The organism is Streptomyces sp. NPDC048254 (genome assembly GCF_043201895.1).
Classification (GTDB): Bacteria; Actinomycetota; Actinomycetes; order Streptomycetales; family Streptomycetaceae; genus Streptomyces.
The window spans coordinates 65,388-288,227 of record NZ_JBICZJ010000009.1 but is presented as its reverse complement, the minus strand read 5'-3'; the positions used below and the strand labels follow the sequence as shown (position 1 = coordinate 288,227).

The 222,840-nt window shown below is 71.6% G+C and carries 205 protein-coding genes, 1 pseudogene and 1 riboswitch (1 of these 207 cut by a window edge); of the genes and pseudogenes, 117 read left to right on the top strand and 89 right to left on the bottom strand.

Annotation, left to right across the window (positions count from 1 at the left end):
* A protein-coding gene (gene arfB / locus ACGFZQ_RS25895; RefSeq protein WP_351737047.1) for an alternative ribosome rescue aminoacyl-tRNA hydrolase ArfB crosses the window boundary here: on the top strand, positions 1-292 show its 3' portion. Its footprint begins 137 nt before the window's first position; 292 of the gene's 429 nt are visible here — the last part of the coding sequence; its start codon lies off the left edge, out of view; the stop codon is at positions 290-292.
* A gap of 242 nt (positions 293-534) precedes the next feature.
* On the opposite strand, the gene ACGFZQ_RS25890 is transcribed toward arfB, so the two are convergent.
* On the bottom strand, positions 535-1,107 hold the full coding sequence (locus ACGFZQ_RS25890) for a flavin reductase family protein (protein ID WP_393842307.1): 573 nt from the start codon (positions 1,105-1,107) through the stop codon (positions 535-537).
* A 316-nt stretch (positions 1,108-1,423) separates the two neighbouring features.
* Here ACGFZQ_RS25890 and cdgB point away from each other — a divergent pair, with 316 nt between their 5' ends.
* Positions 1,424-3,073, top strand: coding sequence for a diguanylate cyclase CdgB (gene cdgB, locus ACGFZQ_RS25885; protein WP_351737051.1), 1,650 nt, complete (start codon positions 1,424-1,426; stop codon positions 3,071-3,073).
* A 118-nt stretch (positions 3,074-3,191) separates the two neighbouring features.
* Positions 3,192-4,127 (top strand): carbohydrate-binding protein, encoded by a 936-nt coding sequence (locus ACGFZQ_RS25880; protein ID WP_393842306.1) that lies wholly within the window; start codon positions 3,192-3,194, stop codon positions 4,125-4,127.
* On the opposite strand, the gene ACGFZQ_RS25875 is transcribed toward ACGFZQ_RS25880, so the two are convergent.
* Entirely contained in the window at positions 4,124-5,053 is a 930-nt protein-coding gene (locus tag ACGFZQ_RS25875) for a 1-phosphofructokinase family hexose kinase (RefSeq protein ID WP_393842305.1), read from the bottom strand. The two genes, ACGFZQ_RS25880 and ACGFZQ_RS25875, sit on opposite strands and share 4 nt — an antisense overlap.
* A gap of 73 nt (positions 5,054-5,126) precedes the next feature.
* Positions 5,127-5,867 carry a helix-turn-helix domain-containing protein gene (locus ACGFZQ_RS25870; protein ID WP_393842304.1) on the bottom strand — a complete coding sequence of 247 codons (741 nt, stop codon included), beginning with the start codon at positions 5,865-5,867 and terminating at the stop codon, positions 5,127-5,129.
* A 232-nt stretch (positions 5,868-6,099) separates the two neighbouring features.
* Here ACGFZQ_RS25870 and ACGFZQ_RS25865 point away from each other — a divergent pair, with 232 nt between their 5' ends.
* Both ACGFZQ_RS25865 and ACGFZQ_RS25860 read left to right on the top strand, forming a co-directional pair.
* Positions 6,100-6,765: a DUF4097 family beta strand repeat-containing protein gene (locus ACGFZQ_RS25865; RefSeq protein WP_393842303.1), complete on the top strand. Its 666-nt coding sequence runs from the start codon at positions 6,100-6,102 to the stop codon at positions 6,763-6,765.
* A 59-nt stretch (positions 6,766-6,824) separates the two neighbouring features.
* Complete coding sequence (locus ACGFZQ_RS25860; protein ID WP_393842302.1) at positions 6,825-7,643, top strand: alpha/beta fold hydrolase; 819 nt, start codon at positions 6,825-6,827, stop codon at positions 7,641-7,643.
* Positions 7,644-7,704: 61 nt separating this feature from the next.
* Here ACGFZQ_RS25860 and nagA read toward each other — a convergent pair whose 3' ends face one another.
* On the bottom strand, positions 7,705-8,958 hold the full coding sequence (gene nagA, locus ACGFZQ_RS25855) for an N-acetylglucosamine-6-phosphate deacetylase (RefSeq protein WP_393842301.1): 1,254 nt from the start codon (positions 8,956-8,958) through the stop codon (positions 7,705-7,707).
* Entirely contained in the window at positions 8,958-9,899 is a 942-nt protein-coding gene (locus ACGFZQ_RS25850) for an ROK family protein (protein ID WP_393842300.1), read from the bottom strand. The genes nagA and ACGFZQ_RS25850 overlap by 1 nt, the downstream gene beginning before the upstream one ends.
* Before the next feature lie 129 nt (positions 9,900-10,028).
* Here ACGFZQ_RS25850 and ACGFZQ_RS25845 point away from each other — a divergent pair, with 129 nt between their 5' ends.
* From ACGFZQ_RS25845 to otsB, 3 genes are all read left to right on the top strand, one after another.
* A complete protein-coding gene (locus ACGFZQ_RS25845) occupies positions 10,029-11,291 on the top strand; it encodes an ABC transporter substrate-binding protein (RefSeq protein WP_393842451.1) in 1,263 nt (420 codons plus the stop codon).
* Positions 11,292-11,308: 17 nt separating this feature from the next.
* Positions 11,309-11,542 (top strand): DUF3263 domain-containing protein, encoded by a 234-nt coding sequence (locus tag ACGFZQ_RS25840; RefSeq protein ID WP_393842299.1) that lies wholly within the window; start codon positions 11,309-11,311, stop codon positions 11,540-11,542.
* A gap of 118 nt (positions 11,543-11,660) precedes the next feature.
* A complete protein-coding gene (gene otsB / locus ACGFZQ_RS25835) occupies positions 11,661-12,509 on the top strand; it encodes a trehalose-phosphatase (protein ID WP_393842298.1) in 849 nt (282 codons plus the stop codon).
* Positions 12,510-12,559: 50 nt separating this feature from the next.
* Here the strand turns inward: otsB and ACGFZQ_RS25830 are convergent, their stop codons facing one another.
* Both ACGFZQ_RS25830 and ACGFZQ_RS25825 read right to left on the bottom strand, forming a co-directional pair.
* Positions 12,560-13,984, bottom strand: a complete 1,425-nt coding sequence (locus ACGFZQ_RS25830; RefSeq protein ID WP_393842297.1) for a trehalose-6-phosphate synthase — start codon at positions 13,982-13,984, stop codon at positions 12,560-12,562.
* An 82-nt stretch (positions 13,985-14,066) separates the two neighbouring features.
* Positions 14,067-15,011, bottom strand: coding sequence for a glucosyl-3-phosphoglycerate synthase (locus tag ACGFZQ_RS25825; protein ID WP_351737075.1), 945 nt, complete (start codon positions 15,009-15,011; stop codon positions 14,067-14,069).
* A gap of 157 nt (positions 15,012-15,168) precedes the next feature.
* Positions 15,169-15,341: riboswitch (SAM riboswitch) on the top strand.
* Between the two features lie 18 nt (positions 15,342-15,359).
* Between ACGFZQ_RS25825 and thrC the strand changes: the two genes are divergently transcribed.
* The 6 genes from thrC (at position 15,360) to ACGFZQ_RS25795 (ending at position 22,856) form a co-directional block, all read left to right on the top strand.
* Entirely contained in the window at positions 15,360-16,658 is a 1,299-nt protein-coding gene (thrC, locus tag ACGFZQ_RS25820; protein ID WP_393842296.1) for a threonine synthase, read from the top strand.
* A gap of 46 nt (positions 16,659-16,704) precedes the next feature.
* A complete protein-coding gene (locus tag ACGFZQ_RS25815; RefSeq protein WP_393842295.1) occupies positions 16,705-16,980 on the top strand; it encodes a MoaD/ThiS family protein in 276 nt (91 codons plus the stop codon).
* A gap of 460 nt (positions 16,981-17,440) precedes the next feature.
* The gene (locus ACGFZQ_RS25810) at positions 17,441-17,647 is read left to right on the top strand and encodes a cold-shock protein (protein ID WP_019057200.1); all 207 of its coding nucleotides are present in this window, start codon (positions 17,441-17,443) and stop codon (positions 17,645-17,647) included.
* A 357-nt stretch (positions 17,648-18,004) separates the two neighbouring features.
* A complete protein-coding gene (gene groL, locus ACGFZQ_RS25805) occupies positions 18,005-19,627 on the top strand; it encodes a chaperonin GroEL (RefSeq protein WP_351711336.1) in 1,623 nt (540 codons plus the stop codon).
* A 234-nt stretch (positions 19,628-19,861) separates the two neighbouring features.
* Positions 19,862-20,989, top strand: coding sequence for an NADH:flavin oxidoreductase (locus ACGFZQ_RS25800; RefSeq protein WP_393842294.1), 1,128 nt, complete (start codon positions 19,862-19,864; stop codon positions 20,987-20,989).
* A 313-nt stretch (positions 20,990-21,302) separates the two neighbouring features.
* A complete protein-coding gene (locus ACGFZQ_RS25795) occupies positions 21,303-22,856 on the top strand; it encodes a carboxylesterase/lipase family protein (RefSeq protein WP_393842293.1) in 1,554 nt (517 codons plus the stop codon).
* A gap of 7 nt (positions 22,857-22,863) precedes the next feature.
* Here the strand turns inward: ACGFZQ_RS25795 and ACGFZQ_RS25790 are convergent, their stop codons facing one another.
* The 8 genes from ACGFZQ_RS25790 to ACGFZQ_RS25755 all read right to left on the bottom strand — a co-directional run bounded on the left by ACGFZQ_RS25790 (position 22,864) and on the right by ACGFZQ_RS25755 (position 28,468).
* Positions 22,864-23,442, bottom strand: coding sequence for a hypothetical protein (locus ACGFZQ_RS25790; protein ID WP_393842292.1), 579 nt, complete (start codon positions 23,440-23,442; stop codon positions 22,864-22,866).
* A 111-nt stretch (positions 23,443-23,553) separates the two neighbouring features.
* Complete coding sequence (locus ACGFZQ_RS25785; protein ID WP_393842291.1) at positions 23,554-23,841, bottom strand: type II toxin-antitoxin system prevent-host-death family antitoxin; 288 nt, start codon at positions 23,839-23,841, stop codon at positions 23,554-23,556.
* On the bottom strand, positions 23,838-24,719 hold the full coding sequence (locus ACGFZQ_RS25780; protein ID WP_393842290.1) for a hypothetical protein: 882 nt from the start codon (positions 24,717-24,719) through the stop codon (positions 23,838-23,840). Before ACGFZQ_RS25780 ends, ACGFZQ_RS25785 begins: the two co-directional genes overlap by 4 nt.
* Before the next feature lie 131 nt (positions 24,720-24,850).
* A complete protein-coding gene (locus ACGFZQ_RS25775; protein ID WP_393842289.1) occupies positions 24,851-25,777 on the bottom strand; it encodes a helix-turn-helix transcriptional regulator in 927 nt (308 codons plus the stop codon).
* A 90-nt stretch (positions 25,778-25,867) separates the two neighbouring features.
* Complete coding sequence (locus tag ACGFZQ_RS25770; protein ID WP_393842288.1) at positions 25,868-26,794, bottom strand: alpha/beta hydrolase; 927 nt, start codon at positions 26,792-26,794, stop codon at positions 25,868-25,870.
* 52 nt (positions 26,795-26,846) lie between these two features.
* Entirely contained in the window at positions 26,847-27,308 is a 462-nt protein-coding gene (locus ACGFZQ_RS25765) for a cupin domain-containing protein (protein ID WP_393842450.1), read from the bottom strand.
* 133 nt (positions 27,309-27,441) lie between these two features.
* Positions 27,442-27,645, bottom strand: coding sequence for a DUF397 domain-containing protein (locus ACGFZQ_RS25760; RefSeq protein WP_393842287.1), 204 nt, complete (start codon positions 27,643-27,645; stop codon positions 27,442-27,444).
* Entirely contained in the window at positions 27,629-28,468 is an 840-nt protein-coding gene (locus ACGFZQ_RS25755; RefSeq protein ID WP_393842286.1) for a helix-turn-helix domain-containing protein, read from the bottom strand. Before ACGFZQ_RS25755 ends, ACGFZQ_RS25760 begins: the two co-directional genes overlap by 17 nt.
* A 113-nt stretch (positions 28,469-28,581) precedes the next feature.
* On the opposite strand from ACGFZQ_RS25755, the gene ACGFZQ_RS25750 reads away from it, so the two are divergent.
* Positions 28,582-28,974 carry a hypothetical protein gene (locus tag ACGFZQ_RS25750; RefSeq protein ID WP_393842285.1) on the top strand — a complete coding sequence of 131 codons (393 nt, stop codon included), beginning with the start codon at positions 28,582-28,584 and terminating at the stop codon, positions 28,972-28,974.
* A 6-nt stretch (positions 28,975-28,980) separates the two neighbouring features.
* Here the strand turns inward: ACGFZQ_RS25750 and ACGFZQ_RS25745 are convergent, their stop codons facing one another.
* The 5 genes from ACGFZQ_RS25745 to ACGFZQ_RS25725 form a co-directional block, all read right to left on the bottom strand.
* Entirely contained in the window at positions 28,981-31,875 is a 2,895-nt protein-coding gene (locus ACGFZQ_RS25745) for a trypsin-like peptidase domain-containing protein (protein WP_393842284.1), read from the bottom strand.
* 1 nt (position 31,876) lies between these two features.
* The gene (locus ACGFZQ_RS25740) at positions 31,877-32,194 is read right to left on the bottom strand and encodes a trypco2 family protein (RefSeq protein ID WP_351737109.1); all 318 of its coding nucleotides are present in this window, start codon (positions 32,192-32,194) and stop codon (positions 31,877-31,879) included.
* A 122-nt stretch (positions 32,195-32,316) separates the two neighbouring features.
* Entirely contained in the window at positions 32,317-33,705 is a 1,389-nt protein-coding gene (locus ACGFZQ_RS25735; protein WP_393842283.1) for a PTS transporter subunit EIIC, read from the bottom strand.
* Positions 33,706-33,721: 16 nt separating this feature from the next.
* On the bottom strand, positions 33,722-34,651 hold the full coding sequence (gene murQ, locus ACGFZQ_RS25730; RefSeq protein ID WP_393842282.1) for an N-acetylmuramic acid 6-phosphate etherase: 930 nt from the start codon (positions 34,649-34,651) through the stop codon (positions 33,722-33,724).
* Between the two features lie 109 nt (positions 34,652-34,760).
* Positions 34,761-35,705 (bottom strand): MurR/RpiR family transcriptional regulator, encoded by a 945-nt coding sequence (locus ACGFZQ_RS25725; protein ID WP_393842281.1) that lies wholly within the window; start codon positions 35,703-35,705, stop codon positions 34,761-34,763.
* 55 nt (positions 35,706-35,760) lie between these two features.
* On the opposite strand from ACGFZQ_RS25725, the gene ACGFZQ_RS25720 reads away from it, so the two are divergent.
* Complete coding sequence (locus ACGFZQ_RS25720; RefSeq protein ID WP_351737117.1) at positions 35,761-36,144, top strand: hypothetical protein; 384 nt, start codon at positions 35,761-35,763, stop codon at positions 36,142-36,144.
* A 10-nt stretch (positions 36,145-36,154) separates the two neighbouring features.
* A complete protein-coding gene (locus tag ACGFZQ_RS25715) occupies positions 36,155-36,424 on the top strand; it encodes a DUF4031 domain-containing protein (protein ID WP_393842280.1) in 270 nt (89 codons plus the stop codon).
* A 33-nt stretch (positions 36,425-36,457) separates the two neighbouring features.
* Here the strand turns inward: ACGFZQ_RS25715 and ACGFZQ_RS25710 are convergent, their stop codons facing one another.
* Positions 36,458-37,531, bottom strand: coding sequence for a GNAT family N-acetyltransferase (locus ACGFZQ_RS25710; protein WP_393842279.1), 1,074 nt, complete (start codon positions 37,529-37,531; stop codon positions 36,458-36,460).
* 10 nt (positions 37,532-37,541) lie between these two features.
* Entirely contained in the window at positions 37,542-38,207 is a 666-nt protein-coding gene (locus tag ACGFZQ_RS25705; protein ID WP_393842278.1) for a hypothetical protein, read from the bottom strand.
* A 47-nt stretch (positions 38,208-38,254) separates the two neighbouring features.
* On the opposite strand from ACGFZQ_RS25705, the gene ACGFZQ_RS25700 reads away from it, so the two are divergent.
* The 4 genes from ACGFZQ_RS25700 to ACGFZQ_RS25685 all read left to right on the top strand — a co-directional run bounded on the left by ACGFZQ_RS25700 (position 38,255) and on the right by ACGFZQ_RS25685 (position 41,549).
* Positions 38,255-38,926, top strand: a complete 672-nt coding sequence (locus ACGFZQ_RS25700) for a maleylpyruvate isomerase family mycothiol-dependent enzyme (protein WP_393842277.1) — start codon at positions 38,255-38,257, stop codon at positions 38,924-38,926.
* Positions 38,927-39,087: 161 nt separating this feature from the next.
* On the top strand, positions 39,088-39,780 hold the full coding sequence (locus ACGFZQ_RS25695) for a copper homeostasis protein CutC (protein WP_393842276.1): 693 nt from the start codon (positions 39,088-39,090) through the stop codon (positions 39,778-39,780).
* A gap of 147 nt (positions 39,781-39,927) precedes the next feature.
* Positions 39,928-40,473 (top strand): helix-turn-helix domain-containing protein, encoded by a 546-nt coding sequence (locus ACGFZQ_RS25690; protein ID WP_393842275.1) that lies wholly within the window; start codon positions 39,928-39,930, stop codon positions 40,471-40,473.
* A gap of 17 nt (positions 40,474-40,490) precedes the next feature.
* A complete protein-coding gene (locus ACGFZQ_RS25685) occupies positions 40,491-41,549 on the top strand; it encodes a threonine aldolase family protein (RefSeq protein WP_393842274.1) in 1,059 nt (352 codons plus the stop codon).
* 31 nt (positions 41,550-41,580) lie between these two features.
* Here the strand turns inward: ACGFZQ_RS25685 and ACGFZQ_RS25680 are convergent, their stop codons facing one another.
* The gene (locus tag ACGFZQ_RS25680) at positions 41,581-43,683 is read right to left on the bottom strand and encodes a HelD family protein (RefSeq protein ID WP_393842273.1); all 2,103 of its coding nucleotides are present in this window, start codon (positions 43,681-43,683) and stop codon (positions 41,581-41,583) included.
* 400 nt (positions 43,684-44,083) lie between these two features.
* Between ACGFZQ_RS25680 and ACGFZQ_RS25675 the strand changes: the two genes are divergently transcribed.
* The gene (locus ACGFZQ_RS25675; RefSeq protein WP_393842272.1) at positions 44,084-44,269 is read left to right on the top strand and encodes a hypothetical protein; all 186 of its coding nucleotides are present in this window, start codon (positions 44,084-44,086) and stop codon (positions 44,267-44,269) included.
* 132 nt (positions 44,270-44,401) lie between these two features.
* A complete protein-coding gene (locus ACGFZQ_RS25670) occupies positions 44,402-45,535 on the top strand; it encodes a glycosyltransferase 87 family protein (RefSeq protein ID WP_393842449.1) in 1,134 nt (377 codons plus the stop codon).
* On the opposite strand, the gene ACGFZQ_RS25665 is transcribed toward ACGFZQ_RS25670, so the two are convergent.
* The gene (locus ACGFZQ_RS25665) at positions 45,448-47,136 is read right to left on the bottom strand and encodes a DNA repair helicase XPB (protein WP_351737135.1); all 1,689 of its coding nucleotides are present in this window, start codon (positions 47,134-47,136) and stop codon (positions 45,448-45,450) included. The two genes, ACGFZQ_RS25670 and ACGFZQ_RS25665, sit on opposite strands and share 88 nt — an antisense overlap.
* Before the next feature lie 239 nt (positions 47,137-47,375).
* On the opposite strand from ACGFZQ_RS25665, the gene ACGFZQ_RS25660 reads away from it, so the two are divergent.
* A complete protein-coding gene (locus ACGFZQ_RS25660; RefSeq protein WP_393842271.1) occupies positions 47,376-47,921 on the top strand; it encodes a hypothetical protein in 546 nt (181 codons plus the stop codon).
* A 432-nt stretch (positions 47,922-48,353) separates the two neighbouring features.
* Here ACGFZQ_RS25660 and ACGFZQ_RS25655 read toward each other — a convergent pair whose 3' ends face one another.
* On the bottom strand, positions 48,354-50,888 hold the full coding sequence (locus ACGFZQ_RS25655) for a helicase-associated domain-containing protein (RefSeq protein ID WP_393842270.1): 2,535 nt from the start codon (positions 50,886-50,888) through the stop codon (positions 48,354-48,356).
* 200 nt (positions 50,889-51,088) lie between these two features.
* Here ACGFZQ_RS25655 and ACGFZQ_RS25650 point away from each other — a divergent pair, with 200 nt between their 5' ends.
* The 3 genes from ACGFZQ_RS25650 to ACGFZQ_RS25640 all read left to right on the top strand — a co-directional run bounded on the left by ACGFZQ_RS25650 (position 51,089) and on the right by ACGFZQ_RS25640 (position 53,193).
* The gene (locus tag ACGFZQ_RS25650; protein ID WP_393842269.1) at positions 51,089-51,394 is read left to right on the top strand and encodes a hypothetical protein; all 306 of its coding nucleotides are present in this window, start codon (positions 51,089-51,091) and stop codon (positions 51,392-51,394) included.
* Positions 51,395-51,458: 64 nt separating this feature from the next.
* Positions 51,459-52,394, top strand: a complete 936-nt coding sequence (locus ACGFZQ_RS25645; RefSeq protein ID WP_393842268.1) for a hypothetical protein — start codon at positions 51,459-51,461, stop codon at positions 52,392-52,394.
* Between the two features lie 160 nt (positions 52,395-52,554).
* Positions 52,555-53,193 carry an HAD family hydrolase gene (locus tag ACGFZQ_RS25640; RefSeq protein WP_393842267.1) on the top strand — a complete coding sequence of 213 codons (639 nt, stop codon included), beginning with the start codon at positions 52,555-52,557 and terminating at the stop codon, positions 53,191-53,193.
* Here ACGFZQ_RS25640 and ACGFZQ_RS25635 read toward each other — a convergent pair.
* Positions 53,166-53,420, bottom strand: coding sequence for a hypothetical protein (locus ACGFZQ_RS25635; RefSeq protein WP_382537404.1), 255 nt, complete (start codon positions 53,418-53,420; stop codon positions 53,166-53,168). The genes ACGFZQ_RS25640 and ACGFZQ_RS25635 overlap by 28 nt on opposite strands.
* A gap of 70 nt (positions 53,421-53,490) precedes the next feature.
* On the opposite strand from ACGFZQ_RS25635, the gene ACGFZQ_RS25630 reads away from it, so the two are divergent.
* Together ACGFZQ_RS25630 and ACGFZQ_RS25625 are read left to right on the top strand one after the other, a co-directional pair.
* A complete protein-coding gene (locus tag ACGFZQ_RS25630; protein WP_393842266.1) occupies positions 53,491-55,038 on the top strand; it encodes a recombinase family protein in 1,548 nt (515 codons plus the stop codon).
* A 519-nt stretch (positions 55,039-55,557) separates the two neighbouring features.
* On the top strand, positions 55,558-55,941 hold the full coding sequence (locus ACGFZQ_RS25625) for a cold-shock protein (protein ID WP_351711400.1): 384 nt from the start codon (positions 55,558-55,560) through the stop codon (positions 55,939-55,941).
* Positions 55,942-55,992: 51 nt separating this feature from the next.
* On the opposite strand, the gene ACGFZQ_RS25620 is transcribed toward ACGFZQ_RS25625, so the two are convergent.
* From ACGFZQ_RS25620 to ACGFZQ_RS25605, 4 genes are all read right to left on the bottom strand, one after another.
* Entirely contained in the window at positions 55,993-56,844 is an 852-nt protein-coding gene (locus ACGFZQ_RS25620) for a 1,4-dihydroxy-6-naphthoate synthase (RefSeq protein ID WP_393842265.1), read from the bottom strand.
* Positions 56,831-57,583 carry a futalosine hydrolase gene (locus tag ACGFZQ_RS25615; RefSeq protein ID WP_393842264.1) on the bottom strand — a complete coding sequence of 251 codons (753 nt, stop codon included), beginning with the start codon at positions 57,581-57,583 and terminating at the stop codon, positions 56,831-56,833. The genes ACGFZQ_RS25620 and ACGFZQ_RS25615 overlap by 14 nt, the downstream gene beginning before the upstream one ends.
* Positions 57,553-58,026 (bottom strand): DUF2771 domain-containing protein, encoded by a 474-nt coding sequence (locus ACGFZQ_RS25610; protein WP_351737155.1) that lies wholly within the window; start codon positions 58,024-58,026, stop codon positions 57,553-57,555. Before ACGFZQ_RS25610 ends, ACGFZQ_RS25615 begins: the two co-directional genes overlap by 31 nt.
* A gap of 80 nt (positions 58,027-58,106) precedes the next feature.
* On the bottom strand, positions 58,107-59,450 hold the full coding sequence (locus ACGFZQ_RS25605; protein ID WP_351737477.1) for an MFS transporter: 1,344 nt from the start codon (positions 59,448-59,450) through the stop codon (positions 58,107-58,109).
* 385 nt (positions 59,451-59,835) lie between these two features.
* Between ACGFZQ_RS25605 and ACGFZQ_RS25600 the strand changes: the two genes are divergently transcribed.
* A complete protein-coding gene (locus tag ACGFZQ_RS25600) occupies positions 59,836-60,762 on the top strand; it encodes a DUF3027 domain-containing protein (protein WP_351711408.1) in 927 nt (308 codons plus the stop codon).
* Positions 60,763-60,918: 156 nt separating this feature from the next.
* Entirely contained in the window at positions 60,919-61,488 is a 570-nt protein-coding gene (locus ACGFZQ_RS25595) for a hypothetical protein (RefSeq protein WP_393842263.1), read from the top strand.
* Here ACGFZQ_RS25595 and ACGFZQ_RS25590 read toward each other — a convergent pair.
* Positions 61,395-62,561 carry an MFS transporter gene (locus ACGFZQ_RS25590; protein WP_393842262.1) on the bottom strand — a complete coding sequence of 389 codons (1,167 nt, stop codon included), beginning with the start codon at positions 62,559-62,561 and terminating at the stop codon, positions 61,395-61,397. The genes ACGFZQ_RS25595 and ACGFZQ_RS25590 overlap by 94 nt on opposite strands.
* Before the next feature lie 213 nt (positions 62,562-62,774).
* Here ACGFZQ_RS25590 and ACGFZQ_RS25585 point away from each other — a divergent pair, with 213 nt between their 5' ends.
* Positions 62,775-65,891: a sacsin N-terminal ATP-binding-like domain-containing protein gene (locus tag ACGFZQ_RS25585; RefSeq protein ID WP_393842261.1), complete on the top strand. Its 3,117-nt coding sequence runs from the start codon at positions 62,775-62,777 to the stop codon at positions 65,889-65,891.
* A 66-nt stretch (positions 65,892-65,957) separates the two neighbouring features.
* Here the strand turns inward: ACGFZQ_RS25585 and ACGFZQ_RS25580 are convergent, their stop codons facing one another.
* On the bottom strand, positions 65,958-66,194 hold the full coding sequence (locus ACGFZQ_RS25580) for a hypothetical protein (RefSeq protein WP_351737161.1): 237 nt from the start codon (positions 66,192-66,194) through the stop codon (positions 65,958-65,960).
* The gene (locus ACGFZQ_RS25575; RefSeq protein WP_393842260.1) at positions 66,191-69,733 is read right to left on the bottom strand and encodes a colicin E3/pyocin S6 family cytotoxin; all 3,543 of its coding nucleotides are present in this window, start codon (positions 69,731-69,733) and stop codon (positions 66,191-66,193) included. The genes ACGFZQ_RS25580 and ACGFZQ_RS25575 overlap by 4 nt, the downstream gene beginning before the upstream one ends.
* Positions 69,734-70,321: 588 nt before the next feature.
* On the opposite strand from ACGFZQ_RS25575, the gene ACGFZQ_RS25570 reads away from it, so the two are divergent.
* From ACGFZQ_RS25570 to ACGFZQ_RS25555, 4 genes are all read left to right on the top strand, one after another.
* On the top strand, positions 70,322-70,699 hold the full coding sequence (locus ACGFZQ_RS25570; RefSeq protein WP_351737163.1) for a hypothetical protein: 378 nt from the start codon (positions 70,322-70,324) through the stop codon (positions 70,697-70,699).
* 129 nt (positions 70,700-70,828) lie between these two features.
* Positions 70,829-72,400 (top strand): trypsin-like serine protease, encoded by a 1,572-nt coding sequence (locus ACGFZQ_RS25565; protein WP_393842259.1) that lies wholly within the window; start codon positions 70,829-70,831, stop codon positions 72,398-72,400.
* Positions 72,401-72,520: 120 nt separating this feature from the next.
* On the top strand, positions 72,521-73,447 hold the full coding sequence (locus ACGFZQ_RS25560; RefSeq protein ID WP_393842258.1) for a hypothetical protein: 927 nt from the start codon (positions 72,521-72,523) through the stop codon (positions 73,445-73,447).
* 157 nt (positions 73,448-73,604) lie between these two features.
* Positions 73,605-74,387, top strand: coding sequence for a hypothetical protein (locus ACGFZQ_RS25555; RefSeq protein WP_393842257.1), 783 nt, complete (start codon positions 73,605-73,607; stop codon positions 74,385-74,387).
* 91 nt (positions 74,388-74,478) lie between these two features.
* Here the strand turns inward: ACGFZQ_RS25555 and ACGFZQ_RS25550 are convergent, their stop codons facing one another.
* The gene (locus ACGFZQ_RS25550; protein ID WP_393842256.1) at positions 74,479-76,878 is read right to left on the bottom strand and encodes an HAD-IC family P-type ATPase; all 2,400 of its coding nucleotides are present in this window, start codon (positions 76,876-76,878) and stop codon (positions 74,479-74,481) included.
* A gap of 130 nt (positions 76,879-77,008) precedes the next feature.
* Complete coding sequence (locus ACGFZQ_RS25545) at positions 77,009-77,266, bottom strand: DUF2530 domain-containing protein (RefSeq protein WP_351737479.1); 258 nt, start codon at positions 77,264-77,266, stop codon at positions 77,009-77,011.
* A 112-nt stretch (positions 77,267-77,378) separates the two neighbouring features.
* Here ACGFZQ_RS25545 and ACGFZQ_RS25540 point away from each other — a divergent pair, with 112 nt between their 5' ends.
* Positions 77,379-78,830 (top strand): NCS2 family permease, encoded by a 1,452-nt coding sequence (locus ACGFZQ_RS25540; RefSeq protein WP_393842255.1) that lies wholly within the window; start codon positions 77,379-77,381, stop codon positions 78,828-78,830.
* Positions 78,831-78,842: 12 nt separating this feature from the next.
* On the opposite strand, the gene ACGFZQ_RS25535 is transcribed toward ACGFZQ_RS25540, so the two are convergent.
* Positions 78,843-79,037, bottom strand: a complete 195-nt coding sequence (locus ACGFZQ_RS25535; RefSeq protein ID WP_351737173.1) for a ribbon-helix-helix protein, CopG family — start codon at positions 79,035-79,037, stop codon at positions 78,843-78,845.
* A gap of 181 nt (positions 79,038-79,218) precedes the next feature.
* On the opposite strand from ACGFZQ_RS25535, the gene ACGFZQ_RS25530 reads away from it, so the two are divergent.
* Both ACGFZQ_RS25530 and ACGFZQ_RS25525 read left to right on the top strand, forming a co-directional pair.
* Positions 79,219-79,656, top strand: a complete 438-nt coding sequence (locus tag ACGFZQ_RS25530; RefSeq protein ID WP_351702944.1) for a MarR family transcriptional regulator — start codon at positions 79,219-79,221, stop codon at positions 79,654-79,656.
* 102 nt (positions 79,657-79,758) lie between these two features.
* Entirely contained in the window at positions 79,759-81,033 is a 1,275-nt protein-coding gene (locus tag ACGFZQ_RS25525) for an MFS transporter (RefSeq protein WP_393842254.1), read from the top strand.
* Between the two features lie 31 nt (positions 81,034-81,064).
* Here the strand turns inward: ACGFZQ_RS25525 and ACGFZQ_RS25520 are convergent, their stop codons facing one another.
* Positions 81,065-81,583, bottom strand: coding sequence for a GNAT family N-acetyltransferase (locus ACGFZQ_RS25520; protein ID WP_393842253.1), 519 nt, complete (start codon positions 81,581-81,583; stop codon positions 81,065-81,067).
* Between the two features lie 26 nt (positions 81,584-81,609).
* Here ACGFZQ_RS25520 and thpR point away from each other — a divergent pair, with 26 nt between their 5' ends.
* Entirely contained in the window at positions 81,610-82,212 is a 603-nt protein-coding gene (gene thpR, locus ACGFZQ_RS25515) for an RNA 2',3'-cyclic phosphodiesterase (protein ID WP_393842252.1), read from the top strand.
* 485 nt (positions 82,213-82,697) lie between these two features.
* Here thpR and ACGFZQ_RS25510 read toward each other — a convergent pair whose 3' ends face one another.
* The 4 genes from ACGFZQ_RS25510 to ACGFZQ_RS25495 all read right to left on the bottom strand — a co-directional run bounded on the left by ACGFZQ_RS25510 (position 82,698) and on the right by ACGFZQ_RS25495 (position 86,004).
* Positions 82,698-83,690 carry an aldo/keto reductase gene (locus tag ACGFZQ_RS25510; RefSeq protein ID WP_393842448.1) on the bottom strand — a complete coding sequence of 331 codons (993 nt, stop codon included), beginning with the start codon at positions 83,688-83,690 and terminating at the stop codon, positions 82,698-82,700.
* 68 nt (positions 83,691-83,758) lie between these two features.
* Positions 83,759-84,532 (bottom strand): TIGR03084 family metal-binding protein, encoded by a 774-nt coding sequence (locus ACGFZQ_RS25505; RefSeq protein ID WP_393842251.1) that lies wholly within the window; start codon positions 84,530-84,532, stop codon positions 83,759-83,761.
* A 112-nt stretch (positions 84,533-84,644) separates the two neighbouring features.
* The gene (locus ACGFZQ_RS25500; RefSeq protein ID WP_393842250.1) at positions 84,645-85,232 is read right to left on the bottom strand and encodes a Uma2 family endonuclease; all 588 of its coding nucleotides are present in this window, start codon (positions 85,230-85,232) and stop codon (positions 84,645-84,647) included.
* Positions 85,233-85,320: 88 nt separating this feature from the next.
* Complete coding sequence (locus ACGFZQ_RS25495) at positions 85,321-86,004, bottom strand: SGNH/GDSL hydrolase family protein (protein WP_393842249.1); 684 nt, start codon at positions 86,002-86,004, stop codon at positions 85,321-85,323.
* Positions 86,005-86,109: 105 nt separating this feature from the next.
* Here ACGFZQ_RS25495 and ACGFZQ_RS25490 point away from each other — a divergent pair, with 105 nt between their 5' ends.
* The 3 genes and pseudogenes from ACGFZQ_RS25490 to ACGFZQ_RS25480 all read left to right on the top strand — a co-directional run.
* Positions 86,110-87,108 carry a WD40 repeat domain-containing protein gene (locus ACGFZQ_RS25490; protein WP_393842248.1) on the top strand — a complete coding sequence of 333 codons (999 nt, stop codon included), beginning with the start codon at positions 86,110-86,112 and terminating at the stop codon, positions 87,106-87,108.
* 132 nt (positions 87,109-87,240) lie between these two features.
* Positions 87,241-87,459: a hypothetical protein gene (locus ACGFZQ_RS25485; RefSeq protein WP_393842247.1), complete on the top strand. Its 219-nt coding sequence runs from the start codon at positions 87,241-87,243 to the stop codon at positions 87,457-87,459.
* Positions 87,381-88,167 (top strand): annotated as a pseudogene (locus ACGFZQ_RS25480) (cellulose binding domain-containing protein); the annotation flags it as partial. The gene ACGFZQ_RS25485 and the pseudogene ACGFZQ_RS25480, both read left to right, overlap by 79 nt.
* A gap of 53 nt (positions 88,168-88,220) precedes the next feature.
* On the opposite strand, the gene serC reads toward ACGFZQ_RS25480, so the two are convergent.
* Complete coding sequence (gene serC, locus ACGFZQ_RS25475; protein ID WP_393842246.1) at positions 88,221-89,339, bottom strand: phosphoserine transaminase; 1,119 nt, start codon at positions 89,337-89,339, stop codon at positions 88,221-88,223.
* Between the two features lie 193 nt (positions 89,340-89,532).
* Between serC and ACGFZQ_RS25470 the strand changes: the two genes are divergently transcribed.
* The 7 genes from ACGFZQ_RS25470 to ACGFZQ_RS25440 all read left to right on the top strand — a co-directional run bounded on the left by ACGFZQ_RS25470 (position 89,533) and on the right by ACGFZQ_RS25440 (position 99,547).
* Positions 89,533-92,487 (top strand): FAD-binding and (Fe-S)-binding domain-containing protein, encoded by a 2,955-nt coding sequence (locus ACGFZQ_RS25470; RefSeq protein WP_393842245.1) that lies wholly within the window; start codon positions 89,533-89,535, stop codon positions 92,485-92,487.
* Positions 92,472-93,272, top strand: a complete 801-nt coding sequence (locus tag ACGFZQ_RS25465; RefSeq protein ID WP_393842244.1) for a metallophosphoesterase family protein — start codon at positions 92,472-92,474, stop codon at positions 93,270-93,272. The genes ACGFZQ_RS25470 and ACGFZQ_RS25465 overlap by 16 nt, the downstream gene beginning before the upstream one ends.
* Positions 93,273-93,501: 229 nt before the next feature.
* Positions 93,502-94,635 (top strand): lipid II:glycine glycyltransferase FemX, encoded by a 1,134-nt coding sequence (locus ACGFZQ_RS25460; protein ID WP_393842243.1) that lies wholly within the window; start codon positions 93,502-93,504, stop codon positions 94,633-94,635.
* A 250-nt stretch (positions 94,636-94,885) separates the two neighbouring features.
* Positions 94,886-95,014, top strand: coding sequence for a hypothetical protein (locus tag ACGFZQ_RS25455; protein ID WP_351711793.1), 129 nt, complete (start codon positions 94,886-94,888; stop codon positions 95,012-95,014).
* 93 nt (positions 95,015-95,107) lie between these two features.
* Positions 95,108-97,288 (top strand): ABC transporter ATP-binding protein, encoded by a 2,181-nt coding sequence (locus ACGFZQ_RS25450; RefSeq protein WP_393842242.1) that lies wholly within the window; start codon positions 95,108-95,110, stop codon positions 97,286-97,288.
* Between the two features lie 172 nt (positions 97,289-97,460).
* Entirely contained in the window at positions 97,461-98,348 is an 888-nt protein-coding gene (locus ACGFZQ_RS25445) for a hypothetical protein (protein ID WP_393842241.1), read from the top strand.
* A 173-nt stretch (positions 98,349-98,521) separates the two neighbouring features.
* Positions 98,522-99,547, top strand: a complete 1,026-nt coding sequence (locus ACGFZQ_RS25440; protein WP_393842240.1) for a DMT family transporter — start codon at positions 98,522-98,524, stop codon at positions 99,545-99,547.
* Here the strand turns inward: ACGFZQ_RS25440 and ACGFZQ_RS25435 are convergent.
* Positions 99,517-100,290, bottom strand: a complete 774-nt coding sequence (locus tag ACGFZQ_RS25435; RefSeq protein WP_393842239.1) for a TIGR03943 family putative permease subunit — start codon at positions 100,288-100,290, stop codon at positions 99,517-99,519. The genes ACGFZQ_RS25440 and ACGFZQ_RS25435 overlap by 31 nt on opposite strands.
* Positions 100,287-101,264, bottom strand: a complete 978-nt coding sequence (locus ACGFZQ_RS25430) for a permease (protein ID WP_393842447.1) — start codon at positions 101,262-101,264, stop codon at positions 100,287-100,289. The genes ACGFZQ_RS25435 and ACGFZQ_RS25430 overlap by 4 nt, the downstream gene beginning before the upstream one ends.
* A gap of 324 nt (positions 101,265-101,588) precedes the next feature.
* Here ACGFZQ_RS25430 and ACGFZQ_RS25425 point away from each other — a divergent pair, with 324 nt between their 5' ends.
* The 8 genes from ACGFZQ_RS25425 to ACGFZQ_RS25390 all read left to right on the top strand — a co-directional run bounded on the left by ACGFZQ_RS25425 (position 101,589) and on the right by ACGFZQ_RS25390 (position 111,775).
* Positions 101,589-102,383 (top strand): TIGR03084 family metal-binding protein, encoded by a 795-nt coding sequence (locus tag ACGFZQ_RS25425; protein ID WP_393842238.1) that lies wholly within the window; start codon positions 101,589-101,591, stop codon positions 102,381-102,383.
* The gene (locus ACGFZQ_RS25420; RefSeq protein WP_393842237.1) at positions 102,380-104,083 is read left to right on the top strand and encodes an acyclic terpene utilization AtuA family protein; all 1,704 of its coding nucleotides are present in this window, start codon (positions 102,380-102,382) and stop codon (positions 104,081-104,083) included. The genes ACGFZQ_RS25425 and ACGFZQ_RS25420 overlap by 4 nt, the downstream gene beginning before the upstream one ends.
* Positions 104,080-105,678 carry an acyl-CoA carboxylase subunit beta gene (locus ACGFZQ_RS25415; RefSeq protein ID WP_393842236.1) on the top strand — a complete coding sequence of 533 codons (1,599 nt, stop codon included), beginning with the start codon at positions 104,080-104,082 and terminating at the stop codon, positions 105,676-105,678. Before ACGFZQ_RS25420 ends, ACGFZQ_RS25415 begins: the two co-directional genes overlap by 4 nt.
* Before the next feature lie 8 nt (positions 105,679-105,686).
* Positions 105,687-107,534: a biotin carboxylase N-terminal domain-containing protein gene (locus ACGFZQ_RS25410; RefSeq protein ID WP_393842235.1), complete on the top strand. Its 1,848-nt coding sequence runs from the start codon at positions 105,687-105,689 to the stop codon at positions 107,532-107,534.
* Positions 107,535-107,616: 82 nt separating this feature from the next.
* Positions 107,617-108,783, top strand: a complete 1,167-nt coding sequence (locus tag ACGFZQ_RS25405) for an acyl-CoA dehydrogenase family protein (protein WP_393842234.1) — start codon at positions 107,617-107,619, stop codon at positions 108,781-108,783.
* 36 nt (positions 108,784-108,819) lie between these two features.
* The gene (locus ACGFZQ_RS25400; RefSeq protein ID WP_393842233.1) at positions 108,820-110,415 is read left to right on the top strand and encodes a 4-coumarate--CoA ligase family protein; all 1,596 of its coding nucleotides are present in this window, start codon (positions 108,820-108,822) and stop codon (positions 110,413-110,415) included.
* Complete coding sequence (locus tag ACGFZQ_RS25395) at positions 110,412-111,146, top strand: enoyl-CoA hydratase family protein (RefSeq protein WP_393842232.1); 735 nt, start codon at positions 110,412-110,414, stop codon at positions 111,144-111,146. Before ACGFZQ_RS25400 ends, ACGFZQ_RS25395 begins: the two co-directional genes overlap by 4 nt.
* Positions 111,134-111,775, top strand: coding sequence for a TetR/AcrR family transcriptional regulator (locus ACGFZQ_RS25390; protein ID WP_382533484.1), 642 nt, complete (start codon positions 111,134-111,136; stop codon positions 111,773-111,775). The genes ACGFZQ_RS25395 and ACGFZQ_RS25390 overlap by 13 nt, the downstream gene beginning before the upstream one ends.
* 40 nt (positions 111,776-111,815) lie before the next feature.
* On the opposite strand, the gene ACGFZQ_RS25385 is transcribed toward ACGFZQ_RS25390, so the two are convergent.
* Positions 111,816-112,454 (bottom strand): TetR/AcrR family transcriptional regulator, encoded by a 639-nt coding sequence (locus ACGFZQ_RS25385; RefSeq protein WP_393842231.1) that lies wholly within the window; start codon positions 112,452-112,454, stop codon positions 111,816-111,818.
* A 299-nt stretch (positions 112,455-112,753) separates the two neighbouring features.
* Here ACGFZQ_RS25385 and ACGFZQ_RS25380 point away from each other — a divergent pair, with 299 nt between their 5' ends.
* On the top strand, positions 112,754-113,407 hold the full coding sequence (locus tag ACGFZQ_RS25380; RefSeq protein WP_382533480.1) for a nuclear transport factor 2 family protein: 654 nt from the start codon (positions 112,754-112,756) through the stop codon (positions 113,405-113,407).
* A gap of 94 nt (positions 113,408-113,501) precedes the next feature.
* Here the strand turns inward: ACGFZQ_RS25380 and ACGFZQ_RS25375 are convergent, their stop codons facing one another.
* Entirely contained in the window at positions 113,502-114,602 is a 1,101-nt protein-coding gene (locus tag ACGFZQ_RS25375; RefSeq protein ID WP_393842230.1) for a citrate synthase 2, read from the bottom strand.
* A gap of 125 nt (positions 114,603-114,727) precedes the next feature.
* Here ACGFZQ_RS25375 and pdxH point away from each other — a divergent pair, with 125 nt between their 5' ends.
* The 4 genes from pdxH to ACGFZQ_RS25355 all read left to right on the top strand — a co-directional run bounded on the left by pdxH (position 114,728) and on the right by ACGFZQ_RS25355 (position 118,238).
* Positions 114,728-115,441 (top strand): pyridoxamine 5'-phosphate oxidase, encoded by a 714-nt coding sequence (gene pdxH / locus ACGFZQ_RS25370; protein WP_393842446.1) that lies wholly within the window; start codon positions 114,728-114,730, stop codon positions 115,439-115,441.
* Between the two features lie 402 nt (positions 115,442-115,843).
* Positions 115,844-116,248, top strand: coding sequence for a RidA family protein (locus ACGFZQ_RS25365; protein WP_393842229.1), 405 nt, complete (start codon positions 115,844-115,846; stop codon positions 116,246-116,248).
* Positions 116,245-116,688: a GNAT family N-acetyltransferase gene (locus tag ACGFZQ_RS25360; RefSeq protein WP_393842228.1), complete on the top strand. Its 444-nt coding sequence runs from the start codon at positions 116,245-116,247 to the stop codon at positions 116,686-116,688. The genes ACGFZQ_RS25365 and ACGFZQ_RS25360 overlap by 4 nt, the downstream gene beginning before the upstream one ends.
* Before the next feature lie 128 nt (positions 116,689-116,816).
* Complete coding sequence (locus ACGFZQ_RS25355) at positions 116,817-118,238, top strand: PAS domain-containing protein (RefSeq protein WP_393842227.1); 1,422 nt, start codon at positions 116,817-116,819, stop codon at positions 118,236-118,238.
* Positions 118,239-118,257: 19 nt separating this feature from the next.
* On the opposite strand, the gene ACGFZQ_RS25350 is transcribed toward ACGFZQ_RS25355, so the two are convergent.
* Positions 118,258-119,013, bottom strand: coding sequence for an SIS domain-containing protein (locus ACGFZQ_RS25350; protein ID WP_393842226.1), 756 nt, complete (start codon positions 119,011-119,013; stop codon positions 118,258-118,260).
* A 254-nt stretch (positions 119,014-119,267) separates the two neighbouring features.
* On the opposite strand from ACGFZQ_RS25350, the gene ACGFZQ_RS25345 reads away from it, so the two are divergent.
* Positions 119,268-119,960, top strand: a complete 693-nt coding sequence (locus ACGFZQ_RS25345; RefSeq protein ID WP_351321325.1) for a metal-dependent transcriptional regulator — start codon at positions 119,268-119,270, stop codon at positions 119,958-119,960.
* Positions 119,961-120,458: 498 nt separating this feature from the next.
* Positions 120,459-121,349: an alpha/beta fold hydrolase gene (locus tag ACGFZQ_RS25340; RefSeq protein ID WP_393842225.1), complete on the top strand. Its 891-nt coding sequence runs from the start codon at positions 120,459-120,461 to the stop codon at positions 121,347-121,349.
* A 122-nt stretch (positions 121,350-121,471) separates the two neighbouring features.
* Here ACGFZQ_RS25340 and ACGFZQ_RS25335 read toward each other — a convergent pair whose 3' ends face one another.
* From ACGFZQ_RS25335 to ACGFZQ_RS25325, 3 genes are all read right to left on the bottom strand, one after another.
* Positions 121,472-123,064 carry a transporter gene (locus ACGFZQ_RS25335; RefSeq protein WP_393842224.1) on the bottom strand — a complete coding sequence of 531 codons (1,593 nt, stop codon included), beginning with the start codon at positions 123,062-123,064 and terminating at the stop codon, positions 121,472-121,474.
* Positions 123,061-123,834, bottom strand: a complete 774-nt coding sequence (locus ACGFZQ_RS25330; RefSeq protein WP_365799761.1) for an ABC transporter ATP-binding protein — start codon at positions 123,832-123,834, stop codon at positions 123,061-123,063. The genes ACGFZQ_RS25335 and ACGFZQ_RS25330 overlap by 4 nt, the downstream gene beginning before the upstream one ends.
* Before the next feature lie 181 nt (positions 123,835-124,015).
* Positions 124,016-124,678 carry a bifunctional DNA primase/polymerase gene (locus ACGFZQ_RS25325; RefSeq protein WP_351737230.1) on the bottom strand — a complete coding sequence of 221 codons (663 nt, stop codon included), beginning with the start codon at positions 124,676-124,678 and terminating at the stop codon, positions 124,016-124,018.
* Between the two features lie 274 nt (positions 124,679-124,952).
* Between ACGFZQ_RS25325 and ACGFZQ_RS25320 the strand changes: the two genes are divergently transcribed.
* Complete coding sequence (locus ACGFZQ_RS25320; protein ID WP_351737232.1) at positions 124,953-126,338, top strand: transcriptional regulator; 1,386 nt, start codon at positions 124,953-124,955, stop codon at positions 126,336-126,338.
* Positions 126,339-126,539: 201 nt separating this feature from the next.
* Positions 126,540-128,177, top strand: a complete 1,638-nt coding sequence (locus ACGFZQ_RS25315) for a hypothetical protein (RefSeq protein ID WP_393842223.1) — start codon at positions 126,540-126,542, stop codon at positions 128,175-128,177.
* 48 nt (positions 128,178-128,225) lie between these two features.
* Here ACGFZQ_RS25315 and ACGFZQ_RS25310 read toward each other — a convergent pair whose 3' ends face one another.
* A complete protein-coding gene (locus ACGFZQ_RS25310) occupies positions 128,226-129,530 on the bottom strand; it encodes an ABC transporter substrate-binding protein (RefSeq protein ID WP_393842222.1) in 1,305 nt (434 codons plus the stop codon).
* A 117-nt stretch (positions 129,531-129,647) separates the two neighbouring features.
* Here ACGFZQ_RS25310 and ACGFZQ_RS25305 point away from each other — a divergent pair, with 117 nt between their 5' ends.
* Both ACGFZQ_RS25305 and purU read left to right on the top strand, forming a co-directional pair.
* Positions 129,648-130,148 (top strand): hypothetical protein, encoded by a 501-nt coding sequence (locus ACGFZQ_RS25305; RefSeq protein WP_351737238.1) that lies wholly within the window; start codon positions 129,648-129,650, stop codon positions 130,146-130,148.
* Between the two features lie 56 nt (positions 130,149-130,204).
* Positions 130,205-131,089 carry a formyltetrahydrofolate deformylase gene (gene purU / locus ACGFZQ_RS25300; RefSeq protein ID WP_351737240.1) on the top strand — a complete coding sequence of 295 codons (885 nt, stop codon included), beginning with the start codon at positions 130,205-130,207 and terminating at the stop codon, positions 131,087-131,089.
* Positions 131,090-131,271: 182 nt separating this feature from the next.
* Here the strand turns inward: purU and ACGFZQ_RS25295 are convergent, their stop codons facing one another.
* Positions 131,272-132,558 (bottom strand): maleylpyruvate isomerase N-terminal domain-containing protein, encoded by a 1,287-nt coding sequence (locus ACGFZQ_RS25295; RefSeq protein ID WP_393842221.1) that lies wholly within the window; start codon positions 132,556-132,558, stop codon positions 131,272-131,274.
* The gene (locus ACGFZQ_RS25290) at positions 132,555-133,133 is read right to left on the bottom strand and encodes a sigma-70 family RNA polymerase sigma factor (protein WP_351737242.1); all 579 of its coding nucleotides are present in this window, start codon (positions 133,131-133,133) and stop codon (positions 132,555-132,557) included. Before ACGFZQ_RS25290 ends, ACGFZQ_RS25295 begins: the two co-directional genes overlap by 4 nt.
* Positions 133,134-133,526: 393 nt before the next feature.
* On the opposite strand from ACGFZQ_RS25290, the gene ACGFZQ_RS25285 reads away from it, so the two are divergent.
* Positions 133,527-133,901: an STAS domain-containing protein gene (locus ACGFZQ_RS25285; protein WP_351737244.1), complete on the top strand. Its 375-nt coding sequence runs from the start codon at positions 133,527-133,529 to the stop codon at positions 133,899-133,901.
* A gap of 201 nt (positions 133,902-134,102) precedes the next feature.
* Positions 134,103-134,615, top strand: coding sequence for an EF-hand domain-containing protein (locus ACGFZQ_RS25280; protein ID WP_351737246.1), 513 nt, complete (start codon positions 134,103-134,105; stop codon positions 134,613-134,615).
* Here ACGFZQ_RS25280 and ACGFZQ_RS25275 read toward each other — a convergent pair.
* The gene (locus ACGFZQ_RS25275) at positions 134,599-136,134 is read right to left on the bottom strand and encodes a class I adenylate-forming enzyme family protein (RefSeq protein WP_393842220.1); all 1,536 of its coding nucleotides are present in this window, start codon (positions 136,132-136,134) and stop codon (positions 134,599-134,601) included. The two genes, ACGFZQ_RS25280 and ACGFZQ_RS25275, sit on opposite strands and share 17 nt — an antisense overlap.
* 126 nt (positions 136,135-136,260) lie before the next feature.
* Between ACGFZQ_RS25275 and ACGFZQ_RS25270 the strand changes: the two genes are divergently transcribed.
* From ACGFZQ_RS25270 to ACGFZQ_RS25255, 4 genes are all read left to right on the top strand, one after another.
* Positions 136,261-137,391: an acyl-CoA dehydrogenase family protein gene (locus tag ACGFZQ_RS25270; protein WP_393842219.1), complete on the top strand. Its 1,131-nt coding sequence runs from the start codon at positions 136,261-136,263 to the stop codon at positions 137,389-137,391.
* Between the two features lie 6 nt (positions 137,392-137,397).
* Positions 137,398-138,267, top strand: a complete 870-nt coding sequence (locus ACGFZQ_RS25265; RefSeq protein ID WP_393842218.1) for an acyl-CoA dehydrogenase family protein — start codon at positions 137,398-137,400, stop codon at positions 138,265-138,267.
* Between the two features lie 397 nt (positions 138,268-138,664).
* Complete coding sequence (locus ACGFZQ_RS25260) at positions 138,665-138,802, top strand: hypothetical protein (RefSeq protein ID WP_351737254.1); 138 nt, start codon at positions 138,665-138,667, stop codon at positions 138,800-138,802.
* An 18-nt stretch (positions 138,803-138,820) separates the two neighbouring features.
* Positions 138,821-139,297 carry an ATP-binding protein gene (locus ACGFZQ_RS25255; protein WP_382533562.1) on the top strand — a complete coding sequence of 159 codons (477 nt, stop codon included), beginning with the start codon at positions 138,821-138,823 and terminating at the stop codon, positions 139,295-139,297.
* 367 nt (positions 139,298-139,664) lie between these two features.
* Here ACGFZQ_RS25255 and ACGFZQ_RS25250 read toward each other — a convergent pair whose 3' ends face one another.
* Positions 139,665-140,600 carry a cyclase family protein gene (locus ACGFZQ_RS25250; RefSeq protein ID WP_393842217.1) on the bottom strand — a complete coding sequence of 312 codons (936 nt, stop codon included), beginning with the start codon at positions 140,598-140,600 and terminating at the stop codon, positions 139,665-139,667.
* A gap of 86 nt (positions 140,601-140,686) precedes the next feature.
* Between ACGFZQ_RS25250 and ACGFZQ_RS25245 the strand changes: the two genes are divergently transcribed.
* The 3 genes from ACGFZQ_RS25245 to ACGFZQ_RS25235 all read left to right on the top strand — a co-directional run bounded on the left by ACGFZQ_RS25245 (position 140,687) and on the right by ACGFZQ_RS25235 (position 143,958).
* Positions 140,687-141,601, top strand: coding sequence for an SDR family NAD(P)-dependent oxidoreductase (locus ACGFZQ_RS25245; protein ID WP_393842216.1), 915 nt, complete (start codon positions 140,687-140,689; stop codon positions 141,599-141,601).
* A 153-nt stretch (positions 141,602-141,754) separates the two neighbouring features.
* On the top strand, positions 141,755-142,909 hold the full coding sequence (locus tag ACGFZQ_RS25240; RefSeq protein ID WP_393842215.1) for an acyl-CoA dehydrogenase family protein: 1,155 nt from the start codon (positions 141,755-141,757) through the stop codon (positions 142,907-142,909).
* Positions 142,909-143,958: an alcohol dehydrogenase catalytic domain-containing protein gene (locus ACGFZQ_RS25235; RefSeq protein WP_351737262.1), complete on the top strand. Its 1,050-nt coding sequence runs from the start codon at positions 142,909-142,911 to the stop codon at positions 143,956-143,958. Before ACGFZQ_RS25240 ends, ACGFZQ_RS25235 begins: the two co-directional genes overlap by 1 nt.
* Here the strand turns inward: ACGFZQ_RS25235 and ACGFZQ_RS25230 are convergent.
* Positions 143,948-144,970, bottom strand: a complete 1,023-nt coding sequence (locus ACGFZQ_RS25230) for a GlxA family transcriptional regulator (RefSeq protein WP_393842214.1) — start codon at positions 144,968-144,970, stop codon at positions 143,948-143,950. The two genes, ACGFZQ_RS25235 and ACGFZQ_RS25230, sit on opposite strands and share 11 nt — an antisense overlap.
* 71 nt (positions 144,971-145,041) lie before the next feature.
* Between ACGFZQ_RS25230 and ACGFZQ_RS25225 the strand changes: the two genes are divergently transcribed.
* Positions 145,042-146,373 carry an MFS transporter gene (locus ACGFZQ_RS25225; protein WP_393842213.1) on the top strand — a complete coding sequence of 444 codons (1,332 nt, stop codon included), beginning with the start codon at positions 145,042-145,044 and terminating at the stop codon, positions 146,371-146,373.
* Positions 146,374-146,501: 128 nt separating this feature from the next.
* On the opposite strand, the gene ACGFZQ_RS25220 is transcribed toward ACGFZQ_RS25225, so the two are convergent.
* Both ACGFZQ_RS25220 and ACGFZQ_RS25215 read right to left on the bottom strand, forming a co-directional pair.
* Positions 146,502-148,034 carry an ATP-binding protein gene (locus ACGFZQ_RS25220; protein WP_393842212.1) on the bottom strand — a complete coding sequence of 511 codons (1,533 nt, stop codon included), beginning with the start codon at positions 148,032-148,034 and terminating at the stop codon, positions 146,502-146,504.
* A 59-nt stretch (positions 148,035-148,093) separates the two neighbouring features.
* Positions 148,094-148,309 (bottom strand): hypothetical protein, encoded by a 216-nt coding sequence (locus ACGFZQ_RS25215; protein ID WP_393842211.1) that lies wholly within the window; start codon positions 148,307-148,309, stop codon positions 148,094-148,096.
* A gap of 186 nt (positions 148,310-148,495) precedes the next feature.
* Between ACGFZQ_RS25215 and pglX the strand changes: the two genes are divergently transcribed.
* Positions 148,496-151,978, top strand: coding sequence for a BREX-2 system adenine-specific DNA-methyltransferase PglX (gene pglX, locus ACGFZQ_RS25210; protein ID WP_393842210.1), 3,483 nt, complete (start codon positions 148,496-148,498; stop codon positions 151,976-151,978).
* Between the two features lies 1 nt (position 151,979).
* On the opposite strand, the gene ACGFZQ_RS25205 is transcribed toward pglX, so the two are convergent.
* From ACGFZQ_RS25205 to ACGFZQ_RS25180, 6 genes are all read right to left on the bottom strand, one after another.
* A complete protein-coding gene (locus tag ACGFZQ_RS25205) occupies positions 151,980-152,582 on the bottom strand; it encodes a flavin reductase family protein (protein ID WP_393842445.1) in 603 nt (200 codons plus the stop codon).
* Between the two features lie 108 nt (positions 152,583-152,690).
* The gene (locus ACGFZQ_RS25200; RefSeq protein ID WP_393842209.1) at positions 152,691-153,527 is read right to left on the bottom strand and encodes an enoyl-CoA hydratase/isomerase family protein; all 837 of its coding nucleotides are present in this window, start codon (positions 153,525-153,527) and stop codon (positions 152,691-152,693) included.
* 7 nt (positions 153,528-153,534) lie between these two features.
* Positions 153,535-155,763 carry an acetate--CoA ligase family protein gene (locus ACGFZQ_RS25195; protein ID WP_393842208.1) on the bottom strand — a complete coding sequence of 743 codons (2,229 nt, stop codon included), beginning with the start codon at positions 155,761-155,763 and terminating at the stop codon, positions 153,535-153,537.
* Between the two features lie 118 nt (positions 155,764-155,881).
* On the bottom strand, positions 155,882-157,432 hold the full coding sequence (locus tag ACGFZQ_RS25190; RefSeq protein ID WP_393842207.1) for a flavin monoamine oxidase family protein: 1,551 nt from the start codon (positions 157,430-157,432) through the stop codon (positions 155,882-155,884).
* Between the two features lie 205 nt (positions 157,433-157,637).
* A complete protein-coding gene (locus ACGFZQ_RS25185; protein ID WP_393842206.1) occupies positions 157,638-158,795 on the bottom strand; it encodes a flavin-containing monooxygenase in 1,158 nt (385 codons plus the stop codon).
* Positions 158,796-159,109: 314 nt separating this feature from the next.
* Positions 159,110-160,756 (bottom strand): subtype B tannase, encoded by a 1,647-nt coding sequence (locus ACGFZQ_RS25180; RefSeq protein ID WP_393842444.1) that lies wholly within the window; start codon positions 160,754-160,756, stop codon positions 159,110-159,112.
* Between the two features lie 213 nt (positions 160,757-160,969).
* Between ACGFZQ_RS25180 and ACGFZQ_RS25175 the strand changes: the two genes are divergently transcribed.
* The 3 genes from ACGFZQ_RS25175 (at position 160,970) to ACGFZQ_RS25165 (ending at position 163,140) form a co-directional block, all read left to right on the top strand.
* Positions 160,970-161,410: a Zn-ribbon domain-containing OB-fold protein gene (locus ACGFZQ_RS25175; protein WP_382533418.1), complete on the top strand. Its 441-nt coding sequence runs from the start codon at positions 160,970-160,972 to the stop codon at positions 161,408-161,410.
* Between the two features lie 139 nt (positions 161,411-161,549).
* Entirely contained in the window at positions 161,550-162,155 is a 606-nt protein-coding gene (locus tag ACGFZQ_RS25170; RefSeq protein WP_393842205.1) for a GNAT family N-acetyltransferase, read from the top strand.
* A gap of 40 nt (positions 162,156-162,195) precedes the next feature.
* Positions 162,196-163,140 carry a GNAT family N-acetyltransferase gene (locus ACGFZQ_RS25165; protein WP_393842204.1) on the top strand — a complete coding sequence of 315 codons (945 nt, stop codon included), beginning with the start codon at positions 162,196-162,198 and terminating at the stop codon, positions 163,138-163,140.
* A gap of 442 nt (positions 163,141-163,582) precedes the next feature.
* Here ACGFZQ_RS25165 and ACGFZQ_RS25160 read toward each other — a convergent pair whose 3' ends face one another.
* Positions 163,583-164,254 (bottom strand): pyridoxal 5'-phosphate synthase, encoded by a 672-nt coding sequence (locus ACGFZQ_RS25160; protein WP_393842203.1) that lies wholly within the window; start codon positions 164,252-164,254, stop codon positions 163,583-163,585.
* 154 nt (positions 164,255-164,408) lie between these two features.
* Here ACGFZQ_RS25160 and ACGFZQ_RS25155 point away from each other — a divergent pair, with 154 nt between their 5' ends.
* Complete coding sequence (locus tag ACGFZQ_RS25155; RefSeq protein WP_393842202.1) at positions 164,409-164,876, top strand: hypothetical protein; 468 nt, start codon at positions 164,409-164,411, stop codon at positions 164,874-164,876.
* 8 nt (positions 164,877-164,884) lie between these two features.
* Here ACGFZQ_RS25155 and ACGFZQ_RS25150 read toward each other — a convergent pair whose 3' ends face one another.
* Positions 164,885-165,892: an expansin EXLX1 family cellulose-binding protein gene (locus ACGFZQ_RS25150; protein WP_393842201.1), complete on the bottom strand. Its 1,008-nt coding sequence runs from the start codon at positions 165,890-165,892 to the stop codon at positions 164,885-164,887.
* Between the two features lie 205 nt (positions 165,893-166,097).
* On the bottom strand, positions 166,098-167,267 hold the full coding sequence (locus ACGFZQ_RS25145; protein WP_393842200.1) for an acetyl-CoA acetyltransferase: 1,170 nt from the start codon (positions 167,265-167,267) through the stop codon (positions 166,098-166,100).
* Positions 167,268-167,366: 99 nt separating this feature from the next.
* On the opposite strand from ACGFZQ_RS25145, the gene ACGFZQ_RS25140 reads away from it, so the two are divergent.
* Positions 167,367-168,551, top strand: a complete 1,185-nt coding sequence (locus ACGFZQ_RS25140) for an acyl-CoA dehydrogenase family protein (RefSeq protein ID WP_393842199.1) — start codon at positions 167,367-167,369, stop codon at positions 168,549-168,551.
* The gene (locus ACGFZQ_RS25135) at positions 168,548-169,012 is read left to right on the top strand and encodes a nitroreductase family deazaflavin-dependent oxidoreductase (protein WP_393842198.1); all 465 of its coding nucleotides are present in this window, start codon (positions 168,548-168,550) and stop codon (positions 169,010-169,012) included. The genes ACGFZQ_RS25140 and ACGFZQ_RS25135 overlap by 4 nt, the downstream gene beginning before the upstream one ends.
* 72 nt (positions 169,013-169,084) lie before the next feature.
* Here ACGFZQ_RS25135 and ACGFZQ_RS25130 read toward each other — a convergent pair whose 3' ends face one another.
* Entirely contained in the window at positions 169,085-169,711 is a 627-nt protein-coding gene (locus tag ACGFZQ_RS25130) for a LysE family translocator (RefSeq protein WP_393842197.1), read from the bottom strand.
* An 82-nt stretch (positions 169,712-169,793) separates the two neighbouring features.
* Here ACGFZQ_RS25130 and ACGFZQ_RS25125 point away from each other — a divergent pair, with 82 nt between their 5' ends.
* Entirely contained in the window at positions 169,794-170,246 is a 453-nt protein-coding gene (locus ACGFZQ_RS25125) for an Lrp/AsnC family transcriptional regulator (RefSeq protein ID WP_351737295.1), read from the top strand.
* 75 nt (positions 170,247-170,321) lie between these two features.
* Here ACGFZQ_RS25125 and ACGFZQ_RS25120 read toward each other — a convergent pair whose 3' ends face one another.
* Complete coding sequence (locus ACGFZQ_RS25120) at positions 170,322-170,969, bottom strand: TetR family transcriptional regulator (protein WP_393842196.1); 648 nt, start codon at positions 170,967-170,969, stop codon at positions 170,322-170,324.
* A 156-nt stretch (positions 170,970-171,125) separates the two neighbouring features.
* On the opposite strand from ACGFZQ_RS25120, the gene ACGFZQ_RS25115 reads away from it, so the two are divergent.
* On the top strand, positions 171,126-171,848 hold the full coding sequence (locus tag ACGFZQ_RS25115; protein WP_393842195.1) for a VOC family protein: 723 nt from the start codon (positions 171,126-171,128) through the stop codon (positions 171,846-171,848).
* 219 nt (positions 171,849-172,067) lie between these two features.
* Positions 172,068-174,404: a PQQ-binding-like beta-propeller repeat protein gene (locus ACGFZQ_RS25110; protein ID WP_393842194.1), complete on the top strand. Its 2,337-nt coding sequence runs from the start codon at positions 172,068-172,070 to the stop codon at positions 174,402-174,404.
* Positions 174,405-174,614: 210 nt separating this feature from the next.
* Here ACGFZQ_RS25110 and ACGFZQ_RS25105 read toward each other — a convergent pair whose 3' ends face one another.
* Genes ACGFZQ_RS25105 through ACGFZQ_RS25095 form a run of 3 tightly spaced genes read right to left on the bottom strand, consistent with a single transcriptional unit; the run spans position 174,615 to position 176,954 of the window.
* Complete coding sequence (locus ACGFZQ_RS25105) at positions 174,615-175,388, bottom strand: enoyl-CoA hydratase/isomerase family protein (RefSeq protein ID WP_393842193.1); 774 nt, start codon at positions 175,386-175,388, stop codon at positions 174,615-174,617.
* Positions 175,385-175,798 carry a Zn-ribbon domain-containing OB-fold protein gene (locus ACGFZQ_RS25100; protein WP_393842192.1) on the bottom strand — a complete coding sequence of 138 codons (414 nt, stop codon included), beginning with the start codon at positions 175,796-175,798 and terminating at the stop codon, positions 175,385-175,387. The genes ACGFZQ_RS25105 and ACGFZQ_RS25100 overlap by 4 nt, the downstream gene beginning before the upstream one ends.
* A 1-nt stretch (position 175,799) precedes the next feature.
* A complete protein-coding gene (locus ACGFZQ_RS25095; RefSeq protein WP_393842191.1) occupies positions 175,800-176,954 on the bottom strand; it encodes a lipid-transfer protein in 1,155 nt (384 codons plus the stop codon).
* A gap of 108 nt (positions 176,955-177,062) precedes the next feature.
* On the opposite strand from ACGFZQ_RS25095, the gene ACGFZQ_RS25090 reads away from it, so the two are divergent.
* On the top strand, positions 177,063-178,640 hold the full coding sequence (locus ACGFZQ_RS25090; RefSeq protein WP_393842190.1) for a FadD3 family acyl-CoA ligase: 1,578 nt from the start codon (positions 177,063-177,065) through the stop codon (positions 178,638-178,640).
* Here ACGFZQ_RS25090 and ACGFZQ_RS25085 read toward each other — a convergent pair.
* Positions 178,637-179,482: an O-antigen ligase family protein gene (locus tag ACGFZQ_RS25085; protein WP_393842189.1), complete on the bottom strand. Its 846-nt coding sequence runs from the start codon at positions 179,480-179,482 to the stop codon at positions 178,637-178,639. The genes ACGFZQ_RS25090 and ACGFZQ_RS25085 overlap by 4 nt on opposite strands.
* A 623-nt stretch (positions 179,483-180,105) precedes the next feature.
* On the opposite strand from ACGFZQ_RS25085, the gene ACGFZQ_RS25080 reads away from it, so the two are divergent.
* Positions 180,106-180,270, top strand: a complete 165-nt coding sequence (locus ACGFZQ_RS25080) for a hypothetical protein (RefSeq protein WP_393842188.1) — start codon at positions 180,106-180,108, stop codon at positions 180,268-180,270.
* A gap of 84 nt (positions 180,271-180,354) precedes the next feature.
* On the opposite strand, the gene ACGFZQ_RS25075 is transcribed toward ACGFZQ_RS25080, so the two are convergent.
* Positions 180,355-180,567: a hypothetical protein gene (locus tag ACGFZQ_RS25075; protein WP_393842187.1), complete on the bottom strand. Its 213-nt coding sequence runs from the start codon at positions 180,565-180,567 to the stop codon at positions 180,355-180,357.
* A 207-nt stretch (positions 180,568-180,774) separates the two neighbouring features.
* A complete protein-coding gene (locus ACGFZQ_RS25070; protein ID WP_393842186.1) occupies positions 180,775-183,723 on the bottom strand; it encodes a BTAD domain-containing putative transcriptional regulator in 2,949 nt (982 codons plus the stop codon).
* Positions 183,724-184,021: 298 nt separating this feature from the next.
* On the opposite strand from ACGFZQ_RS25070, the gene ACGFZQ_RS25065 reads away from it, so the two are divergent.
* Positions 184,022-185,251 carry an amidohydrolase family protein gene (locus tag ACGFZQ_RS25065; protein WP_393842185.1) on the top strand — a complete coding sequence of 410 codons (1,230 nt, stop codon included), beginning with the start codon at positions 184,022-184,024 and terminating at the stop codon, positions 185,249-185,251.
* Positions 185,252-185,417: 166 nt separating this feature from the next.
* On the opposite strand, the gene ACGFZQ_RS25060 is transcribed toward ACGFZQ_RS25065, so the two are convergent.
* Positions 185,418-186,305 carry a hypothetical protein gene (locus ACGFZQ_RS25060; protein ID WP_393842184.1) on the bottom strand — a complete coding sequence of 296 codons (888 nt, stop codon included), beginning with the start codon at positions 186,303-186,305 and terminating at the stop codon, positions 185,418-185,420.
* 334 nt (positions 186,306-186,639) lie between these two features.
* Here ACGFZQ_RS25060 and ACGFZQ_RS25055 point away from each other — a divergent pair, with 334 nt between their 5' ends.
* From ACGFZQ_RS25055 to ACGFZQ_RS25030, 6 genes are all read left to right on the top strand, one after another.
* Positions 186,640-187,545: an LLM class F420-dependent oxidoreductase gene (locus ACGFZQ_RS25055; protein ID WP_393842443.1), complete on the top strand. Its 906-nt coding sequence runs from the start codon at positions 186,640-186,642 to the stop codon at positions 187,543-187,545.
* A gap of 12 nt (positions 187,546-187,557) precedes the next feature.
* Entirely contained in the window at positions 187,558-188,328 is a 771-nt protein-coding gene (locus ACGFZQ_RS25050; RefSeq protein WP_393842183.1) for an SDR family NAD(P)-dependent oxidoreductase, read from the top strand.
* A 98-nt stretch (positions 188,329-188,426) separates the two neighbouring features.
* Positions 188,427-189,545, top strand: a complete 1,119-nt coding sequence (locus tag ACGFZQ_RS25045) for an LLM class flavin-dependent oxidoreductase (protein ID WP_393842182.1) — start codon at positions 188,427-188,429, stop codon at positions 189,543-189,545.
* A gap of 97 nt (positions 189,546-189,642) precedes the next feature.
* The gene (locus tag ACGFZQ_RS25040) at positions 189,643-191,364 is read left to right on the top strand and encodes an amidohydrolase family protein (RefSeq protein WP_393842181.1); all 1,722 of its coding nucleotides are present in this window, start codon (positions 189,643-189,645) and stop codon (positions 191,362-191,364) included.
* Positions 191,361-192,821 (top strand): aldehyde dehydrogenase family protein, encoded by a 1,461-nt coding sequence (locus tag ACGFZQ_RS25035; RefSeq protein WP_393842180.1) that lies wholly within the window; start codon positions 191,361-191,363, stop codon positions 192,819-192,821. The genes ACGFZQ_RS25040 and ACGFZQ_RS25035 overlap by 4 nt, the downstream gene beginning before the upstream one ends.
* 137 nt (positions 192,822-192,958) lie before the next feature.
* Positions 192,959-193,885 carry an NAD(P)H-binding protein gene (locus tag ACGFZQ_RS25030; protein WP_393842179.1) on the top strand — a complete coding sequence of 309 codons (927 nt, stop codon included), beginning with the start codon at positions 192,959-192,961 and terminating at the stop codon, positions 193,883-193,885.
* Between the two features lie 52 nt (positions 193,886-193,937).
* Here the strand turns inward: ACGFZQ_RS25030 and ACGFZQ_RS25025 are convergent, their stop codons facing one another.
* Positions 193,938-194,333: a nitroreductase/quinone reductase family protein gene (locus ACGFZQ_RS25025; protein WP_393842178.1), complete on the bottom strand. Its 396-nt coding sequence runs from the start codon at positions 194,331-194,333 to the stop codon at positions 193,938-193,940.
* Positions 194,334-194,482: 149 nt separating this feature from the next.
* On the opposite strand from ACGFZQ_RS25025, the gene ACGFZQ_RS25020 reads away from it, so the two are divergent.
* From ACGFZQ_RS25020 to ACGFZQ_RS25010, 3 genes are all read left to right on the top strand, one after another.
* Complete coding sequence (locus ACGFZQ_RS25020) at positions 194,483-194,980, top strand: hypothetical protein (protein WP_393842177.1); 498 nt, start codon at positions 194,483-194,485, stop codon at positions 194,978-194,980.
* A gap of 203 nt (positions 194,981-195,183) precedes the next feature.
* Positions 195,184-195,738: a DUF3455 domain-containing protein gene (locus tag ACGFZQ_RS25015; protein ID WP_351737334.1), complete on the top strand. Its 555-nt coding sequence runs from the start codon at positions 195,184-195,186 to the stop codon at positions 195,736-195,738.
* Positions 195,739-195,901: 163 nt separating this feature from the next.
* Positions 195,902-196,741, top strand: coding sequence for an endonuclease/exonuclease/phosphatase family protein (locus ACGFZQ_RS25010; protein ID WP_393842176.1), 840 nt, complete (start codon positions 195,902-195,904; stop codon positions 196,739-196,741).
* Here ACGFZQ_RS25010 and ACGFZQ_RS25005 read toward each other — a convergent pair.
* Together ACGFZQ_RS25005 and ACGFZQ_RS25000 are read right to left on the bottom strand one after the other, a co-directional pair.
* A complete protein-coding gene (locus ACGFZQ_RS25005; RefSeq protein WP_393842175.1) occupies positions 196,724-196,906 on the bottom strand; it encodes a DUF397 domain-containing protein in 183 nt (60 codons plus the stop codon). The genes ACGFZQ_RS25010 and ACGFZQ_RS25005 overlap by 18 nt on opposite strands.
* A gap of 10 nt (positions 196,907-196,916) precedes the next feature.
* A complete protein-coding gene (locus ACGFZQ_RS25000; protein ID WP_393842174.1) occupies positions 196,917-197,771 on the bottom strand; it encodes a Scr1 family TA system antitoxin-like transcriptional regulator in 855 nt (284 codons plus the stop codon).
* 201 nt (positions 197,772-197,972) lie between these two features.
* Between ACGFZQ_RS25000 and ACGFZQ_RS24995 the strand changes: the two genes are divergently transcribed.
* The 5 genes from ACGFZQ_RS24995 (at position 197,973) to ACGFZQ_RS24975 (ending at position 200,779) form a co-directional block, all read left to right on the top strand.
* Positions 197,973-198,413: an ATP-binding protein gene (locus ACGFZQ_RS24995; protein WP_393842173.1), complete on the top strand. Its 441-nt coding sequence runs from the start codon at positions 197,973-197,975 to the stop codon at positions 198,411-198,413.
* A 50-nt stretch (positions 198,414-198,463) separates the two neighbouring features.
* Positions 198,464-198,739 (top strand): hypothetical protein, encoded by a 276-nt coding sequence (locus ACGFZQ_RS24990; RefSeq protein ID WP_393842172.1) that lies wholly within the window; start codon positions 198,464-198,466, stop codon positions 198,737-198,739.
* Positions 198,736-199,017: a hypothetical protein gene (locus ACGFZQ_RS24985; protein ID WP_393842171.1), complete on the top strand. Its 282-nt coding sequence runs from the start codon at positions 198,736-198,738 to the stop codon at positions 199,015-199,017. Before ACGFZQ_RS24990 ends, ACGFZQ_RS24985 begins: the two co-directional genes overlap by 4 nt.
* Positions 199,018-199,211: 194 nt before the next feature.
* Positions 199,212-199,856 carry an RNA polymerase sigma factor gene (locus ACGFZQ_RS24980; protein ID WP_393842170.1) on the top strand — a complete coding sequence of 215 codons (645 nt, stop codon included), beginning with the start codon at positions 199,212-199,214 and terminating at the stop codon, positions 199,854-199,856.
* Positions 199,853-200,779, top strand: a complete 927-nt coding sequence (locus ACGFZQ_RS24975; RefSeq protein WP_393842169.1) for a CU044_5270 family protein — start codon at positions 199,853-199,855, stop codon at positions 200,777-200,779. The genes ACGFZQ_RS24980 and ACGFZQ_RS24975 overlap by 4 nt, the downstream gene beginning before the upstream one ends.
* A gap of 52 nt (positions 200,780-200,831) precedes the next feature.
* On the opposite strand, the gene ACGFZQ_RS24970 is transcribed toward ACGFZQ_RS24975, so the two are convergent.
* Positions 200,832-201,311, bottom strand: a complete 480-nt coding sequence (locus ACGFZQ_RS24970) for a hypothetical protein (RefSeq protein ID WP_393842168.1) — start codon at positions 201,309-201,311, stop codon at positions 200,832-200,834.
* A gap of 250 nt (positions 201,312-201,561) precedes the next feature.
* Complete coding sequence (locus tag ACGFZQ_RS24965) at positions 201,562-203,100, bottom strand: CehA/McbA family metallohydrolase (RefSeq protein WP_393842167.1); 1,539 nt, start codon at positions 203,098-203,100, stop codon at positions 201,562-201,564.
* Between the two features lie 154 nt (positions 203,101-203,254).
* On the opposite strand from ACGFZQ_RS24965, the gene ACGFZQ_RS24960 reads away from it, so the two are divergent.
* The 3 genes from ACGFZQ_RS24960 (at position 203,255) to ACGFZQ_RS24950 (ending at position 207,605) form a co-directional block, all read left to right on the top strand.
* On the top strand, positions 203,255-204,100 hold the full coding sequence (locus ACGFZQ_RS24960) for an LLM class F420-dependent oxidoreductase (protein ID WP_393842166.1): 846 nt from the start codon (positions 203,255-203,257) through the stop codon (positions 204,098-204,100).
* A gap of 222 nt (positions 204,101-204,322) precedes the next feature.
* Complete coding sequence (locus tag ACGFZQ_RS24955) at positions 204,323-206,911, top strand: bifunctional FO biosynthesis protein CofGH (protein WP_393842165.1); 2,589 nt, start codon at positions 204,323-204,325, stop codon at positions 206,909-206,911.
* A 124-nt stretch (positions 206,912-207,035) separates the two neighbouring features.
* Entirely contained in the window at positions 207,036-207,605 is a 570-nt protein-coding gene (locus tag ACGFZQ_RS24950) for a hypothetical protein (protein WP_351737347.1), read from the top strand.
* Positions 207,606-207,627: 22 nt separating this feature from the next.
* Here the strand turns inward: ACGFZQ_RS24950 and ACGFZQ_RS24945 are convergent, their stop codons facing one another.
* Entirely contained in the window at positions 207,628-208,467 is an 840-nt protein-coding gene (locus ACGFZQ_RS24945; protein WP_393842164.1) for a helix-turn-helix domain-containing protein, read from the bottom strand.
* Between the two features lie 103 nt (positions 208,468-208,570).
* Here ACGFZQ_RS24945 and ACGFZQ_RS24940 point away from each other — a divergent pair, with 103 nt between their 5' ends.
* On the top strand, positions 208,571-209,170 hold the full coding sequence (locus tag ACGFZQ_RS24940; RefSeq protein WP_393842163.1) for an NADPH-dependent FMN reductase: 600 nt from the start codon (positions 208,571-208,573) through the stop codon (positions 209,168-209,170).
* Here the strand turns inward: ACGFZQ_RS24940 and ACGFZQ_RS24935 are convergent.
* Positions 209,158-209,658, bottom strand: coding sequence for a DUF2165 domain-containing protein (locus tag ACGFZQ_RS24935; protein WP_393842162.1), 501 nt, complete (start codon positions 209,656-209,658; stop codon positions 209,158-209,160). The genes ACGFZQ_RS24940 and ACGFZQ_RS24935 overlap by 13 nt on opposite strands.
* 40 nt (positions 209,659-209,698) lie before the next feature.
* A complete protein-coding gene (locus tag ACGFZQ_RS24930; RefSeq protein WP_393842161.1) occupies positions 209,699-210,133 on the bottom strand; it encodes a VOC family protein in 435 nt (144 codons plus the stop codon).
* 85 nt (positions 210,134-210,218) lie between these two features.
* Here ACGFZQ_RS24930 and ACGFZQ_RS24925 point away from each other — a divergent pair, with 85 nt between their 5' ends.
* A complete protein-coding gene (locus tag ACGFZQ_RS24925; protein ID WP_393842160.1) occupies positions 210,219-212,861 on the top strand; it encodes a tetratricopeptide repeat protein in 2,643 nt (880 codons plus the stop codon).
* On the opposite strand, the gene ACGFZQ_RS24920 is transcribed toward ACGFZQ_RS24925, so the two are convergent.
* Both ACGFZQ_RS24920 and ACGFZQ_RS24915 read right to left on the bottom strand, forming a co-directional pair.
* Complete coding sequence (locus tag ACGFZQ_RS24920) at positions 212,826-213,014, bottom strand: DUF397 domain-containing protein (protein WP_393842159.1); 189 nt, start codon at positions 213,012-213,014, stop codon at positions 212,826-212,828. The genes ACGFZQ_RS24925 and ACGFZQ_RS24920 overlap by 36 nt on opposite strands.
* Positions 213,011-213,823: a helix-turn-helix transcriptional regulator gene (locus tag ACGFZQ_RS24915; protein ID WP_393842158.1), complete on the bottom strand. Its 813-nt coding sequence runs from the start codon at positions 213,821-213,823 to the stop codon at positions 213,011-213,013. The genes ACGFZQ_RS24920 and ACGFZQ_RS24915 overlap by 4 nt, the downstream gene beginning before the upstream one ends.
* Before the next feature lie 113 nt (positions 213,824-213,936).
* Between ACGFZQ_RS24915 and ACGFZQ_RS24910 the strand changes: the two genes are divergently transcribed.
* The 5 genes from ACGFZQ_RS24910 (at position 213,937) to ACGFZQ_RS24890 (ending at position 217,411) form a co-directional block, all read left to right on the top strand.
* Positions 213,937-214,377 carry an ATP-binding protein gene (locus tag ACGFZQ_RS24910; RefSeq protein WP_393842157.1) on the top strand — a complete coding sequence of 147 codons (441 nt, stop codon included), beginning with the start codon at positions 213,937-213,939 and terminating at the stop codon, positions 214,375-214,377.
* A 226-nt stretch (positions 214,378-214,603) separates the two neighbouring features.
* Positions 214,604-215,404 carry a helix-turn-helix domain-containing protein gene (locus ACGFZQ_RS24905; RefSeq protein ID WP_393842156.1) on the top strand — a complete coding sequence of 267 codons (801 nt, stop codon included), beginning with the start codon at positions 214,604-214,606 and terminating at the stop codon, positions 215,402-215,404.
* 108 nt (positions 215,405-215,512) lie between these two features.
* On the top strand, positions 215,513-215,860 hold the full coding sequence (locus ACGFZQ_RS24900; RefSeq protein WP_393842442.1) for a DUF6247 family protein: 348 nt from the start codon (positions 215,513-215,515) through the stop codon (positions 215,858-215,860).
* A complete protein-coding gene (locus tag ACGFZQ_RS24895; RefSeq protein WP_393842155.1) occupies positions 215,857-216,117 on the top strand; it encodes a hypothetical protein in 261 nt (86 codons plus the stop codon). Before ACGFZQ_RS24900 ends, ACGFZQ_RS24895 begins: the two co-directional genes overlap by 4 nt.
* A 178-nt stretch (positions 216,118-216,295) precedes the next feature.
* The gene (locus ACGFZQ_RS24890; RefSeq protein ID WP_393842154.1) at positions 216,296-217,411 is read left to right on the top strand and encodes an ADP-ribosylglycohydrolase family protein; all 1,116 of its coding nucleotides are present in this window, start codon (positions 216,296-216,298) and stop codon (positions 217,409-217,411) included.
* A 47-nt stretch (positions 217,412-217,458) separates the two neighbouring features.
* On the opposite strand, the gene ACGFZQ_RS24885 is transcribed toward ACGFZQ_RS24890, so the two are convergent.
* Positions 217,459-219,027: a sodium:solute symporter family protein gene (locus ACGFZQ_RS24885; protein ID WP_393842153.1), complete on the bottom strand. Its 1,569-nt coding sequence runs from the start codon at positions 219,025-219,027 to the stop codon at positions 217,459-217,461.
* Between the two features lie 228 nt (positions 219,028-219,255).
* A complete protein-coding gene (locus ACGFZQ_RS24880) occupies positions 219,256-220,044 on the bottom strand; it encodes an SDR family oxidoreductase (RefSeq protein ID WP_393842152.1) in 789 nt (262 codons plus the stop codon).
* An 80-nt stretch (positions 220,045-220,124) separates the two neighbouring features.
* On the opposite strand from ACGFZQ_RS24880, the gene ACGFZQ_RS24875 reads away from it, so the two are divergent.
* Complete coding sequence (locus ACGFZQ_RS24875) at positions 220,125-220,967, top strand: hypothetical protein (protein ID WP_393842151.1); 843 nt, start codon at positions 220,125-220,127, stop codon at positions 220,965-220,967.
* A gap of 5 nt (positions 220,968-220,972) precedes the next feature.
* Here the strand turns inward: ACGFZQ_RS24875 and ACGFZQ_RS24870 are convergent, their stop codons facing one another.
* Positions 220,973-222,691, bottom strand: a complete 1,719-nt coding sequence (locus tag ACGFZQ_RS24870) for an MFS transporter (protein ID WP_393842441.1) — start codon at positions 222,689-222,691, stop codon at positions 220,973-220,975.
* Between the last annotated feature and the right edge of the window lie 149 nt (positions 222,692-222,840).

Sequence of the window (222,840 nt, the reverse complement as noted above, 5' to 3'; positions counted from 1 at the left end):
CGCGAACACCGAGGCGCTGCCGCCGGTGTGGAAGGAGCGGGCGCTGGCACGGCTGGCCGGGCGGCTCGTCGACGGCGTGGTCGTCGTACGGGCGTCCGAGCACCGCTCCCAGTGGCGCAACCGCGAGACCGCCGCCGTACGCCTCGCGGCCCTCCTCGCCGAGGCCAGCGCGCCCCCGCCCAAGCCCCGCACGCCGACCCGCATCCCGCGCGGCATCAACGAACGCCGGCTGCGCCAGAAGAAGCAGCGCTCGGACACCAAGCGGGGCCGCTCGGGCCGCGACTGGTCCTGACGGCCACCCTCGGAACTTCCCCCGGAACTTCCCCGCGGTGAGATCAACAGGAGCCCGCCGGGATTCTCGGTCGCGACCGGTCGGCCATCGCCCGGCACGGGTCATGTCTTTCCCATTCGTTCGCGATCGCATCGCATCGCATAGCGTCGTGCGCATAGCGTCGCACCGCGTCCCGGATCGGCCTTTCGGTCTGCGCCCACGGAAAGCGCGCCCGCGGAAATCGAAAAACAGACCGTGCGGTTTCATTCCAGCTGCCGGTATCGGCCCCGGAAATACATCAGCGGTCCGCCTTCCGTGCTCGGCAGTTCGGCGGTGAGGACGCGGCCGATCACGAGGGTGTGGTCCCCGGCCGTCAGCCGCTGCTCGGTGCGGCACTCCAGGGTCGCGAGGGAGCCGCCGACCAGGGGTGCGCCCGAGGCCTCGCCGCGTACGTACGGAATGTCCTCGAAGAGCAGGCGGTCGCTGATGCGGCCCTTCATCGCGAAGCGGCCGGCGATGTGGCGCTGGCTCTCGGTCAGCACGGAGACCGCCCACCGCGGCTGTTCGTCGAGCAGGTCGTCCATGCGGGAGCCCTCACGCAGGCTGACCAGCACCAATGGCGGGTCGAGTGACACCGACATGAACGCGGTGGCGGTCATGCCGACGTCCTCGCCGGTCGGCGCCAGCGGGTCGTCCGGGTCCAGCGACGGCTCCTGCGCGGTCACCAGGACCACACCGGCGGCCAGCCGGGACAGGGCGGCCTTGAACGCTTCGTTGCTCACCCCCACAGCATGCCCGGTGGCTTCTGCGGCGGTGGGGGAGGGAGTCTTCAGCACGCCGGAAACGCTAATGTCGGCCCCTGCGCGCCCGCATCGGCCATCGGCCCGAGCCGGGTCCTAGGACCAAGGGCGGGGTGAAAGGCCGTAACGTGCATCGTGTGCACACACCCACAAAGGCTGTGTTCAGTAAACGCACAGGTAAAACGCAGAAACTCCACGCAATTGCTCACGTTCTCCTGTGACTTGAGTCACAAGGGGCATTTATTGTTGACCCTGTGTACCGAGTGGGCAGCGCGCTGTGATTCAGTGGCAGGGAAAAGTAGCGCCGAAGCAGACCCTTGATTCGCTGCGAGGCCTCGGGGGGAGGGCGAACATGGAGACCGAGTCGGAACCCTACGTCCGTCTTGCGTCCCTGCGACAACTGCACCAGGTCATGGCCGACATGAACACGGCCCGCAGCCTGGCGGACACCCTGCAGACCGTTGCCGACGGCGTGATCACCGCCCTCGGGTTCGAGATGGCGTGCGTGAACCTCGTACGTCCCGACGGTGATCTCGTGGTCGCGGCCCTCTCCGGCAACTCCGCCGCCGAGGCCCTGATCACCGGCCGGGTCGGCTCCCGTGACTCCTGGGACCGGCGGCTGAACATGGGCGAGAAGTGGGGCGACCTCGTCTTCATACCGCACACCGAGGGCTGGGTCCTCGACGACGACGACGTCCCGCAGTGGTACACCGACGGCCCCGCGCCCCGCTTCGAGGACGAGTGGCACCCCTCCGACCGGCTCTTCGCCCCCATGTACACGCCCGGCATCTCGGGCAGCTCCTGCGGCGAACTGCTCGGCGTGATCTCCGTGGACCGCCCGCGCAACGGCCGGCACCCCGGCGCCTGGGGCCGCGAGGCCCTGCAGATGTACGCCTTCCAGGCCGCGATCGCGATCAGCAACGCGCGTCTACGTGCGAATATGCAGCGGGCACTGGTCAGGCTGGAGCGCGAGCAGCAGGCCCTGCGCGCCAGCGAGGAGTCCTTCCGGCAGGCCTTCGAGTACGCCCCCTCCGGCATGGCGATAGCCGAGATGGGCGGCGACCAGCACGGCCGAATACTCCGCACCAACGACGCCCTGTGCCGCCTGCTGGGCCGCCCCGCCTCCGCGATGCGCCGCTACTCCTTCTCCGACCTGGTCCACCCCGAGGACATCGGCACCCTGCTGCGTACCTCGGCGGAGGGCGGCCGCGCCGAGCTCCGCCTCGGCCGCCGCGACGGCACCTACGTCTGGGTCTCGCTCCGTAACTCCGTGGTCGCCGACGCCGCCGACGGGCCCCGATTCCTCCTCACCCACGTCGAGGACATAGAGGAGCGCAAGCGCCGCGAGCTCCAGCTCGCCCACCGCGCCTCCCACGACTCCCTCACCGGCCTGCCGAACTCCGCCGAGCTCCGCTCCCGCCTCGCCTCCCGGCTCTGCCGGCGTGCCGACACCGACGGCATGGAGTCCCTGGACGCGGCCTACGGCCACCCCGCCTACGACGCCAACGGCCACGGCTTCGACTTCGCCGCGTCGACCCAGTCGTACGACGGCTACGACCACCATGTGCACACCATCGCCCCCGAGGAGGGCCGCGACGACGGCGCCAAGGGGCTCGCGGTGCTCTTCTGCGACCTCGACGGCTTCAAGTCGATCAACGACCGGTTCGGGCACAACGCGGGTGACGCGGTCCTCATCGAGGTCGCCCGGCGGCTCAGCCGGGGGGTGCGCGACGGGGACACGGTGGCCCGCCTCGGCGGCGACGAGTTCGTGATCCTCGCCGACGGGCTCGGCAAGGCCGACGCCCAGGACCTCGCCGTACGCCTGCGCAACGAGATCATCCAGCCGATCCGCGCCGAGGGCCGGGCGGTCCGGGTGGGCGCCAGCTTCGGCATCGGGTGGGCGCACTGCGGCATGACGGCGGACGAAGTCCTGAAATCCGCCGACGAGCGGATGTACGTAGAGAAACGATCTCGTCCCAAACAACATCGCCGCGCCGGATGATCCGCAGGTCATCGCATTGATGCGGTCTGAGTCACCCGTTTGGCTCAGTCAGACCGGGTAGGCTCGACTCTCAATACCTGTACCGCATCCGCCCGCACCTGTTGAGGAGTACCAAGGGATGACGCCCGGCGACAACGGCGCGAGCACGCCCGAGGACGACGACCCGTTCGGCTACCTCTACGCCGACGGCCAGGCCAGAGGGGCCCAGCCGCCGTCCGGCTCCGGTGGCTACGGCTACCCGAACGCGGTCAGCAGAGTGCGCTCGGTCGGTGAGCGCACGTACGGCGGACAGCAGCAGGCACCGCAGGCACCGCCGTATGGCGGCCAGACCATCCCGCAGCAGCCGCCGTCCGCCGCCTACCAGGCCCCGGAGACGTTCCCGGGCGGCGCACCGACCACCCGCCAGCAGATGCCGCCGTCGGGCCGCGGCCGGGGCCCGAACACCAAGGGCCTCCTCATCGGCGCCGTCGCGGTCGTCGCCGCCGTCGTCATAGGCATCAGCATCGCGATGATGAACGGCAACTCGGACGACGACAAGGCGGGCAACGACACCTCCCCTTCCGTGTCCGCGTCCCAGAGCGCCTCACCGTCGCCGTCGAGCACCAGCTCGGTGTCGGCGTCCGGCGATATCGCGCCGGTCGACGCGAAGACCTTCCACCTGGACGGCGGCGCGAGCACGGCCTCGGACGTCAAGGGCGCGAAGTCCGACGGCGGCATCTACGTCACCAACTTCAGCCAGACCGGCGCCGGCGTCACCTGGACGGTCAACGGCATCCCGTCGGACGGTCTCTACACCGTCTACGCGCACTACAGCGCCGTACAGGACGAGAGCATGACGCTGTCCATCAACGGCAAGACGTTCGGCAGCAAGTTCCCCCTGAACAACTACACGGGCCAGAGCGACCCGACCAAGGCCTGGACGACCAGCTTCACGTACCCCACCCTCACCAAGGGCAGCAACGTTATCTCCCTGTCCTGCCAGAGCGGCGACAGTTGCGACGTCCTGCTGGACCAGATGTGGCTGAGGCAGGGCAAGCACACGAACAAGGACTAAGCGGCCGCAGGCCCACCGGTCACCGTGACCTGGCCGAGCAGCTTCTCGTAGGTCGTGCGGTCGAACTCCCCGGCCGCCGGGGCCCGTACCGTCGCCGCCGACAAGGCCACCGCGCGGCACAGGCGGTCCGGCCAGGGGAGTTGCCCGACCAGGCCGGACAGCAGGCCGGCGACCGCTGAGTCACCCGCGCCGGTCGGGTTGCCGTGCTCCCGGGCGGGCGGGACGGCATGCCAGCGGCCCTCAGGGGTGAGGGCCAGCAGGCCCTGTGGGCCCAGGGAGGCGACGACGGTCCGGGCGCCGCGTCGCCGGGTGTCCTGGGTGGCGCGTGACGGGTCGTGGGAGCCGGTGAGTTCGGCCAGTTCGGCGGCGTTCGGTTTGACCAGGTCCGGGCGGGCGGCCACCCCGCGCCGCAGCGGCTCCCCGCTGGTGTCGAGGAGGACGGGGACACCGGCCGACCGGGCGCTCTTTATCAGCCCCGCGTACGCGCCCACCGGTACTCCCGGCGGCAGACTCCCGCACAGCGCCACCGCCGAGGCGTCGGGCAGCAGTTCCTCGTAGTGGTCGAGGAAGGCGCCCCACTCGGCGGGAGCTATCTGCGGGCCCGGCTCGTTCAACTGGGTCGTGTCGCCGGTCAGTTCGTCCACGACGGCGATGGTGCGACGGGTCGCCCCGGCGACCGGCAGCAGCGCGTCCCGTACCCCCGGCACCTCGGCTAGCCGCTCCCGTACCGCGCGTCCGGTCGCACCGCCCGCGAAACCGGTCACCGTCGTCCCGTGCCCGAGCGCGGCCAGCACCCGGGCCACGTTCACGCCCTTGCCGCCCGGCCGTTCGGTGACGTCCGAGACGCGGTGCGAGGCGTGCGGGCGCAGCGCGCCGACCCGGTAGGTGATGTCGAGAGCGGTGTTCAGCGTGACCGTGAGGATCACCGGGCGACCTCCCTCGTGCATGCCCGTGCCGTCCGTCGGGGGCCTCGATCATGCCAAAGAGACGGCGACCGGCCTAGAGTTGGCGTCCCTCGGGGGAGGTTGCCCCGGGTTTGGTGTGGAGGACCTCGCGGGCCTGTTCCGCGGCGCGGGCGATGCTCTCGCTGACGAAGTCGAGGAAGCGGGCGACGTTCTCCAGGCGGGTGGCGGCCGGGGTGCCGGGGACGAGGACGCCGACGCCCTGCCGTGCGATCTCGACGATCTTGGCGGTGGACCGGGCGCTGGCCATCATCGACTGGTACCAGATGTCGTCGTCGACGATGTAGCGCTCGCGGCGGCCTTCGCCCTGTTCCCGGCGGGCGAGGCCCTGGCTCTCCAGGAACGCGATCGCCTTGGAGACGGACGCCGGGCTGACGTTCAGGCGCTCGACGAGTTCGGAGGCGGTGAGGCTGCCGGTGTCGGTGAGGGTGATGGAGGCCATGACGCGGGCGGGCATCGTCGTCATGCCCGAAGCCATCATGACGGCGGTCAGGGTCTCCTCGTACGCGCGCACGGCCTCGGGGTCGCGTCCGTGGGCCGGCAAAGGCGCCTCGGTCCCTCGGGGCGCGGTCTGCCTGCGCCGGTGGGCGCGGCGTTCGGTGGCGCGGTGGGCCAGGTCGGCGCGGTAGTCGGTGGGGCCGCCGTTGCGCAGCACCTCGCGCGTGACCGTCGAGGTCGGACGGTCGAGGCCTCTGGCGATCTCGGCGTAGGCGAGTCCGTCGGCCAGTCCCAGCGCGATCTGCCGGCGTTCCTGCTGGGTGAGCCTGCCTCCCGGCATCGCGGTCTCCTTCGTGGCCCTCGGTGGTCCCTGCGGCCTCCAGCATAGCGTTCACTTCCAATTCATTGCAACGAACGCATGGCCGTCGTTGCATTCACCTCGAAAGTCAATGCAACACTTTCCGTACTCTAGCCTGCAATGATGGCGATTTTTCGCAACGAGCCTGTTGCCGGATCAGTGAACGCAACGTAGCTTTTCCTTCATCGGAAACAGCGAGTCACAGGAGAAGACGATGCAGAAGTTCGACACCCCCGCCCCGGTCTCCGCCGTCCTGGAGATCCCCGCCGGACGCGTCCAGCTCATCGCCGCGGACCGCGCCGACACCACCGTCGAGGTGCTGCCCGCCAACCCCGACAAGAGCCGGGACGTCAAGACCGCCGAGCAGACCACCGTCGCCTACGCCGACGGCGTCCTGCGGATCACCGCCGCGGCCTCCGGCAACCAGCTCTTCGGCCCGTCCGGAGCGGTCGAGGTCACCGTCCAGCTGCCCGCCGGCTCCCGCGTCGAGGCCGGCACCGCCGGTGCCGAGCTGCGCGGGGTCGGACGCCTCGGCGACATCGCGTTCGAGGGCGCGTACCGCCGGATCAAGATCGACGAGGCCGCGGGCGTCCGCCTCACCGCACTCGACGGCGACGTCGAGATCGGTCGGCTGGGCGGCCCCGCGGAGATCAGCACCGCGAGGGGCGACATCCGGATCGCCGAGGCCGTGCGCGGCGCGGTCGTGCTCCGCACCCAGGACGGCGACATCTCGGTCGGCGCCGCCGCCGGCGTCTCGGCCGCCCTGGACGCCGGGACCGACTACGGCCGCGTCAGCAACGCCCTCAAGAACGACGGCACCGCCGAACTCGACATCCGCGCCACCACCTCCCGCGGCGACATCACCGCCCGCAGCCTCTGAAGAAGCAGCGGCACCGGACACGTTCACACCATCAGGATTCACACCAGCAGGGGGAACAGATGACGCAGGACAGCATTTCACCGGCCGGTTCGCAGTGGACCGGCATGGTGCCGGTCGACGACACGGCCCTGGCCGTCACCGACACCGGCGGCAGCGGTATCCCGGTGGTCTACCTCAACGGCCAGTTCGCCACGCAGGGGTACTGGCGGCGGGTCGTCGCCGAACTGGGCACGGGCTGGCGGCACATCACCTACGACGAACGGGCCCGCGGCAGGAAGTCGGGGCGCTCGGCGGACTACTCCTTCGAGGCCGCCGTGCGGGATGTCGACGCCGTTCTCGCGGCCAGAGGTGTGGACCGGGCGCTGGTGGTGGGCTGGTCCTACGGGGCGGTCGTCGCGGCGCACTGGGCCGCCCGGAATCCGGGACGTGCCCAGGGCGCGGTCCTGGTCGACGGCGCGGCACCGCACGACTGGCTGGACGAGGCCATGGAGCAGCGGATCCGGAAACTGTTCCGGCGGATGGGCTGGTTCATGCCGCTGCTGCGCCCGACGGGCCTGACCCCGCGGCTGACCCCCGCCCAGATGGCGGACTCCAACATCGAGCTCGGCAGGCTCTCCCGCGCACGCGAACTGGGCCCCGTGCTGGACGGCATCACCGTCCCGGTGCGGTACGTGCTCGCCTCCGGGTCGTCCCTCGGCAGCAAGGGCGACGAGCAGGAAGAGATCCGCGCCAGTCTCGACCAGGTGTTTGAGCGGAACCCGAACCTCCGGCTGAGCGCGAAGGTCGCCAGCAATCACGGCGCGATCCTGAAGAAGGACTTCCGGGCCGTCGCCGACGCGGTACGCGAGGCCGCCGCCCTCGACCACGGGCGGCGCTGAGAACACGACCAGTGGTCCGGCCCGGCCCCGCCACCGCATCGAGGTGGCGGGGCCCGCCTTGTCAGCGCAGTTCGGGTACGACCACCCACGCGCCCTGCCGCATCACGCCCTTCAGCGTGAAGTCGGCGTCCAGGACGAGCAGGTCGGCGTCCTTGCCGGGCTCCAGGGAGCCGACGCGGTCGTAACGGCCCAGCAGCCGGGCCGGGTTGGCGGACAGCGCGGCGACGGCGTGCTCGATGGGCAGCCGGTCGACGGTCACCGCCCGCCGCAGCGCACGGTCCAGGGTCAGCGTGGACCCGGCGATGGAACCGCCCTCCACCAGCCGGGCGACCCCGTCCGTGACCTCGACCTCCAGCGGGCCCAGGAGGTAGCGGCCGTCACCGCTGCCGGCCGCGTCCATCGCGTCCGTGATGAACGCGACCCGGTCGGGGCCCGCGTGATGGAAGGCCAACTGCAGGGCGGCCGGGTGGAGATGGGTGCCGTCGTTGATCAGCTCGACGGTCACCCGCTCGTCCTCCAGGAGGGCGGCGATCGGGCCGGGGGCGCGGTGGCCGAGCTGCGGCATCGCGTTGAAGAGGTGGGTGGCGACCGTGGCGCCCGCGTCGATCGCCTCCAGCGTCTGCTCGTACGACGCGTCCGTGTGGCCGACGGCGGCGATCACGCCCTGCTCGGCGAGCAGCCGTACGGACTCGATGCCGCCGGGGAGTTCGGTGGCGAGCGTGACCATGCTGGCGTGGCCGCGCGCCGCGTCGACCAGCTTGCGGACCTCCGCCGGGTCCGGGTCGCGCAGCAGCGCCTCGGAGTGCGCGCCCTTGCGGCACGGGGAGATGAACGGGCCCTCGAAGTGGACACCGGCGATCTCCCCCTGCTCGGCCAGCTCCGAGAGCAGGCCGGCCTGGCGGGCGAGGACGTCCATGTCGTCGGTGACGGTGGAGACGACGAGGGTGGTGGTGCCGTGCACGCGGTGCGTGTGGACGCCGGTGAGGATCTCCTCCGCGGTGCCGGAGCTGAAGGAGGCTCCGCCGCCGCCGTGGTTGTGGATGTCGACGAATCCTGGCAGGAGCCAGTGGCCGGTGACGTCGATTACCTGGGCGTTTTCCGGGGCGGTGGCGGCGATTTTCGTGCCGTCGACAGCCACTTGACCCTTGTCCACGATTCCCGTGGGGAGGACTACCCGGGCGCCGTCGAGGACCAGACCGTGCGTCCCGGGGTGCGGGTGCGTGGGGGCTGGTCGCGCCCGCGCGGAGGTAGCCGCAGATTCAGCGCTGCCCCGCGCCCCTGACGGGGCGCTGTCATTGCGCTCATTGGCAGCCATCAGGGCATTACCTCCGGAGTAGTAGTCGTAGTCAACAGGTCCTGGGCGAGGAGCCCGGCCCCCAGACACCCCGCCGTGTCTCCCAGTGCCGCCGGGACGATCGCCGGCAGCTTCTGGAAGGTCACCCGGCTCTGTACGGCCTCCCGCAGCGGCTCGAACAGCACATCCCCCGCCTCCGCCAGGCCGCCGCCGATGATCAGGACACGGGGGTCCAGCAGGGTCAGGGCCGTGACGAGGCCGTCGGCCAGGGCGGCCACCGCCTCCCGCCACACCCGGACGGCGTTCGGGTCGCCGGACCTGACGGACTTCGCGCAGTCCGCCGCGTCCGCGTCCGGGTCACCGGTGGCCTTCGCCCACGCCTGGCTCACCGCGGCCGCCGACGCGTACCGCTCCAGACAGCCGCGCTGCCCGCACGGACACGGCGCGCCCTGCGGTCGTACGACGATGTGGCCGATCTCGCCCGCGAAGCCGTGCGCGCCCGACTCCACCCGGCCGTCCAGGCCGAAGCCGCCCGCGATACCGGTGCCGAGCGCCACGAAGAAGAAGCGGTCCGCACCCTGGCCCGCGCCGAGCCGGCCCTCCGCCAGGCCGCCGGTGCGCACGTCGTGGCCGAGGGCGACCGGGATGCCGAGGCGCTCGGCGAGGAGGGCGCGCAGGGGTACGTCGCGCCAGCCGAGGTTGGCCGCGTAGACGGCGATGCCGTTCGGCTCGTCGACTATGCCGGGGACGGCGAGGCCGGCCGCGGCCGCGCCCTCGCCGAAGTGCTTCTCGCCGTACGCGTACAGGTCGGCGGCGAAGTCGAGGATGGCGGCGACGACGGCTTCGGGACCGCGGTCGCGGCCGGTCGACCGGCGGTCCCGGTGGAGCAGCTCGCCGTCCGGCCCGACCAGCGCGGCCTTCATTCCGGTGCCGCCCACGTCCAGGGCGATGACATGTCTCACGGGAACAGTGTGGCCCGCCGACCCGTAAGAGGTCTAGTCCACTTGCGTGGTGTAGACCTTGTGGTTCGAGATATTGAACGGCGAGACAGTTGGACAGGGGTAGTTCACGTGCGGCGGCGTAGGGCAGGAATGATCGCGGTGGTGTCCGCAACGGGCATGACGGCGGTTCTCGGTGGCTGTGGGACGACCGGATCCTCGGACGTCACCCTCAGACTCGTCGCAGCCGACTACGGGGACTCCGCCGCCAACAGCTCCCAGAAGTACTGGGACAAGCTGGCCAGGGCGTACGAGGCCAAGCACTCCGACGTGAAGGTCGACGTCACCGTCTACTCGTGGAACGACGTCGACCGCAAGGTCAAGGAGATGGTCGCCGCCGGCAAGGCGCCCGACCTCGCGCAGATCGGCTCCTACGCCGACTACGCGGCCGCCGGCAAGCTGTACGAGGCCGGCGACCTGCTCTCCATCCCGGTCCAGGCCGACTTCCCGTCCCAGCTCGCCGAGGCGGGCCAGTGGAACCACGCGCAGTACGGCATGCCTTTCGCCGGGTCTACGCGCGTCCTCTTCTACAACAAGACCCTCTTCACCGAGGCCGGCATCACCCCGCCCACCACCTGGAAGGAGCTGGCGGCCGACGCGCAGGCGCTCAAGGAGCACGGGGTGAAGTACCCGTACGCGCTGCCGCTCGGCCCCGAGGAGGCGCAGGCGGAGACCATGCAGTGGCTGCTCAGCGGCGGCAGCGGCTACACCGACGACATCGGCACGTACACGATCGACTCCTCGCAGAACATCGACACCTTCACCTGGCTCAAGGACGAGCTGGTGGGCAAGGGCCTGACCGGACCGACGGCGCCCGGCAAGCTGAACCGCGCGACCGCGTTCGCCGCGTTCGCCGACGGCCAGGTCGGCATGCTCAACGGCCACCCCACGCTCATCAAGCAGGCCGAGAAGAAGGGCGTGAAGTTCGGCACGGTCCCGATGCCGGCCCGCGCCGGTCAGACCACCACCACCGCCTCCATGGGCGTCACCGACTGGATGGCGGCGTTCAGGCAGAACGGCCACGCGGACCAGGTCGGCGACTTCCTCGACTACGTCTACAGCGAGAAGAACGTCCTCGACTTCTCCCGCGAGTACGGTCTGCTGCCGGTCACCACGTCCGCGTCCCAGACGATGACCGACTCCCCGCGGGCCGAGGACAAGCAGCTCCTCCCCTTCCTGGAGCAGCTGCCGACCTCCGAGCTGTACCCGGCCGGCAAGACCTCCTGGGCCGCGATCAGTGCCGACGTCAAGAAGCAGATAGGGTCCGCGGTCACGCCGACGGGCGACCCGACCGCGGTGCTCACCCGGCTCCAGTCCGAGGCCGCGGCGGCGGACAGCCGTACGACGACGGGCTGAGCGTTACGGTTCTCGGCATGGACCGGCAAGAACTGGGCGCACGCGAGCAGGCGATCCTCGCCCTGGAACGCCGGGGCTTTCCGAGCCCCGGCGCGAAGGAACGGGCGATCCGCGAGGAACTGGACCTGGCACCGGTCCGCTACTACCAGCTCCTCAACGCCCTCCTCGACGACGAGCGGGCGCTGGCCCATGACCCGGTGACGGTGAACAGGCTGCGGAGGGTGCGGGACGCGCGGCGAACGGACCGCTGACGGGGCTGCAGGCCGGGGGGATCTGCGGGCCGGTGGGGGCTGGTCGCGCCCACGCGGCGGAGCCGCATATCGGCACAGCCCCGCGCCCCTTAAGGGGCGCTCGGATACTGTCGGTTGCATGGGCACCCACTTCCCGGAATCCCTTCCGACTCCTCGCACCCCCGCCGGTCGCGAAGGGCTCGAAGCCCTTCTTTCCCAGCCCCGCTCCGCCCTCGTCGGTCTCGACTTCGACGGCACCCTCGCGCCGATCGTCGCCGACCCCGAGCAGGCGCGGGCTCACCCGGACGCCGTACCGGCCCTGGCCGCCCTCGCGCCGAAGGTGGCCGCCGTCGCCGTCATCACCGGCCGGCCCGCCGAGATCGCCGTCCGCTACGGCGGTTTCGCCGGTGTTCCCGGCCTGGACCACCTCGTGGTCCTCGGTCACTACGGCGCCGAGCGCTGGGACGCGGCGACGGGCGAGATCACCGCGCCCCCGCCGCACCCCGGCATCGCCGCCGTCCGCGCCGAACTCCCGGCCGTCATCGAGGCCGCAGGGGCCCGGGGCACCTGGATCGAGGACAAGGGCCATGCCGTGGCCGTCCACACCCGCCGGGCCGACGACCCCCAGGCCACCTTCGAGTCCCTCCGCGCTCCCCTGACCGACCTGGCCACCCGCCACGCCCTGATCGTCGAACCGGGCCGCCTGGTCCTGGAACTGCGCCCCCCGGGCATGGACAAGGGCGTGGCACTGCGCGAGTACGCGAGGGAGATCGGCGCGGGCGCGGTCCTCTACGCCGGCGACGACCTGGGCGACATCCCGGCCTTCGCGGCAGTGGAGAAACTCCGCGCGGAGGGCACCCCCGGCCTCCTGGTATGCAGCGGCAGCGAGGAGGTCACGGAGCTCGCGGAGCGATCGGACCTGGTGGTCAACGGCCCGGAGGAAGTCGTACGGCTACTGCGAACCCTGGCCGAGCTGAGCGCCCCTTAGGGGCGCGGGGAACTGCGCGACCAGCCCCCACCGGCCCGCAGCCGGGAAACTCACCCGCCCAACGCCCCCAACTGCTCAAGAAACCAAGCCGCAGGCGGCAACGCCGTAGCCGCCGCAGCGAGCCGCTTCGTCCGCTCCGCCCGCTCCTCCACCCCCATGGCCAACGCCTGCTGCAAAGCCACGGCCGTCCCCGTGATGTCGTACGGGTTCACAACGATCGCATCCTCGCCCAGCTCCTCGTACGCCCCCGCCTCCCGCGAGAGCACCAGCACGCACCCCTCGTCCGACACCACCGGCATCTCCTTGGCGACCAGGTTCATGCCGTCCCGGATCGGGTTCACCAACGCCACGTCGGCCAGCCGGTAGGCGGCCAGCGAGCGGGCGAAGTCGTCCTTGACGTGGAGCACCACCGGCGTCCAACCCGCCGTCCCGTACGCCGAGTTGATCTCGTCCGCGACCCGCTGCACCTCGGCCGTGTAGTCGCGGTACACCGCGAGGTCCTGCCGCGACGGATACGCGAACGCGACATGCACCACCCGCTCCCGCCACTCGGGGTGGTCGTCGAGCAGCTGCCGGTACGCCAGCAGCCCCCGCACGATGTTCTTCGACAGCTCGGTCCGGTCCACCCGGACGATCGTCCTGCGGCCCTCGCCGATCTCCTCCCGCAGCGCCCGCATCCGCTCGTCCACGTCCGGCTCGTGCGACCGCTTCCGCAGGAAGTCCGCGTCGGCCCCCAGCCCGTGCACCCCGATCCGGGTCTCCCCGGCCGCCGGGATCCCCGGGCCCAGCACCGCATGACAGCAGGCCACGAACGCGTCCGCCCACCGCCGGGTCAGGAACGCCGCGTGATCGGCGCCCAGGATCCCGCCGAGCAACTCCGCCGCGATGTCGTCGGGGAGCAGCCGGAAGTAGTCCGGCGGTGCCCACGGGGTGTGGGAGAAATGGCCGATACGGAGATCCGGCCGCAGCCGGCGCAGCATCCGCGGGGCCAGCGCCAGGTGGTAGTCCTGGATGACGACCACCGCACCCTCGCCCGCCTCCTGCGCCAGCGCCTCGGCGAACGCCTGGTTGTAGGCCTGGTAGGACGCCCACCGCCGCCGGAACTCCGCGTCGAAGACCGGCTCCAGCGGGGTCTGGTAGAGCATGTGGTGGACGAACCAGAGCACTGAGTTCGCGATGCCGTTGTACGCGTCCGAGAAGACGTCCGGGTCGATGTCGAGCATCCGGACCTGCTGCCCGCCGGTGTCCCCGGCCGGCAGCCGGCCGCCCTCGGCCCGCCGCACCGCCTCCCGGTCGCCGTCGCTCAGCGCCGCGCACACCCACACCGCGTCCGCGTCCGGCCCGATCGCCGACAGGCCCGAGACCAGCCCGCCGCCACCCCGCTTGGGGTGCAGCGCACCGCCTTCGCCCACTTCATACGAAACCGGGCCGCGGTTGGACGCGACCAGCACCTCAGCACCGCCGGTGGAAGCCATACGCCACAACCTAGCCCGGCCCGGAAACGCTCAAACGTACGGCTACGCCCGACGCGCCGCCGTATACGGCCGTACGACGAAGTCACGCCACCCGGCGCTCGGCGTACTCGGCGATCTCCGCCATCGGCGGCCGTTCCTCGGTGTCCACGGAGTAGGTGCGCGGCTCGAAGCCGTCCTCGCCCCGTTCGAACTGGGTCAGGGCGGGCCGGATCAGATGCCCGCGGGCCAGCCGCAGCTGCGCGGTGCGGTAGATCGCGGCGGACATCCGGCCAAGGGCCTGGCCGTCCTGGTGACGGTGTTTGCGGACCCCCACGTCGACCTGGGCGAGGGCGTCCAGGCCGACCAGGTGCAGGGCGTCGACCAGCATGCCCAGCTCCACGCCGTAGCCGACCGGGAAGGGGAGCTGTTCGAGGAGCGAGCGGCGGGCCGCGTACTCGCCGCCGAGCGGCTGGACGAACCCGGCCAGCTGCGGCCAGTGCATGTTCAGCAGCGGGCGGGCCATCAGTTCGGTGACCCGGCCGCCCTGTCCGGCCGAGCCGGCGAGCGGGCGGTCGTACATCGCCTTGACCAGGTCGACGTCCGGGTCGGTCAGCAGCGGGCCGACGATCCCGGTGACGAAGTCGGAGGAGAAGTCACGCAGGTCGGCGTCGATGAAGCAGACGATGTCCCCGGTGGTGACGAGGAGGGAGCGCCAGAGGACCTCGCCCTTGCCGGGGACGGCGGGGATGCGCGGCAGGATCGTGTCGCGGTGGACGACCCGGGCGCCGGCCGCCGCGGCGACCGCCGCCGTACGGTCGGTGGAGCCGGAGTCGACGACCACGATCTCGTCGACGAGCGGCACCTGCCGCATGAGGTCGTGACGGATGATCGCGACGATGTCGCCGACCGTCTCCTCCTCGTTGAGCGCGGGCAGCACGACGGAGACGGACTGACCGGTGCGCTGCTTGGCGGCGAGTATCCGGTGCAGCGGGCGGTCGTTCATGGACCAGGAGCGGGTGGCCAGCCAGCGCTCGACTTCTTCCAGCACAGTCAGCGGCTCCTCACTGTCACGGTCACACTGCGAGGTGTGATCCATCTCGCGGTTCGGACGACTCTCTCAACTGTCCTGGCCTTCGGTTACAGTCTTGAACAACGCCGATGACCATCGCATGTCCGGGGGTCACCGGGCGTTGACAACTACATACCGCTCATCCAGAGGGGCAGAGGGATACGGCCCGATGAAGCCCCGGCAACCCTCCAGTCGGTTACTCGTGGATCGCTGATCACTGCTGATCAGCGTCGATCACTCGCGAGGCTCCCGGCTAGGGAAGGTGCCAAATCCGTCTCACGGCGAGATGCGTCGTGAGGAAGATGAGGAGAAAGGGCCTCGCCTCACATGGCTGTGCAGACTGCTGCGACCACCACCGACTCCACGACCGGCTCCGCGCCCGTCGATCTCGGTCCCGCCACCGCCCTGAGCTGCCGCGAGTGCGGCCACCGCGTGCCGCTCGGCCCGGTGTTCGCCTGCGAGGAGTGTTTCGGCCCGCTCGAAATCGCGTACGACTTCTCGGCCTACGACACCGAGGAGCTGCGGAAGCGGATCGAAGCGGGTCCCGCGAACATCTGGCGTTACGCGCCGCTGCTGCCCGTCCCCGCGGACGTGGCGACCAAGCCGAACATCAACCCGGGCTGGACCAAGCTCGTCCAGGCCGACAACCTGGCGAAGGAGCTGGGCGTCACCGGCGGCCTGTACGTCAAGGACGACTCCGGCAACCCGACGCACTCCTTCAAGGACCGGGTCGTCGCCCAGGCCGTCGAGGCCGCGCGCGCCTTCGGTTACACCACGCTCTCCTGCTCCTCCACCGGCAACCTCGCCGGCGCGGTCGGTGCCGCCGCCGCCCGGGCCGGCTTCCGCTCCTGCGTGTTCATCCCGCACGACCTGGAGCAGGGCAAGATCGTCATGGCCGCGATCTACGGCGGCGAGCTCGTCGGCATCGAGGGCAACTACGACGACGTGAACCGTTTCTGCTCCGAGCTGATCGGTGACTCGGCCGGCGAGGGCTGGGGCTTCGTCAACGTCAACCTGCGGCCGTACTACGCGGAGGGCTCCAAGACCCTGGCGTACGAGATCTGCGAGCAGCTCGGCTGGCGGATCCCGGACCAGCTGGTCGTCCCGATCGCCTCCGGCTCGCAGCTCACGAAGATCGACAAGGGGCTGCAGGAGCTGATCAAGCTGGGGCTCGTCGAGGACAAGCCGTACAAGATCTTCGGTGCGCAGGCCGAGGGGTGCTCGCCGGTGTCGGTGGCCTACAAGGCGGGGCACGACGTGGTCCGCCCGCAGAAGCCGAACACCATCGCCAAGTCCCTCGCCATCGGCAACCCGGCCGACGGCCCGTACGTCCTGGACATCGCGCGCCGTACCGGCGGCGCGGTGGAGGACGTGACCGACGAGCAGGTCGTCGACGCGATCAAGCTGCTCGCGCGGACCGAGGGAATCTTCGCGGAGACCGCCGGCGGGGTCACGGTCGGAGTCACCAAGAAGCTCATCGAGAATGGGCTGATCGATCCGGCGAAGTCGGTCGTTGTACTCAACACGGGTGACGGACTGAAGACGCTGGACGCCGTGGCGGGGACCGGGCTCACGGCGACTATTCGCCCGAATCTCGAGTCTTTCCGCGAGGCCGGGCTCGCCTGAGCCAGCCGTAAAAAACCAGGGCGTTGTCCCGATCGGAGGTTCACACGTGAGCGTCACCGTTCGCATCCCCACCATCCTGCGCACCTACACCGGTGGTAAGGCCGAAGTCAGTGCCGAAGGAGGCACCCTCGGCGAGGTCATCTCCGATCTGGAGAAGAGCCACACCGGGATCGCCGCCCGCGTTCTCGACGACGAGGGCAAGCTGCGCCGGTTCGTGAATGTCTACGTCAATGATGACGATGTGCGGTTCGAGCAGGGTCTGGAGACGGCCACCCCGGACGGTGCCGGCGTCTCCATCATCCCGGCCGTCGCCGGCGGCTGACCTGCTGACAGGCTGATCGAATGACCGAACATTACCTTCGGTAACGTCGATCACCGACTGTTCATACGATTGCCCCCTCCGTGAGAGAAGCGGAGGGGGCAATTCTGTGTGGTTGAGCGCGGTACAGTTGGGGAACGCGGTTCCGATCTCCAGGTCGGGAGCCCCGTATTCGACACCGCTGACCCGATAAGAAGTAGCCAAAGTGCGCGGGTTATATGCGGCTTTTGCGGCCTTTATGGGGCCCGACTTGCCCTGAATTCGGCCGAATTCTTGCTACATTCCGGACCCTTCCCGTCCAGAATTCTCGTCCGATTGACCTGTTGCAGACGGCAGTTGGACAGATACATTCAGCCGCGGTCGACGCGTTCCGGCGCACGCCCCCAAACCTGTGGGGGGTGAGGTCTGACCCGGATCCGCGAAGTGTGGATCTGTGCAAGGGCCAGTAATAGGGGAGTTAGGCATGGCTCAGGGCACCGTCAAGTGGTTCAACGCGGAGAAGGGGTACGGCTTCATCGCGGTCGACGGTGGTGCGGATGTTTTCGTCCACTACAGTGCGATTCAGATGGACGGCTACCGCACCCTGGAGGAAGGTCAGCGGGTCGATTTCGAGATCTCGCAGGGCCAGAAGGGGCCGCAGGCGGACATGGTCCGGCTCGCGACCAGCTGAAGCACGCGCCGACTGACAGCGTCGTTCTTCTTTCTTTGTCGGAGGGCTCGTATCCCATGGGGAGTCATGGGTTACGAGCCCTTTGGCATGCCCGGGGCGAGCGGGCCGGCGCGCCCCGCGGGTGCGGCCCGGCACGGGGCCGGGGCGCGGCCCAGTCTCCGTGAGGCGCTTGCACTCGGCATGGGCGAGTGCTAATCATTGGCGTTAGCACTCTGAAGGTGAGAGTGACAAAAATGGACCGGGTCGGTGAGGCCCGCAGGCCGGGTGGGGCAAGGAACCCACGGGTCGGCGAGCCGTCCGTCGCGGGCGCGGGCGCGGTCCGAAGACTCACCCCCAGTCCTGGAGGGACCACTTCACATGGCCAAGATCATCGCGTTCGACGAGGAGGCGCGGCGCGGCCTTGAGCGCGGTATGAACCAGCTCGCCGACGCCGTCAAGGTCACCCTCGGCCCCAAGGGCCGCAACGTCGTCCTTGAGAAGAAGTGGGGCGCCCCCACGATCACCAACGATGGTGTGTCCATCGCCAAGGAGATCGAGCTGGAGGACCCGTACGAGAAGATCGGCGCCGAGCTGGTCAAGGAAGTCGCCAAGAAGACGGACGACGTCGCCGGTGACGGTACGACCACCGCGACCGTCCTCGCCCAGGCCCTGGTCAAGGAAGGCCTGCGCAACGTCGCCGCCGGCGCCAACCCGATGGCCCTGAAGCGCGGTATCGAGAAGGCCGTCGAGGCTGTCTCCGGTGCCCTGCTCGAGCAGGCGAAGGATGTCGAGACCAAGGAGCAGATCGCCTCCACGGCCTCCATCTCCGCCGCCGACACCCAGATCGGCGAGCTCATCGCCGAGGCCATGGACAAGGTCGGCAAGGAAGGCGTCATCACCGTCGAGGAGTCCCAGACCTTCGGTCTGGAGCTGGAGCTCACCGAGGGTATGCGCTTCGACAAGGGCTACATCTCGGCGTACTTCGCCACCGACATGGAGCGTATGGAGGCGTCGCTCGACGACCCGTACATCCTCATCGCCAACTCGAAGATCGGCTCCGTCAAGGACCTGCTCCCGCTCCTGGAGAAGGTCATGCAGTCGGGCAAGCCGCTGCTGATCATCGCCGAGGACGTCGAGGGCGAGGCCCTGTCGACCCTGGTCGTCAACAAGATCCGCGGCACCTTCAAGTCCGTCGCCGTCAAGGCCCCGGGCTTCGGCGACCGCCGCAAGGCGATGCTGAACGACATCGCCATCCTCACCGGCGGCGAGGTCATCTCCGAGGAGGTCGGTCTCAAGCTGGAGAACACGACCCTCGACCTGCTGGGCCGCGCCCGCAAGGTGGTCATCACCAAGGACGAGACCACCATCGTCGACGGCGCCGGCTCCACCGAGCAGGTCCAGGGCCGGGTCAACCAGATCCGCGCCGAGATCGAGCAGTCCGACTCGGACTACGACCGCGAGAAGCTCCAGGAGCGCCTGGCCAAGCTCGCCGGTGGCGTCGCAGTCATCAAGGCCGGTGCCGCGACCGAGGTCGAGCTCAAGGAGCGCAAGCACCGCATCGAGGACGCCGTTCGCAACGCGAAGGCGGCCGTCGAGGAGGGCATCGTCGCCGGTGGTGGCGTGGCCCTGCTCCAGGCCTCCCAGGTGTTCGAGAAGCTGGAGCTCGAGGGTGACGAGGCGACCGGCGCCAACGCCGTGAAGCTCGCCCTGGAGGCCCCGCTCAAGCAGATCGCCGTCAACGGTGGTCTCGAGGGTGGCGTCGTCGTCGAGAAGGTGCGCAACCTTCAGGTCGGCCACGGCCTGAACGCCGCGACCGGCGAGTACGTCGACATGATCGCCGAGGGCATCATCGACCCGGCGAAGGTGACGCGTTCCGCCCTGCAGAACGCCGCCTCCATCGCCGCGCTGTTCCTCACCACCGAGGCCGTCATCGCCGACAAGCCGGAGAAGGCCGCCGCGGCCGCTCCGGGCGGCATGCCGGGCGGTGACATGGACTTCTGATCGACCTCTGGCCGATCGCTCGTCCTGACCGAGGGCGGCACCCCCTGTTCGACAGGGGGTGCCGCCCTCGGGCGTTTCCGCCCCGATGGCGGCCGTGGGCCCGTGTCCGGGGTCACACGGCTTTCGGGCGGGGGCGGGAATGGGTACGTACGGGCAGGCCGTTGTGCACATGTGTGCACTCAATGCGCGTGCACATACCGTCCGGTCTACGACATACCATGAGGAGCCCCCCACGTGACCGTCACCACGCCCCCCGCCTCCCGCGCGGCCGAGATCCTCTCCCGTCCGATCGCCCTGAACGGGCTCACGGTCCCCAACCGGATCGTGATGGCGCCGATGACCCGGCAGTTCAGCCCGGGCGGCGTCCCCGGCGAGGACGTGGTCTCGTACTACGCCCGCCGGGCCGCCGCCGGTGTCGGTCTGATCGTCACCGAGGGCACGTACGTCGGTCACGACTCGGCCGGGCAGAGCACCCGCATCCCGCGGTTCCACGGCGAGGAGCAGCTGGCGGGCTGGGCGAAGGTCGCCGAGGGGGTGCACGCGGCCGGCGGCACCATCGTCCCGCAGCTGTGGCACATCGGCATGGTCCGCAAGCAGGGCCAGCCCCCGTTCGCGGACGCCCCCGCCGTCGGCCCCTCCGGCATCCGCCTGGACGGCACCGAGGGCGAGGGCAAGGCGATGACCTCGCAGGACCTGGACGACGTTATCCGCGCGTTCGCCGAGGCCGCGGCCGCCGCCGAGCGCATCGGCTTCGACGGGGTCGAGCTGCACGGCGCCCACGGCTACCTCCTCGACCAGTTCCTGTGGGCGGGCACCAACCGCCGTACCGACGCCTACGGCGGTGACCCGGTCGCCCGTACCAAGTTCGCGGCCGAGATCGTGGCCGCCGTACGCGCGGCGGTCTCCCCGGAGTTCCCGGTGATCTTCCGCTACTCGCAGTGGAAGTCGGACAACTACGATGCCCGCCTCGCCGAGACCCCGGAGGAGCTGGAGGCGATCCTCACCCCGCTGGCGGCGGCCGGCGTCGACGTCTTCCACGCCTCCACCCGGCGCTACTGGCTCCCCGAGTTCGAGGACTCCGACCTGAACCTGGCCGGCTGGACCAAGAAGCTCACCGGGCAGCCGACCATCACCGTCGGCTCGGTCGGCCTCGACGGCGACTTCATCAAGGGCTTCGCGGGCGAGGGCTCCCCGGTCCGTGGCATCGAGGACCTCCTCGACAGCCTGGAGCGCGAGGAGTACGACATGGTCGCCGTCGGCCGCGCCATCCTCCAGGACCCGGAGTGGGCGGCGAAGGTGCTGGCCGGGCGCACGCAGGAGCTGAACTCGTACGACGCGGCGGCGCTGAAGAGCCTGAGCTGAAAGCCTGAGCCGAACCACCCCGTTCGCCCTCGGTCCGGCCGGCGACCAGCCGGCCGGACCGAGGGCGTCGGCGTCGCTGGTGGAGCTGGGAGGGTCGGCCGGTCCGCTGCGTCACACCTTCCATGCGCGCGATCCGCGGGCCCATGAGACGGTGGACGAGATCGACGAGGCGCAGGCCAGGGCGGTTGCCGCCCAGTATGGCCGACGGTTCACCCATACGGGTGAGGGGTGTTCGGCACTCGTGCGAAGTGCCGGACGTTCCATGAGTGACCGGCCGTGATGACGGCAGCGCCCCCACCGAAAGCGAGCGAGCATGACGACAAGTCAGTCTCCGGAGCCGACCCATGCCGCAGAGGGACCGGTCGTCCGCACCGCGGCGGGTGCTGTGCGCGGGTTGCGGGAGGACGGGCTCGCGGTCTTCAGGGGCATACCGTTCGCCGAGCCGCCGGTGGGGGAGGCGAGGTTCGCGGCACCCCGCCCGGCACGCGCGTGGGACGGGACGCGCGAGGCGTACGCCTTCGGTCCGCCGCCCCCGCAGGACCTGGGCATCCAGGGGCGCACGGGTGTCCTGGAGGCACCCGAGGGCGACGACTGGCTGACGGTGAACGTGTGGACACCCGACCCGGACCCGGCGGCCCGCCGCCCGGTGATGGTGTGGATCTACGGCGGCGCCTACAAGCTGGGCCACTCCGGCAGCCCCGGCTACGACGCCCAGCACATCGCACGTGACGGCGACGTGGTCGTGGTCTCCTTCAACTACCGCGTCGGCATGGAGGGTTTCGTCCAGATCGAGGGGGCGCCCGCCAACCGGGGCCTGCTGGACCAGGTGGCTGCGCTGGAGTGGGTGCGGGAGAACATCGCGGCCTTCGGCGGCGACCCCGACCAGGTCACGGTCTTCGGGGAGTCGGCGGGCGGCGGATCGGTGGCCGCGCTGCTGGCGATGCCCCGTGCGCGGGGCCTGTTCCGGCGGGCGATCGCCCAGAGCGTGCCGGGCACGTTCTTCTCCACCGAGCTGGCCGGGGACATCGCGCAGGCCCTCGCGGCGGAGGCCGGCCTGCGCCCCACGCTGGCCGACCTGGCGACGACCGACCCGCGCCGGCTGCCGGACGTGGGGCAGTCGCTGGGCATCAAGATGCCGCAGTACATGGGCCGTTGGGGCCAGATCGCACCGACGATGACACCGTTCTCCCCGGTGGTCGACGGCGAGGTGTTGCCCACCACCCCCTGGCAGGCGCTGGCCTCGGGTTCCGCCCGGGACGTGGACCTCCTCGTGGGTCACAACCGCGACGAGTACCGTCTCTTCCTGGTCATGGGCGGGATGTACGGCAAGATCACGGAGGAGCAGGCGACCGGCGCCCTGCGGCTGTTCGCACCGGGCGGCGAGGCGGGGGTGCAGGCCTACCGCGAGGCCTTCCCCGAGGCGTCGCCGGACGAGCTGTACGAACGGGTGCAGACCGACTGGCTCTTCGGCATACCGTCACTGCGCCTGGCGGAGGCACAGACCGCGGCCGGCGGCCGGGCCCACCTGTACGAACTGACCTGGGGCGCCCCGGGCAACGGCGGGCTGCTGGGCGCCTGCCACGGGCTGGACATCCCGCTGCTGTTCGGCACGTTCGAGGCGGACCTCGCCAACCTCCTCTTCGCGGGCACGGACGTCACCCCCGAGGCCAAGGCCCTCTCCGCCCGCTTCCGCACGGCATGGACGGCGTTCGCGAAGACGGGAGACCCGGGCTGGCCGGAGTTCGACGTCCAGGACCGCCTCACCCAGGTACTGGACACCACACCGACGGTGACGTCGTACCCGGAGGAGCGCAGCCGAAAGCTCTGGGAGGGCCATGAGTTCACCCCCTCCCCGCTGCTCGGCTGACCGGGGCTCAGAGGTTGCCGAGGGGCTCGATGTCCACGTGGACCGGGGTACCCCAGACCCGGAGCACCTCGTAGTCGGTGAACTCGTGGACGAGCCGGTAGGCCATGGCCGGCCGGGACCCGTGGCGCTGGGCGTTGAGGTAGAGCTCGGCCTCGCGCCGGTCGCGGCGGGGGGTGCCGCACAGCTCCCACTCCCGGCCGTTCCACGCCTCCGGCAGCCACCGCTGTTGGGCCTGCGGCCGGTCGGCCCGCACCCCGTACCGGGACATCGAGGGTCCCGCGGCCGTCTCGCCCTGCACCGGCCGGGGCCCGCCCGTGAACTCCGACCGCCGGGCGGCCCGCCGCCGCGTCTCGCACAGCAGACACAGATCCGGGGCGCTCTCGTCCACGGGCCCCTGCGGATGCTCGGCACACCGGGTGGTGGGCGCGGCGGCGCTGACGCTCTCCTCCAGCAGGTCGAGAGCGCGCCGCAGGTCGTCCTTGACCTCGTGCAGCTTGGCGTCGGGCGTACTGCCGGTCAGGGCCTCCCCGTGCTCCCCGAGCAGACGAAGGGCACGACCCAGGGCGGTGAGCTGGGAGTGGTTCATACGTTCCAGCGTGGCATACGGCGCCGACAACGCCGTCGGAACGTGACGTCAGGTGCTGCGACCGACGTCGGAATTCGTTCATGGCGTGGTGTTCCCACACCACCGCGTGGATCACGAAGCGACCCCTCGGCCGTCCTCTTCCTCCAGCTGCGCCATGAACTCGTCATGCGCCATGGAGGGCCCGGACGAAGCCGCCTCACGTGCACGCGCTTCGGCGACGTCCGCTTCGTCCCGAAGCCGCTGAAGTTCTTCGAGATCACTTATCGGGATGAGTGCGGCGGCAGGCTTGCCGTATTCGGTGATCAGGATGTGCTCCTGCCCGTGCCGGACCCGGCCCACAAGCCGGCCGAGCTGGTTCCGGGCTTCCACAAGCGGATACGTCTCCAGGGAAGCCTTCATGCGGGTGTCCCCTCTCGGTGTTGGTTCATCGCGCCACGGATCTCGGCGACGCGGGAGCGGACCTCGGGAGGTGACAGGGGCGTGTTGTGGCTGCGGGGGGCGCCCTCGCCGCGGCATGCGCCGCAGATGCCGCCCGGCAGCGCCTCCGGGCGGCCCGGCGTGCGGCACCTCGCGCACTCCAGGATCCGCAGCGGCGGGCGAGTGGGGGACGGGACCGGTTCGGGTGGGAGCTTGTCGGCGAGGCGTTTGCGGAGCAGGGCGGCCGGGTGGTGGACGGGGGAGGGCAGGCCGCTGGTCAGGGCCCGGAGTACGTACTCGTCGGTGGCGCCCCGCGCGAACCACTCCGTAAGCAGCGGAGCGAGGGCCGCGCAGTCGGCCTGGGAGAGGGACAGCACGGGCGCCGTCCGGCCGAGGGCGGCGAGGAGGATGTGGGCGCGGGTGCGGGTGGGGCGGGCCCGGTCCGGGGGCTGCTCCCGCTCCGGTACGCCGCCGCGCGTGAACGACGCCCACCAGTCATCGCCGCGTGCGGTACGGGACCACCACGATCGGGTGATCCAGTGCTGGCTCCCCGACCCGGCGAGATGTTCCCGGCCACGCCTCAAGTGGCCCGCCCGCTGAAGGGCGTTGAGGGCGGTGCGGAGGGCGCACTGGCCGTACGGGAGGTGCTTGGCCAGCGTCTTGACGGAGATGTCGGCGCCGTCGGGGAGACGGTCGACGTACGCGGCGATGGCGGCTTCGCGGGGCGGGAGGTGGGCGAAGTCGTCGTTGGTGCGCCGATGTTGACCGGGCGCGGACCGCTTTCCGTAGCCGGGACCGGCCATGGGGTGCGAGGCGGCGTGCGTGGGCAGGGGGGCGGCAGTAAGCTGGCTGTCAGCCATGGGGATCGTTGTGTCCGATCTCTTTGGTCAAGCCCCCGCAGGTGTTGGTAGCGCCTGACGGGGGCTGTTCTGTTCGTTATGCGGGCACGCTAGACGATCGTGACTGTGTGTGGCAAACCGAACGCGTGCCGTCAACTCTCGGGGTGGGAGGGTGGGTTGAGGCCCTCCACCCGTTCCTTGAAAAGAGGGCTCGGGGCTGGTGGCTTGAGCCTCGGGGACGTGCGCAGGGCGGTCAGTTTGTCGGTGTCGTCGAGGTCGGTGGCGGGCGCGTAGACGACGATGCGGAGGTCGGAGCCGGGGACCGTGAGGACGTCGAGGTCGAGGGTGAGGTCGCCGACCAGGGGGTGTTCGACGGTCTTGCGGTCGCCGGTGTGGAGGCCCGCGGTGCCGTTGGACCAGAGCCGGGCGAAGCGGGGGCTGGTGCCCAGGAGCCGGTCGACGAGCAGGGAGAGGCGGGCGTCGTCGGGGTGGGCCAGCGCCGTGACCCGCAGGTCGGCCACCAGGGACTCCTCCTCGGCCTCGTCGCCGGCCCAGGACCGTACCGGCCAGGCGGCGATGGCGTCGACCCGGTGGCCGCCGGGGGAGCGGAACATCCCGGCGACGAGACTGCCCTGGTCCCAGCCGTAGGCGCGGGGGTCCCCTATGACGGCGGTCCACATCCGGTTCCAGCTGAGCAGCGTCCAGTCGGCGGCGTAGACCGCGACCGGTGCGTCGCCCAGTTGCCGGACGAGCCGGTGGACCCTCGGCGGCACCTGCCGCGGCACGTCGCCGGTGGCGGGCGGGGTGAGCCTGGCGCACCGGAACAGGTGGTCGCGTTCCTCGGCGTCCAGGCGCAGGGCCCGGGACAGGGCGCCGACGACCTGGGCCGAGGGGTTGCGGGCGCGGCCCTGTTCGAGCCGCACCACGTAGTCGACGGACAGCCCGGACAGCCGGGCCAGTTCCTCGCGGCGCAGACCCGGGATGCGCCGGTCCGCACCGGATTCCAGCTCGCCCGTCAGGGGTGAACGGCGCTCCCGCCAGCCGCGCAGGGCGATGCCGAAGTTGTTCGTCGTTGCCATGCGGGCATCATCGTGCGCAAATGTTTGGATGATCTGCGCGCGATGGAACTCTTGTGCCACATCTGGGTAAAGGCCTGCCTGTGGTGGCGGTCAGGAGCTGAGCGCGGCCTCGGCGGAGGTCCGGGCGGCCGCCCAGTGGGCCCGGGTGAAGGCGGCGGCGGACTCCAGCGCCTCGTCGGCCTCGTCCAGCATGACGGCGAACGACTGGAAGACGTGCGGGACTTGGGGCCAGACCTGGAGGTCGACGCGGACGTCGTCGGCGGCGGCGCGGGCGGCCAGCCGGACGGCGTCGTCCAGCAGGATCTCGTGCGAGCCCACCTGGACGAGCAGCGGCGGCAGTCCCGTCAGGTCGGCGAAGACCGGGCTGGCCAGCGGTTCGGTGCCGGGCGTCGTACCGAGGTAGTCGCGGGCCCGGGTGCGCAGGGCCTGCGGGGTGAGCGCCGGGTCCAGGCCGGCCTTGCCGGTCGTGCTGGCGCCGGACACCGTGAGGTCGGTCCAGGGCGAGAACACCGCGGCCGACGACGGCTGGGGCAGTCCCGCCGACTTGAGGGCGACCAGCGTGGCGATGGCCAGGCCGCCTCCGGCGGACTCGCCGACGAAGGCGGTCCGGGCCGCGGGGACGCCCTGGTCGAGGAGCGCGCGGTACGCGGCCACCGCGTCCTCGACGGCCGCGGGGAACGGGTTCTCGGGCGCCAGCCGGTAGTCGACGCAGACGGCACGGGCGCCGACCCGCCGGGACACGTCGGCGGCCAGGCCCGCCGCGTCGGCGGCGGAGCCGATGGCGTAGGCGCCGCCGTGGAAGTAAAGCACCACCTCGGACGGATCGCCGCCGGGCGTCTCGACCGTGACGACGGGGACGCCGCCGAGCCGGCCGGGGGTGGTCGTGACATCGGGAGGCAGCGGTATCGAGGTCATCATCGTGCGGAAGGCCGCGCGCGCTTCCGCCACGTCGCCTCCGACGTCGAGCGGGGCGTGCCGGAGCATCTCGTCGAGGTCGCGGCGTTGCTGCCCGGACATGGCTGTGCCTTTCGTAGCTGGGCGGAGGTGGAGGTGCCGACGGTGCCGGTGCTCAGCGCGGCGGGCCGACGATGATCTGGCCGTACAGGTCGGCGGCCTCGGCCATCAGGTCCTTGGATATCTCGAACCCCTCCGGCCGGGCGGTCGACATGTCGCGCCCCGCGTGCCGGAACATGCCCTCGATGCCGCCCGGAGTGCAGATCATCAGCAGGTCGGCGGTGGCGGAGGTGATCCGGTAGCCGTGCGGGACGTTCTTGGGCAGGTAGACGATCCCGCCCTCCGACAGCTCCAGCTCCTGGTCGTCCGACCACACCAGCGCGGTGCCCTTGATCAGCATGAAGATCTCGTCCTCGCGGGTGTGCACGTGGTACGGCGGCGCCTCCCCCTTGGCGACGCTGAACCGACCCACGGTCAGCTGCCCGTCGGTGGCCGCGCTGTCCAGGAGGACGGCGAACTGTCCGCCGTCGAGCCATTCGAGCTTCTGCTGCTGGTCGGGCTGGGCGAGGTACATCATGCTCACGGCGAGGTCCGTTCGGTGTGGGTGACCGGTGTGGGGTGACCATCCCGCGCCGATGATCCTCTTCGGGAACAGGCCGCCGCCAGATGCGGGGGTGGGACCAGCAGTACCACCGGCCATGACCACGGGGTTACTGCTTGACGCCGTTCACGAAGGCCGACCAGGCCTCCGGCCGGAACGCGAGCCTCGGGCCGTGGGGGGCGGTTTTGGAGTCTCGGACGGGGATGAGGGGCGCGTGGCGCTCGGCTACTTCCAGGCAGTTGTCGGCGTTGCCGCTGTAGCTCGACTTGATCCATACGGCCGTGCTCAGCTCGTGGTCAGGGATGTTCCTCATGAGCGTAATCCTGCGCCAACGCATCCATCAGGGCTAGGGACTTCTCCTGCGAGAGCGCGGAGGCGACGAGGAGGTCAAACACGAACCTCAGTTGGGTGACGGTGGCCGGGTCGTCCTCCAGACGTCCGGTGCGGACTCCTTCCAAGTAGGCCAGCGGAGGAGCGTCCTCGAAGTCCATCAACTTCAGCGCGCCTTCCATCGCGGTGTGCGCACCTGCGCTGAGCGGCAGCACCTGCGCGATGACCCGGCCCCGGCGGACGAGACCGGCGATGTGGCTCAGGGCCTCCGCCATCACCGCTCGGCCACCTGCCCCCCGGTGCAGCGCCGCCTCGTCGAGTACCACCCACAACAACGGCTTTGTCGGATCGTCGAGCAGGCGGACCCGTGCCATCCGGTTGTCCACCCACTCCTCGATGGTCTCCTCCGGCGTGGTCGGGTCGTACGCGCGGTTCACCGCTCGTGCGTAGGCGGAAGTCTGCAGCAGACCGGGGATCAGGAGTGGTGCGTACTGCCTGATGGCCGTCGCCTGGGTCTCCGACTCGGCCGCCTCTGCGAAGTGGTCTTGATATCTCGACTTAGCCGCCGCCTTGCAGTTCCGGGCGAAGAAGCCGTCCCTTCCCAGGACTTCGTCCAGAATCCGCGCGTACTCCGGCAACATCCGCCGCGTCCCCGCCTCCAACTGCCCGATGAACGACCCGCTCACGAAGAGCCGTTGCCCCAGTTCCGTCTGGCTGAGGCCGGCCTTCTCGCGCGCATGGCGTAACTCGGCCCCCAGGAGCGCTCGTGGCGAGGACGACGGGTCCAGGTCCTTCGGTGCCGCCATGGGCAACTCCCTGTTCCACGGACGAGGTTGTTGGGATGTCGTATCTAGCCAGGTTAGAGCGATGACCGACACGCTGTGTTGCGAACAGTGAACTCAGCGTGGAGGTGGAAAAGGTGCGGCCGACCGAAGAAGTCGTGGAGTCGTTGCGGATGGCCCTGAAGGGCGCCGGGGTCATGCTGCCGTCGTTGTGCGTCGATCCGGTGACCGGGGCTAGTGACGAGCCCTTTGCCCTGGTCGAGCTGGGGCGCTGCAACGTCCGGGTGGCGGAGCGGCTGGCCTCGGTGGTGCGCGGTGAACGGCCGCCCGTGGGGACGTGTGTGACGGACGTACGGGACGGTCGGATCGGCGAGGTGATGGGGCACGTCGGCGGCAAGGTGCAGCTGCGGCCCGTGGCCGGCGGGCGGGAGTGGGACTGTCCGGCGGAGTCGCTGGCGCTCACGCCGCCGGACGAGGTGCTGCGGGAGCAGGTGCGGTGGGCCAACAGGGCGCGGGGGATGCACTGTTGAGGACGGTCAGTCCGGTTGCGAGTCGCGTGTCTTGGAGAGCAGCTCCGCGGCCCGCCGACGGTGTCTGCGTCCGAGGGTGGTGTCGTCGAGGAGTTCACCGAGGACGATCCGCGCTCGCTGCGGGTCGATCCACGAGAGCGACTCCGCGGCCTCCAGGCGGTGGGCGGCCCTCGTCGCGGGATCCCGGGCGACCTTCTCGTGCAGTGCGGTGGCTGTGTCGTGGTCGGCTTTGTGTATCAGCCATCCCACTGTGAGGCGTCGGCTGATGTCCAAGGTGGTGTCGTCGGCGAGGTCGCGCAGTAGTTCCGCCAGTCCGGGCTGCTTGTCGAGCGTGTTCAGCACCACCACTGCCCGTATCCGGTCCTGGGGCGGCACACTGCCGTCGCGGGCGAGGGCGTGCAGTCGTCGGACGGCGGTCGCCGGATCGCTCTCGATCAGGGCCAGCGCAGCTTTCAACCGGTGCGACGGTTTGGCATCGTCTGGCGTGTCCGGGGCGAGGTCGTCGAGGAATCGGGCGGGTTCCATCGAGGCGAATCCGGTGTACAGGCGTACCGCGAGCGCGCGTACGTAGTCGTCCGCCTTGGGGTCCTGGGCGAGATCACGGGAGGCTTCCACGCCGGCCGTCATGTCGACGGTGCTGAGCGTCACGGCCACGCGAAAGCGTTCGAACGCGGCCAGCGACCGGTCGCGGCTGAGTCGGCGGAGCAGACTCACGGAGTCCTTGAGCACGTCCTCGGACAGCCAGGTTCCCGACTGCGCCTGGTCGATCAGGAACCGGGGGCCGTCGGCGCCCGCACGCCCCGAGGTCATCAGGGTCAGGAACTCGGCCTTGAGCGGGTGGTCGTCAGGCGTGAGGTCGAGGAGGAAGCCGCCGAACGGGTCGTTCTTGGGCGGGGCCCAGTCTCTTCTGAACCGTCGGCGAGCCTGGGACCGACGGAAGAAGATCTCCCGGAAGACGACCTGGAGTCTCTCCTCCTCGTCGGCGGCATGGCGGGCGGCGAAGTACTCCAGGAAGGTCTGGTGAGTGAAGACCAGGTCGTCCGAGCGCCGGGTCAGCAGTCCGGTGCCGCACAGGACCGACTCCAGGAACTCCCGCCAGCCCTTTTCCGGCACCGCCGTCGGCCGTTCGGCGGACTCGTGGTCCTGTACGACGTCGAGGGCGGGCCGGCCATCGTGCTCGTCGGCGAAGAGCAGCCGGTGGGCGAGGTCGGCGAGGATCGGCCGGAGGCTCTGGACGGTCCGTTCCGCCCCGGCCTCGGCGTCGGAGCCGTACTGCCGCAGGGCGGCCCGGGCCTGTTCCATGGCGCCGGCGGCGTACTGGCGCTCGTGCAGCAGGTCCACGAACCTGCGGTAGAGGTCGCCGCGCCCGCGAGGGGGTGGTTCTGCCGGGGCTTTGGCGCGGAGCTGGCAGAGCATGGACATCATGAGCGGGACCCGGGCGAGATCGATCAGGCCCATCGCGTGCAGCGTGCCGAGGAACCGCTGTGCGGTCTGCTCGGGTTCGGTGACGTCGAGGGCGCGGAACCAGCCGGTCGCGACGTGTTCCAGCTCGTCGGTGCGGAACGGTTCCAGCTCGTAGCACGGGACCTGGGGGCCGAGGATGCCCTGTTCGGCCTCGCGCACGGGGCGGGTGGCCACGACGAACGCGTACTGGTCGCCGGCGTGGGCCACGGTCCTGAGGACGTCCTCCCGGCCGGAGACGCTTGTGATCTCGTCGAGGCCGTCGACCAGCACCAGCCAGCCGTGCCCCGGGGCCGGACGGTCTTCGAAGAAGGTGTCGGGGACGGGGGACGTGAGGCCGTACCGGTGGAGCTGGGCGTTGACGGTGTCGGCGAGGGCTCTGCTGAGGGGAGCGCCGACCAGGGCGGCGGCCGGCACCAGGACGGGCGCGGGGCCCGGGTCGGCGGTGCCGTCGAGCCACTGTGCGGCGCCGTGGGTGAGGCGGGTGCGCAGCAGGCTGGACTTGCCGCCGCCCGGTCCTCCGACGACCAGACAGACCCCGTCACCGGTCAGGACCTCGTCGGCCGGCTGTGGCGGGGAGGCGGGGAGCAGGCCGCTCGCCATGAGTCCGGCGTTCCCGGCTCTCTCCTCGGTGGGCGAGTTCCGGCTCACGACCTGCTGGCGCACGTAGATGTGGGACAGCGGCGGCATGGTGCCGGGCATGACTCCGGGGTACGGGTGCCGGGTGGCGGCGAGCCGGGCGGCACGCAGATAGCGTTCCAGGTCCGTGCCGCCGACCTGGCTCAGCCGGGGACGGCCGCCGCCGTGGCGCTCCAGTACGTCGGCGAAGCCGGGGTCGTCCACGAACGACCGGGCCGGACACGCGTGCAGCCGGCGGTTCCGGAACGCCTCGTCGTCGTGGATGACGACCCCGACGAGATGGTCCCGGCAGAAGACCGCGCTGCCGGAGGCGCCGGACCAGGCCTTGGCGCCGCCCCCGGAATCCGCTTCCGGTGCGGGGCCCTGGTCGAGGACGTACCGGTCCTGTTCGCCGCTGCCCCCGCCCAGTACGGGCAGCTCTCCCCGCAGGTGCTCGACGCCGTACTGCCCGTTGCCCGTCGTCGCGGCCGGGAAGCCGAGTGCTTCGTAGGGGAGGGGGTCGTTGCCGACCGGGCGGCCCCAGCGCACCGCGCCCGGTGCCTCGACGGACTCGTCGAGCAGGAGCAGGGCGACATCGCGGCCGTCGGGGTGGGTCCAGCAGACCTGTGCCGCGCAGCGCCGTGTGTCGTCCTGGGGGTGCCCCACGCGTACGTCGATGCGCGGCCAGGCGGCGCCCGGGTGCTCCTCGACGACGTGCCGGGCGGTCAGTACCAGGCGCGGTGCGATCAGGTACCCGCTGCCGATGCGGCGGAACCCCGTGTCCTCTCCGCCCCTGACCAGGGTGAGGCGTCGGCGGTCCACCTCAGCCCTCGTCGTCCCAGGAGCCGGACTGCGGCCCGCCGATCTCGGGGCTGCCGCCGCCCGTCGCCCGGTCCCTGACCCGGAGCTTCAGCGTCAGCTTGTGCGACCGGGCCGACGAGTGTCCGGCGCCCGCGCCCGCCGTGGCCACCCCGAACTGGAGTTTCCCTTCGCCCTTGACGTCGTCGCGGAGTTCCAACAGCAACTCCAGCTGGGCTTCCTGGATCTCGAAGGCGAACTGTTCGTGCGTGCCCCGGTCCTGGGCCTCGTACAGTTCCTGCCGCAACTCCTCGATGGCTGCGGCCAACCCGATCGTCGCCATGGCAACTCCCCCTGAATGCGCGCCTCGTACCCGGAAGTGTGCCCTCACAGTGTCAGGGACCGCGGAAACTGGCCAACTTCTGTGTCCCGCCCGGCTGAAGAACCTCGGCGACGACGTGGACGTCACGTTCTACTGGGATCGCCGTTGAAACTCACGTAGGTGGCGAGGAAGCCGACGGCGTAGCCGGTCAGCAGGCCGCCCGCGTAGACCGCCGCCGCCAGGGCCGGGCCCCTGTTCCCCGTCAGCAGGGGGAACAGGGCCCAGCCCGAGGGGCCGATGGCGGTGGCCCCGACGCGGTTACCGAGTACGGCGAAGAACCCGACGAAGGCCCCGCCCGCCGCGCCGCCCGCGCAGGCGGTGAGGAAGGGGCGGCCGAGGGGGAGTGAGACGCCGTAGATGAGGGGTTCGCCGACGCCCAGCAGGCCGGCCGGGAGGGCGGACCTGATGGTCGTACGGAGTGAGGTGTCGTGGCGGAGGCGGACGTACACGGCCAGCGCCGCGCCCACCTGGCCGGCGCCGGCCATGGCCAGGAGGGGGAGCAGGACGGTGTAGCCCTGCTGCTGGATGAGGGTGGTGTGGATGGGGATCAGGGCCTGGTGGAGGCCCAGCATCACGAGGGGGAGGAAGAGGCCGCCGAGGATCAGCCCGGCGAGGGGGCCGGTGGTGGCGAGGAGCCAGTCGGCGGCGGTGCCGATGGCGGAGGAGACGACACCGGCGCCGTACATGAGGCCGTACAGGGTGGCCAGTCCGGCGACGAGGACGGTGACGGTGGGGGTGAGGAGGACGTCGAGGGCGTCGGGGACGCGGCCTCGGCACCACCGCTCGACGTGGACGGCGAGCAGGGCGGCGGCCAGTGCGCCCAGCACCCCGCCCTGCCCCGGCGCGAGGGCCACGCCGAAGGCGGTCACCTTCGCGACGCCCGGGTAGACGACGATCGCCGCGACCGCACCGCCGAGGACGGGCGTCCCGCCGAACACCTTCGCCGTGTTGTAGCCGACGAAGACGCTGATCAGGGCCATGAAGCCGGAGGCGATGGCGGCGAGGGCGGGGGTGAGCGAGGGCAGCAGGCCGGCGTTGACGAGAAGCCCGTTGAGGCCGGCCAGCACCCCGCAGCCGATCAGGGCGGGGATGAGCGGGACGAAGACGTCGGCGACGCGGCGCAGGGCGGTCTTGAGGGGGGTCGCGTTGCGCCGGACGCGCGCGGCGCGCAACTCGGCCCCGCGGGCGGCGAGCTGCTCGGCCGCCGCCGCTTTCTCCGTCGTCAGGAGTTGCTGGAACTCGGCGGTCACCGTCACCACCGCCCCCGGCCCGATCACCACCTGGAGGGTGTCCCCGTCGGGCACCACCCCCAGCACCCCCGGCACCGCCCGCACCGCCTCCCCCTCCACGAGTGAGGGATCGCTCAGCCCCAGCCGCAGCCGGGTCATGCAGTGGGCGACGGAGGTGATGTTCGCGGGGCCGCCGACGAGGGGCAGCAGGGCGGCGGCGGTGTCGTACGGCGATCTCTGCACACCCCGAGCGTGCGGGTCAGTCGGCCGCCGTGGCGAGCGCGGCGCGCAGACGGCCGCCGGACTCCTCCAGAAGGCGGGCGGCGGTGGGCCCGTCGACACCGGCCAGGATCACCAGGACGGCGTTCTTCACCTCGCCGCCGGTGGCGGTGAGCGCCTGCTCGATCTCCTCGTCCCCGGCCCCGGTCGCGAGCGCCACGATCCGTCTGGAACGGGCGCGCAGCTTCTCGTTCGAGGCCCGGACGTCGACCATCAGGTTCCCGTAGGTCTTGCCGAGCCGGATCATCGTGATCGTCGACAGCATGTTGAGGACGAGCTTCTGGGCGGTGCCGGCCTTCAGACGGGTGGAGCCGGTGAGCAGCTCGGGGCCGACGACCACCTCGATGCCGTGCTCGGCGGCGGCCGCGAGCGCGCTGCCCGCGTTGCAGGAGAGGCCGACGGTGAGGGCACCGAGGGCGCGGGCGTGCTCGACGGCGCCGACGGCGTAGGGGGTGCGGCCGGAGGCCGAGACACCGACGACCGAGTCGAGGGCGTCCACCCCGAGGGCGTCGAGGTCCTTCCGGGCCAGTTCGGCGGAGTCCTCGGCGCCTTCCACGGACGTGACCATGGCCTCCGGCCCGCCCGCGATGACACCGACGACCTGACCGGGAGCGGTGTTGAAGGTGGGCGGACACTCGGAGGCGTCGAGCACCCCGAGCCGCCCGGCGGTACCGGCACCGGCGTAGACGAGCCGCCCGCCCTGGGCCATCCGGGCGGCGACGGCGTCGATGGCCCCGGAGATCTCCGGCAGCCGCACCGCCACGGCGGCGGCGACCCCGGCGTCCTCCCCGTTCATGAGACGCGCGATGTCGAGAGTGGAAAGCGTGTCGATCTCGGAAAGCTCCGGCCGAAACGCCTCGGTGGTGAGCGCTTCGAGTTCGGTGCGGAGAGCGCGATGTTCGGTGGTCATGGAGAACGGTTCTTTCTGACTCGGTCGAGTGCGCCCACCAGGGGCGCGGGGAACTGCGCGACCAGCCACATCCGGCCCGCACGCGCCCACGACGATCAAGCCCTACGGTCTATCGCGGCGCATTCCGGTGCCGATGTGCCAACGCCTCGTACGACGCCGCCAACGCCGGAGCCGCCGCCTCGTACGTCCGCTGGGCCACGCCCACGAACAGACAGTCCACCACCAGCAACTGACTGGTCCGCGAGGACATCGCGGCCGGCCGCAGCTCGCTCTCCCGCGAGGTCGAGGTCGTCAGCACATGGTCGGCGTACTGCGTCACCGAGGAATCCGGCCGCCCGGTGATGGCAACGGTCGTGGCCCCCCGCTCGAACGCGACCCGCAAGGGTTCTATGACATCCCCGGTGGACCCGGAGTGCGTGATGGCGATGGCCACGTCACCCGCCCGCAACTGCACCGCGTTGGTGACCGCCAGATGCGGATCGCTGTGCGCGTGCGCTATCAGCCCTATCCGCAGCAGCTTCTGCGTGAGGTCCTGGGCGACCAGCCCGGACGCCCCGATGCCGTAGACGTCGGTCCGCCGCGCCCCGGCGAGCGCGCTCACCGCGGCCCCCAGCTGCACGGTGTCCAGGCCGGCGGCCGTGTCCGCGAGGGTCTGCTGCTCGTCGTAGGCGAGCTTCGCGACGACGTCGGCGATCGGATCGTCGACGGCTATGTCGGTGGTGATCGCGGGCGCCCGCCCCGACTGCTGGTGTGCGGCGAGCCCGGCGAGGGCGAGCCGCAGATCGCGGTAGCCGGGGTAACCGAGCAGCCGGGCGGTGCGGACGACGGTCGCCTCGCTCGTGCCGGTGCGCTCCGCGAGCCCGGTGACCGTGAGGGCCGCGCAGCCGGCGGGGTCGCCCGCGACGGCTTCGGCGACGCGCTGCATGGAGCGGGTCATGGAGGGGGCGAGGGTACGCACCTTGGCCGCGAGGGCGGCCGGAGCCGGCGGTGCTTTGCCGGGGGCCGGGGGCCCGCCCGGACTGTCGCCGAAAATTTCCTTCACGTTCTCGGTCACACCTGAAAGATATTTTCGTTTCGGGCGGCTGGTCAAGACCGCGCACAATAGGACCATGGACCCCGTAAGCCCCCTGGAACAGGCGCTGCACGCAGCCCGCGCCCTCGTGCTCGCCGACCTGGTCGCGGGCGAGGTCGCCGAGGCGGACGTCGTCTCACTGGTCGAGGACTCCGTCGTACAGCGGCGCTGGTGGGTCCAGCAGTGGCCGGACGGGGCGGAGTACGTGGCGGGGCTGGTCGCCCAGGACGTACAGGACGCGCTGCTGGAGCGGTACGGCCGCTGGCCGCTGTGCCCGGTGTGCGGCACCGGCGACCCGCACGCCCTGGACGTCGAGCCGGAGCTCGGCCCCGACCCGCACTGGGTGTGCCACCAGGCGGGCGTGAAGGTCGCCTCCGTCGGCTCCCTGGGCCGGGCGACGGGCGGGATGGCGTCCTCATGACGGTGCTCTCATGACGGTGTACATCGACCCGCCGGACTGGCCGGGCCACGGCCGCATGTGGTCCCACCTGGTCAGCGACGTCTCCTACGCCGAACTGCACGTCTTCGCCGAGGGGCTGGGCGTCCCCCGGCGCGCCTTCGAACGCGACCACTACGACATCCCGTCCCACCGCTACCCGGACGCGGTACGGGCCGGCGCGGTGGAGGTCAGCAGCCGCGAGGTGGTACGGCTGCTGCACGGAGCGGGGCTGCGCAGACGCAAGAGCGACGTGCCCCGGTAACGGCCACTACCGCGCCGAACTCGACGACGGCCCCTACCGCGCCGCCCGCAGTTCGAAGGCCAGCCCCTCCCCGTCCTCGCTCACCCTGGTGAAGCCGGCCCGGGCGACGACCGCCTGGGAGGGGAGGTTGGCGGGCTCGACGGTGGCGAACAGGGAGCGTACGTCGTCGCGGGGCAGGGCCCAGTCGGCCAGGGCGCGCAGCGCCTCCGTCGCGTAGCCGTGGCCGCGGGCGGACTCCGTCAGGTCGTAGCCGATCTCCACCCGGCCCTCCTCGTCCGGCGCGGAGTGGAAGCCCATGCCGCCGACCGCGCGGCCGTCCTCCCGGCGGACCAGGGCGAAGACGCCGAACTCCGGCCGGTGCACGCCCCCTTCGTACGCCTTCAGCAGGAAGCCGGCGGCCTCCCGGGTGCCCTCGTAGGGGCCGTCCTCGGTCCACTCGAAGCCGCCGTCACCGCCGAGGCTCAGGTCACGGGCCTCGGCGGGGCGGATGCCGACGAGGTCGAGGCGGTCGGCGGGGATGACGAGGTTGTTGTGCCAGCGCCACTCGGTGACCGGGGCGCGGCCGGGCAGCTCACCGCGGCCGGTGGCCCACAGCAGGGTCTCCCAGGACGTCCGACCGGGCTGGACGTGCGGGAAGAGCAGGGTCAGGACGGACTCGGCCAGTTCGTCGGAGGGCTGGTAGGTGATCCCCAGACCCTTCGTCATGTCGTGCGTGTGGAGCAGGACTTCGGCGATGCCCATCGCGGCGAAGCCGGCCCGGTCCGCGCTGCGGAAGGGGTACGGGTGGAAGGCGCGGACCGCGCGCGGGGTGGTCCGGACGGTGGCGGCGAGCAGCGCGCCGGTCGTCTCGATCACGTGCAGCAGGCCGGAGTTGTCGGTGCCGTCGTCGAGCTTGAGCCCGAAGGGCACGTAGGCGTCCTGGGCGCGCCCGGCCAGGTTGCCGGCGTACGCGACGAGGTCGTCGGCGACATGGAGCGCCGTCTCGTGGCAGTTCCAGTCCAGGCCCCCCGCCTTCACCTCCGTCCAGTCCCGTGCCACCGCCGGCCGCAGTGCCGCGACACAGCTCGCGACGGCCTCTATTACCTGATCCCCGCCCATTTCACGCATGCGTCGCACCCTAGGACGCCGGATCCTCCGCGGTCGACAGCATTTCCAGCTCGGCGGCGAGGTTGTAGCGGGCGGTCGGCTCCCATTCGGCCCTGCCGTGCGGGGTTCTGAAGAGTCTTGGCAGGTCGAGGAGTTGGCGCAGGATCGCGGAACGGCCGTCGCGGAAGGCGTCGTTCGGGACGAAGTGGTACTCCTCGCGTACCTCGGCGGTGTAGACGGCGTACGCGGCGGGCGGGGCGGCGAGGATCGCCAGGTCGGCGTCGCACAGGACCTCGCCGTTGCGGTCGCCGGGGGCCGGGTCGTGGGTGACGGTGAGCCGGACCAGGCGGGCGACCTCGGCGGTCCCGGCCCCGGAGACCCCGGCCTCGGGGAGGGCGCGTTCGGCGAGACGGGCCGAGCGCTCCTCGTTCGTCGACCGCTCCGGCAGATACACCGCGTCGTGGAACCAGGCGGCGAGCCGCACCAGATCGGGGTCGTCCGCGTACTCCTCCAGTACGTCGACGTGGTCGAGGACCGCCGTGAGGTGGGCCAGGGTGTGGTACCGGCGCTGCGGCTCCTGCCAGCGGCGCAACAGCTCGTCGGCGTACGGGTCGGTGTCGGGGTAGCAGGTGTCCTCGTCCCGCGCCATCTGCACGGCGCGCCGCCAGCGGAAGCGCAGTTTCTGGAGATCGGCCATGGCCCCATTCTCCCGCGCGCCACTGACATGCCCCTAGCGTGGACGGCATGACTACTGCTGACGACGTACGTGATCCCTCGCTGCCCGGACGTCTGCTCGCCGTCGAGCGTGACGCGCTGCTTCCGCTCCTGCGCTCCCGGCCGGACGCGGACTTCGCGCTGCCGACCGCCGCGTGTCCGGGGTGGACGGTGCGCGACGTGCTCGCGCACTGTTCGGCCGCGCTGAACCGGGTGGTGGAGAGCCGTTTCGAGAAGGGGGTGTTCTCGCCCGAGTCGAACGACCGGGACATCGCCGACCGCGCCGACTGGACGAACGCTCGGGTCCTGGACGAACTGGAGCGCGGGATGACCGAGGCCGGGGAGGTGATCGCGGGGCGGGCCGACGGGGCCTGGGACGGGATCGCTTTCGGCGAGTGGGTGCACGCCGGTGATGTCCGTGACTCGCTCGGCGAGCCCGGGGCCTACACCGGCGCGGGCCGGCCGTACGCGCTCTCGCTGCTGGCCCGGGTCACCCGGGACCGGGGGCGGCTGCGCCTGCAGGCCGACCTGGACGACGTGGACGACCCGCTGCATCTGGGCGTGCCGAGCGGCACACGGACACCGGCCCGTTTCATCGGCGACTCGCCGACGCTCGTACGGCTGTACACGGGGCGGGCGGTCGACGGGGCGTCGTACGAGCTGACGGGAGCGGCGGTGGAGGAGCTGAATCTGTACGGGTGAGGGGCTGAATCTGTCCGGGTGAGCGGCCGGGGGCGGTCTCGCGGCCGTATACGGACCCCACGTACCCTGGGATTGGACTAGACCTCCTGCGGTCGGCCGGTCGGCGCTGCGATCGGCCGACCGTGCCAGGGGTACACGGGGAACACCACGGAAGGGGCCCTATGAGCACGCGTGCAGTCCTGGAGGTGATCGCACTCGACGCCGAGGACGCGGTCGCCGCCCAGGCCGGAGGCGCGGACCGCCTCGAACTGGTCACCGACATGGCGGCCGACGGGCTGACCCCGCCGCCCCGGACCTTCACCGACATCCGGGCCGCCGTCGACATCGACCTGCGCGTGATGCTGAGGCTGGCGGACGGGTTCGCGGCGGGGGACGTCGACCGCCTGGTGGGGGTGGCCGGGGAGCTGCGGGCGGCGGGGGCCGACCAGTTCGTGCTCGGGTTCCTCGGTGCGCACGGGGATGTGGACCTGGCGGCCGTGGAGCGCGTGGTGGCCGAGCTGGCGGGCTGCCGCTGGACCTTCCACCGGGCCATCGACCGCGCCGCCGACCGCGACGCGCTGCGCAAGCAGCTCGCCGACCTTCCGGGCCTCGACACCTACCTCACCGCGGGCGCGGCGACGGGCGTGGACGAGGGGCTGCCCACCCTGCTGGCCGAGGCGCGGCGCCGCGGCGAGCCGGGGTACGGGCCGACGCTTCTGGTGGGGGGAGGCCTGCGGCTCGACCATGTGCCGGGGCTGCGGGCGGCGGAGATCGACGCGTTCCACATCGGCGGCGCGGCGCGGCCGGGCGGCTGGGACGGACCGGTCTCGGTGTCGGCCGTACGGGAGTGGCGGCGGGTGCTGGACGAAGGGTAGGTGTCCTCCCCTCCCTGGTGTTCATTTAAATGAACACCAGGTTCGCCATATCGGTATGGCCTGTTATAGTGAACGAATGGTTCACTCAAACGTCTTCTGGGGCCGTTGATGGGCCCGGGGACCGGGCCCGGGACCGGGCGGCAGCCGGTGAGCAGCACCGCGGCCGCGGTCGGCGCGAAGATCCGGCTGCGCCGTCAGCAGCGGGGCATGAGCGCGGCGGAGATGGCCCGGCGCGCCGGGCTGAGCAAGGCCACCCTGTCCCAGCTGGAGGCCGGCCGGGGCAACCCGACCATCGACACCCTGGACGCCATCGCGATCGCCCTGCGCATCCCGATCGCGGACCTGCTCGCACGCGACGCCGACACCGGCCCGGTCTACCGGCCGGGCACGGAAGCCGAACCCGGCGACGTCACCCGCGAGTTGCTGCGCCGCATCAGCAGCGGCAACAGCCTGGAGATCTGGCGGCTGCGCATCCCGCCCGAGACCGAGCTGGCCGGTGTCCCGCACGCCACCGGCACGATCGAGCACCTGCTCGTCTCCACCGGCCACGTCACCGCCGGACCGGTCGACGCCCCGCAGGACCTCGGCCCCGGCGACATGCTCGCCTTCGCCGGCGACGCCCCGCACTTCTACCGCACCGGCGCCGAGGCGGTGGACATCACCGTCGTCTTCGCCTCTCCCATCAGCGCCTGAGAACGGGAACACCCCTCATGAGCACCGTTGCCACCACCCCGTCCGGCCTGTCCTTCATCAGCGACAACATGGCCGGCGCCTCCCCCCGCATAGCCGCCGCCGTCGCCGACGCCGCCACGGGTCAGGTCCTGCCGTACGGCAACGACCCCTTCACCGAGCGCGCCCGCCGCAGGCTCGCCGAGATCTTCGAACGCGACGTCGACGTCTTCCCCGTCTCCACCGGATCCGCCGCCAACGGCCTCGCCCTGGCCGCCCTCACCCCGCCGTGGGGAAGCGTCCTCGCCCACCAGGGCAGCCACATCCACCACGACGAGTGCGGGGCACCCGAGTTCTTCACCGGCGGTGCCAAGCTCGTCGGACTCCCCGGCCTCGACAGCAAGATCGACCCCGAGGCGCTCCAGGCCGCGGTGCGCCGCCGCGCCGGCGACGTCCACAGCGTGCAGCCGTCCGTGGTGAGCATCAGCCAGGCCACCGAGAGCGGCAGCGTCCACACCGTCGAGGAGATCCGCCGACTGTCCTCGATCGCCAAGGACGCGGGCCTGCGCGTCCACATGGACGGCGCCCGCTTCGCCAACGCCCTGGTCCACCTCGACGCCACCCCCGCCGAGATGACCTGGAAGGCGGGGGTCGACGTGCTGTCCTTCGGCGCCACCAAGAACGGGGCGATGACCGCCGACGCCATCGTCTCCTTCGACCCCGCCCTCGCCACGGAACTGGCCTTCCGGGCCAAGCGCGGCGGTCAGCTCACCTCCAAGATGCGCTTCCAGACGGCCCAGCTCGACGCCTATCTCACCGACGGCCTGTGGCTGGACAACGCCCGCCGGGCCAACGCCATGGCCGCCCGTCTCGGCACCGGCCTCAAGGCCATCCCCGGCGTCGGCCTGCTGGCCGTCCCGCAGGCCAACATCCTCTTCTGCCGCCTGCCCCAGCACGTCACCGACGGCCTCCTCGCCGAGGGCTACGCCTTCTACCATGACCGCTGGGAGCCCGGCATCGTCCGCTTCGTCACCGCCTTCTCCCACCACGCCGACGACATCGACCAGCTCCTCGACGCGGTCCACCGCCACAGCGCCTGAACCCCGTGGCGGCGGCCCGGGACCGGGTGCGTCAGGTCAGCTGGGGCGGCAGCGGGGCCGTGTGCGTCACGATCAGGCCGGAGACGGCCCGGGTGAGGGCGACGTAGAGGCGGCGCAGGCCGGTGCGTTCGTCCGGTTCGCCGTCGACCACCGCCTGCGGTTCGTCCAGGACCACGTAGTCGTACTCCAGGCCCTTCGCCAGTGACGCCGGGACCAGGGTGAGACGGGTCTCGGCCGTCGTCTCCTCGCCGGGGGCGAGGTATCCGACGCCCGCCGCCGTCAGGGCCTCCGCGAGCGCCGGTACGCGCGCGTCCGCCGCGATCAGGCCCGTCGATCCCTCGTTGCGCAGCAACTCCTCGCAGGCGGCCACCACTTCGCCGGTGGCCGTGACCTGCCGGAGTGCGAAGAAGCCGGGGTTCTCACGGACCGACGCCACCGGGGCGAGGCCGGGGGCGATGTGCGGGAGGAGCCGGGAGGCGTACGTGATGACGTCCGTCGGGACGCGGAAACCGGCCGTCAGTTCCTCGATCACACCCTCCGACTTGCCGAGGTGGGACAGGGCCTCGTCCCAACTCCGGGTCGCCCAGGGCGTGGTGCCCTGCGCCAGGTCGCCGAGGACGGTCGCCGAGCCGGTGGTGCAGCGGCGGCCGACCGCGCGGTACTGCATGGGGGACAGGTCCTGCGCCTCGTCCAGGACCACATGGCCGAGGGAGTGTGTCCGCTGGACGAGATCCGTCGCCTCGTCGATCAGCACGGCGTCCGCGGGCGACCACTTGGCCGCCTTGACGCTGCGCACCGCCTTCGCCCAGCCGATCGTCTTCTGCTCGTCGTCGGTGAGGATGCCGTCCGCGTGCACGGCGAGGAAGTCCGCGTCCGTGAGCAGGCGCAGCACGAGTTTCGCCGGGTCGACCGGCGGCCAGACTTGTTTGACGGCAGCCTTCACCGCCGCGTTGCGGGCCACCGAGTCCTGTACGCGGTCGTCGGGCGCCTCTCCCGACCGCTCCATCTGGACCAGCACGGCGTGCGCGATGCGCTGCGGCAGGGCCTCGCGCGCCGCGCCGTACCGGATGCCGCGGTCCAGCAACTCCCCGACGATGACCTCCAGTTCGTACGCCGGGACGCGCCAGCGCCGGGAGCCGCGCACCACCACGATGGGTTCGGTGGGCATCGTGACGTGCGCGTACACCGCCCTGCGCAGCACCTCCGCCATCCGGGCGTCGCCCTTGATCACGGCGGCGGGCGCGGTGTCGGTGCCGCGCACCTCGACGTCCTTCGCCACCAGGTCGTCCACCGTCGCCTGCTGCACCGTCAGCTCGCCCAGCGCCGGGAGTACCTGCTCGATGTAGTGGAGGAAGGAGCGGTTCGGGCCGATGACCAGGGTGCCGGTGCGGGCGAGGCGCTCGCGGTGGGCGTACAGGAGATACGCGACCCGGTGCAGGCCGACGGCGGTCTTCCCGGTCCCCGGCCCTCCCTGCACGCACACGGTTCCGCCGAGCCCGCTGCGCACGATCTCGTCCTGCTCGGGCTGGATGGTCGCGACGATGTCCCGCATCGGGCCCACGCGCGGGCGCTCGATCTCCTGCTGGAGCAGCTTGCTGGTCCGGGTGGCCTCGGCCGGGTCGGACAGGCGCTCGTCCTCGTACGCCGTGATGTCGCCGCGGGTGTACCCGAAGCGGCGGCGCAGCGCGACGTCCATCGGGTCCTTCTTCGACGCGCGGTAGAACGGCTGCGAGACCGGGGCCCGCCAGTCGATGACCATCGGGTCGCCGTCGTGGTCGTGGACGTGCCGGCGCCCGATGTAGAAGCGCTCGCCGTACGCGCCCTCGGCCTGGTCGGCACCGGGGGCGTGCAGGTAGTCGAGGCGGCCGAAGAACAGCGGGGTGTCGCTGAGGTCGGCCAGCGCCTTGATGCGCTCCTCGATCTGGCGGGCGAGCACCTCGGCGTTGACCCAGTTCGCGGTGACGTCACGGATGTCCAGCGACTCGGCGTCCTCCCGCATGGCCCGCAGAGCGGCCCGGGAGCCGGTGAGGTGGGCGCGCTCGCGGGAGAGCGGGTCGGTGGCGGGTTCGGTACGTGGATCGGCTCCGGGGTCGGCGGGCGAGTCCGTGAGGGGGTCGTGGGCGGGCGTGGACAAGGGGGTGCCTCCGAAGGCCTGCGAGTGGGTGGCGCTCAGGTGTGCGTGGCGCACAGGTGGCGATCAGCCGACCGGTTTCCGTCCGGGCGGCGGCACTCCGGGGAAGGAGGCGGGCAAGAGCGGAGATTCTAGTGAGGGGAGGGCGGGGGAGGCCAATGGATTTCCCCCGGATGCGCCGAGGGGGTGCGGCGGGCGCTGAGGAGGGGCCTGGCCTGCGCAATGGGCGGGGTGGGCGGCGGGCGTTTCTCCGGGGCGGGGGCCGGGTCCCCTAGGGGGTGTGTCCCTCGTGGGGTGGGGCGGAGGTGGGGGGTGGGGTCCATCGGCGGGTGGACTGGCGGAAGCCGGAAATTGGACCCGTGGACCGATGCCGTACTTGTGCCCGAAGTTCCACCATTGAGGCATGAGCGCAGCAACCATTCATCCAGTCCACTCCGGTCCGCCGGGTGCCACCGCCCTGGACGGAGTCCCGCACCCCCACCACCGTCTGGGCGACGCCCTGCGTGCCGTCAAGGTCTTCGTCGGCGCCGCGTTCAGCGTCGTCATACTCGGCGAATACGGCGAGGAAGCAGGCATACATCGTAAGTGACGGCATAGTGTCACCTCCGTGCCGAACCGGACGGTGACGTCATGCCCCCTGCTCTCCCTCTCCCGTTCCCTCCCTCTCCTGGCAGTCTCCCTTTCCTCCTTCGCCGCCCTCTGCGTCCTGCTGCACGCCCCGATGGCCGATCTGCTGGTCTACCGGGCCGAGGGCGAGGCCGTGGTCCACGGCAGTGACCTGTACGGCTTCACGGTCACCGAGTGGCGGCTGCCGGCGACGTACCCGCCCTTCGCGGCGGTCCTGTTCGTTCCGACGACCTGGATCCCCGTCCCGGCCCTCAAGGCGGCGTTCCTCGCGGGCAACGCGCTCCTGCTCGCCTGTCTCGTCGCCCTCTCCGCCCGCCTGGCCGGCCGCACGGCACCCCTCCCCGCGCTGTGCACGGCCACCGCCCTCGCCCTCTGGCTGGAGCCGGTCTTCCAGACACTGCTCTTCGGCCAGATCAACCTGGCGATCGCCTGCCTGGTCCTCTGGGATCTCACCCGCCCGCCCGGCGCCCGCGCCCAGGGCCTGGCCCTGGGCATCGCGGCGGGCGTCAAACTCACCCCGGCGATCTTCATCGCCTACCTGTTGCTCACCGCACGCAGAAAGGAGGCAAGCGTCGCGACGGCGTCCTTCGTCGGTACGGCACTGCTCGGTGCCCTGTTCCTCCCCGCGGCGACCGTGGACTTCTGGACGCGGCGCCTGTTCGAGACCGGCCGGGTCGGCAAGGCCTGGATCGTCGACAACCAGTCGCTCCAGGGCCTGATCGCAAGGGTGACGGGCACGGAGGCACCAGGCCTGGCCTGGGCGCTCCCGGCGGCCGTGCTCGCGGCGACGGGCCTGTGGCTGGCGATCCGCGCCCACCGCGCCGATGGCGACCGCTGGGGCATCCTGCTCACGGCGTTCACGGCCCTGCTGATCAGCCCGATCAGCTGGTCCCATCACTGGGTGTGGTGCGTCCCGCTGCTGGCGGTGCTCCTGGCGGAGACCCGCACGGCCCTCGCGCTCACCGCCGCCGCCCTCTTCACCGCCCGCACGATGTGGCTGCTGCCGCACCAGGGCGACCGGGACCTGCACCTGCCGTGGTGGCAGCAGCCGTGCGCGGCGCCGTACCCGCTGCTGGGGCTGGCGCTGCTGGCGGGCACGGCCGTAGCCCTACGACGGCACAGCCGCGCCCTGCCGGGTACTCAGCCTTCCGTGCCCTCCACGTCCTCGGCGCGCCCGGAGCCCTCCGTGCCCTCGGCGAGGAGCTCGTCCGCGTCCACGATCCGGTAGGCATAGCCCTGCTCCGCCAGGAACCGCTGCCGGTGGGCGGCGAAGTCCTGGTCGATCGTGTCGCGGGCGACGACGGAGTAGAAGTGGGCCTGGTGGCCGTCGGCCTTGGGGCGGAGCACCCGGCCGAGGCGCTGGGCCTCCTCCTGGCGGGAGCCGAAGGTGCCCGACACCTGGATGGCGACCGTCGCCTCCGGCAGGTCGATGGAGAAGTTGGCGACCTTCGACACCACCAGCACGCTGATCTCGCCCTGGCGGAAGGCTTCGAAGAGCTTCTCGCGCTGGGCGTTGGAGGTCTCGCCCTTGATGACGGGGGCGTTCAGGTGCTCGCCCAGCTCGTCGAGCTGGTCGATGTACTGGCCGATGACCAGGATCTGCTGGCCCGCGAAGCGGCGCACGATCGCCTCCGTGACCTTCCGCTTGGTCGCGGTGGTCGCACAGAAGCGGTACTTCTCCTCGGTCTCGGCGGTGGCGTAGGCGAGCCGCTCCGAGTCCGTGAGGTTCACCCGCACCTCGACACAGTCGGCGGGCGCGATATAGCCCTGCGCCTCGATCTCCTTCCACGGGGCGTCGAAGCGCTTGGGCCCGATGAGAGAGAACACGTCCGATTCCCGGCCGTCCTCACGCACGAGGGTGGCCGTCAGCCCCAGCCGCCGGCGCGCCTGCAGATCGGCGGTGAACTTGAAGACAGGAGCCGGCAGCAGATGGACCTCGTCGTAGACGATCAGACCCCAGTCCCGGGAGTCGAAGAGTTCGAGGTGCGGGTAGACGCCCTTCCGCTTGGTCGTGAGCACCTGGTACGTCGCGATCGTGACGGGCCGGATCTCCTTCCGGGTCCCGCTGTACTCCCCGATCTCGTCCTCGGTGAGACTCGTCCGCTTCACCAGCTCGTGCTTCCACTGCCGTGCGGAGACGGTGTTGGTGACGAGGATCAGGGTCGTCGACTTGGCCTGTGCCATGGACCCGGCACCGACCAGCGTCTTGCCCGCCCCACAGGGCAGCACGACGACGCCGCTCCCGCCGTGCCAGAAGTTCTCCACGGCCTGCTTCTGGTACGGCCGCAGCGCCCAGCCGTCCTCGGCGAGCTCGATCGCGTGCGCCTCGCCGTCCACGTATCCGGCGAGGTCCTCGGCGGGCCAGCCCAGCTTCAGCAGCGTCTGCTTGATCTGCCCGCGCTCGGAGGGGTGCACGGCCACGGTGTCGGGGTCGATCCGGGCGCCGACCAGCGGGATGATCCGCTTGGAGCGCAGGATCTCCTCCAGGACCGGCCGGTCGGTGGTGGTGAGCACCAGCCCGTGCGCCGGGTGCTTGGAGAGCGTCAGCCGGCCGTAGCGGTCCATCGTCTCGGCGATGTCGACCAGCAGCGCGTGCGGCACCGGGTAGCGGCTGTACTCGACCAGCGCGTCCACGACCTGCTCGGCGTCGTGCCCGGCCGCCCGCGCGTTCCACAGCCCCAGCGGGGTCACCCGGTAGGTGTGGATGTGCTCCGGCGCCCGCTCCAGCTCGGCGAAGGGCGCGATCGCCCGACGGCAGTCGTCGGCCCGCTCATGGTCGACTTCCAGGAGCAGCGTCTTGTCGGACTGGACGATCAACGGACCATTCACGCGCGGCACCCTTTCCCTTTCGGCTCATGCGGCCATCGCCATGGCGGCCATCGTCATGGGCCAAAGTTCCAGTGTGCCTCATGGGTGAGCGATCACCTCCGCCGATCGGCGCGACGTACACCGTCCCTGCCCGGCTTTTGGGGGTGTCTGATCGTCCCGTGCAACCTTGAGCCCGTTTCGGGTGTCATGTCCCGAGGGGGGAGCCGCGCAAGGCGTGTGGCTCGGGGAGGAGGGGTGGGGTGACGTCCGTACGTATCTGGGGGGTAGGCGCCGGGGCGGTGGCGGTGCTGGTGGTGACGGCGGTGTGGGCGCAGGGGTCGGCCGGTGTGGACGCCGGTCTGTGGGCCGGGGTGCGCCCCGCGATAGAGGCCCGGCTCGTGGCACAGGCCGCCGGCACCGGCGCCGGGGAGAGCGAGCCCGCTCTCAGGTCGCGGTGGTTCTGCCGGGCGGAGGCCCTGGACCTGATGGAGAGCGAGGGCCAGGTGCGGGCCGGGGTCAACACCCTGTGCCTGGAGTACGGCGAGCGCGCCGGAGCCCTGGTGGAGTGCGGCGGCGCGCAGATACCGCAGGTGGTCCGGCTGGAGCGGGACTCGGCACACGGCGGCTACCGCGTCGTCTCCGAGGAAGAGCCGCCGGACGGCGAGGGCTACGGCAAGTGGACGGCGAGCCACTTCAGCCGCTACGCGAAGTCCCGCCTCGACGAGGAGATGGAGTCCACCGGACTGGAGACGGTGGCCCGCACCCACTTCGCCCTGCCGGCGAACGCACCGGTGCGGTACTGCTGAGCACTTTTGCGGTGAGCGCCGTGACGGACCGCCGTTCGGCCGACGCCGACGCCGCGGCCGGCCCCCCCGGCGGAGCCGCATGGCGACGCAGCCCCACGCCCCTTCACGGCGCTGCCGAACCGCGGCCGCCCTTTCACGGCGCTGCCGAATCGCAGCCGCTCCTTCGGGGTGCTGCCGGACTGCGGCCGCCCCTTCGGGGTGCTGCCGGACTGCGGCCGCCCCGCCGCGGTGCTACCGGACTGCGGCCAGCCCTTGGCGGCGCTGCCGAATCGCAGCCGCTCCGTCGGGGTGCTGCCGGAAAACTGGGGCGCTCCGTCGGGGTGCTGCCGGACTGGGGCCGCCCCGTCGCGGTGCTGCCGGACTGCGGCCAGCCCTTGGCGGTGCTGCCGGATCGCAGTCGGCCTCGCTTGGCCCGCTCGGCCGCCCGCGCCGCTACCCCTCCGCGAGTTCCGCCACCCCCGTCACCCGGTGCAGGGGGTAGGTGCGTACCTCGTCGGCTGTGTGGTCGTAGGCCGTGACGAAGCCGCCCTCGACGCGGATCGGGGCGATGACGCGCTGGCTGGCGGTGCCCTCGGCGTTGACGTAGCCGATCCACAGGGTGCCGCCGGTGAGGACGGCGGCCTGCATGGTGGCGAGGGTCTCGGCGGGGGTGGTGCGCGGGAGTTCGCCGCCCTGGACGGCGGTGCCGGCCGGCTTGCGCGGGGTGGTGGCGGCCAGGTCGCCGGCGCGGATCGCGCGGATCGCGGCCGCCAGGAGGGTGCCGTCCGGCGGCGGCGGGCCGTCCGGGACCGGCTCGGGGGCCGTGCGCGGCGGCGTGCGGTGGGCGTGGGCGCGGGTGATCAGGACATCGCCCTCGGCGGACTCGGCGGCGGGCGCGTAGCCCATCGCGCGCAGGCCCTCCAGGAGGGCGGCCGGGTCGGCCTGGGTGGCGAGGACGGTCGGGGCCAGGCGGCGCAGGCGCAGGGCGGCGGCCCGCTTGTCGGCCATGATCTCGTTCAGGACGGTGTCGTCGTCGCAGCGGACGTACGCCGAGGCCGCCCCCACCCGCAGATGGCCGTGTTTGCGGGCCACGTCGTCGATCAGGTAGGCGAGCGGCTGCGGGACCGGTGTGCGGGAGTGGGTGGTGAGGAAGGCGTGCAGGTCGGTGGCGGTACGGCCGGCGTCCAGGGCACGGCGGACCGAGGCGGGCGTGAAGCGGTAGACGGTGGCGCCGCCCTTGGACTCGACGTCGGCGAGTACGCCCAGCGCGTCGGCGAGCGGGCGTTGCAGCGGGCCGGGGGCGACCGCCGTCAGGTCGGCCTGGAGCAGGACGTGGTCGAGGGGCTCGGGCAGCAGCGGGGCGAGGAGACGGCCGGCGGCCGCGGCGGCGACGGCCTGCTCGGGCGGGGAGAGGGGTTCGAGGACGGCGGCGGGACGGTGGTGGTGCACGGGGAGCTTGTCGCCGGGCCCGGCGGCCTCCTGCTCCTTTTCCACCAGGGGCTCCACCGGTGGCGCCCCGAGGAACGCCCTGCCGTGCGCGGACAGCGCCCCGCGTCCCGTCACGCCCAGCAGCTCGGCCTCCGACAGGGTCCAGCGGGCCAGGCGGCCGCGCAGGTCGTCGCCCTGCTGCTGGGGGCCGCGCAGCGGGCGTTCCCAGCGCAGCCGGGCCAGTACCGAGGCGGCGGCCGGGGCGGTGCCCTCCGGGAGCCCGGCCAGCAGGGTCAGCACCCGGTGCCGTACCTCGGGCGCGGCCGAGCGGTCGAGGCCGGGGCCGAGCGCGGACAGCGCGCGGTCCTTGGTGTCCCGGCCGCCGACCAGGCCGGAGGCGCGGGTCGCGGTGAGCCAGGCCTGGGCGAGCTGGGTCCAGCGTTCGGCCGGGGGGCGGTCCAGCCACTCGTCGTAGGCGGGGGTGGCCGCGTAGCGTTCGTCGGCCTCGCCGTCGGAGGCGAGCAGCCCGGCCGCGTACGCCAGCTCGACCCAGAAGGCCGCGACGGGCTCGGACAGGTCCAGGGCCACAGCCGTCCGCTTGAGGTCCCGGACGCTGAGCCCGCCGGCCCGCAGCACGGTGGGACCGCCCTCGTCCCAGTCCTTCAGCAGCTCCTCGACGGTGGCGAGCGCGGTGTACGCCTGCCCGGCCGCCGTCGCGTCCACCACCTGTGGACGGTGCGTCGCCGTCGGTTCGACCGCGGGCGGCACCGGCTCGGGCTCGCGGTGCGCCCGGCCCTCGCGCAGGTGCAGGGCGACCTCGCGGGGGAGGACGACCGTGCCCGGCCCGGTCGGCAGCAGCAGGCCGCGGTCGAGGAGCCAGCGCAGATGGGCGGCCGGTTCCGGGGTGACCTGGCCGTACGGCGGCCCCCAGACCAGCCGGGACAGGACCTCGCGGGACTCGGCGGGCGCGGCGGCGAGCAGCTTCGCCATCTTCTTGCGGTGGCCGAACAGCCTGCCGAGCGCGTCCGCCGCGGACACCGAGTCATGTGTCGAGGGCAGTCCGGCGGTGGTGACGATCTCCTGGATCCGGCCCGGCGACATGCCCGAGGTGGCCTCCCGCACGGTCGGGCCCAGCCCGGTCGGCGAGGGGTACTGCGGGGACGGGGCGAGCACTTCGCGCGTGGTCCGCACCAGCCGCAGCCGGTCGTCGTCGCCCCACACCAGTGCCTGGTCGCGGAGCGTGCCGAGGGCGCGCGGCAGGGCGGCGGCGACCAGCGGGTCCCCGCCGTCGCCGGCCATCAGGCCTAGCAGTTCCCCGTACGACGCCGGGTCGCCGGCCACCGCGAGCGCCTCCGCGGTCTGCAGGGCGAAGCGGTCCAGGCGTTCCAGGGCGCGCAGCACCGAGGCGCGGGTGCCGGCCCGGGTGGCCAGCTGGGTGAGGTCGGTGGGGACGGGGGTGATGAGGTCGGGGCGGGCGCGCAGCAGTACGGCCAGGGACGCGTCGTCCTTGGCGCGAAGCGCCTCCGCGAGGGAACGCGGCGGGGTGGCCGGGTTGCTCATCCGACCCACGGTAGCGGGTGCGGGGCGGGGACCGGGATCACCTGTCCCACGGCCTCTTCTGTGTACAGGGCAGCCACCGGGCGAACGGAACGTTTCGCAGATGTCCCCCACATGAACTTCAGCGGGAGGATCACGGCAGTTCCGCCCTTCCCGCAGCCGGAGGTCCAGGCCGTGGTCGCCGGGGGGCATGGACCACTTACATGCTGGACACCACGGCTGCGCAGCGCGGCGCCCTCGGCTACAGCGAGGCGGCCGGCGTCACCTCCGCCGACCTGGTCAAACTGAACATCGGCGACATGCCGCCCACCCTCGAAGGCGTCGAGCACGGCACGTACCCGTACGGGCAGACCGAGTACGCCTACACCTTCGGTGAGCCGCCCGCCGGCTCCGTCGCCGCCGCCTTCCTGCGCTACCTCACCGACCAGGGCGGCAAGGACATCCTCCGGGAGTACGGCAACCGCCCCTGCTCGGAGACGCGTTACCCGCTGGTGTGCCGGCCGACGTGAACCGTGACCTGCGCTACCGTCGTTCCGACGGGTTATTCAACGCAGCAGCCCCGGAGGGGACTTCGTGGGTATCGAGAGTGATCAGGTCGTCTACGAGTATCTGAGCCGCGTCGGGGACATCGCGCACCAGCGCCAGTTGTCGTCGTCCGACCGTATGCGGCTGGTGTCGGGGCTGCGCAACGAGATCGACCGGCACCGGGCGAAGGCGACCGTCGACAGTCCCGCCGCCGTGCGGCGCATCCTGGACCGGCTGGGCTCGCCCGACGAGGTCGTCGAGGCGGCGGGGGGCACCACGGAGACCGCGCCGCCACCGCCGCCGGCCGCGGTTCCCGCCCAGCGGGAGGCCGGGGCGCCCGCCAGGGGCGAGGACCTGCGCCGCGTCGTACCGCGTCCGCGGCCCGCCGAGCCGGAGGACGGTCCGATGCCGCCCGACTGGTGGCGGGTGGACAGCAGCCCGTTCGGGGACGGCGACACCGTGCCGGGGTTCGTGGGCGGTGTGGAGATCCCGGAGCTGCTCCGGAAGCCGCGGCTGCGGAAGGAGGAGCCGGAGGAGGAGGCGGCCGGGGAGCCGGAGGAGGCCGCCGAGCCCGCCCCGAAGGCCGAGGCGGCCGAAGCCGTGCCGCCCGCCCGCCGCCGCTTCCGCGTGGTCCCCCGGCCCGCGGTCGGCTGGAGCAACCCCCTGCTGCTGCTCGCCGCCGCCGCGCTGGTCGTGGGCGCGGTGCTCGGCAACTGGTTCGCGCTGCTCCTCGGCTGGCTGATCGCCTACGGCTCCCGACGGCTCAGCCCCACCGAGACCAAGCTGGCCGTGATGTGGGTACCGGGACTGTCCGTCGCGGCCGGAGTGGTCTGGGTGTGGGGACGGAGCGTCGGCCGCTGGGGCGCCCCGATAGCCCAGGGTCACATGAGCGGTGCGGTGGGGGAGACCTGGCCGTGGGTGGTGCGGGGGGCGGCGGTGGCGTCGGCGCTGTATCTGGTGTGGCGGTCGCAGAGAGCGCGGTAGGGGGCGCCGGGTCCGGTTGTCGGGCGGCTGCGGGCCCGTCGTGGTTGCTCGCGCAGTTTCCCGCGCCCCCAAGAAGGTGGGTCCACTGGTCCCACCTGGAGGGGCGCGACAAGCCCCCACGCACCCGCACCCGAACAGCGTCCCAAGGCGTCCGGGCACAATGGCCCATATGACTTCACGCGCCCTCGCCGTCGGCTTCGACCTCGACATGACCCTCATCGACTCCCGGCCCGGGATCCACGCCTGCTACACGGCCCTGGCCGAGCGCACGGGGACCTACATCGATGCCGATCTGGCGATCACACGGCTGGGGCCGCCGCTCGCCGACGAGTTGGTGCACTGGTTTCCGGCCGAGCGGGTCGCGGAGATGAGTGATCTGTATCGGGCCATGTATCCGGAGATCGCGATCGCGGCGACGCCCGCCATGCCGGGCGCGCGGGAGGCGGTCGCGGCGGTGCAGGGCGCGGGGGGCAAGGCCGTCGTGGTCACCGCGAAGTACGAGCCCAATGCGAAGCTGCATCTCAGCCACCTCGGCATAGTCCCCGACGCGGTGGTCGGTGACCTCTGGGCCGAGCAGAAGGCCGTCGCGCTGCGCGAGCACGGCGCGGGCGTGTACGTCGGCGACCACGTCGGCGACGTGCGCGGGGCACGTACCGCCGGAGCGCTGTCCGTCGCCGTGGCCACCGGGCCGTGCGACGCGGACGAACTGCTCGCGGCGGGCGCCGACGTGGTTCTCGGGGACCTCACCGAACTCCCGGCCTGGCTGTCGGCCTACCGGGAGGACGCCTCCCGGGCCTGACGGCGCCCCGCCGCGATCGACTGGAGCACTCCGGCGCCGGCGACCAGGAAGCCGACGCCCATGAGCATGCTCAGCACGTACATGTAGGTCGGAAAAGGCTTCGCACCGAGGAACAGCGGTATCACGGTCACCAGAGTGGCCACCGTACCGATGAAGAAGAGCACGGCACCGGCGCGGATCAGTCGGTCACCGGGCCCGGCGGAATTCGCTTGGGTTTCGTCACGCACCCGGCCAGGGTAGTTCCCTGCCCGAAGGAACAACCGGCCGGTTGCCCAGGTACACAGCTAGCCTCCCCTCATGACACCCGGTCTCCGCCACCTCGCCTGCCTGCGCCGGTCGGCCGACTCGGACGGCTCCACGTCCGTCGAGTGGCAGCGTGGCGTGATCCGCCGTCACGTGGCCGCTCCGCACCTGTCCGGCGTTCTGGTGGGCGAGGCGGAGGACACGGACGTCTCGGGCTCCATGAGCCCCTTCAAGCGCCCCGGGCTGGGACGCTGGCTCACGGACCGGGCCGATGAGTTCGACGTGGTCATCGCGGCCAGGATGGACCGGCTCACCCGTCGCTCCGTGCATTTCAACGAGTTGCTGGAGTGGGCGCAGGAGAACGGCAAGTCCGTCGTGTGCGTGGAAGAGGGACTCGACCTGTCCACCCCTCAGGGGAAGACGATGGCCCGGATGACCGCCGTGTTCGCCGAGGCAGAGTGGGACGCCGTCCAGGCCCGTGCCCTGAACGGCGTGCAGACCCGCCTGGAGAACCGTTCATGGCTGACAGGTGCTCCGCCCACCGGGTACCGGATCAAATCCGTGGAGGGAGGGAAGCGGAAGATCCTGGAGATCGACCAGGACTACCACCCCTACGTGACCGAGATCTTCCGGCGCATCGGGGAGGGGCAGTCCACCCACCGAATCGCTCGGGACTTCAACTCCCGTGGCGTACTCACGTGGTCGGATCATCTCAGGCAACTGAAGGGTGAGGAGACCAAGGGAACCCAGTGGCAGTCCACCATCATCAACAAGTTCATCCGCTCTCCCTGGGTTCCCGGTATCTACACCTACAAGGGTGAGGCTGTCCTGGACGACGAGGGAGACCCGGTGATCCTCCCGGATGCGCCCCTGGCGACACTGCGGCAGTGGGAATATCTGGTGGACCAGATCAAACCCGCCCCCAAGGCGGAGCACACGGAAAGCAGGACCGGCGCCAGGAGTCTGCTTGCCGGTATTGCTCGCTGCGGCGAATGCGGAGCATCCTTTTCCTCGCTCCTGAACTCCGGACACAAGCGGAAGGACGGTACGAGGGTTCCCGGACACAGGTATTACCGATGCTCGAACAGGTTCAAGGGCGGCTCATGCGCCGGCGGCCCGTACGTCCGGGCGGACATCCTTGACGACTGGGTTGACCAGGCGATCCGTGACTCTGTCGGACAGTGGGACGTGTACGAACGCGCCGGTACCGGTCCCTCCCGGGCAAGAGAACTCCAGTCGGCGAAGGCGCGGCCGGAAAAGCAGGAAGCCGAGAGGGTGAGCCCTGCGTTGTGGGCGACGGGTAAGAAGTACGGGGAGGTCTGGGGGGTCAAGGACCAGGAAGACCGTAGGGAATTCCTGCGGAAGTATCAGGTGAAGCTCTGGGCTTGGAGTGATGCGATTCCCGGCGCCGGGACGGGAATGGTCATGGATCTGGGAGATATTCAGACCATGGCGCGGGAACTCGACCTGGGTAGGAATGACGGAACGGACAGGCTTCTGGTCGGTCGGAATGTTCCGGCGCACTGGACCAACCCGGAGCTGAGGGAATTCGGTACCGGGGAGGTCCCCGAGTTCCTGAAAGTTTCCATACCTGGGGCGTAGTCACCGCTCAAGGCCGCCTTCGCATCGCTGGACGGCGAACGGTTCCAGTGCCGCGATTTCCCAGGTCACCGTGTGCACTGCTCCCAGACACGGAATCCGGCCAGCAGGGCAACGAGCCCCAGCAGTGCGACCTGTATCCACGGAAAGGAATTGGGAGAGTGAGGCGATTCCTCAAGGGTGTTCCAGTTTTGTTATGGGGCACTTCCTGCGCCGGGAAGGAGCACCCGGGAGGACGGCGCAGCTCCGGCACTCCTTGCTTCGGGACCGTACGCGTGCCGGACCGGAAGCGGCCAAAGCCCGGGGTGGACGGGGGGAGGCTCTTGGGGCCGCCCGCGCGACCCTCTACCGGTACATCGGCCGGCCATCACACTTCCCCCATCACTTTGAGCCTCTGTCGGCACAGGCGGGGGCTCATCCCGTTTTAAGGCGTATCCCGGTGGAGAGACCCCCGGTAAGGTGTTTCGACGGCAGATCAAAGGCGTCCGGGCGTGGCCAGGACGGATCGAGGGAGTGTGTGCTTTGCCGACTGGCAAGGTCAAGTGGTTCAACAGCGAGAAGGGCTTCGGCTTTCTCTCCCGTGACGACGGCGGTGACGTCTTCGTCCATTCCTCGGTTCTCCCCGACGGGGTCGACGTGCTGAAGCCCGGACAGCGCGTGGAGTTCGGCGTAGTCGCCGGTCAACGCGGTGACCAGGCACTGTCGGTGGTCCTGCTCGACCCCACCCCGTCGGTCGCCGCCGCCCAGCGCAAGAAGCCGGACGAGCTGGCCTCGATCGTGCAGGACCTGACGACCCTGCTCGAAAACATCACGCCGATGCTGGAGCGCGGCCGTTACCCCGACAAGGCGGCCGGCGCGAAGATCGCCGGGCTGCTGCGCGCGGTCGCGGACCAGCTTGACGTGTAAGCGTGTAAGAGACAGGCAAGTCGCGTAAGCGTGCAAGTCCCGTAAGTGCTTTTACGGGAAATCGAGCGCGTGCGGACCGAGGGGCGGCACGAGTCCCTCGGCCGCCGCCCGGGTGAGCAGTCCGCGTACCGCCGCGTAGCCGTCCTCGCCGAGTTCCGAGGTGAACTCGTTGACGTAGAGCCCGATGTGCTGGTCGGCGACGGCCGGGTCCATCTCCTGGGCGTGCGCCATGACGTACGGCCGGGAGGTCTCGGGGTCGTCCCAGGCCGCGTGGACGGACGTCCGGATCGACTCGGCGAGCTGTGTGAGCCTCTCCGCGCCCAGCGAGCGCTTGGCGATGATCGCGCCGAGCGGGATGGGCAGGCCCGTGGTGTTCTCCCAGTGCTCGCCCATGTCGGCGAGCTTGTGCAGCCCGTAGTTCTGGTAGGTGAAGCGCGCCTCGTGGATCACCAGCCCCGCGTCGACCTTCCCGTCCCGTACGGCCGGCATGATCTCGTGGAAGGGCATGACCACGATCTCGCCGACGCCACCGGGGAGCGTGTCCGCCGCCCAGAGGCGGAACAGCAGGTACGCCGTCGACCGCTCGCTCGGTACGGCGACCGTACGGCCCGAAAGGTCCGTGCCGGCCTCCCGCGTCAGCACCAGCGGCCCGCAGCCCCGCCCCAGCGCGCCCCCGCAGGGCAGCAGCGCGTACTCCTCTAGGACGTACGGCAGCACGGCGTACGACACCTTCAGCGCGTCGGACTCGCCGCGCTCGGCCATGCCGTTGGTGATGTCGATGTCCGCGAAGGTCACGTCGAGCGCGGGCGCGCCCTGGACGCGGCCGTGGGCGAGGGCGTCGAAGACGAAGGTGTCGTTCGGGCAGGGCGAGTACGCGATGCGCAACGAGTCAGCGGTGGTCATGTGGGTTCCAACTCTCCAGGACGGGCGCGAGCTTCCCGAAGGCCTCGGTCAGGGCGGCCAGGGCGTCCGCGATGCGCCAGGCGGCGCGGTCGCGGGGGCCTACGGGGTTGGAGACCGCGCGGATCTCCAGCACGGGCACGCCGTGCGCGGCGGCCGCCTCGGCCACGCCGAAGCCCTCCATGGCCTCGGCCAGGGCGTGCGGGTGCCGGGCGTGCAGTTCGGCCGCGCGGGCGGCCGAGCCGGTCACGGTGGACACCGTGAGTACCGCTCCGGGGCGTGCTCCGGTCGCCTCGGCGGTGGCTCGTACGAGTGGATCCGGCGGACGGTGGCTGACGGTCCCGAATCCCAGTTCGGTCACCGGTACGAACCCGTCGGCCGTCTCGGCGCCCAGGTCCGCCGCGATGATCTCGTCGGCGACGACCAGGGAGCCCACGGGGGCCGCCGGCCGGAAACCGCCGGCGATCCCGGCGGAGACGACCAGGGCGTAGGGGCGGCCGTCGAGGGCGGCGGCGGTGAGGGCGGTCGCGGTGCCCGCGGCGGCCAGGGCCGGCCCGACTCCGGCGGCCAGCAGGTCGTACCCCTCGGCGGTGCGCAGCAGCGTCGCGGCCGGCAGCCGTACCTCGGTCGTACCGCCCGTGAACGCCCCTGCCACCGCGTCCCGTTCGGCCGGGACCGCGGTGGCCACGAGGATGCGTACGCCGGACGTGGTCAGGCGTCCTTCTTGAGCTTGAAGGACCACAGGCCCAGGACCGACTTGTCGCCCTCCTTGATGGAGACGAGGGTCGAGTTGCCGGAGGCGCCGTACTGGGCGTTGAAGAACACGCTGCCCGGGATGGTGCGGTAGGTCTTGGTGCTGGACTCGGTGAGCGCCTGACCGTTCATCAGGATCGTCCAGCCGTTGTCCGCGATCTTCGGGTCGACGCCGAAGCGGACGGTGTCGTCCGGGTCCACCTTGATGGACTTGATCCCGGTGTCCTTGAGGCAGTTCGCGAGGGAGGCCGTGTTCAGGGCCTTGCCGTCGTTGTAACAGGTGGCCTCGGAGTTGACCGAGCTCGTACCGACGGTGATCGTGGCGATGGGCGACGGCTTGTCACAGGCCGACAGGACGAGCAGTCCGGCGGAAACGGCGCCGGCGGCGGCGACGACGCGGCGGCGTCGCGAGCGGGATTGCAGCGTGGTCATGGCCGAAGGCTATCGGGACCTCCCGGCCCGCCCCCCAAGCGGGGTGCGGCGTGCCCGGTTCGTTACGCCAGGTGCCTTTGTCAGGCCACCCTCGGCCGCGGGCGTGTGCCGTGCCGTGCCGAGGTGAGCAGGCCGCGCAGGGTGGCCAGCCAGCCCGCTGCCACGATCGCGGCGGCCACCACCAGGCCCAGGGTGCCGTTCAGCGGCATCACGATGCCGACCGCGCCGCCGAACACCCAGGCCATCTGGAGCAGCGTCTCCGAGCGCGCGAACGCCGAGGTGCGCACCTGCTCCGGCACGTCCCGCTGGATCAGCGCGTCCAGGCACAGCTTGGCCAGCGCCTGCGCGAACCCGGCCACCGCGGCCAGCACGGCCACCAGGAAGGCGCCGAAGAACAGGGCCGCGACGATCGCCGTCCCCAGCACCACGGCGACCACCGTCACGATGATGATCTCCGGCGCCCGGGAGCGCAGCCAGGCCCCCACCGCCGTACCGAGCGCGTTGCCCGCGCCCGCGGAGACACCCACTATCCCCAGCGACACCGCCGCGCTCTCGCCGGTCAGCGGGTGCTCGCGGAGCAGGAACGCCAGGAAGAAGATCAGGAAGCCGGAGAGGCAGCGCAGGGCCGCGTTCGCGCCGAGCGCGTGCGTGACGGCGGGCCCCACCGTCCGCAGCCCCGGCCGCTTCGCCTCCTTCCGGAGCGGGCCGTGCAGATGCTCCTCGTCGGCGGCGAGCAGCGCCACGTCCTCGCCCTTGGCCGAGTCGACCTTCGTGGGGAGGGTGAAGGAGAGAAACGTCCCGGCAACGAAGATCACGAAGGCGCCGTAGAGCGGCCAGGGGTCGCCGATGGCGTGCAGCCCGGCCCCGATCGGGGCGGCCACACCGGTGGCGAGCAGCCCGGCGAGAGTGACCCGTGAATTGGCCTTCACGAGGGAGAACCGAGGCGGCAGCAGCCGGGGCACGACGGCACTGCGCACCACGCCGTACGCCTTCGACGCGACCAGCACCCCGAGCGCGGCCGGATACAGCTCCAGACTGCCACTGGCCACCGCCCCCGAGATGATCAGTGCGAGCAGTGCCCGGGCGAGCATCGCACCGGCCATCGCGGCGCGGCGGCCGTGCGGAAGGCGGTCGAGGAAGGGACCGATGACCGGGGCGAGAACGGTGAAGGGTGCCATCGTGATGGCCAGATAGAGCGCCACCCGACCCCGGGCCTCGTCGGTCGGCACGGAGAAGAACACGGTGGAGGCCAGCGCGACGGTGATCATGACATCGCCCGCGCCGTTGACCGCGTGCAGCTCGATCAGCTTGCCCAGGCCGGACTCACCGGCGCCGTGCGCGTGCGTGGCCTTGCGGATACCCCGGGCGGTACCGGTCACCGGGAGATGCAGGGCACGCCCGACCGAGCGGACGGCACCGCGCATCCGGCCCGCACCGCTACCGACCCCGACGGTCTGTTGGGGGGACTTCGCGGTTGCCACGTCGTTCATAGTGCCCTGAGACGACAGTTCCTAGTGCACTTTGTGACCAAGCGAGTCGGAGCTGACCGCAGCGTCCCGCAGGCCCACAACCTCGTGTGGCACCCCCCGCTGTCGGCCCCCCGCCGCCGCGCAGGCATCGCGGCGGACTGTCCCCCACTACCGGCGACGGGGTAGCGTGCCTATCTCAGCCATAAAGCACAATGGATGGCAGAGGTGCGCCCGAGCGCGATCGGACGCGGACGTCGATGCGGCCCACAGGTCCGCTCCGTTCGCCCCACCGCCGGAGGCAGCCGCACTCGTGAGACGGCGTAGGAGAGAAGCGATACCTGTGAGCGCAGCGACAACGCGAAGCCGCACCCCCGACCGTCTGTGCGCCGAGGCCGTCGACCTCGCCCGGACCGCCGCCGAGGAGGCCGCCGCACCCGGAGTGGTGGGCGAGCACGCCGGAGCGGTGGCGGAGGGCGACCGCGTCGTCACGCACTATTTCGAGTGCAAGGAACTCGGGTACCGCGGCTGGCGCTGGGCGGTGACGGTGGCCCGCGCCTCCCGCGCCAAGGTCGTCACGCTGGACGAGGTGGTCCTCCTGCCGGGCTCCGACGCCCTCCTCGCCCCCGAGTGGGTGCCCTGGAGCGAGCGGCTGCGCCCCGGCGACATGGGCCCCGGCGACCTGCTCCCCACCGAGGCCGAGGACCTCCGTCTGGAGCCCGGCTACACCGGCGAGGACGGACCGGAGCCGAACTCCCCGGTCTCGGCGGAGATGGAGGAGCTGGCGGAGGCGGAGGACGCCGAGGTCACCGCGGGCACGCCCGCGCACCTGCCCACCGTCCCCTCCCGGGGCACGATCGCGTCGGTCGCCGAGGAACTGGGCATGCGCCGCGCCCGCGTCCTGTCCCGCTACGGCCTGCACATCGCCGCCGACCGCTGGGAGGAGTCGTTCGGCGCGAAGACCCCGATGGCCCAGGCGGCCCCCGCGACCTGCGTCAGCTGCGGCTTCCTCACCCCCATCGGCGGCTCCCTGGGCCAGGCCTTCGGCGTCTGCGCCAACGAGTTCTCCCCGGCCGACGGTCGGGTCGTCTCCTTCGCCTACGGCTGCGGCGGCCACTCGGAGGCCGCGGTCATGCCGAAGCCGCCGGTGGTGGCACCCCCGGTGATCGACGAGACCCGCGTCGACCCCTTCCCGCTCCGCCCCGCCTCCGACTCCGGCTCGGTACCGGCGACGGAGGACGAGACGTCGGCGGAACTGGGTCACTCGTAGGGAGGCGGCCCGTCCGTCCGTACCCGGTCGACCACCTCCTCGGGCCCGCCGACCATCGAACTGCGCGAGGGGGTACTCCAGTTGGCACGCGCCCGGCGGTAGACGCCGCAGCCGGGTCTTGACCCTGTCCCATGGGTCAGGGCTTGGCGTCCGGACATGAACGCGACTCATCGCCTCGTGCGCCTGGTCCGCCGCCCCGCCGGACTGCCGACCGCGGACGACTTCACCCTGGCACGGGTCCCCGTGCCCCGTCCCGAGGCCGGGCAGGTACTCGTCCGCAACACCCACTTCCTGGTGTTCCCAGGCCTGCGCACCCTCATCGGAGGCGAGACCGGCGATGTCCCGCTGCCGCCGCTGTGTCCCGGTGACACCTTGTTCGGCCCCGCGATCGGCGAGGTGGTCGACGGCCCGCTGGAGAAGGGCCGGCTGGTGCTGCACCTCCAGGGCCGGCGGGGTACGCGACACTGCCGCTGCCGAGTGCAGGCCGCTGGAGGGCACGCTGCCCGACCCGGGGGTTGCCGACCCCTACCGGCGGCAGCGTTCCCGTGCCTGAACCCGAGTGCTGATCTCCCGACGGTCGGGCTGTCCCTCGTGGTTCCCCGCCTCGGAGGCCGAGCTGTGGGCGACCGTCGTCACGTCCGCCTCCGAAGGCTGACCCCGGCCGCCAGCAGGAGCGCGCCGGTCGCTGCCGTGAGGGCGACCAGAAGGGCGCCCTCGGTGCCGTAAGGCGCGGCGAGGGCGCCGGAGACGGCCTGGCCGGCGGCCGTGCCCAAGGGGCCTCCGGCGCACAGTACGGTCATCGCGGTCGTGGCCCGTTCCGCCGGGGCGAGCTGTTCGGTGAGGGCGTAGAGCGTGATCATGTAGGGCGCCACGGTGACGCTCGCCACCGGTACGGCGGCGGGCAGGGGCAGCACGCGGGCGCCCGCGAACAGCAGCAGCATGCCGACGAAGAGGGCCGCGGCGAACGTGACGTACCGCGCCCGCAGGGTGAACCGTCGCGGCAGCCAGGCGCAGGCCGCGCCGGCCAGGGCGCTGCCGATGCCGAACTCGGCGTAGACGAGCCCGGCGGCACCCGTCTCGCCGATCGTGTCGGCGTACACGGTGACCGCCGTCTGCACCGCGCCGAAGACCGCCCCCATGGCCGCCATCGCCAGGAACAGCACGGCCAGCGGGCGGTACGGCAGGGGCCGCTCACCCGCACCCGCGGCGGCGCGTGCGGTGGTGTCATCGGCGTAGCGGAGGGCGAAGGGCAGCGTGGTCGCCGTGAGCAGGAGCATGGCCGTCGTGGCCGGGGCGTGCGGGGTGACCGTCGCCAGTACGCCGACCAGCGCCGGGCCGGCCACGAAGCTCAGCTCGTCGGCGGCCGCCTCGTAGGAGAGGGCCGTGGGGAGGAGACGGTGCTCGCCGCGCCGGTGGATCAGGCGGGACCAGTGCACGCGGACGAGCGGGCCGACCTGGGGCTGGGTCAGGCCGACGAGACCGGCGGCCGCGAGCATGGCGGCCCGGCTGCCGTGGCTCGCGGCCAACAGGCCCGCCCAGGCGGCGATGTTGGCGAGCGCGGCGAGGACGCCGACGCGTCGGTGGCCGTGCCGGTCGGCCAGGGTTCCGAGAAGGGGGCCGCCCAGGGCGGTGGCGATGCTCTGGGCGGCGCTCGCGAGACCGGCGAAGGCGTAACCGCGGGTCGAGGACTGCAGCAGGACGAGGGTGGCGAGGGCCGCGGAGGCGTACGGCAGGCGGGCCAGGAATCCCAGCGGGAAGAAGCCCACGCCTGCGACGTGCAGCAGGGAGCGGTACGGCACTGATGTCTCCATCGGGCATGTCGAGGAGACGCGCCACCCAGCCACCAACGCGCCGACAAGCCCGATTCTGGCGCCAAGGTACGACAGGGGGATCCGGCCGGCAATCGGGCCGGGGGCCGGGCCTGCGCCTCCCGGCTGATCGGGTCGGGTGGGCGGGTGGGGGGACCCCCGGCGCGCGGTACCTTCGTCCTCTCGTCGACGAGGAGAGAAAACGTGAGCAAGTTCGTGCGGCCGGCCGCCGAGGGCGCCGACCCCTTCGGCACCGCCCGCCTGCGCCGCGGTGTCCTCGACGCCTGGGCCACCAGCCCCGCCCGGTTCCGTGAGGACGCCAACGCCGAGGAGGACCTGGTCCTCGGCGGCTACCGGGACCGGCTCGTCGTGGAACTCGCCCAGAACGCCGCCGACGCGGCCGCCCGCGCCGGTGTCCCCGGCCGGTTCCGGCTCACCCTCCGCGACGGCGTCCTGTTCGCCGCCAACACCGGCGCCCCGCTGGACGCGGCCGGCGTCGAGTCCCTCTCCACCCTGCGCGCCTCCGCGAAGCGGGAGGAGACCGAGAGTGCCGTCGGCCGGTTCGGGGTCGGCTTCGCCGCCGTGCTGGCGGTGACGGACGAGCCCGCGGTGGTCGGCCGGCACGGTGGCGTGCGGTGGTCGCTCGCCGAGGCCCGGGAACTGGCCGAGGAGACCGCCCGGCAGAGCACCGGGCTCGGCGACGAGATCCGTCGCCGGGACGGGCATGTGCCGCTGCTCCGGCTCCCGTTCGCCGCCGAGGGCACCGCCCCGGACCCGTACGACACGGTCGTGATCCTGCCGCTCAGGGACACCGCGGCCACCGATCTCGCCGAGCGCCTCCTCGCCGCCGTCGACGACGCCCTCCTGCTGGCCCTGCCGGGGCTGGAAGAGGTCGTGATCGAGACCGGCGCCACCGTGCGCACCCTGCGCCGTGGCACCGACGGCGAGCTCACCGTCGTGGACGACTCCCAGGAGGGCACGACCCGCTGGCGTACCGTCTCCGCGCACGGCCCGCTCACCCCGGAGCTGCTCGCCGGCCGGCCGGTGGAGGAGCGGCTGCGTCCGCACTGGTCGCTGACCTGGGCCGTGCCCACGGACGGCGCGGGCGTCCCGGACCGCCCGCGCACCGCCGCCGTGCTGCACGCCCCCACCCCCAGCGACGAGCCCCTCGGCGTCCCCGCCCTGCTCATCGCGTCGTTCCCCCTCGACACCACCCGCCGGCACGCCGCCCCCGGCCCGCTCACCGACTTCCTGGTGCAGCGCGCGGCCGACGCGTACGCCGAACTCCTCGCCGGCTGGCGGCCGGTGGGGGAGGGGATCATCCATCTGGTGCCCGGCCCGCTGGGCAAGGGCGAGCTGGACGGCGCGCTGCGCGAGGCGATCCTGGAGCGGCTGCCGCGCACCGCGTTCCTGCCGCCCGCGGTCGAGCCCGGCGACGACAGCGAGCTTCCCGAGGCGCTGCGGCCGCGGGACGCCGAGATCGTGGAGGGGGCGGGCGCGGACACGGTCCGGGTCCTCGCCGAGGTGCTCCCCACGCTCCTGCCCGCCGGTCTCGAACGCCGGGTGGAACTGCGGACGTTGTCCGTCAGCCGCCTGCCGCTCGCCGACGCCGTCGACCGCCTCGCCGGCCTGGAGAAGGACCCGGACTGGTGGTGGCGGCTCTACGACAGCCTCGCGGGCGTCGACCCGGAACGGCTGTCCGGGCTGCCGGTTCCGCTCGCCGACGGGCGGACCACCATCGGCCCGCGCCAGATCCTGCTCCCCACCGCGGACGCGGTCATCGACCCCGAGGTCCTGGCCCGGCTCGGCCTCAAGGTCGCCCACCAGGACGCCGCCCACCCCCTCCTGGAGAAGCTCGGCGCCCTGCCCGCGACCCCGCGCGCGGTCCTCACCACCCCGCAGGTACGGGCCGCCGTGGCCGCCTCCCTGGACGACGAGGGAAGCGTGAACTGGGAGGAGGACACCCCGGACGCCGAGGAGCTGGCGGACACGGTCCTCGCCCTGGTCCGGGACGCCGGCCTGGAACCCGGCGACGAGCCCTGGCTGGGCGCCCTCGCCCTGCCCGACGAGGACGGCGAGCCGGCCCCCGCCGGTGAACTCGTCCTCCCCGGCAGCCCGTTCGCCCGGGTGATCAGGGAAGGCGAACTCGCCGCCGTGGCCGCCGACCTGGCGGAGAAGTGGGGCGAACAGCCGTTGGCCGCCTGCGGGGTGCTCGCGGACTTCGCCCTCGTCCGCGCCACCGACGTCGTCCTGGACCCGGACGAACTGGAGCCCCGCGAAGGGGACTTCGCGGAACCTGATGACGCCGGCCTCCTCGACGCCGTCGACGTCTGGTGCGAGGACATCCTCGACCGCTTCCCGGACACGCCCGTGCCCCCGGTCGCCACCGAGCTGATCGCCGTCCGAGACCTCGACCTCGTCGACGAGGACCACTGGCCCGAGGCCCTCGCCCTGCTCGCCCGGCCGCCGCTGCGGGACGCCCTCACCCAGCCGGTCCGCATCCTGCTGCCGGACGGCACCCACGAGGTCGTACGGCCGTACACCGCATGGTGGCTGCGCGGTCACCCGGTGCTCGACGGCCGCCGCCCCGCCGGTCTGCTGGCCTCCGGCGGCGACCCGCTGCTGCGCGGTCTCTACGAGGAGGCCGACGCGACCGGCTTCGAGGACGAGCAGGTGCTGCGCGCGCTGGGGGTACGGACCTCGGTCACCGCCCTCCTCGACGAGCCGGGCGGCGCCGCCGAACTCCTGGACCGCCTCGCCGACCCGGACCGCTCCGTCACCGGCGCCCAACTGCACGCCCTCTACGGCGCGCTGGCGGACCTGGACCCCGAGCAGGTGACCCTCCCCGACGAGCTGCGGGCGGTGATCGACGGCCGGGTGGAGGTGGTGGACGCGGCGGACGCGGTGGTCGTCGACTCCCCGGACCTGCTGCCGTTCACGGCCGGCGTCCCGCTGCTCCCGGTACGGCCCGCACGCGCCGCCGAACTGGCCGAGCTGTTCCAGGTGCGGCGGCTGAGCGAGTCGGTGACGGGGTCGGTCGACTCGGAGGGCACCGAACACGACGTCCCCGAGCCGGTCCACGTCCTGCTCGGCCCGCGCACCCCGGAGACCTACGTCGAACACGAGGAGCTGCTGGTCGACGGCGTCGAGATCGACTGGCGGCTCACCGGGGACGGCGTCCTGCACGCCGCCACCCTGGAGGGCGTCGCCGCCGGACTCGCCTGGGCGGCCGGCCAGTGGCCGCGCCGCTTCGAGGTGGCCGCCCTGCTGGAGGACCCGTCCCGCACGGAGGAACTGGCCCGGGACCGCTGGTTCGACTGAGAGCCGAAAGACGATGGCCCGGGACCCCGGCAGGGGCCCCGGGCCAGGTCAGGCCGGTGAGAGCGGTCAGGCCGGTGAGTCCTCCACTTCCAGGAAGTACTCGAAGCGGTCCAGGTCGAGTGCCATGCCGGTCAGCCGGTGGAAACCGTCCGCGTGCTCCGGCCCCAGCGGATACACGTCGGTGAGCCGGTCCGCGGGCATCGCCAGCAGCCCCGCGAACGCGTCCGCGCCCACGGACGAGACGTCGGTGACCGACTCGGGGGTGTCCTCGTCCTTGGCGTAGCGGGCGACGAGGTATTTCATGGGGTCACCTTCCGGGTTCCGTCCGCGGGCTTGGTCTGGGCACCAGTATCGGGGTCGAACTCCCCGAGGTGCTTGCCCCGCTTGTTGTACTTCTCGACCGTTCCGTGCTGGGAGTCCCACTCGTAGATCTCCCCGGTGCCCGGGTCCTTCCACCGCTTGCGCAGGCCCCCGCCGCCCTGCACGGGCGTCTTCGGCTTGGCACGGGCGGCCTTGGGGAAGCCCGGCAGGCTGCTCGGCGCCGGCTTCGGGCCCGGCTGGACGACCTTGTTGACGTTGCTCTTGCTCTGCGCCTCACGCAGCGCCTGGCCCAGGCCGTCGTTGAACCGGCCCACGCCGTCGGCGGTGGTGAAGCCGCCCGAGACGATCAGCGTCGTGCTCGCGGCGATGGCCGGGGCCCCCGCGAGACAGCCGATGCCGGTGATGCACAGCGCACCGCCGGCGATGTCGCCGGAGCCGCCGACGCCCATCATCACGACGCCCGCGCCGGTCTCGGCCAGCCCCGTCCAGACGTCCTCGTTGGTGAGGATCGCCTCGCCGTAGGTGAGGACGGTGTCCGCCGTGTCCTCCAGCCAGTCCGGGACCCAGTCGCTGCCGGAGTCCTCGTCCGGCGCGTCCTGGGTCTGCGCCTTGCGCCAGGCCTCCTCCGTCCTGCGGTACTCGGCCTCCTCCTGCTTCTGCTTGGTGACCGCGGTCCGGAAGGCGTCCTCGAACGCCTTGCCGGCGGCCACCGAGTCCTTGCCCGCGGCCGTCGCCGACGCGCGGGCGTCCTGGGCCGCGCTCCACGCCGAGTCGGCCGAGCCCTGGGCCCAGTTCGCCGACGCCTGCGCCTGGGTGGCCGACTCGACGGCCCGGGCCGCCGCCGCGTGGGCGTCGTTCTCCGCGGCCCGCGCGGTCCTGGCCGAGGCCGCCGCGTTCGCCGCCGACGTCTCCGCGTCCTTGGCGGACTCGAGGGCGTCGTCGGCGTACCCCTTGGCGGCCTTCGCCGAGGCGTCGGCCTGCTTGGCGTACTCCTTGGCCTCGGCCGCGGCCTTGCGTGCCGTGGCGGCGACCTTGCCGGCCTCGGCGGCGTTCTTCTGGGCGGTGGCGGCCACCGAGGCGGCCTCGGAGATCAGCTGCTGGACCAGGGCGACATGGCCGGCCGCGAGCTGGTCCTTGCGCTGCGCCTGGTACTGGCCGTGCTGCGTGAACGCGTGCAGCAGCGGCGCGGGCCCCTCCAGCGCGATCCTGGCCGCCGCCTTGACCTCGGGGCCGCCGCTGTCGACGAGCTGTGCCGCGCGGACCCGCTCGTCCTCGGTACGGGCCTGGTACTGGCCGTCGGTGACGAAGGCGCGGTAGCGGTCCACGGAACCGGAGTTCAGCGCCGCGCGACCCGCCTCCTGGACGCCGGGACCCCCGGTGGAGACGACCCGCGCGATGTAGACGCGCAGGTCGTCGGCCATCGCCTGGTACTGGCCGTCCTTCAGGAAGGTGCTGATCCGGGCCGTGTCGCCGGCCAGGGCCTGCTCGGCCTTGCCGCGCACGTCGGACGACGGCGAATCCAGGGCCAGCGTCTCCACCCTGGCCCGTTCGTCCGCCTGGGCCGCCTCGACCCGGGCGGTACGGACGTACGACACCACCTCGGCGGCGTCACCGGAGAGCGCGTCCCCCGCCGCCGAACGGCTCCAGGGGCCACGGGACTTCAGAGTGCGCAACGCCAGGTCACGGCCGTCGTCGGCGATCTTCTGGAGGTCGGCGCCGGGTGCGGAGGCAGCCGTGCCCAGCTGCCGGGCATCGGCTTCGAGGGCCGCGGAGGCCTGTGTCGCGCGGTTCTGTGCCGCCTGCCGCTGCTCCTCCTGTGCCTTGAGCTCCCGGGCCCGTGCGACGGCCTCGTTCGTACGGGCGGTCAGCTCCTCGGCCTCGATCTGACGGGCCAGCGTGAACACCGACTTGGCCTTGGTCACGGCCGCGCTCGCGACGTCCGCCGCCTCCTTGGCGGACTTGGCGTGGGCGGTCGCCTGGGCCGCCGCGTTGGCGGCGTCCGTGGCGTGGTCGGCGGCCGCGTCGGCGGCCTTGGCCGCGTTCTCGGCGTGCGTGGCGGCGGAGTCGGCCGCGTCCCGTGCCTCGTTGGCGGCGGTCGCCGCCTTGCGGGCCAGGCTCTCCGCGGCGTTCGCGGCGCGGGTGGCCTCCGCGGCCTGGGCGCGCGCCGCCGAAGCCGCCGCGTCGGCCTCCGCGGAGTGCACGCCGGCCTGGTCCGCGTAGGCGCTGGCGTCGCTCGCGGCACTGGCGGCCGCGTCGGCGTTGCCGCCCGCGCTCGCCGCCGCCTTCGCCGCGTCCCCGGCCGCGTTCGCGGCGACCCCGGCCTGGTTGGCGGCGTCCGCCGCGAGCCGGGCGCCCTTGGCCGCGGTACGGGCGTCGTCGGCGGCCTTGCGGGCGGTGCTCGCCTTGGTGGCGTCCGTGGCGGCGTCGGCCGCCGCCCCGCGGGCCCGGCTCGCGGCCTGGGCGGCACCGGTCGCGGCGGCCGCGGCCTGGGTGGCCGCGTTGGCCGCCGTGCGGGCCGAGTTGTTGGCGGCCCGGGCCGCGTCGATGGCCTGCTGGGCCGCCTTGGCGGCCTGGTTCGCGGCCGTGGCCGCGCGGGAGGCGGCGGACGCGGCTCGCACCGAGTCCTTGCGGGCCGCCTCCGTCTCCTTCGCCGCCTTCTGCGCGGCCTCCTTGGCCAGCGCCGAGGCCGCGACGGCCCGCGCCGAGGCGTCCTTGGCCGCCTCCGTCTCCGCCTTCGCCTGGCGTCCGGCCTCCTTCGCCTGGGCGGCGAGCTGGGCGACCGTGGCGCGTTCCTGGTCCCGTGAGCGGGCGACGTACTGGCCGACCTGGAGGAACTCGCGGATGTCGGCCGCGGTGCCGTCCAGCGCGACCCGGCCCGCGGCCCGGACGTTGGGTCCGCCCGTGCTCACGATCTGCACGAGCTGGACCCGCTCGTCCTGCTCGCGCTCCGTGTACTGGCCCTCGTCGAGGAAGGCGGTCATGTCGTCGGTGGTGCCGTCGAGCGCGGCCCGGCCGGCGTCCTGCACGCCGGGGCCGCCCGCGTCGACGATCTGCGCGATGCGGACGCGCTGGTCCTGCTCCAGCGGTGCCTTCCAGCCGTCCTTCAGGAACGCGGTCAGGTCGTCCTGCGACCCGGCCAGCGCCTTGCGGGCGGCCTCCTGCAGCCCCCGTCCGCCGATGCTCGCGACCTGCGCGGTCTGGACGCGGTCGTCCTGGTAGGCGGCCTCCGGCGCGACGTCGTCGAGGAAGTGCCGTACGTCGGTGTCCGCACCGGTGAGGGCGACCTCCGCGGCGGCCCGCAGTCCGGGTCCGCCCGCCTGCCACAGCTCCAGGACCCGGCCGCGGTCGGAGTACGCCCCGCTCGTCGGGTCGGAGTCGCCGGCGGGAGAGCCGGCGGCCTGGGCCGGGGCGGGGCCGAGCAGTCCGGCGGCGATCGCCAGGGGCAGCAGGCCCAGCGCCGTTCTGCGTATCAGACGTGTGGCGTTTCCAGCGGTATCGAACTGGTCAGTTCTTCGATTCACTGAGTACCTGTCTCGGTAATCGGCGACGACCCCCGAAAAGCGAGTCGCCGAATGGTCGACGGGTAAGCATAGTCATCGTTTTACCGAGGGGCGTCTGAATAAGATGTCGACGGTGCGACGAATGCGTCGGCCCGCTTATACCGGACAATGGTGATCTTCTGGAGCGGGTGTGCCGTGGGTGCGGGTCCGGGTGCGGGGTCGAGGTTGACGGAACGGCGAATCTTTGCTTACTCTGTGCCTCGACTTTACGTTCGAGGTAATCGGGCCCGACCAGCCTGCGATGCCGCGGACGTGTATTCACACGGGGATGAAGGGGGGACCGGTTGCGCCTGCGCGCAACCGGCTGATCTGGGCATCTGGCGGCCGTGAACGGCTGCTGCCCATGCATGTCTGTATTTTCTCATCGCATCCTGGCGGGGGTCTCTCGATGCGAGGATCCACGCCGGAAGGGAATCTTCGGTGCCTTTCCGTGCCCGAAATCTCGTCGTTTCCGGAATAGCGGTTGCGTGTGCCACGCTCGCCGGAATTTCCGTGGCATCGGCCGACGACCCACCGCAATCACCGTCTGATTCAACTCCGCCCGCGGCGGTGGAGGACTACGGTTATCCCGGTGCCGACCACGTGCTCGCCGAAAAGGGAATCCGGCTGAAGAAGGGTGACGGGCACATTCTGCTGGCGGACTGCGACCAAGGGGCCCAGCAGATCCGGGTGCTGACCCGCAAGGACGACTCCGTGGGCCGGGCCGGCACCTATTGCTTCCAGGCCACCGCGAAGACCGGCCGCCTCACGCTGGAACTCCCGCAGGTCTTCATGGTGGAGGCGGGCGCCGACCACCCGGTCCGCGCCGACCTGACCAGCAACGGCCAGACCACCTCGGTCAGCGTCCCCAAGGGCGGCTTCCAGTCCGTCGGCGAGGGCACCGGCGGCGCACCGTCGGTCCTCGTCGAACTGCTGGTGACCGGCTGAGCACCACCGCCGCACCGAGCTCCGCGGGTGCCGAGGCCCCTCCGCGCCCCCCTGCCCTTCCGTATCCTCCTCCGCTTCCCCTGCGCCCTGCGCGCCCTGCGGAAGCCCGCCCTCCGATTCGAGGAAAACGTGAAAGACGTCCGTCCGCGCAGCGCGCGCATGGTGTGGGCCGCCGGTCTCGCGGCCGCCGGTCTGACGACCGGTCTGCTGACCGCGGCCCCGGCCCAGTCCGTCGTCGGTGACCAGGTCGCGGACGGCGCCGACCAGTACACGGTCAAGCTCCACATCGCCGGTGGCACCGACAACGAACGCGGCTGCTCCGGCACCCTGGTCGACCAGCAGTGGGTCCTCACCGCCGCAAGCTGCTTCGCCCCGGATCCCCGGCAGGCGACCGCGCTCACCCGGGGCGCGCCGCTCCTGCCCACCCTCGTGACCGCCGACGGCAACGCGCCCACGCCGACGGCCGAGCTGAAGCAGCGGGTGCGCGAGATCGTGCCGTACTCGGGCCGCGACCTGGTCATGGCGCGTCTCGAGGACCCGACCACCGCCACCGACCCGCTGGACGGACCGTTCCCCGAGATCGCCTCCGCCGACGTCAGCGGCGCCACCCCGGCCCAGGGCGACCAGCTCACGGCTGTCGGCTACGGCCGCACCAAGCTGGAGTGGGTTCCGGCGCGGGCCCACACCGGATCCTTCGGCGTGGACCTCGTCAACCCCACCACCCTGGCGATCTCCCCCGCCGCGTCCGGCGGCGCCCTGTGCAAGGGAGACGCCGGCGGTCCGGTGCTCAACGCCGGCGGCAGGGTCGTCGGCGTGGTCAGCGCCGCCTCGGACGGCGGCTGCTTCAACTCGCGGGAGACCCGCACCGGGGCCGTCGCCACCCGCGTCGACGACATCGCCGACTGGGTGCAGAAAGTACTTCTGACGAACCGCCAGAAGTACGTCACCGACGTCATGACCGCGGCCGACTTCAACGGCGACGGCCGTACGGACATCGCCGCGCTGCTCACCAACGGCTCGGCCCAGGTCTTCCAGGGCCGTGCCGACGGCACGCTGGAGTACGGCTCCTTCCTGAAGGTCGTCGGACGCGGCAACCAGAAGGAGCTCGTCGCCGGGGACTTCGACACCACCCCCGGGACCGAGCTGATCTCGGCCGACACCGAGGGCGACCTCACGCTGTTCAGCAAGCGCTCGTGGGTCCCGGACCTCTACAGCCGCACCCAGCTGTGGACCGACGCCGGCTGGAAGAACGGCCTTCCCGTGGCCGCCCTGCGGACCGGGAAGGCGGGCCGTGACACCCTGCTCTTCCAGTGGTCCGACGGCTCTCTCTACAGCTACAAGCGGGACGCCGACGGCAACCTCGTGAACCAGAAGAAGTCGATGTGGCCGGACAAGACCTGGAAGAAGAAGCTCATCGCCACGGCCGACTTCACCGATGACGGGCGGGACGACATCGCGGCCGTGGCCAGTGACGGTGCGCTGCACCTGTATCCGGGCAAGGCCGACGGCACCTTCGACAAGGCGCGTTCGATGTGGCCCGACAAGAGCTGGAGCACCATGCGCGCCGTGGCCGGCGGCGACTTCGACGGCGACGGCAAGGCGGACCTGGCCGCGCTGTGGGCCAACGGCGACCTGAAGTGGTACGCGGGCGACGGCAAGGGTGGACTTGCGGCGGGCAAGACGATGTGGCCGACGGTCTGAGCGACCGCCGGAAGGAACCTCTCGCACGACTTTTGATTTATCGCACAACCTTTCCCCTGCCCTGTGGATCTGATCGGGCGAGTCAACAGACTCTCCGGTCACTTCCATGCAGGGGAACCCATGCGCATACGCGCCACCACGGTCGCCGTCTCCGGCGTCCTGGCCCTCTCCGCCCTCGCCGTGCCGGCCGCACAGGCCGCCGGCGGTTCTTCCTACAGCCCCTCCGGCCTGGCGAAGCTCGCCCAGGCGCACCAGGGCACCGCCGGCCGGTCGGCGTACACCGCCTCGACCGCGGACGACGCGGGCGACCCCTACGCGCTGGACCTGTCCTTCTCCAACGTCCAGGTCAACAAGGGCAAGCCGATCGTCGCGGGCACCACCACCCACGGCACGTTCCCGGTCACCTACACGGTGACGCACGGCGCCGACGTCGACATCCACGCGGACGACTTCCTGATGGACGTCGAGATCTACCGCGGCGACATCCTGGAGCCGACGAACGAGCTGTTCGGCGTCGACTGGCCGTCCTGCACGGACACCTCGACGACCACCGCCAGCTGCAAGGGCACCATCGACGTCTATGCGGACGAGGAGCTCACCAACTCCGACGCCACCACCTGGAAGGCGTTCGGCTTCGCGCTCGCCCTCAACGGGCAGGACCCGACCAGTGACGACTGGAGCAAGATCGGTTACGCCGAGGGGGACAACCTGGCCACCACCAAGCTCCAGCGCCTGTCCAAGCTGACGGTCAACGCCGCCCCCGAGCCGGTGAAGAAGGGCAAGACCATCACGGTCACCGGCAAGCTGTCCCGCGCCAACTGGGACGACGGCCAGTACCACGGCTACGCCGGCCAGTCCGTGCGGCTGCAGTTCCGCAAGAAGAACTCCAGCACGTACACGAACGTCAAGGGCATCAAGTCGTCCTCGACCGGCACCCTGAAGACGACCACCAAGGCGACGGTGGACGGCTACTACCGCTTCTCCTTCGTGGGCACCTCCACGACCCCGGCGGTCAACGCGACGGGCGACTACGTCGACGTGAAGTAATCCCAAGGAGACGTAATCCGGTCGCAAAAGAATCAAAATCTGACCGGATTACGTCTCGCACGTACAACCACTCCCGCCCCTCGTGGATCTGATCACTGAGTCAACAGACTCCCTAGATCACTTGGGCCCCGCGCCCACTGTTCCCACTGGGGAATCCATGCGCATTCGTGCCACTGTGGCCGCCGTCTCCGGCGCCCTGGCCATCTCCGCGTTCGTCGCCCCGGCCGCGCACGCCGCCGGCAGCACCACGCTGGACGTCACCTTCTCCAGCGTGAAGGTCAACGGCGGCAAGGCCGTTGTCGTGCCCGCCACGGGCTCCGTGAAGTTCTCGATCACCTACAAGGTGACCCACGCCGCCAGCCTGAAGAGCAGCGACTTCGACACCATCCCGGTCATCTACCACGGCACCGACATCAAGTCGTCCGAGTACGGCGTCGCCCCCTCCGACCTGGCGACCTGCACGGACACCTCCTCGACCGTCGAGAGCTGCAAGGCCACCCTCAGCGCCAGTCACACGGACATGGTCAACAGCATCGCCGGCACCTGGCAGGCGGGCGCCATCGCCTTCGACAAGGACGGCAACCCCACCTTCGGGAACAGCCTGGGCAAGGTCTCGGTCCAGCGCTTGTCCAAGCTGACGGTGAACGCCGCCCCCGAGCCGGTGAAGAAGGGCAAGACCATCACGGTCACCGGCTCCCTGACCCGCGCCAACTGGGACGCGGCCAAGTACTCCGGCTACGCCGGCCAGTCGGTCAAGCTCCAGTTCCGCAAGAAGGGCTCCAGCACCTACACCACGCTGAAGACCATCAAGTCGTCCTCCACGGGCGCCCTGAAGACCACGACCACCGCGTCGGTCGACGGCTACTACCGCTACTCCTTCGCGGGCACCTCCACGACCCCGGCGGTCAGCGCCACGGGCGACTACGTCGACGTGCAGTAGTAGGAAACGCCCCCAGGGGCAGCGCCCCGTAAGGGGCGCGGGGAACTGCGCGATCAACCCCCACCGGGCCGCGCAGTCCCCCACAACCGCATCACACCGGATACTTCCGCTCCACCCACTTCCAAAGAAGCTCCAGCACCGCCGACCCCACCACGGCCACGCCGACGGCAGTCCACGGCATCACGGTCCCCACCAGCTTCAGCGCGAAGAAGCTCTGCAGGGCCGGTACCGCGAGGACGAACACGAACGCCACGCCCATCGAGGCCACCAGCACCACCCGCCACCAGGTGTACGGGCGGGCGATGATCGCCAGGACCCACATCGAGATCAGGAACAGGGTGAGGGTCGCGGCGCTGGTCTCGGCGTCCAGGGAGCCCGGGCCCGTGTAGTAGTGACGGGCGAGCAGGTACGTGACGAAGGTCGCGACCCCGGCCAGCACTCCGCCCGGGATCGAGTAGCGCATCACGCGGCGGACGAAGTGCGGTCTGGCCCGTTCCTTGTTGGGGGCGAGGGCCAGGAAGAAGGCCGGGATGCCGATGGTGAGGGTGGACAGCAGCGTCAGGTGCCGGGGCAGGAAGGGGTATTCGACCTGGAAGCAGACCACGAGCACCGCGAGCAGGACCGAGTAGACCGTCTTGACCAGGAACAGGGTGGCGACCCGGGTGATGTTGCCGATCACCCGGCGCCCCTCGGCCACCACCGAGGGCAGCGTGGCGAAGCTGTTGTTGAGGAGGACGATCTGCGCGACCGCCCGGGTGGCCTCGGAGCCCGAGCCCATCGAGACCCCGATGTCGGCGTCCTTGAGGGCGAGTACGTCGTTCACGCCGTCCCCGGTCATCGCGACCGTGTGCCCGCGTGACTGCAGCGCCCCCACCATGTCCCGCTTCTGCTGCGGGGTGACCCGGCCGAAGACGGTGCCCTCGTCGAGGGCCGCGGCCATGTCGCCGCGCTCCGCCGGCAGCCGACGGGCGTCCACCGTCGTACCGCTCAGGCCGAGCTTCGCGGCCACCGCACCGACCGACACCGCGTTGTCGCCGGAGATCACCTTCGCCCGGACCTCCTGGTCGGCGAAGTAGCGGAGCGTGTCGGCGGCGTCGGGGCGCAGCCGCTGCTCCAGGACCACCAGGGCGGTGGGGCGGGCGCCCTCGGCCACCTTCGTGTGGTCGAGGTCCCGGGTGGCGCGGGCGAGCAGCAGCACCCGCAGCCCGTCCTCGTTGAGGCGTACGGTTTCGGCCAGCGCCGGGTCGCCGTCGGCGAGCAGCACGTCCGGCGCCCCCAGCAGCCAGGTGCTCAGCTCCCCGTCGCCCTCGCTGAAGGTCGCCCCGCTGTACTTGCGGGCGGAGGAGAAGGGCAGCGACTCCACGCACCGCCAGTCCTCGCTGTCCGGATAGGCGTCGATGATCGCCTGGAGGGAGGCGTTCGGGCGCGGGTCCGACTCGCCGAGCGAGCCCAGCACCTTGCGTACGTACGTCTCGTCGAACCCGTCCAGCGCCCGCAGCTCGGTGACGTCCATGCCGCCCTCGGTGAGCGTGCCGGTCTTGTCGAGGCAGACGGTGTCGACGCGGGCGAGGCCCTCGATCGCGGGGAGCTCCTGGACCAGGCACTGCTGGCGGCCCAGCCGGATCACGCCGATCGCGAAGGCGACGGAGGTGAGCAGGACCAGACCCTCGGGGACCATCGGGACGATGCCGCCGACCGTGCGGGCGACGGCGTCCTTGAGGCCGTTGTTCTTGACGACCAGCTGGGTGGCGACCAGGCCGATCGCGGCCGGGACCATCATCCAGGTCACGTACTTGAGGATGGTCGAGATACCGGAGCGCAGCTCGGAGTGGACGAGCGTGAAACGGGAGGCCTCCTCGGCCAGCTGGGCCGCATAGGCCTCCCGGCCGACCCTCGTCGCCTCGAACGCGCCGCCGCCGGCCACCACGAAACTCCCCGACATCACCTGGTCGCCGCGGTGTTTGACGACCGGGTCGGCCTCGCCGGTGAGCAGCGACTCGTCTATCTCCAGGCCGTCGGCCTCGGCACACACCCCGTCCACGACGATCTTGTCGCCGGGGCCGATCTCTATGAGGTCGTCGAGCACGATCTCGCTCGTGGCCACCGCCACTGCGGCCCCGTCGCGGCGCACGGTGGGCCGCGCCTCGCCGATCACCGCGAGCGAGTCCAGGGTCTTCTTCGCCCGCCACTCCTGCACGATGCCGATGCCCGTGTTGGCGAGGATCACGAAGCCGAACAGGCTGTCCTGGATCGGCGCCACCACGAGCATGACCACCCACAGCACACCGATGATGGCGTTGAACCGGGTGAAGACGTTCGCGCGCACGATCTCGCCGAACGAGCGGCTGCTGCGCACCGGAATGTCGTTCACCTGGCCGCGCGCGATCCGTTCCGCGACCTCGGCGGCGGTCAGCCCGCTCGGCCGGGCCGGGGCCGGCAGCGGGACCGGATGCACAGGGTCGAGTTCCGCGCCCGCGTCGATGTGCGTCATACGTCCGACGGTACGTGCGGATTTGCGCGTTCACCTGCCGAGTGCCCGGAAGATCCGACCAGGGGAGGAGCGAAGTCGTGCCCTGGTTGTAGGGCGGCCCTTACGGCTTCCCCTACAGGGCGTGGTTCCCCTACAGGGCGCGGGCCGCTTCCGCCCGCTTGATGGCCGCGTCCCGCTTCTTCACGTACCAGACGCCGATCAGCCCGAGGCCGCCGCCGGCCAGGCAGGTCCACACCCACCAGGTGTGACCGTGGTCGGCGTACCAGCCGTAGAAGGGGAGCTGGACCAGGAAGAGGACGAACCAGACGATCGTGCCGCCGACGATGGTCGGGACGACGGGGCCCTCCAGGGGCTCCGGTGCTTCGTGCTCGGGGGTCCACTTCGCCATGGTGCTCAGCTTACGCATCCCTGGTGTCTACGCGCGGAGATAGCGATCTGGTACTCATACGTTCATACTGAAACCGTTTGTGTCTGGCTACTTCTGATCGTAGGAACCTCCAATGTCGACCCCGGCTCCCACTCAGGCCCCCGCCCCCGAACAGCCGGGTGCGACCCCCGCGTACGGCGCGCTCGACCGGTACTTCAAGATCTCCGAGCGGGGCAGCACCCTCGCCCGCGAGGTGCGCGGCGGCTTCGCCACGTTCTTCGCGATGGCGTACATCATCGTGCTGAACCCGATCATCCTCGGCAGCGCGAAGGACATGTACGGCCATCACCTCGACAACGGTCAGCTGGTCACCGCCACCGTCGTCACCGCCGCCTTCACCACGCTGCTCATGGGTGTCATCGGCAACGTCCCGATCGCGCTCGCCGCCGGTCTCGGCGTGAACTCCGTCGTCGCCCTCCAGCTGGCGCCCCGGATGTCCTGGCCGGACGCGATGGGCATGGTGGTGCTGGCCGGCTTCGTCGTGATGCTGCTGGTCGCCAGCGGTCTGCGTGAGCGCGTGATGAACGCCGTGCCCTACAGCCTGCGCAAGGCGATCTCGATCGGTATCGGCCTGTTCATCATGCTGATCGGTCTGGTGGACTCCGGCTTCGTCACCCGGATCCCGGACGTCGCCCAGACCACCGTTCCGCTCCAGCTCGGCACCGACGGTCATCTCAACGGCTGGCCGGTCCTGGTCTTCGTGCTCGGCGTGCTGCTGACCCTCGGGCTGATCGTCCGCAAGGTCTCCGGCGCGATCCTGATCTCCATCGTCGCGATGACCGTGCTGGCGCTGATCATCAACGCCGTCGCCCATGTGACGACCTGGGGCCTGACCGTCCCGAAGTGGCCCGGCAACCCCGTCTCCACCCCGGACTTCGGCCTGCTCGGCAAGGTCAGCCTCTTCGGCGGCTTCGACAAGGTCGGCGTGCTGACCGGCATCCTCTTCGTCTTCACCGTCCTGCTGTCCTGCTTCTTCGACGCCATGGGCACGATCATGGGCGTCAGCGACGAGGCCAAGCTGACCGACGCCCAGGGCTACATGCCGGGCATCAACAAGGTCCTCTTCATCGACGGCGTCGCGGTCGCCGCCGGCGGTGCCAGCTCCTCCTCGGCCACCACCTGCTTCGTGGAGTCGACGGCGGGCGTCGGCGAGGGCGCGCGCACCGGCTTCGCCAACGTCGTCACCGGCGCGCTGTTCGCCGTGGCGCTGTTCCTGACCCCGATCGCCACGATGGTCCCGTCCCAGGCGGCCACCCCGGCGCTGCTCGCGGTGGGCTTCCTGATCCTGGCCGGCTCGATCAAGGAGATCGACTGGGCCGACTACACCATCGCGATCCCGGCCTTCGTGACCATGGTGATGATGCCGTTCACCTACTCGATCACGAACGGCATCGGCATGGGCTTCATCACCTTCGTGGTGCTGCGGCTGACCGCCGGCCGGGCCAGGGAGATCCCGGTCGCGATGTACGTGGTCGCGGCCGTGTTCGCCTTCTACTACCTGATGCCGGCGCTGGGTCTCACGTGACCTCCCGGGGCCTCAGGTGACCTTCACCTGGTCGCCGTAGAACCGCTCCGTCTCCTCGACGGCGGCCGAGAACCGCTCGTCGAAATCGTCCCGAATGAGCGTCCGGACCACGTAGTCCTGGACGCTCATTCCCCTTTTCGCCGCATGGTGCCGGAGCCGGTCGAGCAGCTCTTTGTCTATCCGCAGGCTGAGCACACTGGTCCCCATGCATACGAGGGCGCCACATCCGGGCGCCCGATGCGTCACTTTCCGGATTCGGCTCACCCGTAAGGGTGACGCGATGTTTTCCGGGGAATACCCCCGACTTCACAGGTTCAGTGGCCGAGGTCACGGGCACAATGGCGTGTCCGGGTGGTCCTTAGGAAGGGTAATGAGTTACTCTAAGGACATGCCGGACCTTACCCATGGCGACGACGCGGCCGCCGTGAACTCCCTCCGCTCCGCCGTGATGCGACTCTCGCGACGGCTGAAGCACCAGCGGGTCGACGAGTCACTGAGCCCCACCGAGATGTCGGTGCTGGGCACCCTCTCCAACTGCGGCCAGGCCACCCCCGGTGAGCTGGCCCGCAAGGAGCATGTGCAGCCGCCCTCGATGACCCGCATCGTGGCGCTGCTCGAAGCCAAGGGACTGGTCCGTCTGGAGCCGCACCCCGAGGACCGGCGCCAGAAGGTCGTCACCAAGACCGAGCAGGCCGAGGCGATGCTCGAAGAGAGCCGCCGCAAGCGCAACGCGTTCCTGGCCGGCCTGGTCGACGGCCTCGACGAGGACGAATGGGCCAAGCTCCGCGCGGCCGCCCCCGTCCTGGAGAAGCTCGCACACCTGTAAAACCCTTCACGAGGAGGCGAACCCACTTTGAGTACGGGATCCGGAGCACCTTCCGCCCCCGCACCGACCGCCCCTACTACCCCCGCATCCCGCAGGTCCTCGATGTTCGGCTCGCTGAAGGTCAGGAACTACCGCCTGTTCTTCGCGGGCCAGGTCGTCTCCAACATCGGCACCTGGATGCAGCGCATCGCCCAGGACTGGCTGGTCCTCAGCCTCACCGGCTCCGCGACGGCCGTCGGCGTCACCACCGCCCTGCAGTTCCTGCCGATGCTGCTCTTCGGCCTCTACGGCGGAGTCCTCGTCGACCGGCTGAACAAGCGGCGCGCACTCTTCGTCACCCAGGCGTCCATGGCCCTCACCGGCATCGCGCTCGCGCTGCTGACCCTCTCCGGCCATGTGCACGTCTGGCACGTCTACCTCGCCGCCTTCGTCGTCGGTCTCGCCACGGTCGTCGACAACCCGGCCCGCCAGTCCTTCGTCTCCGAGATGGTCGGCCCGGACCAGCTGCAGAACGCGGTCAGCCTCAACTCCGCGAACTTCCAGTCGGCCCGCCTGGTCGGCCCCGCCGTCGCCGGCCTGATGATCACCGGCGTCGGCACCGGCTACGCCTTCCTCTTCAACGGCCTGTCCTTCGTCGCCCCCATCGCCGGCCTGCTGCTGATGCGCGCGCGTGACCTGCACGTCGTGCAGCGGGCGCCGAGAGGAAAGGGCCAGCTGCGGGAGGGCCTGCGCTATGTGGCCGGCCGCCCCGACCTCACGTGGACGATCATCCTGGTCGGCTTCATCGGCACCTTCGGCTTCAACTTCCCCGTTTACCTCTCCGCCTTCGCGGACGACGTCTTCCACGCGGGCGCCGGCTCCTACAGCCTCTTCAACACCCTGATGGCGGTCGGCTCCCTGGCCGGCGCCCTGCTCGCGGCCAGACGCGGCACGGCCAGGCTGCGGGTGATGCTCGCGGCGGCGGTGGCCTTCGGCGGACTGGAGCTGGTGGCGGCGACCGCACCGTCCCTCTGGCTGTTCTCGCTGCTCATGGTCCCGATCGGCATGTTCGGTATGACGGTCAACGTCACCGCCAACACCACCGTCCAGATGGGCACCGACCCGGCCATGCGGGGCCGGGTGATGGCCCTGTACATGATGGTGTTCATGGGCGGCTCCCCCATCGGCGCACCCATCGCCGGCTGGATCACCGACGCGTACGGCGTCCGCGCCGGCCTGGCGGTGGGCGGTGCGATAGCCGCCGCGGCGGCCGTGGTGATCGGCCTGGTCCTGGCCCGCGTCGGCAATCTGCGCCTGTCGGTCGGCTGGCACGGCGGCCATCCGCGGGTGCGGTTCGTCCCGCGGGAGGAGCAGGAGGAGCTCGCCGCGGCCGCGTGAGACACGTACAGGTGCCGGCCCGGAGGGCCTACTACAGCCGCCGGGCCAGCACCTGCCCCGCCCAGCCGTTCCCGGCGGTGTAGGTCTCGGTGCGGACGAAGCCGTTGCCCTCGTAGTAGCGGACCAGCTTGCCGTCGGCGCCCGCGTAGCAGTCCACCCGCAGCAGCGAGACCCCGGCGCGCCGGGTCTCCTCGGCCGCGTGCGCGAGCAGGGCGCTGCCCACGCCGTGGCCCTTGAACCGGCGGTCGGAGGCGAGCCAGTGGATGTACCGCTCGGGCTCGCCGGGCGGCGGGAGATGCGACAGATAGGCGCCGGGCGCGTCGGTGACCGTGAGCGCGGCGGCCGGCACTCCGTCGGCCTCGGCGATGTAGGTCACACCCTCGTCCATGTAGCCGACGACCGACTCCACCGTCTTCTGGCTCTCCGACAGCGGCGTAGCCCCCCACTGCTCGGTCCGCCCCTGTCCCACCAGCCACTCCACACAGCTGTCGAGCATCCCGAGTATCGCGGGAACGTCGTCGGGTCCGCCTTCTCTGATGGTGATCTGCATCTCCTCATGATGGCAGGGTGGTCCGCATGAGACTCTTCGCCGCCGTGCTGCCCCCGGCCGAGGTGGCCGCCGAACTCGCCGCCGAGGTCGACCGGTTGAAGGGGCTGCCGGGCGCGGACGCGCTGCGCTGGACCGGCCGCCCCGGTTGGCACTTCACGCTCGCGTTCTACGGCGAGGTCGAGGAGGACGTCGTACCGGACCTGTCGGACCGGCTGGCCCGCGCGGCCCACCGCACGCCGGCCTTCCCGCTGTCCGTCGCGGGCGGCGGCCAGTTCGGCCACGGCCGGGCCCTGTGGGCGGGCGCCGACGGCGACCTGGAGACCCTCCGGCTCCTTGCCGACCGCGCGGAGGCGGCGGCGCGGAAGGCGGGCGTACCGATGGGGGAGCACCGCCGCTACAAGGCGCACCTGACGGTGGCCCGCAGCCGGGACGCGGTGGAGGTACGGCCGTACGTCGAGCTGCTCACGGAGTTCGCGAGCCGGACCTGGACGGTGGGGGAGCTGGCGCTGGTGCGCAGCAACCTGCCGACGTCGGGGGTGCCGGGGGAGCAGCCGCGGTACGAGGTGGTCGCCCGCTGGGGGCTGGGGCCTGCCCGGCGGATCGGGTCGCAGGAAATCGCCGGTGACTGATCGGTGCCGGTGAGCGGGGTGTGGTGCGTGCAGCTGCAAGGCGGAGGAGGCGTAGCCGATCAGCCGCTGCCGCGGCGGGCGACGCGGTGGGGGCACCCCCGGCCGAAGGCTGGGGGACGTCGGCGAGTGACGACAACGCCGCTGGGGGTCCCCCTCCGGGGGAGTGCGTGCCACACCCCGCGTCTGCGGCAGGATCCGCCGGGCAGGCCCCAAGGGCGGGCGGTTAGGCTCGTTGCCGTGGACCCGAAGACCCGGAACCGGATCATGGCCGGTGCGCTTGTGCTGTTGTTCGTGGTGGTTGCCGTGGCCTCTGCCATGAGGTGAGGGCCGGCCGGGGAACTGCGGCCGCCGTTTTCGGCTCCGCCGCGTACGGGCTGGTCGCTCCCCCACTCTCGGCTTCGCTCGAGCGGGGGGACCCCCATCGCGGCGGAGCCGCATGTTGATACAGCCCCGCGCCCCTTCGGGGGCGCTGCCCCTGACGTCGGCTACCAGGCGAAGGCCTCCGGGGAGGGGCCCGGACCCGGGAAGATCTCGTCGAGGCCGGTCAGCAGCTCCTCGCTCAGCTCCAGCTCGCCGGCCCTCAGTGCCGACTCCAGCTGTTCGGCGGTGCGCGGGCCGACGATCGGGCCCGTCACCCCCGGACGCGTGAGCAGCCAGGCGAGGGCGGCTTCGCCGGGTTCGATGCCGTGCTTTTCGAGCAGGTCCTCGTACGACTGGATCTGCGCGCGGGTGGCGGGGTTGGCGAGCGTGTCGGCGGCCCGTCCGGAGGCGCGTCGGCCGCCCTGGACCTCCTTCTTGATGACCCCGCCCAGCAGCCCGCCCTGCAGCGGCGACCAGGGGATGACCCCGAGGCCGTAGTCCTGCGCGGCCGGGATGACCTCCATCTCGGCGCGCCGCTCGGCGAGGTTGTAGAGGCACTGCTCGCTCACGAGGCCGATGGTGCCGCCGCGCCGGGCGGCGATCTCGTTGGCCTGGGCGATCTTGTACCCGGGGAAGTTGGAGGACCCGACGTACAGGACCTTGCCCTGTGCGATGAGGGTGTCGATCGCCTGCCAGATCTCCTCGAAGGGGGTCCGGCGGTCGATGTGGTGGAACTGGTAGACGTCGATGTAGTCGGTCCCCAGCCGCTTCAGGCTGGCGTCGACGGCCCGCCGGATGTTGACGGCGGACAGCTTGTCGTGGTTGGGCCAGGCGTCGCCGTCGCCGGCCATGTTGCCGTACACCTTGGTGGCGAGCACGACCTTGTCGCGGTGGGCGGGGCTCTTGGCGAACCAGCTGCCGATGATCTCCTCGGTCCGCCCCTTGTTCTCACCCCAGCCATACACGTTGGCGGTGTCGAAGAAGTTGATGCCGGCGTCCAGCGCCGCGTCCATGATCGCGTGGCTGGCGGCCTCGTCTGTCTGCGGGCCGAAGTTCATGGTGCCGAGGACGAGTCGGCTGACCTTGAGTCCGGTACGTCCGAGCTGCGTGTACTTCATGGTCACCCAGCCAACGTCGTGGAGTGCGCTCTAGGCAAGGTCTTTCGGGTCGGTCGGCCCGTGGTTCTTCAGAGGAAGACGCGCGCGATGTCGAGCCATTTGTCCGCGTCCTCGCCGACCGCCCTGAGGTCGGTCTCGGCTCGGGACCTGCGCCGGGTGACCCGGAGGCAGAAGTCGAGGGCGGTGCCCTCAACCCATTGCGCCGCGTTCTCCGGGCCCCAGGCCCAGGTCTGGCCACCGGGACCGGTCAGCTCGATACGGAACGGCTCCGCCGGACCGGGCAACTGTGCGGCGTGGAAGGACAGCTCCCGTCCGGTCACTCCCAAGGCGGCCACCTGCCTGAGCCGGTCGGTCGGACGACGTGACACACCGAGCGAATCGAAGACGTCCTGCCCGTGGGCCCACGTCTCCATCAGCCGAAGCGGTGTCATGAGCGCCGCGGTCAGCTGCGAGCCGTACCAGGGGAAGCCGTGGTCCCGGGGTACGTCACGGAGCGCCGCCGCCACCTCGGTCCGGCCCGCGCGCCAGCGGGCCAGCAGTGCCGACCGCGGTTCGGCCGCGCCCTCGGCGGCGTCGAGATCGGCGTACCGGGCGCCCGCGGCTTCGGCCTGCTTCAGCACGGTGCCGAACGCCTCCGGGGTCCGTATGGCGATGACAACGTTGGCGTCGGCTGAAGCGAGATGAGCTATCTGGTGGGCGATCGTCCACCCCGCGGCCGGTGTGGGCCTGGTCCAGTCCGGATGCGCCGACACCAGGGCGTCGAGTTCGTCCCCTTCGGCCACCAGGTCGGGGACCGCGAGGCCGCACTCCAGAACGGAGAGGTCGAGGCCGTAGTTCAGCATCCGGAATCACCTTCGCACGCGTTGACGGCAGGCACAGCCGAGGGGAGCCGATCCACGCCCGACCCTAGCCGAACGTACCTGCGGCAACGGCTCAACTCCGGTGCGTGGAGGGCTAGTCGGTCGGGAACTCGTCGGTCTTGAGGGTGAGGCCGACGACGGTGGCCGTGAGGTCCGCCTCGTCGCCGAAGTCGACCTTGGTCTCGGTCGCGTAGTCGTCGCCCTTGGGGTTGGTGTAGATGTGGCAGCGGCGCTGGTAGGGGTCGGCGATCAGGTAGACGGGGACCTCGGCCTGGGCGTAGGCGTTCTTCTTCAGGCCGTAGTCGTTGGCCGCGGTGCCCCGGGAGATGACCTCGGCGACGAACTCGACGTCCTGGTAACGCCAGAGCCCCTTCCCGTTCTTCACCGCCTCCTCGGCCATCACCGTCACGTCGGACGCGAACCCGTTCAGATGCCCCGGGTAGTCGACACGGACATCGGACTTGACCCGCTTCCGGGGGTACTTGGTCCGCAACTGCTCGTAGATGTCCGCGATGATCTCCCAGTGGGTGTCCCGCTGCGGTGCCATGAAGACGGTCCCCTCGACGATCTCGACCTTGTAACCCTCGGGGGCGGGCATCTTCTCGATCCGCTCGAACAGCTCGTCGAGCGTGATCTCGTCGTCGCTCTCGGCCATCGCGATCCTGTCTTCGAGGACGGTCATCCTGGCGCTCCTCCCCGGCCACCCTCCGCACGAGTGCGGCCGCGCGGTTCAACGATACGCACAGTGACCGGGCAACGGCGGAATCCGGTCAGTCCGTTGCGGCCTCGTACTCCCCGCCCAGATCCCACCCCTGCCACATCGCCTCCGCGAACGCCTCCGCGATCCGGTGTTCGCCGTTCGCGTTGGGGTGGGTGCCGTCGTAGGTGTCCGTGTCGATGTCGTACGACGGCGGGGGCGAGGCCAGCAGCAGCGGGGAGCGGGGCTCGTCCAGGTCGGCGACCGTCTTCGCCAGCAGCTCGTTGAAGAGGTTCACCTGTTCCGCGAACTGCGGGTCCGACGCGGCCCGGATGTTCGGGATCACCGGCAGCACCACCATGCGGATGCGCGGGTTGGCCTCGCGCGCGGCCACGACGAAGGACCGTGCGTTCGCCGCCGTCTGCTCCGCGTTGGTGTAGAAGCCCAGGTCGATCAGGCCGAGGGAGACCAGCAGGACATCGGCGCGGCAGGACCGCACCGCCTCCCCGATCAGCGGGGCCATGTGCAGCCAGCCCTCGCCCCACCCGGCCAGGTGGGCGCGGGGGAAGCCGGGATCGGCGTAGGTGTACGACACGGGCGCGTCGGCGAGCTTGTCGTACAGCGTCTCGCGCGGGCCGACCAGGGTGAACGGGCCGCCGTAGGTCGCGCACAGGTGCTGCCACATGCGGTACCGCCATGTGTGTTCGCCCGTACTGCCGATGGTCATCGAGTCCCCGACGGGCATGAACCTGAGCATCCGCTCATGATGGACGATCAGCGGGAGCGGTGGGGTGTGAGGACCGCCACGTCACCCACGGGCCCCGGGCCGTGAAACACAGTGCGGGATGGCAGGCTTGGGCCCATGCGCCGACGATCGTTCGCCCTCCTCGCCGGGGTCCTGCTCACCGGGGCCCTCGCCGCCGCACCCGCCTCCGCCGCCGACGGCGCCGGTGACAAGGGGTTCACGATCACGGATCCGCGCATCACCGAGTCCAGCGGTCTCGCCGCCTCCCACCTGCACCCCGGCATCTACTGGACGCACAACGACAGCGACGACGGCCCCTACATCTACGCCGTCGACAGCGCGACCGGGAAGACCGTCGCCACGGTCACGCTCAGTGGTATCGGCAGGCCCCGTGACGTCGAGGCCATCTCCATCGGGCCCGACAACCAGATCTACGTCGGGGACATCGGCGACAACCTCGACGGCAGCTGGCCGTACGTGTGGATCTACCGGCTGCCCGAGCCGAAGGTCCTGGAGAACCAGACGATCAAGGCGACGCAGTACATCGTCAAGTACGCGAACGGCGCCCGGAACGCCGAGTCGCTGATCGTCCACCCCAAGACCGGACGCGTGTACATCATCGACAAGAAGGAGGACGGCGGGCATCTCTACGAGGGCCCGGCGACCCTGTCCTCCTCCGGCACCAACATCTTCAAGCCCGTCGCCACCGTCGACCTCTGGGCCACCGACGCCGCCTTCTCGCCCGACGGCAAGCAGCTCGTCGTACGCGGCTACCTCGGCGGCATCTACTACGACTGGAACGGCGGGAAGATCAAGCGCGAGGGGCGGCTCGACGTGCCGCTCCAGAAGCAGGGCGAGTCGGTCAGCTACTCCGCCGACGGGACCAGGCTGATGTACGGCAGCGAGGGCACCGACAGTCCGGTGCAGGCCGAGGACGTGCCGGGCGGGGCGGCGGCCGGCACGTCGCCGTCCGGCGGCGGGAGTTCGGCCGCCTCCGGCGACAGCGGCAGCCCCGCGAGCGGCAAGGTCAAGGTCGGCGCCATCGCCGTCGGTGTCGCCGTGCTCGCCCTCTTCGGGCTGCGCCGGCTGCGGCGCACACCCACCCGTCGGCACTGAGTCTTCGCCCACGTCACCCTTCCGGGTCACCGGCGGGGCGGCCGTGGGCCGGTCCGGGCAGGCTGGGAAGTGGCCCGCGGGACGGGGGCGGCACCACGCGACCGGATACCGCCGCACGGAATGGGCGCACCCATGCGCCGCAACGCCCTGCGCCTGGCCGGGAGGGTCTGCCTGCTCACGGCCGCCCTGGGCCTGACCGTCCCCGGCACCGCCACCGCCGAGCCCACCCGAACGGCACGGGTCGCGGCCGCCGCCCTCCCGCAGTTCCGCTCGGTCACACCACGATCGACTGGCGGCTCGCCGCCCAGCGCGCCGGGAACGCCGTGCTGTCCGTCAACCCCGACCTGCTGATCTTCGTCGAGGGCGTGCAGACGCCACCAGCGTGGCCCAGCAGAGCTGGTTCAGCGATCCCACGTTCCCCGCCAACATGCCCGGGATCTGGGACAAGTACTGGGGCTACCTCTTCAAGCAGAACATCGCGCCGGTGTGGCTGGGCGAGTTCGGTACGACGCTCGCCTCGACCGTGGACCAGAAGTGGCTGGCCGCGCTGGTGAGTTACCTGCGGCCGACCGCGACGTACGGCGCGGACTCCTTCCAGTGGACCTTCTGGTCCTGGAACCCCGACTCCGGTGACACCGGCGGGATCCTGAAGGACGACTGGGTGACCGTGGACACGGTGAAGGACGGCTATCTGGCGAGCGTGAAGGCGCCGTTGTTCCCGGGCAGCGGGGGCGGGAGCGGGGGTGGCGGGGGTACGACGGCCACCTGTGCCGCCTCCTACGCCGTCAGCAGCGACTGGAGGAGCGGCTTCAACGCCGCCGTCACCGTCACCAACACCGGTACCACCGCCCTCGGTTCCTGGACCGTGACCTGGACGTGGGGCGGCGCGCAGCACGTGACGAACATGTGGAACGCGTCGTACACCCAGAGCGGCGGGAAGGTCACCGCCGTGAACGCCGCGCACAACGGGACTGTCCCCGTGGGCGGTTCGGCGAGCTTCGGGTTCGGGGGCGCGCCGGGCGGCGGGCCGTGCCGAGCGTGAGCTGTACGGCCGGATGAGCAAGGGCGCCCGGTGCCTGTCCGGCACCGGGCGCCCTTCGCCGTCATACGCGTCAAAGCTTCTCGATCACGTAGTCGACGCACTTCGTCAGCGCCTCGACGTCGGCCGGGTCGATCGCCGGGAACATCGCGATGCGGAGCTGGTTGCGGCCGAGCTTGCGGTAGGGCTCGGTGTCGACGATGCCGTTGGCGCGCAGCACCTTGGCGACGGCGGCCGCGTCGATCTCGTCGGCGAAGTCGATCGTGCCGATGACCTGCGAGCGCTTCGCCGGGTCGGCGACGAACGGGGTGGCGTACTTGCTCTCCTCGGCCCAGGTGTAGAGGCGGGTCGAGGAGTCCTTCGTACGGCCGGTGGAGAAGGCGAGGCCGCCCTGGCCGTTGAGCCACTCCAGCTGCTGGTTGAGCAGGAAGAGGGTGGCGAGGGCCGGGGTGTTGTACGTCTGGTTCTTGCGGGAGTTGTCGATCGCCGTGGGGAGGCTGAAGAACTCCGGCACATGCCGGCCGGACGCGTGGATGCGTTCGGCGCGCTCGATCGCGGCCGGGGAGAAGACGCCGATCCACAGGCCGCCGTCGGAGGCGAAGGACTTCTGCGGGGCGAAGTAGTAGACGTCGGTCTCGCTGACGTCGACGGGGAGGCCGCCCGCGCCGGAGGTGGCGTCGACGAGCACGAGCGCGCCCTCGTCGGCCCCGGCGACCCGCTTGATCGGCATGGCGACACCGGTCGAGGTCTCGTTGTGCGTGAAGGCGTAGACGTCCACGCCGGCCTCGGCCCGCGGCTCCGGGTGGGTGCCCGGGTCGGAGGCGATGACGGTGGGCTCGGCCAGCCAGGGGGCGAGCCCCGCGGCCTTGGCGAACTTGGACGAGAACTCGCCGAAGTTCAGGTGCTGCGACTTGGCGTCGATCAGACCGTGGGTGGCGACGTCCCAGAAGGCGGTGGATCCGCCGTTGCCGAGGACGACCTCGTAGCCGTCCGGGAGGGAGAACAGGGAGCTGATGCCCTCGCGGACCTGGCCGACCAGGTTCTTCACCGGGGCCTGGCGGTGGGAGGTGCCCATGAGAGAGGTACCGGTGGCGGCGAGCGCGTCCAGCGCCTCCGTCCGCACCTTGGAGGGGCCCGCGCCGAAGCGTCCGTCGGCGGGCTTGATGTCAGCGGGGATCTGGATGTCAGCCACGGGGCGAGCGTAGTCGTTGGAGGAAACGTGGTCGAAATGTAGTCCGTCGGGTGAGACGGGCGGGAGTGCGGGCGTGGCGCGGGCTGGTGACGGGCCGGCCCATGTCCCGGCGCCGTCACATGGCCGCCGTCCGAGGCGGTTCCGCGGCCCTCGTCCCGCGTCATCGTCGGCGCCGGCGGGCAGACTGGGAGGCATGGTCGAGCTGGAGGCTGAGCTGCGCAGGGCCGTCCGGGGCGAGGTGGGGTTCGACGTCACGTCGCGGGCGCTGGTCACCATGGACGCGTCCAACTACCGGCGGGTCCCGGCGGGGGTGGTGGCCCCTCGGGACGCGGCCGACGTGGCGGCCGTACTGGAGGTGTGCCGCGCCCACGGGGTGCCGGTGGTCGCCCGGGGCGGCGGCACGTCGATCGCGGGGCAGGCCACGGGCACCGGTGTGGTGCTGGACTTCACCCGCCACATGAACCGTCTGCTCGCCCTGGATCCGGTCACCCGTACGGCCGTCGTCCAGCCGGGTCTGGTCCTGGACCGTCTCCAGGAGGCCGCCGCCCCGCACGGTCTGCGGTTCGGCCCGGACCCCTCCACGCACAGCCGCTGCACGCTCGGCGGAATGATCGGCAACAACTCGTGCGGCGCGCACAGCGTGGCCTGGGGCACCACGGCGGACAGCGTCCTGGAGCTGGACGTGCGCACCGCGCGGGGCGGGCGGCTGCGGCCGGGACAGGACTGGGCGGGGGCACCGGAGGGCCTGCGCGAGCTGGTGGCCGGGGAGCTGGCCCGCCTGCGCACCGGGTTCCCCGACCTGCCCCGCCGTATCTCCGGGTACGCCCTGGACGCGCTGCTCCCCGAGAAGGGCGCCGACGTGGCCCGCGCCTTCTGCGGCAGCGAGGGCACGCTGGGGATCCTCACGGAGGCGACCGTCCGCCTCGTCGAGTCACCGCGCGCGCGTGCGCTGGCGGTGCTCGGGTACGCCGACGAGAGCGCGGCGGCGGAGGCGGCGGCCGGGCTGCTGGCCGCCGCCCCGCTGACGGTGGAGGGCATGGCCGCCGACCTGGTGCGGTCCCCGGCCGGACTGCCGCGCGGCGGCGCCTGGCTGTTCGTGGAGACGGGCGGGGAGTCGGCCGCGCAGGCACGCGCGCGTGCGGAGGCGGTCGTCCGCGCGGCGGATGCCCTGGACGGGCTGGTCGTCACCGACCCGGCCGGGCAGCGCGCGCTCTGGCGCATCCGCGAGGACGCCTCCGGTACGGCGACCCGGATGCCGGACGGCAGCGAGGCCTGGCCCGGCTGGGAGGACTGCGCGGTGCCGCCGGCCCGACTGGGCGCCTACCTGCGGGACTTCAGAGGCCTGCTCTCCGCCCATGGCCTGCGGGGCACCCCGTACGGCCACTTCGGCGACGGCTGTATCCACGTCCGCATCGACTTCGACCTGCTCGGCGCGGCCGGCGTGGCCCGCTTCCGCCGCTTCTCGCAGGAGCTGGCCGACCTCGTCGTCGCCCACGGCGGCTCGCTCTCCGGGGAGCACGGCGACGGCCAGGCGAGGGCGGAACTGCTGCCGAGGATGTACGGCGCGGAGATGGTGGCGCTGTTCGAGAGGGCGAAGGGAATCTGGGACCCGGACGACCTCCTCAACCCCGGCATGCTGGTCAGGCCCGCGCCCCTGGACACGAACCTCCGCTTCGCCGTCCTCCCCCGCGAGCCGGTGCCGGTGGCCTTCGGCTACCCCTCCGACAACGGCGACTTCTCCGCGGCCGTCCGCCGCTGCGTGGGCGTCGCGAAGTGCCGTACGACCGAGGTGTCCGGCGCGTCCGTGATGTGCCCGTCCTTCCGGGCGACCGGCGAGGAGGAGCACTCGACGCGCGGCCGGGCCCGGCTGCTGCACGAGATGCTGGCGGGCGAGCTGGTGACGGACGGCTGGCGGTCGACGGAGGTCCGGGACGCGCTGGACCTGTGTCTGTCCTGCAAGGGCTGCCGGTCGGACTGCCCGGTGGGGGTGGACATGGCCACGTACAAGGCGGAGTTCCTGTACCACCACTACGCGGGCCGCCGCCGTCCTCCGTCGCACTACAGCATGGGCCGGCTGCCGCGCTGGCTGCGCCTGGTGGCCCGTACGCGCACGGCGGGGCTGGTCAACGCGCTCGCCGCGGTACGCCCGCTGGCGGCGCTGGCCAAACGCGTCGGCGGTGTCGCACCGGAGCGGCGGATCCCGCGCCTGGCGAGGGAGCCGTTCAGCCGGTGGCTGCGGCGCCGGCAGCGCAGGCGCCTGCGGGGCTGGATGGCGGACGCGCGGGCGGGACGCCGGCCGGACTTCCCGGCGCGGATGGTCTTCCTCTGGCCGGACACGTTCACGGAGCACCTGTCACCGTCCGTGGGCCGGGCGGCCGTACGGGTGCTGGAGGCGGCGGGCGTGGGCGTGGCGGAGCTCCCGACGCGACCGTGGCGGGTGCGGCGGTCGGCCGACGGCGGGGTGGCGAGCGTCGGCATGTCCGCTCGCCGGCCCCGCCGGACCTCCCGCGCGTGCTGCGGGCTGACGTACCTCTCGACGGGCCAACTGGACGAGGCGCGCGCGGTGTTGCGCCGCACGCTCGACCTCCTGGGCCCCTTCGTGCTGCCGGAACTGGCCGACGTGGAGGACCCGCCCCTCTTCGTGGTCCTGGAACCCAGCTGCGCGGCGGCCCTCCGCGCGGACCTGCCGGAGCTCCTCCCGGACGATCCGCGCGCGGCCCGTCTGGCGGGAGCGGTGGTCACCTTCGCGGAGGCCCTGGAACGCCTGGCCCCGGACTGGACCCCACCCCGCCTGAACCGTCGAGTCACCGGCCAGACCCACTGCCACCAGCACGCGGTACTGGGCGACACCGCCGACCGCCGTCTCCGCGAGGCCGCCGCCCTCACCGGCGACCTGGCCGGCGGCTGCTGCGGCCTGGCAGGCAACTTCGGCTTCGAGAAAGGCCACTTCGAGGTGTCGAGGGCGTGCGCGGAGGAACAGCTGCTGCCGGCGGTGGCCGAGGCACCGCAGGACACGGTGATCCTCGCGGACGGCTTCTCCTGCCGCACCCAACTGGAACAGCTGGCGGGGGTGCGGGGGAGGCATCTGGCGGAGGTGCTGGCCGAGGGGCTGGAACCGGAGGGGGACGGGAAATGGGACGGGAAGTGAGCGTGTACGAGGCGGAATTGAACCGGGTGGCGGTCCTCTCCGACATCCACGGGGTGCTGCCGGCGCTGGAGGCGGTCCTCGCGGAGCCGGACGTGTGCGCGGCCGACCGCATCGTCCTCACCGGCGACATCACGGCGGGCCCGCAACCGGACCGGGTGATCGAGGCGTTGCGCGAGCTGGGCGACCGGGTGCTGTGGGTGTCCGGGAACGCGGACCGGGAGCTGGTGGAGTACCGCAGGGGCGAACGCACCGTAATCCCGGACCCGATCGGCCCGTTCGCGGCGGACGCGCTCACCGCCGAACAGGTCGACTTCCTCGCCGCGCTCCCCAGGACGGCCACCCTCACGATCCGAGGCCTGGGCCCGGTCCTGTTCTGTCACGCGACGCCCCGCGACGACGAGGAGATCGTCCTGGTCGACTCCTCGGCGGACCGCTGGGCGGAGGTCCTCACCGGCATCGACCCCGCCGTCACCACGGTCGTCTGCGGCCACACCCACATGCCGTACACCCGCCTCGCCCGCGGCCGCCTGGTCGTCAACCCCGGCAGCGTGGGCATGCCCTACGGCCGTCCGGGCGCCCACTGGTGCCTCCTGGGCCCCGGGACCGACCTGCGTGTGACGTCGTACGACATCCCGGCGGCGGTGGCCCGGCTCCGCGCCGAGTGCGTGTACCCGGACATCGCGGAGTGGGCGGACTGCTACCTCAACTCCCGGGTGACCGACACGGAGGCGCTGACGGTGTTCGGGCCGGGCGACGGCAGGGCGGCGGCCACCGGGGCTCCGTAGCGGCGGGCGCGGCCGGGGACGGCGGGGCCGTCCGTGCCGGAGCGGCGGGCGCGGCCGGGGCGGCCGGGGCGGCCGGGGCGGCCGGGGCGGCCGGGCCGGAGTGGTGGTGCGGTGGTGCGGGTTTCCGCGACACGCGGTCCTCGGGCGGCGTGGGGAAAGCGAGGGCCAGGGGTGCGTCTGTTGTCCTTGACGGACTGACCGGTTTCGCAGTCCGAGGAGTGTTCCGCCGATGACAGCAGCCCTTCGCCTTCGGACGATCACCCGTGCCGAACACCTCGCCTTCGTCGGTTCCCGGCCGTCCGTCAGCCATATGCAGGTGCCGTCCTGGGGGGACGTGAAGCCCGACTGGCGGGCGGAGAGCCTCGGCTGGTGCGACGGGGACGGGCGGATCGTCGGGGCCGGGCTGGTGTTGTTGCGGGCGTTGCCCAAGGTGAAGCGGTATCTCGCCTATCTGCCGGAGGGGCCCGTCATCGACTGGCACGACCCGGCGCTGGAGCGCTGGCTCGATCCGCTGCTCGCGTACCTGAAGGGGCGCGGGGCCTTCACGGTGAAGATGGGACCGCCGGTCGTCGTACGACGGTGGAGCGCGGAGGCGGTGAAGGAGGCGATCGCCGACCCCGCCGCCCGGCGGCTGCGGGACGCCGGGGCGACCTCGGAGGAACCCCGTGCCCTCGAACTCGGCGACCGGCTGCGCCGGATGGGATGGCGGCGGGCGGCGGGCGGCGGGGAGGAGGGGTTCGCGGCCGGGCAGCCCCGGTACGTGTTCCAGGTGCCGTTCGCCGGGCGGCCATTGGATGACATCCAGCGCGGGCTCAACCAGCAGTGGCGGCGCAACGTGAAGAAGGCCGAGAAGGCGGGGGTCAAGGTGGTCCGGGGCGGGTACGAGGACCTGCCCGCCTTCTACACGCTCTACGCCGAGACCGCCGAACGCGACCGCTTCATCGCGCGCCCCCTCTCCTATTTCCAGCGCATGTGGACCGCCCTCACCACCGAACACCCCGACCGTATGCGCCTCTACCTCGCCCACCACGAGGGCGAGGTCCTCGCCGCCGCGACCATGCTCACCGTCGGCCGGCACGTCTGGTACTCCTACGGCGCCTCCACCAGCCGCAGGCGCGAGGTCCAGCCCAACAACGCCATCCAGTGGCGGATGATGAGCGACGCCCACGAACTCGGCGCCGCCGTATACGACTTCAGGGGCATCACCGACACCCTGGAGGAGTCCGACCACCTGCTGGGGCTGCTCCGCTTCAAGGTCGGCACCGGCGGGGAGGCCGTCGAGTACCTGGGGGAGTGGGACTTCCCCGTCAACAGGCTGCTCCACAAGGCGTTCGACGTGTACATGGCCCGCCGCGCTTCATAAGCCGGCTCTCAGGTTCATAAGAGAACTCTCAGGTTCGGGCTCGTTATACAGCTGTTACCCAGGTATTCACAGCACCTGTTTGCCGTTCGCAAGCCGACTTTGCTGTTCCTTGAGATCCGGGCCGTGTAAGTTCATCGATGTCGGGCGGCGGGGATTGCCGAGGATGACGATCCGAAATCTCCGTACGTTGCCCAAGAGAATTCTCGTACCATCCCGCACCACTTGCACCTCGAACTCTCAAGGAGTCGGAATGAGCCTCAAGAAGCTCGCCCCGCTGCCCCCCAAGCCCAAGAAGCAGCTGCCCCCGCCGCCCCCGCCGAAGCCGAAGAAGAAGGCCCACAAGCCGCTTCCGAAGCCGATCCCCGGCCAGGACAACTGAGTCAGCCGTAAAGAGGACCGACGGTTCGCCGTCGGTCCTTTTTCACTCCTGAATTCCCGTAATTCCAGCGTCGGAGAGCGGAGGCAGTGAGAAATGCGCGCAAAGGAGAGTGGCGGCACGGAACACGAGTACGAAGTCGACGCCTCGAAATACGAGAACGGCGACGAGTACGACGAGGACGACGAGTACACGCCCGTCATCCCGGCCCGCACCGCCTTCCGCCGCTTCTGGCCGCTGACCCGGGGCCTGCGCGGCTGGCTGGTGATCGTCTGGGTGTGCACGGTGATCGCCGCGCTCGCCGAGACCGAGGCCATCCTGCTCTTCAGCGACCTCACCGACCACGCTCTGCAGAAGGGTTCGCTCAGCGCCTTCTGGAGCCCGGCCGGCCAGTGGCTGGGCATCGCGATCGTCGGCGCGATCGTCGCGTACGCCGGCAACTCCATCGCCGCCTGGGTCACCGAACGCTTCGTCATGCGGCTGCGCGAGCACGTCTTCGACCACGTCCAGCAGCTGCCTCCGCACTTCTTCCAGCGCCACCGCCAGGGCGACCTGCTCTCCCGCCTGACCAGCGACGTCGAGGCCATCGAGACCATGGTGGTGTCCGGGCTCGTCGGCGCCGCGTCGGCCCTGTTCAGCGCCCTGTTCTACGCGGCCGCCGCGTTCTGGCTGCGCTGGGACCTGGCCGCCGCCACCTTCGTCCTCGCCCCCCTGTTCTGGCTGGCCGCCCGCCGCTTCTCCGGCTCCATCAAGGACGTGTCCAGGGAGGGCCGGGTCGCCGACGGCGCGATCACCTCCGTGGTCGAGGAGTCCCTCGGCAACATCGTGCTGACCCAGGCGTACGACCGTCGTGACGCCGAGCGCCGCCGCCTGAACGAGGAGGCGAGCGCCTGGTTCCGCGCCTCCGTCCGCTCCACCCGCCTCAACGAGGCCTACGAGCAGATCGTCCAGGTCATCGAGACGATCTGCGTCCTCGCGGTGATCGGAATCGGCGCCTGGGAGATCTCCACCGGCCGGATGACCCTCGGCCAGCTCCTCGCCTTCTCCGCCTTCCTCGGCTATCTCTACCCGCCCGTGCGCGGCCTCGCCCAGCTCGGCCTCACCGTCACCGCCGCCACGGCCGGCGCGGAACGGCTGATCGAGATCCTCGACGTGCGGCCGTCGGTCACCGACCCCCGCCGCGGCACCGGCACCGACACCGGCCGCCCCGACGGCACCGTCGAGCTCCACGACGTCGGCTTCCGCTACCCCGGAGCCGACAAGGCCGCCCTGGAGGGCCTCTCCTTCACGGTCAGCCCCGGCGAACTCGTGATCATCACCGGGCCCAGCGGCGCCGGCAAGTCCACCGTCTCCAAGATGCTGCTCCGCTTCTACGACCCCGACAGCGGCGAGATCCTCCTCGACGGCGTCCCGATCCGCGACTTCCCCCTCGCCAGGCTGCGCGAGTACATCACCCTGCTCCCGCAGGAGACCCTCGTCCTGCACGACACCGTCCGCGCCAACATCGCCTGCGGCCGCCCCGGCGCCAGCGAGCAGGCCATCGAGGAGGCCGCCAGGGCCGCCGACGCGCACGACTTCATCGTCCGGCTCCCCGACGGCTACGACACCAGGGTCGACCCCAACTCGGCCCGGCTCTCCGGCGGCCAGCTCCAGCGCCTGGCCATCGCCCGGGCGATCCTGCGCGACGCGCCCGTTCTCGTCCTCGACGAGCCGACCACCGGCCTGGACGCGATGGCCGCGCGCCGTGTCGTCAAGCCGCTGCGGCGCCTGATGACCGGCCGTACGACCATCATGATCACCCACGACCTGAACCTCGCCCCCGACGCCGACCGCATCCTCGTCGTCGACCGCGGCCGCATCGTCGAGACGGGCCGCCACGACGAACTCCTCGCCCGCGGCGGCGCCTACTCCCGGTTGCACCGCTCCCAGAACAACGCGGTGATGGACACCGGCGAGCTACGGCTCCCGCTCTTCACCGAACAGGGCGCACCAGTGGCCGAGCCGATGCCCGTGCCCGTGCCCCAGGCCTCCTACGCCGGGGCGCAGGCCGGCGGGTACGGGTACCAGCAGCCGTACGGGAACATGTACGACTACGACCACAACTACGACGTGTACGCGGCCGCGGGGCTATGGCCCCAGCCCATGTACGAGTCCCATACGGAGGCTGCCCACATGGAGGCCGCCCATATGGACGTCGGCTACGGGGCGGATGTGCCCACCACACTCCCCGACGGCCGCCCCCTGTTCCGTGACGAGGAGCCCTGGCCCGGCATCTGAGCCGCCCCCGGACGGGCCGCAACTCTGGTGAGTGCCCGTCACGTCAGCCTTGTTACACACCTATTGCACAAGGGATCTTCAAGAATTCTCCACGCTGTCCGTAGGCTGCGTACGCCAATGGGCTCGGCCGGGGGCGACCCGCCGGGCCCCTCGCGATCCCAGGGGGATTCACATGCGTATACGCGTCGCGGCCACCGTTCTGTCCGGTGCGGTCGCACTGTCCGCGCTCGCTGTCCCGATGGCCGCCCAGGCGGCGTCGAGTCCGAGCGCGAAGGCGCAGCTCAGCTCCTTCTTCGCGAACTCCGCGCCCGCCGTGCACGCCACGAACTCCGCGCAGACCGTCCGGCCGAAGGACGGAATCGGGAGCATCTCCTTCTCGAAGGGCGTCGTCAACGGCGGCAAGGACATCGTCCTCGGCACCACCACGAACAAGTCCGTCACCGCGACCTACACCGCCACCAGCTCCAGCGGCGTCGCGCTCACCCAGGCCTTCCTCTGGCAGGGCACCGACCCCTCCAGCACGGACACCATCACCGGCGCCCTGGGCACCGACGACGACCCCGTCTGCACCGAGTCGACCACCCAGACCGGCGTCTACAGCTGCAAGGCCGTCTTCAACATCCACGCGGCCACCGACATGAAGAACAACGGTGTCGCCGGCACCTGGAAGCTCGCCCTCGGCGGCTACGACCTCTCCGCGAACGCCAGCTTCGACGACAACGTCGGCACCGGCAAGATCAAGAAGGCTTCCAAGCTGACCGTCAACGCCACGCCGGAGCCGGTGAAGAAGGGCAAGACCGTCACCGTCACCGGCAAGCTGACGCGCGCCAACTGGGACAACGGCACGTACGGCGGCTACGCGGGGCAGAAGGTGGTGCTGCAGTTCCGTAAGAAGGCCAGCAGCACCTACACCAACGTGAAGGCCATCACCGCCGGAACCGGCGGTGCGCTCAAGACCACGACCAAGGCCACGGTCGACGGGTACTTCCGCTTCTCCTTCGCGACCAACGCCACCACCGGCGCCTCGACGGCGACCGGTGACTACGTCGACGTGAAGTAGCCCTCGGCGGTCTCCGGGGTCCGGTGCAAAAGGGACCGGGCGGTCCAGCGCCGGACCTCGTGAGCCGTGACCTTCGGCAAGGCGGGGTGCCGGCGGTCGGCGGGCGGGACAGTTCCATAAGGGGTTCACGCGCCTGTTCAAGTCCATTACCCTGGACTGAGTAGTGCACCGCAATGAACAGCAAATCCCCTGGACCGCCCGTGATCACGCCCAGCACCTCACAGCCGACCCCCACGCCGACACCCACGTCCGCCACCGTGTCCGAGCCCGCCGGCGCGGGCACCGCGCACCGGTTCGGCTCGTTCGGTCCCGTCGGCCTGGTGCTGGCCGGCGGGATCTCCGTGCAGTTCGGCGGCGCCCTCGCGGTCACCCTGATGCCCAGGGCCGGCGCGCTCGGCGTGGTGACGTTGCGGCTCCTCGCGGCCGCCGTCGTCCTGCTCGTGGTCTGCCGGCCCCGGCTGCGCGGCCACTCCCGCACCGACTGGAGCACGGTGATCGTCTTCGGTGCCGCCATGGGCGCGATGAACGGCCTCTTCTACGAGGCCGTCGACCGCATCCCGCTGGGTCCCGCCGTCACCCTCGAAGTGCTGGGCCCGCTCGCCCTGTCCGTACTGGCCTCCCGGCGCGCCGTCAACGCGGTGTGGGCCGGACTCGCCCTGGCCGGTGTCTTCCTCCTCGGCGGCGGAGGCTTCAGCGATCTCGACCCCACAGGTGTCGCCTTCGCCCTGGGGGCCGGCGCCATGTGGGCCGCCTACATAATCTTCAGCGCCCGCACCGGCCGCCGTTTCCCGCAGGCCGACGGCCTCGCCCTGGCCATGGCGGTCGCGGCCCTGCTCTTCCTGCCGCTGGGCATCGCCGAGGCCGGCACCCGGCTCCTCAACCCGACCACCGTCGCCCTCGGCTCGTCGGTCGCGGTGCTCTCCTCCGTCCTGCCCTACACGCTCGAACTGCTGGCCCTGCGCCGCCTTCCCGCGTACACCTTCGCCGTCCTCATGAGCCTGGAGCCGGCCATCGCCGCCACCGCCGGCTTCCTCATCCTCGACCAGGCGCTGACGGCCACCCAGGCGGCCGCCATCGCCCTCGTCATCGCGGCCAGCATCGGCGCGGTCCGCACCCAGGTGGGGCGCGGCCGGCGGGCGGCGGCCGGCCCGGAAGCGGCGGCCGGCCCTCAGGCGGAGGGGAAGGGCAGCGCGTCCTGATAGCCGTTGGACGGCCGCTGGATCTTCTTCACGGTCTGGGCGTCCACCGCGACCGGCGCCGACTTCGTGCCCAGCTTTCCGCCGGGATGCCAGTTCCCCGTGACCGACACCCAGGTGTTGGCGGGCGGGACGCTGCTGTCGTAGATCCGCACCTTCACGGACTGCGCGTCGGCCGCGCAGCACGAGATGATGATCCGGGTCAGGTCCCAGCTCCCGCCTCCCGGAACGGGCGTGACCAGCCCGCTCATCTCCACGGTCCGCCCCTTGATGGCCAGCGTGCGGTCCTGCTGCACGCGGGTGGTGAAGTCGGTGAGGGTGATCGGCAGCGGTGACGTCCTGGGCAGCGGGTCGAAGTCGTCCTGCTCCGCCACGACCTTGGCGGGCTGCCGGGAGGCGGTGTAGGCGCCGAGCGCCGGCGGGGCGTAGAAGAGCAGGCTCAGCGCGGGCAGCAGAAGCAGCCAGGCGACCCGGGGGACGGCGGAGTGGTCGTGACCGTGGGGTCCGGCACCATGCCTCCCGTGCCCTTCGGTCTCCTTGACCTTTTCGGCCTCCGTGCCCTCCGCCTTTCGCTCCCTCGTGGCCGCCTCCGCGATGCCCAGCACCAGCAGCACGAACCCGGACACGATCAGCAGCGGGCGCATCCCGGGCTTGACGTAGCGCAGGCACACATCGGTGAAGAGGGAGGCGTGCAGCAGGCCTAGGCCGCTGAGGACCAGCAGGGTCACCTGAAGCGGACGTCTCACAGCAGCACCCCTCCGACCACCACACTGCACAGGATCGCGACGACCGTCGTGGCGGCCGAGAAACGGGCCGCGAAGGCCCGGCCGAACGTGCCCGTCTGCAACGCGATCAGCTTGAGGTCGACCATGGGCCCGACCACCATGAACGCCAGCCGGGCAGTGGGCGAGAAGCCCGTGAGCGACGACGCCACGAACGCGTCCGCCTCCGAACACACCGCGAGGATGATCGCCAGCGCGGCCAGGAACAGCACCGACAGCCAGGGCGAACCGGAGAAGGTGTCGAGCACCGAGCGCGGTACCGCCACATTGAAGGTGGCCGCCGCCATGGCGCCGACCACCAGGAACCCGCCCGCCTGGAGGAAGTCGTGCTGGAAAGCGCGCCGGAACTCCGTCCAGCGGCTGTGCCCCACGTGGTGCCCGGTGTGCCGTACGGCGGGCCGCAGCCACTCCTCGCGGCCCAGCCAGAGCCACAGCCAGCCCATCACAGCGGCGGTCACCAGCGAGGCGAGCAGCCGGGCCAGCACCATGAGGGGGGTGCCGGGGAAGGCGATGGCGGTGGCGGTGAGCACGACCGGGTTGATGGCGGGCGCGGAGAGCAGGAACGCGAAGGCGGCGGCCGGGGTGACCCCGCGCCCGATCAGGCTGTTCGCCACCGGCACCGACGCACACTCGCAGCCCGGCAGCACCACCCCGGCCAGCCCGGCGACCGGCACGGCCAGCGCGGGCCGCTTCGGCAGCAGCCGGGTGAACACCCGCTCCGGCACGAACGCGTTGATCGCCCCCGACAGCGCCGTGCCGAGCAGCAGGAACGGCGTCGCCTGCACGACCACCGCGAGGCACACCGTCTGCCAGGCCTGCACCGCGGCCTTGCTCACGCCCTGCCCGAGGAGGAAGAGGCCGGTACCGGGGAGCACGGCGGCGGCCACGAGGAGGAGGGGCCAGTAACGGGGGAGTTCACGCGAGGGTGTGTCCGCGATCTCCTCGGCAGTCGTACGACCGCTTGCCGTGGGCTCTACGACGATCGTCGCCTTCGCCCCCACGGCGAGTTCATCTGTCCTCCGCACGCCCCGCACGCCCCACACATCGCTTCATCGCCGGATGTTCGCATCGAACATAGGGCATACGGGCGCCGGTGCCGCGACGGGTCGTCCCAAGGAATGCCCCAGGAATGTTCCGGGAATGGCCACGAACGCCTCAGGAGGGCCGCTGGGGGAAGTCCGGAGCCCTCGCTCCGGGCCACGGACCCCAAATTCATGCAAGCGTGCTTGATTGTTTCTCGGGTCGCTGCCATGCTCCTCCCCATGTCCGAGCCGACGCCCGTCATCGACGACCTGCGTGAGGAGAGCACGGAACTCGACCGGCTGGTAGCCGAGTTGGGAACCGAGCGGTGGGCCCTCGCCACCCCCGCGCCCCGCTGGACCATCGCCCACCAGATCGCCCATCTGCACTGGACCGACCGCGCGGCACTGCTCGCCGTGACGGACGAGGACGGTTTCCGCGCGGAGGCCGAGAAGGCGCTCGGCGCCCCCGAGACCTTCGTCGACGAGGGCACCGAGGACGGCGCCCGACTCGCGCCCGCCGAACTGCTGTCCCGCTGGCGCGAGGGCCGGACCGCGCTCGACCGGGCCCTGCGGGAGGCCGCACCCGGCACCCGCTTCCCCTGGTTCGGGCCGCCCATGTCCGCCGCCTCCATGGCCACCGGCCGGCTCATGGAGACCTGGGCCCACGGCCAGGACATCGCCGACGCCCTGGGTGTGGTCCGCACCCCCACCGCCCGGCTCGGACATGTGGTCCGCATCGGGGTACGGGCAAGGAACTTCGCCTACCTGGTACACGGCCTCACCCCGCCCACCGAGGAGTTCCGGGTGGAGATCACCGGCCCGGACGGCGAGCTGTGGGCCTACGGCCCGGAGGACGCCCCGCAGCGCGTCACCGGCCCCGCACTCGACTTCTGCCTCCTGGTCACCCAGCGCGCCCACCGCACCGACCTCGCCGTGACGGCCGTCGGCCCCGACGCCGACCGCTGGCTCGACATCGCCCAGGCCTTCGCGGGGCCGCCCGGCACCGGCCGCACCCCGAAGGGCGGTGCCGCGTGACCCTGCGGATAGGCAACGCCTCCGGCTTCTACGGCGACCGTTTCGACGCCCTGCGCGAGATGCTCACCGGCGGCGAACTCGACGTCCTCACCGGCGACTACCTCGCCGAGCTGACCATGCTCATCCTGGGGCGCGACCGGCTGAAGGACCCCGGTGCCGGATACGCCCGCACCTTCCTCCGCCAGCTGGAGGACTGCCTGGGCCTCGCCCATGAACGCGGCGTACGGATCGTCACCAACGCCGGCGGCCTCAACCCGGCCGGACTCGCCGACGCGGTGCGGACGTTGGCCGACCGGCTCGGCATCCCTGTGCGCGTCGCACATGTGGAGGGCGACGACCTCACCGCCGCGCACCCCGGCAGCCTCGCCGCCCACGCCTACCTCGGCGGCTTCGGGATCGCCGAGTGCCTGCGGGCCGGCGCCGACATCGTGGTCACCGGCCGGGTCACCGACGCCGCCCTCGTCACCGGACCCGCCGCCGCCCACTTCGGCTGGCAGCCGGGGGAGTACGACCGGCTCGCGGGCGCCGTCGTCGCCGGACACGTCCTGGAGTGCGGAACCCAGGCCACCGGCGGCAACTACGCCTTCTTCGCCGAAGCCGGAGCCGAAGCCGCAGCGGGGGCCGGCCGGGACCTGCGGCGGCCCGGCTTCCCGCTCGCCGAACTCCACGAGGACGGTGGCTGCGTCATCACCAAGCACCCCGGTACCGGCGGCTTCGTCGACGTCGGCACGGTGACCGCCCAGCTCCTGTACGAGACCGGCGGCGCCCGGTACGCGGGCCCCGACGTCACCGCCCGCCTCGACACCGTCCGGCTGAGCCAGGACGGCCCGGACCGGGTGCGGATCGAGGGCGTGCGGGGCGAGGCACCGCCCCCGACCCTCAAGGTCGGCCGCAACCGGCTGGGCGGCTTCCGCAACGAGGTCGTCTTCGTCCTCACCGGCCTCGACATCGAGGCCAAGGCGGCACTGGTACGCGAGCAGATGACCGACGCCCTCGCCAAGTCGCCCCCGCAGGAGGTGCGGTGGGAGCTGGTGCGCACCGACCGGGCCGACGCGGACACCGAGGAGACGGCCAGTGCGCTGCTGAGGCTCGTCGTACGGGACCGGGACCAGGAGGCCGTCGGGCGGGCGCTGAGCGGAGCCGCCGTGGAACTGGCGCTCGCCAGCTACCCCGGCTTCCATGTGCTCGCGCCACCTGGAAAGGGCGCGCCCTACGGGGTCTTCGAGGATGTGTACGCCCCCCAGGGCGAGGTGCCCCATAGGGCCGTCCTCCACGACGGGCGACAGATCCCTGTGGCGCCGGCCCAGGACACCCTCGTACTCCAGGACCTGCCCGAACCGCCGCTGCCCGAGCCGCTCCCGGCCGGTCCCACCCGGCGGGCGCCCCTCGGTCTGGTGGCCGGGGCCCGCAGCGGCGACAAGGGCGGGAACGCCAACGTCGGCGTCTGGGTGCGCTCGGACGAGGCCTGGCGCTGGCTCGCACACACCCTGACCGTCGACGCCTTCCGGCACCTCATACCCGAGAGCCGCGAGTTGACCGTCACCCGGCACCTCCTGCCCAGCCTCCGCGCCGTCAACTTCACCGTCGAAGGCATCCTCGGCCGGGGTGTGGCCGCCCAACACCGTTTCGACCCCCAGGCCAAGGCCCTCGGCGAATGGCTTCGCTCCCGCCACCTGGACATCCCGGAGGCCCTGCTGTGACGGTCATCGAGACCACGCTCGACACCCGCGACCCCGACTTCCGGGCCAACCGCGACACCATGCTCGCCAAGCTCACCGACCTGGAGGCCGAGCACGCCAAGGCCCTCGCGGGCGGCGGCGAGAAGTACGTCGCACGGCACCGCAAGCGCGGCAAACTCCTCGCTCGCGAGCGCATCGAACTCCTCCTCGACCCCGACACCCCCTTCCTGGAGCTGTCGCCGCTGGCCGCCTGGGGCAGCGACTACGCCGTCGGCGCCTCGCTCGTCACCGGGATCGGCGTCGTCGAAGGCGTGGAGTGCCTGATCACCGCCAACGACCCCACCGTGCGCGGCGGCGCCAGCAACCCCTGGTCGCTGAAGAAGGCCCTGCGCGCCAACGACATCGCCCTCGCCAACCGGCTGCCCTGCATCAGCCTGGTCGAGTCGGGAGGTGCCGATCTGCCGTCCCAGAAGGAGATCTTCATCCCCGGAGGCGCCATCTTCCGGGACCTCACCCGGCTCTCGGCCGCCGGAATCCCGACCGTCGCCGTCGTCTTCGGCAACTCCACGGCCGGCGGCGCCTACATCCCCGGCATGTCCGACCACGTGATCATGGTCAAGGAGCGCGCGAAGGTCTTCCTCGGCGGACCGCCCCTGGTGAAGATGGCCACCGGCGAGGAGAGCGACGACGAGTCCCTGGGCGGCGCGGAGATGCACGCGCGCGTGTCGGGTCTCGCCGACTACTTCGCCATCGACGAACCGGACGCCCTGCGCCAGGCACGCCGCGTGGTCGCCCGCCTCAACCACCGCAAGGCGCACCAGGACCCGGGCCCCGCCGAGCCCCCCAAGTACGCCGCCGACGAACTCCTGGGCATCGTCCCCGGCGACCTCAAGATCCCCTTCGATCCGCGCGAGGTGATCGCCCGGCTCGTCGACGCCTCCGACTTCGACGAGTTCAAGCCGCTGTACGGGACCAGTCTGACGACGGGCTGGGCCACCCTGCACGGCTATCCCGTGGGGATACTGGCGAACGCCCAGGGCGTCCTGTTCTCCGCGGAGTCGCAGAAGGCCGCCCAGTTCATCCAGCTCGCCAACCAGCGCGACATCCCGCTCCTGTTCCTGCACAACACCACCGGCTACATGGTCGGCAAGGAGTACGAGCAGGGCGGCATCATCAAGCACGGTGCGATGATGATCAACGCGGTCGGCAACAGCCGCGTACCGCACATCTCCGTCCTCATGGGCGCCTCCTACGGCGCCGGCCACTACGGCATGTGCGGGCGCGCCTACGACCCCCGTTTCCTGTTCGCCTGGCCCAGCGCCAAGTCCGCCGTCATGGGCCCGCAGCAGCTCGCCGGCGTGCTCTCGATCGTCGCCCGCCAGTCGGCCGCCGCGAAGGGACAGCCGTACGACGAGGACGGCGACGCCGCCCTGCGCGCGATGGTCGAGCAGCAGATCGAGTCCGAGTCGCTGCCGATGTTCCTGTCCGGGCGGCTGTACGACGACGGCGTCATCGACCCGCGCGACACCCGCACCGTCCTCGGCCTGTGCCTGTCCGCCATCCACACCGCCCCCTACGAGGGTGCGCGGGGCGGCTTCGGCGTCTTCCGGATGTGAGGGATCACATGATTTCGACTCTGCTGGTCGCCAACCGCGGCGAGATCGCCTGTCGGGTCTTCCGCACCTGCGCCGACCTCGGCATCCGGACCGTCGCCGTGTACTCGGACGCTGACGAGAACGCGCTCCACGCGCGCGTGGCCGACACCGCGGTACGACTGCCGGGCGCCACGCCCGCGGACACCTACCTGCGCGGCGACCTGGTGGTGAAGGCCGCCGTGAGCGCCGGCGCGGACGCCGTGCACCCCGGGTACGGCTTCCTCTCCGAGAACGCCGACTTCGCCCGCGCCGTCCTCGACGCCGGCCTGGTGTGGATCGGGCCGCCGCCGGAGGCGATCGAGGCGATGGCGTCCAAGACGCGCGCCAAGGAGCTGATGGGGATCGCGCCGCTCGGCGAGGTCACCGAGTCCGACCTGCCGGTGCTGGTGAAGGCGGCCGCGGGCGGCGGAGGGCGCGGGATGCGCGTCGTGCGCCGCCTCGAGGAGCTGAGCGCCGCGTTGGAGGGCGCGCGCGCCGAGGCCGCGAGCGCCTTCGGTGACGGCGAGGTCTTCGTCGAGCCCTACATCGAACGCGGCCGCCATGTGGAGGTGCAGGTCCTCGCCGACGCGCACGGCACGGTGTGGCCGCTGGGCACCCGCGACTGCTCACTCCAGCGCAGGCATCAGAAGGTGATCGAGGAAGCGCCGGCGCCCGGACTCCCCGAAGGGCTCACGAAGGAGCTCTACGCGCTGGCCGTGCGCGCCGCGCGCGCCGTCTCCTACGTCGGCGCGGGCACCGTCGAGTTCCTCGTCGCCGACGGAAAGGCGCACTTCCTGGAGATGAACACCCGCCTCCAGGTGGAACACCCCGTCACCGAAGCCGTCTTCGGCATCGACCTGGTCGCCGAACAGATCCGCGTCGCCGAGGGCCACGCCCTTCCGCTCGAAGCCCCGCACGCCCACGGCCACGCGATCGAGGCCCGCCTCTACGCCGAGGACCCCGCCCACGACTGGGCCCCGCAGACCGGCATCCTGCACCGCCTCGCCGTCCCCGGCAGCATCCGCCTGGACACCGGCTACACCGACGGCGACGAGATCGGCGTCCACTACGACGCGATGCTCGCGAAAGCGGTCGCGTACGCCCCCACGCGCACGGAAGCGCTGCGCAAGCTGGCGCACGCGCTCGACAACACCACCCTGCACGGCCCCGCCACCAACCGCGACCTCCTCGTCCGCTCCCTGCGCCACGAGGAGTTCGCCGCCGCCCGCATGGACACCGGCTTCTACGACCGCCACCTCACCGCCCTCACGGCGCCCGCCGCCGACCCGCACGCCCCCCTCGCGGCCGCCCTGGCCGACGCCCACGGCCGCTCCCGCCTCGGCGGCTGGCGCAACGTCTCCTCCCAGCCGCAGACCAAGCGCTACCTGATGGCGGGCGAGGAACACGAGGTCCACTACCGGCACGGGCGCGAGGGCCTCACAGCAGCGGGCGTGCGCGTCGTGCACGCGGGCGCGCGCCTGGTCGTACTCGAAGTGGACGGCGTGAGCCGAAGGTTCGAGGTGACGAGGTACGGCGACCAGGTCCACGTCAACAACACCACCCTCACCGCGCTCCCGCGCTTCCCCGACCCCAAGGCCCAGCTGGCGCCCGGTTCGCTTCTGGCGCCGATGCCGGGGACGGTCGTACGGATGGCGGAGGGGTTGGCCGAGGGGGCCCCGGTGGAATCCGGACAGCCACTGATGTGGCTCGAAGCCATGAAGATGCAGCACCAGATCACAGCCCCGGTCACCGGCACGCTGAGTGAACTGCGGGTCGTGGTCGGCCAACAGGTGGAGCCCGGCTCTCTACTGGCGGTGGTGCAAGCGCCCCTTCCTTAGGGGCGCGGGGCTGTATCGAATTTGCGGCTACCGCCGCGTGAGCGCGACCAGCCACCGACAACCCGTACCCGAAGGAGCCACCGTGCCCCCCCAGATCGAATCCGACGAGCACAAGGCACTCCGCGAAGCGGTGGCCACCCTCGGCAAGAAGTACGGCCGCGACTACATCACCCGAACCATCGCAGAGGGCCGCCACCCCACCGAACTCTGGCAAGAGGCCGGAAAACTCGGCTACCTCGGCGTCAACCTCCCGGAGGAGTACGGCGGTGGAGGCGGCGGCATCGCCGACCTCTCCATCGTGCTCGAAGAACTCGGCGCCGCGGGCTCGCCGCTCCTCATGCTGGTGGTCTCACCGGCGATCTGCGGCACAGTGATCGCCCGCTTCGGCACCGAGGAACAGAAGCGGACCTGGCTGCCCGCGCTCTCCGACGGTTCCCGCCTGATGGCCTTCGGCATCACCGAACCCGATGCCGGCTCCAACTCCCACCGCATCACCACCACCGCCCGCCGCGACCCCGACACCGGCGACTGGCTGCTCACCGGCCGCAAGGTCTTCATCTCCGGCGTCGACATGGCCGACGCCGTCCTGATCGTCGGCCGCACCGAAGACGCCCGCACCGGACGCCTCAAGCCCTGCCTGTTCATCGTCCCGACCGACGCGGTGGGCTTCCACAAGCACCCCATCGACATGGAACTCAACGCCGCCGAGAAGCAGTTCGAGCTGGTCCTCGACGACGTACGGCTGCCCGCCGACGCACTCGTCGGCGACGAGGACGCCGGCCTGCTGCAGCTCTTCGCCGGACTCAACCCGGAGCGGATCATGACGGCCGCCTTCGCGATCGGCATGGGACGCTACGCGCTGTCCAAGGCCATCGAGTACGCGCGCGACCGCACCGTCTGGAAGACCCCCATCGGCGCCCACCAGGCCATCGCCCACCCCCTCGCCCAGGCACACATCGAACTCGAACTCGCGCGCCTGATGATGCAGAAGGCGGCACATCTCTACGACGCCGGGGACGACATCGGCGCAGGCGAGGCCGCCAACATGGCCAAGTACGCGGCGGGCGAGGCATGCGTGCGCGCCGTCGACCAGGCCGTGCACACCCTCGGCGGCAACGGACTCACCCGGGAATTCGGGCTCGCTTCGTTGATAACGGCCGCGCGTGTGGCTCGTATTGCTCCGGTGAGCAGGGAGATGATTCTCAACTACGTCTCCCACCAGACGCTTGGCCTTCCCAAGTCGTACTAGGCCACGCACTGGCACTGGCAGCCGCTTGGAGGAACCGTGTTCCGCAGCGAGTACGCAGACGTTCCACCCGTAGAACTCCCCATCCACGAGGCGGTGCTGGGCCGGGCCGCCGCGTTCGGTGACACGCCCGCCCTGATCGACGGCACCGACGGCACCACCCTCACCTACGAGCAACTGGACCGGTTCCACCGCAGGATCGCGGCCGCACTCGCCGACGCGGGCGTCCGCAAGGGCGATGTACTCGCCCTGCACAGCCCGAACACGGTCGCCTTCCCGACGGCGTTCTACGCGGCCACGCGCGCGGGTGCCTCCGTCACCACCGTGCACCCCCTCGCCACGCCCGAGGAGTTCGCCAAACAGCTCAGGGACTCCGCGGCCCGCTGGATCGTCACCGTCTCACCGTTGCTGGAGGCCGCCCGCCGGGCCGCCGAACTCGCCGGCGGCATAGCGGAGATATTCGTCTGCGACAGCGCGCCCGGACACCGCTCGCTGATCGACATGCTGGCCGGCGACGCCCCCGAACCACAGGTCGACATCGACCCCGCCGAGGACGTCGCCGCACTGCCGTACTCCTCCGGCACCACCGGCATCCCCAAGGGCGTGATGCTCACCCACCGGCAGATCGCCACGAACCTCGCCCAGCTGGAACCCGCCGTCCCCACCGGCCCCGGCGACCGCATCCTCGCCGTACTCCCCCTCTTCCACATCTACGGCCTCACCGCGCTCATGAACGCGCCCCTGCGGATGGGCGCCACCGTGGTCGTACTGCCCCGCTTCGACCTGTCGAGCTTCCTCGCGGCGATCCAGAACCACCGCATCACCGGCCTGTACGTCGCTCCGCCGATCGTCCTCGCCCTCGCCAAGCACCCGCTGGTCGAGCAGTACGACCTGTCGTCCCTGAAGTACGTCATGAGCGCCGCCGCCCCTCTGGACGCCGGCCTGGCCGCCGCCTGCTCCGAGCGCCTCGGCCTGCCGCCGGTCGCGCAGGCCTACGGCATGACGGAACTCTCGCCCGGCACCCACGTCGTCCCGCTCGACACCATGCACCAGGCACCGCCCGGCACCGTCGGCAAGCTCATCGCCGGCACCGAGATGCGGATCGTCTCCCTCGACGACCCGCACAAGGACCTCGACACCGGCGAACCCGGCGAGATCCTCATCCGCGGCCCCCAGGTCATGAAGGGCTACCTCGGCCAACCCGAGGCCACCACCGCGATGATCGACACCGACGGCTGGCTGCACACCGGGGACGTCGGTCACGCCGACGCCGACGGCTGGCTGTTCGTCGTCGACCGGGTCAAGGAACTCATCAAGTACAAGGGCTTCCAGGTCGCCCCCGCCGAACTGGAGGCGCTCCTGCTCACCCATCCCGGCATCGCCGACGCCGCCGTCATCGGCGCCTACAACGAGGACGGCAACGAGATCCCGCACGCCTTCGTCGTCCGCCGGCCCACCGCCGCCGACCTCACCGAGAACGAGGCCATGCTTTACGTCGCCGAACGCGTCGCACCCTACAAACGCGTCCGCAAGGTCACCTTCATCGCCGGCGTGCCCCGCGCGGCCTCCGGGAAGATACTCCGCCGCGAACTGCGCGCACTCGGCCGGACCGGGGAACCCGGGGAGCGGCCATGACGTTGATCGGACAGACACGCGCGCGTGCCGTCGCCACCCTCAGCCTCGACTCCACGCCCACCCGCAACGCCCTGTCCGCCGCCCTCGTCGCCGAACTCGCCGAGGCCCTCACCGACTGCGCCAAGGACCCGGACATCCGCGCCGTCGTCCTCACCCACACCGGTACGACCTTCTGCGCCGGCGCCGACCTGCGCGATCCGCCCCACCCCGACGCCCTCGTCGGCCTCCTGCGCCAGATCGTCGAACTGCCCAAACCGGTCGTCGCCCGCGTCACCGGCCACGTCCGCGCCGGCGGCCTCGGCCTCCTCGCCGCCTGTGACATCGCGGCCGCCGCCACCGCGGCCACCTTCGCCTTCACCGAGGTACGCATCGGCGTCGCCCCCGCCGTCATCTCCCTGACCCTCCTCCCGCGCACCGACCCCCGCGCCCTGGCCCGCTACTACCTCACCGGCGAACGCTTCGAAGCCCCCGAAGCCGTACGCCTCGGCCTCCTCACCACCACCGCCGACGACGTCGACACCGCCCTCGAACCCATCCTCGACGGCCTCCGCCGCTCCGCCCCCCAGGCCCTGACCGAGACGAAACAGCTGCTCACAGCTAGGGTGCTGGAAACATTCGACCGGGACGCGGCCACCCTGACCGCACTCTCGGCCCGGCTGTTCTCCTCCGACCAGGCCCGCGAGGGGATGACGGCCTTCCTCGAACGACGGGATGCGGCGTGGGTGGTGTGAGTACGGCCGGCGTGAACACGGCGGAACACGCGCGCGGACCTCAACAGGACCGCGCCCCCAAACAGGACCGCAGCCGGGCCACCCGGCAACGGCTCCTGGAAGCCGCCGTGGCCTGCCTCGCCGAACACGGCTGGGCGGGCTCCACCGTCGCCGTCGTCGCCGAGCGCGCCGGCGTCTCCCGGGGCGCCGCCCAGCACCACTTCCCCACCCGCGAGGACCTCTTCACCGCCGCCGTCGAATACGTCGCCGAAGAACGCTCCACCGCTCTGCGCGCCCTGTTCCCGCAGGGCGCGGAGGGCGACCGCCGCGCCGTCGTCTCGGCCCTGGTCGACCTCTACACCGGCCCCCTCTTCCGCGCCGCCCTGCACCTCTGGGTCGCCGCCTCCAACGAGGACCAGCTCCGCCCCCGGGTCACCGAACTGGAAGCCCGGGTGGGCCGCGAGACCCACCGCATCGCCGTGGACCTCCTGTCCGCCGACGAATCCCGCCCAGGCACCCGGGAGACCGTCCAGGGCCTCCTCGACATGGCAAGAGGACTGGGCCTCGCCAACCTCCTGACGGACGACGGGACGAGGAGAGAACGAGTGGTGACCCAGTGGGCGGCACTGCTGGACGCGACCCTGGGCTGAGCGCCCCTTCGGGCGGCGGCTCCGCCGGCCTCCGGACTGGTCAGCCGGCGACGGCGGCGTCCCCGCGGAACGCTCCGGCCACCACGGGGACCAGCTGCCGCTCGATCTGCTCGGCGGGCATGGCGGCCAGCTCGGTGCCGATGGGTGCCAGCGCGAGCCAGTTCAGCAGGCCGGCCGCGCAGCGCGTACGGAAGTTCAGTTCCTGCTCGTCCACTCCGGGAAGGTTCGGTGCCAGCACCCGGACGGCTCCCCGGCGGCTCTGGTCGAACTTGCCGTTCAGCCGCTCCCACCCCTGGGGCGGATCGATGCCGACCCGCGCCACGGTCCGCATCACGGCCAGGTCCTGTCCACCGGCCGCCAGTGCGCGCACCATCGGCCGGGCGAACGCCGCCGCCACCTCATGGAGCGTCGCGGTGGCGGCGAGGGAATCCAGTTCCAGGATCTTTTCGTCCAGATACCGTTCCAGCGCGTGCTCTATCGCGGAGTCGCACAGCGCCTTCAGCGACCCGTAGTGGTAGCTCACCGCGGCGACGTTGGCTCCGGCGCGATCTGTGATCTCGCGGAGTGTCACGCCCTCCTGGCCTCGTTGCGAGAGCAACTCCAGGGCGGCCGTCTGCAGGCCGTCGCGCGTGCGCTGCCCGGCCTCCCGGCGCAGGTCCGTCTTCTCCACCCGTGTCATGCAATGTACTCAATCATATGCTTGAGTACATTGTCAACAGTCGCGTCGCGGATCGAGGTCGAACGGCGGTCGCCGGACGCCGCACCGGCCCGGATCGCTGTCGCATACTCATCCTGACCAGGCATGACGCGGGCGTACACGCATGCCCTCATGGCCGCTCGACCACAGAATTCAAACAGTAGCTTGACAGCCCGCGCCGCCGTTCATAAGGTTAAGCGAGCGTTTGAATTACTAAGGACGCGGCAGAGACCGTTGCGACGGATCTCGAATCCTGAGTACCTGACCCGAAGGAACACGACATGAAGCTGCTCAGCCGGAAGTCGATCACCGCCGCGACCGCGGTAGCTGTCCTGGGTGGTCTTTCCATCGCCGCCGTGCCGTCACAGGCCGCGAGCCCCGCACACGACAAGGCGGCGGTCCACAGCACCACGGCCGCCCCGACCCTGACCGCACGCCAGCTGGCGAAGCTGCCGCTCACCGACCGCCACCTGACCAAGCACGAGAAGGCCAACCTCGCGGTCGTCCTGCGCGACTACTACGTGGCCGAGGGCAACCACATCGACGTCCCGACGTTCGTCAACAGCTTCACCAAGGACGGCGTCTTCAACGACATGGTCCCCGGCGTGGCCTACCGGGGGAAGGCGCTCGGCAGCGTGCTGCCCTACATGAAGGGCCTCTTCTCGAACGTGCACCGTGAGCTCAAGCGCATCACCGTGAACGGCGACGTGGTCAGCATCGAGCTGTCGATCCAGGGCACGTTCGACGGGCAGCTCCAGGCGCCGACGGGCGGCGTCGTCAAGGGGAACGGCCAGAAGGTGGACGCGCCGACCGCCGACTTCTGGTACCTGAAGAACGGCAAGGTCAAGACGTTCAACTGCTTCGTGGGGTACTCGAAGATGTACCACGACATGGGCGTGGACTTCGACTGGGCCTCGGCCGTCAACAAGCACTGACCCGCTCGTCCGGCGGGTGATGCCCGGCGCTACCGGCCGCGCATCACCCGCCGAGCCCGTCGGAGTACCTCACGACGTGGCCGACGATCCGGCCCTAGTGGGCGATGTCCCCGTACCCCTCGATGTCCTGAGGCTTCCGCCCACCTGGCCCCACATACTCCGCCGACGGCCGCACCAACCGCCCCGTCCGCTTCTGCTCGAGAATGTGCGCCGACCACCCAGCGGTGCGCGCACACGTGAACATCGACGTGAACATGTGCGCCGGCACCTCCGCGAAGTCCAGCATGATCGCAGCCCAGAACTCCACATTGGTGGCGAGCACACGATCCGGCCGACGGTTGTGGAGCTCCTCCAGCGCCGCCTTCTCCAGCGCCTCCGCGATCTCGAACCGCGGCGCGCCCAGCTCCCGCGCCGTCCGCCGCAGCACCCGCGCCCGCGGGTCCTCGGCCCGGTACACCCGGTGCCCGAACCCCATCAGCCGCTCACCCCGGTCCAGCGCACCCTTGACGTAGGCCTCCGCGTCCCCGGTCCGCTCGATCTCCTCGATCATCCCCAGCACCCGGGAGGGCGCGCCCCCGTGCAGCGGCCCCGACATGGCGCCCACCGCACCCGACAGCGCGGCGGCGACATCCGCACCCGTGGACGCGATGACCCGCGCGGTGAACGTGGACGCGTTCATGCCGTGCTCGGCGGCCGACGTCCAGTACGCGTCCACGGCCGCCACATGCTTGGGATCCGGCTCCCCCCGCCACCGGATCATGAACCGCTCGACCACCGAGTTCGCCTTGTCGATCTCCTGCTGCGGCACCATCGCCAGCCCCTGCCCGCGCGCGGACTGGGCGACGTACGACAGTGCCATGACCGCGGCCCGCGCCAGGTCGTCCCGAGCCTGCTTCGCGTCGATGTCGAGGAGCGGCTTGAGCCCCCACACCGGGGCGAGCATGGCGAGCGCGGACTGCACATCCACCCGGATGTCACCCGAATGGACCGGGATCGGAAACGGCTCGGCCGGCGGCAGACCGGGGTTGAAGGCACCGTCGACCAGCAGCCCCCACACATTCCCGAACGAGACGTGCCCGACCAGATCCTCGATGTCGACGCCCCGGTACCGCAGAGCGCCTCCCTCCTTGTCCGGTTCGGCGATCTCCGTCTCGAACGCGACGACTCCTTCGAGCCCAGGTACGAAGTCGGACATGGGGCGGCTCCTCAATGAGGTGTACGGCGGAGGCATCAGCACCATAACCCCGAGTGCCAAAGTTGGGGAGCCCAGCGGCACTCAGTGCCACATGAGGTATGCGCCCACATGTGGCCCGGACCCATATGTGCATACGGCAGGATGACCGCGTGACCGACCCCGACGCCGCTGCCGCCGACCCCATCCTCAACCCCGCGCTGATGCGCAAGCACTACCAGGCCGAGGGCCTCGACGAGAACGACCTCGCCGCACACCCCATGGACCAGTTCACCCGCTGGTTCGAACAAGCCGCGCGGGCGGCCGCCGACGGCATGATCTACGAACCCAACGCGATGATCGTCTCCACCGCCGACGCCGGGGGCCGCCCCAGCTCACGCACGGTCCTGATGAAGCAGTACGACATCCAGGGCTTCGTCTTCTACACCAACTACGACTCCCGCAAGGCCCAGGACCTCGCCGCGAACCCCCACATCTCGCTGCTCTTCCCCTGGCACGCGATCGCCCGTCAGGTGATCGTCACCGGCACCGCCCGCCGCACCCGCCGCGACGAGACCACCGCCTACTTCCGCACCCGCCCGCACGGCTCCCAGCTCGGCGCCTGGGCCAGCGCCCAGTCCTCGGTCATCCGCTCCCGCACCGAACTCGACGCCGCCTACGCCGAGCTGAGCGCACGCTACCCCGAGGGCGAACAGGTCCCGGTCCCCCCGCACTGGGGCGGCTTCCGCGTCGAACCCCGGACGGTCGAGTTCTGGCAGGGCCGCCACAACCGCCTGCACGACCGCCTCCGCTACGTCACGGCCCCCGACGGCACCTGGCACGTGGAACGCCTCAGCCCCTGAGGCACCGAACCAACCCGCGAAAACGCAGACGACCCGCGAGCTCGGGTCCCTCCGCCTGGCGGCGGAGAAGCCGGCCGGACGTACCGGCGAGCTCGCGGGTCGGGTGACTGCGTTGGATTAGGCCGGCTGCGTGCATCTCGCGCACGCTGGTCCGGCACCGCACATCGTGTGGTGGCGAGCCGTTAGCCCGCAGCCACCTCTTCCGTCCGATATGCATACATCTACCGAACCACCTCCTTTCCGAAGTAACAGCCACTCTAGGAAGCTGCCCGGAAAGGCTCAACTGTTTTTTGGAGACGTTGGCCGAACGAGCTCCGGCCGAGCGCCGTGGCCGTACCCGTCTTCGGGGTTTCCTCCGGCGTTGCTTGATCAATTTCTGAGACACCCCCTAGCGTTCCGGCCATGACAAAGCGGCAGGTGATTCTCAGTGGATCGGTGTTCGAGGAGCAGATCGGGTACGCGCGGGCCGTGGTGGACGGGGACTGGGTGCATGTGTCGGGGACGACCGGGTTCGACTATGCGGACATGACCATTTCCGAGGACGTGGTGGAGCAGGCCGAGCAGTGTCTGCGGAACATCGGGGCGGCGCTGGCGGAGGCCCGGTGTGGGTTCAAGGATGTGGTGCGGGTGCGGTACCTGCTGCCCGCGCGGGAGGACTTCGAGCCGTGCTGGCCGGTGTTGCGCCGGGTGTTCGGGGATGTGCGGCCGGCCGCGACGATGATGGTGTGCGGGCTGGCGGATCCGCGGATGAAGATCGAGATCGAGGTGTACGCGCGGCGGGTGGCAGCGGCGGAGGGGGACGCGTGAGCGGTGTACTGACGGTCGTCGGCGTGGGCGGGGGCGAGGCGCTGGAGGAGTGGCGGTACGTGCACAACGTCGTCGTGCCGCCGGCCGCGATGTCGGCGACGGAGGCGCGGGAGCGGCCGGCGCGGGGGTACCGGCTGGAGAGCGCGTATCTCGGGGACGTTCTCGTGGGGTGTTCGACCGTGCGGCCCGTGGCCGGCGGTGCGGTGACCGTGATCGCGCGGGTACTGCCGGGGTTTCGGCGGCGGGGGTTCGGCAAGGCGTTGTACGAGCGTGGGCTCGCGCACGCGCGTGTGCAGGGTGCCGAGGCCGTCGAGACGTGTGTGCCGGCGGCCAACGAGGGCGGGCTGCGGTTCGCCGGGCGGTGCGGGTTCGTCGAGGTGGAGCGGTATGTGCTCGACGGAGGGAACGATGAGTGGGTGGATCTTCGGCTCGGGTTGTGAGCGTCGGCTTGCAACGATTCCTTCAATCTTGCGGGAACACAGTGTGGGCTGCGTCACGTTCGAGTTGAATGAAGGGCAGCGAGGAACCGGCGCGCCGTGCGTGCGGACGCAGCCTGATGGGGGTCCAGGTGAGTGCTTCCCGGCGTAGTGGGACCACCGACGAGCTGGGGCCCGACGAGCCCGAGCCGGAGCCGGAGCGGGACGGTCCGGAGGACTCGGGCGGGTCGGATCTGCTCGCCGCGCTCCTCGACGGCATGGACGCGGCCCTGTGCGCGTTCGACGCGGACGGCTTCGTCACGCACTGGAACCGTGAGGCCGAGCGGATCCTCGGGTGGACGGCGGCCGAGGCGGTGGGCCGGCACGGGTTCGCCGGCTGGGCGGTGCGTGAGGCGGACGCCGACGAGGTCGAGGGGCGGCTGCTGTCGGCCATGCACGCCCCGGGGCGCCAGGTGCATGAGTTCGCGCTGCTCACCAAGGACGGCGGGCGGGTGCTCGTACGGACGCAGTCGGCGGCCGTGCGCGGCCCGGACGGGAAGCCCGCGGGTGTGTACTGCGCGTTCAGCGAGGTGCATACGCAGATCGACCTGGAGCGGTCGATCGCGCTGAGCGAGGCGCTGTTCGAGGACGCGGCCTGGGGTGTCGTCCTGGTGGACGCGGATCTGCGGCCCGCCGTCGTCAACGCGCATGCCGCGCGGGCGCTAGGGACGGGGCGTACGTCGGCGCTGGGGCGCCCGCTCGGGGAGCTGCTGGCGCAGGGCGTGGAGGATCTGGAGGCCGCGCTCACACATGTGCTGGCCGAGGGCGCGCCGCCGGCGCCGGCCGAGATGTGGGTGAGTGTGCGGACGGCGGAGGGCGAGCAGCGGCGCTGCTGGCGGTCCGGGTTCGTGCGGCTGGCGTCGCCGCTCGCGGAGGAACCGGTGCCGCTGGGGGTGGGCTGGCTGTTCCAGGACGTCACGGAGGCCAAGCAGGCCGAGCAGGAGGCGGCCATGCTGCGCTTCCGCGCGAACCAGCTGCATCGTGCGGGCCGGGCGGCCTCCGAGTGCGAGGACCCGGTGGAGGCGGCCACCGTCCATCTGGACTTCGCGCTGGCCGGGTTCGCCGATCATGCGGTGGTCGACCGGGTGGTGGGCGGTGCCCGGGCGGACGGTGACGTGGGTCCGGTACGGCTGGTGCGGATCGCTGCCACGCCCTCCGGGTCGCCGGGGCCGAGCCTGCTGACGGGCGCGGCGGGGCTGCCGGTGCGTTACGAGGAGGGGCATCCGGCGCTGCAGTGCGTCGCGCGCGCCGGGAGTGTACGGGCGGACGCCGGGAGCGTGCCGGCGGACCGTGCGCGGGAGTGGGCGCTGGAGCGGCAGTGGCCGGGGGACGCGGTGCACGCGTTGTGCGCGGTGCTGCGCAGCCGGGGGCGGACGCTGGGTGTGCTGACGTTCCTGCGCGGGTCGGGGCGCAGCCGCTTCGAGCGGGTGGACGCGACGTACGCGGAGGACGTGGCCGTGCGGATCGCCACGGCGCTGGATCTGTCCCAGCTGGCGAAGGAACGGCAGCAGTAGCAGTACCAGCGGCGGCGCCTCAGTGCTGGTAGAAGATCCGGTCGCGGTACTCCTCGAACACGCGGGCGTTCCACTCGTGGCCGCCGTCGACGTTGCCGGAGCGCAGCAGCGGGGGTTCGATGCCGCGGTCGGCGAGGGTGGCCGCGGTGGTGGCCAGGACCGCCTGGAGCAGGGCGCTGGTGACGACCGTGGAGGCGGGGGCGAAGGGCGCCGGGATGGTGTCGAGGGTGAGTTCGGCGTCCCCGATGGCGATCTTCGAGTCGAGTACGACGTCGCAGTGGTCCTTGAGGTACGTGCCGGAGGAGTGCCGGGACGCGGTCTGCGCGGCGTACGCCACGGAGGTGACGCCGATGACCTTGGCGCCGCGCGTGCGGGCGCTGACGGCCATTTCGATGGGCAGGGCGTTGCGGCCGGAGAGGGAGATGATCACGAGGGTGTCGCCGGCGCGCAGGGGTGAGGTGTCGAGGACGGCGGTGGCGAGTCCGTCGACGCGTTCCAGGCGGGAGCCGAGGGTGGCGGGCATCACGTCGACGCCGACCAGGCCGGGGGCGGCGAGGAGGTTCATGAGGGCGAGGCCGCCCGCGCGGTAGACGACGTCCTGGGCGGCGAGGGAGGAGTGCCCCGCGCCGAAGGCGAACAGCCGGCCGCCGGCGGCGACGGTGTCGGCGAGGAGGGTGCCGGCGGCGGTGATCGCCTCGGCCTCCTCGTCGCGGACGCGTTGCAGGAGGCCGATAGCGGCGTCGAAGAACAGGTCGGCGGGTGTGCCGTCGCTCATGCGGTGCCCCTTTGCGCGGTCGACGCCGTGGCCCGTGTCGCGGAGATCCGTGGCACGGAAGTCTGTGTCGCCGATCACCCTCCGGTCTGGACCATCTCGGTGTCAATACGGCCGGGGACGGCGGCGACGGGCCGGGATGTCCGACCTCTGTTCTCCCGGCGTCCCCCGCTTGTCAGTGGGATCCGGCAGAATTGGTGACAGGGCCAGCGCACGCACGCGGCCGGGCTTCCGGCAGAGGTAATCGAGGGGCACGTATGTCCGGACTGATCGACACCACGGAGATGTATCTCCGCACCATCCTCGAGCTTGAAGAGGAAGGCGTGGTCCCCATGCGCGCCCGCATCGCGGAGCGGCTCGACCAGAGCGGGCCGACGGTGAGCCAGACGGTGGCGCGGATGGAGCGGGACGGTCTGGTGTCCGTCGCCAGCGACCGCCATCTGGAGCTGACCGACGAGGGCCGCCGGCTGGCGACGCGCGTGATGCGCAAGCACCGGCTCGCCGAGTGCCTGCTGGTCGACGTGATCGGCCTGGAGTGGGAGCAGGTGCACGCCGAGGCGTGTCGCTGGGAGCACGTGATGAGCGAGGCCGTGGAGCGGCGGGTGCTGGAGCTGCTGCGCCACCCGACCGAGTCGCCGTACGGCAACCCGATCCCGGGCCTGGAGGAGCTGGGCGAGAAGGACGGCGCGGACCCGTTCCTCGACGAGGGCATGGTGTCGCTGGCCGACCTGGACCCGGGCGCGGACGGCAAGACCGTGGTCGTACGCCGGATCGGCGAGCCCATCCAGACCGACGCGCAGCTGATGTACACGCTGCGGCGGGCGGGTGTGCAGCCGGGTTCGGTGGTGAGTGTGACGGAGGCGGCCGGCGGAGTGCTGGTGGGCAGCGGCGGCGAGGCGGCCGAGCTGGAGGCGGACGTCGCCTCCCACGTGTTCGTCGCCAAGCGCTGAGACCGGTGGGCCGTTCAACCTCCGTTGCTCGTGGGGGAGTTGACGCCTCTCGTTGGCGTCTCTCCCGGGTCGTTCGAACGTGTCGAATCCAAGATTCAGTGCGCCGAATCGCAGCGCTGGAACGTTTCGCGTGCCAGGCTGTCGCGAGAGGCATATGACCTGAGGGGGGCGGGGAGGATGTGCCGAAGACATCGACATGGATCTGGGGTTGGCCCCGGCACCTTTCGGTGCCGGGGCCTGTCCTCCCCAGTGCTGACCCGGAGCCCCGAGCTCTCAGGGTCATCCCCTCGGACCGTCTTCCCCGAGCGGTCCGCCCCCCGCAGAAGAAATCCCCCTGGTGGCGCCGATCATGCCTGGGAAGGGGTCACTCGAACGAGGGGTGTTGCCCGCAGGGACCCGATTTTCGAATATGTATTCGATAGTCTGCAGTGGTACCGAAGCATCACGAAGCGATACGAGGCGACACTAGGCACGCGGAGCTAGGGGGGTGCCAGGCTCATGGCACGACGCATCGACGTGACAGGAGCCGGCGGCGTGCACCTCGCCGCCTGGGAGTTCGCGGACCCGCCCAAGAAGGGGGACCCGGCGCGGCCGCACGGTGATCGTGCCGACCCGGACCGCTCGTACCCCGGCGTGCTCTTACTGCACGGCCTGATGGGCCGTGCCTCGCACTGGGCCTCCACCGCCCGCTGGCTCTCCGACCGGCACCGCGCCGTCGCACTCGACCAGCGCGGCCACGGCCAGAGCGACAAGCCCCCGCAGGCCGCGTACACCCGTGAGGCGTACGTCGAGGACGCCGCGGCCGCCATCGAGCAGCTGGACCTCGCCCCGGCCGTGCTCATCGGCCACGCCATGGGCGCGCTGACCGCCTGGCAGCTCGCCGCGAAACGCCCCGAACTGGTCCGGGGCCTGATCATCTGCGACATGCGGGCCTCCGCGCTGGGCGCGGCCTCGCAGCGCGAGTGGGCCGACTGGTTCAAGTCCTGGCCCGTCCCCTTCGCCACGCTCGCCGACGTACGCAAGTGGTTCGGCGAGGACGACCCGTGGGTGGAGCGGCCGAACCCGGCGCGCGGGGAGTTCTACGCCGAGGTGATGCACGAGTGCGCCGACGGGTGGCGGCCCGTCTTCGACCCCGACCAGATGCTGAAGTCCCGGGAGACCTGGGTGTACGACGCGCACTGGGAGGAACTGGCCCAGGTGCCGTGTCCCGCGCTGGTGGTGCGCGGGGTGGACGGGGAGCTGGGGCGGGCGGAGGCGCAGGAGATGGTGCGGGTCCTTTCCAAGGGGGAGTACGCCGAGGTGGCCGAGGCGGGGCATCTGCTGCCGTATGACCGGCCGGAGGCCTGGCGGGCGGCTGTGGAGCCGTTTCTTGATCGGGTGGGGGAGTAGGAGCGCCTATGGGGGAGGGGGTGCGCGGGCTCGGCGGGTGCGGGTGGTGGGTGGTTGCTCTCGCCCACGCGGCGGAGCCGCACATTCAATACAGCCCCGCGCCCCTGTGGGGCGCGCTGCAGTTACCCCTTGCTGACAGCTGCGAGGATCTCCGGGAGGCTCGTCGCCGTACGTGGTGCTGCCAGGCGCAGCCCCGCCCATGTGATCGCCGCCCCGTAGGCCGCCCCCACCGGCAGCAACACCCATGTCCACTCCCCGCCTCCCGCGCTCACGTTCAACGCGATCGTCAGGGCGATGACGGGGGCGCACAGCAGGGCCGCCGAGACCATGCCGCCGAAGATCGCGATCCAGGCGAGGCCGGCCTGGCCGGGGGCGACGTTCTTGTGGCCCTCCTGGGGGATGGAGTACGGGAAGCGGGCCGAGGTCCAGGCGCCGGTCGCCAGCATCGCGCCGAGCAGGGCGAAGGACAGGCCGAGCACCTCGGGCAGCCGGGGCCAGTCGCCCAGCATGGCCGTGGTCAGGACGGTCACCAGCGTCGCGTACGGCAGGGTGATCACCAGCAGGGCCAGCGCCCGCCCGCGCAGCTCGACATAGGCGTCCCGCGGGGACGAGACGGTCATCGCGATCATCCAGAAGGCCGAGGTGTCCTGCCCGAACTGGTTGTACATCTGGATGCCGAGCATCCCGGCGGCGAAGCACGCGAAGTAGATCGACCCGGTGCCCTGGAGGGCGTTGAAGACGGGCACGATCAGGCCGATGGCCAGCGAGGTCACCCAGGCGGCCTTGGTCTTGGGGTCGCGCCAGACATAGCGCAGGCTGCGCGCCATGACCGTTCCGGTGCGGCCGGCCGGCAGCAGGCGCCCCAGGCCCGCGCCGTCGGAGGCACGGCTCCGGACGGCCGAGTCGGGTGCCTGGAGCGTCGAGCCGTCCGGCGAGGTCATCAGCCGGGTCAGGGTCCGCGCCCAGGCGCCGATCAGCAACGCCAACGCGGCGACGGACAGGCCCAGCTGTGCGGCGGCCGTGCCGTACGACCCCTCGCTCGCCGAGTGCACCGCGCCGATCGCCGACGCCGGCGGCAGCCAGCGCACCACGTCGGCCACCGGCGCGAGCTCCCCGAGCCCGGCCGCACCGAGGCTGCGGGCACCGAAGTTGACCAGCTGCGCCCCGATCGCGATGACCAGGCCGCTCAGTACCGCCAGGTCACGGCCCTTGCGGCTGCTGAGCAGCCGTACGTTCGCGGCGGCCACGGCCCGGGCGAGGGCCACGCAGACCAGCAGCGCGAGGGCGACGGCGACGACCGCGACGCCGTACCCGGCCGCCCCGTGCGCCACGGACACCGCACAGCCCACCAGCAGCAACAGCGAGAACAACGGGCCGATGCCGACCAGGGAGGCGGCCAGCAGGGCCCGTACCAGGGGTCGTGGCCGCAGCGGGAGCATCACCAGGCGGGTCGGGTCCAGGGTCTCGTCGCCGCTCGGGAAGAACAGCGGCATGACCGCCCACCCGAGCGCCAGCACGGCCGACCCCAGGACGGCCACGGCATCCGCGTGCGCATGCCCGCGCAGCACGATCAGCCCCAGCAGCTGCACCGCCCCGAACAGCAGCGCGAGCACGGCCGACGCGACGAACGCGGCCCGCCGGCCACCGGACTGCCGCAGCCCGTTGCGCAACAGCGACAGCTTCAGCCGTACGACGGTGGCGGTCACGTCCGTCATCGGGCCGCCCCGCCGCCCAGCCAGTCCAGGTCCGACCCGGCGTTCCGTCCGCTCGCCCCGACCAGTTCGAGGAAGGCGGCCTGGAGGGTGCCGTGCGCCCCGCGCACGTCCTCCAACGTCCCCGTCGCGCGGATCCGCCCGGCGGCCAGCACCGCCACCCAGTCGCACAGCGACTCGACGAGTTCCATGACGTGGGAGGAGAAGACGACGGTCGCGCCGGAGGCCGTGTAGCGCTCCAGGACGCCCCGGATGGTCTGCGCGGACACCGGGTCGACGCCCTCGAACGGCTCGTCCAGGAAGAGGACTTCGGGGTTGTGGAGGAGAGCCGCCGCGAGCCCGATCTTCTTGCGCATGCCGGTCGAGTAGTCGACGACGAGCTTGTGCTGGGAGCCGGCGAGATCGAGGACGTCGAGGAGTTGCGTGGCCCGCTTGTCGACCTCGGCGCCGGGCAGTCCGCGCAGGCGGCCGCTGTAGCCGAGCAGTTCGCGTCCGGAGAGCCGCTCGAAGAGTCGGAGCCCTTCGGGCAGCACGCCGATACGGGCCTTCACCGCGACCGGGTCCTGCCAGACGTCGTGCCCGACCACCTCGACGCTCCCCTGGTCCGGCCGGAGCAGCCCGGTCACCATCGAGAGGGTGGTGGTCTTCCCGGCCCCGTTGGGCCCGACCAGTCCGACGAACTTCCCGGCGGGCAGCGACAGATCGATCCCACCGACGGCCACCTGCTGCCCAAACCGCTTCCAGAGCCCACGAACACGTACGGCATCGGTCATGCCAGAACCCTACGGTGGGTGGGGGCCGGCGGAGGGGGTGGGAACGCTTGCCGACGCCAGCAGGAAGCGCCCCTTAAGGGGCGCGGGGCCGTATCCGATGTGCGGCCACCGCCGCGTGGGCGCGAGCAACCACGCACCACCCGCACACGCCACCGCACCGCACCCGGCAGCCCACCAGGCGCTACCGGTCCCGCCCGCACGCATAAGCCAGCGGCGAGATCAACTCCTCCGCGTCCGGCAGCCACCGGTTCGCCGGTGTCGGCCGGCAGGCCCACTGCACCGCACCCCGGGAGCCCAGCCGCGTAGGCGGCGCCGGCACGTACGCGCCCTCACCCAGCGCCGTGAGGTCCAGCGACGCCGGCGCCCAGCCCAGCTTCCGCACCAGCTCCGGCACCTTCGCCGACCCGCCCGGCAGCACGAAGAACTGCATCCGGCGATCGGGCGTGAGCGTCACCGGCCCGAGCGTCAGCTCCATCCGCTCCATCCGCGCCAGCGCCAGGAACCCGGCCGTCTCCGGGACGGACAACGCGTCGAAGGTCCGCCCCGTCGGCAGCAGGATCGACGCCGTCGGCTGCTTCTGCCACATCCGGCGCGCCACCGTCGCACTACCGGTCGCCTGCGTCGCCCAGTCCGGGCGCGCCGCGTGCGCGCCGGGCGCGCCGCACGCGACCTCCCCGCAGGAACAGCGCTGCACCCCCTCGTCCGCTTCCAGCCAGGTGCCGGGGAAGACGTCCCAGTGGCGCTCCTCGGCGTAGCGTACGGCGGTCTCCAGCAGCGATTCCCCGCGCTGCTTCGGAATCTGAGCGGCTTCGGTGCCAACGATCGTCTCTTCCACGCTCAACACAACTCCCGCACCCACCTGGAGTTACGGGCGTAGCGCGCGCGGGGGAGGAGCATCCTTTCCGCAACTGGGGCGCATGGATGCACGTGTGGGGGCGCGCAGGAGGAACCGGGGCGTGAGCGGGTAGTCACACGTGGGGGGTTGGCAGCGGTCGTACCCACAATTCCGCTGCCTTTACCCGGCAATCCTCGCATGTCCCGCATTTTCGGTATGTCCGCTGGGCAGTGATCGTCAAGGCCGGATCTTTTCCCTACAGGGAGTTCGCAGGGGGTACGCCATGGCCGCAAGGCCGCTTGTCGCGCGGCAGCCGAACGAACGGTTGCAGGCGCTCATCCAGGAGGCGGGGTGCTCGAACGCCGGGCTCGCCCGCCGGGTCAACATGTGCGGCGCGGAGCACGGTCTCGACCTCCGGTACGACAAGACGTCCGTGGCCCGCTGGCTGCGCGGACAGCAGCCGCGGGGCCGGGCGCCCGCGATCATCGCCGAGGCGCTGGGGCGCAAGCTGGGCCGTACGGTCACGATCGACGAGATCGGCATGGCCAACGGCAAGAACCTCGCGTCGGGCGTCGGTCTCCAGTTCTCGCCGACGGTCCTGGGGGCCATCGAGCAGGTCTGCGAGCTGTGGCGCAGTGACGTGGGCCGCCGGGACTTCCTGTCCGGCTCCTCGGTCGCCGCGTCCGCGCTGGTGGAGCCCAGCCGGGACTGGCTGATCTCGGCGCCGGACGCGCAGGTGGCACGGCAGGCCGGGCCGCGGGTCGGGCCGTCGGACGTCGCGGCCGTGCAGGCCATGACACAGGCGCTCACCGACCTCGACCACCAGTACGGCAGCGGGCATGTGCGCCCGGTCGTCGTGCACTACCTCAACAGCGTGGTCTCCGGACTGCTCGCCGGGTCCTACCGGGAGTCCGTCGGACGGGACTTGTTCGCCGCCGTCGCCCGGCTCACCGAACTCGCCGGATACATGGCCGTCGACACCGGCCAACCCGGGCTCGCCCAGCGGTACTACATCCAGTCGCTGCGCCTCGCGCAGGCCGCCGGCGACCGCGGCTACGGCGGCTATGTGCTCGCCGCCTCCATGAGCCACCTCGCCGCACAGCTCGGAAACCCGCGGGAGATCTCCCAGTTGGCGCGGGCGGCGCAGGAGGGGGCGCGTGGGCGCGTGACTCCGCGCGCGGAGGCCATGTTCTACGCGGCCGAGGCCCGCGGGCACGCGCTGCTGGGGGACGCGCGGTCGGCGCAGCTCGCGTCGGGGCGCGCGGTGTCGGCGATGGAGGCGGCCGATCCGTCGTCCGGGGACGACCCGGCGTGGATCGCGCACTTCGACGAGGCCTATCTGGCCGACGAGTTGGCGCACTGCCACCGTGACCTGGGCCAGGCCGAGGCGGCCGCGAGGACCGCGGAGCAGTCGCTGGCCGGGCACCCGCCGACCCGGGCACGGCGCCGCGCGATCGGCTATGTGCTCCTCGCCACGGCGCAGGTGCAGCAGCGCGAGATCGAACAGGCCTGCGCCACCGGGCTGAAGGCCGTGGAACTGCTTGAGACGGTCCGTTCCAACCGGGGCGCCGAGTACCTGGAGGACTTCCAGCAGCGGCTGGAGCCGTTCCGGGACGAACCGGTCGTCAGGGAGTTCGGCGCCCGGCTGGATCTGCAGGCGGCCGCATGAATTCATGCCCCGCGGATGCGTGAACGTGTGGGAAACCACACCTTGCCGGGCGAGAGGCGGCATATACAGCGCACCGCGGGGCGGTTTTGTTACTGCTGTGACAGGGAAGAAGATCGCGCCCTTGGCTGCGTGGCACCCGGCTGAGGGGACCCGGTAGCGTGAGCAGACGATTCACAAGGTCCCCCATTAGTAGGAGTCCCGGTGACGCAGAGTGGACAGGGCGAGCCCGCACGCGAAGGCATCGTGCTGCCCTCCGACGGTGGCGAGCCGCTGCTGCCGGGCATGACGGGCGTTCCCGCCCCCATATCGCAGCCGCCCGCGCCGGCCCCGGCGCCGACCACCGCGCCCTCCGAGGGCCAGGCCTGGGGACAGCCGTGGGGGCCCGGCCACCAGCAGGGCGCGCCGCAGCCCGAGCAGGGCTGGCCGCAGGCGGCCGGCCAGGAGTGGAACACCCCGGAGCCGGCGCTGCCGCCCGCCTGGAACGCCCAGTCGCACGCCGCGCAGGCGCACGCCGACCCGTACCAGCCCCCGGCCTCCGGCGCCGGCCCGCTCCCGCCGGAGGGGGCGCCCGCCCCGTCGTACGGCGGCGGCTACGACCAGTCGTACGGCTACGGCGCCCAGCCCCAGCAGTCGTACGGCGCCCCGCAGCCCCCGGCCGGCGGCCAGGGCGGCCCCTACGGCGCTCCGGGCGCCGCGCTGCCGCCCGCCGTCCCGCACGGAAGCCACGGCGGGTACCCCGGTGCCCTGCCGTCCGCCGACGAGGGCGCGACCCAGTACATCCCGCCGGTGCCCGCCGCACCGGTGGACGAGGGCGCCACGCAGTACATCCCGCCGGTGGCGGCGGCTCCCGAAGGGGCCACCCAGCTGATACCGCCGGTCGGCCCGGGTGCGCTGCCGCCGGAGGCATCCCACGAGCAGACCACTTTCCTGGGCCGGCCGTCCGCCCCCACCGGGCACTCCGACGCCGAGGCCACCCAGTACATACCGCCGTACCAGGCCGGTGCGGAGCAGGGCGGGGACCGGCAGCCGCCCGCCGAGTTCGACAACCTCTTCCGCAGCGGGCCGGGCGGCGAGCCCCCGGCCGCGTCCACGGCCCAGCTGCCGCGCTTCCAGCAGCAGCCGCAGAGCTTCCAGCAGCAGCCGCCGGCGTACACCCCGCCCCCGTCGTCGTACGACCACGATCACGACGGTGACGGCGGTGGCCGGGGCGGTCGTGGCCGGTCGAAGGCGCCGCTGATCGCGGCCGTCGGGATCGGGATCGCCGTCCTCGGGATCGGGGCCGGTGCCCTGTTCAGCGGGGGCGGCGGGGACTCGGACGACGCCAACAAGACGGTCGCCGCGTCCGTGGCGGCCACCGGTGGGTCCGCGTCCGCCGTGGGCGACCCGGCGAAGGCGCAGGCCACCGCCCTGGACAAGCTGCTCGCCGACAGCGGCAGCAGCCGCGCCTCGGTGATCAACGCCGTCGCCCAGGTGAAGCAGTGCAAGAACCTGGACGGCTCCGCCTCCGACCTGCGCAACGCCGCCCAGCAGCGCACCGAGCTGGTCACCCGGCTGGCGAAGCTGTCCGTCGACAAACTGCCGGGCAACGCCGAGCTGACCACCGCCCTCACCAAGGCCTGGCAGGCCTCCGCGAACGCCGACAACCGCTACGCGGCCTGGGCCGACCAGGCCAAGGGCAAGCACGGCTGCCACAAGGGCCAGGCCCGCACCACCGGCCAGACCGCGGCCGGCAACCAGGAGAGCGGCATCGCCAGCTCCCAGAAGGTGAAGGCGGCCGCGCTGTGGAACACGATCGCGGGCAAGTACGGGCTGACCCAGCGGCAGCCGACCCAGCTGTGAGAGCGGGCCGGCTGCAAGAGCCGGTCGACCTGTCGGCCGGCCGACAGGTCAGCTGAGGTCCGCGCTCTCCAGGACCTTGGTCATGTCGAGGGCGTTCTTGTTCGCCGACTGGAGCAGGCCGCCCTTGACGGTCTGGACGTTCACGTCGGTGTTGACCAGCCGGGAGAAGCCGGCCGCGGACAGCTTGCCCTGGTAGGGCCAGGACAGCGACGGGGTGAGGTTGCCGGTGGAGACCTTCAGGCCGTCGTTGAGGGTGCGGCGCACGCTGTCGGCGGTCACCTCGCCGCCGCCGATCTTCTCCAGGGCGGCGGCCAGGACCTTGTAGGCGATCCAGGTCGTCTGCACCCCGGCGTCGGCCGGGTCGATCCGGTTGTCGCCGAAGGCCTCCTTGCTGATGACCTTCTTCATCTCGGCCCAGCGCGCGTCCGAGGCCGCCGGGTACCAGCCGGTGATGTACGACCCCTCGTACGGGCCGGACGCACCGCCGGTGGAGTTGATCACCGTCTGGTCGACGCTGCCGACCTCGGCGGCCGTCTTCACCTTCGGGTAGTCCTGGCGGGCCCGCTGGAAGTTGTCCATGAAGGTGGCCGTGCGGTCGCCGAGCTCGGGCACCACACAGCCCGTCTTCAGCGAGTCCGAGGTGGCGCTCTCCAGCGCCGACTGCGACTGCTTGTCGTACTCGGTGAGGTCCTCGGCCGCGAGCTGGTCGACCGCCTTGGCGTGGTTGCCGGCCTGCAGGCCCGAGTCGAGGAGCTGGGGCAGCTGGTCGCCGGCGATGGTGTCCGGCCGGACCAGGGTGACCGGGCCGCACTTGTCGGCCAGTGCCTCCCCGAGTCCGGACAGCAGGGTGAGCTGTCCGCCGTTGACCGGGTAGGAGACGGGGCTGGTGAACTCCTCGTTCGACGCCCCGTAGCCGCCTATGTAGGGGATGGCGGCGCCTTCCAGCGGGGCGAAGTAGGAGTCGCCGAACTGGCTGTAGGAGCCGACGACGGCGACGACGTTCTGGTCGGCCGCCTTCTGGGCGCAGTTCGCGGCGCCCACGCTGGTGTTGTGGTCGTTGCAGGTCAGCAGCTTGAGCTTGCGGCCGCCGATGCCGCCCTGGGAGTTGATCCAGCGGACGATGGCCGACGCCATGGCGGGCATGCCGGGCTTGTTGGTGGCGGTGGTCTTCTGCGGCGCCCAGGTCATCACCTTGATCTCCTCGTCCCCCGAGCCCGAGAATCCTGGGACGACCCCGCAGCCGGCGGCGAGTGACGCGCAGGCCGTCATGGCCACCGCGGACAGCGCGGTGGCTCTGACGCGCCGGTGGGTCGTGGGGAGGACGGTGTCAAGGGTGGGGCGCCTGCCGGTCATGGACACGCACGATTCCCCCACATCACTAACCGGCGAGTGACCCATGGTCAACGAAGGGTGACGCGCAGGTGAATTGCGGGGGTCGGTGACGGGCGTGTGACAAGGAACGTACGATCGATGACCGTGCAAGGTTCGGAGAACTCTTCCCGTCGCGGCCGTCGCTCCTCCACCATGGGCGGCATGCCACTCAATGACATGCCATGGTGGCGCTGGCGCAGCAATGTGCGCTCCGCGCTGCACATGCTCTCCGACCCGGAGTTCCAGCGGAACGTCTGGCTGGTCGGCACCGACGGCTACGGTGACGTGACCGACGCGGTCTACCGGCTGGTCGAGGACACCTGGCTGGACAGCTGGTCCGCGGAGAAGTACGTCGGGACGATATTCCGCGACTCGCAGGAGGCGGCGCTCGTCGACACCGCCGTGCTGCGGGTGCTGCGGATCATGCACCAGGTCGGGCCGGACGCGCCGGTCTCCGCGTACCTCGACCACCAGGCGTGGCCGGACGCGGTCCGGGCGGCCCGGGACGCGCACATACGCCTGGCGACGAGCGACGGCGACGACCCGGAGACGCCGCCGCGCAGCCTTGAGGTGCTGCGGATCATGACGCGGGCGGCGTGAGTCCGCGAAACGGACGCTGACCGCCCGGGGCGGCCGGGCATGAGATTCTGTGGTGCATGACTGAACAGTCCACCCGAGCCCAGGCCGCCCTGGCCGACCAGTACGTCCTCACCCTCTCCTGCCCGGACAAGCAGGGCATCGTGCACGCCGTGTCGAGCTACCTGTTCATGACCGGCTGCAACATCGAGGACAGCCAGCAGTTCGGGGACCACGACACGGGTCTGTTCTTCATGCGCGTGCACTTCTCGGCCGAGGCGCCGGTGACGGTCGACAAGCTGCGGGCCAGCTTCGCGGCGGTCGGTGACTCCTTCCACATGGACTGGCAGATCAACCGGGCCGACGAGCGGATGCGGGTCGTCCTCATGGTCAGCAAGTTCGGGCACTGCCTGAACGACCTGCTCTTCCGCGCGCGGATCGGCGCGCTGCCGGTGGACATCGCCGCGGTGGTCTCCAACCACACCGACTTCGCGGAGCTGGTGGAGTCGTACCACGTGCCCTTCCGCCACATTCCGGTGACGAAGGAGACGAAGGCCGACGCGGAGGCCCAGCTTCTTGAACTCGTCCGCGAGGAGAACGTCGAGCTGGTGGTCCTGGCCCGGTACATGCAGGTCCTCTCGGACGACCTGTGCAAGCAGCTCAGCGGCCGGATCATCAACATCCACCACTCGTTCCTGCCGAGCTTCAAGGGCGCGAAGCCGTACCACCAGGCGCATGCGCGGGGCGTCAAGCTGATCGGGGCGACGGCGCACTACGTCACGGCGGACCTCGACGAGGGGCCGATCATCGAGCAGGAGGTCGAGCGGGTGGGCCACGGCGTCACCCCGGACCAGCTGGTCGCGGTCGGGCGGGACGTGGAGTGCCAGGCGCTGGCGCGGGCGGTGAAGTGGCATGCGGAGCGCCGCATCCTGCTCAACGGCCGGCGAACGGTCGTCTTCGCCTGACCGTTCGTCTCGCCCGAGGGGCGAGGGGCGGGGGGTGCCGGTCGTACGGCGGCCGCGGGTGCGTGGGGGCCGTTCGCGCAGTTCCCCGCGCCCCTGAAAGCGGCCCCGTCTTTTCCAGGGGCGCGGGGAACTGCGCGATCAGCCACGAACCACCCGCGGCCGCCGAACGACCGCACCAACCCCTACATCCGGCTCAGGCTCGCTGCCGCGAAGAGCACGTCCCTGATCGCCGCCCGATCCCCCAGCTGCCCCGCCGCCGCATCCTCCGGCGGCACATGGCCTGCGGCCAGCCGGCAGAACTCCAGGTCGTCCAGCGCCACGTGCGCGACCTCGAACTCCTCCGAGCCCACCGCCCCCGGCGAGTCCAGCGGGATCAGCCACTCGCCGCCCCCGTGGCCCTCGATCTCCAGCCGCAGGCTGCGGCCGGGCTGTCCCGCAGGGACCAGGTGCGGGGTCGGCCCGGGCGCGGCCAGCCCGGCCTGCCGGCGCGCCGCCAGCGCGGCGGGAAGCATCCGTGCCGCGAGGTCGATCATCCTGTGCAGGTACCTCGGGGCCGGCGGCCCGTAGGGGTAGTCCACGGCCTCCGCGATGTCCTCCGCGTGCACCCAACACTCGAAGGCGCGGTCCAGCATCGCGTCGTGCAACGGCAGCGCGAAGTCGCCGTACGACACCCCGAGGCGCCCGGCGCCGCCGCCGGTGAAGGAGACGGTCTGCACGAGCCGGTGGCTCTGCTCCCGCCAGGGAGCCCGTACCGCACGGTTCGGCGGGAAGTACGAGGCCTGCCAGAAGGCCTCGGTGCGGGCGGCGGGGTCCTGTGCGGGGGTCTCCCCCAGGGGGTCGTCGAGGCCGAGCGCCCTCGCCACCAGGCCGTCGACGGACAGCAGGTGCACGATGACCCCGGCGACCGTCGTACGGCGGCTCGTCGGCGCCGCGCCGTCGAACCAGCGCAGCCGTACCGGTGCGTGCCACTCCGCGTCGCCGATGTCCTGGAGCAGGGCGTCCAGGCGGGCGGTCTCGGCGTCGTAGGGGGCCGCCCACTCGGGGATCGGGATGCGCGGCGGCCGGCGGTCCAGGCAGGCCTCCAGGACGCGGGTGCGCAGGCCGGGGTCGAGGTCGAGGCTCTCCGGCTGGTGCAGCAGGCCGACCGCCTCGCGCAGCCGCCGTGCCTCGTCCGCGCAGGCCCCGCAGTCGCCGAGGTGGATCTCGACGGCGAGGGCCTCCGCGGTCGAGCAGGCGGCCAGCGCCCACGCACCGAGCAGCGACTTCAGGACGTCGTGCGGCAGCTCCAGCGGTACCGGCGGCAGGCCGTCGAGCTCGGGCAGCGGCTGCCCGCCGTCCTCGACGGCGGCCCGGGGCAGCGGGATGCGCGGCGGCCCGCCCGGCTCGCCGCCGCCGTCGCGCGGCACGTCACCCGCTCCGCCGCCGGAGCCCGTGCCGTCGTGTGCGTCGAAGGGGTCGGCGCCGGTCACACCGCACCTCCGTACCCGGGCGGTCTCCCGGCGTCGTGCGCGGTGGAGAGCAGTTGCAGGCCGAGGCGCAGCCGGCGGCGGGCCTCGTCCTCGGTGACGCCCAGGTCCACCGCGGTCTGGCGGTAGTCACGGCGCTGGAAGTAGGCGAGGTCCAGGGCGGCGCGCAGCGGGGTCGGCATGGAGTGCACGATGTAGTCCGCGCGGGCGGCGACGGAGGCGCGCCGCACCTTGCGCTCCAGCTCCTCCGTGGCCTCCGCGCCGGTGTCGCCCGGGGTGAGCGCGGCGGTCTCGGTGGCCCTGAGGCGCTGCACGGCGAGCCGGTGGGTCAGCGCGGCGACCCAGGAGCGCAGCGGGCCCTGCCTGGGGTCGTAGGCGTCCGGATGCTCCCAGACATGGGCGAAGACCTCGCGGGTTATGGAGTCCGCGGCCCGCTCGTCGCCCAGCACGCGGTGGGCGAGGCCGTGCACGAGCGAGGCGAAGCGGTCGTAGAGCTCGCCGAGGGCGGCGGCCTCGCCGCGCGCGAGCCGCTGCTGCATCTTGCGGTCCCAGCGGGGCGGTACGTCCTTCTTCGCCATGCGGCCCCCTCCCCGTGCCCGTATCCAGCGTGTCTCCACCGTCTCCTCGAATGTAGTCGGCACGTCCGGCAACGCACGCCCCTTTATGGCAATGCGCGCCCCCTGAGGGACCGCGAGTGGTAAAGGCCCTTCGGTGCTCCTCCGTCGCCTCTTCGTGCGCTGGTCAGTGCGCCCCTCGGGGCGCTTCTCCGGTGCCACGGTCGTGCCCGGGCGACCCTTCTGTTTCTGATCGAACAGGATCGTAGGTGACCGAAACAAGACCCTTGCCGATCGTCGCTCGTTTGTCGTCCGGGGTTTCGGGGAACGGCCGCTGGGCAGCCGCGCGAAAAGAAGCGAAGGAACTGGCTCCGTTTCCGGGCGGTTCCGGAGATCCGGCGAGCGAAGGGCTGAGCCGTGGCTTTCAAGGTGACCGGCGTCGAACAGGGTGAGTGGGCCGTGCTCGGGGTGTCGGGCGAACTGGACCTGGTGACCTCGCCGGTGCTGCGCCAGCGGGTGCACGACGCGGTGGCCGACGGCCATCACAGCCTCGTCCTCGACCTCTCCGACGTCTTCTTCTGCGACTCCAGCGGGGTCGGCGTCCTCATCGCGGCCCGCCGCCTGATCCGCTCCTGCCGGGGCCGGCTGCGGCTGATACTGCCCGCTCAGGGCGCGAGTGACGGTTCTCACGTCAACCGGGTCCTCGGTGCCCTCGGCGTACGGCGGCTGTTCGACGTGTACCCCGACATGGACAGCGCGGTCAGCGACGAGGAGGGCCCGCTCTCGGCGTAGCGGGCGCGCACCCTCCGAAGCCGGTGGATCGGCGACCCCGACGCGCCCTCCATAGCCGACGATCACGGCAGTGCCACATTGTTGTCGCAGAATTCCCCCGGTCTTGGCACAAGGGTCGTTTTCCTGCTCCCCGGCCGCCCCGCGCGTCGTACGCTCCCTGCGAGAGGAACCCCCACGTCACGTAAGGCGGCCCGAACACACATGGTCAGCACCGAGTACGAGCGACGGATCGCCGCCCGGTTCGCAACCTTCGACCAGGACGGCAACGGCTCGATCGACCGCGAGGACTTCAACACGGCGGCCAAGGCGCTGCTCGCCGAGTTCGGCACCCCCGCCCGCTCCGACAAGGGCCAGGCCCTCTACGCGGGCGCGGAGGCCTTCTGGCAGGGCATGGCCGGCATGGCGGACCGGGACGGCGACCAGCGCATCACCCGCGAGGAGTTCGTGAGCGGCGCGGTCAAGCGGCTGCACGACAATCCCGACCGGTTCGGCGAGATCGCCCGCCCCTTCCTGCACGCGGCCCTCGCCCTCGCGGACACCGCGGGCGACGGCACCGCGACCGTCACCGACACCGTGCGCGTGCTGCGCGTCCTCGGGGTCCCGCCGGAGATCGCGCAGTCGGTCGCGGCCGGCCTCGACATCGACGGCGACGGGAAGGTCGCGGAGGCACAGATCGTCCCGGCGTTCGCCCGCTACTTCACAATCCCGGAGTAGTACTTCCCGGCGCGGACGCCGTCGAGAAGCGGTCGCGCAGTTTGTACTTGAGCACCTTGCGCAAGGTCTCGTTGCGTGGAAGGGCGTCCACCACCTCCAGCCGCTCCGGCAGCTTGTGCACCGACAGCCCTTCCGCACGCAGGTACGCCACCACCTCCGGGAGCGTCAACGCGGCCGCTCCCGGCGGCTGTTCGACCACCGCGCACACCAGCTCCCCGCGCTCCGCGTCCGGCAGCCCCACCACCGCCGCGTCGCCCACCGCAGGATGCGCGGCGAGCAGATCCTCGATCTCCTTCGCCGAGATGTTCTCGCCCTTGCGGATGATCACGTCCTTGAGGCGGCCGGTGAGCACGAGGTGACCGCTCTCGGTCATCCGCCCGAGGTCGCCGGTCCGCAGGAACCCGTCCTCGTCGAAGGCCTCGGCGGTCTGCGCCGGATCCAGATACCCCTGGCACACCGCCTCCCCGCGCAACCGCACCTCACCGCCCGCGGCGATCCGTATCTCCATCCCCTCCGGCGGCTTCCCCTCGGTCGTCGCCAGGTTCTCCGCCGTGTCGTCCGGCGCCCCCATCGTGATCATCGGCACCTCGGTCATGCCGTACCCGTGCGTCAGTTGGACCCCCATCTCGCGCGCCACCGCGTGGTACACCTCAGGCGGCTTGGGCGCCCCGCCGCCGGCCAGCAGCCGCAGCGAGGAAATGACCGGTACCTCCGGCTGCTTGCGCTGCTCGGCCAGGAACATCGAGTAGAACGCCGTCGAACCGCCCGCCACCGTCACCCCGTGCCTGCGGTACTCCGGCAGCGCGTCCGGCAGCGCGAACTGCTCGAACATCACCGCCGGGAAGCCGTACAGCAGCAGCATCACCGTGTAGTCGGGGCCCGCGATGTGCGCGTACGGGAAGGCCATCGAGCCCACGTCGGCCGCCGTGAGCCGCAGCGCGTGCGCCAGGCACGAACCGCCCGCGATCAGTGAACGGTCCGTGTGCAGAACGCCCTTGGGGTCCGAGGTGGTTCCCGAGGTCCAGTAGATCCACCGTACGGAGGTGCCCTCGGCGGGCGGGGCGGGCAGCACGGACGGATCGCCGTCGGGCAGTTCGCCGTACGCCTCGAAGACCCCCTTCGCGCCCAGCCGCCGGGCCATCTCCGTGTGGTCGAAGCCGCGCCACACGCCCGGTACGGCGAAGAACTCGGCCCGTGACTCGCGCAGTGCGAAGCCGACCTCGCGGTCCCGGTAGAAGGGGATGACGGGCGACTGCACGGCACCGAGCCTGGCCAGCGCGAAGGACAGCACGGCCGTCTCGATCCGGGTCGGCAGCTGCCAGGCGACGACCGTGCCGGGGCGCACGCCCATGCCGTACAGCCCGGCCGCCGCGCGTTCGGCACGCGCACGCAGGGCGCCGAAGGACAGCGTGCGGTCGCCCTGGAGGAACACCGGCCGTTCGGGGGTGAGTTCGGCGCGGCGTGCGACCAGGTCCCAGAGCGTGCGGGAGGCGCTCAGTTCGTGTGCGGTGGCGTTCATGGAGTCCCCCTGCCCAGCAGAACTGACGAGTCGTCAGATCGTAGGTCCTGGCACCTTGTCGGTCCAGGGGTGCGGGGCTAGCCTGCGAGATCTGACGAACCATCAGCTCCGTGGGGGTGTCTGCCGGTGGATCTGTCGTACACACCCGAGGAGGAGGACTTTCGGGCGCGGCTGCGGGAGTGGCTCGCCAAGGTGCTCCCCGGCCTGCCGCCGAAGCCGAAGCCCGAGGACTGGCCGGGCCGCCGCGCCTACGACCTCGGCTGGCAGCGGACGCTGTACGACGCCGGGTACGCCGACGTCCACTGGGACGCGTCCCCCACCATGCGGCTGATCTTCCTCGAGGAGACCGAGCGGGCCGGCGCGCCCTATGTCGGCGCCAACTTCGTCGGCCTGCTGCACGCGGGCCCCACCATCGCCGCCGAGGGCACCGAGGAGCAGCGGGCACGCTGGCTGGCGCCGATCCTGCGCGGCGACGAGGTGTGGTGCCAGGGCTTCAGCGAACCGGACGCCGGCTCCGACCTGGCCGCGCTGCGCACGCGCGCGTGGCGCGACGGTGACGACTACGTGGTGAGCGGCGCCAAGATCTGGACCTCGCACGCGGAGGTCGCCGACTGGTGCGAGCTGCTGGTGCGCACGGACCCGCGGGCGCCCCGGCACCAGGGCATCAGCTGGCTGGCCATGCCCATGGCGGCGCCGGGCATCACCGTACGGCCACTGCGCACGCTCGCCGGGTCGGCCGAGTTCGCCGAGGTGTTCCTCGACGAGGTGCGGGTGCCCGTGGCCAACCGGGTGGGCGCCGAGAACGACGGCTGGCGCGTCACCATGGTGACCCTCTCCTTCGAACGCGGCACCGCCTTCGTCGGCGAGGTCGTCGCCTGCCGCCGGGTGCTCGGCGACCTCGCGCGCGTGGCGCGGGCGAACGGCACCTGGGACGACCCGGTGCTGCGCCGCCGCCTCGGCCGGCTCAACGCCGAGTTCCGGGCGCTGTGGCGGCTGACCCAGTGGAACGTCAGCGAGGCGGAGGGCAGGGGCGTGCCCGGCGTCGGCGGCTCGGTCTTCAAACTGCGCTACTCGCACGCCCGCCAGGAGCTGTACGACGCGGCCGCCGCCGTACTCGGCCCGGACGCCCTCGACCTGGACCGGCCGTGGGTCCTCGACCGGCTCTCCTCCCTCTCGTACACCATCGCGGCCGGGACCTCGCAGATCCAGCGGAACATCGTGGCCGAGCGGATCCTCGGGCTGCCGAAGGGGCGGTGAGCGGGCGTGCGCTTTCAACTCAGCGACGACCAGAAGGCGTTGCGGGACGGGATGCGGGAGCTGCTCGCACGCCGGTTCGACGGGACGGCGCTGCGGACGGCGGTCGGCGCGCCCGGCCTGGACCGGGGCCTGTGGCGGCAGCTGGGGGCGGCCGGCTTCTTCGCGCTGCGGCTGCCGGAGGCGGACGGCGGCGTCGGACTCGGGCTGCCCGAGGCGGTGTTGGTCTTCGAGGAGGCGGGCCGGGCTCTGCTGACCGGCCCGCTGGCGGCCACCCAGCTCGCGGCGGCCGACGTGCCCGGCGCGGCCACCGGGGAGGCGGTGGTGGCCCGCGTGGACGGCGGCCTGGTGGAGTGGCTGGCCGAGGCCGATGTCGTACGAGGGGACGCGTCGGGCGCCGTACCGCTGCGCTCCGTGGACCCGTTGACGCCCCTGCACCGGGTGCCCGGGGCGGCGGTCACGGCACCCGACCCGGTCGCCGTACTCCTGACCGCCGCCGAGCAGCTCGGCACCGCCACGCGCGCGTGCGAGCTCGCCGTGCAACACGCGCGGACCCGCGAACAGTTCGGGCAGCCCATTGGGGCGTTCCAGGCGGTCAAGCATCTGTGCGCCGAGATGCTGGTGCGCGCCGAGACCGCGCGTGCGGCGGTCTACGCGGCCGCCGTGACCGCCGACCCGGTGGACATCGCGGCGGCCCGGCTGCTCGCCGACGAGGCCGCCGTGCGCGGCACCCGGGACTGTCTCCAGGTGCACGGCGGGATGGGCTTCACCTGGGAGGCAGAGGTGCATCTGCACATGAAAAGGGCCTGGCTGCGGGCTCAGCGTGGCGGAGGGAACACGGAGAGTGAGGAAACGCTCGCCGCCGAGTTGCTCGGGTGAGCGTTCGAAACGGCCCTGGTCTGCGCATTCGAGGGTCCGGGCGGCCGGGGTGTCGCGGATCGTGGCATACCGGAATCACGGAGCGTTGATATCGGGTTGTGTCCAACGCGTGACTCGTCACGGCCTGGAGTCGGGTGTCCCCTCGGGTACCTTCTGTGGGATGCGAGTGGTTCCGAGGACGAGCCATGCCGGCGGTGCCGTCGAAGCGGCCCCGCGGCTCATGGTGCGTACCGCCGCTCGCAGGGCGGTAAGGGCTTGTGCCCCCGCCTGTTCGACTCCCCGCAGCGAGCGTCGCACAGTATGCCGTACGCGTAATCCTTCGCGTTGGAATATGCCCGAAGCGCTTGTTGGGGTGACTGTACGTCAACCATGCTGTCTCGTAAGGGAATCACGTTCCGTGACCCTTGCTCTGGCCGTTGTTCTGGCCATGCAGAAAATGGCTACGATCGTGGCCCTCGCCGTCTTTGTCGTCGCGGTCCTGGTCGTGGCGCTCGCTCGGCGCGGGTTCATGTGTCCGCCGGTTCGGATGGTGTGAGCGGTGCAGGTGCTTCAAGTGCAGCTGGAGATCCGGCCCGACCCCGCGGAGGTGGGACGGGCCAGAAGGTGGGCGCGCTCGCGCCTCGCCGGGTCCGGTATAGCGGCGGACGAGTCGCTGGCCGAGACGCTGATCCTGCTCGTCTCCGAGCTGGTCACCAACGCCGTGGTGCACACGGGCTGCCCGGCCGTGCTGCGACTCTCGCTGCCGGGCGCGGACCGCGCAGACGCCGAGGAGTCGGCCACCGTACGGCTGGAGGTCGCCGACAGCAGCGACCGCGCGCCCGTACCGCGGTGCGTCGACAGTGACGCGACCGGCGGCCGCGGCCTCGCCCTCGTCGACGGGCTCGCCGACCGCTGGGGCTGGAGCCCCGAAGGCGCCGGTAAGCGCATCTGGTGCGAACTCGACCGGTGTTCGGAACCCCGGCAGGGCGCGGCGGTGGCGTACGGAGGCGGGCTGGCCTCGTTCGAGGGGCTGGCTTTCGAGGCGGTGTGATCCCGGTGTGCGGTGATGCGCCGGGGAATGCATCCGTGCGCGCCCATGATGAACCGGGGCATAAGTCCTAAAACCCCGAACGGGTGTTGACGCCTTGTGACCGCGTGCTCACGCTTGAGGTCTGCGATTCGCCGCGAGGGGACGGCGAGGGGACGGACACCCTCGTCGAGCGTGGGTCGAGCCGGACGGAGGCGTGCGGGACCGGGCTCGGGGCGGGCCGGTGCGCGCAGCCGTCCGGGTTTCAGGGGGAATGGGGGAGGGGCGGTGTCACGCCGGTCTCGGCGTGACACCGACCTCGAACGGCGACGGCGCGCGGACCTCGGGGAACGGCCGCGCGCGGACCTCAGAGCACGGCCGCGCGCGGACCTCAGAGCACGGCCACCGGGGCGACCGGCGTGCCCGTCGCCCCGACGAACGGCTCCGGCATCGCCGACAGCCAGAACGCGTACCGGCCGGTTTCTCCACAGGCTGTGGACAACTCTTCGAGATTCCAGTTCTGGCCCTGCAGCATCCCCATCTCGACCAGGTCCAGGGCGTGCACGGGCAGCCACAGGTCCTCGATCTCGGGCGGGAAGATCTCGAACGTGAGGGTGTCGTTGGCGACGGCGGCCACATCGCGGGCGTGGAACCACTCCGGGGTGCGCACCGACAGCCCCGGTGACGGGTAGCCGTACCCGTGGTTGTCCCCGGCGAGATACACCTGCACCTGGCCGGTGCGCACCAGCACGATGTCACCGGCGCGGACCGTGGTCCCGGCCAGCTCCTCCGCCGCGTCGAGATCCTCGGGCGTGACCGCGTGGCCGCCCGCCAGCCGCGCCGCGCCACGCGCGCGTGCCACGTCCAGCAGCACCCCGCGCGAGACGATGTGCCGCGCCTTGTCGATCCCGCCGAACTCGGCACCGCCGTGCGCGGTGACGGTCCCCGCCGGGCGGCCGTTGTAGAGCTTTCCCGAGTGCGAGACATGGGCGAGCGCGTCCCAGTGGGTGCCGGCCTGCAGCCCCATGGTCACGGCGTCGTCGCTGCACGCCACCGTCCCCGGGCCGAAGAGCTCCTGGTTGAGCTGCACCATGGCGTGCAGGGGGTTGACCCGCCCCGGGATCATGCCGGTCTGCACGCCGTCCTGCCGGAGCGGGAGGGCGAGCGGGACGCGGCGGCCGGTCCGGACGGTCGCCGCCGCCTCCCGCACCACCTCGTCGGTGATCAGGTTCAGCGTGCCGATCTCGTCGTCGGCCCCCCAGCGGCCCCAGTTGTTGACGCGCTCGGCGATGTCGTGAAACGCCGAACGGGCTGTAGGCAGTGACATCTGAGTCCTTCCCGGGGCTTGTGTCCGTGCATCCGACGCGCCATAAAATCTAACGGTCCGTCAGAAACCGCGGGAAGGGGCCGGGCGTGGGGAACTTCTTGGCAGGCAAGGTCGTCGCCGTGACGGGTGCGGGACGCGGGATCGGACGGGCGGTCGCGCTGGGAGCGGCGGCCGAAGGGGCGAAGGTCGTCGTCAACGACTACGGCGTCTCCGTCGACGGCGGATCGCCCACCAGCGAGGTCGCCGAGGCCGTCGTCAAGGAGATCGAGGCGGCGGGCGGGGACGCGGTCGCGGTCGCCGACGACATCTCCACGATGGCGGGCGGGCAGCGGGTCGTGGACATGGCGCTGTCGTCGTACGGCCGCCTCGACGGGGTCGTGTGCGTGGCCGGGATCCTGCGCGAGCGGATGCTGTTCAACATGACCGAGGAGGAGTGGGACCCGGTGGTCGCCACCCACCTCAAGGGCACGTTCACGGTGTTCCGGGCGGCGTCGGCGGTGATGCGCGCCCAGCGCGCCGGCACGCTGATCGGCTTCACCAGCGGCAACCACCAGGGCTCGGTCTCGCAGGCCAACTACAGCGCGGCCAAGGGCGGGATCATCTCGCTGGTGCGCAGTGCCGCGCTGGGCCTGCACAAGTACGGGGTGACCGCGAACGCGGTGGCGCCGGTGGCCCGGACCCGGATGTCGGCCGGGGTCCCGACGGAACTGACGGAGATCGGCGAACCGGAGGACGTCGCGGCGTTCGTGGTCTACCTGCTGTCGGACGCCGCGCGGGACGCGGACATCACCGGGCAGGTGTACACGGTGGCCGGGCCGAAGATCGCGGTCTGGGCCCAGCCGAGGGAGCTGCGCGCCGCGTACGCCTCGGAGGGGTCCTGGACGCCGGAGCGGATCGCTGAGTTCCTGCCGGGGAGCGTGGGGGTGGACCCGATGCCGATGCTGGCACGCCTGACGGCGATGGAGACGGCGGCGCGGGCCGGAAACCGGCCGAACGCCTAGGGGGCGGCGCGATGCGCTGTGCGGGCGAGTGCGGCGCCGTCGTGGTTGCTCGCGCAGTTCCCCGCGCCCCTTGGGCCCCTGCCCGCGCCGGCGTTCGGAAGGGAACGGCGGTTTCTGTACGGCCGTAGTCCCGACGCTCATCTGGAGGTCACCGTGGAGTTCGGCTTCGCGCCGGAGGACGACGCGTTTCGCCGCGAAGTCCGGGCCTGGCTCGACACGCACGTCAAAGCCGATGCGGACCGGCGCGGTTGGGAGCGTGCGCTCGGGGCCGCCGGGTGGATCGGGCTCGGCTGGCCGGAGGGCGGGTACGGGAACCGGACCGGCACGCTCACCCAGCAGGTCGTCTGGGCCGAGGAGTACGCCCGGTCGGCCGCGCCCCCGCGTTCCGGGCACATCGGGGAGAACCTGCTCGCCCCGACGCTCATCGCCCACGGCAGCGAGGAGCAGAAGGCGCGCTTCCTGCCGCCCGTCGCCGCCGGCGAGGAACTGTGGTGCCAGGGGTACAGCGAGCCCGGCGCCGGTTCCGACCTCGCCGGCGTGCGGACCGCGGCCGTACGCGAGGCGGACGGCTACCGCGTCACCGGCCAGAAGATCTGGACCTCGCTCGCGCACGAGGCCGACTGGTGTTTCGTGCTCGCGCGGACCGAACCCGGCTCGCGGCGCCACCACGGACTCAGCTTCCTGCTCGTGCCCATGGACCAGCCGGGCCGCATAGAGGTCCGCCCCATCCGCCAGCTGACCGGCACCAGCGACTTCAACGAGGTCTTCTTCGACGGGGCCCACGCGCACCTGGATCATGTCGTCGGCGGCGAGGGCAACGGCTGGCGCGTCGCCATGAGCCTGCTCGGCTTCGAGCGCGGGGTGTCGACCCTCGCCCAGCAGATCGGGTTCGCCGAGGAACTGGGACGGGTGGTGCGGGACGCCGTGGCGACCGGCGCCGCCGACGATCCCGTCGTACGGGCGCGGCTCGTGCGGCAGTGGGCCGAACTGCGGGTCATGCGCTGGAACGCCCTGCGCACACTGGGGAGTTCGGCCGGCGAACCCGGCGCGCCGAGCGTGGCCAAGCTGCTGTGGGCCGGCTGGCACCAGCGGCTCGGGGAGCTCGCCGTACTGGTGCGGGGCGCCGGCGCGAGCGTCGGCCCGGCCGACTGGTCGGCCGCCGCGCCGTACGAACTGGACACCGTCCAGCACCTGTTCCTCTTCTCCCGGGCCGACACCGTCTACGGCGGCTCGGACCAGGTGCAGCGCACGATCATCGCCGAGCGCGTGCTCGGTCTGCCGAGGGAACCGAAGGGGGTCGAGTCGTGATGCGTGGTGTGGTGTTCGACGGAAAACAGGTACAGGTCGTCGACGATCTGGAAGTGCGGGAGCCGGGGGCCGGAGAGGTACTGGTCTCCGTCGCGGCGGCCGGGCTCTGCCACAGCGATCTGTCCGTGGTGGACGGGACCATACCCTTCCCCGTTCCTGTGGTGCTCGGACATGAGGGTGCCGGGGTGGTGGAGGCGGTCGGTGTGGGCGTCAGCCATGTCGCGCCCGGGGACCATGTAGCGCTGTCCACACTCGCCAACTGCGGCGCCTGCGCCGACTGTGACCGTGGGCGGCCCACCATGTGCCGGAAGGCCATAGGGCGGCCGCAGAAGCCGTTCATGCGCGGCGGCCGGGCCGTCTACCAGTTCGCGTCCAACTCGGCCTTCGCGGAACGGACGGTCGTCAAGGCCGTGCAGGCGGTACGGATCCCGAAGGACATCCCGCTGACCTCGGCCGCCCTCATCGGCTGCGGCGTACTGACCGGGGTGGGCGCCGTACTGAACCGCGCCCGCGTCGACCGCGGCGACACCGTGCTGGTCATCGGCACCGGCGGGATCGGGCTCAACGTCATCCAGGGCGCCCGGATCGCGGGAGCGCTGCGGATCGTGGCCGTGGACGCCAACCCGGCCAAGGAGGAGGTGGCCCGGCAGTTCGGCGCCACCGACTTCCTGACCTCGACGGACGGCGTCAGGGACCTGCTGCCGACCGGCGTGGACCACGCGTTCGAGTGCGTCGGCCGGGTCGAACTGGTCCGGCAGGCCGTCGACCTCCTGGACCGGCACGGCCAGGCCGTCCTCCTCGGCACCCCCGCCGCCACCGCCGAGGCGTCCTTCGTCGTCGCCTCGATGTTCCTCGACAAGTCCATCCTCGGCTGCCGCTACGGCTCCTCCCGCCCCCAGCGGGACATCGCCCTGTACGCCGAGCTGTACCGCCAGGGGCGTCTGATGCTCGACGAGCTGGTGACCGGGACCTACCCGGCGGAGGACTTCGAGAAGGCCCGCGCCGACGCGGAGGCGGGGCGGGTGGCCCGGGGGGTGCTCACCTTCTGACGGGGGTGCTCACGTTCTGGTGGACCGCGGCGGACCGGAAGGTCCGGCGGTACGCGGTCGGGGTGACGCCGAGCGCTGTCTGCAAGTGCTGCCGCATCGACTGGGCCGTGCCGAAGCCGGCGTCCCGGGCCACCTGGTCCATCGAGAGCTCGGTGGACTCCAGGAGGTGACGGGCGCGTTCGACGCGCTGCTGGGTGAGCCACTGGCCGGGGCTGATGCCGGTCTCCTCGCGGAAGCGGCGCGTGAAGGTCCGTACCGACAGGGCCTCCTGCTCGGCCATGTCCCGCAGCTGGATGGGCTCGTGCAGGCGGGCGAGGGCCCAGGCGCGAGCAGTTGTGGTGCCGGCGACCTGCGGGTCGGGGACCGGCCGGTGGATGTACTGGGCCTGGCCGCCGTCCCGGTGCGGGGGTACGACCGTACGGCGGGCCACCTCGTTGGCGACGGCCGTGCCGTGGTCGCGGCGGACCATGTGCAGGCACAGGTCGATGCCGGCCGCCACCCCGGCGGAGGTCAGCACGTCCCCGTCGTCGATGAACAGGACGTCCGCGTCCACCTTGACCTGCGGGAACAGCCGCTGGAGATGGTCCGCTTCGGCCCAGTGCGTGGTCGCCGGGCGGCCGTCCAGATAACCGGCGGCGGCCAGCACGTAGACACCGGTGCAGATGGAGGCGAGGCGGGTGCCGGGGCGGATGCGGGCGAGGGCGGCGGCCAGTTCGGGGGTGAGGACGCCCTGCTCGAATACCGGGCCCAGCTCGTAGGACGCCGGGATGACCACGGTGTCGGCGGTGGCCAGCGCCTCCGGGCCGTGCGGCACGTGGATCGCGAAGTCGGCGTCGGTCTCGACCGGCCCCGGCGGCCGGACCGAGCAGGTCACGACCTCGTACAGGTGCCGTCCCCGCACATCCCTGGGCCGGCCGAAGATGCGGTGCGGGATACCCAGTTCGAAGGGGAGCAGCCCGTCCAGGGCGAGGACGACGACGCGGTGCGGGCGGAAGCCGGGGTCACTGCTCATGGCCCGATTCTAGCGAATACTGTCCTTCGGGCCACTCGATGGCGTGGGCCGCTCGGCCGAAGCTTTATGGCGTGACCCAGACAAGCGAAGCCGCAGCAGTCGTCGAGGACTCGAAGCCGACCCGCTCACCGCGTATCAACCGTGCCTGGTTCGTCGCCGCCGTCACCTTCGTCACGATCGTCGGCGCGGCGGCCTTCCGCTCCCTGCCCGGCCTGCTCATCGACCCCCTGCACGCGGAGTTCGGCTGGTCGCGCGGCACGATCGGCGCGGCCGTCTCCGTCAACCTCGCGCTGTACGGGCTCACCGCGCCGTTCGCGGCCGCGCTGATGGATCGTTTCGGCATCCGTCGTGTGGTGGCCGTGGCCCTGACCGTGATCGCGGTCGGCTCGGGCCTGACCGTGTGGATGACGGCGGCCTGGCAACTGGTGCTGTGCTGGGGCCTGCTGGTGGGCCTCGGCTCCGGCTCGATGGCCCTCGCCTTCGCCGCCACGGTCACCAACCGCTGGTTCAGCACGCGGCGCGGCCTGGTCAGCGGCATCCTCACCGCCGGCTCGGCCTCCGGCCAGCTGATCTTCCTGCCGCTGCTGTCCTGGATGGTCGAGCGGTACGACTGGCGCCCGGCCGCCGTCACCGTCGCCCTCGCCGCCCTCGCGGTCGTCCCCTTCGTCTGGCTGCTGCTGCGCGACCACCCGGCCGACGTGGGCCTGAAGCCGTACGGCGCGGCGGACTTCGTACCGAAGCCGGCGCCGGTCACCGGAGCCGCGCGCCGGACGGTCGGGGTGCTGCTCTCCGCCGTCCGCACCGGGCCCTTCTGGCTGCTCGCCGGCACCTTCGCGATCTGCGGCGCCTCCACCAACGGCCTGGTCCAGACCCACTTCGTGCCCGCCGCCCACGACCACGGCCTGCCGGTCACCACGGCGGCCTCGCTGCTCGCGGTCATCGGCGTCTTCGACGTCGTCGGCACGATCGCCTCCGGCTGGTTCACCGACCGCTTCGAACCCCGCCGGCTGCTCGCCGTCTACTACGCCCTGCGCGGCATCTCCCTCCTCTTCCTGCCGATGCTGCTGGGCCCCGCCATCCACCCGCCGATGATCTTCTTCATCGTCTTCTACGGCCTCGACTGGGTCGCCACCGTCCCGCCCACCCTGGCCCTGTGCCGGGAGCACTACGGAGAGGACAGCGCCATCGTCTTCGGCTGGGTCCTCGCCTCCCACCAGATCGGCGCGGCCCTCGTCGCCTACCTCGGCGGTGTCGCCCGCGACGCCTTCGGCACGTACGACATGGTCTGGTACGCCTCCGGTGCCCTGTGCGCGGCGGCGGCCCTGATGGCCCTGGTGATCCGGCGCCGGCCGGTGACGGCGGCGGGAAACCCGGCGGCCGTGGGCGGGCCCCTTCCCGCCTAGTGTCCCGAGTCGGAGATTCTTCGTTGGATCTACGTTCGCGAGGCGGGCGCCCGGTGCCCCTCAAAATCGTGTCGGGATCCGGCAGATGAGCCGCCAGCGCGTCAGACGGCGTCCGACGCTGACTCAGGTCACAAGGGCAGGAACCCGTCCGGCATGGACCGGCCGTACAACTCGTTCAGGCCGATCAACAGCACCCCACCCTTCGCCGCCTCGGCCCGCAGGGCCTCGCTGAAGCCCGCCGCACTGAAGCAGGCCAACCCGCAGTGCGAGGTGTCCATGCCGCGCCCGGTGAGCAGTTCCCTTGCCCTTAGGAGGCGCTCGAGGTGGGCGACTCCCATGACCGTGCCCCACTTCGCCTCGCCGAGCAGCGCGACTGAAGGACGGTGCCCGCCGGATCCTTGCTCGACCACGGCCACATCCACCTGGATCTGCCGGCGCGCTTTCGGATCGGTCACGACACCGCTGCCCACCTCGCCCAGGGAGGTACTGAGCAGGGTCCGCCCGGGCCCCAACACGTAGTCACGGCACATCGCCTCGAAGTGCGGACCGGCCACCTGGGACGAGAAACGCTGTCCTGCCTGGGCCCAAACCTCTGCGGCCTGGCCGCCCTCAAGCCGGGCCCAGGCCGGCCGCATGACGGCTTCGTAGAAGTTGATCAGGGGCTCGGTGATGCGGTACTGGGATTTCCCCGCCCGGAAGACGTCGGTTTCCCGCACCAGGAGATGGCTGTCCTCCAGGACATTGAGCGGGTGCGAGATGTCGACGGACTTGCGGCCGATGTATCCGGCGATGCCTCCACGCGTGGTGTTGCCCTGTGCCACGGCGGCCAGCACCGAGTGGTACAGCGCCGTGTCCCGGATGTCGGCCTCCTCGGCGAGCAGGTACCGGGCCTCCCGGAACAGCGGGCTGAACGGAGAGAGGACTGTGCGGCAGATCCAGTCGTCGAAGCCGTCCAGATCGGCGGGGACGTCGTCGGCCAGGAACTGGCGGCGGTATGCGGGCGTACCACCGAGAACCGCGTGCAGCCGGGCGGCGAGTGCGGGATCGGCGGCAACGCCCCAGAAATCCGCCGCCGCCCGGTATCCGAAGGGCCTTACGGTCAGTTCGAGCTGAGCCCGGCCGCGCAGTGGCGCGGTGCTGGCCAGCAGCCCGCCCATCACGGACATCGCCGAGCCGCACAGAAGCAGGCGCATGCGGCTCTCCTCCACCTGGCCGTGGTCGATCGCGCGCTGGATCAGCGAGGGCAGTTCCGGGGCCGCCCTCACCAAGTACGGAAATTCGTCGATGACCACAAGAAACGGGGCGTCCGGCGTTGGTCCGCCGGGCGTCCGGGTGCCGGAGGCCGCGAGCCCGAAGAGGTAGGTGACCGCATCGTCCCAAGTGGCGAAGGAGAAGGCCACCGGGGAGCCCATGTATTCGGCGAGAGCGGCGCTGAACTGGCGAAGCGACTCCGCCTCGGTGGCGTCTGTGGCTCCGAAGTAGAAACCGCCGCACTGTTCGACGAGCGCCCGCAGCAGGTACGTCTTGCCCATGCGCCGTCTGCCACTGAGGACCCCGAGTCCGGCATGTGGCAAGGGGCGGCTGACGAACGCGGTGAGGGCGTCCCACTCGGGACCTCGATCGAAGACGCGTGACGGCTTGGCTGGCCTTGGTTGCTGCATGACCACTCCCGGGGGCCTCCCTCTTAGGGGTGCACTCCTAAGAAGTGTACCCCTAATGGTCATCCGCTCAGGAAGCTTCCGATGGCGATGCCCAACGTTGCCACCCCGAGGAAGGCGGCTCCGCCCGCGTAGGCCGCCCCTACGACCCGGTCGCCGCTCGGGTGCCCTCCCTGTGCCACCCAGAAGACGCCGCCTGCGACGGCCCCGGCAACCGCCGCGGCGACCAGGATGATCGCCACCCACACCTGCTTGCCTCCACTGCCGCTGGCGCCCATGCGAGCCGCCCACCCCTTCCGACCGGAACCGCCCCGAATCATCGAGACACAACAGGGAGGAGCGTAGCAGCGATCCCAACACTCACCGATATTTATGACACTCTCACGGTGATACTCTTCCCGTGACCTGCATTGCGCGAGGAAATGCGCGCGAGGAATCGCCAAGGAATTGGCCGGAAGGCGCTCATGCCCGTCGACAATGGCCTGACCGCGGACCTGCTGCCGCTCACCGCCCGCATCAGATCGGATCTGGCGGCACGGGCCTCCACTGACCCGGCCGCGGAGCGGTGGCGTCAGGAGTACGACTTCGCCACGGCCCATGGTGCGACGGCGAAGACGTGGCGTACCTGGCTGGACGACCGGGTGTCCCGGACCGCGACGGCCTGGGTGCTTGTCACCGTGATGATCAGGTTTTGCGAGGACAACGGGCTGCTCGACATCTCCCTCGCTGGGGACACGCCGCCCGGCGACGCTTTGGGCCGTGCCGTCGATCGGTTCCGCGATCACCCCGCCATGGGCATGGTGTTCGGAGACGGCGGCGGCCATCTGTGGGGGATGCACCCGAGCCCAGAGGCGGCCGCCGAGCTTGTCGGCCTCTGGCGCCGTCGGACGTCCGACGGCGCCCTCGTGCACGACTTCACGGATGCGTCACGCTCCACGAGCTTCCTCACGGACCTCCACTCGTCGCTCGACGAGGGCACACGGCAGTCGTACGGCCAAGTGCCGACGCCGTCGTTCGTCGTCGATCTCGTCCACGACCTCGCTCTCGAACCGGCCCTGGCCGAACGGGCATCCGATGCGGCGCGGCTGTCCGGCGTCCGTCTCGTCGATCCCGCCTGCGGCACGGGTGCTTTCCTGCTCGGGGCGTACGAACGGCTCTTCCACCGGTGGTCCGAGGCCAAGCCAGGGATGAGCCCCTGGCAGCGTGCGGCGCGGGCACTGCGGTCCGTACACGGCTGTGACATCGATCCGTGCGCCGTGCTCGTCGCACGGTTCCGTCTGTTGCTGGCCGCGATGAACAGCACGGGCGAGCAGCGCATTGACGACGTTCCGGATCTGCCGGTGGTGGTGGCGACCGGTGACTCCCTCCTGCACGGCCGTCCCGACGCGCACGGCGGAGCGAGGGCCGTCGAGTTCGACTCCGCAGCCGACATCGACGCGTACTCCGATCGCCACGGACTCCTCGAACCCGCCTCCTATCACGTGGTGACGACCAATCCGCCGTACATCACCGTGAAGGACAAGGCCCTGTTCGCGGCCTACCGAGACGCCTACGCGAGCTGCAGCGGTCCCTACGCGCTCTCCGTCCCCTTCACCGAACTCGCCTTCCGGCTCGCGCGGCGGGGCGTGACAGCGGGCCGCGCCGGCCTGCTGACCTCCAACTCCTTCATGAAACGCGAGTTCGGGCGGAACCTCATCGAGGGCTTTCTCCCCACGGTCGAGATCTCCCACGTCATCGACACGTCCGGGGCCTATATCCCCGGACACGGCACCCCGACCGCAGTGCTCGTGGGCCGTAACCGGCTGCCTGATCGCGACCTGCCCGTGCACGTCGTCGTGGGTCGCCGGGGCGAGCCCGGGGCGCCGACCGACCCCGCGAAGGGAGCCGTTTGGCAGTCGCTGCGTGTTTTGGCGTCCGAGGCAGGGGCCACGAGCCGGTGGGCGGAGTCCTACTTTCAGGACCGCGAGGAGCTGTCGGTGTTCCCCTGGGCCCTGACCCCCGCGGCCGCTCGGGAGGCGCTGCGCCGCATGGAGACCGGGCACCGGCTCCGTGAGCGAGTGGTCCGCGTCGGATACGCCGCCAACACCGGATCCGACGACCTCTTCTGCTCCTCCGCCGACACGTTCCGGCGCTACGGGGCGGAAGAGAGCGTGATCGTCCCGGTGCTGACCGGATCCGAGGTGCGCGACTGGTCGGCGGATCCGGCGCTCGTGGCGTTCTTTCCGCGCTCCGGACCCGGCCGGACCCCCGTCGACCTTCGGGAGCTGCCCGGACACCACCGGCGCCTGTGGCCCTATCGCACGGTCCTGCGGGAGCGGCCGGGGGCGAAGAAGACGGCACCGTGGTACGACTGGCACCAGATCGCCTCCGGCTGGGACATGCACCCCTGGTCGATCGTCTTCCCGTGGGTGGCCACGCACCCGCACTTCAGCCTGCTCCGCGGCTCCGCCGTCCCGCTGAACTCCGCTCCGGAGATCAGGCTGTCACCGAGCGACACAGAGGAGTCCCACCTCGGGCTGCTCGGCGCTCTCAACAGCTCGGCGGTGTCCTTCTGGCTCAAGCAGATGAGTCAGAGCAAGGGGCAGCCGCGGGCCAACCAGCTGCGTGGCGGCGAAGCCTGGGAGAAGATCTACGAGTTCACCTCCACCCGGCTTCTCGATCTGCCGCTTCCCCGGGAGGGGTTTCCGGCCGGGGAAGCCAAGGAGCTGGACCAGCTGGCGGCCGAGTCGAGGCACGTGCTGGGGAAATTTGCCGATGCGGACACCCGGCTCGACGACCGGTTCCTCGCGAAGGCTGCGGACCGGTGGCACACACTCAGGTCGCGGATGATTGCCCTCCAGGAAGAGCTCGACTGGAAGGTGTACGAGCTCTACGGCCTGGTCACCGAGGAGGAAGGGCTGGCCGCCCCGGGAGATGTGCCTGATGTCGCACCGGGCGAGCGGGCTTTCGAAATCGCTCTGGCGAGGAGCGTCGCGGCGGGCGAGGCACAGACCGCTTGGTTCCACCGCCACGCGACGACACCGGTGACCGAAATCCCTGGGCACTGGCCCACCGCGTACCGGGACCTGGTGCAGCGGCGGGTGACGGCGATCCAGGAAAACTCCGTGGTCGCGCTGCTGGAACAGCCCGAGTACAAGCGCCGCTGGGCCGTTCCGCCCTGGGACGCCCGGATCCGCGGCGTCCTCAAGGAACGCCTGCTCGACCGCTGTGAGGCGCCTTCGCTGTGGTACGAGTCCGCTGCCCACATCAGGCGTCCTGTCGCGCTGACCGTCCGGAAACTGGCCGAACTGCTCGGCAAAGACGAGGACTTCATCACCGTGGCAGAGCTCTACTCGCCCAGGGCGAGCGTGACCGAGGTGCTGCTGGAACTGCTCGTCGACGAGCACGTCCCCCAGGCGACGCCTCTTCGGTATCAGGCGTCCGGCCTGCGCAAGCGGACCCGGTGGGAGGAACTGTGGGAGACGCAGCGCCGAGATGACAGAGAGGGGAACGCCGACGAGGCCCCTTCTCCGGCCCCACCGCGGTTTGCACTCGCCGACTTCATGCGGACGTCCTACTGGCGGCAGCGCGGGAAGTTCGACATCCCGAGCGAGCGTTTCGTCTCGTTCGCGTCATCGGCCTCGCCGCTGTCCCTCACGACGACGATCGGCTGGGCAGGCTGGAGCGCGTACGAGCGCGCCCGGGCGGTGCTGGACCTGCTCGACACCGATTCCCATGCGCACACGCACCGTCCGGAGTCGGCCCTGCCGCTGCTCAGGGCGATCGCGGACCTACTGCCATGGGTCCCAGCACCCACGGACGAACCCGGAGCCGGCACCGAGACGGACGGAATGCTTCTTCGTCGTGTGTACACAGAGCACCTCGCCCGCCTCGGTCTGTCGGCGCAGGACGTGATGTCATGGCGGCCTGCCGCGCCGAAGAGAGGCAGACCACGCAAGGGCGCCTGACCTAAAGCAGGAAGCGCCCCCTGTGGAACAGTAACGGCGCCTGGCACGGGTCGTCGCCCACACCCAGCGCGTTCACCCGGCCCACCACGATCAGGTGGTCGCCGCCCGTGTGGACGGCGTGGATCGCGCAGTCGATCCAGGCGGCGGCGCCGGTCAGGCGGGGTGCGCCGGACACCGGGGCCGTGTCGTACGCGACCCCCGCGAACTTGTCCGCGCCGCTCACCGCGAAGGCGCGGCACAGCTCGCCCTGGCCCGCGCCGAGGACGTTGACGCAGAAGACGCCCGCGCGGGCGATGCGCGGCCAGGTGGCCGACGTACGGCCGACCATGAAGCAGATCAGGGGCGGGTCGAGGGAGAGGGAGGAGAAGGACTGGCAGGCGAAACCGGCGGGGGAGGGATCGCCTTCGGCGGCCGGTGAGGTGACAACGGTCACTCCGGTCGCGAAGTTCCCCAGGACACGCCGGAACTCCGTCGGGTCGACCGGCGCCCGCTCGTCCGCGCGTACACACCGCAACTCCGGGCGCGGCAACGCCTCCACGGGCCCCGGCGAGGGGGCCGACCTGAGGTAGCGGACAGCGGCCGCGGCCGCCCCTGCGTGTCCCATCATCCATTCATTGAAGCTGACGGCACGTCAGATGGGAAGGTCGGTGCCGGACGCCGTACGACCGCTTCGTCCGCTGCGCGCACCCTGCGGATCCCCGGACGGCCGGCCTCACCGTCCCCGGAACTCCGGGCTTCTGCGTTCCACGAAGGCCCGCAGGCCCTCCTGGGCGTCCCGCGTCGTCATGTTGATCTCCTGGGCGGCGGACTCGGCCGCGAAGGCGGCTGCCCGGTCGCTGTCCAGGGACGCGTTGACCAGCTGCTTCGTCAGGGCGAGGGTGCGCGTCGGACCGGTGGCGAGCCGGACGGCCCAGTCCCGTGCCGTCTTGGCCAGCTCCTCGTCCGGTACCACCCGGTTGACCAGGCCGAGCCGTTCGGCCTCCGGCGCGGAGAGGGTGTCGCCGAAGAACATCAGCTCCTTGGCGCGGTGCGGGCCGATCAGACGGGGGAGGAGATAGGCGCCGCCGCCGTCGGGAACCAGGGCGCGGCGGACGAACACCTCGATGAAACGGGCTGATTCGGCGGCCAGGACCAGGTCGCAGGCGAGCGCGAGATGGGCGCCGAGGCCGGCGGCGGTGCCGTTGACCGCCGCGATCACCGGCTTCTCGCAGTCGAGGACGGCGCCGACCAGACGCTGGGCGCCGAGCCGGATGGTGCGGGCCACGTCGCCGGGGAGGCGTTCGGCCGTGGCGCCGCCGCGGAGGTCGGCGCCCGCGCAGAAACCCCGGCCGGTCCCGGTGACGACCACGGCCCGTACCGAGGGGTCCGCGGAGGCTTCGGAAAGCAGGTGGATGATGCGTTCCCGCTGGTCAGGGGTGATGGCGTTGAGGGCCTCGGGGCGGTTGAGGGTGATCTGCGCGACCTGGTTGTCAGTGGCGTGCAGTACCAATGACTCAACGGAAATTTCCGGCTCGTCATTCTTTACGGGCTCACGGGGGGAATTAGGCATGTTCATCTCAGCGGCACACCGCCAGCGCGTCGAGCGCCACCGCGCCCTGCCCCTCGGGCAGCACCATCAGGGGGTTGATGTCGAGTTCGGCGAGCTGGTCGCCGAGTTCCAGGGCCATCCGCTGGACGCGCAGGATCACCTCGACGAGCGCTTCGAGATCGGCCGGCGGCCGCCCCCGGACCCCGTCCAGCAGGGCCCGCCCGCGCAGTTCGGCGAGCATGTCCCGGGCCTGCTCCTCGCCGAACGGCGGCACGCGTACGGCCGCGTCGTGCAGGACCTCGACCAGGACCCCGCCCAGCCCGACGGTCACCGTCGGCCCGAACAGGGCGTCGTGCGTGACCCCGACGACCATCTCCACGCCCCGCTCGACCATCTGGCAGACCAGCACACCGTCGAGGGTGACGCCCTCGTAGCGGGCGATGTCGGTCAGCTCCCGGTAGGCGTCCCGGACCTGGCTGGCGGAGGTCAGCCCGATCTTCACCAGGCCCAGCTCGGTCTTGTGGGCGATCTGCGCGCCGGACGCCTTCATCACCACCGGGTACCCGACCAGTGCCGCCGCGCGCACGGCGGCGGCCGCGCTGGTCACCAACTGCTCGCGCGGCACCCGTATGCCGTACGCGCGCAGCAGCTGCTTCGCCGCGTGCTCGCTCAGCTGCTGCCCCGGCCGCATCAGCGCGAGCGCCTTGCGGTACGAGGGCGAGGGCGTGCGCGGGGCCTCGTCGAAGGGGGAGTGGTAGGCGCGGACGAAGCGGTGGTGGTCGAGGTAGGCGCGGACGGCGGTGAGACAGTTGCCGACCGTGCGGAACGTGGCCACCCGGGAGGAGCCCAACAGGACCTCGCGGTAGGCGGGTTCGGTGCCGACCGGCGAACCCCACACCACGCACACCAGCTTGTCGGTCGCCTCGGCCGCGTCGACCAGATCCCGCACGAGGCGGTCGCTGAGCGGCGGGAAGGGCCCGGTGATCGGGCAGATCAGCACCCCGACCTCCGGGTCGGCGAGGATCGCGTCGATGATCTTCCGGCCGCGCCAGTCGCCCACCGGATGACCGCCGTTGTCGACCGGGTTGGCCACGCTCAGGTACTCCGGTATCCACTGGTGCAGCTCGGCCTGCCGTGCCTCGGACAGCACCGGCAGCCGGAGCCCCGCCCCGGACGCCAGGTCCGCGGCGTGCGCTCCCGTGCCGCCCGAGATCGAATAGACGACCACCCCGTCGGCGTGCGGCGGCCGTGCCCGGGCCAGCAGGGCGGCGGTGTCCTGGAGTTCGTCGAGGCCGTCGACGCGGATCACCCCGTACTGGCGCAGCGCCGCGTCGACCACGTCGTCCGCGCCGGTCAGCTTGCCGGTGTGGGAGGCGGCGGTGCGGGCGCCGGCCTCGGTGCGGCCGACCTTCACGGCGACCACCGGCACCTTGCGGCGGGCCGCGCGGTCGGCGGCCAGCAGGAAGGCGCGGCCGTCCTTGAGGCCCTCGACGTAGCAGGCGATGGCGCCGACCTCGGGGCGCTCGGCGAAGTAGGAGATGAAGTCGGCGGTCTCCAGGTCGGCCTCGTTGCCGGTGGGCGCCCAGTGCGAGAGGCGGATGCCGAGTTCCTGGGCGGCGAAGACGGGCCGGCCCTGGTGTCCCGACTGGGTGATCAGCGCGATCGCCGGCCCGTCCAGGTCGTCCCGGAAGCGCTCGAAGGCGTTCAGGTTGGTGTTCGGGCCGAGCAGCCGCAGCCCGGAGCGGCGTACGGCGGCCGCGAGCCGGACCTGGGCCGCCGCCCCCTCCTCGCCGGTCTCGGCGAACCCGGAGGCGAAGGCCACGGCGAACCGCACCTTGGCCTCGGCGAGTTCCTCGAGCACCGGAAGGGGGTCGGCGACCAGGAGTACGGCGAGGTCGACCTGCTCGGGCAGGTCGGCGACGGAAGGAGCGCAGGCGATGCCGAAGACCGACGGCCGGGCCGGATGCACCGGGTGCACCCGGGCCCCGACCCGCTCGGCCCAGTCGAGGATCTGCCGGGTGATACCGGTGTTGGGCCGCCCCTCGGCGTCCGAGGCGCCGATCACGGCGACGGACTCGGGCCGGAAGAACCTGTCCAGATCCGGTACGTCCGCGTACAGCGGCCGTCCGCTGACGTCCTGCTCGTCCGCGTCGGCCGTCCGGCCGTGGACGGCGGGCCCGGGTCGCTGCTCACCGCAGGCGATGACCCGGGCCCGGCGGGAGTCGGTGGTGAGGGTGCCGTGGGTTGATCCAAGCATCGTTCCGCCCGCTCCTGTGTGACAGCACAATTAACTGACGCAGTGTCAGATTACTGAACTGACGCTGCGTCAGGAACTGGTCTGCACGCAAAGTTGAGCCCGAAAGCAGCCTGTCTTCTCACCCGAGGGTGGCCAGCACCTCCTTCGCCACCCGCTCGCCCGACCGCACCGCCCCGTCCATGAAGCCCGTCCAGAACGTGGAGGTCTCCGTCCCGGCCCAGTGGATCCCGCCCACCGGCTCGCGCAGCGCGGCCCCGTACTCGGTCAGCACACCGGGCGGCGCGTAGGCCACCGGGCCGCCCCGTGAGAAGCCCTCATTGTCCCAGCGTTGCAGCACGAAGGAGGCGGGAGATCCGGCCTTGTCCCCGAAGTAGTTGACGTAGTCGGCCAGGACGGCGGCCTTGACGTCGGCGACGCTCGCCGCGTCGTACACCCGCATCTCGTCGGCCTCGATGAAGCCCATCAGCGCCCCGTAGGAGGCGTCCGGCGGGGAGTTGTCGAAGGTCGAGCGGACCACGCCGGAGTCGCTGACGGCCTGCCCGTTGAGGCCGGCGGCCCGCCAGAAGGGGGTGTCGTAGACGGCGATGGCCTTGCCGATCGAGCCCATCGGCATCCGCTGGGTGAGCTGGTCGCGGGCGGCCGGAAGCAGCGGATCGTAGGTGATGCGGGCGGCCAGCGGCGGCGGCACGGCGACCACGACCCGGGTCGCGTTGACCGTGATCCCGTCCGCCGTGACGACGTACGAGCCGCCGGACCCGACGATCGACCGCACCGGCGCGCTCAGCACCACCCGGTCGCCGAGGGCCGCGGCGAGCTTGATCGGGACCTGCTGGGAGCCGCCGACGAAGCGGGACTCCTGGGCGCCGCCCGCGGTGTCGGTGAGCCGCTCCAGGGTGCCGGCGGTGGACTCGTTGCCGGCGGCGGCGATGTAGTAGAGGACGTAGAGGAGGGAGAGTTCGCGGGGCTGGGCCGAGAAGATCGATGTGCAGGCCAGGTCCAGGAGGAACTTGGCGGACGGGACGATCGCGTGGGCGTTCAGCCAGCTCTCGAAGGTCTGCCTGTCCCACTCGGCGGCCTTGGCGGCGGTCCAGGGCGCGTCCACCGGCACCTGCGCGGCCATGCTGTCCAGCTCGGACTGCACGATCGCCGCGTTGGCGAGTCCGGCCGCGTCGACCGGTGGCACCGAGCCGAGCAGGCCGCTGGTGTCGTAGGGCGTGCGCTTGCCGTCCTTGTAGAGGAGGTTGTCGCCCGTGTTGTAGGTGGCGAAGGTCGCCACGCCCAGGGAGTCGGCGAGGGCCTTGAGGCGGTCCTGGGTGGGGCCGATGAACTCGCCGCCGCCCTCGGTGTGACCGCCGCCCGCCAGCGCCAGGTTCACCACCCGGCCGCCGACCCGGTCCCGGGCCTCCAGCACGGCCACCGACCTGCCGCCGGCCACCAGGTCGCGGGCCGCGGTGAGCCCGGCGAGGCCGCCGCCGACGATCGCGACGTCCACGGTCCGGGAGGCGGCCGAGGCGGCCGAGGTGGTCGATGCGACTGCGGTGGCCGCGGTGGCCGCGGTGGCCGTACCGGCGGAGACCGCGGTGAGGCCGGCCGCCCCGGCGGCGGCGCCGCCGAGGAGGGAGCGGCGGGAGAGGGACCTCGCGGGGGAGAGCTGTCTTTCGCGTGCCACGTGCGTCCTCCGTCATGAGCGAGAGGGGTGGAGCCGGAAAGTTGAGCAGGGCTCACATTCTGGGCTCGGACACACGGATAGTGCTACCGCCGGTAACAAAGAACTCCCGTCGCATCCGTCACATGGGCAACGAGGCGCATACATAAGGAGGTTGAGGATCCCTACGCCGTCCGGGGGGCGGGTCACGCCGTCCGGGGCGGTCGGTCTAGGCCGCCCGCTGTCGCTTGGCGACGGACTTCGCGATCTTCTGCGCGTCGAGCGCCATCTCCCGGAACATGCCGCTGATGGGGTTGGTGTAGCCGGTGAAGTAGAGGCCGGGGGCGTGCTTCGGGCTGCGGGGTCCGTGGGTGGCCGGATGGCCGCGGTCGTCGAGGACGCCGAGGTGGCCCACCAGGTCCTCCAGTGCGCGCACGTATCCGGTCGCGGCGATCACCGTGTCGGGGGAGGCGAGGGTGCCGTCGGCGAGTGTGACCTTGCCGTCCTCGAAGCCGTCGACGGCGGCCACGATCTCCACCTTCCCCTCCCGCACCGCGTCGACGAGGCCGACGTCCAGGATCGGGATGGCGCCCTGCCCGACCCGGCTGTAGAGGCCGGTGCCGGGGCGGGGCAGGCCCTGGGCGGCCAGGTCGGGCACGCTGACCTTGGCCATCGTGCGGGCCAGCCGGTCGACGAGGGACACCGGGAGGCGTCGTACCAGGATCGAGTTGTACTGGGCGGCCCAGCCGGCGGTGGAACGGCGCACGATGTGCGGGACCGTGCGGACGGCGAGCCGTACCCGGGAGGCGCCGCCCTCCACCAGGTCGACGGCGATCTCGGCGCCGGTGTTGCCGGCGCCGACGACGAGGACGTCCTGCCCGGCGAAGGGCTCGGCGTTCCGGTACTCGCCTGCGTGCAGGAACCGGCCCCCGTAGGTGGCCAGGCCGGGCCAGTCGGGGATGCGCGGGGTGTGGTTGAAGCCGGTGGCGACCACCACCGCGGAGCCGGTCAGCTCCCGGCCGCCGGAGGCGTGCAGCAGCCAGCCGTCGCCGGCGGGCGAGCGCTCCACCCGGGAGACCTCGACGCCGGTGACGATCTCCAGTTCGTGGTGCTCGGCGTACTTCTCCAGGTAGCGCACCACGTTGTCGCGGGAGACCCAGCGGCCGAAGCGGCGCGGCATGGGCAGGCCGGGCAGCGCGGAGAGACGGCGGGTGGTGTGGAGACGGAGGCGGTCGTAGTGGTGGCGCCAGGAGGAGCCGACGTCGTCGGACTTCTCCAGGACGACGGCGCGGATGCCCCGGGCTCGCAGCGCGTACGCGGCGGCGAGACCTCCGGGGCCGGCGCCGATGACGTAGACGGGCGAAACGGTGGGGGGAAACACGGCCATGGGCGGGAGCGTAATCACGCGTCACGTTGATGGGTCTCGGTCAAGACCGGAATTGGTTGCGGATTGATCACACCCGTAGGAGAAGTGAGTGGGACTTGTGACGTAGCCCACTTCATCTGAACGGAAACCGAACAGAAGGGGCGGGAAAAGGCCCGCGCCGCCGGGCTCCGGTGCGCGGGAGCCCGACGGCGCGGGTGGGCGGTGTCCTTGGACAGACGGGAAAAGGACACCGCGTTCGGGGAGGCTATCGCGGTCGTGAGGGGCCTATCTCGATTGTGAGAGGTTCTTACTTCCGCGGCGGTTTCTCAGTCCCGCTAGCCCTTCTTGCCGTTGCCGTTGCCGTTGCCGTTGCCGTTGCTGTTTCCCTTGGTCTTGCCCTGGCCGAAGCCCGTCACCTCGGCGATCCAGGTGATGAAGTCGCCCGGGTCGGTGTTGGCGCCATGGCCCTGGTCCCAGTAGTAGAGGTGGTTCACGTCGTCGCCGAGGTTGTCCAGGCGGGCCGCCAGGTTCGCGGAGATGACGTGCGAGGTGTCGGTGTCATTGATGCCGAGACGGATCCACCAGTGCTTCGAGCGCTTGCCGTTGACCTTCTCCACCAGGTGGTACATCGGGTTCATCAGGTTCAGCTTCTCGGGGATGTCGCCCGCGACCCGCTTGGTGCCGAGACCGGTGGAGTCATTCTTCGCGCCGTAGGCCGTGAAGTGGCGGCTTTCGGTCGTACCGGCTCCGAACTCATTGTTTTCGCCGGCGGACAGGTCGAAGGCGTCGAAGGCGGGGGTGGTCTTCTTGCGGGCGCCGACGTGGGTGAGGTAGTCGTCCCAGCCGAAGGTGGCCTTGCCGCCGGACCAGGTGATGAAGGTGTTGGCGGCCAGATAGGTCTCGCGGTCCGAGTCCGACAGGGCGGCGAGGTAGGTGGTGGCGGACGGCTCCAGGTACTGCTTGAGCAGGTACTCGTCGTAGTTGCGGGCGGTCAGCGGGCCGAAGCCGTCCAGGCCGCGCAGCTTCAGGCTCGCCTGGTACTCGGCGAACTGCGCCCGCAGGTCCTTCGACACGGCCTGGTCGACGACCTTGCCGGTGGACTGGGTGACGTTGGAGCCCCAGTTCCACTCGTAGCCGCCGTCGGCGTGCTCCAGGTCCGTGATCGGGCACCAGGCGCCGGTCGCGAAGATCGCGTCCGAGGCGTCGGCCGCGCCGATCTCCTTGAGGTACTTGTCGTAGATCGGGCTGTCGCCGGAGGCGCCGAGCAGCGAGGACAGGGCGCCGCCCGCACTGGTGCCGGCCGAAACGATCCGGTCGACGTCGCCGGGGATGAGGCCGCGGTTGGCCTTCACGTACCGCACGGCCGCCTTGAGGTCGACGATCGCGGCGGGGGCGGTGCCGTAGTACTCGCCGTCGGAGTTCTTGAGGGTGCGGCCGCGGGCGCCGGGCTCGACCACCACGTAGCCGGCGGCCAGGGCCAGCAGCTGGTTGGAGGCGGTGGCGCCGCCGGTGGCGTTGGTGTTGCCGTTCGCGTTGGAGGTGGTGGAGGCCGAGGCGCTGGGCGCGGCGCTGCCGGTGGGCGCACCGCTCGGGGCACCGCCGCCGGCGCTCATGCCGCCGGCGCCGACACCGGTGGCGTCCGCCACGGAGGAGGGCATGTACCCGCCGACGGAGTTGGCGAACAGGATCGGCGCGTTCGTCGGGTCGACCGTCTCGCCGTCGATCTCGACCGGGGCGCTGACGACGAGCGACTGGTAGGTCTCGTCCACCGGGTTGGCGACATAGGTGATCGCCTTCCAGAAGTGGTACGTCACCGAGTGGTCGTCGCCGTCCGTGTCCGTGACGGTCGTCGTCAGCTTCGTGTACGCGTCCGGGTCGAACTTAAGGGAGCCCGAGGAGCCCGAGGAGGAGTCGCTCGACGCCTGTGCGCTGAGGGCGATGCCGCCGACTGCTGCGACACCGGCCGTGGCGCCGATGCCCATGACCACGGTCCTGCGCTTCACTGCCCTGTGCTTCACCTTGCTGCCTCTCGTGTGCGGGCTCCTTGGCCTTGCGTATGCGAACGTAATTCGGCGCCAACAAAATCGTCAACAATCTGCCGGGATTCATGGCGGACTCACAACCCCATGGGAAACGCACAGCTTTTGCTCATCGCCCTCTGGGCTCCCGCATCCATCTGACATAACGTCAGATTCATGGATGCGACGAGTGCGCCGACCGCGACGACCGCCGACCGGGCCCGCCCGGCCGCCCGGCGGTACGACCTCCCCGAACCGGACGCCTTCACCCGCCCCTACTGGGAGGCGGCGGCCGAGGGCAGGCTCCTTCTCCGCCGCTGCGGCTCCTGCGGCCGGGCCCACCACTACCCCCGGGAGTTCTGCCCGCACTGCTGGAGCGAGGACGTCACCTGGGAGCCCGCGACCGGCCGCGCGAGCCTCTACACCTGGTCCGTCGTGCACCGCAACGACCTCCCGCCCTTCGGTGACCGCGTCCCGTACGTCGCCGCCGTGGTCGACCTGGCGGAGGGCCCGCGCATGATGACCGAGCTGGTGGACACGCCCGAGCCGCGCGCTGGACTGGAGCTGGCGGTCGCCTTCCGGGAGGGCGTGCCGGTGTTCCGCCCCGCGGCACGCTGAACAGCGAGCGGCCGGGGCAGCGGGCGGCCAGGACGGAGGGCGGCCGGAACCGGGAGCGGTCGGCACAGGGGGCGGCCGGAACAGGGAACGCGCCGAAACGGGCTGGGCCATCACCCGGCACAGAGGCTTCAATGACCCCATGGCCCAGATCGACGAACAGCCCGCCGCCCGCCGCCCCGACGTCACCCCGCACGGTCACGGTCTGCGCCTCGACCACTGGAACCCGGACTCGCGGGCCCACGCCGAGGCCTGGCTGTGCGGCCGTACCGACCTGGACTTCCTCCGCTGGAACACCCCGCTCCAGCCGGACATCGACCTCGCCGGGGCCCGTGCCGCCCTGCTGAGGCAGCGGAAGCAGGCGGCCGCCGGCGGCTGCGCGCCGTTCCGGATCGCGGACGCGGAGAGCGGTACAACCCTCGGGCACATCGGCATCAACATGATCGACCGGGTGTCCCGTTGCGCCCGGGTCGGCTACTGGGTGCTCCCCGAGGCGCGGGGCCGCCGGGTCGCCACCCACGCCCTGGCCCTGGCCGCCCGCTGGACCTTCACCGAGCTGGGCCTCTACCGCCTGGAGTTGGGGCACGCCCTCGGCCACGAGGCGTCCTGCCGGATAGCGCGGACGTGCGGATTCCCGTACGAGGGGACGCTGCGGGGCGCGATGTTCGAGGCGGGCCGGCCGAACGCGTTCCGGGACGCGCACCTGCACGCCCGCCTCGCCTCGGACCCGGCGCCGGCGCTGGATTAATTCGCGTGCGGGGGGCGGCGGCCGACCGCGACCATCGACCATGGCCTCCGAGACACCCGCATCCGAAGCGTCCGAAGCAACCGAAGCATCCGAAGCCACCGACACGTCCGAGGCAACCGACGCGTCCGACTGGCACTTCACCTCCGACGTGGACGAATTCCTCGACCACGCGCAGGACTTCCTCGACTCCCGTCCGGACCTGCACACCGTCCATCTGACGGTGACCCGGCAGCTGAGGCACAGCGGCCCGTCGGCGTACGGCGACCAGCCCCCGTTCCTCGGCTACCTGACCCGGAGCGACGGCAGCGTGGGCGCGGCCCTGCTGCACACCCCGCCGTACGCCCTGCGCACCACCCGCCTCACGGCCGGGGAGACCGAGGCACTGGCCTCCCGGCTCCTCGCCGTCGGCCACCCGGTCTCCGGATTCGCCGCCGAACGCGCCACGGCGGAGGCGTTCGTGGCGGCCTGGGAACGGCGGACCGGGACGCCCGGGAAGCTCCATGACCTCGAACGGCTCTACCGGTTGGACGAGTTGACGGTTCCCGCGCCGGTGCCGGAGGGCCGGGCGAGGGTGGCCGGGCCGGCGGACCGGGAGCTGCTGATCCGCTGGTACGGCGGCTTCGTCGCCGACGCGGGCCTGCCGGGCGGCCGGGACGGCGGGGACTGGGCCGACTTCCGGTTCTCCTACGGCGGCATCACGCTCTGGGAGACCCCCGACGGCACCCCGGTGTCCATGGCCGGCGTGACCCCGACGGTCGGCGGCCAGGCCCGGGTCGCGCCCGTCTACACCCCGCGCGAGCTGCGTGGCCGCGGCTATGCCGGCGCGGTGACGGCGGAGGTCAGCCGGGTGGCCCTGGCCCAGGGCGTCGGCGAGGTCCTCCTCTTCACGGACCTGGCGAACCCGACGAGCAACGCGCTCTACCAGCGCATCGGCTACCGGCAGGTGGCCGACTGGGCGGTGTACGACTTCGGGGAGCGGGCGTAGGGGCGGGCTGGCGCCTACGGCTGGCGCGCGCCGTGCGATCCGGCGCGCACGTCCGGCGCGCGCCGTGCGGAACCGGCGCTCGCGGCTGGCGTGCGTGGCGAGTGAGCGGCGCTCGCAGCCGGGTGTGCGCCGTGTGGCACGGCGCACGCGGCCGACGTGCCCCGTGCGGAACCGGCGCTCGCGGCTGGCGTGCGTGGCGAGTGAGCGGCGCTCGCAGCCGGGTGTGCGCCGTGTGGCACGGCGCACGCGGCCGACGTGCCCCGTGCGGAACCGGCGCTCGCGGCTGGCGTGCGTGGCGAGTGAGCGGCGCTCGCGGTCGGGTGTGCGCCGTGCGGCACGGCGCGCGCGGCCGGCGTGCCCCGTGCGGAACCCGCGCTCGCGGTCGGCGTACGCGGCGAGGGGTCGGCGCTTGCAGCCGGGCGGGCGCCGTACCGCACGGCGTTCACGGCCACAGCAGTTGCTTCCGCCAAGTCCCGTCCTCCTCCTCGACGTACCGGAGCCGGACATGGCGTCGGTCCGGGTCGCCCTGGAAGAACTCGGCCTCCTCCGGGCGCAGCCGGTAGAGGGTCCAGGTGGGGGAGGGGGCGGTCGGGTCGGCGCGGGCTCGTTCCCAGGCCGCCTCCGACTCCTCCCGCAGCTCCTCCAGCGAGGACAGGACGCCGCTCTGCCTGCCGGTGAGCGCCGCCGCCAGGGCGCCCGTCGAGCGGGCGTGCAGGTCCGCCTGGCCCTCCTCCGACGGGGCCGGGGTGACCGGCCCGCGGAGCCGGACCTGGCGGCCCAGCACCGGCCAGTAGAAGGCCAGCGCCGCGTACGGGCGGGCGGTCAGCTGATGCCCCTTGCGGCTGGTCAGATGCGACGCGAAGGACCAGCCGTCCGGGTCCGCGCCGTGCAGCATCACGATCCGTACGTCCGCCCGGCCCTCCTCGTCCGCCGTGGCCAGCGACACGGTGTGCGGCTCCGGCTGCCCGGCCGCCACCGCCTCCGCGAACCACGTGGTGAAGAGGGGGAGCGGGGCATCGGGTGCCGACGCCGGGTCGAACGGCCGTAGCTCCGTGGTCTCGGGGGACCAGACCCGGAGCGACTTCAGGAGCGTGTGAAGATCCGTTGCTGCCATGTGCCGAGTATCACTCGGGGACCTCGCGAGGCCGCACCATCAGGACGTCCTACGGTGGCCCGGCGTGCCCCGGGGGGGCACGGGGACCGGACTCCCCGGGCACAACCGAGCAAATCCCTGCGAACACCTGTGCCCCGGCCCCACACTGTCCGGCATGAGGGGACCCAGGACCGTGCGGGTGGCCGTACGCCACGTACTCGGCGACGCCGGGCGGCCCAGGACGCGGACCGTCACCTGGGCCGCGCGTGACTTCCGGCTGGTCCGGCCGGCCGAGGGCCGGGACCGCGTCGAGCTGGAGTGTCCGGTCTGCTCGGCCGCGCTCGTCGCCGAGGTCCGCGACCACGCCCGTACCCGGCGCATCCGCCTGACCTGGGGCACGGTCTCCCTGCTCGCGCTGGTGCTGTTCGCCGCCTCGCTGGCCTACGCCGTCCACGAGGGCGGCCGGACTCTCCCGGCCGGGCAGTCGCCGCCGCTGCTCCTCCCGGTCAGTGTGGCCGCGGCCGTCGTGACCCTGATCGTCGCCCCGGCCGCCTGGGCGATCGCCCGCACCCACATCGGCGTCACCCTCGTCGACGCCCCCGGCCCCCGCCGCGGCCATCGCATCGTGCCGGTGCGCCGCTGAGGCACCCCTCAGTGCCGGGCGAACTGGACCCCGGTCCGCTGGACCGCGTCCGGGCGTACCGGGAGCGCGGGCACGGTGAGCTGTTCGCCGTAGATGTCGGTGAGGCGGAGTTCGCCGCCGCAGCCGGTGCCCTGTTCGGAGAGGAAGTAGTTGTACCCGGTGCGGGTCAGCGCCAGCCAGCCGCCGCCGGTGCGGACCTCCAGGCGGGCCAGCGGATTGCGGTGGCCGATCGCCTGGATGCCGCACCAGTACTGGGTGGAACCGGCCTTGTAGCGGATCGACACCGTGTCCGAGGTGGCCGGGCTCAGCAGGCTCCAGGTGATCGCGATCCGGCCCGCCGAGAGGGGCGCGAGCTTCGCGAACGCCTGCCGGCTGAGGTCGAGTTGGCCGACCGCACAGGGGGCCGGGCACTCGTTGGTGATGCGTACGGTGATCGACGTGCCGCTCGCCGCGCGGACCGAGACGTACGCCCCGCAGGCCTTCGCCGTCTCGTAGTCCGCGGTGTTCATCGCCGCGGTCATGACGTCGTCGGTCGGGCCGAACGAGCAGGCGCCGTCGCCGTTGCCGACGTCGTAGGAGGTGGCGACCCCCTGGTAGGTGGCCCCGGGCCGGATCCGGCCGGCCGCGGGGGCCGTGGTGGTGGACGGGGTGCGGGCGGTGCCGGCCGCCGCGCGCCGGGCCGGGGCGGCGGACGGAGCCGCGGACGCCGTCGGCGTGGTCCGTGCGCTCGCCGTGGGCTTCGATGACGCCGACGATCCCTTGGAGGGCGTCGCCGATGCCGTCGCCGTCGTGCTCGCCTCGGCTTCCGGCGAGGCCGTGGCCGAGGCCGCGGACACCGCCCGGTCCGCGGCCCCCTGCCCGGCGCCGGCCGTGCCGTCGGGGCGGAAGGCGACGACCAGGGTCACGACCAGGGCGACGGCGGCCACGGCGGCCACCGCGAGGAGAGGGCCGCGGACCGGGCGCCACTCGAAGTTCTGGTCCGGACGCGGACGACGGCGATGTGAGGAGGAGGCCACGGAGCGATCCTTACGCGGTTCGGCGGTGCACGTCCTTCGAACGTCTCGTTCTGGACGTCGAAGCTTCCGGAACGCAGTCGCCGCCGCGGCCCGGAAGGTTGCCGCGGCCCGGAAGGTTGCCGCGGCCCGAAAGGTTGCCGCGGCCCGAAAGGCTGCCGCCGTCCTCCCCCGCCCCAGGTGTCACCCCAGCCCCTCGCCCCCGCTGTCACCCCCGCCCCAGCACCACCGTCCCCGACGAGCAGAACCAGCCCCCCGTCCCCGACGCCACCCCCAGCTCCGGCAGCCCCCCGTCCGCCCGGCGCACCTGCCGGTCACCGGCCTCACCGCGCAGCTGCCGTACCGCCTCCACCAGCAGGAACAGCCCCCGCATGCCCGGGTGCTGGGCCGACAGCCCGCCCCCGTCCGTGTTCACCGGGAGCTCTCCGCCCTCGACCCGCAGCCGCCCCTTCTCCACGAACGCCCCGCCCTCGCCCTTCGCGCAGAAGCCCAGGTCCTCCAGGGTCACCAGCGTCATGTAGGTGAAGGCGTCGTAGATCTCGGCGAAGTCCACCTCCGAGGGCCGTACGCCCGCCCGCCGGAAGGCCAGTTCGCCGCTCACCGCCGCCGGGGACACCGTGAAGTCCGCCCACTCCGACATGGTCGCGTGCGAGACGCACTCACCCGTGCCGAGGATCCACACCGGGGAGGTCCGGCACTCCCGTACGTACTCCTCGGCCGCCAGCAGCACGGCCGCGCCGCCGTCGGAGCGGATGCAGCAGTGCAGCTTGGTGAAGGGGTCGGCGATCATCGGGCCGGACAGGACCTCGTCGACCGTGACCGGGGTGCGGAACATCGCCTCCGGGTTCAGCGCCGCGTTCGCCCGTGCCTGGACCGCCACCTCCGCCAACTGCTCGATGGTCGTGCCGTGTTCGATCATGTGACGGCGGGCCGCCATCGCGTACTTGGCGATGAGCGTATGGCCGTAGGGGACTTCGAATTGCAAGGGCCCCCGCGCGCCGAAGGACAGGTCACCCGTCCTGCGGCCCGCCTTGATGTCGGCGCGGGCCGTCGAGCCGTACACCAGCAGGACCGCGTTGACATGGCCGGCCGCGATCGCGTCCGCCGCGTGGGCCGCCATGACCTCCCAGGTGGAGCCGCCGACCGAGGTGGAGTCGGCCCAGGTGGGGCGCAGGCCCAGGTACTCGGCCACCTCCACCGGGGCCAGGGTGCCCAGGCCCGCGGAGGCGAAGCCGTCGACCACCTCCCGGCGTAGGCCGGCGTCGGCGAGCGCGCGGCGGGCCGCCTGGGCGTGCAGGGCGTAGGCGGTGGCGTCGTCCACGCGGCCGCAGTCGGACAGGGCCACGCCGACCACGGCGACCTTGCGGGGTCCGGTCATGAATCTGACGGTACATCAGATCCGCTCCACTCCGCCCCTGTGCATCTGCATCCAACGCCCCTAGCATGACGGGCCGTCAGATCGTCAGGAGGTCCGGTCATGGACGCCCGCTTCACCGACGAGCAGGACGAGATCCGGCGCGCCCTGCGTGAACTGCTCCACAAGCGCTGCGGGACGGAGGACGTACGGGCCGCCGTCGACCGGCCGGAGGGGCACGACCCCGCCCTGTGGACCGCCCTCGGCGAACAACTCGGCCTGCCCGGACTCGCCCTGCCCGAGGAGTTCGGCGGGGCCGGCTGCTCCGCCACGGAAGTCGCGCTGGCCGCAGAGGAGTTGGGGCGCGCGCTCGCCCCCTCCCCGTTCCTCGCCACCGCCGTCCTCGCCGCCCCGCTGCTGCTCGCCCTCGGCACCGGCGCCCAACGCGCCGAGTTGCTCCCGAGGATCGCCGACGGCAGCCTCACCGCCGCCCTCGCCGTCCCCGGCACCCGGCTCGGCACCGCCCTCGCGCTCACCGGCCCCGGCGGCGGCGACTGGGCCGGCGGCGGACGGGCCGGCGGTGTCCAGGCACGGCATCAGGGGGACCGGTGGCAGCTGTACGGAGAGGCCGACCAGGTGCTGGACGGGCACAGTGCCGGCGTGCTGCTGGTCCCCGCGCACGCCGGCGGGTACGCCCGCTCGCGCGTCCTGCTCTTCCTGGTGGCGGGGGACGCCGACGGGGTCGTACGGACCCGGCGCACCACCCTCGATCCGACCCGCCCCCAGGCCAGGGTCCAACTGCGCCATGTGGCCGCGGAACCGCTGGGCGACGAGGACACCGACGTCCGGCCCGCGCTCGCCGCACTCGGCGACTCCGTGGCCGCGGTGCTCGCGGGCGAGGCCGTGGGGGCCGCGGACCGGGCGCTGGAGCGCACGGTGGAGTACGTGAAGCAGCGGGAGCAGTTCGGGCGGGCGATCGGGTCGTTCCAGGCCGTCAAGCACCGGCTGGCCGATGTGCACGTGGCGGTACGGGCGGCCCGGTCGGCCGCCTACTACGCGGCCTGGGCGACGGCCCAGGGGGAGCCGGTGGGCGCACTGGCCCTGGCCCAGGCGCTGGAGGCGCTGCGGACCGCCGCCGCGGAGGGGATCCAGCTGCACGGCGGGATCGGGTTCACCTGGGAGCACGAGGCGCATCTGTCCTTCAAGCGGGCGGCCGGGGACGAGCTGCTCTTCGGGCCCGTGCACCGGCTGCGCGGGCAGGCCGCCGACGCGGCTGGGCTGTTCGGGGGACAGGGGGTGGCGGTGTGATCGGCGAACGCCTGGTGCGGAAGGCGGCGGCCAGCCGCGGGTTCCTGAAGGTCGCCCCGCATGTGGTCCCGGCCCTGGACCGGGCCGTGCACCGGCTCAGCGGGGGCCGGCTGCTGCTCAGCGCGCAGATGCTGCCGGGGGCGATCCTGACCTCCACGGGGGCGCGCAGCGGCCTGCCCCGGCGTACGCCGCTCGCGTGCATGCCCCAGGAGGACGGCTGGCTGCTCGTCGGGTCCAACTACGGCCGGACCGACCACCCCGCCTGGACCTACAACCTCCTCAGGCATCCCGCCGCCGAGATCAGCTGGAAGGGCCGGGACATACCGGTCACGGCCCGGCTGCTGACGGGGTCGGAACGGGCGGCCGCCTGGCGTGAACTCCTGCAGTTCTGGCCGCCGTACGCGACGTACCAGGAGCGGGTGGACCGGGAGCTGCGGGTCTTCCGGCTCACTGCCCCGTAAGGGGAGCAGGGGGTGCAGCGGGAGCGGCGGTCACGGCGCGTGCTGCACGGCTCGCCGGGGCGCGGCGGTCGGTCACAGCGCGTGCTGGGCCAGCAGCAGGGCGCCGATGCCCAGCATCGCCGCCCCCGAGGTGCGGGTGACCGCCCGGGCCGCCCTCGGGCGCGCCGACAGCAGACGGCGGGCCAGGGTGCCGACGGCGAGGTAGACGGCCGCGCAGGCCGCCATGTGGAGGGCGCCGAGTACGGCCGTCTGGGCGGCCACCGGGGCGTGGTCGCCCCTCGTCACCAGGAACTGGGGGAGTACGGAGAGGTAGAGCAGCAGGCCCTTGGGGTTGAGGCCGCTGATCGCCGCACCCCGCCAGAAGTCCGGCCCCTCCGTCCCGGCCGCCGCCTCTTCCGCCTCTCCCGCCTCCACCGGTACCGCCGGGCGCCGCAGCACGCTCCACCCCAGCCACACCAGATACGCGGCTCCGGCCACCGTCAGGACGGTGAGCAGCGCGGGCGAACTCGCCACCAGCACCGCGAGCCCCGCGACCGCGAGCGCCGTGTGCAGCGCGTACCCGGCGACCAGGCCCGCCACCGCGCGCGGCACCGAGCGGCCGCGCACTCCGGCGGCGATCACGAACGCCCAGTCGGCGCCCGGCACGCACACCAGCAGCAGGTCCACGGCGAGGAAGGAAATCAGGGGTCCGGTGTCCATGGCAGGGACATTAAGGGTGAAAGGCCCGAAAGTGTTGTCGAAATTTGCTCGCGACCAGCTGTTCCGGGGGAGAATCTTCCCCATGGACCACGTGGACCGGAAAATTCTTGCCGAGCTTCAGCAGGACGGGCGGCTGACCGTGACCGAGCTGGCCGGGCGGGTGCGGCTGAGTGTCTCGCCGTGCCACCGGCGGCTGCGCGAGCTGGAGCGGTCGGGGGCGATCAGCGGGTACCGGGCGGTGGTGGACCCGGCGTCCGTGGGGCTGACCTTCGAGGCGCTGGTCTTCGTCTCCATGCGGCAGGAGGACCGGGACACGGTCGCCGACTTCGAGCGGGCGATCGCGGAGATCCCCCATGTGCTGGACGCGCAGCGGCTGTTCGGCGAGCCCGACTACCTGCTGCGGGTGGCCACCGCCGACCTCGCCGCCTTCCAGCGGCTCTACGACGAACGGCTCGCGACCCTGCCGGGCGTACAGCGCCTCACCTCGACCCTGGTGATGAAGCACGTGGTCCGGGACCGCCCGCTGCCGGCGTGACGGAACGGGTAGCGCAACAGGCGGTGGCCCACCTCCGGTGAACCACCGCCTGCCAGACAGGACCCAGGGCGCGGGTTACTTCGTGGGCTTCTTCCCGGTCACGCCCAGGTGCACCAACAGCGCGAGGTTCGGCTTGAGTTCGGCCTGCTTCACGCCCCAGGACTGGAAGCCCTTCTGGTGCGAGGCGACCGCCGCGAGCATCGCGACCAGCGAGCCGGCCATGGCCGCCGGGTTCACGTCCTTGTCGACCTTGCCCTTGGACTGCAACTCCGTGATGGAGTCGGTCAGGGAGTTGTTCACCGAGTTGAGGATCTTCATACGGATCTTGTAGAACCGTTTGTCCCCTTCGGCCGCGCCGAGGTCGACCACGCGCAGGATCGCGTCGTTCTTGCGCCAGAACTCCAGGAAACCGTCCACGAGTTCCTGCGCGGTCGCCCAGCCGGCCTTGCCGACCCAGGAGCGCCCTGCCAGCAGCTCGGTCAACTGGCCGCCCTCGGTGGCCATGTGCTCGGCGATCTCCAGGACGGCGCCCTCGACGTCCGGGAAGTACTGGTAGAAGGTCGCGGGCGAAGTACCCGCCTTCCGGGCGACATCGATGACCTTGACGTCCCGGTAAGGGGAGGAGCTGAGCATCTCGCTGAGGCAGTCGAGCAGCTTCTGCCGGGTCGCCTGCCCACGCCGGCCGGCCACGCGGCCGTCGACGGTACGCACTTGTCCTGTCATGCCGTCAGCTTACCGAGGGGTGATCGGAGCGCGATTCGGCCGACTGCAAATGGGGTGCACGGGTGTATGGGGGGTGGGTGACGGGTGCGTGGGGGGTGCCACCCCAGGTGGTGCGGCTGGTCTGCGGGGTGCGAGCCGGGCGGTTACTTTGACGACATGGCCGAAAACAGGGCATCCGCGTACACGGAGGGCGTCCCGTGCTGGGTGGACGTGCAGCTTCCCGACGTCGAGGCGGGCAAGCGGTTCTACGGCGGGCTCTTCGGATGGACCTTCGAGGACGCCGGAGGTGTGGCCGTGTGGGCCCGGCTGGACGGCGCGGCCGTCGCCAGGCTGGCACGGAAGCGGGACGGCCGGATGCCCACCGTCTGGACGGTGTACTTCGCGACCCCGGACGCGCGGGGCCTGGCCCGGCGGATCCTCGCCGCCGGCGGCCAGATCGTGAACGACCCGGTCCCCGTCCGTGACCTCGGCACCGCCGCCCTGGTCGCCGACCCCCAGGGCGCCGTCTTCGGCCTCTGGCAGGCCGCGAGTCATCCCGGTTTCGGCGTCCGGCACGCCCCCGGCACCTTCGCCTGGGCGCAGCTCTACACCACCGACATCCACGCGGCCAACACCTTCTACGGCCACCTCTTCGCCGCCGCCCTGTTCGGCACCGGCGCCGACCCGGACTTCGGCCGCGCTCCCGTCTCCGACGTCTTCTACCCCGGGATGCCGCCGCAGTTCGTCGTCCACTTCCGCACCGGGGACGTGGGGGCCGCGGTCGAGGCCGTGCGGCAGCTGGGTGGCCGGGTCCAGGCGCCGCCCTTCGAGACGTCGTACGGAAAAGTGGCCGTCGTGACCGACAATCAGGGGGCGTCCTTCGCGCTGCTGCAACGCTGACGCCGGATGTAGACGGATGTAGACGGATACAGACGGCTCTCGGTGGATAAATGTCTCACTTTGTCACGTGACACCCCGATTGGTCGCCGGGTTCGCAACCTGTGCCCGGGCCAGGAAGAATCAGGGTGCGTGCCGCCATGGCGGTGCGGTGGTGAGACGCTGCACGGGGTCGCGTACATATGTGGGTGGACGGGGCCCGTACGGGGAGGTGGCAGGCAAGTGGTGGATCAGCTGACGCAGCACGATCCGCGGCGGATCGGGCCGTTCGAGGTGCTGGGACGGCTGGGGGCCGGCGGCATGGGGCTGGTCTATCTGGCGCGCTCGGCGTCCGGCCGGCGCGTGGCGATCAAGACGGTCCGGACCGAGCTCGCCGAGGACCAGCTGTTCCGGGTCCGCTTCACCCGCGAGGTGGAGGCGGCCCGCGCGGTCTCCGGCTTCTACACGGCGGCCGTGGTCGACGCCGACCCGCGCGCGGCGGTGCCGTGGCTGGCGACCGCGTACGTTCCCGCGCCCTCGCTCGAAGAGATAGTGAACGACTGCGGGCCGCTCCCGGCCCAGGCGGTCCGCTGGCTCGCGGCGGGCGTCGCGGAGGCGCTCCAGTCGATCCACGGCGCCGGCCTGGTGCACCGGGACCTGAAACCGTCGAACGTCCTCGTCGTGGAGGACGGCCCCCGGGTCATCGACTTCGGTATCGCGTCCGGCGTCTCGAACACCCGTTTGACGATGACGAACGTCGCGGTCGGCACCCCCGCCTACATGTCCCCCGAGCAGGCCAAGGACTCCCGCAGCGTCACCGGCGCCAGCGACGTCTTCTCCCTCGGCTCCATGCTCGTCTTCGCCGCCACCGGCCACCCGCCCTTCCACGGCGCCAACCCGGTCGAGACCGTCTTCATGCTGCTGCGCGAGGGCCCGGACCTCGAAGGCCTCCCGGAGGAACTCCGCCCCCTCATCGAGTCCTGTATGCAGATGGAGGCCGTCGGCCGCCCCAACCCGGCCGACCTCCAGGCCCAGCTGGCCCCCCATCTCTTCGGCTCCGGCTCCGACGACAGCGGTACGGCGTCCGCGTGGCTGCCCGAGAAGGCGGTCGCGCTCATCGAGTCCCGGCGCGGCGGCCGCCCGGCCGTGAAGCCCTCCGCCAGCCCGTCCGGCGCCCGCAGCGGCGGCCGGCTCGCGGTCCCCCCGCCGCCCTCCTACGACCCCGTCGTCCCGGTCCCGGTCGGCGCCCCCGACGCCGGCCCGGTCCGGCTGGCCGGCGCCCAGGTGCCGATCGGCCCCGGCCCGCGGGTCGCCGACGCCCGCGCCGCCGCCGTCAAGGCGCCCCCGCCCGAGGCCGGCCTGGTGGCCAACTGGTCTCGGCCGCGTCCCGGCGTCAACGGCGCCGATCCCGCCGTACCGCCCGTGCCCGTCCAGCCCCCGGAGACGGCGTCCGGCTGGCGGCCCTGGCGGTTCCGGATGTCCAACGACGTCTGGGGCACCCCGGCCGTCGACGGCGACCTCGTCTACGTCACCTCCTTCGAGGTGCACGCCCTCGACGTCGCCACCGGTCGGCGCCGCTTCAAGACGAGGGACGTCGCCTGGTCCATGGCGGTGGCGGACGGCCGTATCCACGCCTCCGACGGACCGACCCTGTTCGCCCTGGAGGCCCGCGAGGGCGGCGACCTGTGGCGGCTGTCCACCGACGCCTGGGTGTACGCCCTCAAGGCCGACCGCGGCACCCTCGTCACCGGCACCCGGGGCGGCGGCGTCCAGGCCTGGGAGGCCTCCAACGGGCAGAGACTCTGGGAGCTGTCCGGCGCCCAGACCGACTTCGAGGCCCCCGAGTCCGGGCCCTCCCTGCACGAGGGCACGGTCTTCGTCTGGCAGGACGCCCGCCTGCGCGCGCTGGACGCCAGGACCGGCGACGAGCGCTGGTCCTACCCCATCGGCGACGCGGCCTCCTGCGGCGGCGTCCCGGTCCGCCTCACCCACGCCCCCGACGGCTTCGTGTACGCCTCCGCGGGCACCCGCGTCATCGCCCTCGACGCGGCGACGGGGCGCGTCCGCTGGCACTTCGAGGCGCCGGCCGTCTTCCTCTCCCCGCCGGCCTTCGTACCCGGCCCCGCGGTCACCGGCGGCGGCGTCTACCTCGCGGACTATCTCGGCACCGTGTACGCCCTCGACGCCACCGACGGCCGCGACCGCTGGCGGATCGCGACGGAGGCCCGCGCGTCGATCGAGCCGGTGCTGGTGGCCGCCGGGCAGGTGCACGTCGGCAGCGGCAAGGGGCTGTACACCCTGGACGCGGTCACCGGGACGCCCAAGTGGCGCTTCCAGGCGGGCGGGGACGTGGTGGGGGCGCCGGTGGTGGCGGAGGGCCGGATCCACTTCGGCTCCACCGACCATCTCCTCTACACCCTGAAGGCCGACGACGGACGCCTGCGGTGGAAGCTGGCGACCGGCGGGGAGATCACCGGGTCGCCGGTGGTGCGGGACGGGGTGGTGTACGCGTGCAGCAAGGACCGGTGCGTGTACGCGCTGGACGCGGAGAAGGGGACGGGGACGGCGCGCACGGCGTGAGTGCCGGGACCGGTTGAGTGGCGGCTGCGGCGGCGTGGGGGCCGTTCGCGCAGTTCCCCGCGCCCCTGAAAGAAGGGGCGCTGCCAGGCCACGACGTACCCGGGACGGCCGTCGCACGGAAGGGTTGTGCACGGCGGCCGTCGCTCGGGGTGGGAGTCGGCTCCCACAGCGAACGCTACGCCCGTCGGCCCACCCCCGCCACGCGGTGACTCAGCGGATACGGGGCGTGGTCCGGGGCCGGTTGCCGAACAGTTCGGCCTGCCGGTCGTCCGGCAGGTTCCCCAGCGCGATCAGATACGGCGCCTGCCCGTACCCCCGCTCCCGCGCCGCCTCCTTCGCCGCCCACAGCGCCCGCACGCTCCCCTGCACGCCCTCGGCCGGATACCCGGCGATCACGGTCGCGCACCGCACGGCCGCCTCCAACGCCGCACCGGCGGGCGTCACTTCGGACACCAGCCCCACCTCGTACGCCCGCCGGGCGGAGACACGCTCGGCGTTGCCCATGAGCACCAGCCGGGCCACCTCCCCGTACGGCATCCGCTGTGCCATCAGTACCGACTCGTACGCGCTGACCATGCCGTAGGAGGTGTGCGGGTCGAAGAAGGCGGCGGTCTCGTCGGCGATGACGAAGTCCGCCTCGCCGAGGAGGTAGAAGGCACCCCCGCAGGCCATTCCGGCCACGGCGGCGATCACCGGCTTCCACAGGTCGTTCGTCTTGGGGCCGATCGCGATCAGCGGATCGTCCTGGCTGTAGGGCGAGGACGGCTGCGGCACGACGGTGTCCCGGTCGAGACCGGTGCTGAAGGCGCGCCCGCCGGCACCGGTGAGGACGACGGCCCGTACGGCGTCGTCGAAGCGCAACGCCCGCCAGGTGGCGGAGAGTTCGGCGGCGGTCGCGAGGTCGATGGCGTTGAGCTTCGCGGGGCGGTCGAGGGTGAGGACGGCGACCCCGGTGTCCTTGTCCGTGTCGAGGCGCAGGCTCACGGCCGCTCCAGGACCCACTGCGGAAGACCGTCCGCGAACACCGCCTGCACCCTGGCGCCGATCCGGATCCGGTCGGGGGCGAGGGAGTCGAGCGGCGCCCCGGCCGCGCTGACCAGGTTCCCCACCAGGCGTATGCGCGGCAGGTCCGCCAGCTCGACGACCACGACGTTGTACGGCGCCTGCGCCGCGTACTCGGGGAGCAGCGGCGGGTGCGGGACGACGTACGACCAGATCCGGCCCCGGCCGCTCGTCGGCCGCCACTCGCTAGCGAAGGACTGGCAGTGCGGGCAGCACGGGCGGGGCGGGAAGCGGGGCTCGTGGCAGTCGGCGCAGGCCTGGACGCGGAGTTCGCCGAGCGCCGCGTACTCCCAGAAGGGCGCGCCGTCGGTGTCGGTGACCGGTGGCAGCATCTCAGCTCCGGTTGGTGAGGAGGAGGGCGGAGGTCGGCACGCCCTCGCCCGCGGTGACCAGGCAGGTGGCGGCGCCGGGGACCTGGGCGGTACTGGTGCCGCGCAGCTGCTTGACGCCCTCGGTGATGAGGTTGAACCCGTGCACGTAGGCCTCGCTGAGCCCGCCGCCCGCGGTGTTGACGGGCAGCCGCCCGCCGATCTCCAGCGCCCCCTGCTCGGTGAAGGCCCCGCCCTCCCCTCGGCCGCAGAAGCCGTACCCCTCCAGGGAGAGCGGGATCAGCGCGCTGAAGGCGTCGTAGATCTGGGCGACGTCGACGTCCTCCGGGGTGAAGTCGGCGTGCTTCCACAGGTGCCGGGCGGCGGTCCAGGCCGGACCGGTGAGCGGGTCGTCGTTCCAGTAGTTGACCATGCCGTGGTGCTGGGCGGGGAGGCCCTGGGCGGCGGAGTGGACGTAGACGGGTTTCCGGGCGCAGTCGCGGGCGCGCTCCCTGCTGACCACCACGCACGCCAACGCCCCGTCCGTCTCCAGGCAGTTGTCGAAGAGGCAGAGGGGCTCGCTGATCCACCGGGAGGTCATGTACATCTCGCGGGTCAGGGGGCGGTCGTACATGACGGCGGCGGGGTTCTGGTTGGCGCGGTTGCGGCAGGCGAGGGCGACGTTGAAGAGGTGGTCGCGGGTGGCGCCGTACTCGTGCATGTAGCGGCGGGTGAGCATGGCTATCTCGTCGGCGGGCCGGAGCAGGCCGAAGGGGCGGGTCCACTGGGCCGGGGTGGGCAGCTGGACGGTGGTGTTCGTCCAGGGGCGGGGTCCGGAGCCGCGCTTCCGTGATCGCCAGGCGACGCCGACCGTGGCCTGCCCGGAGGCGATGGCCGTGGCGAGGTGGGCGACGGTGGCGCAGGAGCCCCCGCCCCCGTACCCCACCTTGCTGAAGAAGGTCAGATCCCCGAACCCGACCGCCTTGGCCAGCTCCACCTCGTCGGTCTCCTCCATGGTGAAGGAGGCGAGGGCGTCGACCTCGCCGGGGGCGATCCCGGCGTCGTCGAGGGCGGCGAGGACGGCACGGCAGGCGAGGGTCCGCTCGTCCTCGTCGAGCCGTTTGGCGAAGGGGGTCTGTCCGATCCCGACGATGGCGGTGGCGTCCCGGATCCCGGCCATGTGCACACCTCCGCGAGCTGCTGAAGGGCTGCTGACAGTCAGTCAGGCTACAGCTAATCTGACGTACCGTCAGCTATGCGTTCTGTGCTCTCGCCTGGGGAGGCCGTTGTGCGCGGTGACATGGAGTGGGGGACCGTTCCGGGGCTGGTGCGGTCGGCGGCCCGGCGGTACGCGGACGCCGAGGCGGTGGTGGACGGCCGTACCCGCGTCACCTACGCCGAGCTGGGCGCCCGGGTGGAACGGGCGGCCGCCGCCTGCATGGCGGCCGGCGTCGAGGCCGGCGACCGGGTGGCCGTCTGGGCGCCCAACTCCCTGGACTGGATCGTCGCGGCGCTGGGGGCGGTGTCGGCGGGCGGGGTGCTGGTCCCGCTGAACACCCGCTTCAAGGGCGCGGAGGCGGCGGACGTGCTGCGGCGGAGCGGGGCGCGTCTGCTGTTCGTGACGGGGACGTTCCTGGGCACGTCGTACGTGGCCTCGCTCAGGCGGGCGGCCGGGGAGGGGGACTCCCCGGGCCCGCTGCCGGGGCTGCCGCTGCTGCGGGACGTGGTGGTGCTGTCGCAGGACGCGCCGGTGGACTTCCGCACCTGGAAGGACTTCCTGGCGGCCGGGGAGGGCGTGCCGGCCGCAGAGGTCGCCGCCCGCGCGGCCGGGCTGGACGGCGACTCGCTCTCCGACATCGTCTTCACCTCCGGTACGACGGGCCGCCCCAAGGGCGCGGTGATCACGCACGCGCAGACCCTGCGGGCCTACGAGGTGTGGGCCGACCTGGCGGGCCTGCGCAGGGACGACCGCTACCTGATCGTGAACCCCTTCTTCCACACGTTCGGCTACAAGGCCGGGGTGATCGCCTGCCTGATGCGGGGCGCGACGATGATCCCGCAGCCGGTGTTCGACGTGGAGACGGTGCTGGCGAACGTCGCGGCGGAACGGGTCTCGGTCCTGCCCGGTCCCCCGACCCTCCACCAGTCGCTCCTGGACCACCCGGCGCGCGACACCCACGACCTCTCGGCGCTGCGGCTGGTGGTGACGGGAGCGGCGGTCGTACCCCTGCTCCTCGTCGAGCGCCTGCGCGGCGAACTGGGCGTCGAGACCGTCCTCACCGCGTACGGCCTCTCGGAGGCGAGCGGCATCGTGACGATGTGCCGCCGCGGGGACGCCCCTTCGGTGATCGCGTCGACCTCGGGGCGGGCGATCCCCGGCACGGAGGTACGGGTGGACGCGGCGCCGGGCGAGCCGGGCGAGGTACTGGTCCGGGGCTTCAACGTGATGCGCGGCTACTACGAGGACGCGACCGCGACCGCCGAGACGCTGACGGCGGACGGCTGGCTGCGCACGGGCGACGTCGGCGTCCTGGACGCGGCCGGGAACCTGCGGATCACCGACCGGCTGAAGGACATGTTCATCGTCGGCGGCTTCAACGCCTACCCGGCGGAGATAGAGCAACTGCTGGGCCTGCACCCGGATGTGGCGGACGTGGCGGTGATCGGCGTACCGGACGGGCGGCTGGGCGAGGTCGGCAGGGCGTTCGTGGTGCGCCGCCGGGGCTCGGCGCTGACCGGGGACGACCTGATCGCCTGGGCGCGCCGGGAGATGGCGAACTACAAGGTGCCGCGGGTGGTGGAGTTCGTGGGCGAACTGCCGCGGAACGCGAGCGGGAAGGTGGTGAAGGGGGAGCTGCGGGCCTAGACAGGACGGGTGCGGGTGCGGGCGGCGACGGATTGCGGGCTGTGCCGGGAAGCCGGACCCGGGTGTGGACGATGGTGTCGTCGTCCGGCACCACCCCCGGGCGGCGCCGCCACCCGCCCGGCGCCTCGGCCATCACCACACCCAGCACCAGCCAGAACAGCATGCTGATCCGGTCCAGGTTGGCCGGGTCGTCCAGCATGCCGGCGAGGAAGAAGCCGGTCAGCGAGGCGAGTCCGAACGTACCGGGCACGGACTTGGCGCGGGCGGCCCGCCCCGCGCTCGCCCAGGCCACGACGGTCACCGCGACGATCGCGATCAGCCCGAGGGGGGCCGGTCTCCACCAGCCAGTTGAGCCACAGGTTGTGGGCGTGCACGAACACCCGGTCCCCGGGGGCCGCGGCGGATATCGCCTCGCCGGACCGCCCGAGCCCCACCCCCAGCGGATTGCGCCGGGCCACCTGGAGCGCGGCCCGCCAGGCCTGCCCGCGCACGCCCAGCGAGTCCCCGGCCCTGGACACCGCCCAGATGACCCCGGCCGCGCCGAGCAGGCCCAGCCCGCCCACCACCGCGTACAGCCGCCGCTGCGCCCGGTCGGCGAGCCGGGGCGCCAGCCAGTAGGCGACGCCCAGGACGAGGAGCCCGGCGGCTCCCGCGACGTACCCGGCGCGGGAGAAGGTGGTGACCAGCGCCCCGTACCCGCCGACGACCATGACGACGATCGCCGTCCGGGCCGTGCGCTCGTCCACCGGCACGGCGGCCAGCAGGGCGAACGGCAGCAGCAGCACCAGGCAGGCGCCGAGCAGGTTGGGGTTGGCGAAGGTGCCGGTGGCCCGGATGCGCACGTCACCGCCGCCCGCGTCGCACGCGACGTCGGTGAGGAGCCCTGTGCGGCAGAAGCCGGTCGGGGTGGCGTTGGTGACCTGTGGTCGTCGCCGACACCGCCGTCTACCGCGACGACAGTCACCTCTCGGAGGCGTACGCCGAGGCGCTCGCCCCGGTTCTGGCGTCGTCGCTGGAACCTTCTCGTGGGTGTGCCCTGCAGATAACACTCACCCCACCGCCGCTGATCCCGCTGCGGCACCGAAGCGAAGACATCGGCAACGAATTCCGCCAACTGGCCGCGGAGCCCCCGACTTCTCCCGGCTTCACACCACGAAGATGCCCACCACCAGGTGAGGTCACTCGACGTAAGGGAGCACTACCAGGCCCTTGCGGTGGGCCCAGGCGTTGTCCGTGAGGACGCGCTGAAGGTCCTGATCTCGGCCATGCCGCACATGAGGGGGTGGACGGCGGTCGATTGCGCAACGCTGTCCGTGGACTGGTCCACGTGAAGGATGTTGCTCCAGTTGCTCGGCCATCTCCGCTGATGGAATCGGCGGACGCTGGATCAGCAACTCGCGGAGGATTCCTCAATAGGCGGGCGGGTTCACGTGATTCCACAACTCCGCACGCCATTCTCGCGTGGATGCGCTCATCCGGAAAGGGCCTGGCCGTGCTGGACGTGGTGGCGCTGCGTTGGGGCGTGGAGCGGGTGGCGGCGGGCAAGACGGTGTGGTGCGAGCTGGGCGACTCGTTCGAAGGCGGCGGGGCGGCTGCGGCGAGGTCCGGTTTGGTCCACGCCACGCAGTGACCCGAACCTCCCGTCGAACAAACCTCGGCCGCGACGGCTCCCCCTCCGCGCCGCCGCGGCCGATCCCCGTCGTGTGCGTGAGCCTTACGCCGTTTCGGACCCGGCGTGGTTCTCCAGGGTCTTCAAGATGCCCTCTTCCACGACGCCGGCGTGGTTCTCCAGCGGCTTGACGATTTCGTTCTCCGTGACGCTGCCGGCGTGGTTCTCCAGGGGCTCGACCGTCGAGGAGCCGTCGTCCGGGCTGCTGGCGTGGTTCTCCAGCGTGGCGATCTTCTGCTTCTTCGAGGCTTCGGTCATCGTCGGCACCTTTCTGCTGCGCTTCTGAGAAGACGATGTGCCTGTCCGGCGACTCCCCCGGGTGTCGCCGGACAGGCACATCAAGGCCGCTCACACTAAACGGTGGGGCCAAGTGCCGAGCCGTCTGCCCCCCGACGCGACGGCTGGCACTCATGAGAATGGCGTGCGGTGATAAACGAACGATGAACGTGCCGCCTGTCTGGCTTCTCAGGCCGTCGTGGCCGGCCTGAGAAGGGCCTTCACCTGCTCGGCCTCGGCCGCCCCGGACTGCTCGTGGATGATGAGGGCCTCGCTCCAGCATGCCCGGGCCCGGTCGGTCTGACCCAGTTGATTGAGAGCCAGCCCCAACGTGGTCAGTACGTTGGCCCGCATCCAGTCACCTCCGATGACGTGGAGGGCCAGTGCCTGCTCCGCGTGACGTGCCGCCAGGGCGAGCTGCCCGCCCGCGAGATGGGTCTCGGCGATACGGAAGTTGGCCGTGCCCTCCCAGAGACGCTGCCGGTTCTCCTGGAACAGCCGGAGCGCTTCGTGGAGTTCCTCCAGAGCCTCCGGACCGCGACCGGCCGCGCTGAGTGCGATACCGAGGGCAAGGCGTGCGTTGGCGACACGGAGGGTCAGCCCGAACTGGTCGAAGATGGCGAGTCCCCGCCTGGCCAGTTCGACTGCGCTGGTGAGACGCCCGAGTTTGACTTGGATGCGGGAGAGATTGCACAGCGCGGCGGCCTCGCCGGGCAGGTTTCCGTCCGCGCGGTAATTGGCGGCTGCCTCCTGGAGGTACTTCTCCCCGTCGTCGTTGCGCCCCTGGTAGAGAGCGATGATTCCCCGGTCGTTGGGTGCCCAGCAGCAGGGCGCGAGGTCTCCCGACTCCTGAGCGCGCAGGATCGCCAGGCGTGCCTCCTCGTCGGCCTGCGTGAACTTGTCCGACACCAGCAGCGCGTTGGTCAACGCGGTGCGCGCACGGCCTTCGGAACGGCTGTCGCCCATCTCCTGTGCCAGGTCCCGCAGGGCCACGGCGGTGCTTTCGTACTGATGGGAGTTCGCCCCGGATTCGGTGAGGTCCTTGGCGACCCACAACAGGTCCACCGCCCGCCTCAGCATGCCGTGCCCTGCGCTCTGCCGGACGCAGGCCAGGAGACACTCACCTTCCGCGTACAGCCAGTCCACCGCGGTCTTGGAGTCGGTAAAGGCCAGGCCCGGGTGGTTGGTGGGTTCGAGGTGATTCACCAACCGGTCTCCCGGCCGCTCGATCGCATAAACCCCTGCCGCCGTGGACAGATAGAAGTCGAGCAGCCGCGACATCGCCGCCTCGCCCTCGCTGGGGGGCTGTTCGTCGCGTTCCGCGCAGGCACGTGCGTAGAGCCGTACGAGGTCGTGGAAGCGGTAGCGGCCGGGGGCCGCCGATTCGAGCAGGGACGTGTCCACGAGGGTTTCGAGGAGGTCCTCGGTCCTGTCCTGCGGGAGGTTCAGGACGGCTGCCGCGGCCGCCAGCGACATGTCCGGGCCGTCGGCCAGGCCCAGCAGGCGGAAGGCGCGGGCCTGGGCCGGTTCGAGCTGGCCGTAGCCCAGCTCGAAGGTCGCCTTCACCGCGAGGTCGCCCGCCTGGAGTTCGTCCAGGCGGCGGCGTTCGTCGGCGAGCTTCGCCGCCAGCACCGACACCGTCCAGGTGCGGCGGGCCGCGAGACGCGACGCGGCGATGCGGATCGCGAGCGGGAGGAAGCCGCAGGCCGCCACCACGTCCAGGGCCGCCTCGCGCTCCGCGGCCACCCGCTCCTCGCCGACGATCCTCGTGAAGAGCTGGAGCGCCTCGTCGGGGGACATCACGTCCAGGTCGACCAGGTGCGCCCCGGCCAGGTCGACCATCCGGACACGAGAGGTGACCAGGGCCGCACAGCCCTCCGTACCGGGCAGCAGCGGCCGCACCTGGGCCGCGTCCTTCGCGTTGTCGAGCAGGACGAGGACCCGGCGGCCGTCCAGGACCGAGCGGTACAGGGCCGCCCGGTCGTCGAGGGAGTCGGGGATGGCGGAGCCCGGCGTACCGAGGGCGCGCAGGAAGGAGCCGAGGACCGTCTCCGGGTCCGCCGCCTGTGCCCCGGTGCCCTGGAGGTCGACGTACAACTGTCCGTCCGGGAAGCCCGACCGCGCATGGTGGGCCACGTGCACGGCGAGGGTGGTCTTGCCGACGCCTCCGATGCCCGCTAGCGCGGACACGGCCATCACCCGGCCCTCCGCCGAGGCCAGCACCTCGCTCAATTCGGCGACGAAGGCGGACCGGCCGGTGAAGTCGGGCACCGTGGCCGGGAGCTGGGCCGGACGGACCGGGACGGCCGGTGTTTCCGAGGCCGGGGACGGCGGCTCCGCCAGCGCCGGGTCGGCCTGCAGGATCCGCTGCTGCAGCTCGCGCAGGCCGGGGCGGGGGTCCACGCCGAGTTCCTCGGCGAGCAGGCGGCGGGTGTCGGCGTAGACCGCGAGGGCCTCCGCCTGCCGGCCGCTGCGGTACAGGGCGAGCATGAGGAGTTCACGGAGCCGCTCGCGGAGCGGGTGCGCCGCGGTCAGTGCCGTCAGCTCGGACACCGCCTCCGCGTGGCAGCCCTGCTCCAGGTCCATGTCCAGCCGGGACTCCAGGAGTTGCAGCCGCCACTCCTCCAGGCGGACCCGCTGCGCGTCGGCGTACGGGCCGGGGACGCCAGCCAGCGGCTCGCCGTCCCACAGGGCGAGCGCCCGGTTCAGCACGTCACGGGCGTGGGACAGGTCTCCGGCGCCGCGCGCCTTCTCCGCCCCGGCCGCCAGGTCCTGGGCGACCGCCAGGTCCAGGGCGCCCTCGCCCAGCCCCCGCACCGCGTACCCGCCGGACTCGCTGACCAGGACGCCCGGGTCCAGGATCTTCCGCAGCCGGGACGCGTACGTGCGTACCGCCGCCAGTGCCTGCGACGGCGGCTCGGTGCCCCACAGTGCGTCGATCAGCTCGCCCGCGGTCGCCGTGCGGCCCTCGCGCAGCAACAGGGCGGCGAGCAGGGCGCGTTGCTGGGGGGAGCCGGTGTTGAGCGGTTGTCCCTCGCGCCAGGCGCGCACCGGACCGAGCACACTGAAGCGCAACGCCGTCGCCTCCGTCGAGGAGGGGGCGCGCCGCTGCTCCGGTACCCGTGGTCCACCGTCCATGCCCGTCCCCCTAGACATCCCGCTTCACCCCGTCAGTCTGCCTTGTCCGGGCGGGCCGCGTCAGCCGGGGGAGACGCCGATCACAGGGCGACACACGGTGGTCCACACAGTCTTCACACGGCCGCGACCCCCGCCAGCAGGGCGGACGTCTGCCGGAACGATTCCGCGGGCGGATCGACGTCCTCCGCGCCGGAGTCGGTGAATCCCGCCGAGGGAATAGGCCGCCATCGCCGTAGCGCCTGACGAGCCGTCACCCTCGTAGCTGACGGCTCGTCAGATCGGCGCTACCGTGAGCGCCATGGACACCCAGGACGGCACGTTTCCGCTGATCATCTCCGTCGACGACCACACCGTGGAGCCGCCGGACGTCTGGCAGTCCCGCCTCCCGAAGAAGTACCTGGACACCGGGCCGCGCATAGTCCGCGCCCCGCTCCGCGAGATGAGCTTCCTCGGCGGCCGGTTCAAGCCCGTGATGGGCAGGCCCGGGGAGGACGGCCCCACCGGCGACTGGTGGATCTACGAGGACCTGCACCGCCCCCTCACCCGCCTCGACACCGCGGTCGGCTACAGCCGGGACGAGATCAAGCTGGAGGTGATCACGTACGAGCAGATGCGGGCGGGGTCGTACGACATCCCGCAGCGGCTCGCCGACATGGACGTCAACCACGTCCAGTCCGCCCTCTGTTTCCCGACGTTCCCGCGCTTCTGCGGGCAGACCTTCACCGAGGCCAAGGACCGCGAGCTGGCCCTGCTCTGCGTCCGGGCCTACAACGACTGGATGGTGGAGGAGTGGTGCGGCCCGCTGGCCCGGGGCCGTCAGATACCCCTCGCCCTCATCCCCCTGTGGGACGCCGGACTGGCGGCCGCGGAGGTCCGCCGGAACGCGGCCCGGGGTGTCCGCGCGGTCGCCTTCTCCGAGATCCCCCCGCACCTCGGGCTGCCCTCCGTCCACACCGACGACTGGGACCCCTTCCTCGCCGCCTGCGACGAGACCGGCACGGTCGTCGCCATGCACATCGGCTCCAGCAGCCGGATGCCCTCCACCTCCGCCGACGCGCCGCCCGCCGTCGGCTCCACCATCACCTTCGCCAACTGCTGCTTCTCGATGGTCGACTGGCTGATGAGCGGCAAGTTCGAGCGCTTCCCGAACCTGAAGGTGATGTACGCGGAGGGCCAGATCGGCTGGATCCCGTACATCCTGGAACGCGCCGACGTCGTCTGGGAGGAGAACCGCGCCTGGGGCGGCGTCGCCGACAAGGTCACCCGCCCGCCCTCCGAACTCTTCGCCGAGCACGTCTACGGCTGCTTCTTCGACGACGCCTTCGGCCTGAAGAACCTGGACGCGATCGGCGTCGGCAACGTCCTCTACGAGACCGACTACCCGCACTCCGACTCCACCTGGCCGAAGTCACGCGAGGTCGGCGAGGCCCAGATGGGCCACCTCGCCCCGGACGTGGTGGAGCGGATCGTCCGCGGGAACGCGATCGAACTGCTGGGGCTGACGGTCGACGGGCTGTGGGCGGGCTGATCCGGGTGCGCAGGCCCCCGTCCGCGGGGTGCCGTCACCGTCGCGCGCCCGCTGTCCCGGGCGCCTGGGCGTGGCAGTCCGGGTGCGCCCGGTCGCGGCCCCGGCGGAACGGGGGCCGCAACCGGGCGCGTGCGGGTATGTGGCGTCAGGTCCCTCGGCGCCGGCGTCAGCCGAGGAACACCGACGAGATCTTGTTGTCGAACCCGATCGACGCCAGGTCGGCGATGTCGCCCTGGACCACCTTGGACTCGCCCTTGCAGTTCTTCTCCGACCAGATCTTCAGGGTGCCGGAGGCCCGGAGGGAGGAGGCGGAGTCGTCGCGGGCGACGTTCTGGCAGCCGGAGCCGGCCAGGCCCTCGGAGGGGTCGCCGAAGTCGGTCTCGTCGGAGAGGACGACGCTGGTCGAGGCGGCCGTACCGGTCCCGGTGCCACCGGTGCCACCGGTGCCGCCCTGGTCCTGGGCCCCGGCCTTCTGCCCGTCCGGCGTCACGCCGAACCAGGTGCCGCCCACGCCCTGCCCGTTGGTGTCGCCGGGCTTGAGGTCCTTGCTGAAGCGGTAGACCGGCCAGCCGCCGACGGTCACCTGGAGGTTGCCGTCGGCCCGCTTGACCACGCCGACGTCGGACTTGGCCACCCCGTCGATGAAGATCTTGCCGCCCGGGGCGACGACGACCGGCGGCCAGGTGGTCGCGCACGCGTCGTTGCAGTTGGACTTGGACGGGTTCGCGGTGTCCTTGTCGAAGCGGTAGAGGGTGAAGCCCGCGCCGTTGACGACGACCGGGTTCAGATCGCCCGCCCGCGACGCGCTCAGCTGCACCCACTTCTTGGCGGCCGGGGTCGCCGCCGGCTTGCCGGCGGCGGTGGCCCAGTCGCCGGTCTTGGCGGGTGCGTGGTTCTGCTTCGCGGTGCCGCTGTCGAAGTGCAGGCTCTGCAGCGCGGTGCCGACCCCGTCCTTGGCCGCCGAGGCGGCCTCGTCGGTGGCGTTGCAGGCGGTCAGCAGCAGGGACGCGGCGACCGCGGTGGCGGCCAGCGCGGCGATGCGGTTGCGGATCATGTCGGTCTCCCCGTGTCCGGTGCGACCCGGACCCCCCGAGCCGTCGCCAGCCAGTACGAGCCCCTGCCGGGCCGTCCTCACCCGGTGACAGGCCCGGGACATGACCACGACGGCCTCGGGTCAATCGGTCAGAGAGGTGGACATTCTTCACCGGACGATCATTGCCCCCGGCCCTTGTCTGACGGTACGTCAGGTAAGACGATGGCTCCGACAGCTCGGATGTGACGATCCATCAGGTTCGACCCATCAGGTTCGATCCATCAGATTCGGTCCATCAGGTCCAGGAGGACGTGTGTCCATCCAAACCCTGCCGGACGGGCGCCCGGCGTACGGGATGCAACTCCCCGTCCAGTCCCAGTCCACCCTCTACGCGGAGCCCTGGGAGGCCGCCGCCGGTCCGGCGGACCTGGTGGCGATCGCCCGCGCCGCCGAGCACGCCGGCTTCGCCTACCTCGCCGTCTGTGACCACGTGGCGATCCCGCGCCGGCTGGCCGCCGCCATGAGCACGGTCTGGTACGACCCGGTCGCCACCCTGGCCCACCTGGCCGCCGTGACCGAGCGGATACGGCTGCTCAGCCATGTCGCCGTCGTGGGACTCCGGCACCCCCTCCTCTCCGCCAAGCAGTACGCGACCCTCGACCACCTCTCCGGCGGCCGCCTGATCCTCGGGGTCGGGGCCGGGCACGTGCGGGAGGAGTTCGAGGTGCTGGGGGTGGACTTCGAGCGGCGGGGCGCGGTGCTCGACGAGGCGATCGACGCGTTGCGCGCCGCGCTCGGACCGGACGAGTTCCCTTCCCACCACGGCAAGTTCTGCGACTTCGAGGGGCTCGGGCAGCGGCCCCGGCCCGCGCAGGAGCGGGTGCCGGTGTGGGTCGGCGGGTCCTCGCCGGCCGCCGTGCGGCGGGCCGCGCTCAAGGGTGACGGCTGGCTGCCGCAGGGCGACCCGCGGGACCGGCTCCCGGCGCAGATCGCCCGCCTGCGGCGGCTGCGCGAGGAGGCCGGCATCGAGGAGCCGCTGACCGTCGGCGCGATCACCGAACCGCTGTACATCGGCACCCCGGACTGGGCGGTGGGCCGCCGCACCCTCGCCGGCGCCCCGGAGGCCGTCGCCGAGTCGCTGCGGGCCTACGGCGCGATGGGCGTGCACCAGATCCAGGTGCGGTTCCGCAGCCGGAGCCGGGCCGAACTCATCGACCAGATAAGCATGTTCGGGGCGGACGTCGCGCCCTGGCTGAGCTGAGGAGCGGGTGGCATGGGCAAGCTGGACGGGCGGGTCGTCATCGTCACCGGGGCGGCGCGCGGACAGGGCGAGCAGGAGGCGCGGCTCTTCGTCGAGGAGGGCGCGCGCGTGGTCGTGGCGGATGTGCTGGACGACCTGGGCGAGGCGCTCGCCAAGGAGATCGGGGCCCGCTACGCCCACCTGGACGTGGGCGTGGAGGAGGAGTGGCAGGCCGCCGTCGCCGCCACGAAGCAGGCGTACGGCCGGCTCGACGGGCTGGTGAACAACGCGGGCATCCTGCGGTTCAACGCGCTGGTGGACACCCCTCTCGACGAGTTCATGCAGGTCGTGCAGGTGAACCAGGTCGGCTGCTTCCTGGGCATGAAGACGGTGGCGCCGGAGCTGGCCGACGGGGGGACCATCGTCAACACCGCGTCCTACACCGCGCTCACCGGCATGGCGGCCGTCGGCACCTACGCCGCGACCAAGCACGCGGTGCTCGGGCTCACCCGGGTCGCCGCGCTGGAGCTGGCCGGCCGGCGGATACGGGTCAACGCGATCTGCCCGGGGGCCATCGACACCGCGATGTCCAACCCGGCCCGGCTGGACCCCACCGCCGATCCGGCGGAGATGAGCCGGGCCCTGGACGAGCTGTACCGCAAGCTGGTGCCGCTGGGCCGGATCGGGCGGGCGGAGGAGGTGGCCAGGCTGGCGCTCTTCCTGACCTCGGACGACTCGTCGTACATCACCGGGCAGCCGTTCGTGATCGACGGGGGCTGGCTGGCCGGGGTCTCGGTCATCTGACGGGTCATCAGCTCTTGACGGTGGCAGCGGCCGGTGCGACAGTCGGCCAACGAACGGTATCTGACGGAGCGTCAGGAAATATGGGACGGTGAACCGCCTTGGAATTCGGGCTCTTTGTACAGGGATACGTGGGCAAGCGCGCCGAGACCGACCCGCTGGCCGAGCACAAGGCACTGATGGAGGAGACCGAGTACGTCATCGAGGCGGACAAGTCCGGCTTCAAGTACGCCTGGGCCTCCGAGCACCACTTCCTGGACGAGTACTCGCACCTGTCGGCGAACGACGTCTTCCTGGGGTACCTCGCGCACGCGACCGAGCGCATCCACCTCGGGTCCGGCATCTTCAACCCCCTCGCCCAGGTCAACCACCCGGTGAAGGTCGCCGAGAAGGTCGCCATGCTCGACCACCTCACCGGCAACCGCTTCGAGTTCGGCAGCGGGCGGGGGGCGGGGTCGCACGAGATCCTCGGGTTCATCCCTGGTGTGACCGACATGAACTACACCAAGGAGATCTGGGAGGAGACCATCGCCGAGTTCCCCAAGATGTGGCTCCAGGACGAGTACGCCGGCTTCCAGGGCAAGCACTGGCAGCTGCCGCCGCGGAAGGTGCTGCCGAAGCCGTACGGCAGGTCCCACCCGGCGATGTGGTACGCGGCCGGATCACCGCCGTCGTACGCCATGGCGGCGAAGAAGGGGCTGGGCGTGCTCGGCTTCAGCATCCAGAAGGTCTCCGACATGGAGTGGGTGCTTGAGCAGTACAAGACGGCGATCGTGAACGCGGAGCCGGTGGGTGACTTCGTCAACGACAACGTGATGGTGACGACGACGGCGATCTGTGCGCCGACCCACGACGAGGCGATCCGTATCGCCGCGTCCGGCGGGCTGCACTACCTCCCCTCGCTGGTGTTCCGGTACCACGACACGTTCCCAAGGCCCGAGGGCTTCCCGGTGTGGCCGGAGACGCTGCCCGAGTACACGCCGGAGTTCGTGGAGCTGCTCGTCGAGGAGGAGCTGCTGATCTGCGGCGATCCGGACGAGGTGCTGCGGCAGTGCAAGCGGTGGGAGCAGGCCGGGGCGGACCAGTTGAGCTTCGGGTTGCCGGTGGGGGTGCCGAAGGAGGAGACGCTGCAGACGATCCAGCTGATCGGGGAGCACGTGATTCCGAAGATCGATACGGATCCCGTTCACCGGACTTCGCGGTTCCGTCAGGGGGCCTGAGGTCTCGTCGGCGGGCGCGGATGCGTTGTGGCTGGTCGCGCAGTTCCCCGCGCCCCTGAGTATCCCCACCGAGCCGGAGTTCAAGGAGGCAACCGTCATGCTCGATCACGTCATCAGGGGCGCGACCGTCGTCGACGGTACCGGCGCGCCCGCTGTCCTCGCCGACGTCGGCATACGCGACGGCCGGATCGCCGTCATCGGTACCGTCACCGAGGAGTCCAGGACGTCCGAGGACGCCGCCGGGCTCGTCCTCGCCCCCGGGTTCGTCGACCCCCACACCCACTACGACGCGCAGCTCTTCTGGGACCCGTACGCGACGCCCTCTCTCAATCACGGGGTGACGACGGTCGCCGCCGGGAACTGTGGGTTCACGCTCGCCCCGCTGAAGCCGGGGGACGCCGACTACACGCGCCGGATGATGTCCAAGGTCGAGGGGATGTCGCTGGTCGCGCTGGAGGAGGGGGCGCCCTGGAGCTGGCGTGGCTTCGGGGAGTATCTGGACGCGCTCGAGGGGCGGATCGCCGTCAACGCCGGGTTCATGGTCGGGCACTGTGCCCTGCGCCGGTACGTGATGGGGCCGGACGCGGTCGGCGGGCAGCCCAGCGAGGAGCAGCTCGCCGAGATCGTACGGCTGCTGCACGAGGCCATGGACGCGGGCGCCTGGGGCTTCTCCACCACCCAGTCCAGCACGCACTCGGACGGGGACGGACAGCCGGTCGCCTCCCGGCACGCCCGCCCGGCGGAGCTGCTGGCCCTCTCGCGGGCCGTCGGGGAGCACGAGGGGACGCAGATCGAGGCGATCGTCGCCGGCTGCCTCGACCAGTTCAGCGACGCCGAGATCGAACTGTTCGCCGAGATGAGCGCGGTGGCCGGGCGGCCCCTGAACTGGAACGTGCTCACCGTGGACGCCGCCGTGCCGGAGCGGGTGCCCCGGCAGCTCCAGGCCAGCGAGCGGGCCCGGAAGGCGGGCGGCCGGGTGGTGGCGCTGACCATGCCGATCCTCACGCCGATGAACATGTCCCTGGGCACCTTCTGCGCGCTGAACCTGATCCCCGGCTGGGGCCCGATCCTCGGGCTGCCGGTACCGGAGCGGATCGAGCAGCTCCGGGACCCGGACGTACGCGCCCAGATGCTGGAGCGCGCCCACTCGAAGGAGGCCGGTGTCTTCCGGCGGCTGGCGAACTTCGGCCGGTACGTCATCGGCGACACCTACAGCGAGGCCAACGCCGGGCTGTCGGGCCGGGTGGTCAAGGACATCGCGGCGGAGCGGGGACAGGACCCCTTCCACTGCCTGGTCGAGATCTGCGCCGCCGACGGACTCCGTACGGTCCTGTGGCCCATGCCCACCGACAACGACCCCGCCTCCTGGGCGCTGCGCGCCGAGACCTGGCAGCACGAGGACGTGCTGCTGGGCGGGTCCGACGCGGGAGCGCATCTGGACCGGATGTGCGGGGCGCCGTACACGACCCGGTTCCTCGGGGACTGTCTGCGCGGGCGGAAGCTGCTCGGTCTGGAGCAGGCGGTGAAGATGCTGACCGACGACCCGGCCCGGCTCTTCGGGCTGCGGGAGCGGGGGCGGATCGCGGAGGGCTGGCATGCGGACCTCGTGCTCTTCGACCCGGAGCGGATCGCCGCCGGGCAGGCCACCCTGGTGCACGACCTGCCGGGAGACAGTCCCCGCCTGGACGCGAAGGCGATCGGGGTACGGGCGGTCTGGGTGAACGGGGTCGAGGCCATCCGCGACGACGTGGTCAGCGGTGCCGTACCCGGGAAGGTGCTGCGGTCCGGGCGGGACACCAGGACGGTGAGCACCCGGTGAGCGATGCGGGTGACGGGCAGCGGCTGTTCGTCGGGGGGCGCTGGGTGGACCCCGACGGCGGGCACTACGCCGTCGTCGACCCGGCGACCGAGGGGACCGTCGGCTGGGCTCCCGAGGCCTCCGAGGAGCAGGTCCTGGCCGCCTGCGCGGCCGCCCGGGAGGCCTTCGACGGCTGGTCGCGGACGCCGGCGGCGGAACGGGCGGCGGTGCTCGGCCGGGCCGCCGACATCATCCGGGGCCGGCTGACGGAGTACGCCGACCTGGCCCGGGCGGAGACCGGGGCGACGACCGGGACCGCCCGGGCGATGCAGGTGGGGGTGGCGGTCGCGCGGTTCCGCCGGTACGCCACCGTCGAGCCCGCCGAGTGGGCGATCCCGCCGCAGATCAACGAGGCCGGGCCGATGGGGAGGGCCGGGGTGATGGGCGCGCTGGCCGTGCGCCAGCCGGTGGGCGTGGTCAGCTGCATCACGTCGTACAACAACCCCTGGGCCAACCCGGCGGGCAAGGTCGCGCCCGCGCTGGCCATGGGCAACACGGTGGTGGTGAAACCGGCCCCGCAGGACCCGCTCTCCGTCTACCGCATGGCGGAGGCACTGGAGGCGGCGGGCGCCCCGCCGGGCGTGGTGAACGTCGTCTCCGGACGGTCGGCCGGTGTCGGCGAGACCGCCGTGGCCTCGCCCGACGTCGACATGGTGAGCTTCACCGGGTCCACGGCCGTCGGGCAGCGCATCGCCGAGGTGTGCGGGCGGGACATGAAACGACAGCTGATGGAGCTGGGCGGGAAGGGCGCGGCGGTCGTCCTCGCGGACGCGGACGTCGGCTCGGCGGTGGCGGGGATCGGCACCACCTTCTCCTTCTACAGCGGCCAGATCTGCACGGCACCCACGCGGGTCCTGGTGCAGCGGCCGTTGTACGACCGGCTCGTGGAGCAACTCGCCGCCTACGCGGGCCGGTTGAAGGTGGGCGACCCGGCGGAACCGGACACGGTGGTCGGACCGCTGATCACGGCCGAACACCGGGCGCGGGTGGAGTCGTACGTCGAAGTGGCGCGCAAGGAGGGCGCGACGGTGGTGACGGGCGGCGAACGGCCTCCCCTGGAAAAGGGGTTCTACCTCGGGCCCGCGGTGCTCGCCGACTGCCGTAACGACATGCGGGCCGCCCGCGAGGAGATCTTCGGCCCGGTCGTCTCCGTCATCCCCTTCGACGACGAGGAAGAGGGCATCGCCCTCGCCAACGACTCCGACTACGGCCTCATCGACTACGTCTGGTCGGGGGACGTGGCCCGTGCCTTCCGGGTGGCGCGGCGGCTTCGGGCGGGGGGCGTCGGGATCAACACCGTCGGGCGGAACATGGAGGCCCCCTTCGGCGGCTTCAAGAAGAGCGGGGTGGGCCGGGACGTCGGCTCCTACGCCCTGCACGCCTACAGCGAGGTGCAGGCGATCGTCTGGCCGGGGTGACCGGGGTGACTGGGGTGGGGGGACGCGTCGGCGAAGGCGGCTACTCCTGGCGGGTGGCCCGCGCGGCGGGGTGTGCCGGGGAGGCGGTCCGCGTGCCGTAGAAAGCCGGAGCGGGTTGCCGACTCTGGGAGGACGTCTTGCCGAGTGCTGATCCGATCCTGGTCACCGGTGCCGCCGGTGGTGTCGGAGGCGTGGGCGGGAGGGTCGTCACGGAGCTGCGCCGGCACGGGTTGCCGGTCCGCGCCCTCGTCCACCACGACGACGACCGTGCCACCGCGTTGCGGGCCGTCGACGGCGTCGAGGTGGTGGTCGGTGACCTCACGCGCGGCGCGGACGTGGTGGCCGCGCTGGAGGGGTGCCGCAGGGCCTACTACGGGATGAGCCCGTCGCCCGAATACCTGGAGGCCACGGCGATCGTGGCGGCGGCGGGGCTTGCGGGCGGCCGGCTCGAACTGCTGGTGCACATGTCCCAGATGACCGTCTCCCAGATGAGCCTCACCAGCAGCGCGGAGTCGCACCAGCAGCGGCTGCACTGGCTCTCCGAACACGTCCTCAACTGGTCCGGGCTGCCGGTCGTCCACGTCCGGCCGACGGTGTTCATGGAGAACCCGCTCTTCGGCATGCTCGCCGTGGCCTCCGTCCGGCGTGACGGCACCATCCGCCTCCCCTTCGGCACCGCACGCACCTCGCCGGTGGCCGCCCGCGACGTGGCCGCGGTGGTCACCCGGCTGCTGCTCGACCCTTCGCCGCAGGCCGGCCGGGTCTACGAACTGACCGGCGCCGCCTCCCGCGACATGACCGCGATCGCCGCCGAGTTCTCCGCCCTGCTGGGCCGCACCGTGACATACGTCGACGTGCCGTACGACGAATGGATCGAGCACGACCTCAAGCCGCTGGGCCTGCCGCCGCATCTCTTCGACCACATCGCCACGATGGCCCGGCTGCACGGGGAGAACCGCTACGACCGCGCGACCGACGACGTGACGGAACTCCTGGGCCGCCCGCCGTCGGGCTTCGACAGCCTGCTGGAAGCCACGCCGGGACCGCGGGCAGGGCAGGGGTAGCCGCCGGAGCGGCAGGAGCACCGGCGGCCCGGCGGCCGGCACCCGGTCCCGCTCAGCCGTCCAGGTCCACCCGCACCGTCAGCAGGTTCGTCCCGAGCAGCCGTACGGCCGCGCTGTTGCCGCGGGGCAGGGTGCGCAGCCGGGCCACCGGGTCGTCGTCGGGCATGAGGTGGGCCGTCCCCGCGTGCCACTTCCCCCCGATGCGGACCCGCACCCTCGGGTCGGCCTTGATGTTGCGGACGTACTGCGAGTTCTCGCCGAACTCCGACACCAGCCAGAAGGCACCGCCGACCCGCCGGCCGCCCAGCGGTGTGCGGCGGGGCAGCCCGGAGGTGCGCCCGGTGGTCTCCAGGAGGGTCTGGAAGGGGAGGAGCCGGGTCAGCGGATTGGCGACATGACGCTGGAAGGCGGTGGTGGCGCGGAAACGGGTGTCGGTGGGGCGGGGCATGGTCCGTGCGACTCCTCATGGTTGCTGCCGTAGCTGCCTTGTCTCCATGGTCCCCGACACGCACGCGAGGTGCTTGCGGCATCGGGAAACCGGGTGGCCGCCGATACCGTCTCTCATGCCGACAGCAGGCACTTTTGTTGGAGGCGCCGATGGCCGTGGTCGGCCTGTTCTGGATCACCGAGGACGCCGTGTACCTGGGGGCCGAGCCCGTCGGTACGGCGTCCGGGGTACGACTGACGGAGGACGGCGTCGAAGCCCTCGGCATCGACCACGGCACCTACCGGAGCTGGAGCGAGGTGCGGCGGATCGAGGTCCGTGACGTGCCCGTGCGGTCCGCCGGCCGGCGCCTGGTGTCCATGGCCATCGACTCGCTGCTCGTGGCGGTGACCGGCGACGGCGAACTTCCGCCCGCCTACACCGTGCGGGTGGAGACCGCCGAGGACACCGTCGAGGTGAGCGTTCTCTCGGCCGTCGCCGGCGGCATCTACCAGCCGGTCGAGTACGACCTCTCCCGCACCCTCCTGGCCCGGATCGCCGACGGCCGCACGACCGTCGCCGACCTGCTGGCATGGCGCCGGGACCACGCGGACGGCACCCCGCCCCGCGAGGAACGCGAGGCGCTGCTGCGCAAGTGGGCCGACGGCTAGCCCCGAGGTGTCAACGAGGGCTGCTCGCTTGCCCTTTGGGGTCCGGGAGGCGTCCTGTGCGGGCAGGGATCGGGCAATCGGCTCCGGAAGCGCTGGCGGATCAGTAGCGTTCCGACATGACAAGGGGGACGGCCGGTTTCCGGTTTGTCGATGTCCGGCCGCTCCCTTCCTCTGCCACGCACGAAATCCTTGGAGACCACTCCATGAAGCACGTCAAGAGAATCGCCCTGACCACCACGGCCGTCGCCGCCGCAGCCGCCGCCACCCTGCTCGGCACGACGGCCGTCCAGGCCTCGTCCGCGAAGCCCGCCGCCCTCCCGGCGGTGCACGCCCCCGCCGCGCTGGCGGTGCCCGACGGCAACAAGCTGACCGGCGTCTACTCCGCGCACGGCGTACAGACCTACACCTGCACCGACGGCGCCTGGAAGCTCCTGGAGCCCGCCGCCACCCTCTCCGACAAGAGGGACCGCGCCCACCGCCCGGTCGCCCTGCACTCCCGTGGCCCGGTCTGGGTCTCCACGGTCGACGGCAGCGCGGTCAACGCCTCGGCGCTCGTCACCTCCCCCAAGGAGGGCACCATCCCCGAGCTGCTCCTGAAGGCCACGGCCACGCGCGGCGCCGGGACGTTCGAGGGCGTCACCTACGTCCAGCGCCTGAACACGGAGGGCGGCGTCGCCCCGGCCGCCGCCTGCACCGGCACCGACCAGGTGTCGGTGCCGTACTCCGCGACGTACGCGTTCTACAAGGCGACCGTGTGACCTAGCCGCTGAGAGCGGCCCGGGTCGTCGTCGGGCAGCAGGTGGGCGGGCGGTGCCGTGGCGCCACCGCCCACCGATCCGCACGCACTGGTCCCTGACCCGCCGGTTTCCTCTTCGATGTCTCTCATGCTTCCCCTACGAGAGACGGTGGCCCGTGCGGATCATGACCTGGAACCTGTGGTGGCGCTTCGGGCCCTGGGCGGAACGGCAGAAGGCGATCCTCGCCGTGCTGCGCGAGCTGCGGCCGGACGTGGTCGGCCTGCAGGAGGTGTGGGCGGCCGACGGCGAGAACCTCGCCGGGTGGCTCGCCGGTGAACTCGGTCTGCACTGGGCCTGGGCCGCCTCCCCGGCCTCCGAGCGCTGGCAGCGGCGGATCGGGGAGCCGGGCACCGAGATCGGCAACGCGGTGCTCAGCCGCTGGCCCGTGGTGGAGAGCGAGATGCTGCGACTGCCGGCGCCACCGGAACTCGACGACGGACGCCTCGCTCTCTACGCCCGCCTCGCCGCCCCCGCCCACCACGTGCCCTTCTTCACCGTCCACCTGACCTCACAGCTGCACCTGTCGGCCGTACGCGGCGAACAGGTCACCGCGCTGGCCGAGTTCGTCGCCGCGCACCGTGCGGGCACCGACTTCCCGCCCGTCGTCACCGGTGACTTCAACGCCTGGCCGGACTCCGACGAGATCCGCCGGTTCGGCGGGGTCCGCACCGCACCTGTCGTACCGGGCCAGGTCTTCTTGGACGCCTGGGAGTACGCCGACCCGACCACCCCCTCCGCCACCTGGGACAACGCCAACCCGTATGTCCATCCGGGCCTCGGCCCCAGCGTCCGCGTCGACTACATCCACGTCGGCGCACCGGCCGGCCCCGACGGCATCGGGACAGTGCTGGCCGTACGACGGGCCGGGGAAGGGCCGGTCGACGGGGTGTGGCCGTCGGACCATGCGGCGGTCGTCGCGGACCTGGCCGACGGCGGCCGTGCGGGCTCACTGTCCGGCGTTTGACTTCAGCAGACGGAGAAGAGCGCCGAAGGCTTCGGCGCTGACGGTGAGGACGGTTCTGGGCGGGTCGGCGTCGGCTATGTGGACGGTGGTGGGGGCGGTGGATATGTGGACACAGGCCTCGCCTTCTTGGCAGTGCGACGACTTCCGCCAGCGGCTCGTGGACATATCGGCTCCTTCACAGGTTCTGGGTGACGGCGTGGATCAGGTCCCGGGACTTCGCAGGGCTGAGGGCGGTGGCTTCGACGACGTCCAGGAGGCGTCGGTACTTCTCCAAGTGAGCCTCGGCGTCGAGCAGTACAGGCCCGTGGAACTGGTCGAGCTGTACGGTGTCCAGTTCCGCCACAGGGCCACACAGGTAGTTGATGGACTGGCCCGATCCCGGGAAGGCCCCGACGTCGAAGGGAAGCACCCGAAGGGTGATGTGGTCCCGCAGGCTCATGTCGATCAGATGCCTGAGCTGCTGCCGGGCCACTCGTCGACCGCCGACCCGCATGTGCAGGGCTGCTTCGTGGATCACGGTGCTGTACGGATTCGGGTTCTCCCGGAACACCACGTCCTGGCGCTTGATGCGGTGTGAGACCCGATGCTCGACTTCCGGCGGGGTGGGGGTCGGGATCGCCCGGCTGAAGATCTCCCGGGCGTGCTCACCGATCTGGAGCATGCCGGGAACGTGCGAGGTGAAGGCGGTGCGGATGGCCGTCGCGTGGTGCTCCAGCTCCGCGAGGGTGAGCAGCCCCGACGGAAGCACCTCGCGGTAGGCGTCCCACCACCAGCCGCGCGTTTTCTCCGCGGCCATGTCCGCCAGGGCGTCGATGTAGGACTGGTTCGTGCACGAGTAGATGTGGGCCATCGCCCGGACGCGGTCGGGGCTCACTCCGAACCTGGCCGACTCCACGTTGCTGAGTTGACCCGAACTGGTACCGAGCATCTGTGCGGCTTCGGTGGAGGACAGACCCGCCCGCTCGCGGAGTTTACGCAGCTCGGTGGCGAGCCGGACGCGTCGGGCCGTGGGCGCGGGCCTTGGCGTCATGAGACCTCCTGTAGGCGGGCGTGCGGCGGGATTGTCACTCACACGAGGGAGAAAGCGCCGAGATTATTCGGATACTCGCAAAGCTGCTTTGCGAAGCCTCTATCTTCGATCCCAGGCGCCATGCCTGGAAGCGCACCGTGGGACGCCGCGGCGGAGACACCAGGCACCCGTCCAACTCCCCTCAGCGACCGGAGACTTCCGATGGTCACCGTATCCCCGTCCTGGAACTACACCCTGCACCTTCCGCACGATCCACGCGCACCGGGTATCGCACGGGGCACCCTCAGACTGATTCTCGCCGCCCACGAGATGCCCGAGCTCACCCCCACCGCGGAGCTCGTGGCGGCGGAGCTGCTGGCCAACTCGCACTGTCACACGAAGGGGCCGTACGCACTCCGCCTCCGCTCGGCCGAGTCCGGTCGCCTCCGTGTGGCCGTATGGGACACGGACCCGCACGTCCCGCCCGGTTTCTCGAACGCACCCGCCCCGCCCCCTCCACCCGACGCCGAGCACGGCCGCGGACTGCCCCTGGTGCGGGCCTGCGCGGACACCTGGGGCGCGTCGGCGCTCCGCGAGCCGGGCATGTCGGCGGGCGGCAAGCTGCTGTGGGCCGAGTGCGGAGGCGGGGCGGCGGCGTGGTGACCAGGGCCATACTGGGAGCTGGAGCGATGCCCCTTCATCAGGAGCTGATCATGAGCGCACAGCCCGAGCACGGTTGGGGAGCGATGCCGCTGCCGGAGATCCGGACCGTGGACGACCTGCGCAGCGCGCTCGGCCGCTACGGCTTCCCGGGCGACCGCGAGCGCTTCGAGGAGGAGCTGGCGGCTGCCATAGGAGCATCGCCGACCAACGACTTCGCCGGCGCCGCGGCCGTGGTACGGGCCTACCGGCACCGGGTCCTGATCAGGAACTCGCCTGAGATCATGACGGCGCTGGAGGACGCACGAGCCGGAGGCGGCGGCGCGTGAACGACGTCCCGTTGGAGGAGGCCGAGCCCGCCAGGAAGGCATTCGGCGACCTGACGGAGGGGGAGCGGGAAGTGGTGCGGGAAGCGCTGAGCGTGATCGCACGGGATCCGTCGGCCGGCCGCGAGATTCCCGGTTGGCGCCCTCCTTCTGCCGAGTACACGTACACGACACCGCTCGCCCGCGACTCGGCCGAGGCGATCACGGTCGTGTACACGCACACCCCAGGCATGGGCGTGACCGTCGTGTACTACTTCCGCGATCCACAGGTCGTGGACTGAGCCGATTCCGGGGAGCCCCAACAGCGCGATGATCGACCAGTGGGCGCAGCCATCGACGCCCGACGTGCCCTGAACCCCCGTTGAAGCGCGCAGGTGTGCCTTTGGCTCTTTCCGTGGAGCCGGGCGAACGCTCCCGCCCGCTCCCGACAAGTAAGGGGTGTGGCCGCGATCGCGTGGCCGTGGAAGGGGACCCGATGGAACCGGACAACCTGGATGGCTCGGACGGCTCGGATGGCTCGGAAGACTCGGACGACGAGAGTCTGCTCGCCCGTTCGGCCCGTGACCCGGCGGCCTTCGAGCCGCTGGTCGAGCGGCACGCCGGCGTACTGCACGGCTATCTGATCCGCCGCGCGCCTGCCGCCGCCGACGATCTGCTGGCGGAGGTCTGGTTGCAGGCCTACGCGAGCCGCCGCACCTTCGACGCCGCCCGTGGCACGGCCCGTACCTGGCTGTTCGGGGTGGCCAGGAACGTACTTGCCGCGCACTGGCGGCAAGGCGGACGGGAAGAGGCGGCGGCGCCGGGAACACCCGGCGACCGCGCCGACACCGACCCGTGGCAGGGGGTCGACGAACGGCTGGACGCGGCGGCGGTCGCGCCGTTCCTGCGGCGCAGCATCGCCGGACTCCCGCATGTGGAACGCGAGTTGCTGCTCCTTGTCGCCTGGGAGCGGCTCACCCCGACCGAGGCCGCGGCCGTGGTCGGCGTTCCCCCGGGCACCGCGAGATCCCGTCTGCACCGCGCCCGCGCACGGCTGCGCGAGGCACTCGCATCGACCAGCACCAGCACCAGCACCGGCGCCCACGCCCCCACGTTCGACCGGACGGGAGACCTCGCATGACCACGACCGAGCCTGATGTCCTCGACTTCCCCGGCGCCGACGCCCTGGCGGCCGCGGGGCGGGTCGAGCCGCCGAGCGCGTCGGCCGTCGCCGCGGCGCGGGCCGCCGTACGGGAGGCGGTGGCCCGCGACACTGCGGACGCCGTCCCGCTGCGGCCGCGCGGACGGGTCCGGCGACGGTTCGTGGGGGCGGCCCTGGCCGTCGCGGCGGTCACCGCCACCGTTCTCGTCTACCCGACGGTCTCGTTCGACGGCGGCACCCCGGCCGCGAGCGCCGACGCGGCGGCCTTCCTGAACCGCGTCGCGGACACGGCGGCGGACGGGGACACATCCGCCGCGAACGCCCCGTACTGGAAGGTGCGCGTGCGCTTCACCGGCACGGTGCGGGGGGTGGGCAGCGGGCCCCAGACGACCTGGTACAGCCCGACGGCCGTCTACCTTCCTACCCCGGGGGCGGAGACGAAGCGCTGCCACGACGGCTTCTGCAAGTTTCCCGGAGAGATGTCCTGGACGATCGGGAAGACCAAGGTGACCTGGGACGAACTCGACGAACTGCCCACCGATCCGGCGGCCCTGAAGGCCCGGCTGTTCGAAGACGCGGCGGGTGTCTCCGCCTCGCAAGGGTCCCTCTACAACGGCATCGTGAAGATGCTCGCCACCTCGCCGTCGAGCCCCGCGTTGCGCGCCGCCCTGTTCGAGATCCTGGCCGAGATGGACGACGTACACCTCGTCGGCACGGTGAAGGACAGCGCGGGACGGCGCGGTACGGCCGTGGAGTGGCAGGGCTCCGAGTTGCACGCCCGACTGATCGTCGACCCCGCGACCAGCGCCGTCCTGGAACTCCGGCAGACGGGTTTCCCGACGCGTACCGCACGCATGGTCAGCACCTATCTGTCCGTGGGCCCGGCCTGGAAGCTCGGCTGAGGTCGCACCGCTCCGCCTGCCCCCGGTGGCCGAGGGCAGGGGGTGCGGGTCGTCAGCGCGCGGTGACCAGTTTCTGTGTGCTGGTGACCGTGCCGTCGGCGTGCTGGGTGAGCCGGACGACCAGGACAAGCCGGCGGTCGGCCGGTGCGGTCACATAGAACGGCCGGCCCTTGTTCAGGCCGGGTGCCTTGAACTCCACGCGGGATCCGAAGGCTCCGGCGGCCATCTCGCAGCCCTTGGCCGCTGTCCCGTCGAACGGATCACGGTCGTGACCGGTGGGCTCGACGTCGTAGTCGACCTTCCTGTCGTCAGGCCGGGCTACCGTCCCGATGTTCATCGTGACCCATGCGTGGACTTTCACGTCCGAGCAGACGGAGACCGAACTGACGGTTTTCAGATCGGGGTCGCCGAGTTCCTTGCCCTCGGCGTCTTTCACGGTCAACAGGACGGTGCCCGCCAAGGCGGCGGCCCCCACGACGATGATGGCGGCACCGAGCAGAATCATCGAGCGCGTGCGGACCATCGGGAACATGACCCCTCCGGGGGAGACTGTGGGCTACGGCTCTGGTCCGGCTGTCTGCCGGCGTGCCCAACTTCCATCTCTGCACCGGGACTTGTGCACGTCACGTGAGTTGAGACGCCACGGATGGGGCACACGGTTCAGTGCCGCGCCCGTCCGCGCCCGTCCGCGCCCGTCCCCCCCGGCGCCGGGCACCTCGGCCTGGCCCTCCCGTCCGGCCCTCAGTCGTGCCTTGAACGCGCGTCGAAGCCGGTGTGCTGTCTCACCGTCCCAGGAAGATCGGGTTGGTCAGTGCCGCCAGGGCGCCGGGGACGGGGCCCGCTGCTGTTTCGTGGCGGAGTTCCGCCCGCACGTACGCCGCGTACTGCGGGGTCGTCTGCCACTCGACCACGCCCGAGCCGGCCACCGGGAGCGGGGCGCTGGTCAGCAGGACGCCCTCGTCGGTGATGAAGCGGACCGTGCAGCGCGGCACCCCGGAGGCCTCCAGGCGGACGGTCACCGGGGTGTCGGCGGCCACCTCCAGCCGCTCGCCGATCCCGGCCCGCTCGCCGCGCCCGCCCGTCGCCGTGAAGCTCACCTGCACGTTCTTCGACTCGGCGACGTAGGAGCGGCCCGCGCGCAGGCCCTCCTGGATCGCCTCGCGGGTCAGGTCGTCGGCGAGGACGACGGTCTGGGGCATGCCGACGGCGTCCGGGTCGCGGTGCGCGTCGCTGTTGCCCATCGCCGGCAGCCACTCCTTGTTGCCGCGCACCGAGGCGACCAGCGTGGCGTCCCAGGCGGACAGGGCCACCTCGTCGTCGGGGGTGTAGGGGCCGTTCCACACCTCGACCGCGTCCGCGTCCCCGAACCCGAACTTCCAGGCGCAGCCCACGCACGTGGCGTGCGGATGCGCCGGTACGACCAGACCGCCGGCCTTGTGGATCTGGTGCGCGAACTTCCCGAACCGGTTGTCGCGGGCCCGGTAGCGCCAGTCGACGAAGGTCCCGGGGTCCGTGCCGAGGGCGACGACGTGGCCGTTGCGGGTGGTGATCTCCTCGCCGAGCATGATCAGCAGGTCGTCGCCGGCCTGGTCCGCCCAGTGCGCGTGCGAGGAGTGCGTGTTGTGGTCCGAGGAGTTGATGAAGTCCAGGCCGGCGGCACGGGCGAGGGCCGCGATCTCGGCGGGGGTGCGGCGGCCGTCGGAGTACCAGGAGTGCAGGTGGCAGTCGCCGCGGTACCAGTCCCGGCCCCGGCCCTTCGCACGGGACGGCGGGTACACCGGGCGGACGGGGGTGCCGGGCTCGCCGTACGTCAGCGTGATCGTCAGCTCGTAGTTCAGGCCCTGCGGGGCGACCGTGTAGGGGCCGAGGGCGACATGCCAGGTGCCGGCGCGGACCGGGCCGGGAAGGTAGCCGGGGGTCGCGTCGTCGGCGCGGACGAAGAACTCCGTGCGCGCCCCGCCCGACCAGCCCCGGAAGCCCTTGCCGCCCAGCTCGGTGCCGTGCTGGTCGAAGATGCCGATGTCGAGCGCGTTGCCCGTGGTGCCGGCCGGGACGCTCGGCCGGTCGTAGGTGTAGGAGACCTTGATCTCCCGGACGCCGGCGGGGACCTCGACCGGTACGTACACGAAGTCCGGGCAGCCGGGCGGCAGCGTGCCGCGTACCGTCTTCGTCTCCTGAGTCCCCGGAGTCCCCGGAGTCCCCGGAGTCCCCTGGCCCTGACCGTCCGCCGCTGCGAAGCTCACGCTTCCCAACGTAAGGGCTGCCGCCGCGCCCGTCACGAACAGTGCGCGTCTGCCGATGCCGTGCGTGTCCTCACACATACCGGTGACTCTCCTCTCCCGACGTGAACTCCCCTGGAAGGACAGGGAATCCACAGGCATCCGTATGCCACGTGTGTAGCCGTGTGAAAGGTGGGGCGGGTGATGCCGACCAGTCGGTATGGACATATCGCGCCACTCCCGGTACAGATGGCCCATGCGTATAGCCGTCACGATCTTCCTCACCGACGAGACCATCGCCCCCGTCCGGCTCGCCCGTGAACTGGAGGCACGCGGTTTCGCCGGGCTGTACCTGCCCGAGCACACGCACATCCCGGTCGAGCGGACCACGCCGTACCCGGCCGGCGGCGACCTGCCCCCCGAGTACGGCCGTACCCTCGACCCCTTCGTCGCCCTCGGCCAGGCCGCCGCCGTCACCGAACGCCTCGGCCTCGGCACCGGCATCACCCTGGTCGCCCAGCACGACCCGATCGACCTCGCCAAGCAGATCGCCACCCTCGACCACCTGTCCGGCGGCCGGTTCACGCTCGGCGTCGGCTTCGGCTGGAACGTCGAGGAGGCCGCGGACCACGGCGTGGCCTGGCGGACGAGGCGGGAGCTGGGCCGGGACCGGATGGCGTTGATGCGGGCGCTGTGGGCGGACGAACCGACCGCCTACGAGGGGGAGTTCGGGAGCGTACGGGCGTCGTCCGCGTATCCCAAGCCCGTCCAGAAGCCGCGCGGGCCGGTCGTCGGTCCGCGCACGCTGGTCGGCGGAGCGGCGGGGCCGAAGCTGTTCGCGCACATCGCGGAGTACGCCGACGGGTGGCTGCCGATCGGCGGGCGCGGGCTCGCCGAGTCGCTGCCGGTCCTGCGGGGCGTGTGGGCGGACGCCGGGCGCGACCCGGCGGCGCTTCAGGTGGTGCCGTACGCGGTGCTGCCGGCGCCGGGGAAGCTCGCGCACTATGCCGAGTTGGGCATCGAGGAGGTCGTGCTCCAGCTGCCGCCGGCGGGGGAGGCGGAGGTGCTGGGGGTGCTGGACGCGTACGCGGAGTATCTGTAGTCGGCTGCGGGTGCGTGGGGGTTGCTCGCGCAGTTCCCCGCGCCCCTGAAGAGGCGCTCGCTGCGGCGCCCCTGTCTTTCAGGGGCGCGGGGCTGTGTCGAGGTGCGGCTACCGCCGCGTGGGCGCGACCAGCCACGACGCACCCGCGCTCCGCCATGCACCGCAGTCCCCTCGGAACCCCCGTCCCGGCTGAACCGGCGGAGCCCTCCGTATGCTCGAAGAATGACGACTTCCGCGACCCCCGGAACCGGCGGCCCCACCGAGAACTCCATGCGTCGCGCCCTCAAACGCGCCCGGGACGGCGTCGCCCTCGACGTCTCCGAGGCCGCCGTGCTGCTCCAGGCGCGCGGCGAGGCACTCGACGACCTCGCCGCGTCCGCCGCCCGGGTGCGCGACGCCGGTCTGGAACAGGCCGGCCGCCCGGGTGTCATCACGTACTCGAAGAGCGTCTTCATCCCCCTCACCCGCCTGTGCCGCGACAAGTGCCACTACTGCACGTTCGTCACCGTCCCCGGCAAGCTCCGCCGGGCCGGGCACGGCATGTTCATGTCCCCGGACGAGGTCCTCGACGTGGCCCGCAAGGGCGCGGCCCTCGGCTGCAAGGAAGCCCTGATCACCCTCGGCGACAAGCCCGAGGACCGCTGGCCGGAGGCGCGCGAGTGGCTCGACGCGCACGGTTACGACGACACGATCGCCTACGTCCGGGCCATCTCCATCCGCATCCTGGAGGAGACCGGCCTGCTGCCCCACCTCAACCCGGGCGTGCTGTCCTGGACCGACTTCCAGCGGCTCAAGCCGGTCGCGCCGAGCATGGGCATGATGCTGGAGACGACGGCCACCCGGCTGTGGTCCGAGCCCGGCGGCCCGCACCACGGTTCCCCCGACAAGGAACCCGCCGTCCGGCTGCGGGTCCTGGAGGACGCGGGCCGTTCCTCGGTCCCGTTCACCTCGGGCATCCTGATCGGCATCGGCGAGACGTACGAGGAGCGGGCCGAGTCCCTCTTCGCACTGCGCCGCGTGGCCCGGTCGTACCACGGCGTCCAGGAGCTGATCATCCAGAACTTCCGCGCCAAGCCGGACACGGCGATGCGCGGGATGCCGGACGCCGAGCTGGACGAACTGGTCGCGGCCGTGGCGGTGGCCCGGCTGGTCATGGGGCCGGCCGGCAACATCCAGGCGCCGCCCAACCTCGTCGACAGCGAGTACGAGCGGCTGATCGCGGCGGGTATCGACGACTGGGGCGGGGTGTCGCCGCTCACCATCGACCACGTCAACCCGGAACGCCCCTGGCCGCAGATCGAGGAACTGGCGGCGAAGTCGGCGGCCGCCGGCTTCGAGCTGCGGGAACGTCTCTGCGTGTACCCGGAGTTCGTCCGCCGCGGAGAGCCCTGGCTGGACCCGCGGCTGCGCCCGCACGTGGCCGCGCTGGCCGACCCGGAGACGGGGCTGGCGCGGGCGGACGCGACCGTCGAGGGCCACCCGTGGCAGGAGCCCGAGGAGGTCTTCGTCGCGACCGGCCGCACCGACCTGCACGCCACCATCGACACCGAGGGCCGTACCGGCGACCGCCGCGACGACTTCGACGAGGTGTACGGCGACTGGGGCGCCCTGCGCGAGGCGGCCGCCCCCGGCATGGCACCCGAGCGCATCGACACCGACGTCCGCCAGGCTCTGGCGACCGCGGCCGACGACCCCACGAAGCTGACGGACACCGAGGCCCTCGCCCTGTTCCACGCGGACGGTCCGGCGCTGGACGCGCTGACCAGGATCGCCGACGACGTCCGGAAGTCGGCGGTCGGCGACGACGTCACCTACATCGTCACCCGCAACATCAACTTCACCAACGTCTGCTACACCGGCTGCCGGTTCTGCGCCTTCGCCCAGCGCCGCACGGACGCCGACGCGTACACCCTCTCCCTGGACCAGGTGGCCGACCGGGCCCAGCAGGCGTGGGACCTCGGCGCGGTCGAGGTCTGCATGCAGGGCGGTATCCACCCCGACCTGCCCGGCACGGCCTACTTCGACATCGCGAAGGCGGTGAAGGAGCGGGTCCCCGGCATGCATGTGCACGCCTTCTCGCCGATGGAGGTGGTGAACGGCGCGACGCGCACCGGCATGTCGATCCGGGAGTGGCTGACCGCGGCGAAGGAGGCGGGCCTGGACACCATCCCCGGGACGGCGGCGGAGATCCTGGACGACGAGGTCCGCTGGGTCCTGACCAAGGGCAAGCTGCCCGCCGCCACCTGGATCGAGGTCGTCACGACCGCCCACGAGGTGGGCATCCGCTCCTCGTCCACGATGATGTACGGCCACGTCGACCAGCCCCGGCACTGGCTGGGCCACCTGCGCACCCTGGCCGGCATCCAGCAGCGGACCGGCGGCTTCACGGAGTTCGTGACCCTGCCCTTCATCCACACCAACGCGCCCGTCTACCTGGCGGGCATCTCCCGCCCCGGCCCGACCATGCGCGACAACCGGGCGGTGACGGCGATGGCCCGGCTCCTCCTCCACCCCTACATCCCGAACATCCAGACAAGCTGGGTGAAACTGGGCACGGAGGGGGCGGCGGAGATGCTCCGCTCGGGCGCGAACGACCTGGGCGGCACGCTGATGGAGGAGACCATCTCGCGGATGGCGGGGTCGTCGTACGGCTCGTACAAGTCGGTACGGGACCTGATCGCCGTGGCCGAGGCGGCGGGCCGTCCCGCGAAGCCCCGTACGACGGTGTACGGCGAGGTGCCGGAGGAGCGTCAGCGGGCGGCGGAGGCGTCCGACGGGCACCTGCCGGAGCTGCTGCCGGTGCTGGACTGAGGGGGCCGGGACCGGACCGGGAGCGGACCTGGACCGGACCGAGCGGGCGGGCAGCGCACAGTACGATGATCCGACCCCTGTGCGAATACGTAGGGGGCCCTCATAACGGAGGAGATGCGTACCCGTGGCTGCCCGACTGCTGCCCTCCTGGGTCTGGGTCACCGGTCTGACGACCGGGGCGACGGTGGCCGTCGTCTTCCTCGCCCTACAGGCCGACAAGGGGCCGCACCCCACGGCCGCGGCGGTCCGCCCGTCGGCGAGCGCGTCGGCGGGCGCCCACCCCTCCGCGTCCCCGAAGCCCACGAAGGCTCCCGAGGTACCGGCGGCCTCCGGTACCGGTCGCCGGGTTGTCTACTCGCTCGGTGCCAAGCGGGTGTGGACGGTCGACGCGAGCGACAAGGCGACCCGCACGTTCACGGTGTGGCCGGGGACGGTGAGCCCCGACCCCGGCACGTACACGATCTCCAAGACCCTGGCGTCCACGACCGGCTCGGACGGCGTCCAGATCGAGCACGTCCTCTACTTCGCCGCGAAGTCGGGGCTGTCGGTCGCCTTCTCCAACGCGGTCGACGGCTCCTCTCCGCCACCCGCCGCGGGCAAGCAGACCAGCGGCATCCGCATGCACAAGGCGGACGGCGCGGCCCTGTGGACGTTCGGCACGGAACCGAACACCAAGGTGACGGTGGTCAAGTAGCCGTCGGTGGCCGTCGGATCCGTCAGGAGATGGCGCGCAGTCTTGGAGCCGGGAGCCGGCGGAGTCGCTCGACGGCCTCCGCCGTCTGCTCGTCGGCGGGCAGCAGGACGACCAACTGCTGGGTGTCCTCGGCGAGTTCGAGGGTCTCGCGGCGCAGCCGGAGTTCCGGGCCGGCCGGGTGGGCGAGACGCAGGATGCCGCGTTTCGGGATCGTGTGCCGGTTGAGGCGCCGGGTGAACTCGGGCCCGGCGACCGGGGCGAGTTCGGTCGTGAACCACTCGGAGCTCTCGACGGACGGCCCGAGCCGGATGTCGAAGGCCTGCTCGTCCGCGATGTCCTCCCAGTCGGGGAAGAGGGCGCGGGCGCGGGGGTCGGTGAAGACGTACCGGGTGAGGTTCGGCACGGCGTCGGCATCGAGCAGTCCGGTTCCGCCCAGCACCGCCTCGTAGGCGCCGGTGCGGGCGAGGATGTCGCCGAGCCGGTTGGTGACCAGGGCGAGGCCGGGTTCGAGGAGGCGGAGTGTCTCCCTGACGGTGGGCCGTACCTCACGGTTCGGGGGCGCGGGCCGGGCGTGGGACACGCACTCACTGCCGGTGATCTTGGTGAGATAGCGCAGATGGGTCCGCTCGGTGGGGTCGAGGCTGAGGGCGTCGGCAAGGGCGTTGACCACGGCCACCGACGGATGGCGGTCCCGCCCCTGCTCGATACGGGTCAGATACTCGACGCTGATCCCGGCCCGGTTGGCGAGGTCGAGCCGGCGCAGCCCCGGCGACCGGCGACGCCCGCGCTCGGGCAGCCCGAGCGCCGCCGGCTGGATGCTGTCCCGCTTCGCCCGGACGAAGTCCCCCAGTGGTGTCCCCATACCGTCGAGGATAGGCACGGCGGCTGTCGCTCAGCGTGGCCCTGCGGGGGCCAGCCTGGCCTCGGTCTGGCTGGGGCCGCGCGGGACCCCGATGGTGAGGTCCATGGATGAGAACAAGCGGCACAGGCTCGTGATTCTGATCGGAAGCGTCCGGGAGGGCCGGTTCGGCCCGGTGGTGGCTCGGTGGGTGGCCGAACAGGCGCGCACACACGGCGGGTTCGAGGTGGAGGTCGTGGACCTGGCCGCCTACGACATCCCCCTCGCGCTCCCCGCCGAGTCACCGAAGCACTCGGGCGACGCCTACCCCCGCCCCTCCGGAATGCGGTCCCTGACGGCGGCCCTGGCGGCGGCGGACGCGTTCGTGATCGTCACCCCCGAGTACAACCACAGCTACCCGGCGGCGCTGAAGGCCGCCATCGACTGGCACTTCGACCAGTGGACGGCGAAGCCGGTCGCGTTCGTGAGCTACGGCGGCGCGGCGGGCGGCCGGCATGCGGTGCTGCACCTGGAGAACGTGCTCACGGAACTCCACGCGGTGACCGTCCGGGACGGCCTGGCCTTCCCGAACTACTTCACCGCGTGGCAGGACGGCCGCCCGGTGGACGCCGGGACGGAGGGCTATGCCAAGACCCTGCTGGACCAACTGGCCTGGTGGACGGCCACCCTGCGCGCGGGCCGCGAGGCGGCGCCCTATCCCTCCTGATCCGCGGGGCTCAGCTGGACGACGACGAGCGCGATCCCGGTGAGCACCAGTACCCGGGTCGCCGCGTCGAGACCGTTCCAGGTCTTGGACTGCCACATGGAGAACCACTCACCGCCGACGGCGATGAACCCGGCGCCGAAGAGCAGCACGAGCATCAGCAGACCGTAGGTGGACAGGCGCCGCGCCCGGCCGCTGTCGCGCCGGAACCACAGCGCGGTCCCGGCGACGAGCACGAGCGCGGCGACCGTCTCCCACACGATGATGGCGACGTAAGCGGTGTTCTGGAGCCCTCTGTTGGTAATGGCCCGCCACATCAGGTCGTCGTCCTTGAACGTCGTGTCCATGGCCAGCACATGCTGGACGAACGCCTGGTTGGTGCCGAAGTCGGTGATGTTCCCCAGGGCGACCAGGGCGATGTAGAGAGCGACGGTGCCGGTGAGAAGGGCAGCGGCGAGCGAGAGCGCACGAGGCGCGTGGGAGGTGGACATGCCACGGTCCTTCCCGCTCCTCGCCGTTCACACCCTCCGTTCAGTCGATGCAGAACTCGTTGCCCTCGATGTCCTGCATCGGGATGCACGACTCGTTGACGCCGTCGGCATACAGCGTCTGCACGTGTACCGCGCCGAGCGGGACCAGTCGTGCGCATTCGGCCTCGAGTGCGGCGAGGCGCTCCTCACCCACGAGGCCGGTGCCGACGCGCACGTCGAGGTGCACCCGGTTCTTGACGACCTTCCCCTCGGGAACACGCTGGAAGTACAGGCGCGGGCCCACCCCGGTGGGATCGAGGCAGGCGAACCACGAATCCCGCTCCTCAGGCGGCTGCGAGGACTTGTAATCGTCCCAGGTCGCAAACCCCTCCGGTGGTGGCGGCACGACGTACCCCAACACCTCGCACCAGAAGCGAGCGAGGCGCTCGGGTTCGGCGCAGTCAAAGGTGACTTGGAACTTCCTGATCTCTGACATCGGCGCAACATACCAGGGGGGATGGCCACTTGGCCGCTGGAGCCTCTGCCAGACTTCGGGTGGAGCGGCTGCGGGGGTGGTTCTGATGGGGTCGACACGGCCGTCGATGCAGGAGCTGATCGGGCGGCGCCGGAGGGCCGGGTTCGTCGGGCGGCTCGACGAGCGGGCCGTGTTCCGGCGGAACCTCGCCCTGCCACCGGAGGATGAGAGGCACCGGTTCCTCTTCCATGTGCACGGTGACGCGGGAGTCGGGAAGACCCGCCTGGTAAGGGAGTTGGAGCAGATCGCCCGGGAGACCGGGGCGCTGACAGCCTATGTCGACGAGGGCGTGGCCAGTGTGCCCGAGGTGATGGCGGCGACGACGCGTCAGTTCGCCGCGCAGGGACGGCGGTTCAAGGAGCTGGAGCGGCTGCTGGTCGCGCACCGGGAGCGGCGGTACGAGGCTGAGTCCGCCCTGATGATGGGCGGACCGGAGGAGCGGGAGGAGCCGTCGGCGGGGAGCCTGGCGGTGGCGCGGGCGGCGCAGGTGGGGCTCGGGATGGTCCCGGTGGCCGGCGCCTTCGCCGCCGCCCTGGACGCCGACCGCCTCGCTCAGGGCGCCGACCGGCTCCGGGCCCGCTTCCGCAGCCAGGAGGACGCCCAACTGGTGCTCTCCCCCGAGCAGGTGCTCACCCCCGTGCTGCTGAGGGAACTGGCCGGCGCGGCCGACGCCGCCCCCTGGATCGTCCTCTTCCTCGACACCTACGAGCGCACCGGCCCGTTCCTCGACCCCTGGCTGCACGACGTGATGACCACCGACCGGTACGGCGCCCTCCCGGCCAACGTCGTCGTGGTCACCTCCGGCCAGCACCCGTTCGACACGGCCCGCTGGGGCAGTTTCGTGGACTTCAGGACGGACCTGCCGCTCGGCCCGTTCACGGAGGCGGAGGCCCGAGGGCTGCTCGCGGACAAGGGGGTGCGGGACGAGTCGGTGGTCGCCGAGGTACTGCGTCTGACGGGCGGGCTTCCGGTACTCGTCTCCACGCTGGCCGAGTCCGGGCCCGTCGGCCCCGGGGAGGTGGGGGATCCGAGCGCCACGGCGGTCGACCGGTTCCTGAAATGGGAGCGGGACCCCGTGCGCAGAGCCGCCGCGCTGGCGGGCGCGCTGCCTCGGCAGCTGGACGAGGACGTGTTCCGCACGGCCGTGGGCTGTCCCGAGGACGACGCCCGGTCGCTGTTCGCCTGGCTGACGGGCATGCCGTTCGTCACTGAGCGCTTGGAAGGCGTGCAGTACCACGACGTCGTACGGGCCCCGATGCTCCGCCTGCAGCGCCTGCGTTCCCCGCGCTGGTGGCGGGAGAGCCACACCCGCCTCGCCGAGGCGTTCGGCCGATGGCGAGCGGAAGCCGAGAGGGACCGGCATTCGCATGAGTGGTGGTCGGACGAACGGTGGCGGGAGCTCCGCCTCGCGGAGTCGTATCACCTGATGTGCGCAGGACCTCCGTTCCCGCTGCCCGCTCTGTCACGGGATCTCGTGGATGCCTGCTTCGAAGGCGACGCGGTGGCGCGGCGATGGGCACGCACTCTGGTGCAGGCGGGCGAGGACACAGACGCGCAGCGGATCGGCGCACTGGGCAACGACGTGCTCGCGGCGCTCGACCGAGGCGGGGTCCTCGGAGCCCTGGGGGTGCTGTTGGCGAAGGGGAGCCTCGATGTGCTGGGGCGAGCCGAGGCATACAGAGTGCGGGGAGTCGTGCTGGGCAAGGCAGGGGAGCACGCCGCGGCCCTGAACCAGTTCGATCGGGCCATCGAACTCAATCCGGCGTCGGCGTCGGCGTACGAGTGCCGGGCCCTCGCGCGAGCGAACCAGCGTGACTACGCAGGAGCCGTGGCCGACATGGATGTGGTCGACCGGCTGGCCCCGAACACCGCCAGAACCCTCGCCGCGCGCGGTGACTACCACCGGATGACAGGGGACCTCGAAGCGGCTCTGCGGGATCTGGACACGGCGATCGAGCTCGATCCGACGAGACAGACGGCGTGGGCGGTCCGAGGAGCCGCCCGGCACCAGCTCGGTGATCTCGACTCGGCGGCGGCCGACCTGGACCGGGCGCTGGATCTGGATCCGGACTTCGTGTGGGCCCTGGTACGCCGAGCGCGTCTCTGGCGAACACGCGGCGATCACGAACGGCGCCTGGCCGACCTGGACCGTGCCGTCGCCCTGGGGCGTGACCTGCCATGGGTGTTGTGCGAGCGCGGCGACGCCTTGGTCCGTGCCGGTCGCCACGAAGCCGCTCTCGCGGACTACGACCGTGCCCTCGCCCTGAACGGCGAGTACGCCTCGGCGTACGCGAGCCGCGGAGCCTGCCGAACGGCGATGGGCGAACCGGATCGGGCACTGGCGGACCTGGACCGTGCGCTGGAACTCAACCCGGAGTACTTCTGGGCACTGTGGCAGCGAGCCGGAACGTACCTCGCGCTCGGCACGCTCGAAAGGGCCGCGTCCGATGCCGCGCGGATGCGGGCCCTCGACCCCGACCACTGGCAGTCACATCAGGTCGTCCTGCGCATCCGCATACGACAACTGGTGAACGACGAGTCGTGGGACCGCCTCACGCGACTTCGGGACGGGCTGGAGACCACGCACCCGGAACTCCCGGCGGCCGAACGGGCCGACATCACCGAGCGCCTGACCGAACTCCTCGCCGGGCGATCAGCGCCTGGCGAACGCCGTGAACTCGACCCATGAGGCGTCCCCGAACGCGAGCCGTGCGCCGTCCTTGTCCTTGGAGTCGCGGACGTGGACGGTGGCGGTGACGGGGGATATGGCGACCTCGACGCACTCGGGGCCGTCGTTGCTGCTGTAGCTGCTCTTGAACCAGTTCAGCGCGGTGGGGGTCATGCCTTTTCTCCCAGCACTTTGTCAATGAAGGCCAGCGACTCCCGGGGCGTGAGAGCCTGCGCCCGGATCATTCCATAGCGCATCTCCAGGATCTGTACTTCCCGGGGATCACTGATCAGGCGACTGTGCAGCTGGGCCTCCGAGTGCCCGAGCGTTTTGCCGTCCCGGAGTTTCAGCAGCTGGAGCGAGCCGCCCATTCCCGCGTGGTCCTCACGGTCCGTGGGCATCACCTGGATCGCGACATGCCTCAATGTGCCGATGTCCAGAAGGTGTTCTAGCTGTTGCCGCAGCACCATTTTGCCTCCGATGGGCCGCCGCAGTGTCACCTCTTCCAGGACGAAGGTGAGTTCCGCCAGGGGCACCCGCTCGAAGACGCTCTGCCGTGCCACGCGTCCAGCGACCTGGCGTTCGATCTCGTCCTCCGGGTATGCGGGCCGCCGCATCGCGAACAACGCCCGCGCGTACTCAGGTGTCTGGAGAAGGCCGTGCATGTTGTGGTTGGCGTAGGCCCCGAGTTCGACCGCGTCGCCCTCCAGCCTGGCCAGATCCCGAACCTTCTTCGGATACCGAGCCCTCTCCACGTCCTCCTTCATGAACGCGAGCTTCCCGCCCGCCCCCAGCACCTCATCGGCCTTCGCCAGGAAGTCCGGCTTGGGGATCCGCCGCCCCCGCTCCACGGCCGACACCATCTCCTCGCTGTACCCGATGGCGGCGCCGAGTTCGGCCTGCCGCATCCCGGCGGCCTCCCGCCACACCTTGATCTGCCGCCCGACCGCCCTGAGTACGGCCTCGGCCTCCTCGTCCTCCACGCCCGCTCCCTCCGACGTACCACCCGTACGGCACCGACCGACACCCGGACAGTCACTCTCTGTGCCTGGTGTGTCGCTGTTCAGAGTAGAGAGCCGCGACCACGCTGGGTGACATGAACCAGAAATCCCTCCCACGAGAAGTGACAGCCCCCGCGCGCCACTTCACGGTCCAGCTGTCCGCGACGCGAAGGGGTGCCCGCCTCGCGCGGCTGCTCACGGAACGCCAACTGGACGACTGGGGGCTGGCGTACGAGGCGGCCGTGCACGTCGTGGCCGAGCTGGCGTCCAACGCCGTGCTGCACGGACGCGTCGCGGGACGGGACTTCCGGCTGGGGCTACGGCTGCGCCCCGACCGCACACTCCGTATCGAGGTGACCGACGCCCGGGGCGACCGCGTCCCGTACGTCCACGACCCGGTGGGCGCCGACGCGGAGTCGGGGCGAGGCCTGTTGATCGTGGGGGCGTATGCCGACCGTTGGGGCACGGCCGAGGCACCGGCCGGGTGCAAGGTCGTCTGGGCGGAGCTGGGGGCACCGGATCGCGAGGACCCATGACCCGGCGTTTCCCGACGCCAAAGACCAAAGAACCGGGGCAAGAACCCAACCCTCCCCTACCGTCCCCGTCGATCACCCGCCGGAGTGAATATGCCGAACTCAGCTGGCGCGGAGGGGCAGTTGTGCGGCAGCGTCTGCGGCGACAAGTCCACACATACTTCGGCCCTCGCGGGGACTGCCATCCCACTGCGAGGGCCTGATCATCAAGGAAGAAAGAGCCTTCCCCATGACTGCTCAGCAGCCTAGCGCGCCCGCGCCCGCGAAGACCCGGCGTTCCCACTCCGGTGTCACCCATGTGAAGGAACGCCTTGACGGCAACTTCACCGTAGTCAGCAACGAACTGCTCCAGCACCCGGAGTTGTCCTCCACGGCGAAGGGCATCGGGAGCTACATCCAGTCACTGCCCGAGGGCTCCCCGGTCGGCATCAAGGCGCTCGCCGAGCAGTTGCCCGAGGGGGAGATCAGGATCGCCTCGGCCCTGCGCGAGCTGGAGCGGTACGGGTTCTATCTGCGCACCAAGGAACGTCTCCCGTCGGGCCAGGTCGTGACCCGGACGTTCGCGTACAACAGGCCGCGCCGCGCGGTGGTCGAAGCCGCCAGGGCCCCTGAGCCCCGTACCCGGCCGAGGACTCCTGCCCCGCCGAAGGCGCCTCAGACCCCGCGCAAGGCCCCCGACCTGCTCGCCGGGCTCCGCGCATACGACTCCCGGCTGCTTCTCAGCGAGCGGGAGGTGCATCGTCTGACACCGGCCGTCTCCGCGTGGCTGGAGCGTGGCGTGCCGCCCACCGCCGTCGTACGCGTTCTCACGAGCGACCTGCCGCAGGATCCGATCAAACACCCGGCGGCCTTCCTGGCTCATCGTCTCGCCAGCCAACTGCCTCCCCACCTCCCGGCCCCGGCCCCGCGTGACGCGTCCGCGCCGACCCGCCCGGATCCGCTCCAGAACTGCGACGGCTGCGACCACGCGTTCCGTGCACCTGGGCCGGGGCGGTGCCGCGATTGCCGTGCGGCCGGCGCGGCTGCTTAGAAAACCGGGACGCCGGAAGTGAGCTCCATGACCACTGCCGCCAAGGCGCCGCGCCGCCGACTGCCCGGGTACCGTACGAGGACCGAGCCACCCGCACCGGAGGCCCCCGTGAGCGCCCAGACCGACGGCCCGATCGAACCGCTGATCCCCATGCCCGAGCTCACCCCGGACGGTCTGCGAGCGGCGGTCGCGCGCATCGCTCCGAGCCGGATCCCGGCCCTCACCCAGCACCTCTTCGAGGCTACGACGAACGCGCAGCAGACCCAGAGCCTCGCGCCACTGCGAGCCTTTGTGCATTCGTGGGCCGTGTTCGTGGCGGTTCAACGCCATCCGGAACGTGCCGCACGCCTGCGTGAGCTGGAGCGGATCGTGGACGCCGGGGAGCAGGACCCGGCGGGCGCCATCACGGAGATCCGGGCCATCCGGGAGGCGGCCGAGGCGGAGGCCGGTCTGTGACGGAGTGGGCCTGGGACTTCAACCCGAGCGCCGAGTACGTCATGGCCGGCCTGCCGCCCGGAGTGGTCGCGGAGGTGGAGCGGCTTGCGACCGAGCTGGCAGCCCTTGGGCAGGACTCCGTGAAGATCGGTAGGCCACTCGACCGGGAGGGCGGGTTGCGAGAGTTCGACATCCTCGGTGGCCGCGGATTCATCAGTTTTCTGCCCGTACCGCGCCACGAGTGTGTGTACGTGTGCAACGTCACCTGGTACGGCTGACGCCCGCCGCGCCGTCGCCCGACCAATCCGGCCAGGCCGCCCTACCTGGCCGAAAACCGCCCACTCGGGGCCACACAACCCACACTCCGCGTCCCTAACTGTCCTCTGAACGGACCGTTCCCGGTCGATTACAGTGCTGGCTGTCGTACGTACGGACGGTGCCCGTGAGGAGGTCATGGTGGGTGCGACAGTGGGTACCGTCTGGGGCCGTGCCGAGCAGCAGGACTTCCGGAGCCGGGTGCGGGGCACGTTGCTGGGGTCGGCGGTCGGGGACGCGCTCGGCGGGCCCGTCGACGGGCTGACGCTGGAGGAGATCCGGGCCGCGTACGGGCCGGAGGGGCTGGTCGATCTCGGGTTCGGGTACGGGCGGCGCGGGACGGTGACCCATCACACCCAGCTGACCCTGTTCACCGTGGACGGATTGATAAGAGCCCAGGTGAGACGGGACACCGGCGCCTGGCATCCGCCTACCGACCTGCATCGCGCCTATCTGCGGTGGGCGGCCACCCAGCGGGACTGGGGGCCCGACGAGCGGCGGAAGGACGACGGCTGGCTGGCCCGGGAGGAGTGGCTGTACGCCAGGAGAGATCCGACCCGCGCGCTGCTCATCGGCCTCGGGGACGAGAACATGGGGACCCTGGAGTCGCCGAAGAACCCCGACGACATGGGGCCGGAGGCCGTCGCCCGGTCCGCGCCGTTCGGGCTGCTCGTCGGCTGGGAGCCGCAGCTCGTCATCCAGCTGGCCGTGGAGTGCGCGGCACAGACCCACGGGCATCCGACCGCCTGTCTGTCCGCGGGCGCGTACGCCGTGATCGTGCACGCGCTGGGCCGGGGGGACTCGCTCGACGGGGCCGTCCAGCGGGCGCTGGCCCTGCTCGCCGCCAGGCCGGGGCACCAGCCCGTCTCGGACGCGTTGCAGCACGCGCTCGGCGCCGTACGGCAGGGGATGCCCTCCCCGGCCCGGGTCGAGGAGCTGACCGGGGACGGGGCGGCGGACGGGACGCTCGCCGCGGCCGTGTACTGCGCGCTCGTCGGCGAGGACGTACGGCACGGGCTCTGCCTGGCCGTCAACCAGGCCGGACCCTCCGCCGTCGGCGCCCTCACCGGCGGCCTGCTCGGCGCCCTGCACGGCGAGACGGCCCTCCCGCCGGCCTGGGTGGCCGAACTGGAGGGCCGTCCTACGATCCTGGAGCTGGCCGACGACTTCGCGATGGAGATGACCCAGGGCCCGGCCCTGCACGGGCCGGCGGGCGCGTCCCCGGGCTGGCTGTCCCGCTACCCGCGAGGCGCCTGAGCCGACCGGCCCAGAGACCGCCGGCCGGCCCAGGGGACCACCGCCGGTCAGTCCCGCAGTGCCTCCCCGCCGCCCGCCGGAGCCTGGGCCGGTACCGGGGCCGTCGCCGCCGCGCTGTCCCCGTCCGTGTTCACGGTCTCGATGATCGCGAGGCGCTCCGGGGTGTCCTCCGGCTTCAGGTAGCCGATGAGGATGTAGAGGACCAGGGAGACGGCCAGCGGGACCGACACCTGGTACTGGAGCGGTACGCCGCCGTCGACGTTCCAGTTGATCGGGTAGTTGACCAGCCAGAAGGCCAGCAGGCCCGCCGCCCAGCTGGTGAGCGCGGCCGTCGGGCCGGAGCGGCGGAACGGGCGGAGCAGGCCCAGCATCATCGGGATCGCGATCGGGCCCATCAGGCCGGCCACCCACTTGATGACCACGGTGATGATGTCCTTGAACGTGGGGGAATTGACCTGGGTGGCCACCGCCATGGACAGACCGAGGAAGACCACCGTCGTCACCCGGGCCGCGATCAGGCCGGAGCGCTCGCTCCAGGACCGGGCCCGCGACGACAGCACCGGCGCCACGTCACGGGTGAAGACGGCCGCGATCGCGTTGGCGTCGGAGGAGCACATCGCCATCGTGTGGGAGAAGAAGCCGACGACCACCAGGCCCAGCAGGCCGTGGGGGAGGAGCTGTTCGGTCATCAGGCCGTAGGAGTCGGAACCGTCCGGCTTCTGGGCGTGGACCAGGAGCGGCGACATCCACATCGGGAAGAACAGGACCACCGGCCAGATCAGCCACAGGGCCGCGGAGAGGCGGGCGCTGCGCTCGGCCTCCTTCGGTCCGGCCGTCGCCATGTAGCGCTGGGCCTGGTTGAGCATGCCGCCGTTGTACTCGAAGAGCTTGATGAAGAGGAAGGCCAGCAGGAACACCGTGCCGTAGGGGCCGACCAGCGGCTTGCCGTGGCCGTGCAGGGCCGGCTGGTCGAAGGCGTCGAAGAAGCCGATGCCCTTGTCGTTCAGCTTCAGGACGACGGCGACGAACATCGAGACGCCGGCCAGCAACTGGATGATGAACTGGCCCAGTTCGGTCAGCGCGTCCGCCCACAGGCCGCCGATCGTGCAGTAGACCGCGGTGATCGCACCGGTGATGAGGATGCCCTGGTTGAGGGACACACCCGTGAACACCGACAACAGGGTGGCGATCGCGGCCCACTTGGCGGCCACGTCCACGATCTTCAGCAGCATGCCGGACCAGGCCAGCGCCTGCTGCGTGGACAGGTTGTAGCGGTTCTTCAGGTATTCGAGGGGGGACGCCACATGGAGCCGGGAGCGCAGGCGGTTGACGCGCGGTGCGAAGAGTTTCGAGCCGATCGCGATGCCCAGCGCGATCGGGAAGGACCAGGTGACGAACGACGTCACGCCGTAGGTGTAGGCGATGCCCGCGTAGCCGGTGAACATCACCGCGCTGTAGCCCGACATGTGGTGCGAGATGCCGGAGAGCCACCAGGGCATCTTTCCGCCGGCCGTGAAGAAGTCGCTGACGTTGTCCACGCGCTTGTGCGACCAGATGCCGATCGCGACCATCACGCCGAAGTAGCCGATGAGCACGGCCCAGTCGAGCCCGTTCATGTGCCCCCCTTCCAGGGTCCGCCTTCTGAACTCCGCTCAGCAGGTTGGCACTTCGCATAAGCGGAGTGGGGACGGGGAAGGCCGCGAAGTGCCCGCTCATCGTGGGTTCGGTTACGCGGGCACGACAAGCGGGCGTAGGGTCAAGGGGAAGTAAAATCGTTCGCCTTGCTGACCTTGATTCATGTGTGTGAACGGACTGGCGTGTTCTCGATGGCCGGAACCAGCACCTCAGCGCATCAGCTCCCCCGCGTTGACCAGCAGCGACTGTCCCGTGATGGCCCGCGCCCGGTCCGACGCCAGGAACACCGCCGCGTCCGCCACGTCCCCGTCCGTCGCCAGCTCCGGCAGCGCCATCCGCCCCGTCAGCCGCCCCAGCACCTCGTCCTCCGGCACCCCCTCCGTGTGCGCCGTGAACTGGACGTACGCCTGCACCGGCGGCCCCCACATCCAGCCCGGCAGCACCGTGTTGACCCGGATCCGGTACGGCCCCAGCTCCCGCGCCAGCGAGTACATCGCGCTGGTCAGCGCCCCCTTCGAGGCGGCGTACGCGGCCTGCTTCACCTGCGAGGGCGCGGCGACGGCCGACTGCGTACCGACGAAGACCACCGAGCCGCCGCCCGCCGCCTTCAGTGCCGGCAGGCATGCCCGGGTCATCCGCAGCGTCCCCAGCAGGTTCACGTCGACCACCGACGCCCAGGTCGCGAAGTCCGCGTCCTCGACCCCGCCGAAGTAGGAGTCCCAGGCGGCCACGTGCACCACCGCGTCGATGCCCCCGAAGCGCTCCCGGGCCAGCTCAGCCAGCGCCTCGCACTGGCCCTCGTCGGTGATGTCGGTGGGGCGGTAGGCGGTCCGGCCGCCCTCCGGATCGATCCCGGCCGCGCTCTTGGCGAGGTTCGCCTCGGTCCGCGCACCGAGCACGGCGTTCCCGCCGTCCCGTACGACGGCCGCCGCGACCTGGTGCCCGAGCCCGGCGCCGACCCCCGAGACGACGACCGTCTTGCCCACGAGCAGTGACATCGATGACCTCCCGGCACTGGCGCTTTATCTGACGGAGCGTCAGAGTATGGGCGAGTGCAGGCGGAAGGAAGGGAAGGCGCATGAGCGAGGACACGCGTAGCGATGTGTACGCCGAGCTGGCCGCGGTCGGCCCCTACGGCGTCCGCCCCGGCCACGCCCTCATCACCATGGTCGAGCCGCACCCCGGGCACGAGTACGCGTACAACCGCTGGTACGAGGACGACCACTACTACGCCGGCGCCATGGCCATGCCCTGGATCTACGCGGGCCGCCGCTGGGTCGCCACCCGCGATCTGCAACTCCTGCGCCACCCCGAGAAGTCGGCGATCGCCCAGCCCGTCACCGCCGGCTGCTACCTCTCCGTCTACTGGATCACCGACGGCCGCTACGCCGACCACATGAAGTGGACGGTCGCCATCAACAGGCGGCTGAACCGGGACGCCCGGGTGTACCAGGACCGTACCCACGTCTTCACGGCGTTCCAGGACCACGAGGCCACGGTGTACCGGGACGGGGCCGCCGGCCCCCGCGACTTCCACGCCCTCGACCACCCGTACGCCGGACTGGTGATGGAGGTCATCGACAGCGAATCGCCCGAGCAGCGGACGGAACTGCTGGAGTGGCTGCGCGGCCGGCACCTGCCGAAGCGGCTCGCCGGTTCACCGACGGCGATGGTCACGGTGTTCCGCCCGACGCCGCTGCCCGGCGACCGGATGACCTATGTGAAGCAGGTGGAGGGCGTCGACACCCGGCTGACGCTGCTGTGGTTCCTGGAGACGGATCCGAGGCAGTGCTGGGACGCCCGCTTCACCGGCCTGGACGAGGACGTCGCCGGGTCCGGACTGGGCAGGGTGGAGCTGGTGGCACCGTTCGTACCGACCGTGCCGGGCACGGACCGCCATGTGGCGGAGCTACGCGGCTGACCCGGTCACTTCAGCTCGTCGGGACACGGCGTGCCCCGCGGCAGCTGGTACGGCGCCGCCAGCCGGTAGGTCCCCGTCTTCGGCGCGAGCAGCATCGTCCACCTGTCGCCCTTCGCGTCCTCCGGCGTCTCCAGCAGGCAGCCGTTGACGTTGACGTACGTCTTCGGCGTGCCATCGGCCCGGTGCTTGGAGGCCTGGGTCTCCTGCGGCGGCTTCAGGCTCTTGCCGTCCGCGTCGACGATGCTCAGCCACGGCGAGTACGGGATCCGGATCAGGATCCGCCCGGCCCTGCGCACCTCGATGGTCAGCTCGCCCTGCTCGGCGCTGTCCACCACCGCGTCGGGCTCGGCGAGCGGCGCCGGATCGGTCACCCGGAACAGCTGCCAGTTGGCGTCGCCCCAGACCTGCTTCAGATACGGCATCCCGCGCTGCACCAGCGCCCGCTCGCGCTCGCCGCCGTCGCCGTCCGGCTCGTCCTTCGGCAGCACCACGAAGTGGACGGCCCAGCGCTGCAGCCACTCGTGGTAGTTCGCGGAGTTGAGGGTGTCGTCGTAGAAGAGCGGGTTGCGCTCCATGTCGGCCTGGCGGTTCCAGCCGCGGGCCAGGTTGACGTACGGCGCGAGCGCGGACGCCTCCCGGTGCGAGCGGGCCGGGACCACCTCGACCCGGCCCTTCTCCGCGCCGACCTGCTGGAGCTGGTTGACGAGCGGGGCGAGTTCGCGGGCCCAGGACGCCGCCGGGGTCGTGTGGACGATGTCGTCGACCGCCTTGAAGCCGATCCAGCCGACGAAGCCGAGGAAGGCGAGGACGGTGACGTAGTACTTGCGCGAACGCGGCACGGTGTACGGCAGGGCCGCGATCAGGGTCGCGCCCGCGAACAGCATCGGCAGCCGCGAGATGTTCGAGCCGATCTGCGAACTGACCAGCCACACCAGCACGACCCCGAGGCTGTACACGGCCGCCGTCAGCCGGACCGTCTTCCACTCCTTGGGGACGAGGAAGAGGCAGAGCAGGCCGTACAGCAGGGGCATGATCACCGAGCCGAAGCCCATCGGCTGGGTGCCGGAGAACGGGAACAGCCAGGCGGAGACGGCGACCACGGCCGCGGGTGCCACGCCGAGCGCCCACGCGCCCGGGCGCCGCTTCTGCAGGAACAGCGCGACCGCGACCAGGCCGACGAAGAGCCCGGCGACCGGCGACGACATGGTGGCCAGGGCCGCCAGCGGGGCCGCGACCAGCGCCTTCGCCCACCGTTTGTAGCGCCAGCGGTACGGCCAGCAGAACACCGCTCCCACCGAGGCCAGCGCGAACACCGTGCCGAGCCCGAAGGTGACGCGCCCGGACAGCGCGTTGCAGATCAGGGCGAACACCCCGGCGAGCGAGGCCCACAGGGGGTTCTTCACCGCGCGGCTGCGGATGAGGAGCAGGGTCAGCAGCCCGGCCGAGACCGTGCCGGCGATCATCATCGTCGTACGGACACCGAGCACCGACATCAGGTACGGCGAGACCACGCTGTACGACACCGGGTGCATACCGCCGTACCAGGCGAGGTTGTACGCCGAGTCCGGGTGCCGGCCGACGAACTCGGCCCAGGCGTCCTGTGCCGCGAGGTCGCCGCCACTGTTCGCGAACGTGAACAGCCAGATGATGTGCAGGACGCCGGCGAGGGCCGTGACCGCCAGTACCGGGTGGCGCGACGGCCACTCGCGCAGGGGTTGGTCCAGATCGAGGAGGTGACGGAGCCCGCCGTTACGCTGCGTGCTCGTCTTGCTCTGCGCGCTCTGCGCGCTCTGCGCGCTCTGCGCGCTCTGCGCGCTCTGCGCGCTCTGCGCGCTCTGCGCGCTCTGCGCGCTCTGCGCGCTCTGCGCGCTCT

What these genes read in the sequence shown, in the direction of transcription:
- cdgB (WP_351737051.1), top strand. Translation starts at nt 1,424, where the DNA reads ATGGAGACCGAGTCGGAACCCTACGTCCGTCTTGCGTCCCTGCGACAA.
- ACGFZQ_RS25880 (WP_393842306.1), top strand. Translation starts at nt 3,192, where the DNA reads ATGACGCCCGGCGACAACGGCGCGAGCACGCCCGAGGACGACGACCCG.
- ACGFZQ_RS25870 (WP_393842304.1), bottom strand. Translation starts at nt 5,867, where the DNA reads ATGCCGGGAGGCAGGCTCACCCAGCAGGAACGCCGGCAGATCGCGCTG.
- ACGFZQ_RS25865 (WP_393842303.1), top strand. Translation starts at nt 6,100, where the DNA reads ATGCAGAAGTTCGACACCCCCGCCCCGGTCTCCGCCGTCCTGGAGATC.
- ACGFZQ_RS25860 (WP_393842302.1), top strand. Translation starts at nt 6,825, where the DNA reads ATGACGCAGGACAGCATTTCACCGGCCGGTTCGCAGTGGACCGGCATG.
- nagA (WP_393842301.1), bottom strand. Translation starts at nt 8,958, where the DNA reads ATGGCTGCCAATGAGCGCAATGACAGCGCCCCGTCAGGGGCGCGGGGC.
- ACGFZQ_RS25845 (WP_393842451.1), top strand. Translation starts at nt 10,029, where the DNA reads ATGATCGCGGTGGTGTCCGCAACGGGCATGACGGCGGTTCTCGGTGGC.
- ACGFZQ_RS25840 (WP_393842299.1), top strand. Translation starts at nt 11,309, where the DNA reads ATGGACCGGCAAGAACTGGGCGCACGCGAGCAGGCGATCCTCGCCCTG.
- otsB (WP_393842298.1), top strand. Translation starts at nt 11,661, where the DNA reads ATGGGCACCCACTTCCCGGAATCCCTTCCGACTCCTCGCACCCCCGCC.
- ACGFZQ_RS25830 (WP_393842297.1), bottom strand. Translation starts at nt 13,984, where the DNA reads ATGGCTTCCACCGGCGGTGCTGAGGTGCTGGTCGCGTCCAACCGCGGC.
- thrC (WP_393842296.1), top strand. Translation starts at nt 15,360, where the DNA reads ATGGCTGTGCAGACTGCTGCGACCACCACCGACTCCACGACCGGCTCC.
- ACGFZQ_RS25810 (WP_019057200.1), top strand. Translation starts at nt 17,441, where the DNA reads ATGGCTCAGGGCACCGTCAAGTGGTTCAACGCGGAGAAGGGGTACGGC.
- groL (WP_351711336.1), top strand. Translation starts at nt 18,005, where the DNA reads ATGGCCAAGATCATCGCGTTCGACGAGGAGGCGCGGCGCGGCCTTGAG.
- ACGFZQ_RS25795 (WP_393842293.1), top strand. Translation starts at nt 21,303, where the DNA reads ATGACGACAAGTCAGTCTCCGGAGCCGACCCATGCCGCAGAGGGACCG.
- ACGFZQ_RS25790 (WP_393842292.1), bottom strand. Translation starts at nt 23,442, where the DNA reads ATGAACCACTCCCAGCTCACCGCCCTGGGTCGTGCCCTTCGTCTGCTC.
- ACGFZQ_RS25785 (WP_393842291.1), bottom strand. Translation starts at nt 23,841, where the DNA reads ATGAAGGCTTCCCTGGAGACGTATCCGCTTGTGGAAGCCCGGAACCAG.
- ACGFZQ_RS25780 (WP_393842290.1), bottom strand. Translation starts at nt 24,719, where the DNA reads ATGGCTGACAGCCAGCTTACTGCCGCCCCCCTGCCCACGCACGCCGCC.
- ACGFZQ_RS25775 (WP_393842289.1), bottom strand. Translation starts at nt 25,777, where the DNA reads ATGGCAACGACGAACAACTTCGGCATCGCCCTGCGCGGCTGGCGGGAG.
- ACGFZQ_RS25770 (WP_393842288.1), bottom strand. Translation starts at nt 26,794, where the DNA reads ATGTCCGGGCAGCAACGCCGCGACCTCGACGAGATGCTCCGGCACGCC.
- ACGFZQ_RS25765 (WP_393842450.1), bottom strand. Translation starts at nt 27,308, where the DNA reads ATGATGTACCTCGCCCAGCCCGACCAGCAGCAGAAGCTCGAATGGCTC.
- ACGFZQ_RS25760 (WP_393842287.1), bottom strand. Translation starts at nt 27,645, where the DNA reads ATGAGGAACATCCCTGACCACGAGCTGAGCACGGCCGTATGGATCAAG.
- ACGFZQ_RS25755 (WP_393842286.1), bottom strand. Translation starts at nt 28,468, where the DNA reads ATGGCGGCACCGAAGGACCTGGACCCGTCGTCCTCGCCACGAGCGCTC.
- ACGFZQ_RS25740 (WP_351737109.1), bottom strand. Translation starts at nt 32,194, where the DNA reads ATGGCGACGATCGGGTTGGCCGCAGCCATCGAGGAGTTGCGGCAGGAA.
- murQ (WP_393842282.1), bottom strand. Translation starts at nt 34,651, where the DNA reads ATGACCACCGAACATCGCGCTCTCCGCACCGAACTCGAAGCGCTCACC.
- ACGFZQ_RS25720 (WP_351737117.1), top strand. Translation starts at nt 35,761, where the DNA reads ATGGACCCCGTAAGCCCCCTGGAACAGGCGCTGCACGCAGCCCGCGCC.
- ACGFZQ_RS25715 (WP_393842280.1), top strand. Translation starts at nt 36,155, where the DNA reads ATGACGGTGTACATCGACCCGCCGGACTGGCCGGGCCACGGCCGCATG.
- ACGFZQ_RS25710 (WP_393842279.1), bottom strand. Translation starts at nt 37,531, where the DNA reads ATGCGTGAAATGGGCGGGGATCAGGTAATAGAGGCCGTCGCGAGCTGT.
- ACGFZQ_RS25705 (WP_393842278.1), bottom strand. Translation starts at nt 38,207, where the DNA reads ATGGCCGATCTCCAGAAACTGCGCTTCCGCTGGCGGCGCGCCGTGCAG.
- ACGFZQ_RS25700 (WP_393842277.1), top strand. Translation starts at nt 38,255, where the DNA reads ATGACTACTGCTGACGACGTACGTGATCCCTCGCTGCCCGGACGTCTG.
- ACGFZQ_RS25695 (WP_393842276.1), top strand. Translation starts at nt 39,088, where the DNA reads ATGAGCACGCGTGCAGTCCTGGAGGTGATCGCACTCGACGCCGAGGAC.
- ACGFZQ_RS25685 (WP_393842274.1), top strand. Translation starts at nt 40,491, where the DNA reads ATGAGCACCGTTGCCACCACCCCGTCCGGCCTGTCCTTCATCAGCGAC.
- ACGFZQ_RS25675 (WP_393842272.1), top strand. Translation starts at nt 44,084, where the DNA reads ATGAGCGCAGCAACCATTCATCCAGTCCACTCCGGTCCGCCGGGTGCC.
- ACGFZQ_RS25670 (WP_393842449.1), top strand. Translation starts at nt 44,402, where the DNA reads ATGGCCGATCTGCTGGTCTACCGGGCCGAGGGCGAGGCCGTGGTCCAC.
- ACGFZQ_RS25655 (WP_393842270.1), bottom strand. Translation starts at nt 50,888, where the DNA reads ATGAGCAACCCGGCCACCCCGCCGCGTTCCCTCGCGGAGGCGCTTCGC.
- ACGFZQ_RS25650 (WP_393842269.1), top strand. Translation starts at nt 51,089, where the DNA reads ATGCTGGACACCACGGCTGCGCAGCGCGGCGCCCTCGGCTACAGCGAG.
- ACGFZQ_RS25640 (WP_393842267.1), top strand. Translation starts at nt 52,555, where the DNA reads ATGGCCCATATGACTTCACGCGCCCTCGCCGTCGGCTTCGACCTCGAC.
- ACGFZQ_RS25630 (WP_393842266.1), top strand. Translation starts at nt 53,491, where the DNA reads ATGACACCCGGTCTCCGCCACCTCGCCTGCCTGCGCCGGTCGGCCGAC.
- ACGFZQ_RS25620 (WP_393842265.1), bottom strand. Translation starts at nt 56,844, where the DNA reads ATGACCACCGCTGACTCGTTGCGCATCGCGTACTCGCCCTGCCCGAAC.
- ACGFZQ_RS25610 (WP_351737155.1), bottom strand. Translation starts at nt 58,026, where the DNA reads ATGACCACGCTGCAATCCCGCTCGCGACGCCGCCGCGTCGTCGCCGCC.
- ACGFZQ_RS25605 (WP_351737477.1), bottom strand. Translation starts at nt 59,450, where the DNA reads ATGCGCGGTGCCGTCCGCTCGGTCGGGCGTGCCCTGCATCTCCCGGTG.
- ACGFZQ_RS25595 (WP_393842263.1), top strand. Translation starts at nt 60,919, where the DNA reads ATGAACGCGACTCATCGCCTCGTGCGCCTGGTCCGCCGCCCCGCCGGA.
- ACGFZQ_RS25580 (WP_351737161.1), bottom strand. Translation starts at nt 66,194, where the DNA reads ATGAAATACCTCGTCGCCCGCTACGCCAAGGACGAGGACACCCCCGAG.
- ACGFZQ_RS25560 (WP_393842258.1), top strand. Translation starts at nt 72,521, where the DNA reads ATGCGCATACGCGCCACCACGGTCGCCGTCTCCGGCGTCCTGGCCCTC.
- ACGFZQ_RS25555 (WP_393842257.1), top strand. Translation starts at nt 73,605, where the DNA reads ATGCGCATTCGTGCCACTGTGGCCGCCGTCTCCGGCGCCCTGGCCATC.
- ACGFZQ_RS25550 (WP_393842256.1), bottom strand. Translation starts at nt 76,878, where the DNA reads ATGACGCACATCGACGCGGGCGCGGAACTCGACCCTGTGCATCCGGTC.
- ACGFZQ_RS25545 (WP_351737479.1), bottom strand. Translation starts at nt 77,266, where the DNA reads ATGGCGAAGTGGACCCCCGAGCACGAAGCACCGGAGCCCCTGGAGGGC.
- ACGFZQ_RS25540 (WP_393842255.1), top strand. Translation starts at nt 77,379, where the DNA reads ATGTCGACCCCGGCTCCCACTCAGGCCCCCGCCCCCGAACAGCCGGGT.
- ACGFZQ_RS25535 (WP_351737173.1), bottom strand. Translation starts at nt 79,037, where the DNA reads ATGGGGACCAGTGTGCTCAGCCTGCGGATAGACAAAGAGCTGCTCGAC.
- ACGFZQ_RS25530 (WP_351702944.1), top strand. Translation starts at nt 79,219, where the DNA reads ATGCCGGACCTTACCCATGGCGACGACGCGGCCGCCGTGAACTCCCTC.
- ACGFZQ_RS25525 (WP_393842254.1), top strand. Translation starts at nt 79,759, where the DNA reads ATGTTCGGCTCGCTGAAGGTCAGGAACTACCGCCTGTTCTTCGCGGGC.
- ACGFZQ_RS25520 (WP_393842253.1), bottom strand. Translation starts at nt 81,583, where the DNA reads ATGCAGATCACCATCAGAGAAGGCGGACCCGACGACGTTCCCGCGATA.
- thpR (WP_393842252.1), top strand. Translation starts at nt 81,610, where the DNA reads ATGAGACTCTTCGCCGCCGTGCTGCCCCCGGCCGAGGTGGCCGCCGAA.
- ACGFZQ_RS25510 (WP_393842448.1), bottom strand. Translation starts at nt 83,690, where the DNA reads ATGAAGTACACGCAGCTCGGACGTACCGGACTCAAGGTCAGCCGACTC.
- ACGFZQ_RS25505 (WP_393842251.1), bottom strand. Translation starts at nt 84,532, where the DNA reads ATGCTGAACTACGGCCTCGACCTCTCCGTTCTGGAGTGCGGCCTCGCG.
- ACGFZQ_RS25500 (WP_393842250.1), bottom strand. Translation starts at nt 85,232, where the DNA reads ATGACCGTCCTCGAAGACAGGATCGCGATGGCCGAGAGCGACGACGAG.
- ACGFZQ_RS25495 (WP_393842249.1), bottom strand. Translation starts at nt 86,004, where the DNA reads ATGCTCAGGTTCATGCCCGTCGGGGACTCGATGACCATCGGCAGTACG.
- ACGFZQ_RS25490 (WP_393842248.1), top strand. Translation starts at nt 86,110, where the DNA reads ATGCGCCGACGATCGTTCGCCCTCCTCGCCGGGGTCCTGCTCACCGGG.
- ACGFZQ_RS25485 (WP_393842247.1), top strand. Translation starts at nt 87,241, where the DNA reads ATGCGCCGCAACGCCCTGCGCCTGGCCGGGAGGGTCTGCCTGCTCACG.
- ACGFZQ_RS25470 (WP_393842245.1), top strand. Translation starts at nt 89,533, where the DNA reads ATGGTCGAGCTGGAGGCTGAGCTGCGCAGGGCCGTCCGGGGCGAGGTG.
- ACGFZQ_RS25465 (WP_393842244.1), top strand. Translation starts at nt 92,472, where the DNA reads ATGGGACGGGAAGTGAGCGTGTACGAGGCGGAATTGAACCGGGTGGCG.
- ACGFZQ_RS25460 (WP_393842243.1), top strand. Translation starts at nt 93,502, where the DNA reads ATGACAGCAGCCCTTCGCCTTCGGACGATCACCCGTGCCGAACACCTC.
- ACGFZQ_RS25455 (WP_351711793.1), top strand. Translation starts at nt 94,886, where the DNA reads ATGAGCCTCAAGAAGCTCGCCCCGCTGCCCCCCAAGCCCAAGAAGCAG.
- ACGFZQ_RS25450 (WP_393842242.1), top strand. Translation starts at nt 95,108, where the DNA reads ATGCGCGCAAAGGAGAGTGGCGGCACGGAACACGAGTACGAAGTCGAC.
- ACGFZQ_RS25445 (WP_393842241.1), top strand. Translation starts at nt 97,461, where the DNA reads ATGCGTATACGCGTCGCGGCCACCGTTCTGTCCGGTGCGGTCGCACTG.
- ACGFZQ_RS25440 (WP_393842240.1), top strand. Translation starts at nt 98,522, where the DNA reads ATGAACAGCAAATCCCCTGGACCGCCCGTGATCACGCCCAGCACCTCA.
- ACGFZQ_RS25425 (WP_393842238.1), top strand. Translation starts at nt 101,589, where the DNA reads ATGTCCGAGCCGACGCCCGTCATCGACGACCTGCGTGAGGAGAGCACG.
- ACGFZQ_RS25410 (WP_393842235.1), top strand. Translation starts at nt 105,687, where the DNA reads ATGATTTCGACTCTGCTGGTCGCCAACCGCGGCGAGATCGCCTGTCGG.
- ACGFZQ_RS25395 (WP_393842232.1), top strand. Translation starts at nt 110,412, where the DNA reads ATGACGTTGATCGGACAGACACGCGCGCGTGCCGTCGCCACCCTCAGC.
- ACGFZQ_RS25385 (WP_393842231.1), bottom strand. Translation starts at nt 112,454, where the DNA reads ATGACACGGGTGGAGAAGACGGACCTGCGCCGGGAGGCCGGGCAGCGC.
- ACGFZQ_RS25380 (WP_382533480.1), top strand. Translation starts at nt 112,754, where the DNA reads ATGAAGCTGCTCAGCCGGAAGTCGATCACCGCCGCGACCGCGGTAGCT.
- ACGFZQ_RS25375 (WP_393842230.1), bottom strand. Translation starts at nt 114,602, where the DNA reads ATGTCCGACTTCGTACCTGGGCTCGAAGGAGTCGTCGCGTTCGAGACG.
- pdxH (WP_393842446.1), top strand. Translation starts at nt 114,728, where the DNA reads ATGTGCATACGGCAGGATGACCGCGTGACCGACCCCGACGCCGCTGCC.
- ACGFZQ_RS25365 (WP_393842229.1), top strand. Translation starts at nt 115,844, where the DNA reads ATGACAAAGCGGCAGGTGATTCTCAGTGGATCGGTGTTCGAGGAGCAG.
- ACGFZQ_RS25350 (WP_393842226.1), bottom strand. Translation starts at nt 119,013, where the DNA reads ATGAGCGACGGCACACCCGCCGACCTGTTCTTCGACGCCGCTATCGGC.
- ACGFZQ_RS25345 (WP_351321325.1), top strand. Translation starts at nt 119,268, where the DNA reads ATGTCCGGACTGATCGACACCACGGAGATGTATCTCCGCACCATCCTC.
- ACGFZQ_RS25340 (WP_393842225.1), top strand. Translation starts at nt 120,459, where the DNA reads ATGGCACGACGCATCGACGTGACAGGAGCCGGCGGCGTGCACCTCGCC.
- ACGFZQ_RS25335 (WP_393842224.1), bottom strand. Translation starts at nt 123,064, where the DNA reads ATGACGGACGTGACCGCCACCGTCGTACGGCTGAAGCTGTCGCTGTTG.
- ACGFZQ_RS25330 (WP_365799761.1), bottom strand. Translation starts at nt 123,834, where the DNA reads ATGACCGATGCCGTACGTGTTCGTGGGCTCTGGAAGCGGTTTGGGCAG.
- ACGFZQ_RS25320 (WP_351737232.1), top strand. Translation starts at nt 124,953, where the DNA reads ATGGCCGCAAGGCCGCTTGTCGCGCGGCAGCCGAACGAACGGTTGCAG.
- ACGFZQ_RS25310 (WP_393842222.1), bottom strand. Translation starts at nt 129,530, where the DNA reads ATGACCGGCAGGCGCCCCACCCTTGACACCGTCCTCCCCACGACCCAC.
- ACGFZQ_RS25305 (WP_351737238.1), top strand. Translation starts at nt 129,648, where the DNA reads ATGACCGTGCAAGGTTCGGAGAACTCTTCCCGTCGCGGCCGTCGCTCC.
- purU (WP_351737240.1), top strand. Translation starts at nt 130,205, where the DNA reads ATGACTGAACAGTCCACCCGAGCCCAGGCCGCCCTGGCCGACCAGTAC.
- ACGFZQ_RS25290 (WP_351737242.1), bottom strand. Translation starts at nt 133,133, where the DNA reads ATGGCGAAGAAGGACGTACCGCCCCGCTGGGACCGCAAGATGCAGCAG.
- ACGFZQ_RS25280 (WP_351737246.1), top strand. Translation starts at nt 134,103, where the DNA reads ATGGTCAGCACCGAGTACGAGCGACGGATCGCCGCCCGGTTCGCAACC.
- ACGFZQ_RS25275 (WP_393842220.1), bottom strand. Translation starts at nt 136,134, where the DNA reads ATGAACGCCACCGCACACGAACTGAGCGCCTCCCGCACGCTCTGGGAC.
- ACGFZQ_RS25250 (WP_393842217.1), bottom strand. Translation starts at nt 140,600, where the DNA reads ATGTCACTGCCTACAGCCCGTTCGGCGTTTCACGACATCGCCGAGCGC.
- ACGFZQ_RS25235 (WP_351737262.1), top strand. Translation starts at nt 142,909, where the DNA reads ATGCGTGGTGTGGTGTTCGACGGAAAACAGGTACAGGTCGTCGACGAT.
- ACGFZQ_RS25230 (WP_393842214.1), bottom strand. Translation starts at nt 144,970, where the DNA reads ATGAGCAGTGACCCCGGCTTCCGCCCGCACCGCGTCGTCGTCCTCGCC.
- ACGFZQ_RS25220 (WP_393842212.1), bottom strand. Translation starts at nt 148,034, where the DNA reads ATGCAGCAACCAAGGCCAGCCAAGCCGTCACGCGTCTTCGATCGAGGT.
- ACGFZQ_RS25215 (WP_393842211.1), bottom strand. Translation starts at nt 148,309, where the DNA reads ATGGGCGCCAGCGGCAGTGGAGGCAAGCAGGTGTGGGTGGCGATCATC.
- pglX (WP_393842210.1), top strand. Translation starts at nt 148,496, where the DNA reads ATGCCCGTCGACAATGGCCTGACCGCGGACCTGCTGCCGCTCACCGCC.
- ACGFZQ_RS25205 (WP_393842445.1), bottom strand. Translation starts at nt 152,582, where the DNA reads ATGGGACACGCAGGGGCGGCCGCGGCCGCTGTCCGCTACCTCAGGTCG.
- ACGFZQ_RS25200 (WP_393842209.1), bottom strand. Translation starts at nt 153,527, where the DNA reads ATGCCTAATTCCCCCCGTGAGCCCGTAAAGAATGACGAGCCGGAAATT.
- ACGFZQ_RS25195 (WP_393842208.1), bottom strand. Translation starts at nt 155,763, where the DNA reads ATGCTTGGATCAACCCACGGCACCCTCACCACCGACTCCCGCCGGGCC.
- ACGFZQ_RS25185 (WP_393842206.1), bottom strand. Translation starts at nt 158,795, where the DNA reads ATGGCCGTGTTTCCCCCCACCGTTTCGCCCGTCTACGTCATCGGCGCC.
- ACGFZQ_RS25180 (WP_393842444.1), bottom strand. Translation starts at nt 160,756, where the DNA reads ATGGGCATCGGCGCCACGGCCGGTGTCGCAGCAGTCGGCGGCATCGCC.
- ACGFZQ_RS25175 (WP_382533418.1), top strand. Translation starts at nt 160,970, where the DNA reads ATGGATGCGACGAGTGCGCCGACCGCGACGACCGCCGACCGGGCCCGC.
- ACGFZQ_RS25170 (WP_393842205.1), top strand. Translation starts at nt 161,550, where the DNA reads ATGGCCCAGATCGACGAACAGCCCGCCGCCCGCCGCCCCGACGTCACC.
- ACGFZQ_RS25165 (WP_393842204.1), top strand. Translation starts at nt 162,196, where the DNA reads ATGGCCTCCGAGACACCCGCATCCGAAGCGTCCGAAGCAACCGAAGCA.
- ACGFZQ_RS25160 (WP_393842203.1), bottom strand. Translation starts at nt 164,254, where the DNA reads ATGGCAGCAACGGATCTTCACACGCTCCTGAAGTCGCTCCGGGTCTGG.
- ACGFZQ_RS25155 (WP_393842202.1), top strand. Translation starts at nt 164,409, where the DNA reads ATGAGGGGACCCAGGACCGTGCGGGTGGCCGTACGCCACGTACTCGGC.
- ACGFZQ_RS25145 (WP_393842200.1), bottom strand. Translation starts at nt 167,267, where the DNA reads ATGACCGGACCCCGCAAGGTCGCCGTGGTCGGCGTGGCCCTGTCCGAC.
- ACGFZQ_RS25140 (WP_393842199.1), top strand. Translation starts at nt 167,367, where the DNA reads ATGGACGCCCGCTTCACCGACGAGCAGGACGAGATCCGGCGCGCCCTG.
- ACGFZQ_RS25130 (WP_393842197.1), bottom strand. Translation starts at nt 169,711, where the DNA reads ATGGACACCGGACCCCTGATTTCCTTCCTCGCCGTGGACCTGCTGCTG.
- ACGFZQ_RS25125 (WP_351737295.1), top strand. Translation starts at nt 169,794, where the DNA reads ATGGACCACGTGGACCGGAAAATTCTTGCCGAGCTTCAGCAGGACGGG.
- ACGFZQ_RS25120 (WP_393842196.1), bottom strand. Translation starts at nt 170,969, where the DNA reads ATGACAGGACAAGTGCGTACCGTCGACGGCCGCGTGGCCGGCCGGCGT.
- ACGFZQ_RS25115 (WP_393842195.1), top strand. Translation starts at nt 171,126, where the DNA reads ATGGCCGAAAACAGGGCATCCGCGTACACGGAGGGCGTCCCGTGCTGG.
- ACGFZQ_RS25100 (WP_393842192.1), bottom strand. Translation starts at nt 175,798, where the DNA reads ATGCTGCCACCGGTCACCGACACCGACGGCGCGCCCTTCTGGGAGTAC.
- ACGFZQ_RS25095 (WP_393842191.1), bottom strand. Translation starts at nt 176,954, where the DNA reads ATGGCCGGGATCCGGGACGCCACCGCCATCGTCGGGATCGGACAGACC.
- ACGFZQ_RS25080 (WP_393842188.1), top strand. Translation starts at nt 180,106, where the DNA reads ATGCGCTCATCCGGAAAGGGCCTGGCCGTGCTGGACGTGGTGGCGCTG.
- ACGFZQ_RS25075 (WP_393842187.1), bottom strand. Translation starts at nt 180,567, where the DNA reads ATGACCGAAGCCTCGAAGAAGCAGAAGATCGCCACGCTGGAGAACCAC.
- ACGFZQ_RS25070 (WP_393842186.1), bottom strand. Translation starts at nt 183,723, where the DNA reads ATGGACGGTGGACCACGGGTACCGGAGCAGCGGCGCGCCCCCTCCTCG.
- ACGFZQ_RS25065 (WP_393842185.1), top strand. Translation starts at nt 184,022, where the DNA reads ATGGACACCCAGGACGGCACGTTTCCGCTGATCATCTCCGTCGACGAC.
- ACGFZQ_RS25060 (WP_393842184.1), bottom strand. Translation starts at nt 186,305, where the DNA reads ATGATCCGCAACCGCATCGCCGCGCTGGCCGCCACCGCGGTCGCCGCG.
- ACGFZQ_RS25055 (WP_393842443.1), top strand. Translation starts at nt 186,640, where the DNA reads ATGCAACTCCCCGTCCAGTCCCAGTCCACCCTCTACGCGGAGCCCTGG.
- ACGFZQ_RS25050 (WP_393842183.1), top strand. Translation starts at nt 187,558, where the DNA reads ATGGGCAAGCTGGACGGGCGGGTCGTCATCGTCACCGGGGCGGCGCGC.
- ACGFZQ_RS25040 (WP_393842181.1), top strand. Translation starts at nt 189,643, where the DNA reads ATGCTCGATCACGTCATCAGGGGCGCGACCGTCGTCGACGGTACCGGC.
- ACGFZQ_RS25025 (WP_393842178.1), bottom strand. Translation starts at nt 194,333, where the DNA reads ATGCCCCGCCCCACCGACACCCGTTTCCGCGCCACCACCGCCTTCCAG.
- ACGFZQ_RS25020 (WP_393842177.1), top strand. Translation starts at nt 194,483, where the DNA reads ATGGCCGTGGTCGGCCTGTTCTGGATCACCGAGGACGCCGTGTACCTG.
- ACGFZQ_RS25015 (WP_351737334.1), top strand. Translation starts at nt 195,184, where the DNA reads ATGAAGCACGTCAAGAGAATCGCCCTGACCACCACGGCCGTCGCCGCC.
- ACGFZQ_RS25010 (WP_393842176.1), top strand. Translation starts at nt 195,902, where the DNA reads ATGACCTGGAACCTGTGGTGGCGCTTCGGGCCCTGGGCGGAACGGCAG.
- ACGFZQ_RS25005 (WP_393842175.1), bottom strand. Translation starts at nt 196,906, where the DNA reads ATGTCCACGAGCCGCTGGCGGAAGTCGTCGCACTGCCAAGAAGGCGAG.
- ACGFZQ_RS25000 (WP_393842174.1), bottom strand. Translation starts at nt 197,771, where the DNA reads ATGACGCCAAGGCCCGCGCCCACGGCCCGACGCGTCCGGCTCGCCACC.
- ACGFZQ_RS24995 (WP_393842173.1), top strand. Translation starts at nt 197,973, where the DNA reads ATGGTCACCGTATCCCCGTCCTGGAACTACACCCTGCACCTTCCGCAC.
- ACGFZQ_RS24990 (WP_393842172.1), top strand. Translation starts at nt 198,464, where the DNA reads ATGAGCGCACAGCCCGAGCACGGTTGGGGAGCGATGCCGCTGCCGGAG.
- ACGFZQ_RS24980 (WP_393842170.1), top strand. Translation starts at nt 199,212, where the DNA reads ATGGAACCGGACAACCTGGATGGCTCGGACGGCTCGGATGGCTCGGAA.
- ACGFZQ_RS24975 (WP_393842169.1), top strand. Translation starts at nt 199,853, where the DNA reads ATGACCACGACCGAGCCTGATGTCCTCGACTTCCCCGGCGCCGACGCC.
- ACGFZQ_RS24970 (WP_393842168.1), bottom strand. Translation starts at nt 201,311, where the DNA reads ATGTTCCCGATGGTCCGCACGCGCTCGATGATTCTGCTCGGTGCCGCC.
- ACGFZQ_RS24965 (WP_393842167.1), bottom strand. Translation starts at nt 203,100, where the DNA reads ATGTGTGAGGACACGCACGGCATCGGCAGACGCGCACTGTTCGTGACG.
- ACGFZQ_RS24960 (WP_393842166.1), top strand. Translation starts at nt 203,255, where the DNA reads ATGCGTATAGCCGTCACGATCTTCCTCACCGACGAGACCATCGCCCCC.
- ACGFZQ_RS24955 (WP_393842165.1), top strand. Translation starts at nt 204,323, where the DNA reads ATGACGACTTCCGCGACCCCCGGAACCGGCGGCCCCACCGAGAACTCC.
- ACGFZQ_RS24945 (WP_393842164.1), bottom strand. Translation starts at nt 208,467, where the DNA reads ATGGGGACACCACTGGGGGACTTCGTCCGGGCGAAGCGGGACAGCATC.
- ACGFZQ_RS24940 (WP_393842163.1), top strand. Translation starts at nt 208,571, where the DNA reads ATGGATGAGAACAAGCGGCACAGGCTCGTGATTCTGATCGGAAGCGTC.
- ACGFZQ_RS24935 (WP_393842162.1), bottom strand. Translation starts at nt 209,658, where the DNA reads ATGTCCACCTCCCACGCGCCTCGTGCGCTCTCGCTCGCCGCTGCCCTT.
- ACGFZQ_RS24930 (WP_393842161.1), bottom strand. Translation starts at nt 210,133, where the DNA reads ATGTCAGAGATCAGGAAGTTCCAAGTCACCTTTGACTGCGCCGAACCC.
- ACGFZQ_RS24925 (WP_393842160.1), top strand. Translation starts at nt 210,219, where the DNA reads ATGGGGTCGACACGGCCGTCGATGCAGGAGCTGATCGGGCGGCGCCGG.
- ACGFZQ_RS24920 (WP_393842159.1), bottom strand. Translation starts at nt 213,014, where the DNA reads ATGACCCCCACCGCGCTGAACTGGTTCAAGAGCAGCTACAGCAGCAAC.
- ACGFZQ_RS24910 (WP_393842157.1), top strand. Translation starts at nt 213,937, where the DNA reads ATGAACCAGAAATCCCTCCCACGAGAAGTGACAGCCCCCGCGCGCCAC.
- ACGFZQ_RS24905 (WP_393842156.1), top strand. Translation starts at nt 214,604, where the DNA reads ATGACTGCTCAGCAGCCTAGCGCGCCCGCGCCCGCGAAGACCCGGCGT.
- ACGFZQ_RS24885 (WP_393842153.1), bottom strand. Translation starts at nt 219,027, where the DNA reads ATGAACGGGCTCGACTGGGCCGTGCTCATCGGCTACTTCGGCGTGATG.
- ACGFZQ_RS24880 (WP_393842152.1), bottom strand. Translation starts at nt 220,044, where the DNA reads ATGTCACTGCTCGTGGGCAAGACGGTCGTCGTCTCGGGGGTCGGCGCC.
- ACGFZQ_RS24875 (WP_393842151.1), top strand. Translation starts at nt 220,125, where the DNA reads ATGAGCGAGGACACGCGTAGCGATGTGTACGCCGAGCTGGCCGCGGTC.